At 48.0% G+C, this 191,105-nt stretch carries 150 protein-coding genes, 13 tRNA genes, 1 other RNA gene and 1 riboswitch; of the genes, 52 read left to right on the top strand and 112 right to left on the bottom strand.

Annotated features, from left to right (window positions below):
• Positions 1-177: 177 nt before the first annotated feature.
• From CUS_RS11125 to CUS_RS11095, 7 genes are all read right to left on the bottom strand, one after another.
• Entirely contained in the window at positions 178-507 is a 330-nt protein-coding gene (locus tag CUS_RS11125; protein WP_002850467.1) for a single-stranded DNA-binding protein, read from the bottom strand.
• Positions 508-522: 15 nt separating this feature from the next.
• Complete coding sequence (locus CUS_RS11120) at positions 523-732, bottom strand: hypothetical protein (protein ID WP_002850647.1); 210 nt, start codon at positions 730-732, stop codon at positions 523-525.
• A gap of 166 nt (positions 733-898) precedes the next feature.
• Positions 899-1,810 carry a DUF6551 family protein gene (locus CUS_RS11115; RefSeq protein WP_002850442.1) on the bottom strand — a complete coding sequence of 304 codons (912 nt, stop codon included), beginning with the start codon at positions 1,808-1,810 and terminating at the stop codon, positions 899-901.
• Entirely contained in the window at positions 1,811-2,725 is a 915-nt protein-coding gene (locus tag CUS_RS11110) for a hypothetical protein (RefSeq protein ID WP_227945251.1), read from the bottom strand.
• A complete protein-coding gene (locus tag CUS_RS11105; protein ID WP_002850475.1) occupies positions 2,694-3,419 on the bottom strand; it encodes a hypothetical protein in 726 nt (241 codons plus the stop codon). Before CUS_RS11105 ends, CUS_RS11110 begins: the two co-directional genes overlap by 32 nt.
• Positions 3,412-5,268, bottom strand: a complete 1,857-nt coding sequence (locus tag CUS_RS11100; RefSeq protein ID WP_002850693.1) for a recombinase family protein — start codon at positions 5,266-5,268, stop codon at positions 3,412-3,414. Before CUS_RS11100 ends, CUS_RS11105 begins: the two co-directional genes overlap by 8 nt.
• Before the next feature lie 113 nt (positions 5,269-5,381).
• Complete coding sequence (locus CUS_RS11095) at positions 5,382-5,741, bottom strand: helix-turn-helix domain-containing protein (RefSeq protein ID WP_002850453.1); 360 nt, start codon at positions 5,739-5,741, stop codon at positions 5,382-5,384.
• Positions 5,742-5,890: 149 nt separating this feature from the next.
• Here CUS_RS11095 and CUS_RS11090 point away from each other — a divergent pair, with 149 nt between their 5' ends.
• From CUS_RS11090 to CUS_RS11070, 5 genes are all read left to right on the top strand, one after another.
• On the top strand, positions 5,891-6,271 hold the full coding sequence (locus tag CUS_RS11090; RefSeq protein ID WP_002850680.1) for a helix-turn-helix domain-containing protein: 381 nt from the start codon (positions 5,891-5,893) through the stop codon (positions 6,269-6,271).
• Positions 6,272-6,497: 226 nt separating this feature from the next.
• Positions 6,498-6,950: a hypothetical protein gene (locus tag CUS_RS11085; RefSeq protein ID WP_002850448.1), complete on the top strand. Its 453-nt coding sequence runs from the start codon at positions 6,498-6,500 to the stop codon at positions 6,948-6,950.
• A 5-nt stretch (positions 6,951-6,955) separates the two neighbouring features.
• Positions 6,956-7,132, top strand: a complete 177-nt coding sequence (locus CUS_RS11080; RefSeq protein WP_227945252.1) for a hypothetical protein — start codon at positions 6,956-6,958, stop codon at positions 7,130-7,132.
• A gap of 4 nt (positions 7,133-7,136) precedes the next feature.
• The gene (locus CUS_RS11075) at positions 7,137-7,337 is read left to right on the top strand and encodes a DUF7695 domain-containing protein (protein WP_002850473.1); all 201 of its coding nucleotides are present in this window, start codon (positions 7,137-7,139) and stop codon (positions 7,335-7,337) included.
• 176 nt (positions 7,338-7,513) lie between these two features.
• Complete coding sequence (locus CUS_RS11070) at positions 7,514-8,887, top strand: AAA family ATPase (RefSeq protein ID WP_002850672.1); 1,374 nt, start codon at positions 7,514-7,516, stop codon at positions 8,885-8,887.
• A gap of 175 nt (positions 8,888-9,062) precedes the next feature.
• Here the strand turns inward: CUS_RS11070 and CUS_RS11065 are convergent, their stop codons facing one another.
• The 14 genes from CUS_RS11065 to CUS_RS19830 all read right to left on the bottom strand — a co-directional run bounded on the left by CUS_RS11065 (position 9,063) and on the right by CUS_RS19830 (position 17,264).
• Positions 9,063-10,064 carry a GGGtGRT protein gene (locus CUS_RS11065; RefSeq protein ID WP_002850583.1) on the bottom strand — a complete coding sequence of 334 codons (1,002 nt, stop codon included), beginning with the start codon at positions 10,062-10,064 and terminating at the stop codon, positions 9,063-9,065.
• Between the two features lie 14 nt (positions 10,065-10,078).
• Positions 10,079-10,771 (bottom strand): iron-sulfur cluster assembly scaffold protein, encoded by a 693-nt coding sequence (locus CUS_RS11060; RefSeq protein ID WP_002850718.1) that lies wholly within the window; start codon positions 10,769-10,771, stop codon positions 10,079-10,081.
• Positions 10,772-11,101: 330 nt separating this feature from the next.
• Positions 11,102-12,013, bottom strand: a complete 912-nt coding sequence (locus CUS_RS11055; protein ID WP_002850430.1) for a CPBP family intramembrane glutamic endopeptidase — start codon at positions 12,011-12,013, stop codon at positions 11,102-11,104.
• 17 nt (positions 12,014-12,030) lie between these two features.
• Entirely contained in the window at positions 12,031-12,240 is a 210-nt protein-coding gene (locus tag CUS_RS11050) for a helix-turn-helix transcriptional regulator (protein ID WP_002850434.1), read from the bottom strand.
• Positions 12,241-12,292: 52 nt separating this feature from the next.
• Positions 12,293-12,850 (bottom strand): hypothetical protein, encoded by a 558-nt coding sequence (locus CUS_RS11045; protein WP_002850512.1) that lies wholly within the window; start codon positions 12,848-12,850, stop codon positions 12,293-12,295.
• Between the two features lie 212 nt (positions 12,851-13,062).
• Complete coding sequence (locus CUS_RS19840) at positions 13,063-13,239, bottom strand: hypothetical protein (RefSeq protein ID WP_002850701.1); 177 nt, start codon at positions 13,237-13,239, stop codon at positions 13,063-13,065.
• Positions 13,240-13,259: 20 nt separating this feature from the next.
• Positions 13,260-13,412 (bottom strand): hypothetical protein, encoded by a 153-nt coding sequence (locus CUS_RS19835; protein ID WP_002850621.1) that lies wholly within the window; start codon positions 13,410-13,412, stop codon positions 13,260-13,262.
• Between the two features lie 183 nt (positions 13,413-13,595).
• Complete coding sequence (locus CUS_RS11040) at positions 13,596-14,912, bottom strand: ABC transporter permease (RefSeq protein WP_002850471.1); 1,317 nt, start codon at positions 14,910-14,912, stop codon at positions 13,596-13,598.
• Between the two features lie 12 nt (positions 14,913-14,924).
• Positions 14,925-15,671 carry an ABC transporter ATP-binding protein gene (locus tag CUS_RS11035; protein ID WP_002850633.1) on the bottom strand — a complete coding sequence of 249 codons (747 nt, stop codon included), beginning with the start codon at positions 15,669-15,671 and terminating at the stop codon, positions 14,925-14,927.
• A gap of 112 nt (positions 15,672-15,783) precedes the next feature.
• Positions 15,784-16,017, bottom strand: coding sequence for a hypothetical protein (locus CUS_RS11030; RefSeq protein ID WP_037277107.1), 234 nt, complete (start codon positions 16,015-16,017; stop codon positions 15,784-15,786).
• 150 nt (positions 16,018-16,167) lie between these two features.
• On the bottom strand, positions 16,168-16,368 hold the full coding sequence (locus tag CUS_RS11025; RefSeq protein ID WP_002850450.1) for a hypothetical protein: 201 nt from the start codon (positions 16,366-16,368) through the stop codon (positions 16,168-16,170).
• Between the two features lie 263 nt (positions 16,369-16,631).
• Positions 16,632-16,811, bottom strand: coding sequence for a hypothetical protein (locus tag CUS_RS11020; protein WP_002850589.1), 180 nt, complete (start codon positions 16,809-16,811; stop codon positions 16,632-16,634).
• Positions 16,812-16,862: 51 nt separating this feature from the next.
• Positions 16,863-17,039 carry a hypothetical protein gene (locus CUS_RS20075; RefSeq protein WP_002850688.1) on the bottom strand — a complete coding sequence of 59 codons (177 nt, stop codon included), beginning with the start codon at positions 17,037-17,039 and terminating at the stop codon, positions 16,863-16,865.
• Between the two features lie 60 nt (positions 17,040-17,099).
• On the bottom strand, positions 17,100-17,264 hold the full coding sequence (locus CUS_RS19830) for a hypothetical protein (RefSeq protein ID WP_002850469.1): 165 nt from the start codon (positions 17,262-17,264) through the stop codon (positions 17,100-17,102).
• 439 nt (positions 17,265-17,703) lie between these two features.
• Between CUS_RS19830 and CUS_RS11015 the strand changes: the two genes are divergently transcribed.
• The 8 genes from CUS_RS11015 (at position 17,704) to CUS_RS10980 (ending at position 27,462) form a co-directional block, all read left to right on the top strand.
• A complete protein-coding gene (locus CUS_RS11015) occupies positions 17,704-18,759 on the top strand; it encodes a phospho-N-acetylmuramoyl-pentapeptide-transferase (protein ID WP_002850684.1) in 1,056 nt (351 codons plus the stop codon).
• A gap of 177 nt (positions 18,760-18,936) precedes the next feature.
• The gene (locus CUS_RS11010; protein WP_002850504.1) at positions 18,937-19,965 is read left to right on the top strand and encodes a lysylphosphatidylglycerol synthase transmembrane domain-containing protein; all 1,029 of its coding nucleotides are present in this window, start codon (positions 18,937-18,939) and stop codon (positions 19,963-19,965) included.
• Positions 19,966-20,137: 172 nt separating this feature from the next.
• Positions 20,138-20,767, top strand: coding sequence for a CDP-alcohol phosphatidyltransferase family protein (locus CUS_RS11005; protein WP_002850706.1), 630 nt, complete (start codon positions 20,138-20,140; stop codon positions 20,765-20,767).
• A gap of 410 nt (positions 20,768-21,177) precedes the next feature.
• Positions 21,178-22,050 (top strand): phosphatidylserine decarboxylase, encoded by an 873-nt coding sequence (locus tag CUS_RS11000; protein ID WP_002850464.1) that lies wholly within the window; start codon positions 21,178-21,180, stop codon positions 22,048-22,050.
• Between the two features lie 252 nt (positions 22,051-22,302).
• A complete protein-coding gene (gene pulA / locus CUS_RS10995; RefSeq protein WP_002850669.1) occupies positions 22,303-24,267 on the top strand; it encodes a type I pullulanase in 1,965 nt (654 codons plus the stop codon).
• A 316-nt stretch (positions 24,268-24,583) separates the two neighbouring features.
• Positions 24,584-26,404, top strand: coding sequence for an indolepyruvate ferredoxin oxidoreductase subunit alpha (gene iorA, locus CUS_RS10990; protein WP_002850538.1), 1,821 nt, complete (start codon positions 24,584-24,586; stop codon positions 26,402-26,404).
• Complete coding sequence (locus CUS_RS10985; RefSeq protein WP_002850676.1) at positions 26,394-26,966, top strand: indolepyruvate oxidoreductase subunit beta; 573 nt, start codon at positions 26,394-26,396, stop codon at positions 26,964-26,966. The genes iorA and CUS_RS10985 overlap by 11 nt, the downstream gene beginning before the upstream one ends.
• 1 nt (position 26,967) lies before the next feature.
• The gene (locus CUS_RS10980; RefSeq protein WP_002850506.1) at positions 26,968-27,462 is read left to right on the top strand and encodes a nitroreductase family protein; all 495 of its coding nucleotides are present in this window, start codon (positions 26,968-26,970) and stop codon (positions 27,460-27,462) included.
• A gap of 179 nt (positions 27,463-27,641) precedes the next feature.
• On the opposite strand, the gene CUS_RS10975 is transcribed toward CUS_RS10980, so the two are convergent.
• On the bottom strand, positions 27,642-28,271 hold the full coding sequence (locus tag CUS_RS10975) for a sugar O-acetyltransferase (RefSeq protein ID WP_002850482.1): 630 nt from the start codon (positions 28,269-28,271) through the stop codon (positions 27,642-27,644).
• A gap of 131 nt (positions 28,272-28,402) precedes the next feature.
• Positions 28,403-29,839, bottom strand: a complete 1,437-nt coding sequence (locus CUS_RS10970; protein ID WP_002850626.1) for an ABC transporter substrate-binding protein — start codon at positions 29,837-29,839, stop codon at positions 28,403-28,405.
• A gap of 497 nt (positions 29,840-30,336) precedes the next feature.
• Between CUS_RS10970 and CUS_RS10965 the strand changes: the two genes are divergently transcribed.
• The 5 genes from CUS_RS10965 (at position 30,337) to CUS_RS10945 (ending at position 35,488) form a co-directional block, all read left to right on the top strand.
• The gene (locus tag CUS_RS10965) at positions 30,337-32,247 is read left to right on the top strand and encodes a substrate-binding and GGDEF domain-containing protein (RefSeq protein ID WP_002850593.1); all 1,911 of its coding nucleotides are present in this window, start codon (positions 30,337-30,339) and stop codon (positions 32,245-32,247) included.
• 485 nt (positions 32,248-32,732) lie between these two features.
• Entirely contained in the window at positions 32,733-33,455 is a 723-nt protein-coding gene (locus tag CUS_RS10960; protein WP_002850440.1) for a SipW-dependent-type signal peptide-containing protein, read from the top strand.
• Entirely contained in the window at positions 33,428-34,009 is a 582-nt protein-coding gene (locus CUS_RS10955) for a signal peptidase I (protein WP_100084574.1), read from the top strand. The genes CUS_RS10960 and CUS_RS10955 overlap by 28 nt, the downstream gene beginning before the upstream one ends.
• On the top strand, positions 33,963-34,790 hold the full coding sequence (locus CUS_RS10950; protein ID WP_002850671.1) for a SipW-dependent-type signal peptide-containing protein: 828 nt from the start codon (positions 33,963-33,965) through the stop codon (positions 34,788-34,790). Before CUS_RS10955 ends, CUS_RS10950 begins: the two co-directional genes overlap by 47 nt.
• Before the next feature lie 14 nt (positions 34,791-34,804).
• Positions 34,805-35,488 carry a hypothetical protein gene (locus CUS_RS10945; protein WP_002850459.1) on the top strand — a complete coding sequence of 228 codons (684 nt, stop codon included), beginning with the start codon at positions 34,805-34,807 and terminating at the stop codon, positions 35,486-35,488.
• Positions 35,489-35,579: 91 nt separating this feature from the next.
• On the opposite strand, the gene CUS_RS10940 is transcribed toward CUS_RS10945, so the two are convergent.
• The 9 genes from CUS_RS10940 to CUS_RS10900 form a co-directional block, all read right to left on the bottom strand.
• Positions 35,580-44,537 (bottom strand): SpaA isopeptide-forming pilin-related protein, encoded by an 8,958-nt coding sequence (locus CUS_RS10940; protein WP_002850662.1) that lies wholly within the window; start codon positions 44,535-44,537, stop codon positions 35,580-35,582.
• Positions 44,538-44,706: 169 nt separating this feature from the next.
• Entirely contained in the window at positions 44,707-45,486 is a 780-nt protein-coding gene (locus CUS_RS10935; RefSeq protein ID WP_037277104.1) for a class B sortase, read from the bottom strand.
• Positions 45,483-46,322: a hypothetical protein gene (locus CUS_RS10930; protein WP_002850432.1), complete on the bottom strand. Its 840-nt coding sequence runs from the start codon at positions 46,320-46,322 to the stop codon at positions 45,483-45,485. The genes CUS_RS10935 and CUS_RS10930 overlap by 4 nt, the downstream gene beginning before the upstream one ends.
• Before the next feature lie 55 nt (positions 46,323-46,377).
• Complete coding sequence (locus CUS_RS10925; RefSeq protein WP_002850483.1) at positions 46,378-47,856, bottom strand: BsaA family SipW-dependent biofilm matrix protein; 1,479 nt, start codon at positions 47,854-47,856, stop codon at positions 46,378-46,380.
• 24 nt (positions 47,857-47,880) lie between these two features.
• Positions 47,881-48,471: a signal peptidase I gene (locus CUS_RS10920; RefSeq protein ID WP_002850690.1), complete on the bottom strand. Its 591-nt coding sequence runs from the start codon at positions 48,469-48,471 to the stop codon at positions 47,881-47,883.
• Between the two features lie 412 nt (positions 48,472-48,883).
• Positions 48,884-50,014: an SLC13 family permease gene (locus tag CUS_RS10915; protein ID WP_002850667.1), complete on the bottom strand. Its 1,131-nt coding sequence runs from the start codon at positions 50,012-50,014 to the stop codon at positions 48,884-48,886.
• A gap of 60 nt (positions 50,015-50,074) precedes the next feature.
• A tRNA-Tyr gene (locus CUS_RS10910) sits at positions 50,075-50,159 on the bottom strand.
• A gap of 35 nt (positions 50,160-50,194) precedes the next feature.
• Positions 50,195-50,270 (bottom strand) — tRNA-Thr (locus tag CUS_RS10905).
• Positions 50,271-50,468: 198 nt separating this feature from the next.
• Positions 50,469-50,542: transfer RNA gene (locus tag CUS_RS10900), tRNA-Pro, on the bottom strand.
• Between the two features lie 233 nt (positions 50,543-50,775).
• Here CUS_RS10900 and CUS_RS10895 point away from each other — a divergent pair.
• A complete protein-coding gene (locus CUS_RS10895) occupies positions 50,776-52,728 on the top strand; it encodes an alpha-glucuronidase (protein WP_002850675.1) in 1,953 nt (650 codons plus the stop codon).
• 23 nt (positions 52,729-52,751) lie between these two features.
• Positions 52,752-54,584: a sialate O-acetylesterase gene (locus CUS_RS10890; protein WP_002850649.1), complete on the top strand. Its 1,833-nt coding sequence runs from the start codon at positions 52,752-52,754 to the stop codon at positions 54,582-54,584.
• Positions 54,585-54,866: 282 nt separating this feature from the next.
• Here the strand turns inward: CUS_RS10890 and CUS_RS10880 are convergent, their stop codons facing one another.
• From CUS_RS10880 to CUS_RS10715, 34 genes are all read right to left on the bottom strand, one after another.
• Entirely contained in the window at positions 54,867-55,952 is a 1,086-nt protein-coding gene (locus tag CUS_RS10880) for a sugar kinase (RefSeq protein WP_002850477.1), read from the bottom strand.
• A 69-nt stretch (positions 55,953-56,021) separates the two neighbouring features.
• A complete protein-coding gene (gene uxaC / locus CUS_RS10875; protein WP_002850663.1) occupies positions 56,022-57,416 on the bottom strand; it encodes a glucuronate isomerase in 1,395 nt (464 codons plus the stop codon).
• A gap of 604 nt (positions 57,417-58,020) precedes the next feature.
• A complete protein-coding gene (locus CUS_RS10870) occupies positions 58,021-59,499 on the bottom strand; it encodes a UxaA family hydrolase (RefSeq protein ID WP_002850516.1) in 1,479 nt (492 codons plus the stop codon).
• A gap of 1 nt (position 59,500) precedes the next feature.
• A complete protein-coding gene (locus tag CUS_RS10865; RefSeq protein WP_002850730.1) occupies positions 59,501-60,937 on the bottom strand; it encodes a tagaturonate reductase in 1,437 nt (478 codons plus the stop codon).
• A 220-nt stretch (positions 60,938-61,157) separates the two neighbouring features.
• On the bottom strand, positions 61,158-62,267 hold the full coding sequence (locus CUS_RS10860) for an ABC transporter ATP-binding protein (protein ID WP_002850528.1): 1,110 nt from the start codon (positions 62,265-62,267) through the stop codon (positions 61,158-61,160).
• Between the two features lie 448 nt (positions 62,268-62,715).
• Entirely contained in the window at positions 62,716-63,552 is an 837-nt protein-coding gene (gene kduI, locus CUS_RS10855) for a 5-dehydro-4-deoxy-D-glucuronate isomerase (RefSeq protein ID WP_002850629.1), read from the bottom strand.
• Positions 63,553-63,570: 18 nt separating this feature from the next.
• Complete coding sequence (locus CUS_RS10850) at positions 63,571-64,407, bottom strand: sugar phosphate isomerase/epimerase family protein (protein WP_002850411.1); 837 nt, start codon at positions 64,405-64,407, stop codon at positions 63,571-63,573.
• On the bottom strand, positions 64,404-65,435 hold the full coding sequence (locus CUS_RS10845) for a sugar kinase (protein ID WP_002850732.1): 1,032 nt from the start codon (positions 65,433-65,435) through the stop codon (positions 64,404-64,406). The genes CUS_RS10850 and CUS_RS10845 overlap by 4 nt, the downstream gene beginning before the upstream one ends.
• A 21-nt stretch (positions 65,436-65,456) precedes the next feature.
• Positions 65,457-66,428, bottom strand: coding sequence for a bifunctional 4-hydroxy-2-oxoglutarate aldolase/2-dehydro-3-deoxy-phosphogluconate aldolase (locus tag CUS_RS10840; protein WP_002850438.1), 972 nt, complete (start codon positions 66,426-66,428; stop codon positions 65,457-65,459).
• 21 nt (positions 66,429-66,449) lie between these two features.
• Positions 66,450-67,205, bottom strand: coding sequence for a 2-dehydro-3-deoxy-D-gluconate 5-dehydrogenase KduD (kduD, locus tag CUS_RS10835; protein WP_002850661.1), 756 nt, complete (start codon positions 67,203-67,205; stop codon positions 66,450-66,452).
• 111 nt (positions 67,206-67,316) lie between these two features.
• The gene (locus CUS_RS10830; RefSeq protein WP_002850484.1) at positions 67,317-68,315 is read right to left on the bottom strand and encodes an AEC family transporter; all 999 of its coding nucleotides are present in this window, start codon (positions 68,313-68,315) and stop codon (positions 67,317-67,319) included.
• Between the two features lie 2 nt (positions 68,316-68,317).
• Complete coding sequence (locus tag CUS_RS10825; protein WP_002850522.1) at positions 68,318-69,715, bottom strand: glucosidase; 1,398 nt, start codon at positions 69,713-69,715, stop codon at positions 68,318-68,320.
• Positions 69,716-69,808: 93 nt separating this feature from the next.
• The gene (locus CUS_RS10820) at positions 69,809-70,936 is read right to left on the bottom strand and encodes a glycoside hydrolase family 88/105 protein (protein ID WP_002850665.1); all 1,128 of its coding nucleotides are present in this window, start codon (positions 70,934-70,936) and stop codon (positions 69,809-69,811) included.
• Positions 70,937-70,938: 2 nt separating this feature from the next.
• Positions 70,939-72,480, bottom strand: coding sequence for a glycoside hydrolase family 28 protein (locus CUS_RS10815; protein ID WP_002850533.1), 1,542 nt, complete (start codon positions 72,478-72,480; stop codon positions 70,939-70,941).
• Positions 72,481-72,539: 59 nt separating this feature from the next.
• Positions 72,540-73,187: a hypothetical protein gene (locus CUS_RS10810; protein ID WP_002850576.1), complete on the bottom strand. Its 648-nt coding sequence runs from the start codon at positions 73,185-73,187 to the stop codon at positions 72,540-72,542.
• 20 nt (positions 73,188-73,207) lie between these two features.
• Entirely contained in the window at positions 73,208-73,786 is a 579-nt protein-coding gene (locus CUS_RS10805) for a hypothetical protein (RefSeq protein ID WP_002850425.1), read from the bottom strand.
• 14 nt (positions 73,787-73,800) lie between these two features.
• The gene (locus CUS_RS10800; protein ID WP_002850444.1) at positions 73,801-74,859 is read right to left on the bottom strand and encodes an ABC transporter ATP-binding protein; all 1,059 of its coding nucleotides are present in this window, start codon (positions 74,857-74,859) and stop codon (positions 73,801-73,803) included.
• The gene (locus CUS_RS10795; protein WP_002850547.1) at positions 74,852-75,367 is read right to left on the bottom strand and encodes a hypothetical protein; all 516 of its coding nucleotides are present in this window, start codon (positions 75,365-75,367) and stop codon (positions 74,852-74,854) included. Before CUS_RS10795 ends, CUS_RS10800 begins: the two co-directional genes overlap by 8 nt.
• A 1-nt stretch (position 75,368) precedes the next feature.
• A complete protein-coding gene (locus CUS_RS10790; RefSeq protein ID WP_002850660.1) occupies positions 75,369-75,965 on the bottom strand; it encodes a hypothetical protein in 597 nt (198 codons plus the stop codon).
• Between the two features lie 125 nt (positions 75,966-76,090).
• Complete coding sequence (locus CUS_RS10785) at positions 76,091-78,301, bottom strand: hypothetical protein (RefSeq protein ID WP_002850413.1); 2,211 nt, start codon at positions 78,299-78,301, stop codon at positions 76,091-76,093.
• A gap of 89 nt (positions 78,302-78,390) precedes the next feature.
• The gene (locus CUS_RS10780; protein WP_002850631.1) at positions 78,391-79,287 is read right to left on the bottom strand and encodes a carbohydrate ABC transporter permease; all 897 of its coding nucleotides are present in this window, start codon (positions 79,285-79,287) and stop codon (positions 78,391-78,393) included.
• 12 nt (positions 79,288-79,299) lie between these two features.
• Positions 79,300-80,364, bottom strand: coding sequence for an ABC transporter permease (locus tag CUS_RS10775; RefSeq protein WP_002850697.1), 1,065 nt, complete (start codon positions 80,362-80,364; stop codon positions 79,300-79,302).
• Between the two features lie 29 nt (positions 80,365-80,393).
• On the bottom strand, positions 80,394-81,011 hold the full coding sequence (locus CUS_RS10770; RefSeq protein ID WP_002850601.1) for a hypothetical protein: 618 nt from the start codon (positions 81,009-81,011) through the stop codon (positions 80,394-80,396).
• A gap of 550 nt (positions 81,012-81,561) precedes the next feature.
• Positions 81,562-82,809, bottom strand: a complete 1,248-nt coding sequence (locus CUS_RS10765) for an NAD(P)-dependent oxidoreductase (RefSeq protein ID WP_002850643.1) — start codon at positions 82,807-82,809, stop codon at positions 81,562-81,564.
• A gap of 122 nt (positions 82,810-82,931) precedes the next feature.
• A complete protein-coding gene (locus CUS_RS10760; RefSeq protein WP_002850397.1) occupies positions 82,932-83,687 on the bottom strand; it encodes an AraC family transcriptional regulator in 756 nt (251 codons plus the stop codon).
• Between the two features lie 46 nt (positions 83,688-83,733).
• Complete coding sequence (locus CUS_RS10755) at positions 83,734-84,648, bottom strand: pectinesterase family protein (protein WP_002850514.1); 915 nt, start codon at positions 84,646-84,648, stop codon at positions 83,734-83,736.
• Between the two features lie 741 nt (positions 84,649-85,389).
• A complete protein-coding gene (locus CUS_RS10750; RefSeq protein WP_002850530.1) occupies positions 85,390-87,711 on the bottom strand; it encodes a clostripain-related cysteine peptidase in 2,322 nt (773 codons plus the stop codon).
• A 577-nt stretch (positions 87,712-88,288) separates the two neighbouring features.
• The gene (locus CUS_RS10745) at positions 88,289-88,741 is read right to left on the bottom strand and encodes an RrF2 family transcriptional regulator (RefSeq protein ID WP_002850446.1); all 453 of its coding nucleotides are present in this window, start codon (positions 88,739-88,741) and stop codon (positions 88,289-88,291) included.
• Positions 88,742-89,173 carry a Fe-S cluster assembly sulfur transfer protein SufU gene (sufU, locus tag CUS_RS10740; protein ID WP_002850607.1) on the bottom strand — a complete coding sequence of 144 codons (432 nt, stop codon included), beginning with the start codon at positions 89,171-89,173 and terminating at the stop codon, positions 88,742-88,744.
• Entirely contained in the window at positions 89,163-90,383 is a 1,221-nt protein-coding gene (locus CUS_RS10735; RefSeq protein ID WP_037277103.1) for an aminotransferase class V-fold PLP-dependent enzyme, read from the bottom strand. Before CUS_RS10735 ends, sufU begins: the two co-directional genes overlap by 11 nt.
• The gene (locus CUS_RS10730; protein ID WP_002850462.1) at positions 90,376-91,266 is read right to left on the bottom strand and encodes a SufB/SufD family protein; all 891 of its coding nucleotides are present in this window, start codon (positions 91,264-91,266) and stop codon (positions 90,376-90,378) included. Before CUS_RS10730 ends, CUS_RS10735 begins: the two co-directional genes overlap by 8 nt.
• Positions 91,267-91,278: 12 nt before the next feature.
• Positions 91,279-92,691, bottom strand: a complete 1,413-nt coding sequence (gene sufB / locus CUS_RS10725) for a Fe-S cluster assembly protein SufB (RefSeq protein ID WP_002850452.1) — start codon at positions 92,689-92,691, stop codon at positions 91,279-91,281.
• A gap of 4 nt (positions 92,692-92,695) precedes the next feature.
• Complete coding sequence (sufC, locus tag CUS_RS10720) at positions 92,696-93,445, bottom strand: Fe-S cluster assembly ATPase SufC (protein ID WP_002850704.1); 750 nt, start codon at positions 93,443-93,445, stop codon at positions 92,696-92,698.
• A gap of 207 nt (positions 93,446-93,652) precedes the next feature.
• The gene (locus CUS_RS10715) at positions 93,653-94,372 is read right to left on the bottom strand and encodes a CpsB/CapC family capsule biosynthesis tyrosine phosphatase (RefSeq protein ID WP_002850420.1); all 720 of its coding nucleotides are present in this window, start codon (positions 94,370-94,372) and stop codon (positions 93,653-93,655) included.
• 417 nt (positions 94,373-94,789) lie between these two features.
• On the opposite strand from CUS_RS10715, the gene CUS_RS10710 reads away from it, so the two are divergent.
• Positions 94,790-98,491 carry a hybrid sensor histidine kinase/response regulator gene (locus CUS_RS10710; RefSeq protein WP_002850592.1) on the top strand — a complete coding sequence of 1,234 codons (3,702 nt, stop codon included), beginning with the start codon at positions 94,790-94,792 and terminating at the stop codon, positions 98,489-98,491.
• 127 nt (positions 98,492-98,618) lie between these two features.
• On the opposite strand, the gene CUS_RS10705 is transcribed toward CUS_RS10710, so the two are convergent.
• The 14 genes from CUS_RS10705 to CUS_RS10640 all read right to left on the bottom strand — a co-directional run bounded on the left by CUS_RS10705 (position 98,619) and on the right by CUS_RS10640 (position 103,399).
• On the bottom strand, positions 98,619-98,909 hold the full coding sequence (locus tag CUS_RS10705) for a hypothetical protein (RefSeq protein ID WP_002850703.1): 291 nt from the start codon (positions 98,907-98,909) through the stop codon (positions 98,619-98,621).
• A 142-nt stretch (positions 98,910-99,051) separates the two neighbouring features.
• The gene (locus tag CUS_RS10700) at positions 99,052-100,182 is read right to left on the bottom strand and encodes an Mbeg1-like protein (RefSeq protein ID WP_002850536.1); all 1,131 of its coding nucleotides are present in this window, start codon (positions 100,180-100,182) and stop codon (positions 99,052-99,054) included.
• A 97-nt stretch (positions 100,183-100,279) separates the two neighbouring features.
• A tRNA-Gly gene (locus CUS_RS10695) sits at positions 100,280-100,352 on the bottom strand.
• 2 nt (positions 100,353-100,354) lie between these two features.
• Positions 100,355-100,430 (bottom strand) — tRNA-Phe (locus CUS_RS10690).
• 9 nt (positions 100,431-100,439) lie between these two features.
• Positions 100,440-100,513 (bottom strand) — tRNA-Asp (locus CUS_RS10685).
• A gap of 49 nt (positions 100,514-100,562) precedes the next feature.
• Positions 100,563-100,635: transfer RNA gene (locus tag CUS_RS10680), tRNA-Val, on the bottom strand.
• 39 nt (positions 100,636-100,674) lie between these two features.
• A tRNA-Gly gene (locus CUS_RS10675) sits at positions 100,675-100,747 on the bottom strand.
• Positions 100,748-100,757: 10 nt separating this feature from the next.
• Positions 100,758-100,830 (bottom strand) — tRNA-Gly (locus tag CUS_RS10670).
• A 148-nt stretch (positions 100,831-100,978) separates the two neighbouring features.
• Positions 100,979-101,051 (bottom strand) — tRNA-Gly (locus CUS_RS10665).
• Between the two features lie 2 nt (positions 101,052-101,053).
• Positions 101,054-101,129 (bottom strand) — tRNA-Phe (locus tag CUS_RS10660).
• Positions 101,130-101,138: 9 nt separating this feature from the next.
• Positions 101,139-101,212, bottom strand: a tRNA-Asp gene (locus CUS_RS10655).
• Positions 101,213-101,260: 48 nt separating this feature from the next.
• Positions 101,261-101,333 (bottom strand) — tRNA-Val (locus CUS_RS10650).
• Positions 101,334-101,593: 260 nt separating this feature from the next.
• Positions 101,594-102,844, bottom strand: coding sequence for a peptidylprolyl isomerase (locus tag CUS_RS10645; RefSeq protein WP_002850668.1), 1,251 nt, complete (start codon positions 102,842-102,844; stop codon positions 101,594-101,596).
• 345 nt (positions 102,845-103,189) lie between these two features.
• The gene (locus tag CUS_RS10640) at positions 103,190-103,399 is read right to left on the bottom strand and encodes a DUF378 domain-containing protein (RefSeq protein WP_037277117.1); all 210 of its coding nucleotides are present in this window, start codon (positions 103,397-103,399) and stop codon (positions 103,190-103,192) included.
• A 544-nt stretch (positions 103,400-103,943) separates the two neighbouring features.
• On the opposite strand from CUS_RS10640, the gene CUS_RS10635 reads away from it, so the two are divergent.
• From CUS_RS10635 to CUS_RS10625, 3 genes are read left to right on the top strand one after another with little or no spacing between them, the layout of a single operon-like run.
• Complete coding sequence (locus CUS_RS10635; RefSeq protein ID WP_002850625.1) at positions 103,944-104,621, top strand: hypothetical protein; 678 nt, start codon at positions 103,944-103,946, stop codon at positions 104,619-104,621.
• 26 nt (positions 104,622-104,647) lie between these two features.
• On the top strand, positions 104,648-105,274 hold the full coding sequence (locus CUS_RS10630) for a response regulator (RefSeq protein ID WP_002850408.1): 627 nt from the start codon (positions 104,648-104,650) through the stop codon (positions 105,272-105,274).
• Positions 105,271-105,612 (top strand): arsenate reductase family protein, encoded by a 342-nt coding sequence (locus CUS_RS10625; protein ID WP_002850659.1) that lies wholly within the window; start codon positions 105,271-105,273, stop codon positions 105,610-105,612. Before CUS_RS10630 ends, CUS_RS10625 begins: the two co-directional genes overlap by 4 nt.
• A 169-nt stretch (positions 105,613-105,781) precedes the next feature.
• On the opposite strand, the gene CUS_RS10620 is transcribed toward CUS_RS10625, so the two are convergent.
• The 5 genes from CUS_RS10620 to CUS_RS10600 all read right to left on the bottom strand — a co-directional run bounded on the left by CUS_RS10620 (position 105,782) and on the right by CUS_RS10600 (position 114,776).
• Complete coding sequence (locus tag CUS_RS10620; protein WP_002850455.1) at positions 105,782-106,657, bottom strand: carbohydrate ABC transporter permease; 876 nt, start codon at positions 106,655-106,657, stop codon at positions 105,782-105,784.
• On the bottom strand, positions 106,657-107,592 hold the full coding sequence (locus CUS_RS10615; RefSeq protein WP_002850613.1) for a carbohydrate ABC transporter permease: 936 nt from the start codon (positions 107,590-107,592) through the stop codon (positions 106,657-106,659). Before CUS_RS10615 ends, CUS_RS10620 begins: the two co-directional genes overlap by 1 nt.
• A 118-nt stretch (positions 107,593-107,710) precedes the next feature.
• A complete protein-coding gene (locus tag CUS_RS10610) occupies positions 107,711-109,228 on the bottom strand; it encodes an ABC transporter substrate-binding protein (RefSeq protein ID WP_002850720.1) in 1,518 nt (505 codons plus the stop codon).
• Between the two features lie 67 nt (positions 109,229-109,295).
• Positions 109,296-110,306: a LacI family DNA-binding transcriptional regulator gene (locus tag CUS_RS10605; protein WP_002850599.1), complete on the bottom strand. Its 1,011-nt coding sequence runs from the start codon at positions 110,304-110,306 to the stop codon at positions 109,296-109,298.
• Positions 110,307-111,035: 729 nt separating this feature from the next.
• The gene (locus CUS_RS10600; protein WP_002850710.1) at positions 111,036-114,776 is read right to left on the bottom strand and encodes an EAL domain-containing protein; all 3,741 of its coding nucleotides are present in this window, start codon (positions 114,774-114,776) and stop codon (positions 111,036-111,038) included.
• Between the two features lie 356 nt (positions 114,777-115,132).
• Here CUS_RS10600 and CUS_RS10595 point away from each other — a divergent pair, with 356 nt between their 5' ends.
• The 3 genes from CUS_RS10595 to CUS_RS10585 are packed head-to-tail and all read left to right on the top strand — an operon-like array spanning position 115,133 to position 116,889.
• Complete coding sequence (locus CUS_RS10595) at positions 115,133-115,540, top strand: helix-turn-helix domain-containing protein (protein WP_002850526.1); 408 nt, start codon at positions 115,133-115,135, stop codon at positions 115,538-115,540.
• Positions 115,540-116,022 carry a DUF3592 domain-containing protein gene (locus tag CUS_RS10590; RefSeq protein ID WP_002850653.1) on the top strand — a complete coding sequence of 161 codons (483 nt, stop codon included), beginning with the start codon at positions 115,540-115,542 and terminating at the stop codon, positions 116,020-116,022. Before CUS_RS10595 ends, CUS_RS10590 begins: the two co-directional genes overlap by 1 nt.
• 24 nt (positions 116,023-116,046) lie before the next feature.
• A complete protein-coding gene (locus CUS_RS10585) occupies positions 116,047-116,889 on the top strand; it encodes a fumarate hydratase (RefSeq protein WP_002850466.1) in 843 nt (280 codons plus the stop codon).
• Between the two features lie 366 nt (positions 116,890-117,255).
• On the opposite strand, the gene CUS_RS10580 is transcribed toward CUS_RS10585, so the two are convergent.
• The 3 genes from CUS_RS10580 to CUS_RS10570 all read right to left on the bottom strand — a co-directional run bounded on the left by CUS_RS10580 (position 117,256) and on the right by CUS_RS10570 (position 121,410).
• Positions 117,256-119,433 (bottom strand): O-antigen ligase family protein, encoded by a 2,178-nt coding sequence (locus CUS_RS10580; protein WP_002850510.1) that lies wholly within the window; start codon positions 119,431-119,433, stop codon positions 117,256-117,258.
• Between the two features lie 155 nt (positions 119,434-119,588).
• Positions 119,589-120,113, bottom strand: a complete 525-nt coding sequence (locus CUS_RS10575) for a hypothetical protein (protein ID WP_002850628.1) — start codon at positions 120,111-120,113, stop codon at positions 119,589-119,591.
• Between the two features lie 340 nt (positions 120,114-120,453).
• On the bottom strand, positions 120,454-121,410 hold the full coding sequence (locus CUS_RS10570; RefSeq protein ID WP_050792226.1) for a hypothetical protein: 957 nt from the start codon (positions 121,408-121,410) through the stop codon (positions 120,454-120,456).
• 500 nt (positions 121,411-121,910) lie between these two features.
• Here CUS_RS10570 and CUS_RS10565 point away from each other — a divergent pair, with 500 nt between their 5' ends.
• Complete coding sequence (locus CUS_RS10565) at positions 121,911-124,550, top strand: dockerin type I domain-containing protein (RefSeq protein WP_002850635.1); 2,640 nt, start codon at positions 121,911-121,913, stop codon at positions 124,548-124,550.
• 113 nt (positions 124,551-124,663) lie between these two features.
• Here CUS_RS10565 and CUS_RS10560 read toward each other — a convergent pair whose 3' ends face one another.
• Positions 124,664-126,094: an ABC transporter substrate-binding protein gene (locus CUS_RS10560; protein ID WP_002850678.1), complete on the bottom strand. Its 1,431-nt coding sequence runs from the start codon at positions 126,092-126,094 to the stop codon at positions 124,664-124,666.
• Positions 126,095-126,738: 644 nt separating this feature from the next.
• On the opposite strand from CUS_RS10560, the gene CUS_RS10555 reads away from it, so the two are divergent.
• Positions 126,739-127,167: a hypothetical protein gene (locus CUS_RS10555; protein ID WP_002850656.1), complete on the top strand. Its 429-nt coding sequence runs from the start codon at positions 126,739-126,741 to the stop codon at positions 127,165-127,167.
• A gap of 54 nt (positions 127,168-127,221) precedes the next feature.
• On the opposite strand, the gene CUS_RS10550 is transcribed toward CUS_RS10555, so the two are convergent.
• From CUS_RS10550 to efp, 3 genes are all read right to left on the bottom strand, one after another.
• Positions 127,222-127,845 (bottom strand): ECF transporter S component, encoded by a 624-nt coding sequence (locus CUS_RS10550; protein ID WP_002850611.1) that lies wholly within the window; start codon positions 127,843-127,845, stop codon positions 127,222-127,224.
• Positions 127,846-127,933: 88 nt separating this feature from the next.
• A riboswitch (FMN riboswitch) is annotated at positions 127,934-128,074 on the bottom strand.
• Between the two features lie 21 nt (positions 128,075-128,095).
• A complete protein-coding gene (locus tag CUS_RS10545; RefSeq protein WP_002850436.1) occupies positions 128,096-128,503 on the bottom strand; it encodes a CD1247 N-terminal domain-containing protein in 408 nt (135 codons plus the stop codon).
• 38 nt (positions 128,504-128,541) lie between these two features.
• Positions 128,542-129,099 carry an elongation factor P gene (efp, locus tag CUS_RS10540; protein WP_002850670.1) on the bottom strand — a complete coding sequence of 186 codons (558 nt, stop codon included), beginning with the start codon at positions 129,097-129,099 and terminating at the stop codon, positions 128,542-128,544.
• A gap of 372 nt (positions 129,100-129,471) precedes the next feature.
• Between efp and CUS_RS10535 the strand changes: the two genes are divergently transcribed.
• Complete coding sequence (locus tag CUS_RS10535) at positions 129,472-130,674, top strand: 6-phosphofructokinase (protein WP_002850645.1); 1,203 nt, start codon at positions 129,472-129,474, stop codon at positions 130,672-130,674.
• A 332-nt stretch (positions 130,675-131,006) separates the two neighbouring features.
• Here CUS_RS10535 and CUS_RS10530 read toward each other — a convergent pair whose 3' ends face one another.
• From CUS_RS10530 to CUS_RS10520, 3 genes are all read right to left on the bottom strand, one after another.
• Entirely contained in the window at positions 131,007-132,080 is a 1,074-nt protein-coding gene (locus CUS_RS10530; RefSeq protein WP_002850400.1) for an aminopeptidase P family protein, read from the bottom strand.
• Complete coding sequence (gene aroQ / locus CUS_RS10525) at positions 132,067-132,525, bottom strand: type II 3-dehydroquinate dehydratase (protein ID WP_002850655.1); 459 nt, start codon at positions 132,523-132,525, stop codon at positions 132,067-132,069. Before aroQ ends, CUS_RS10530 begins: the two co-directional genes overlap by 14 nt.
• A 108-nt stretch (positions 132,526-132,633) precedes the next feature.
• Positions 132,634-134,433 carry a Na/Pi cotransporter family protein gene (locus CUS_RS10520; RefSeq protein ID WP_002850480.1) on the bottom strand — a complete coding sequence of 600 codons (1,800 nt, stop codon included), beginning with the start codon at positions 134,431-134,433 and terminating at the stop codon, positions 132,634-132,636.
• 454 nt (positions 134,434-134,887) lie between these two features.
• Here CUS_RS10520 and CUS_RS10510 point away from each other — a divergent pair, with 454 nt between their 5' ends.
• The 3 genes from CUS_RS10510 (at position 134,888) to CUS_RS10500 (ending at position 138,969) form a co-directional block, all read left to right on the top strand.
• On the top strand, positions 134,888-136,699 hold the full coding sequence (locus CUS_RS10510; protein WP_002850651.1) for a L,D-transpeptidase family protein: 1,812 nt from the start codon (positions 134,888-134,890) through the stop codon (positions 136,697-136,699).
• Positions 136,700-136,822: 123 nt separating this feature from the next.
• Complete coding sequence (locus CUS_RS10505) at positions 136,823-137,443, top strand: hypothetical protein (RefSeq protein WP_002850399.1); 621 nt, start codon at positions 136,823-136,825, stop codon at positions 137,441-137,443.
• Between the two features lie 86 nt (positions 137,444-137,529).
• Positions 137,530-138,969 carry a nicotinate phosphoribosyltransferase gene (locus tag CUS_RS10500; protein WP_002850587.1) on the top strand — a complete coding sequence of 480 codons (1,440 nt, stop codon included), beginning with the start codon at positions 137,530-137,532 and terminating at the stop codon, positions 138,967-138,969.
• Positions 138,970-139,204: 235 nt separating this feature from the next.
• Here the strand turns inward: CUS_RS10500 and CUS_RS10495 are convergent, their stop codons facing one another.
• The gene (locus CUS_RS10495) at positions 139,205-141,280 is read right to left on the bottom strand and encodes a glycoside hydrolase family 3 C-terminal domain-containing protein (RefSeq protein ID WP_002850594.1); all 2,076 of its coding nucleotides are present in this window, start codon (positions 141,278-141,280) and stop codon (positions 139,205-139,207) included.
• 122 nt (positions 141,281-141,402) lie between these two features.
• Positions 141,403-142,302 (bottom strand): hypothetical protein, encoded by a 900-nt coding sequence (locus tag CUS_RS10490; RefSeq protein WP_002850714.1) that lies wholly within the window; start codon positions 142,300-142,302, stop codon positions 141,403-141,405.
• A 337-nt stretch (positions 142,303-142,639) separates the two neighbouring features.
• Between CUS_RS10490 and CUS_RS10485 the strand changes: the two genes are divergently transcribed.
• Entirely contained in the window at positions 142,640-143,494 is an 855-nt protein-coding gene (locus tag CUS_RS10485) for an AraC family transcriptional regulator (protein WP_002850524.1), read from the top strand.
• Positions 143,495-143,586: 92 nt separating this feature from the next.
• Here CUS_RS10485 and CUS_RS10480 read toward each other — a convergent pair whose 3' ends face one another.
• The 3 genes from CUS_RS10480 to CUS_RS10470 form a co-directional block, all read right to left on the bottom strand.
• Positions 143,587-144,954 carry a HAMP domain-containing sensor histidine kinase gene (locus tag CUS_RS10480; protein ID WP_002850699.1) on the bottom strand — a complete coding sequence of 456 codons (1,368 nt, stop codon included), beginning with the start codon at positions 144,952-144,954 and terminating at the stop codon, positions 143,587-143,589.
• A complete protein-coding gene (locus CUS_RS10475) occupies positions 144,951-145,625 on the bottom strand; it encodes a response regulator transcription factor (protein ID WP_002850449.1) in 675 nt (224 codons plus the stop codon). The genes CUS_RS10480 and CUS_RS10475 overlap by 4 nt, the downstream gene beginning before the upstream one ends.
• Before the next feature lie 1,733 nt (positions 145,626-147,358).
• Complete coding sequence (locus tag CUS_RS10470) at positions 147,359-148,030, bottom strand: hypothetical protein (RefSeq protein ID WP_002850674.1); 672 nt, start codon at positions 148,028-148,030, stop codon at positions 147,359-147,361.
• Between the two features lie 347 nt (positions 148,031-148,377).
• Between CUS_RS10470 and CUS_RS10465 the strand changes: the two genes are divergently transcribed.
• Positions 148,378-148,974: an SH3 domain-containing protein gene (locus tag CUS_RS10465; protein ID WP_002850615.1), complete on the top strand. Its 597-nt coding sequence runs from the start codon at positions 148,378-148,380 to the stop codon at positions 148,972-148,974.
• A gap of 113 nt (positions 148,975-149,087) precedes the next feature.
• Here CUS_RS10465 and CUS_RS10460 read toward each other — a convergent pair whose 3' ends face one another.
• The 3 genes from CUS_RS10460 to CUS_RS10450 form a co-directional block, all read right to left on the bottom strand.
• Entirely contained in the window at positions 149,088-151,802 is a 2,715-nt protein-coding gene (locus CUS_RS10460) for an FtsX-like permease family protein (protein WP_002850406.1), read from the bottom strand.
• A complete protein-coding gene (locus CUS_RS10455) occupies positions 151,802-152,503 on the bottom strand; it encodes an ABC transporter ATP-binding protein (protein WP_002850617.1) in 702 nt (233 codons plus the stop codon). Before CUS_RS10455 ends, CUS_RS10460 begins: the two co-directional genes overlap by 1 nt.
• Positions 152,504-152,773: 270 nt before the next feature.
• On the bottom strand, positions 152,774-153,394 hold the full coding sequence (locus tag CUS_RS10450; RefSeq protein WP_002850619.1) for a TetR/AcrR family transcriptional regulator: 621 nt from the start codon (positions 153,392-153,394) through the stop codon (positions 152,774-152,776).
• 538 nt (positions 153,395-153,932) lie between these two features.
• Here CUS_RS10450 and CUS_RS10445 point away from each other — a divergent pair.
• Positions 153,933-155,537: a peptide chain release factor 3 gene (locus CUS_RS10445; protein WP_002850410.1), complete on the top strand. Its 1,605-nt coding sequence runs from the start codon at positions 153,933-153,935 to the stop codon at positions 155,535-155,537.
• 449 nt (positions 155,538-155,986) lie between these two features.
• Positions 155,987-156,718 (top strand): type II secretion system protein, encoded by a 732-nt coding sequence (locus CUS_RS10440; RefSeq protein WP_002850572.1) that lies wholly within the window; start codon positions 155,987-155,989, stop codon positions 156,716-156,718.
• A 195-nt stretch (positions 156,719-156,913) separates the two neighbouring features.
• Here CUS_RS10440 and CUS_RS10435 read toward each other — a convergent pair whose 3' ends face one another.
• Positions 156,914-158,545 carry a class I adenylate-forming enzyme family protein gene (locus CUS_RS10435; RefSeq protein WP_002850451.1) on the bottom strand — a complete coding sequence of 544 codons (1,632 nt, stop codon included), beginning with the start codon at positions 158,543-158,545 and terminating at the stop codon, positions 156,914-156,916.
• 564 nt (positions 158,546-159,109) lie between these two features.
• Here CUS_RS10435 and CUS_RS10430 point away from each other — a divergent pair.
• Complete coding sequence (locus CUS_RS10430; RefSeq protein ID WP_002850609.1) at positions 159,110-160,483, top strand: helix-turn-helix domain-containing protein; 1,374 nt, start codon at positions 159,110-159,112, stop codon at positions 160,481-160,483.
• Positions 160,484-160,587: 104 nt separating this feature from the next.
• Here CUS_RS10430 and secF read toward each other — a convergent pair whose 3' ends face one another.
• The 6 genes from secF to rnpB form a co-directional block, all read right to left on the bottom strand.
• Complete coding sequence (secF, locus tag CUS_RS10425) at positions 160,588-161,562, bottom strand: protein translocase subunit SecF (RefSeq protein ID WP_002850605.1); 975 nt, start codon at positions 161,560-161,562, stop codon at positions 160,588-160,590.
• Positions 161,555-162,961 (bottom strand): preprotein translocase subunit SecD, encoded by a 1,407-nt coding sequence (locus CUS_RS10420; protein WP_002850402.1) that lies wholly within the window; start codon positions 162,959-162,961, stop codon positions 161,555-161,557. The genes secF and CUS_RS10420 overlap by 8 nt, the downstream gene beginning before the upstream one ends.
• Positions 162,962-163,131: 170 nt before the next feature.
• Positions 163,132-163,599, bottom strand: coding sequence for a type II secretion system protein (locus CUS_RS10415; protein WP_002850581.1), 468 nt, complete (start codon positions 163,597-163,599; stop codon positions 163,132-163,134).
• Between the two features lie 177 nt (positions 163,600-163,776).
• Positions 163,777-164,286 carry a prepilin-type N-terminal cleavage/methylation domain-containing protein gene (locus CUS_RS18650; protein ID WP_002850493.1) on the bottom strand — a complete coding sequence of 170 codons (510 nt, stop codon included), beginning with the start codon at positions 164,284-164,286 and terminating at the stop codon, positions 163,777-163,779.
• Positions 164,287-164,818: 532 nt separating this feature from the next.
• A complete protein-coding gene (locus CUS_RS10405; protein WP_002850657.1) occupies positions 164,819-166,057 on the bottom strand; it encodes a DUF4317 domain-containing protein in 1,239 nt (412 codons plus the stop codon).
• Between the two features lie 364 nt (positions 166,058-166,421).
• An RNA gene (gene rnpB / locus CUS_RS18655) (RNase P RNA component class A) lies at positions 166,422-166,767 on the bottom strand.
• Positions 166,768-167,299: 532 nt separating this feature from the next.
• Here rnpB and CUS_RS10400 point away from each other — a divergent pair.
• From CUS_RS10400 to CUS_RS10365, 8 genes are all read left to right on the top strand, one after another.
• Complete coding sequence (locus CUS_RS10400; protein ID WP_037277093.1) at positions 167,300-167,683, top strand: NifB/NifX family molybdenum-iron cluster-binding protein; 384 nt, start codon at positions 167,300-167,302, stop codon at positions 167,681-167,683.
• Between the two features lies 1 nt (position 167,684).
• The gene (locus CUS_RS10395; RefSeq protein WP_002850585.1) at positions 167,685-168,497 is read left to right on the top strand and encodes an MBL fold metallo-hydrolase; all 813 of its coding nucleotides are present in this window, start codon (positions 167,685-167,687) and stop codon (positions 168,495-168,497) included.
• A 599-nt stretch (positions 168,498-169,096) separates the two neighbouring features.
• Complete coding sequence (locus CUS_RS10390; protein ID WP_002850427.1) at positions 169,097-169,597, top strand: MarR family winged helix-turn-helix transcriptional regulator; 501 nt, start codon at positions 169,097-169,099, stop codon at positions 169,595-169,597.
• Positions 169,594-170,694 (top strand): radical SAM protein, encoded by a 1,101-nt coding sequence (locus CUS_RS10385; RefSeq protein ID WP_002850565.1) that lies wholly within the window; start codon positions 169,594-169,596, stop codon positions 170,692-170,694. The genes CUS_RS10390 and CUS_RS10385 overlap by 4 nt, the downstream gene beginning before the upstream one ends.
• Before the next feature lie 302 nt (positions 170,695-170,996).
• A complete protein-coding gene (locus CUS_RS10380; protein ID WP_002850691.1) occupies positions 170,997-171,563 on the top strand; it encodes an MptD family putative ECF transporter S component in 567 nt (188 codons plus the stop codon).
• Positions 171,560-172,534 carry a helix-turn-helix domain-containing protein gene (locus CUS_RS10375; RefSeq protein ID WP_002850561.1) on the top strand — a complete coding sequence of 325 codons (975 nt, stop codon included), beginning with the start codon at positions 171,560-171,562 and terminating at the stop codon, positions 172,532-172,534. The genes CUS_RS10380 and CUS_RS10375 overlap by 4 nt, the downstream gene beginning before the upstream one ends.
• Positions 172,534-174,285, top strand: a complete 1,752-nt coding sequence (locus CUS_RS10370) for an ABC transporter ATP-binding protein (protein WP_002850658.1) — start codon at positions 172,534-172,536, stop codon at positions 174,283-174,285. The genes CUS_RS10375 and CUS_RS10370 overlap by 1 nt, the downstream gene beginning before the upstream one ends.
• A complete protein-coding gene (locus tag CUS_RS10365; protein WP_002850478.1) occupies positions 174,278-176,011 on the top strand; it encodes an ABC transporter ATP-binding protein in 1,734 nt (577 codons plus the stop codon). Before CUS_RS10370 ends, CUS_RS10365 begins: the two co-directional genes overlap by 8 nt.
• 134 nt (positions 176,012-176,145) lie before the next feature.
• On the opposite strand, the gene CUS_RS10360 is transcribed toward CUS_RS10365, so the two are convergent.
• Positions 176,146-178,884 (bottom strand): glycoside hydrolase family 9 protein, encoded by a 2,739-nt coding sequence (locus CUS_RS10360; protein WP_002850623.1) that lies wholly within the window; start codon positions 178,882-178,884, stop codon positions 176,146-176,148.
• Positions 178,885-179,301: 417 nt separating this feature from the next.
• On the opposite strand from CUS_RS10360, the gene CUS_RS10355 reads away from it, so the two are divergent.
• The 4 genes from CUS_RS10355 to cooS all read left to right on the top strand — a co-directional run bounded on the left by CUS_RS10355 (position 179,302) and on the right by cooS (position 184,208).
• Complete coding sequence (locus CUS_RS10355) at positions 179,302-180,231, top strand: ABC transporter substrate-binding protein (protein WP_002850598.1); 930 nt, start codon at positions 179,302-179,304, stop codon at positions 180,229-180,231.
• 15 nt (positions 180,232-180,246) lie between these two features.
• Positions 180,247-181,008, top strand: coding sequence for an ABC transporter permease (locus CUS_RS10350; RefSeq protein ID WP_002850520.1), 762 nt, complete (start codon positions 180,247-180,249; stop codon positions 181,006-181,008).
• Complete coding sequence (locus tag CUS_RS10345; RefSeq protein ID WP_002850532.1) at positions 181,008-181,778, top strand: ABC transporter ATP-binding protein; 771 nt, start codon at positions 181,008-181,010, stop codon at positions 181,776-181,778. The genes CUS_RS10350 and CUS_RS10345 overlap by 1 nt, the downstream gene beginning before the upstream one ends.
• 276 nt (positions 181,779-182,054) lie before the next feature.
• On the top strand, positions 182,055-184,208 hold the full coding sequence (gene cooS / locus CUS_RS10340; protein ID WP_002850673.1) for an anaerobic carbon-monoxide dehydrogenase catalytic subunit: 2,154 nt from the start codon (positions 182,055-182,057) through the stop codon (positions 184,206-184,208).
• A gap of 132 nt (positions 184,209-184,340) precedes the next feature.
• Here cooS and CUS_RS10335 read toward each other — a convergent pair whose 3' ends face one another.
• A complete protein-coding gene (locus tag CUS_RS10335) occupies positions 184,341-187,070 on the bottom strand; it encodes a fibronectin type III domain-containing protein (RefSeq protein ID WP_002850535.1) in 2,730 nt (909 codons plus the stop codon).
• 992 nt (positions 187,071-188,062) lie between these two features.
• On the opposite strand from CUS_RS10335, the gene CUS_RS10330 reads away from it, so the two are divergent.
• A complete protein-coding gene (locus CUS_RS10330) occupies positions 188,063-188,761 on the top strand; it encodes an ABC transporter ATP-binding protein (RefSeq protein WP_002850627.1) in 699 nt (232 codons plus the stop codon).
• 11 nt (positions 188,762-188,772) lie between these two features.
• Positions 188,773-191,025 (top strand): ABC transporter permease, encoded by a 2,253-nt coding sequence (locus CUS_RS10325; protein WP_002850686.1) that lies wholly within the window; start codon positions 188,773-188,775, stop codon positions 191,023-191,025.
• The last annotated feature ends 80 nt before the right edge of the window (positions 191,026-191,105 follow it).

The following is a 191,105-nucleotide window of genomic DNA, read 5'->3' as shown; positions in this document are numbered from 1 at the left end:
AAATCGGCTTTTCTGTATTATAGGACGACTGCGCGCCGATACTGCGCTACTTGTGCGCTGAATAGGTGAAAAAAGCTCCCTACGATCTTGTAGAAAGCTTCATAAATGTAATAAGGCTCCCAGAATCACTCTGAGAGCCTTGTTATTTCACACATATATAAATAGATCGATTGCTTATCAGAAAAGCTGACCTGAATCAACGTCTACCTTGACTGCAAACCTGTTCTGGAAGTGCAGTTCTTCCACAATAATAACTGCTGTCTTGTCGGGAGCGTTTCTGAGTGAGCCTACAAAGGTTATCTGTCCACCTTTTGAGTAGAGAAAACTTATTGATTTAGCATTGTCATCGAATGCAAGGCAGGTAAACGTGTCTGTCTCAACGGTATCAATGCCATTTCGTTTCGGCTGGTCAACAGCAATACTGAATTTGCAGTAGCTGCAATCCTCCACAGTTACAACGGATAAATCGGTGGTGATGCATCCTGTCATCATGATCTTGTTTAACATAGTCTACTACTCCTTTCAGTCCTCGTCACTGCAATCGTCCAGCCCGTGCAGGAGCTGAATATAAACGCACTCAGCTCGTTCATGCTCCTCGCCGTCGGCGGACATCATAAGTTCCAGGAAATATGCCTTTGCTTCTTCATAGTCCGTCCAGAACTCGCGCTTACCTTTGTATACAGTAGTGACTTCGTTTGTTCTCGGCATTGCCAATTCGGGTGTTTTCAACATAGCTGTTACCTCCATAAGTTTTATTGTAGATACATTATATACCACAGCAAACCAGGAGTCCAGCGCTGCGGAGAATCTGTAACTATTCTTGTGAAATGCGCAGCAATCATGATACTTTCCCCAGTGCAAAACCACAGTTTCATTTAATAATTCAGGGCATTATCGGTTAGTGCAGGAGCAAAAAGCTCTGCTGCTCATCTGTTTCATCATCTTGTGATGAATGATCCGTTCCGTTGATGTAATCTTCCATATTTTCCGCTTCATCTTCCTCGGAATACATAACAGGCTTACGACCTTTGGTTTTATGAAGTTTCACAATATCAAGAGGATACTTCATTTTTCTGTTGTAAAAGAACAGGATCGCCTCAGCAAATCCAAGAGAGCCGATGCTTCTTTCATGGGCGCTGCGAGTGATCTCTCTTATAGATCGCTCTCCGAGCTTCTCCTTGAAAACATCGTCTACAAGCTCCGTATCATAGGTAAAAATCAGCCTTGCCATAGCACTGAGCATATTTGCCGAGAAAGAGTTTACATCGCCCTCCCATGTACCGATCGTCAGACTAAGCACCCTTGTGAGATTTTGCAGTCCATATTTATCATAGATATTTTCAATGGTCGATATTGCACAGATAGCACCGACCTGCTTTGTCGATGAAATATGTAAGCCGAATGACTCCACCAGGTCTCTGATGATAAGCTGTTTATCGTTTCCTGCTTCAATATTGGCGACAAATATCTCATAAGGGCTGAGAGCTTTGGTATACTTCATCTGATTGGCGAAGATGTCGGCTTCATGCTCATAATACAGATCGTCATAGACCATACACCAGACAGGTGTATCACGGGAACCGGATACTGTTGCAACGATCTCTATGGTATGCTGACCATTAAAAACGTAATTGATGCCGTTTCGGCGGCTGACTTTTACAGGATTGATTTGATACAAGTCAAAATTCTCAACAGCTTTTTTGACGTGCTTCATAGAGAGATTACGCTGATAATCCTGACTGGAAACAAGGTTTTTGATCGGTATCTGTTCAAATATAACATTCGGTACATATTTCGAGTAATCTTCCATTTAATTTTCCTCCAATATGTTCTTTATTGTTGTCGAGATTGAAATGAGGTCATTCAGCACTTTTACAAGATCACACCTTGCCTTTGCTGACAGCGTTTTTATATCGGAATTGGCGGCGGTGCGTTTGATACTACTGATCCATGACGGGATTGTCAGCGTCAGACTTGATACATACGCATCAGGGTCAAATGCGGGCATATCCTTTACCGTAGCTTTAGCTGCAACAGGGATTACCGCTTTTTCTATATGATCTGCTCTGCCCTCAATGTCTGATGTTGTGACTTTTCCATTCTCAGCTGAGTTTGCAATTATCCGCTTTATTTCGTCTTCCTGCTTTTTGGCAAGTAGGATAATGTTATCCTGTGATACTTTTATTTCTTCATATAATATTTTTCTGCCAAAATCGGGGAACTCTGCTTTCAGACGATCTATGGCTTTAGCGTATTGCAAGTATTTGCTTACTGTAGAATGCGAGATATGAAACTCAATTCCGATTTTAGTGGCAGTTACACCTGAATGTGGTTTCCGTCCTGAAGAGTCAAGGGTGTATTGATTTGTTCCTGTGATATTCATGATACCAACAGTTCTTTCAGCTAAGTACTTTCTTCCGATAAGATAATGCTGATAGTTTTCAGGCAGCTCATGATTATGCAGGAGATCGGCACATATCCAAGATATTGCGTCCTCTCTTGATTTCAGTAGTATTTCTTCTGTATTAAATTCAATTTCATACTCGTGGCATATTTTATAGCGCTTATGCCCGTCTATGATATAATCTCCCCATACCTTGATCGGCTCACGGCAGCCGTTACAAACGATGTTCAACTCAAGTTCCTCATACGCTTGTCGGCTTAACGGCGGTATCAGACTTTGAAAATCAGGATCAGTTTTCAGGATTGGTAATTTCGTTTTCATAATCGGTCACCTTTTCTCCTGTTGTATCTTCGGGTGCTGTATTGTTATTATCTGTTATGCTTATGGTAGCATAATTTTTGAAGGTAGTGATCTCCATGATTCGGTCATGCTCTTTGTATGGCAGACCAAACCGACCTTTCCAATCATCAGGAAAATAGCCTTGTGAGCGCTCGGTATCACTGCCTGCGGCTGATCCCTTTGTAAAGACTCTATATGAGCCTAATTCAAACACGAGGAGCTTTATTCCCCTTGAGATCTTGATTTTTCCTATGAGCCTGTATCGGCAGTGAATATCCCAGCCCATGTAATCAAACAACATAGCGCTGAATATCTGAGCGGTTATGTATTTCGGCTGTCTCTTTCCGCTTTTACTATTTATAGTCCGCCAAAGAAATGCGTCCCGTTCGTCTCCCCGGCACGGGAGCAGTGCGAGCTGTTTCTTTGTTTTGTTGATAAGGAACTGCACATAGTCGGTCTCAGGGAACTTTTTAATGCAGACCATATTGACATATAGCTGACAGTTATTGAATGATATGGTCGGCTCATTGCTGTCAGATGCGTATTCAGCTCTTACAACATCTATTTCATCATCAAAAAAACTGTCATCTACCTCAATGTCTTCGGTTTCAGACATCTCAGCATTTGCCAATATCATAGAGGGCTGGACAGCGTTTCTGTATTCAGGTTCATTCATGGTTATCATCTGCTTTCTCAATATTTTCGATCATACTGCCGATCTCCGCTTCAAGAACGGACGGCGAAGTAACATCAAGCTCCTCTGTTATATATGGTATGCCCTCAGAGGAGGTATTCCACGTCTTATTATTTGTAAAGTTCAACAATTCCTTGATCTGTGCCTGACGGTAGTATTCATCTCCGAAACTCGCTGTCCAGTGCAAAGGAAATGCACGAATAGTCTTGGAACTGACGGGGGATACAACATCATCGCCTTCGGGTGGTTTATCCCGATAGAATACTTCGGTATCGGTCATTTTGAAAAGAATAACTGCCTCTGTTCCAGATTCATTAGATAAGCGCTCACCTCTGACGCTGTATTTACAGTTTGTATCCCAATCGAGCAATTCAAATATTCTCGGCAAAAACGCTTTACCGCCTATGGATTTTGGCTGATGATCGGTCTCTTTCAGGACACACCACTTGATCGCATTCTTGTTGTTCTTTGCCGCAGGACGCACTGCAAGCAGTTTTAATTCGGGGTGTATCAGCATTTCAACATATATCACTTTAGGGAGCTTTTTCAGGCATCCGGCTGAGAACTTGATATTAGAAGTTGAGAATGAGATACTGGTTTTCTCCCGTGTATTGAACAATTCTGCTCTTGCGACCTGAAAACCTCTGAGGTCAAAATCTCCTGCATTGACATTGATTTGCTGCTCATCCAAGAAAACATGACCGTCCTCATAAACGCTTGCACTGGCATTCCTGTAATCGTCTGCTGTAAAAGCTGCCCATTTCGGATTGATAATGACAAATCCCTTTAATGCTCCCTCATGTATAACACTGAGCTGTGGCAGTATCCTGCTGCAACCGTACTTGGCATTGCTTATCAGGCGCTGAACGGCTATAAAATCATCTCTTGATATGATAGCTTCATGGTGATCTCTCATAAGATACTGATTGCGGTCTTGCTTGTTTTTCTTGGCTTTATGGTCCAGATAGCTCGGTGTCCAGGTCTTTCTTGCAAGAACATCACCGCAGTGACGTTCATTTTCAAGCTGTTGCAGGACCGCCCTAGGAGACCATTTTGTATTTCCTTTTTTCGTTCTTCGCCCTAATCGTGTAAGTGTTTCAGCAATCTGAACACAAGTATACCCGTATAGGTACATGAAAAAAATCAGCCTGACCGTCTTTGCTTCTTCCTGATTGATAACAAGGTCACCGTTCTCGTCCTGATCGTACCCAAGCAGCGGCGGTGTCAGGAAGATTCCCCGTCGGAAACGCATCTCAATAGAGGAATTCATGATCTCGCTTTTGTTATGGCTTTCTTCCTGAGCTAGCGTAGAGATAAATGACAGGCTCATTTCGCTGTTGGGATTGAGTGTATATATGTTCTCTGTCTCAAAGAAAACACCTATCGGCGGCTGTAATTTTGCAAGCTCCCTGACATAGCCGATGCAGTCAAGGACGTTTCTTGCAAAACGGGATACACTCTTTGTGATGATAAGGTCGATTTTTCCTGTCTTGCAGTCCTGTATCATTCTTACAAATGAGTCTCTGTGCTGTAGCGATGTACCGCTGATACCCTCGTCAGCGTATATCTGACTAAGCTCCCAGCCTTCATGCCGTGACACAACATCGGTGTAATGATTCTTCTGAAGCTCATACGATGAGGTCTGATTCGGATCATCGGTCGATACTCTTGCATAGACGGCAACACGCTTATTGCTCTTATCACTGTAAAAATCCGCAGGCTTTATTGCAGGGATAACATCAAGCTCATTCGGGTCAATGCCCTTGTAACGCTCCCTTATTTTTGCTTTTCGTTCTTCAGGTGTAGTATATCTTTCTTCGCTGCCGATCATGCCCCATACCTCTTTGCTGTTTTAGGATAAGTCTATCATAGCATAAATACTGTATAAATAGAATAAACCGGAGGTCAAGACTTGACTTCCGGTTTAAGATTCATAAAATATTTTCAGATTTTATTCTTTTTAGCTTCTGTAAAAGCTTTTCGCATATTCTTGGCGGTCTCTATGATAGATGCTTTTTCCACGGGAGTACAGCCGTCAAGCACCTTTGAAAGATCATCGGCAGCGATAATGGTAGTTTCAGGTATATCCGGTCTCAGCAGTTTGTCCGTTGAGATCTGTAGTGCTTCGGATATGCGTATCAGTACGCTGACACCGAAGTCAGATTTTCCCATTTCGATCTTACTCAGATACGGAACGGAGATATCGGCTCTCTCGGCAAGTTCCGTCTGACTTATATCAAGCTCCTTGCGAGCCTGTTTTATACGCTCTCCGATAGGAATGAGCCTTTCTTTTGTATCACTCACGGCAGCTTCTCCTTAACCGATTGATTATCACTTAAACTATTATATAAATTATTTGTTGTAAATGGAATAAACGATTGACGAAGTTTTAACCGATAGTTTATAATAGATAAGGACATTTTGCAAAAATCGCATTCAGGAGGCTGCGATTAATGATAATAAATGCGAAACTTATCGGTAAACGAATAAAAGAAGTGCGTACAGCGAGAAAGATGCCGCAGATGCTGCTTGCGGAAAAATGCGATATCAGCGACTCTTATCTCAGCTACATCGAGTGCGGAAGAAAAACACCCAGTCTGGAGGTGATAATCAGGATAGCAAGGGAGCTTGACACGACAGTCGACTCCCTTTTGGAAGGCAATCAGAACACTGACACAGGAACATACGAAAAGGAGATATCGGAGATGATGAACGACTGCTCTCCGTATGAGAAGCGTGTTCTTTATGAGATGCTTCATTCCATGAAAGTGACGATCAGACAGAACAGGACACTGATTGAGAGTGAGATCAAGACAAGTATAAAGGCATACTGACCAAATTACAATAAACCCATAGTCAAAGGTTGTCTTATAGGCAAGCAATCTTTGTGAAAAAATATGCGATTTTTGTAAGATGCGCCATTTCAGGCGCTTTGAGGTTTCACACATGATTTTGGGAGAAGCAAAATCATGTCGCAAAATGCCTTTATTTCGATATGGAACTGTGCTATAATGAATATACCGATAAGCTCGCATATGATAACAATGGAGGTAATGAAAGATGAGTTGTCACGATATTGGCAGAGGTTTGAGTTCCGTAGTAAAAGTTATTCTTGAAAAGCTCGATTCAGGAGAGATAAGTGTCAATACAGCAAGAGATCTGCTGTATGCCTGCCGCAAAGGTGTTCACTGGTGTGATGGGAACGAAAACGAAGCAATGATACAAATGCATCAGATGCGGTGCGGATACTGTCTGAAAAAGCTGTCTGAGGGCGATACGATATACAGTCTTTACGACATTCCACATTCCTTTGAGAACGAACATCATCAAGAGATCAGAGCTATAGATGCAAAGGTCGCTGATTATTTCCTGTGCAGTGAATGCTTTGAAAAGCTGCTGGATACCATTGCACCGGGTACAGGAGCTGAAATGCGTAAGTATATCGAGGAAAAATGCTCGGAAGATTGCTGGCATTATCAGGATTGCCGCAGACCGTGGGAGATAGATGAGTGATGAAAATGGCTGAGATATGTATTGAAATCGACGATGATCTCTTGAAACAGCTCAAAGAAATACTCACACCTATGGGCTTGACTCCTGAATTTGTTGCGGAGCAGTTTATCCGCTTCTGTGCCGATCCTAATAATGCGGTACTTGTCAGGTCTTTGTTTGATGATTGGATAAAAAAGGAATGATAATATGGAACATAGGAAAATAAAGCGGAACAGACTTCAATGCAAGCTGTGCGGAGATATAATAGAGTCGAAGTATACACATGATTATGTAATGTGCAGCTGTAAGAAATGTGCGATTGACGGAGGCAAGGAATATGTCCGTTTCAGTGCGCCTAAGCCAGATGATGTTATATTTCTGACGGAATATGAGGATAATAAGGATTGAATTATGCATCTGAGGCATACTATCAATACCAGGTCATCAAATCAGCAGCATAGCTTTCTGAATAACTTTTCACTGAATTTCCATTCAGAAACTTGACAAGCACAAAGTACTGTGGTATAATATCATTATACTGAAAAATTATTCAGAGAAAATATTTTCAGAAAAGAAGTGATGCTATGTTTATCGGCAGAGAAAAAGAACTCAAGCAGTTAAACGCCGAACTTTCTTCATGGAAACGCAAAACGGCGGTGCTGGTCTACGGCAAACGCAGAGTCGGAAAATCCACTTTGCTGAGCGAAGCTGCAAAGAGCTTTGAGGGTGTCGTCATCAACCATATGTGCGTGACAAGCACCTTTGAGGGCAATATGGAGCTGATCTATCAGAGCGTTTCGGAGGGGCTCGGACTGCCGAATATCCGATTCGGCTCTCTCTTTGAGATGATGGACTACATGAAAACACTGGACAAAAAGATACTGCTCATCATTGACGAATACCCCTATCTGAAACAGACCAAAAAGAAAAACGAAGTGGATTCCTATATGCAGGCGGTCATCGACAGGCTGCCAGAAAATGTCAAGCTGGTGCTTTGCGGTTCGTATATCACAGTGATGAAGGAACTGCTGGAGGAGGGCAATCCGCTGTTCGGACGGTTCTCGCTGATACAGCATATCCGTGATTTCGATTACCTTGACGCAGCGAAATTCTATCCCGAGTTTTCCGTTCGGGACAAAGTCGCTTTCTATGCCGTGTTCGGCGGAAGTCCCTATGTTCTGGAGAATCTTGACACGGGTTTGACACTCCGTGAGAACATCGAGCGTCTGCTGCTGCCCGAAACGGGTCTGGTGCGTTCACATATCGAGAATGTTATGCTCAAAGAGATACAGAAGACATTCGATGCGAGGATATTGGAAATTCTCGGCAACGGCAAGAAGCGTTACAGCGAGATACGGGACAAAATTATAAGTAGCGAGACAGGTCTGCTCGACAAGCAGTTGAAAATTCTGCTCGACATGGAGACCATTCAGAAGACCGAGCCGATCAACCGCCGGAATGACAAGAAAAAACAGTTCTATGAGATCGTGGATAATCTGATGCGGTTCTATTTCACGTTTATTTTCGGCAAGGCGGGAACGATCGCCCGTATCGGTGAGGAACAGTTCTACAACCGAAATATTGACGCTGTTCTGGAGCAATTCGTCAGCAGACGACTTGAGGGCATCGCTCTGCAATACTTCCACAGAGCCGCTATGCTCGGCAACTACCCCGATATTGACGATTTCGGGAGCTATTGGTACGATGATCTTGCTACGAAAACAAACGGCGAGTTTGACTGCGTGATACGGCGTGGGAAGCAGTATGATTTCTACGAATGCAAATACTTCGACCGCCCCATGACCCTTGAAGAATGCCGTCAGGAAAAGGAACAGCTTGACAGCATCAAGGGCATCACCGTGTCGGGCGTGGGATTTGTCTGCACGGGAGGATTTGCGTTCGAGGGTGCTGAGGGATTCACACTCATTGACGGAAAAACACTTTACTTCAACGAATGAAAAAAAGCCGCCGCTCAGGACGAACCTGAACGGCGGTTTATGATTCTTGTCATCCGATTTTGTCATCCGCCTTGTCATCCACTTAGAATTTAGGGTGACAAATGGGTGACAAATCGTGTTTTCGAGCTGTTTGGCAAATTTTGTTAAATTTCTGAAATTCAGAAAACAACGTATTTTAGCCCTTCATAGCCTCTTCAACAGCAACTGCGCAAGCAACAGTAGCACCAACCATGGGGTTGTTGCCCATGCCTATCAGACCCATCATCTCAACGTGAGCGGGAACTGAGGACGAACCTGCAAACTGTGCATCAGAGTGCATACGACCCATTGTATCGGTCATACCGTAGGAAGCGGGACCTGCTGCCATGTTATCGGGGTGCAGAGTTCTGCCTGTGCCGCCGCCCGAAGCAACAGAGAAGTACTTCTTGCCTGCGTCAGTTCTTTCCTTCTTGTATGTACCTGCAACAGGGTGCTGGAAACGAGTGGGGTTAGTGGAGTTACCTGTGATGGAAACGTCAACGTTCTCCTTCCACATGATAGCAACGCCTTCGGTAACATCGTTTGCACCGTAGCAGTTTACCTTTGCTCTCAGACCGTCGGAGTATGCCTTGCGGAATACTTCCTTGACCTCGCCTGTGTGGTAATCCATCTCAGTTTCAACGTAGGTGAAGCCGTTGATACGTGCGATGATCTGTGCAGCGTCCTTGCCCAGACCGTTCAGGATAACTCTCAGAGGTTTCTTTCTTACCTTGTTAGCCTTTTCAGCTATACCGATAGCGCCCTCAGCAGCAGCGAAGGACTCGTGACCTGCCAGGAAAGCGAAGCACTCGGTATCCTCTTCCAGCAGCATCTTGCCCAGATTGCCGTGACCCAGACCAACTTTTCTCTGATCTGCAACAGAACCGGGGATGCAGAAAGCCTGAAGACCTTCACCGATAGCAGCAGCAGCGTCAGCAGCCCTGGTGCAGCCCTTCTTGATAGCGATAGCGCAGCCTACAGTGTAAGCCCACTTAGCGTTCTCGAAGCAGATAGGCTGAATGCCCTCGACCAGCTTGTATATATCCAGACCCTTTGCCTTGCAGACATCAGCGCACTCCTCGATGGAATTGATGCCGTATTCCTTTATAACGGCAAGGATCTGCTTTTCTCTTCTCTCATAAGACTCAAATAATGCCATTTTACTGATCCTCCTTATTCCTTTCTGGGGTCAACGATCTTAACGGCATCAGCAACTCTGCCGTACTGACCCTGTGCCTTCTCGAAAGCTGTGTTAGCGTCATCGCCAGCCTTGATGAAGTCCATCATCTTGCCGAAGTTAACGAACTTATAGCCGATGATCTCATTGTCCTCATTCAGTGCCAGACCTGTAACATAGCCGTCGGTCATCTCCAGATAGCGGGGACCCTTAGCCAGTGTACCGTACATAGTACCTACCTGTGAACGCAGACCCTTGCCCAGATCTTCCAGACCTGCGCCTACTACCAGACCGTCCTCAGAGAATGCGGACTGCGAACGACCGTAAACGATCTGCAGGAACAGCTCTCTCATAGCGGTGTTGATAGCGTCACAAACGAGGTCGGTATTCAGAGCCTCGAGGATAGTTCTGCCGGGCAGTATCTCAGATGCCATAGCAGCAGAATGGGTCATACCTGAGCAGCCGATAGTTTCTACCAGAGCCTCCTGTATAACGCCCTCCTTGACATTCAGTGTCAGCTTGCAGGTACCCTGCTGAGGTGCACACCAGCCGATGCCGTGTGTAAAGCCGGAAATATCCTTTATCTCCTTTGCCTTGACCCACTTAGCCTCCTCAGGGATAGGAGCAGCGCCGTGAGCAACGCCCTGTGCGATAGGGCACATTGTTTCAACTTCGTGCGAATAGATCATTGATAAATACTCCTTTCGGTTTTTAGGCGAACTTGCCGCCTTCTATAATATAATACTACATTTTACTTCTCAAATCAAGTCTTTTTACAAAAATTTTTAATTTGAGCTAACTTTTTCGAGTCTGTTTTAAAGTCCGCAGTTTGGCGGTTTGGATCAGAGTTAACGTTAGTTAAAACTAACTTACGAGTCAGATTTACCAATATCTGTTATCAAGTGAATATTTTCTGTATGAGGCGATGACGGTCTTTAACATATCGCATGGACTGTCTGCCGCAAAAAAGCGCCCACAGAACTTCTGTGAGCGCCTGATATCTGTATTCTGATGTGAGATCATTCAACGGTATATGTGAAAAGCTGACCTCTGACTTCTTTCCTCAGCAGGAAAAGTGTGATAGCTGTGTAGGTGATGATGCTGACAAGTGCCATAGGGTTTATGCTGTCATTGAGCGACTTCCCCAGATCTGCCGAGTGTGTCTGCATACTCTGAGGGATAAGTATACAAATATCTACCAGAGCGTGTATGAACATAGTCACCTTTAAATTGCCGCATCTGCAATAGACTGCGCCGAAAAAGAACCCCATGCCTATGACCGACACGACCTGTATGATAACATTGAGCAAAGACACACCTGCCAGCAGGTTGATAAAATGCAGACAGCCGAACATTGCGCCTGAAATGAATATCGCAAGAGCTGTGCCTTTAAATGTGTCCCTGCCGAAGAAGTCGCGCAAGGCATTAAGTATTATGCCCCTGAACATCAGTTCTTCACAGATGCCCGCGCTGAGTATCAGCGCCGCGATGCACCACACCTGCAAACTGCCGAAGTGCATACCCTCAGGCATACCGTATTCGGACACACCTTTATCATTGACATGGGTGAACATGCCCGACAGGAAGTTTATTATACCTGCAACTAACAGATAGCCGCCTGCGATCAGACCTTTGAGAAAGCCGTTGCCTTTCATTGTGACAGCCTTTTTCTTGCCGAGTGCAAAATAAAGCATGACGAACAGGAACAGGAAAACGGGTATCGAGCCTAAAAACTGTATCTGATAATCGTTGCTCGGCTTGAATTTCAGCAATCCGGTTATAAGAGCACCCGAAAGGCCGCTGATGACCAGATAGCCGACTATCGTACCGATGACCACTGCCGCAGTCTTTGCGCCCGATGCTCTCGGTGCGGGCGGCGGTGCGTACTGTCCGTCTGTTTGGATATATCCCTGTGAAAAATCGTTCTCCATAATTGTTTATTCCTTTCTTATTGATCTTCTTCAAAAGAGAATATTTCTTCAACAGTTGCCCCGAAAACTTTTGCTATATCCATAGCCAGTTTGAGTGACGGGTTATACTGTCCTTTTTCCAGTCGTATGATAGTTTCGCGCCTGACACCCACCAATTCGGCAAGGTCACCCTGTTTCATGTTTTGAGCGGCGCGGTATTCCTTTAATCTTGTTTTTAACTCAGGCATGGTCAGACCTCGCTGTCAACGCTTCGGGAGAAACTGCTTTATTGTTCATCGCTCATTCCTCCTCACAGGCGGGAGCCCTGTCAAGCCAGAGATATGCGCCGTATCTGACTGTCATATAAACGCCCAGCAGAAGGCTTGCTGTATCGAACAGCTGGTCGCAGTTCACGACTATATTATTGATACCTCGTGCGTTGTTCACGATAATTACTGCCAGCATCATAACAAACATGACTGTCAGTTCACAAACTGCGGCTAAAGATGCCGCTTTCAGCATGAATGTCTTTGTCATCTCGTCAGCAGGTTCTTTTTTACGCTTATGTTCAAAAAAGATCATAAGCAGTATCACCGCCATAGATACCATTGACAGAATGCCCAGACCATTACTGCCCAGCAGACGCGCACAAGTAAGCTCCAGTACGCTTTCCACCGTCATAACAGCACCGAATACCAGATTCAGCAAAGCCTGCCCTTTCTGAGTGATGGGTTTGCGGGGATCCTGCTTGTAGCGCTCTCTGTATATGGTTTCCATAAGTTCCTGACGCTCAGCGCGGGTCATATCGGGCTTCTTATACTTTTCATAAAGTTCCTTGATCGTCTTGTCCTGTTTCATTTTTTCTGCCTCCGTTTGCTCTGTCTATAGTTTTATTGTCTTTCCGCATCAGGTGATATATTTCTCACCTGATGTGATAATTATATCACTTCTACAGGCAGAAGTCAACAGAAAAAGTGATGTTTTTATCACTTTTGTAGGCTTACACAAAATCAGGGTAAAATAAATGTGATAAATACATCACAGTGACATATTTATCACATTTATGGGTGTCATCTTATTGTGACATGGGTAGGCAGGAGTCCTCTGCACACGGCATAGACAGGTTTTTCTTCGGGTATTTGCTCTTCCGAAACGCCTGTCGCGCACACCGTTGACAGCATACCGAGCACTGCCGCGCCTGCCGCAAGTGCCGCCGTGACCATTCTGATGATACTTCTTGTTTTCATTTGTTGTCCCGTTCTTTCTATTATATATCTTTTTTAAATGTTATCAGCACACTGTCGTCCTGCGGGCGGACATTCACTGCCGTCCAGCCCCTTGCGGACATATATTTCATGACCTGTGCTGCCGTTCTGAAACCCTTGTCGCGGGTCGCCTTGATTATTTTATACTCGTTCATTTTGTCATCACCTGTTCTGAATAGGGGATATCCCCTGCCGACTAACGTTCTTGTTCTGTCTTATAGTCTGTTGTTTGTTTCATCTTCCGTTTGATTTGAGTTTCTTTTCATATCGCTGTGCTGTCGCCCGCCGATGACATGCGCTTTTTTACACTATAGCTTTTCTGTCTTTATCTGTAGCTGTTACTGAGATGCTTCGCCGCCTGTTTTTGCTCTTCTTCCGCCGATAGACATGGTGAATATCCTGTCACTCATGAATATCCTCAGTGCGAGGAACATGCAGACTGCTAAGAATATCACCTGATAGATGAGTCCGCCGACATATACGCCCGTATTGCCGAACATAGCGTTCTCAGATGCCATGAAGGAGTGAGTAAAAGGTATCGCGTAGACGATATACCTTACCGCAGGCGACATTGTTTTTATATCAACGAACATCGACAGCATATAAGGTATCATAGTACACATCATGATGGGCAGTGTGAGCGTCTGTGCGCTTTTTGCGTCCCTTGCCAGCACGCCGAGTATCAGCGATACCGAAAGTGCTATGAGTATTGACAGGAACATCTGCAAGCCGACCAGCACATACTGTGAAGCGTCCATCGTAAGTCCCAGATTATTCAGCGCTTCGCTGTAGCCGCTCTCACCGCTGACATTGTCAAGCACGCCGTTCATCATATTCTTTGCGCCTATCATATAGACAGCCGCCTGCATCGCTGCGACCACCGCAGCCGAGAGCATCTTCGCGGCGATGACCGAGAGCCTTGATATGGGGGCAGAGAGCAGAGTTTCCAGTGTTTTGTCTATCTTCTCGGTGCTGACTGCATTGAGTATCATATTAGAAGACATCATGACCAGTACAAACATCATTATCGGCACTATCATGCCCTGTGCAGAGCAGAGCGACATAACTATGCTCGCTGAGATGTCCTCGCTCTTATCAGCAACTACTGTTGATTCTTCCAGCTTTAATGGTTCGTTGAGGAATGACACCTCACTGCTTGTCAGCTTGCCGTTTGCCACTTTTGTGCTGTAAACGACTTCCTTTACCGCACTTGACAGATAGTCAACAGCCACCTGTGAACCTGCATTCATATTCGACAAAGTTGCCAGCGAATTGAGCCGCTGAACGAATTTGACCGTTGCCGCTTCGCTCTTCTCAACACTTTCGGTAAAGCCCTCCGGGATTATGACCACGCTCTTCACATTAGCTTTTTTCAGTTCTTCGGCGTAGTTATCGGAAGTTATATCCACCGTATTGACTTCGCCGTCAAGAGCGTTTATATTGGCTGTAAGGCACTTTATCATATTGTGTGTGAACTCGGTATCATCAAGGTCACAGATGTTTATATCCATCATTGTTTCGGCATTGTCCTCGACGGCATTGCTCATAGCCTGACCCGCAAAGGAAAGTATGACGACCGACACTATCATCATAAGGATAGTCTGGGAACTGAGCATCTCGCGCAGTTCTTTCAAAAATAATGTACGAAATTTCATGCTGCTCTCCCCCTACTTGATATCTTTCTTCATAACGACAAGTTCAAATACATCTTCGAGGTTGTCTGCCTTGTACTTTTCTATCAGTTCGGCGGGAGTGCCTGTTTCCAGCAGATGTCCTTTTGCGATTATGCCTACTCTGTCGGAAACATATTCTATCTCCAGCATGTTGTGGGAAGAGAGCAGGAAACTCATGCCCTCTGCCGCCAGCTGTTTTATCATACGCCTTATCTCAAGCGCATTTATTATATCAAGACCGCTGGTCGGTTCATCGAGAATGGCGAGGTCGGGCTTTGACATTATCGCCCTTGCCAGCAGAAGTTTTCTCTGCATGCCTCGCGAATAGCTGGCTATCTTATCGTTGAGCCTGTCACCTAGTTCGCATATCTCTCTGCCTGTTTTGACATATTCCTCAGCCTGCGACTTGTTATCGGCATAGAGTTCAGCCATGAATTTAAGGTAGTCGATACCTTTCATGTTCTTATAAGCGCCTGCTTCATCGGGCAGGTAGGTGATACTCTTTCTGACCTTTTCGGGTTCGGTCAGTATACTGTGACCGCTTACCACAGCATCGCCCTCAGTTGCCTGTAAAAGGGTCGATATCATGCGTATAGTGGTGGTCTTGCCTGCACCGTTTGGTCCTATAAGAGCGAATATCTCGCCCCTGTGTACATCGAACGTGACTTTCTCGGAAGCGTACACGCCCTTTTTGTATTGCTTGGAAAGTCCTTTGACTTCCAGCACCTTTTCGTTTTCCATCATAATTCTCCTGTTAGTCATCTGCCCGCCGCTGACGGGCAGTAAAATGCTGTCATTAAACTGTCTTTTGTGCGCCTTACAAGAAAAGACCTCACAAAGCTTTCATCTTTTACTATATGGGGCTATTGCCTGCATTTTCTGTCGGATGAAGATCATTTTCTGCCGTATCGGTCATGATACCGCCAAAACTGCCCGCCATGCAGACCGCCGTCAGTGCGACCATGCCATTGATGTCGTCCGCCGCAGGGAGTCTGCCGTTAAACGCGAAAAAGCAACCTGCAATCAGCAATGCCGCCGCGATGCCCTTTAATGAAACTATCACAAGCTGTCTTTTATCAGCTTTCATTTTTATCTCCTTTTGCTGTCGGGGGGAACTCTGCTGTCCCGACTGCGGCAGATATGACGGCACAATGCCGTACACACTGCCAGCTTGCCGAAACGCACTGTAATATATACTATCCGCCCCGCGTTCTTCTTTCTTTTGTTCTCTCGTTTGTCAGCGCTGTCTGTTCTTTATCCTCAGCACAGTTGTGAATGCAAGCACAGGCAGTGCAAGCAGTTCAGACACGCCGAAGACCCTGATAAAAATGTCTTTATATTCTGTATCAGTCATTCCGAATACGCCCTGAAAGATCGCGCATATACCGATCATAAGCAGTGCCGCCGACCAAATCTTATTGATGTTTCTCTCTTTCATTTTGTCTGCCTCCTTTTGCTGTTTATCCTTTCTTTTGTTCATGCCGAAAGGGATATATATATCTTTCCCTTTCTTCATTCATATTATAGTACGATTTTATTAAAACGTGTGGATTTTTTGCGCGAATGGTACATTTTTTGTCGCGAATGGAAAACGAGGTCATTGAAAAGCCCCAAAATCCCCAAACGACAGGTTTCATGCCATTGCCGACGCACAGATGCAGTCCGTTTTGTCAATGCTCGCATCGATCAGCCGAAGCACCGTCATCTCATGAAGCGTCTGCGGAAAACGCCGAAAAGCACCCATACTATCAGTGCTGACATCACCACGCCCATGACTCCGCTGAAATGTTCTGACATTTCGATAAACTTCTGACCCAGAAGCCCTGTTACTGCCAGCACCGCCGCTATCGTCACACCTTTTCTGATATTTCTCTCATTCATATCTGTCATCACCTTTCATTAACGGGCAAAGCCCCGATACCGGCTGACGGGTCATTCTTTGTTGTTTTCCTTATTCTTCCTGCTGATAATATTTGAGGCATTTATCACGCTTGCAGAACTGCAGAAGCAAGCACAAGAAGAATAGTTCCCCCTGACTGCCGCTGCTATGCCCAGCAGCAGCATGACAGCTCCGATACCTCTCAGCGCATATACTCTTTTGTCTTTCATTTCTGTCATCTCCTTTACTGCCCCGTTTTTCGGGGAATGTTATCTCTTTTGTCTGACTTATCAACTATTGAAGCGGTATATCCAATTAGATAATACCACCAGACCTATACCGCTGCATAAGCAGACAGTTGAAACAGCGCCTGCGCCAAAGACCTTAGTTATGCCTGTTATGAACAGCAACGCCGCCAGTATCCTCAATACCATAATAATTCTCTTTGCTTTCATGATGTACTCCTTTCTTACGGGGACACGCCCCACAACTGTCTCTTTAATGTTGTTTACTGTTATTTCTGTTATGACTGTTATTGCAGCCTTAACTGTATGTATACAGTATACACAGTTTACACAGTTTTGTCAATATAGTTCGCTGATAATCGTATAGATATACAATGAATGCAGCACAATCCGCTTTTGCTTTTGTGCATTATCACATAAAATGGCATATTTCTGCGCTGTTTATGACCTTTGGACTGTATATATCACACCCGAACTGTGTATATCACGACCGCTGACTGTATATACACAGTTATTTTCTGTAAGACCGACCGCATCACGCAAATGCCTAAATTTTGTGCAAAATGCCACGCTGTAAAATTTGCATTTTTTCAAGAGATGTAGTATAATATATGATGTATGAGTATTTTTATTTAAAAGGAAGATGAAAATGATTTTCAAACTGCTTTTCGGTAACACATTTGATTTTTTTGACGAGGGCGATATATCAAAATATTCGCTGTTCATTGTCTTGATGATAGCTTTTGCCTTTTGGTCGAGTTTTCTTGCGCTGAAATTTTTCCGCAATATACTCCCTAAAGACCAGGGACGAGAGTTCGCGGTGAACGGCGAACTTTCACAGGGCAAGGCAAGAGGGTGCGGGCTGATATTCATGACCACGTTCACGCTGACAGCCGCACTGTTCATCCCGCTGACGCTTGAATATGTCATCTATCTGGCGCTTATCTACGCCGCAATGCTGACAGGCTATTTAGACGACGCTTCAAAAGTACCGTGGGGCCGACTTAAGAAAGGTCTGCTGGACCTTGCGATATCGCTGGGCGCTGCCATAGACCAGTGGTGGTACTCGACAACTGTGCCTGCTGAACACAGCATGGTGCCTGTAAAGATGCCGCTTCTGCATCTCAGCTTTCATCTGCCTGCTGTGATCTACATCGCGCTGGCGGCGATGCTTGTGTGGACTGCCATAAACGTGACCAACTGCACCGATGGTGTGGACGGGCTGTGTGCTTCGCTGGTAATGACGGTGATGCTGGGCTTTGTCATCACAAGCGGTGTGCTTTCGCAGACAGTCTGCAAGAACTTTGAACATCTTGTACCTGTTATTATGCTTGCGACACTGGCGGCTTACCTCTGGTTCAACTGTTCGCCGTCTACGATGCTGATGGGCGATGCGGGTTCGCGTGCGCTGGGCGTTATGCTGGCAGTGCTGTTCCTTGTGACGGGCAACCCATTCGGTTTCATACCCGCCTGCATAGTCATCATACTTGACGGCGGTCTTAGCCTGCTGAAGATCAGCTTTATACGCTTCCTTAAGATGAAGAACTTCATGAAGGATATACGCACACCTCTGCACGACCACTGCCGCAAGAACAAGGGCTGGTCGGACACACAGGTGGTACTGAGATCTGTCATCATACAGCTGGTGATAGATATACTCTATCTGTCAGCCATCAACGGCGGCAATCTTCTTGGGGTAAGATGAAGCGCCTGCGATGCGTGATGCGTGTTACAGCTAAGACTTCGGCTTACAAAAAACAGATATAAAGAACAGAAAGACGATGCGGACACAAGGATCTCTTACGCTGCTGTGTCCACATTAAAAGACAGGTGAGATACAATAAAACGGATCATAAAGAAATACTTCAAATATATCCTTGATGTGGGATTTATAGGCATTATAATGTGGCTGACTTTCCGTCTGCTGTTTTCGGGACAGGAACTTTCCGAGATAATCAAAGACCTTAAGACTGCCAACATGGGCTGGATAGCTGTGGGACTGGTGCTGACATTCTGCTTTGTGGCGGGCGAAAGCTGCATAATACATTACACGCTGAGAGTCTGCAAACAGAAAGTACCCTTTGCAAGCTGTCTTAAATACTCGTTCATCGGGTTCTTTTTCAGTTACATAACGCCGTCATCTTCGGGCGGACAGCCTGCACAGATGTACTATATGAAAAAAGACGGTGTGAAGATAGGATTCTCGACACTGGTAATGCTGCTGGTGACCATAGCATACAAATCGGTGCTGGTGATACTGGGGCTTCTGCTGCTGATATTCAATTTCGGCGCAGTATACAACTACGGCGGCAGACTTGCATGGCTGCTGGTTATAGGTTTTGTGCTGAACTGTGCATTCATCGCGGGGCTGACATTCATAATAACCAAACCCGACTGGGCAAGGCGTGCGGGCATAACGATACTCAACAAGCTGACAGACTGGAAGATAGTCAAAGAAAAAAATCACGGCAAGTGGATAGACAAGATAAACCGAATCTGCGATACATATGTTATAGGTTCTTCTTATGTAAGAGAGAACGCTGTGGTGGTGGCAAAAGTCTTCGCCATGACACTTGTGCAGAGGATTTGCCTGTTTGCGGTGACATGGGTAGTGTACAAGTCCTACGGGCTGTCGGGGGTCAGCTTCATTGACATAGTGACCATGCAGGTAATGATAGCCATAGCGGTGGAGATGCTGCCGCTGCCGGGTGCGGCAGGTGTAACGGAAGCCAGCTTCCTGCTGGTGTTTGAGAACATTTTCGGAGCGGCGCTGGTCAAGCCTGCACTGCTTCTCAGCAGAGGGCTGACATTCTATGCTGTACTGATAGCGGGCGGGATCGTCACGCTGATAGCGCACATAAAGGTGATGCGTTCGGACAAGCGGCTGAATATACCGAAAGAACATCGATGATACAGAACTCTGCCGCGCAGGTGATGCGGCGATATCGGGCAGGGACTTTCCTGCTGAAAATAATCTGAGAGAACGGAATGAGCCGTCAGCACAAAAGCGGGCGGCAATGGGAGATAGACGATCCCAATTAAGAGTAAAGTTATTTATTTAAGATAGGATCAAGTGATAAGACATGATAGGATTTTACAATTATTCGGTAATACTGACATACGTGGGACTGCTTTCATCGGTCTTCGGCATAACACAGGTATTTGAGGGGCATGATGCCATCGCATTTTTCTGCCTTGTGGCATCGGGCATCTGCGACTTGTTTGACGGAAAGATAGCAAGAAGCATGAAGAACCGCACCGACCATGAAAAGGTCTTCGGAATACAGATAGACTCGCTGTGCGATCTGGTCTGCTTCGGAGTTTTCCCCGCAGTGCTGGGATATCACTACCACACGATCTACCCGATGAGGCTGATACCCTCGCTGATGATAGTGCTGGCGGCGGTCATAAGGCTGGGATACTTCAACGTGATGGAAGAAGAGCGTCAGCGGGAAACTGCCGAGAACCGCAAGGAATACGAGGGTCTGCCTGTTACGAGCGTCTGCATAGTACTGCCGCTTCTGTACATCGGCAGGCACAACATACCGCCGCACATTTTCCCTTATGTTTTTCAGGGTTTCCTGATACTGATATCTGCGCTGTTCGTGGCTAAGATAAAGGTCAACAAGCCCAGCAACAAGGGTCTGCTGATAATGTTCACGCTGGGGCTGATAATCTTTTTCAGTTACCTTAAAATGAACCACATTATTTAATTCATAATTCATAATTCATAATTCATAATTCATAATTATTGACATGGACGGAAGAACTGCGTATTATTATTGGTTATCTTTCCCCCGACGCAGGCTGGGGAAAGATAACCGCCAACTATATTCAGTTCCCGATATAACAAACATCGTTTATTTTGGTGTGTCAGCGGGATAACCACAATTTATAATTATTGACATGGACAGGATAACATCAACACGATTTTTCCTTGTTATATAGCGCTTTGTGTTGGTGTGCCAAAGGGATAACTATATTCATAATTACTGACAGGAGCGGAGCAGCAGCGTACTGTGAGCGGTTTGGACGTTTGCTTAAACGCAGTGTGCAGAGTATACGGCTCTGAAACTGTTATCTGACAATTGCTGTAAACAACAATGCGAACGGAGTGATAAACATGAAATACAAAGACAGACAGGGTCACACATACAAAGTGACCACAAAGCAGGACAGACTGCTGAATGATGCTTATGACAGCTTTATTGGCAGGAGCGTGCTGGAGATAGCTTCTCTGCCCATATTCTCCAAGCTGAGCAGAGGTGTTCTCAACAGCAGGCTGAGCGGCGGATTTGTCGAGCAGTTCGCTGAAAGCAACGGCATCGACATGTTTGATTATGAGGACAAGCAGTACTCAACATTCAATGAATTTTTCACCCGCCGCATAAAACCCGGCAGAAGGTACTTTGAGAAAGACGAACACAAGATAGTTTCACCGTCTGACGGCAAGGTGAGTGCCTACGAGATAACACCATCCAGGACTTTCGTTATCAAGAACTCAGTCTACAGCGTTGACAGTCTGCTGAGGGACAAGAAGCTGGCTGAAAAGTATGCGGGCGGGTATGCGCTGGTCATCAGGCTGAGTGTTGACGACTACCACAGATACATCTACCCCATAAGCGGTCTTAAGAGTCATGACCGCGAGATAAAGGGTTTCCTGAACACTGTGAACCCTGTGGCGAACCGCCATGTGGAGGTGTACAAGGAAAATTCCCGCACATACTGCATGCTGAGGACTGAGTTCTTCGGTGATGTGATACAGATGGAAGTGGGGGCGCTGATGGTCGGCAAGATAACCAATCACCACCCGTGGGGAAATCACAGGGTACGGCAGGGCGAAGAAAAGGGCATGTTCGAGTTTGGCGGCTCGACCATAGTGCTTTTGCTTGAAAAGGGCAAGGCAGAAGTCGATGCTGACCTTATACAGAACACAAAAGAAAACTGCGAAACAAAGGTGCGTCAGGGCGAACAGCTGGCGGTGTCTAAGGTATGACAGTTACAGGCGCGCGGTAACTATAGGCTGATGTTCTTTTTGGGGGTGCTTGAGCGGGGAGATAACAGCACACAGGTTTTGCCTTGTTATACCGCCTTTTTCAGGTGTATAACGAATGACACACCACAAAAACAGCAGTTTTACAGAACTTAAAATATACAACGCTGAATTATCCTTTTGTTTACCGCATTTTCAGACGGTGTGCCAAAAGGATAATCATATAATAAATTTTTTATAAAGTTGGTGAACCAATTGCTGAGATACGATGCAGCAGATATCGACAAAAAGTATTACTATGACGGCGATGACTTAGGCGCTAATATCATAGGTGAAAACAAAGACAGGACTGTCTTCAAGACATGGTCGCCGCTGGCAACGGGGGTATATCTCAATCTTTACCTTGATGGGGAGGGTGACAACCGCATCGAAACGGTGCCTATGGAAAAGCTGGACAAGGGAGTGTGGTATGTTGAACTTTTCCGCAGCTGTGACGGGCTTTTCTACACTTTTTCATATGAGTTTGAGAACGCCCACAACAGGTTAGAAACCATAGACATATACGCCAAAGCCTGCGGTGTCAACGGAAACAGGGGCGCTGTGGTAGACTTTTCCGACACTGACCCTAAGGGCTGGGACAAGGTGGAAAAGCCGAAGTGTGAGAATGCTTGTCAGGCGATAGTCTACGAATGCCATGTGAGGGATTTCTCAATTGATGAAAGTTCGGGGGTCTGTCCTGAACATCGCGGGAAATTTCTGGGATTTACACACAGCAGGACGCGATGCGGCAAGTCGGAAACTTGTCTTGACCATCTTAAGGAACTGGGCATAACACATGTGCATCTTCTGCCTGTGGCTGACTATGCTACCGTTGATGAGGCACACCCTGAGAAAAAGCAGTACAACTGGGGCTACGACCCCAAAAACTACAACTGTTTAGAGGGTTCGTATTCCACCGACCCTGCTGACCCGAAATGCCGCATACGCGAGTTCAAGGAACTGGTGATGACACTGCACAAGAACGGCATCGGCGTTATAATGGATGTAGTATACAACCATACATATTACACTGAGGAGAGTGCCTTTGAAAAGGCTTTTCCGAAGTACTACCACCGCACACGCAGGGACGGCAGTTTCTCGAACGGTTCGGGGTGCGGGAACGAAACTGCTTCAGACCACATGATGTACCGCAAATTCATGATAGATTCGCTGAAATTCTGGGCGACCGAATACAAGGTGGACGGTTTCAGGTTTGACCTGATGGCACTGCACGACATAGAAACTGTCAACATCATCAGGGACGAACTGAACAAGATAGACCCTCAGCTGTTGATGTACGGTGAGGGTTGGACGGGCGGCGAGTCGCCCATGCCCGCAGACAAGCTGGCGTACAAGTGGAACAGCTACGATTTCGGCAGAGTGGGACTTTTCAACGACAACATACGCGACTCGGTAAAGGGCGGAACTTTCAATCCGTATGACTTGGGATTTATCAGCGGCAACAGAAACACGGCTTCGATACTGAGGCGCGGCATTGCGGGTTCGGTGCCGCACCACCAGCTTCACGATGCTTCGGAAGCGTGCTGGGCATTTGAACCGACACAGGCTGTCAACTATGTGGAGGCGCATGACAACCATACGCTGTGGGACAAGCTGAAAATATCGGGCAGCAACCATTACAGTCCCGCTGACCTGATAAAGATGGACAGGCTGGCGGCGGCGATAATAATACTGTCACAGGGCATGCCGTTCATACAGTTGGGGCAGGATTTTCTGAGGAGCAAGCCGCGAAAGCTGAACGAGGGAGAAAGTCCCAACGAGGTGAACATATACAGTCAAGACAGCTACAACGCGCCTGATTTCACTAACGCCATAAAATGGGACAAAAAGAACAAGTACCGCTGTGTTTTCAACTACTACAAGGCGCTGATAAAGGTACGGCGTTCAAGTCCGCTTTTCAGAATGGCAGACAAGGGCGAGGTCGGGCAGCATTTACAGTTTTTGGACACGGGCGACTACAATTTCGTGATATGGAAGCTGGAAGATGACAAGGAATGTTTCGTGATAGCGCTGAACCCTTACCTCGAAGAGAGGTATTTCAATCTGCCGTGGGGCATATTTTACCGCCGACTGGACGAATTCGGCTTCATCGACGAAGAGGAACAGTCGGGATATGTAAGGTGCGCACCTCTGTCGGCAACAGTGTTCAAGAGGGTTTAATAATTCATAATTCATAATTCATAATTATTGACATTAACGAAAAAATCGCGGTTTAACGTGGGAATTGTCCCAATTATAAATAGTTTTAAACAGAATATTGAGGGCGCGGCAAAGCCTTCGGTCATGGCAAACAGCGACCCTCGGCGCGTTATCGCGGGAACGAACAAAACGACCTGTAGGGGCATTTTGAGAGTGAAGCGATAACCCTCACGCCGAGGTTGAGCGCAACATCAGCAAAGCTGATGTTTGGGGATTGGGGGCAACGTTGACTGTGTCGAACGTGGTCAGCCCCCATTTTGAATAGGAGCGTGTTAAAATGCACAAGGAATTTTTGATGGGCAACGCGGCAATCGCAAGAGGTGCGATAGCGGCGGGGCTGAATGTTATCTCGGGGTATCCCGGTACACCCTCTACGGAGGTGCTGGAAACGACTGCTAAGTGTAATGACGGCAGTCTGTATGTTGAGTGGTCGGTAAACGAAAAGGCGGCGCTTGAACTGGGCGCAGGCGCGGCTTACAGCGGCGCGCGCACTATGGTGACTATGAAGCAGGTGGGGCTTAACGTGGCTTCTGACCCGCTGATGAGCCTTGCTTATATCGGAGTAAAGGGCGGCATGGTCATTATGGTGGCTGATGACCCCGGTCCGATATCGTCGCAGACAGAACAGGACACCAGAAAGTTCGCGGAGTTCTCAAAACTCCCCTGCTTTGACCCGTCGTCGGTGCAGGAAGCGTATGACATGATACAGAAGGCGTTCGAGTATTCGGAGGAATACCACACACCTGTATTGTTCAGACCGACTACCCGTGTCTGTCACGGCTATGCTTCCATAGAGGTAAAGGACGAGGACGAATGTAAAAAGAATGCGCCTGAGGGATTTGTACGTGACCCCTCGAAGTGGGTGATATTCCCAAGACTTTCTTTTGCGGCACACGGCGCGATAGAGAAGAGGAATGTCTGTCTTTCAAAAGTGTTCAGCGAAAGCGGGCTGAACCCTGTTACCGCAAACGGCGGCAGACGGGGCATCGCGACACACGGCATAAGCTACACTTACACGATGGAAGCTGTAAAGGCGCTGGGCGTTTCGCCTGAGATATTCAAGGTCGGCACGCCTTTCCCGTTCCCTGAGGAAGCGGCAGTTGAATTCCTGACGGCGAACGGCGGTCTTGAGGAAGTGCTGTGCATAGAGGAACTCGACCCTGTAATTGAGCGCGGGCTGATATTCGTATGCGGAAAATACGGGCTTAAGACAAAGATAATCGGCAAGCTGACAGGTCACATACCGCCTGCGGGCGAGAACACCTGTGCTTCGGTGAAGAGGGCTGTTTCGCAGTTCATGGGCGTTGAACTGACTGCTGAGGAAAAAGCAGAAGATGTTCCCCCACTGCCTGTAAGACCGCCTGTGCTGTGCGCGGGCTGTCCGCACAGGGCATCGTTCTTCGCGGTAAAGCAGGCGATGAAAGGCAAAAAGAGCGTTTTCTGCGGCGACATCGGCTGTTACACACTGGGCAACGCCATGCCCCTCGACATGGTGGACACCTGCCTTTGCATGGGTGCAGGCGTGAACATCACACAGGGCATCGGCAGGATAGAACCCGATACTAACTGCTTCGCTTTTGTGGGCGACTCGACTTTCTTTGCATCGGCTATAACAGGCGTTATCAACGCGGTGTACAATCAGGCTGACATGACCCTTGTGGTGCTGGACAACTCGACCACCGCTATGACAGGTCATCAGCCGCACCCCGGTACAGGCAGGACGATGATGGGTCAGGTGGTAGACAAGGTAAGCATAGAAGCTGTGCTGAGGGGCATCGGCGTGAAGACTGTTGAAACGGTCGATCCCCTGAAACTTGATGCGGCTGTTGACTGCGTAAAGCGTGTATCGGCAGAAAAGGGCGTTAAGGCTATCATATTCAAGTCGCCATGTGCGGTGCTGATAAAGGGCAAAGCACCCGCAGTCATCGACAGCGTCAAGTGCATCAACTGCAAGAAGTGCATAAATTCTCTGGGCTGTCCCGGTCTGGTGATAAAGGACGGCAAGGCGGCTATCGAAGCAAGCCTGTGTACGGGCTGCGGGCTGTGTTCGCAGGTATGTCCCGTAAATGCGATAGGAGGCGGCGAAAATGCAGAATAACATACTTATTTGCGGCGTTGGCGGACAGGGCATAGTGCTGACCTCAAAGCTGATAGCGGCATCGGCTATGGCGCAGGATATTCCTGTAATGAGCGCGGAAACTATCGGTATGGCACAGAAAGGCGGCAGCGTTTTCAGTTTTTTGAGGCTGGGTGACGGGCTTTACTGCCCGATGTTCCCAGAAAAGACTGCTGACCTGCTGATAGCTTTCGAGCCTGCCGAAGCAGTGCGCATGCTGCCTTATCTGAAAGAGGGCGGCAAGGTGATAGTCAACACACACCCGATAATGCCTGTAACTGCGGCGCTGAAAGGCAGCAGCTACAACGGCAGCGAGATGCTTGAATATCTGGCGAAGAAAGTAGACGACCTGAAAACTATTGACGGCGAAGCGGCGTGCAAGGAAGTCGGGTCGCCCCGCGCACTAAACATGGTGATGCTGGGTCAGGCTGTAAAGACGGGCGTTCTGCCTTTTGACATAGATGCGGTGGAGGAAGTCATGAAAAAGACGGTAAAGCCGCAGTTTGTCGAGATGAATGTAAAGGCGCTAAGACTGGAGATATAGCATGGACGAGATATTCACAAGGGTCAGCATAAGAAAATTTGAGGACAGACCTGTTGAGCAGGAAAAGCTCACAAAGATACTCAAAGCGGCGATGGCTGCGCCCTCAGCGGGCAATCAGCAGCCGTGGGAATTTTTCGTGGTGACCGACAAGGCTAAGATAGAAGCGCTTTCAAAGATAAGCCCATATGCAGGCTGTGCGGCGGGGGCACCTGCTGTGATAGTCCCCTGTTACAGGACAGAGGGACTGCGCTGGGGCGAATTTGCAGAGATAGACTTATCATGCGCTACCGAGAACATTCTGCTGGAGATAACCGCGCAGGGACTTGGCGGAGTGTGGCTGTGCGCCGCACCGCTGGAGGACAGAATGACTGCCGCCGAGAAAGTTCTTGGAAATCCCAAAGGAATGCGGGTATTCGCGGTGATACCTGTGGGATACCCCGCAGAAAGCCGTCCGCAGCAGGACAGGTTTGACGAGAGCCGAATACATTATCTATAAACACAAAAGCCCGAAAGCGGTATGTTTCACGCTTTCGGGCTATTTTTATTGTGGTTATCCCGCTGACACACCACAAAAACAGCGGCTATACAGAACTTAAGGTTCTTGGCGTATGGTGCTCAATTATCCTTTTGTTTACCGCATTTTTAGTTGGTGTGCTAAAGGGATAGTCATAATTTTTATTTCAGATGATATCTCTCGCGGAGTTCATCGGGTATCCTTCTGTCTTTGAAGTAAAACTCGCGGTCATGGTCACCTATATTACGATGGACTTTGCAGGGGTCGCCAAACGCAAGAACATTTGACGGGATATCCTTAGTGACCACGCTGCCTGCGCCGATGACCACGTTATCACCGATGGTCACGCCGGGTACGATAATGACACCCGCGCCTATCCAGCAGCATTTTCCGATGTGAACAGGCATATTATACTGGTAGCCGTCAGTCCTGAGCGCCGCATTAAGCGGGTGTCCTGCTGATGCCACCACCACGTTCGGTCCGAACATTGTGTAATCGCCCACGTAGATATGCGTGTCGTCCACCAGTGTAAGGTTGAAATTGGCATAGACCATCTTACCGAAATGGCAGTGTTTTCCGCCGAAATTTGCGTGGAAAGGCGGCTCGATATAACAGCCCTCGCCTATTTCGGCAAACATCTCTTTCAGCATAGCTTCGCGCTTTGCTGACTCAGTGGGGCGGGTGTGATTATAGTCATAGAGTCTGTCAAGGAACCTTACCTGTTCTTCGAGGATAGCGCTGTCGTTAGGCAGATAGAGTTCGCCTGTGTGAAGTTTGTTTATCTCGCACATATTATTGACCTCCTTACAACCGAAAAGACCGAGGCAGAACCTCGGTCTTCTCGTAGGGTAAAAATGAAGGATATTTTTCGCATCAATTGCTTGCACACGATCAATGCGTAATATCTGGAAAGCGTAATTAATCACTCAGCAGTAGGCTCAGACTGTATATTCTCGTTAGCTTCCTTCAGCAGGTAGTCAACAGAAGCCTTGTTCTCTTCAACACACTGAGTCCATGTGGTAGCGCCGCCGCCTGTAAGTACAGTAGCCTGACGAACGGTCTCCATAGTGGTCTTGAGTTCTTCAGATACACCTTCCTGGAAGTCATACAGAGGGTGATCGTTACAAAGTGCAATAACTTCATCTCTCATCTTCATCATGTCGTCGTTCCACTTATAGTCTTCGATGTGCTGCTTTCTGCCGATCTCATCAGCTTCGCTCAGTGTAGCCATACGGCAGTTCATATATGCTGCGAAGCCCTTGGGGTTAGGAGCATTCTTGCAGAGCAGATAGCCATCAACTCTGGAAGTTACCCAGTAAGTATCGCTGTCGTCCATTCTGGGCATTGGTACGAACATGATCTCGCCTGCTTCAACATCACCGAATGCGCTTACGCTCTCGGGAGTACCCTCAATGCCCCACAGACCAACAGGATAGAACAAGGTCTGATAAGTACCAACGCCAAGACCTGTTGTGCCATCGCCTCTGATAGACCAGTTATTGGATGCTCTGTCGAAGAATACATCGTTCTTGCCCAGATTGTACATCAGTTCCTGAACCTTTGCTACCTTAGGATCTTCCATATTATTGACAAGTTTACCGTCCTTAAGACCGATCAGAGGAACACCGCAGGTATCGTTCAGCGCTGCTGCATACCACCAGCCGTCAAGACCTACCTTCTCCTCTTCCTGATTGGTGAATTCGGTACACATCTCAGTGAACTTAGACCAAGTCCACTCGTCATTGTAATAAAGTTCAGCAGGATCGTCCAGACCGTTCTCCTCGATGGTCTTTGTGTTATAAACACATACATACTGAGGATAGGACTGTATACCTGCAACATAGTGACCGCCGTTGAACACGAACGCATCGCAGGTTGCCTTTGCAGGTGCCCACAGCTCGCTGTCAAGGTCAACATAGTCATCGATAGGCTCAAACATAGCCTTTATTGCGCCCTTAGGGAAGCCGTCCATATCCATTGCGGAGAAGAAGTCGGGCGAGTCATTCGCCATTACCATCTTCGCAAGATCCTGATAACGGTTTTCCCATGTGGTCTGTACATACTCTATCTTACCGTCATAGGTATCCCAGAACATCTGAAGATCTGCACCTACAACGCCGCCCTCGCTGGGGTTGATATCCCAGTGGGAAAGGAACCTGATGGTCTTATTCTCAAGCTCAGTGGTATCCAGTTTGTTCTGTGCCACTTCGTTCAGCTTATCCTTATCTTCCTGCGCGATCTCTTTAGCTTTAACAGAACTTGCTTCGCCGTCATTACCCGAATCGCTACCGCATGCTGCCATGCCTACGCACATGGTCAGAGCAAACAGACCTGCAAGAAATCTCTTTGTCATTTTCATAATAAAATACCCTCCTTGATCAAAAGCGTCATGTCTTTTTCGTGCCGACGCCTGCAACACTACTATGCAAATATTATTTTAACAGTTTGTTCACCTAAAGTCAATTCGCTTTTATCACATTTTTGAAGATGAAATTTCGTCAATTTTGCCGAAGAGCCAATAAACAATGTGTAAATTTTGCCATAAAGCGCCAATTCAAACTTTAAATGAACATTCCCGATAATTTCGTGCTGCCCCATTCCTTATCCTGATAACATTATATTATCTTTTTAAGATATTTTCTTATCAATAATTGCGCCAAACGCACCGTTTATTGCGAATGTTGTCTGAATTGGTGTTAATTTTTACTTAATGTGAACTTTTTTTGGCAATTTTTGAACGTACAGTGCTTCATTTCGCAATAATTTGTATTGACTTTGAATTGGTGTCGTGGTATAATATTATTAAATGATGTAAGAATGTTTTTGCTGCAATTCTTTTGTTCGGAGATGATACATATGATTAACAACCGAAAATCCATTGCTGTTTTCACCAATCAGGTCACTACAGGTTATCGCAGGACTTTCTGCGAAACTATAAATTCCACAGCTACTTCACTGGGATATAACGTGGTGTTCATAAATTTCATGGGTATCATTGGCGGCAAGCACCGCGATTACGGTAACTACGAATACAAATTCATAGATGTTATCCCTTACGGCGAATTTGCAGGCATTATTTTTGATGAAGAGAGTTTTACTATCGACGGAATGGTAGAAAAGCTGGTCGCACAGATAAAAGAAAAGGCGCACTGCCCTGTCATCAGCGGCAGCAGCTATATGGAGGATTTTTACAATATAGTTTTTGATGACGCATCGGGTGTCGAACAGATGGTACAGCACCTATACGATGTTCACGGCTGCCGTGAGATAGGCTTTCTTTCGGGACCTTTTGAACACCCCGATGCTGCTGCAAGGCTGGCAGCTTTCAAGGTCGTTATGAAGAAGCTGGGGCTTCCCGAAGAGGGTGCGGGCATATTTGAGGGCAATTTCTGGTTCAACAAAAGTGTTGAAGCGGCAGATTTCTTCTTCGGGGAGGGCAGGGAGCGTCCCGAAGCGATAGTTTGTGCGAACGATTACATGTTGATGGGTCTTTACAAAGCCCTGAAAGAACGCGGCATACGAGTGCCGGAAGATGTGATACTGACAGGATTTGACGGCACTGAAGAGGGTCAGTCGTTCATACCAAGACTGACTACTGTTGACCGCAAGCGCGAGGTAGTGGCTGATGAAGCTGTGCGCATGATAGACAAGATGGTAAAGGGTGAGAAATGTCCAAAACTCGTCAAGGTAAAGGCGAGCCTTATACTTGCCAACACCTGCGGATGCAAGAGCATCGACTATAAAAAAGAAGTAAGGCGCGTTAATCTGAGCACTGAGCAGAACAGGACTGTCAATTATTATCTGGGCGATGTTATCGGCGCTACCCTTAAGATGAACCTTGTGGAATCGATAGAAGACCTTGAGAGTGCTTTTGCCGAACATGCGGTGAATTTCGGCGGATACAGGACTTTCTGCCTTATGACATACGTAGATGAGAAAAGCGGAAAGACCTCACTGGAAAAAGCGATGACCCTGCCTACAAGCAAGGTCTACCCTGCAATGATGGTAGACAAATGGCATGATTTTGAGGGCTGTGAGCGCAAGGTATTCTCCACTGAGGAATTTCTTCCTGAAGAGTCTGACAACGACCCGAAGATGATGTATGTCACCAGCATGCACTGCGGCGACAGGGTATTCGGGTATTGCAGCATCGCCATGACGGGTTCGGGTATTTTCAACGAATTCTTCAATGTATGGATAGCTACGCTGGCGGTGGCACTGGAGTCACTGCTGAGGCAGAACAATATCCGCGAACTGATAAGCAGTCTTGAAGATACCAGTGTACGTGATGGTCTTACGGGGCTTTACAACCGTCGGGGGTTTGAAACACGTTCTGCCGAAGCCGCACGCAGAATGCACCGCGATGAACTTGCGTGTGCAATGGTCATAGATATGGATGGTCTTAAGAAAGTCAACGACCACTACGGACATGCAGAGGGCGATTTTGCCATAAGGAAGATCGCTGAGATCATAAACAGCTGTTCCATCGGAGGTAAGATAGCGGGCAGGACAGGCGGTGACGAGTTCTACATTTTTGTGCCGTGCTGTGATGAATCGAAAGCAGAATCGTTCCGAAGAGAATTTCTTGAAAAGATATCCGAATTCAACTCGAAAGGTGAAAAGCCATATCTGCTTGATGCCAGCTTTGGCGCTTATATACACGAGATAGGTGCCGCCTGCGATGTCGAAGAACTTATAAAGGTCGCTGACGAACATATGTATGAAGCAAAGCAGGCTAAAAAAGCCCGAATGTCTGCCAATAGATGATCTGATAATATGATAACTGAGAATAAACAGATGAAAGCCTGCTGTAGTGCGCTCGAATCTGTTTATTCTTTTTTGTGGTTATCCCGCTGACACACCACAAAAACAGCGGCTATACAGAACTTAAGGTTCTTGGCGTATGGTGCTCAATTATCCTTTTGTTCACCGCTTTTTTAGTTGGTGTGCTAAAGGGATAGTCATATTCTTTTTTTACACAGTGCAGGCGGTGGGTGAAGAAAACTGCATGATATCGATACGTCTGCCGACATGTTGTTTATATATAGTATATCGGCAGAAGATATGCCGCGCTGCTTCCGTAATTTACCATATATATTTATATGCAAAAGCCCTTGCATTTTCAGCTTGTTCATGTTATAATAACAGTATATAAATATTGCACGACCATATTTTTAACACAAAAGCAAAATAGCGCATAATAGCACACACGCTTTATATGCAGGCTTGTGAAACAGAACGAAGGTGAAAAAATGGGAAGAAACAAACGCCGCATGCTGGCGCTGTCAATGACTGCGCTCACAGTCATTGCGGGGACGCTTGCGTATTTTACAAGCGTTGACAATGTAACAAATACTTTCGGGTCAGCGACTTTGCAGATACGTGTCACCGAACCGCACTGGCGGAATGACCCGACTATAGTCCCCGAACAGAAGGTCGATAAAGACCCGTATATCGTCAATACCGACAAGACACCCGCTTATGTCTTCATGCAGGTGACTGTGCCTGTACAGGAGGTAACACTTGAAAAAAACAGCGGCGATGACAAGGGCATAAAACTTAATACCTGTTCTGTACCGCTTTTTCGCTTTATAAACAGCGATGATGAATATTCAGCCGATGCACTCGGCAGTGAACAGCTGTTCAACAAGGGCTGGCACCCGATGGCAGACTATACCCGCAAAAATACCGATGACAGCGGCAAAGTCACGGGAATAACATACCTTTACGCATGGACAGATAATGATGACCCCGCTGTCGATGACATGGCGGTGCTGTATCCCGGCAAGACCACTGATACTCCCCTGTTTGACAAGGTGATATTCTGCAACGCCCGCGAGGACGATGCGCTTTCGGGCAGTTCGCAGTTCATAGATATAAAAGTCTTCGGCATTCAGACAGAGTATCTCAAATCCTCTGACGAAACAGAAACAAAGGCAGATAAAGTATGGCATTACCTGAGCAAAGAACTGTGACCGTGATCTTGCGTACAATATGGTCGGCGGTTCAGAAGGCTGCTTCTTTTGTGACAACGCTCATCATAATATGTGCGATAGCGGTAACGGCGCTTTTTCTGGCAAAGATAAAGCCTTATGTGGTCACAACAGGTTCGATGGTACCTGCGATACCTGTACACAGCGTATGCTTCGTTAACGAGAACGCCACGCTGGAAAGCATTGCGGTCGGTGATGTGATATCTTTCAGAATGGGCGAGAGTGCGCTGGTCACCCACAGGGTAACAGCCATAAACGACGGCAGATACACCACAAAAGGCGATGCCAACAACACTGAGGACACCTCGCCCGTGACTGCTGAAAATTACATCGGCAAGACGGTATTCGTTATACCGAAGATAGGTACTGCCGCTGTTTTTTTACACCGCAGGACAGGCAGGGTGCTGGCGGCAGTTGTAATAGTACTGTTGATGGTCACCAGCTTCATACCGACTAAAAAAGATGAAAAAACAGGAAAGGAGATAAAAAGTGGAACGTTCAAAGCTGAAAAAAATAGCACTGATCGCGAGCCTTAGTGCGCTGGCACTGGTCGGTGCGACGCTCGCTTTCCTGACAAGCACAGACAATGCCGTCAACAAGTTCACTGTCGGCAAGGTCGCGCTTAAGATAGAAGAGGATTTCGATGAAGACCAAAAACTTTCTGCGGGTCAGATAATAACCAAACAGCCCAGCGTGAAAAATACGGGCAGTGTAAAAGAACTTTTCTTTGCAGAAGTTTATCTGCCGCGTATGGAAGCCGCATTCCTTGATGCGGACGGTCAGCGCATCGTCCCTGACGGGGTCACGCTGTCAGAACCGCCAAAGGCTGAGGAATTTCTGCAAACGCAGGCGATATTCAATCTGCTGGCAGGCGTTGAGGACGGCACAGAAAAAGGCTATATCCTTGAACCGACAGATAAGTGCAAGTGGGAATTCTCTTACAACAAAGCCACAAATTCGGCGGCGGGGTGGGAATATCTTGAACTGACAGATATATCGCCGCGCACCGAAGATATAACCAAAGTTCAGGGCATGATGGACGGCAGTTATGACATATATCTGCTGGGCTACAGCGAATGGGTCGCCCCTGACAAGGTCACCATACCCATCTTTGACCGCTTGCAGATGCGCAGTGTAGTTGATGCTGATATTGCGGAAGGGACTGTGGGTCAGGTGCAGATAAATGCTTATACCATTCAGGCTGACGCGCTGGAGATAAGCGGACTTTCGGGTGACGGCACAGCAGATCGCCCTTACAGCGCCGATGACCTTAAAAAGATATACGCAGTCGTCAGCAATAAAGAGGCGACCCCATAGAAAGGAGCTGTCAGATGACAAAGAAAAAGAAAACTGCCGCCGCTGTTTCGGTCGGTGTTCTTATGCTGGCGGCGATCGGGGCTGTACTGGCATATTTCGGTGCCAAAGACAAAAAGCCTAACCTTGTGGGCGTGGGCGAAGACAAGATAAACGTTTCAGAAGTTTTCACGCCGCCCGACCAGACGAACGACTTTTTCTACCGCAAGCTGGTACAGATAGACAACACGGGCAGTGTTCCCTGTTATGTGCGGGTACGGCTGGAGATGTCCGACTCTGATATACAGTCGAAGGCTTCATTCTCGGCTGATATGCGCGAAGAAGCGCCGAATGTCAGCGATGACGGTTATGATGACTTTCTTGCCACATTCAGGAAGGCAGAAGTCGGAGAAGACACAGAAGACACGAAGTACTACATAAACGATCTGCCCGAAGGCTGGGTGTATGTTCGTGAGGAAAGCCCCACCGAACCGTCAGTGACCGCAGGCTATTATTACTACACAAAGCCTGTCGAGGCGGGCGAGTCCACGAAAGAACTGCTTTCATGGGTACACATGGACTACAGCGGCACCGACCCCGCCGCCCACGATGTTTATGTTTACGCCGAAAGCGTACAGACTGTAAAAGCCGAAGACGGCACCGACTACACAGCCGATGAACAGAACGGCTGGAAAAGTGCGTGGCATGATTTTGCGGGATAAACAAAATATTTCAGCCGCCGAGTTTTTTCGGCGGCTTTTTTGCATAAAAAGATGCCCGCAGATCTTGCCTGCGGGCATCAGTGTTTATGGATTATGAAGCATTAATAATTGTGTTGTATTTACGCTGAAAGTGATTTCCATTTGCATCAACAAGGTCAATACCTTGAAGATCTTCCACATTGTTATAATTCTCGAAAATATAGTCACCATTGTTTTTGCCATATTTTTGCATATTGATATTATCATTGGTATTCCAGATCCATGTTGAGAATGCTCGCTTAAACTCAGAAGCTGTAAGCCCCTTACATCCTCTGAACATTTCTTGCGCATTAAACAGATTTGAGAAATCACCTGAAAGATCTAGTGTAGTTAAATTTTCACATCCAAAGAACATCTGCTTTGTTTGCGCGGAAATATATGTATCTTCCGGTCCCCATACAGTACCGTTTCCAGCTTCAGACGTATCCACTGTCATTGAAACAGAAACCAGTTTTTTACAATCACGGAACATTCTGCTCAAATACATCAACCCGGTTTTCTTAATAGGTCTGTATAATGTAAACTCGGTGATAGCTGTATTTTGGAACATATATCCACACATATTCATGCCGGAAAAATCCCAATCAAACATGCCGCTTACATCTGAAAGCATTTTATAATTCATAAACAGGTTGGGCGTATTTTTATAATTATTTTCGTTCTGCACCAAATATACTGTTCCATTTGTAGGAAGAAGAGTTTCTCTATCTACAGTATACCAGTAGACTTCTGTACCAATAGCATAGAATCGAACATAATCAGGATAAGGAGAACCGGAAGGATAATTTCCTGCATAAGAGTCATATGTCAATCTATGGTTATCATCACAGCTATTCCAACCAGCTTCGTTACCCTCCTTAAATGCGGTCATATTTGATGGAGTCACACCAGTGATCTTACCGGATACATATCCTGCATTATTTATGCCTAATATACCGCTGTCATTAAGCGCATCTTTAGTAGTCAATATCACCCTAGCAGTCAACGGCTTTTCCGTGATTTTTCCGACAACTGCCTGGAATGTGAATGCCGAAATGTTATCGACCGGCTGCGGGCGGGTATATTTTTCGGGCAGGAGGTCGCCGTGTTTGTCGTTGGCGGCAAGATATGCAGGCCATGTTCCGCTGAAAATGTACTGCACTATCTCGTCCTTTGACGCATCTTCATTCCGCCTGAACTGTATCACATCGCCGTTTATGTCTGTCAGAGGTCTGCCGTCATCACCAAGCAGATACCAGTATGACAGCGCATAGCCGTCAAGAACGGTCAGCGTGTCAGTCTGTGAAGCGTCCTGCATAGACTTTGTGTAGGTGTTGCTGCCCACAGGCTTTGTGTAGATGACTGCCACTGTGCTGTCCTTGCCTGCACCTTCCGCCTGCGGGAAATACGACCTGTTAGACACATCGTTTTTCAGCACCAGCTTTTTTACTGTGTCAGCCTGAATCTCGCTGAACGTAAGGTTAAGCGTGCTCTTGACCATTCCCGTATCGCCCTCGTTGTATTCGCCGTCGTTGCCGTAGCCTACGTCCAGCAGAATAGTCTGACCTGCGAAACTTGCGGGGTTTTGGGCAGTTATTTTCAGTATGCCCGATGCGGAATCAAATGACACATCGGTGATATTATCCACATTATCAACGGTTGACTTGAACGAAACATTGTTCAGTGAAGTCAGCGGTCTTGTAGTGCCTGTGTTGTAACTCAGCACCGCTTCAAAGTCCTTGTCAGCACTTCCCAGCGCAGACTTAAGGTCTATCTCATAGGTGTAGGTACTTTCAGCGCCGCCATATACAGGCACAAGGGGTTTGTAGATGGGTTTGAAAGCTGTCAGATACTCGCTTTCGGGTATGCGGTTGTCGGCGTATGACACCTGACTGAAATTGTCGTAACGATTTATCCTGTTCTTGTATTTTACACGGAATACAGGAATATCGTCTAAGTCGCTTTCTGTCAGGTCACAGAAAGCCTGCCATGACGCGCCGCCGTCAACTTCGTACTTATGTTTATCAGACCTGCATACCGTGTAAGAAGTCTTATCGTCCATGCCGACAGACTTGTACTTTGCTGTTGTGTCAGCGGGGTCACCGACCATTTCCAGACCATAGCACTCGTACCTCGACACAGGCAGTTCTTCGATAAGATACTGACCCTCAGGCACACTTACCATAGCCGAACCACTCACAGTGCCGTCAGCCGCCGCATTAGCCGCCGAAAGGTGTATCGCAAGGGTGTACTCCTTGCCTGTTTTGTAGTAGTCATCGCCGTTCACCGTTCTCACAGCACTGCCTTTTGCCTCTGTACTCAGCCCATAGACCTTGAACATGAAAGTCGGTTCGCCGTAAGCCTTGAAGTACTCAGCGCTCGGTATCTCCTTGTCAACGATTATTGCCGCCATAGCACTTGGGTCTTCGCATTTGAGGAACTGGTTATCGCAGTTATAGGCATTCACTGTGAACACCACATCATCTGCAAGACCGTAGCCCTCAGGCGGGACAGTTTCGCGGAAGTAGTATGACTTCCAGTCAAGACCTCTGACACAAAGCTGACCGCCCTGGTCTGCCGTCACGTAAGTGTCAGTGATACAGCTTTTTATCTTTTGGCTGTCAGCCGAACCGTCAAACAAGACATACTTTTTCTTGTTATCGTCATAATAGCTGCTGCCGTCTGCCGAAACTGCGTAGTAAGTAAGGCGCAGGTCGCTGACCGTCGGCGTAAAGCCGTAGATGTCTGCAAAATCGTCACTTGCAGCAACATGTAATATATCGCCGCTGTTGTCAAGTTTGTATGTTACGGTCACACTGCCGCCGTCTTTGAGATTAAAGGTCAGCTTATCCTTGTCATTGACAGTAAAGCTGTCAACCAACAGTTCTTTGGTAGTTACCGAAGCGTTCGGCTTATCGGACAGCCTGAGCATCGGCACTGACATGACCTTTTCATTATCGCCTGTATACAAATTGAACTGTGCGCCGAACAGCTTGGTGTGATTACCGTCAACGCTTTCCTTAGCCTGTTTATAAAGCCATACCTTGCCGTAGGTCTTGGCATCGGTGACCTCGACCTCGATAAGTGTGTCCACCGAACGGGAGTTCACTGCGAACACATAAGGCGTTCTGTCTTCCTGATAGCCCGCAGGTGCTTTGACCTCATAGAAGTAATAGATGCCCCATTCAAGACCGTCAGCGGTAATGGTAGCACCGCGCTTGGCAGGGTCGCCGTTGGTCTGCATATCCTGCTTTATCGCCTTGTCTATGGTCACATCGGTATTACCGACCACAGTCTTTGGTCTGCCCTTAGATAAGTCAAAATGGTCGCTGATGTTTATATCGGTTATCTCAGGGTCGGTCTTAGCCAGTTCTTTTCTGATATCACTGTCAGACATAGCCGCGAACTCTTCGGGAGTTTTGCCCAGCACTTTCGCTTTTTCAGCATCGGTCAGGTTAACCTGATAAAGCGCGAACACACCGTCTGACAAGCCCAGTCTGTCTTCGTTGGTCTTGATGAGTCTTGCCTTGCCGTTTTTGCGTTCATCGGAGTGCGATGCGAAAAATTCATGGTACTCAGGCACTTTGCGATAAGTTTCTATCCAGCCGTCTTCATTGGGCTGTGTGCCGTTTTCATCGGCAACTGCTGTATCGGTGAGCGTGCTGTTGTGGGTGATGGTCTGCTGATCGATAACGACCACCTGACTGTGCAGGTCATCAGCAGTGTTTTCACCGTCGATGAAAGACCACGTTTCCCACTTGCCCATATCATTGTTCCAAAGATAGCCCACAGGCGGCAGGAACTCATACAGCAGATATGTGCCGAATGGCAGGTTTTCGATAAGCGCTTCACCGCTTGCATTGGTGGTCACCTGCTTTATCGGCTCGCCCCAGTACTTCATGAAGTTTGCGGAGTTTGTGATGCCCAGCGAATTGACCGCCGCATTCTCTGCCGCTGTAAGGTAGTCCTCAGCCGACAGGGTATCATCGGTATTCTCAGACAGTCTGTAGACATTGTATGCCGCATTTTTCAGCACGTTTTTCTTATCCTGTGCATCTGACTTTGTCAGCCTTATCCTGCTCAGCACCTCTTCATCTTTCAGCAAAAGCGTACCTTTCAGTTCGCCCTCATCAGAGAAATTGACATTTCCGAACTCGTCTATATAAGAGGGCATAACGTTGAAATACTGCCTTTGCCTGTTCAGCTGATAGCCCAATGGTGCAGATACTTCTTCAAGGATATATGTGCCGTAGGTCAGCCCGCTGACAACTATCATGCCATCGGCGGTGAAATCTTCGCTAAGAGCATTCTTTTCGGTGTAGCTGACGCTGGTCAGGTCAGCCGTATGACTGCTTGAACCGCTTGTGCCTTTGAGCGTGTAGCTTTTTTTAGCTTCGCTGTATGCAAAATACAACAGTGACTCAGAGCCGTCATCCTCGATATAATACATGTGGTAGACAGCATCGTTGAGGGGGACCTCAGGTTTGCCCTCTTCGCTGTATCTGTTCGCATCGATCTTACGGAATTTAGCCATCGCGGTTTCGATGGGGTCATCTTCGACCACAAGGCGTTCGGTCTTTTCAAGCTGTTCTGCCGAATACAGATCTATCTCGCCGTTTGCATCGGGTGTGACAGGCTGATATTTAACAAGTTTGTAGCCTATCGGGGCAGCAGTGTTCACCAGATAATACTTTTTGCTGCTGTCAAGCCCTGTCAGGTGCACCAGACCATCACTGCCTGTTGTTATCTCATAAAGCTGTTCGTCATTTGCGGCGGGTTCTGAACCCTCCATAAGCCTCAGCTGATACTTCACGCCTGCCATAGGCATCTTTTTAAGTATCATGAAAGTGATGGTGCTGTTATCTGCAACACTGAACCAATAGCCATCGGGGTCATCAGCGCTGCTGCCAATAAAATATGAACCCGCAGGCAGCGATGACACTTTCAGGCATCTGACACCGTGATCGACACACTGACACTTAAGAACAGCAGAAGCCGACTCACTGTCAGGGTCATAGATGTATTCCTGTTGAACTGCATCATATGCAAGTTCTGTTAACATAATTCCGTCATCACTGTAGATGTGGAAGACTTTGTTTGCATCGACCGGATCTCTGCCGCTGTAGACAGAGTTTTGATAAGCATCATACTCCATCTTGTTGACTATCAGGTGTTCACGATCGATCTCTTCCGCAGTTTTCAGATCGGTGGTGTAATAGAACACCGAATTTTCATCTGATATGGCGCGGAACCTGAACAGGGTCGGGTCAAGCACATAACCGGCAGGTGCTTTGGTTTCCTTGTAATAATAGATGCCCGGCGAAAGGTTCATCTGCAAAACGCCTGCCAGATTTACGGCTTTGTTTTCCATCGGGAACTGCTCATTTCCGCCCTTTTCATAGTACCAAACTAAATTGTCATCAGAATCAACTTCAGTACCCGCCGCAGGCGAACCCTTATAAACGTTGAACCTAGCGCCTGTCAGACGCTTGCTTCCGTCCTTTGCGCTTACTTTCATCAGTTCTACGTTATGGCGCATGATCACCATTGTTGTATTGCTGACAGAGTACATTGGGAAATCAACACCGTTGACGCTGTTCTCACCCTCTGCAAAAACGTGGGTATCGTTATAAGCTGCGCGGTTATTGTTGGCATCAGCACCGTCATTGGTCAATGAGGGTGCGCTCATATCGATGTAAGCCCTCAACTGCATTTCCTTGTCATCACCAACAATGTGTGCGCCCTTAAAAATAACGGCTACGGCATAGACATTCTGGCGGTTTATGACATATTTTCCGTCAGTATACTGCGCTTTTTCCCAGCTAGTACTTATATCATCTTTAAGTCCGCTGTATACGGCGAGGTCTGCGGCATAGTTACTGCCAACATCTGTAGATGCGGGTGTCGCGCCGTACTGACTCAGATGTGATATCGAATCATCGACTTTACCATAGGCATGGTTGTATGTGCCGTCTGTACTTTCCGAAACACCTGCTGACTCTCTCAGCAGATAGTAGACCTCCGGGGTGTATTCATAGTTGTCGCCCGCTTCAAAATGCACATTTCTGACATAGCCATGCCATGCGGAGTCTTGCAGACCGTCAACGATATCAAGCAATATCGGGTCTGAAACTTTCTCGCGCGCATCGGTGGAATATCTGTTGAACAACAGCTTATAGGTATACTCCGATGTCATGCGCTTTGTGTTTTCATCGAGGTGTTCGGCGTTACTGCCATCTACCTCAGCTGAGTTGTCATAGACCCAACCGTTGTAATAGCTTGACACGTACTTGTTCACATAGTTGCTCTTCTGCGAGCCGAGCGCATGTATCGACACCTGTGCCGAGTCCATCGACACTTCACGCTCATAGGCAGTGCCTTTTGTGGGGTTCAGGCTGTCGCGTGCGGGCAGAAGGGTCTTGTTGTGGTCTTTCGATGCGGAGAGCCGCACATTATCATCGAGCACAGTGATGAAAGCATTTGTACGGAACCATTCGGTCGATGTATCCAGTGCACTGAACTGCATCTGGGTTATATTCGCATCATACCCAAATTCAACAGAGGTCAGCGCACTTGAATCGAGTGCCATGCCCCTGAAATCAAATTCTGCCACGACACACTTCCGCTCTTCATCATAGTACACGGTTACCGCATCGTTTTCCAGCACAAAGTTCTCATCAACAGCAGTCGAACCGCCCAGCAGAGTTCCGCTGAATTTAAGCGACTGTCTGAACTTTTCCAGCCAGTTTTCGTCAATGGTCAGGTTATCGGGCACGCGCGAATATACCGCAAATCGCTGAAGCGCTTTCTGCGTATCAGACTGTACAGTGCCGCCCGCAGTTATCTCGGCGGAGTAATAATTGCTCGCGCCATGACCTGTCATTTCGTGGTACTCAAAATCTTTCATGCCTGCTTTGGCATCTATGGTGGTAACAGAATCTCTCAGCCACGTATTTGAATGCACAGTGTTGTGGGTATTCCTGACTATCTTGCCGTTTTCGTAAGCAGAAGAACTGTCATTCTCGGCATAAGTCTTGGTGACATCATAATCACCGACAAACTGTCTGCGTTCAAAATAGTTCACCAGCTTAGTGCCGAAGTTTGAATTTTCTGTCGCCCTGCCAGCGCTGTTATAGAAATTCTCGGTATCGATGATGATGCGGTCGTAGTCCTCTTCCCTGACGTTGTAGGCGATATCGACATTTGCGCCAACATCGGCACGAATGTTCAGGTCGCGCACTATAAGCTGTATCTCATCAACGCCCGCAGGCAGATACACAGGCGTTTCGGTGACAGTATTGCCCGTGTGCGCCGCACCTGTTATGGCATTGCCCGAAACATCGACCTTTGTCCATTTGCCGTAAAGTTCAGACTGAGGGTCATTCGACCTGACAAAAATATCAAAATCAAAACCTGTAGTGGTATTGGGGTCAAGAGTGACAGAATCGCCCTTTACCAGTTTTTTCACGGATATGCGCGTGAAGTCATACTCGCTGTACTCCAGCTGTCTGCTTTCGATATCCTTAAGGTTTTTGATATCGGGTGCGCCGTCAAAGTAGACAAGGTCATATTCGGGAACGGATATCACATCACCTGCTGAGTTCTTTTCTTCCAGACGCGGTGTGCGGCCTGTAAGACTATAGGTGACGACCTTGCCGCTGAATATGTTATCATACAACAACTGATTAGCGCCGTTGTAATGTCTTGCATGGGATTCATACCAATGCTTGTCATATTCTTTCGCCAGATTTATCTCATACTCATTATACTTGACCATATAACCGCCGTTGCCAACAGGCTGTTTGTCTTCCGTTGAAAGGTAATGGGCGGCGGTATCGGTGATATCGACAACTGTCTGTTCATCGTCATACTGCACAAGGTAGTGAGATGTCAGCGTTATCTTCTGGCTGCCTGTTGAGTCGATGACATCATTCAGAACACCGATGCGGTACTCAGAAGTGTAACTCTGACCCGCCTTCTGGTCACCTCTTCCGCGAAAATCGTAGAAGCCCAGCATATCGCCGTTCATCACCAGCGGCACTACATTGCCTGCCGAGTTTACGACCATCAGATCTTCTTTCTGCAATCCGTCTAATTTGACCTCGATGAAATGATCCGATGTCTTTATGCCCCTCGACTTTCGGCTAGCTACCTGTTCATCATAGTTCTGTTCGATGATATGGGCATCTAATTCCTGATTTGAGGCATCGGTCGCTGTACCGTTTTTCTTCGTATACTCGGTCATGCCGTCAAGACCCAGCACCGAACGGTAGCTTCGCCAGTCATATTTGCTGTTCAGGTTATTGAAATCGGTATCGTTTATATCCTTGCAGACTATCTTGACATTGTTCTCATCATGCACCGAATGGTACTTTAAGTTTATGGGGTTCGACTCAAGTGTGATAGCGGGGAGTTTCGGTATCTTCTCGGTCACCCATTCGCCCTTTTCTTCGTCATATGTCTTCTTTGTTTCGACCTCAGTGACCTTTACGGAGGTCTTAAGTTCGATATCCGCGCCGTCCACAGCATCGCGCGAATTGAACTGCCATGTGAAAGTAGTTTCGTTATTTGAACTTATCTCCACCTTGTTGATGAAAGTATAGGTATCAGTCGCCTCGTCCTTGACATAATCCCATGTGCCTACGAGGTTAGGGTCGTTGAGGTTCATGGTCAGCTTGCCGTTTCTGATAAGTTCATCAAGACCTGTTATGGTGAATTCCATGTTGCCCGGTTCTATCTTCTTTGCCAGATTGAAGAAGAAAGTGGTTTTTAGCACAGGGTTTTCATCTGTTTTCTCTGTCAGTGTCAGTTCGGTGCTGTTCTTGTCAAGGGAGTATTCACGGTCTGTACCGTTGTTCTCGCCAAGACCTGTTGTATCCCAGTGAAATCCGACCGAATAATCGGAAGCCGCCGCATATGTTTTCAATCCGCCCAGTATCTCATACGCAGTGCGTTCACCGAACAGATCAAGCACCATGACCAGTGCCAGCATAAAAGCCATCACTCGTCCGAAAGCTGTCTTTGTTCTCATTATCCGATCATCTCCTTTCAGAAAAATATCTCCATATAACATAACGCGCACCCGAATCCCAGTTTTGCGGAAATCAGATGCGTTATTATTTCATAGCAAGAATATATACATCAGGCAGTATACGCTGCCGTAAATTTCCGTTTAGGCGGTGTAAAACAAGAAAAACCGCTTATTTCTGTTTGATAACCCCCACCAGCACTCCCCTTGCCTCCCAGAATTCATAGGTGCAGGTCGAGAGCAGCAGCAGCCGTGTGTCACCGCGTTTCAACTCATCAGCCGTAAAGCCCGAAGTGTATGACGCGCTTGAAAAAATGTGATCTATATACCCGTCACGGTCAGACTTTTTTGTCAGCCCCACCTGATAGGCATAGTCATCGCTGGGTATGTTGAGGTATGCAAAGAAATCCACTTCACACATGCCATCAGCCGTCAGCAGTTCACCGCGCGGGTGAGCCGCCATATAAGAACTTTCCTTATATTTTGCAATATCTGCGAACATCGCCTGTTCGCCCTGAATATGGTGGGCGTAGACTATCGAAACACTTTCTCCGAAGCCCTCGCACCTATAGTCCAGAAACGGGCAGCCCAGACCGCAGTTATACTGCTTGTCAAAGCCGTTCTGCAAATAGAAACTGTTATCAGATGCCTGAACTATCGGGTAATCGATGCCTGTACCATCAATGGTCAGCCAGCCAACAGACTCGTCATTTTCGGCTTTAAGGTCTGCCAGCGGGTCATATTCGGGCTGACTTTCATTTTCTTTACTGACAGCCTGCGCCTCAGTCACGGAAACATCGGGTCTTACCCTATCAAACAGTTCACGCTGTTCTTTGTCGGCATCTTTCAGCTGTTTTCGCGGCAGATACGCTTCATCATAGTAGCGTTTCGCACAATATATCCCCGCGCAGGCGAGTATGACGACCATCGCCCACAAAACGAGTTTTTTCACTTATCCTTATCCTTTTTCTGCTTCTTTATCAGCACCAGCAGCACAGCTATCATCACTGTGATGACACCCATCGCAGCCAGCCACACGGTACCGTTTTTAAGCACAGCGCCCGTGTACGGCGGGAAAAATCCATCAGCCTTTGAGGTCGGTATCGCCGCGCTTTCCTGCTTGTCGGGGACAGAACTCCTGCGGTCATCGATATCTGTCTGCGAGTCGGGTACATCGACCATCGCATAGAATATCCACTTGAACTCTATCTCGCCCTCAGCATAACCCGAATCACCGGGACCCACCAGCACATGTTCGCCGTCCTTATCGACAAGCCTGTGTCCGTTATCAACGTTCTGAATGACATCTATATCGTTCCAGACTATCTCGCACCTAAGCACATGCGACTCACCCGGTTCATAATTGCCGCAGTCGAAATGCTGTTCGCTAAGGTCAAAATTGCCTTTGCCGTTGACATCACCGCGATATATCTCTTCACCGTCAAGAAAAAAACTGCATTCACAGCCCTTTTCGAGGTCTATCTCGCCAGCCTTGAAAAGCGGTTCGACATAGAAATAAATGTGATACGAATGATCTTCGCGCAGGTTCATCAGCTGTATATTTTTGCTGTAGACCTCACCGAACTGCATATCCTCCACATGGAAGAAGTACTCACCCGTAGCGGAATTTACTGCATTGCCCTCGTCATCGAGTGCCGCCAGCCTTTCCGGAAGCCCCTTTACCGCGCCATCGGGCAAAGAAGTTTCCGCAAGGGCTGTTATGCCCATTGCGTTTATCCCGATAAGCAGACTGCCCATGATCGAAGTGAAAAATTGTTTGATTTTCATGGACAGCCTCCTTTCGGGAAAATAATAGTGTGTTTGGAGATTTTTTGGGGTTAGATCAGTTGGCAGCTGTCCAAGTAATAGTATTGATTTCAGGAGCGCCAACTGTCGCTTCAGCCTTTGCAGCCGTTGCAGTATCACCTGTTGCTACAGTCCAGCCATCCTTGACAGGTTCAAAATTCTCGTTGCCTGCCTCGTCCATAGTAACCTGAACAGAGTCAAGGAATACATCAAGGTCAAAATCAAATGCAAGGTAAGCACCATTCTTGGTATTCTCCGACAACTTTACGCTGTCAACCAGCTTTGTTGTGGAGTCGCCTGCTTCAACATCGTTGTTGTAGTAGAACGTAGTAGTATGGTCTGCTGCCGTACCGCTTATAGCAGTCCATGCCTCAGCACCATCACCTATATTATCAAGATTTACATCGATCGAAACAGCCTTATCACCGGTACCGTAAGTTACTACAAACTTTTTATTTGTTGCATCATAAGTCCATTTAAGATCATTATCTGTCGAACCTGTATTTATGACCTTTTCAGATGCGGTGTACAGATATACCTTTTTACCTTCATTAATAGTCACAGGAAGAACCTGATCTTTACTGGGCGTAGCTGTGCTGTTATCATTTATAGTACCCGCAGGCAGAACATAGTCAGAATGACCGTTAGCACCGATTTCATTGTGCAGTGCAAAATACTTGTTAAGAGTAGCATCATAGTAATAACCGCTGTACTCATACTTATTTTCAGTGCCATCAGCAGTTTCTGCTACATTTCTTCTGAAAATATACAGACCTGTTGTTTCAGGCTTAAATGTAGAAGCATCGATAGCACCAAAGTAATTTGTGTCAGTAGCTGTTATCTTATTTTCAGCTGTAGAATTACCCGTACCAACTTTTGTACCCTTTGCTACATTTGTCATTGTAGCGGTGCCACCAGTATAGATCGGCAATTCTGTAGCCTGTTCAAGCTCCCATGTATAACCTGCTTTTTCAGGTGCATAGACCAGCACACCGCCAGCCTGTACAGACTGAACTTCACTGAATGTTGCAGGCTGATTTGTGTTCTCATTAGCATCAGTCTTATGTGCTTCGTCCTTAGGATTATCGATCTGTTTCTGACTCAGTTCGCGATAATAAACATTGTTTCCTGTGCCGTAAGTCAATCCAAGATCAATAAGTTTCTGATCATTAACAGCTGTAAATGAAACATTTGAAGTTGCATCAACAGAGGGTGTATCCTCATTCAGCAATCTCATCTGACCGCCGAGCCACATTCTTACGAACGCATCAACGTTGCCTGTGTTGACAGCGGAAACGTCCTTGTTGATGGTCTGACCCGGTACCCATTCCTCGGGGGGCTGGAAATCTTCGGCAATGCTTACATCATACTTTGCACTTGCCGACAGACGGTTGGTAACTTCGTCCTTAGATGTGAACCACGCGAAAGTAGAACCTGCAACGATCGTTGCTGCGACGATGATAGAAGCAACGAGTATGCGTTTTTCCTTAGCGGACTTCTTTTTTGTGTTTGTCATATTTTTTCATCCTTTCATAATAATTTATTTGGTCTGCGCCTTGTCATCAGCCGTTTCATTTTCGGCAGGTGCAAGGTAAATACCCATAAGTTTAAAGAATATCAGCACCAGAACTGCCAGCGGTACTACAAAATACCACCTAAGCTGTACGAACCTGACCACATAGCCAAGTTTCGGTATGCCCAGCTTCACTGCGCCGATGACCCTTGACTCGTCTATCAGGAACGAGTCTTCACTGTCATTCGCATCACCCTTTGTCTTGAAGCAGGTCACGCCTGTACCCTCATAGTCGGTCATCTTTTCGGTGACTCGGTGGGTAAGGTAGGCTTCACTGCCCGATGACGGGTTGAAAGTTATGACATCGCCGACAGATATTTCATCGGCATTTTCTATCTTTACGAATACCATATCTCCCACATGATGGGTGGGTTCCATCGACGGCGTGAGTATCGTGTAATAACGGTATCCGAAAATAGACTTGTTCGGGCTTTTTGATGCCGCAAACAGCAATGCGGCAATTATTATGCCTGCCGCCAGCAGATATATAAACACCGTCCGCAAAATGCCGAGCATCGCTAAGCTCTTGCTCTTCGGCGGTTCGTGATTTGTTTCCATATTATTCTCCTTACTTCTAAAGGCTATCATTCAATTATTTATTAATAATTATAGCATTTCAGTTTATCTATGTCAAGCATTTAACTAAACCACATTTCTTTTAGAATTTTATACCAGTAGCAAATATTACCATTGTCATAACCAACAGTCAAAGCCTAATACGGCCGCGAAAACAAGGCGTTTCAGCGACATTTTGCAGTCAAATCTCAAATAACATTTCTGGTTATAAATATGAATTTATTCGCACTCAGCCGTTTTTTTGTGAACGTACTATTAATTTCTTAAATGTTAAATCGTGTACTTGCATAAAAACAAATGCAATAAATTCATGCAATTTTACGGAATTATTTCCGTTTTGGAAACAAAAAAGCAGACCCGCCGAACAGGTCTGCCTATACCTTTATATAATATATCACATTTCCCACCCAGAGAGAAGAAAACCGGGTATTACCACCAGCAGGAAGAACGCCCAGCTGATAAGTGTGAACACCTTGATGAAATCTCTGCCCTTATCGGGATATTCGCGCACGTAGATGCGGTAATTAATCACCGATGCCAGCGAACCGATAAGCGAGCACAGCCCAGCAGTGTCCGCACCGTAGATAAGTCCCGCGTGGCTGTCGGCAAACGGATAAAGCACTATCGAAGCGGGAACGTTCGATATCAGCTGACTAAGCCCTATAGCCCACCAATACTCACTTCCGCCGACAGCCGCATCAAGAAAACGTGCTATGCCGGCATTCGCCGCGATAGAAGACGAAAACACGAAGAAGAACAGGAACGTGAATATCAGCACATAGTCAACTTTAAGGAACAGCTTTCTGTCAGCCGCAAGTATCGCGCAAACGACTATTGCCACAGCCGCCCACCAGTAGGCTGTTCTGCTGACTATGGTGAATATCACTATACCGAACAGCACCAGATAAAACACACGTTTGCTGCCAGCTTTTTCGCCCAGCCGAGAGTGGTCGAACTCTATCTCCTCGTGCAGACCTTTTCGGTAAAGCACCAGCACGAAGACCGTCAGCAGCAAAGCTGAACCTGCGCAAAGCGGCAGCATGTGCAGCATGAAGCGTCCTGCGCTTATGCCGAACCTGCTGTACAGGAACAAATTCTGCGGACTGCCGAAGGGTGTCAGCAATGAACCTCTTATCGCCGCGATATTTTCAAGCGTGATAACGGGCAGAATGTATTTTTCCTTACCGCCGCCGCGAAATGTGAATATCGTAAGCGGTACAAATATCATCAGTGACACATCGTTAGTGACGAACATTGAGGAAAAAAACACGCCAAATATGTAAAAAAGCGAAAGTCCTGTCATAGTCTTAGCTCTGAGCGACAGTTTCACCAGCGGGTCGAGAACATTCTCCTGCTTGAAGCCTTCCAGCACGCAAAGCATCATCAGCAGTGTGCCGAGAGTCCGCCAGTCTATGGCTTTCAGGAGTGTGCCGCTTGGCGGAGTTATGAACATTGCCGCCACAGCCGCCAATGCGGACACAGTCAGCATCGGCTCACGTTTTAAAAATCTCAAAGCCCTATCCAAAAGGATACCTCCGTAATTTAAGCAAAATAATAGCTCCACAGCCTAAGCTATGGAGCTAAATGGTGGGAGAAGATGGATTCGAACCATCGAAGCTAGTAGCAACAGATTTACAGTCTGCCCCCTTTGGCCGCTCGGGAATTCTCCCATTATTCACCCGGAATACTTCCCGAATGAATTTGCTGGAGCTGGTGGACGGACTCGAACCCCCGACCTGCTGATTACAAATCAGCTGCACTACCAACTGTGCTACACCAGCTAATTGACTTTAGCGGTAATTCCGATGTGTTTTTTGTTTTCGTCATCTCCCTGACGACTTAATCATTATACCACATTTTCTTTCGCTTGTCAAGCGCTTTTTTTAATGTTTTCAAATTATTCACATTTGTTTTTTCTTCACCAACGAACTTCTCCCGAAGCCGTGAAGAACAACTTTGCGAACCTGCTGAAAACAAAGTCGAGACGACAGGATTCGAACCTGCGGCATCTTGCTCCCAAAGCAAGCACTCTACCAAACTGAGTTACGTCTCGATGATGTCATCTCTCGTCAGACAGCTTTAATATTATATCATCTTCAGAGCGAAATGTCAAGAGCTTTTTGTGATTTTTTCAAAATGTTCACATTTTTATTTTCCTTATCAAATAATGGGCTAAAGTTCGCAATAAATGTATTGCTTTACTGCCACTTTTAGGAATATAATATTGTTAAGCGTTATTTTACAATTTGCACATTTTTGCATACGGTAAATGAAAGAAGGATATATATGGTATTTTCAAAACTCTGGCTGAACTACAAAAAACTCGATGATACGCGCAAAAGGATACTTATAAGCTGTGAACATTCGCTGAAAGAGTCGGCGGCATTTGAAGAATTGCAGACTGCCATGAAAGCCATGCTTCCCGAAGCCATTGTGCTGTGGAAGAGCGAGGTGTTCGATGATGACTCCTACCTTATCGTGCTGGGCATACACCCCGAACTCGACCGTGAGGAATACACGATAGCCGCTTCGCTGAACATAACAGAGATATGCGGCGGCAGTGAAGCGGGTCTGCTTTACGGCGTTTTCGAGTTTCTTAAGCGCACCGCCCTTGCGGGGGGATTTATCGGTTTCAATGCGCAGGCAAAGCCATCTCAGCCATTGCGGATGCTTGACCACTGGGACAACGCTGACGGTTCGATAGAGCGCGGATATTCGGGCAAGTCATTTTTCTTTAAAGACGGCGAACTATTGGTGAACGAGAGGACTGTCATGTATGCCCGCCTGATGGCTTCTGTAGGCATCAACGGGGTAGTTATCAACAATGTGAACGTGCGCGGCAGTGCAAAGCGCCTGCTTACCAAAGACTACGCTGACAGTCTTGAAGAACTGGGCGAACTTTTCGGCAGATACGGGATAAAGCTGTTCATCTGCCCTGATTTTGCCGCTCCGATATCAGTCGGCGGGCTTGACAGCGCCGACCCTCTTGATGAAAGAGTCATAAACTGGTGGAAGGAATGCTGTGCTTCGCTGTTCAGCCGAATACCGAATTTAGGCGGTTTCCTCGTCAAAGCAGACTCGGAAGGTCAGCCGGGACCGTTTGCCTACGGCAGAGATCATGCTGACGGTGCAAATATGCTGGCAAGGGCAGTCGCACCATTCGGCGGACTGGTCATCTGGCGCTGTTTCGTCTACAACTGTGCGCAGGACTGGCGCGACCTCAAGACCGACCGCGCTCGTTCGGGATATGACAACTTCATGCCGCTGGACGGCAGATTTGACGACAACGTTATACTTCAAGTCAAGAACGGTCCAATGGACTTTCAGGTGCGCGAACCTGTACACCCGCTGTTCGGTGCCATGAAGCACACGAAACTGATGGCGGAGTTCCAGCTGGCACAGGAATATACAGGTCAGCAGAAGCACGTATGCTGGCTGGTACCCATGATAAAGGATATACTGGGATTCCACACAAAGCACGACATGCAGGATGATCGTGTCAGCAGGACTGTCTGCGGTGTGGCGGCAGTGGCAAATACTGGTGACGACTTCTGCTGGACGGGCAGTGAACTTGCCGCCGCAAACCTCTACGGCTACGGCAGACTGCTGTTCAACGAAGACACTGACCTTGACGAACTGGCTGAGGAGTGGGCACAGCTGACTTTCGGTGATGATGAACAGGTCATATCAGCAGTCAGCGAGATACTGAAAGGTTCTCACAAAGCCTACGAGGACTACACTGTTCCGCTGGGGCTGGGCTGGATGTGCAAGCCCAACCATCACTACGGTCCCGACCCGTGGGGCTATGAATTTGACCGCTGGGGCACCTACAACCGCGCTGACCGCAATGGTATCGGCGTTGACAGGTCGCCCGCAGGCACAGGATATTCGGCGCAGTACGCACCTGAATGGGCAGAAGTTTACGGCGATATAGACCGATGCCCCGATGACCTGCTGCTGTTCTTCCACCGCGTACCCTATACACACAAACTGCGCGGCGGCAAGACTGTGATACAGCACATATATGACGCACATTTCGAGGGTTATGAGCAGGCTGAACATTTTGCGGCGCTGTGGGCTTCGCTCAAAGGCAGAGTGGACGAACGCACTTTCAAAAATGTCAGCGAACGCTTTGAAGAACAGCTGAACTGTGCGAAGGAATGGCGGGACATCATCAACACGTTCTTCCACCGTCTTTCGGGCATTGACGATAAGCAGGGGCGAAAGATATACAACTGATCACCGATAAGGAGCAAAGGAATATGATAAAATTCAAGGCAGATGACATTTTTTCTGACGGCATGATACTACAGCGAGATGCCGAAAACTTCATCACAGGTGACGGTGAGGGCACTGTCACACTGACGCTTGAACGCGATGACAGGATATGCGGTCGTTCGCGCATAGCCGCTGACGGCAGGTGGCGCATAGCCGTCCCCGCAGGTGAGGCTGACTGCCTGCCATACACTATTAATATCCGATGCGGCAGTCTTATGCTGGTAATAAGCGATGTATATTTCGGTGATGTCTTCCACATCACGGGTCAGTCGAATATGGAACTTCCCCTCAGCCGCACTTACTCGCCTTTTGTGGGCGAAGTGCCTGTTCCCGAAGAAGAACTTATACGCGAATACCGCGTGCCGATAAAGCTATGCTTTGAAGCGGGCAAGGAGGCGAACAGGTTCGAGGGCGGAAAATGGGTACGCGCCTGTGATGACAAAGACCTTGAAATGAGTGCCGCAGGCTACTATTTCGCGAAGAAGCTGTTTAAGCAGATAGGTGTACCCATCGGGCTTGTGAACACCTCTGCGGGCGGTTCGCCCATTGAGGGCAGACTGCCCGCAGAAGTCATACGAGAGTTCCCCGAACTCGATGCTGTGACCGACCGCGTGACGGCTGAAAACTTCATGGAAAACACCGAAAAAGAGGGCGCAGAAAACGAACGCGAGTGGGACGATATCATTAAGAAGAATGACCACATAGGCACAAGCATAATAAGGGGCGAATATCCTGCCGATGCACTATCCTGCACTGTGCCCATGCGGGTCAACGACCTGCCCGACCTTGACGGGTTCTGCGGCAGGATATGGTTCTGGCGAACCTTTGAAGTACCCGATGATGCTGACCTCACAGGACCTATGCTGATACTAGGCACGCTTGTTGACGGCGATACTGCTTACATCAACGGCAAAAAAGTCGGAAGTACAGGCTACCTCTACCCGCCGCGCTATTACCCCATACCAAAGGGTCTGCTGAAAATTGGCGAGAACCGCGTTGCTGTCGCACTGGACATAAACGCTTCAAACGGCGGATTCACTGAGGGCAAGCGTTTCTGTGTAAAGCTGGGCGACAACTTCATAGACATAGACGGACAGTGGAACTACACTGTTGCTGTAAAGACTGAAAAACGCAAGCCTGTGGAGTTTCTGCCGGGACTTGAACTGGGCGAGTATGCCTATATGACAGCCCCCGCCTACCGCCTTGCTTTCAAGGGCATGCTGGTATATCAGGGCGAAACGAACGCATGGCAGGCGCAACTCTATGACAAGTTATACAGGCGATTTGTAGAATACTACCGTATGCGGTGCGGCAGTGAGATACCTGTGGTATCGGTACAGCTTCCCAACTGGCAGCCGGGCGGCGAAGGCTGGGTGATGATACGCCAGAAACAGCTGGAATGCTGTGCTATCCCCAACACATCGATGGCTGTCACGCTGGGCATGGGCGAGAATAATGACTTACACCCCATTGACAAGGCATCGGTGGGTGAGGCGCTCTGCGATGCGGTACTGCGCCTTATCTACGGTAAAGGCGATCCGCGCCCACTCAGCCCTGTCAGCATAAAACAGACGAAAAACGGCATACAGCTGGATTTCACCGAAGAAGTCCGTCTGACCGACCATTCCACAGATTATTTTGAAGCACACACCTCAGAGGGCTGGCAGAAAGTCACCGCCGCCGAAAGCGGAAGCGGTATTCTGCTGAACTGCACTTCCGCCGACAAAGTGCGCTACGCATGGCGTCCCGATGCAGACAGACCCTCTGCCAGAGGTGCAAGCGGCAGACTTGTCCCCTGCTTTGAAATGGCTTTGTGACACATTTAAATATGACTATCCCTTTAGCACACCAACTAAATATACGACAAGAACCTTAAGTTCTGTATAGCCGCTGTTTTTGTGGTGTGTCAGCGGGATAACCACATATCTAAATATGACAAAAACGGGTATCCCGCCGTTGGGGTACCCGTTCTTTTTATGTTCACCTTGCCGACTAACAGCAGCATAAAGTGTTCGGCGTATATCTTCACCCAAAAAAAGGACACTCCCGCCGCAGGCAGAAGTGTCCCCAAAAAAGAAGTATTTACCGCGCATGCGCAGTTATCTCTTGATGTCGTAATTCATATCCATGATATTGCGGATAGTTTCCACATCGTCAGTGATGTTGGCATCGCCGTGTATAGTGTGCTTTATGACACTGCTCGCCACTGCAAAATTCACCATATCCATCGGCTTGTAGTTGTGCATCATGGCATATATCAGACCGCTTGCAAAGGCATCGCCGCCTCCGACACGGTCAAGTATCTTGAATGTGAACAGCTTGCTCTCAAAGGTGTGGTCTTCATACCAGAGATAGGCTTTCATGCTGTTCTCACTGCCGCTGTGTACATACCTTACATGACGCGCTATGCACTTTATGTTCGGGTAGCGCTTTACAAACTCCCGAAATATCTCGTCCTGCTCTTCGTAGCTTGGCTGGAGCGGTACGCCGTCTTTCACATCGCCCTTGCTGTGGTCGCTCTCGTCTTTCCAGAGGTGATAGGGTTCGATACCCAGCAATACATCTACATAAGGCAGGCATTCAGTGCAGAAATCGCGCGCTTCTTCCCAGCTCCACAGCGTGCTCCTGAAATTGCCGTCAAAGCTGACGGTAATGCCTTTTTCTTTAGCGACACGCAGACTCCTCCGCAGAAGTTCCATGCAGCTTGGCGAAAGTGCGGGCGTTATACCGCTGAGGTGCAGCCATGTGTAGCCGTCCAGCAGGCTGTCAAGGTCAACACTGCTGTAGTCGTATTCAGAAAAAGCGCTGTGCTTACGGTCATAGGTGACCTTGCTGGGACGAATGCCGTAGCCTATCTCCAGATAGTAGCTTCCCATGCGGTGGGTCGGCGTTTCTTCGGGGGTACTTAGTATCATGGGGCTGCAATGCACATCATTCGAGCGCAGCATGCGCACAGCACTCTTGCCCACACTGTTATTGGGTACTACGCTGAAAAAACTGCTGTCAACTCCCAGATTTGCCAGCGCCAGCGCGATATTCGCCTCAGCGCCGCCGTAGCTTGCTTCAAAGCTGGTGGCAGTGCGTATCTTCTCGTAGTTCGGCGGTGTCAGCCTGAGCATTATCTCGCCTATTGTGATAAAGCGGTTCTCACTGTCGCTCTGCAAAAGCGGATTTTTATCTTTCATCGTTAAGTCCTCCTGCTATAAAGAAAGGCTGCGCCCATGACGCAACCTCCCTTTGGTAGAAAATAAGGTTTATTTGGAGAAATACCTGATAGCGTTGTTGTAGCAGATATCCTTTACGATATTGCCGACAAGTTCAACTTCGTTGGGGTATTCGCCCTCTTCTATCAGTTCACCGAACATGTTGCAGAGGATCCTTCTGAAATACTCGTGTCTTGTATAAGACAGGAAACTTCTGCTGTCTGTCAGCATACCTACGAACTTGGATACCAGACCCAGCTGAGAAAGTGCGGTAAGCTGCTTCTCCATGCCGTCCTTCTGGTCATTGAACCACCATGCAGAACCGAACTGCATCTTTCCTACTATGCCGCCCTGCTGGAAGCAGTTCATGATAGTAGCCAGTACTTCGTTATCGCGTGGGTTCAGACAGTAGAGAATGGTCTTTGGCAGTTCATCGGTGCTGTCAAGAGTATCCAGCAGCATAGCCAGCTTCTTTGCGAAAGTCTGGTCTTCGATGGCATCAAAGCCTGTATCGGGACCAAGCAGACCCATGTATCTTCTGGAGTTGTTTCTCAGTGCGCCGATGTGGTACTGCTGTACCCAGTGCAGTCTTGCATACTGCTTGCCCAGATGTACCAGAACATAGCCCTTGTACTGCTCTATCTCATCAGAGGTCAGCTCGTTGCCGTTCAGTGCCTTCTTTACGATATAGTCAACTATATCGCGCTCTGCGGGCTTGAACATAACAACATCGAGCGCATGGTCGGAGCAAACGCAGCCAACACTGTCGAAGTACTCTATCCTCTTGGTCAGTGCTTCGCACAGGCTGTCGATGCCGTTTATCTCAACGCCCGATACCTCAGCCAGCTTAGCGATGTAAGGAACGTAGGTAGGCAGTTCGATATTGATAGCCTTGTCCGGTCTGAAAGCGGGATAAACTTCAACATCGAAGTCGCCGTCAGCCTTCAGCTGCTTGTGGAAATGCAGGTCATCTATGGGGTCATCGGTGGTGAACAGCTTCTTTACGTTGCTGTCAGCGATGAGTTTTCTTGCAGTCAGTGTCTTGAGCTTTTCGTTGCACTTATTGAAGATGTCCTCAGCAGTCTTAGGCGAAAGGATATCATTGATACCGAAATATCTTCTCAGTTCGAGGTGAGTCCAGTGATAGATGGGGTTGCCGATGGCATAAGGCATAACTTCCGCATACTTCATGAACTTCTCGAAGTCGCTCTTATCGCCTGTTATGTAGCTTTCATCGATGCCCATTTCGCGCATCAATCTCCACTTGTAGTGGTCGCCGCCCAGCCAGCACTCGGTTATCGAACTGAACTGCTTATCGTTATAGATCTCTTCAATGCTCAGGTGGCAGTGGAAGTCGAATATCGGCATATCCTCAGCATACTGATGATAAAGCACCTTAGCGGTGTCATTTTTAAGGACAAAGTCCTTATCCATAAACTCTTTCATGGTCTACTCCTTTATATAGTTTTAAACATTAAGACTTGAATACTGTTGAAAACTTGACAACGGCATCAAGTATATTATACATCACTGATGCAGGACTGTCAAACATAAAACTGCCCGCATAGCCTTGCATTTTCACATCATACGGAACGCACCCGCGCTCCACACAAGCATTCCACGCCCACACTACCGCACCCGCTCACCGTTCTTATCAGATGGACTGCGCCACGACCGCCGAAAGCGCTACGCTGTTCGGCTGGAACACGCGGTCAATTCGTCACCCGCACATGGGGAGTGCTTTTCGCGGGATTTGAGTACGCGCTTTTCTTAGCGAATTGCCCGCGTGTTTTGGTCGGAAAATATACTGTTCTTATCCTTCTTGCAGGTGGTCATTTTGCCGTACTCTTATTGTTTGTTTTGCATTTTGGATTTGTGCTTCGGTGATTGAGGGCTCTGCCCTCAAACTCCCGCAAGCCTGCTGGCGCGAGGCTTGACCGCGCGCTTTAACTCGCGCACAGCTTGTTGTGCTTACTCCGCTTTGCCGGCGGCAAAGTTTCGCAAAAACGGCATACTCAAATGCCTGCCAATAATTATGAATTATGAATTATCAAAGCGTTACTCCTGTCTTGAATATCGCTATATCCCTCGAATCATAACGCTCGTTCACAGTCTGCTTGCCGCTGGCTGTTTCTGCGATAAGGTCTATCAGCGCTTCAAGTCTGCTCTCAAAAGTTTCGCCCTCAACTATACTGCCTGCATTGAAGTCTATCCAGTTGGGCTTTCTCGATGCTATATCCGAATTTGTGGATATCTTTATGGTGGGTACAAATCCACCGAAAGGTGTGCCGCGTCCTGTGGTGAACAGCACCATATGACAGCCTGCGCTTGCAAGGTTGGTCACAGCCACCATATCGTTTCCCGGACCATTCAGCAGATTAAGACCGTGTGAGGTAAGTGCATCGCCGTCAAACAGCACATCGCATACCTCGCTCCTGCCCGACTTCTGTGTACAGCCCAGCGACTTATCCTCCAGCGTAGTGATACCGCCTGCCTTATTACCAGGCGATGGGTTCTCATACACAGGCTGGTCATGCTTCTGATAATACTCTTTGAAGCCGTTTATCAGGTGAACTATCTTATCGAAAGTTTCTTCGTCCTTAGCCCTGTCCATCAAAAGCTGTTCAGCGCCGAACATCTCAGGCACTTCTGTAAGAACGGTAGTGCCGCCCACAGCCGCCATATAGTCGGAAAATCTGCCTACCAGCGGGTTGGCGGTTATGCCTGAAAGACCATCGGAACCGCCGCATTTCAGACCTATCTTAAGGCAGGAGATATCTTTTGTGACGCGCTTATCGTTCTTAGCCTTTTCGTAGAGTATTTCCAGCTTAGCCACGCCCTCAGCTATCTCATCGCCAACTTCCTGCGCAACCAGAAATTCAGTGCGCTCCTCATCGTATTCGCCCAGAGTTTCTTTGAAAATATCCATGCGGTTATTTTCACAGCCCAGACCGAATACCAGCACGCCGCCGCAGTTGGGGTGTTTTACCATGCGCTGTAAGATAAGTCTTGTGCGCTCATGGTCATCACCTATCTGCGAACAGCCATAAGGGTGGGTAAAGGTGAAACAGCCGTCAATGCCCTCTGCGTTGGGGTGTCTGCGTTCAAATTCTTTTACGATGGCTTTAGCCTGCGAGTTTACACAGCCAACAGTCGGTATGACCCAGAGTTCGTTGCGTATGCCGACTTCGCCGTTCTTACGCTCGTAGACCTCAACACTGCGCGGCTTGACAGCATCAAGTTCCGCAGCAGCTTTCTTATGGTAGCTGTATTCCAGTGTACCTTCGAGGTTTGTAGCCATATTGTGGGTGTGGACATGTTCGCCCGCACCGATATCGCTCTTTGCCCTGCCGATGACTTCGCCGTACTTGATGACTTTCTCACCTTTTGCGATAGCCCTCAGTGCAAATTTGTGACCTTTTTCAATGTCTTCTTTAAGTATAACGCCCTCAGCGCTCTCGCCTTTTTTAAGAGGTGTCAGCGCCACACCGACCGAGTCGGCAGGCGATATAACGATAGTATTTTTCATATTATTCCCCTAAGAATTTTTTCAGTGCTGCGCGCTCACCAAGTTCGAGTATATCCTTGATGTAGCCCGCTACCTTTTCAGCGTTGCCGTCCTCATCAAGGTTCTGCTGCCAGATGTTCTCTGCTGAGAGAGCCTTCTTTGCTATCTCGATGCAGTCATCATCTTTCCACAGTTCAGCCCAGAACTTCAGGTACTCTTCATCGTCCTTCAGTGCGATATCTTCATCGCCCCTCTTGCCCTTGAAGAATACGCACAGCGATGCGAACGAGAACAGTATATGTTCGGGCGACTTGCCGAACTTTTTGCGGTAATCGTTGTATGTAGGCAGAAGTCTTGTCCTGAACTTTGTGGTAGAATTGAGCGCGATAGACATAAGTTCATGTCTGATGAACGGGTTCATAAATCTTTCGATAACGCTATTTGCGAAAGCGTCCATTTCGTCAGCGGGCAGGTCGATGGTGGGCTTTACCTCGTCATTGACAAGACCCATAACGAACTTGCCGACATCACTGTCGGTAACAGCTTCACGTACAGTGTCGATACCGCTGAGGTATGCAACAGGCACCATAGCGGTGTGCGAACCATTAAGTATCTTTACCTTTCTCTGCTTGTAGGGTGTTATATCATCAGCGAAGATGACATTCAGACCCGACTTGTCAGCAGGCAGTTTTGCCTGAACGAAAGGTTCTTTCTCCAGTACCCACAGGTGGAAAACTTCGCCCTTTACCAGATTTATGTCATTGTAACCTACTTCATTGCAGATCTCCTCTGCCTTGTCCTTCGGGTATCCCGGAACTATCCTGTCCACCAGCGTGCTGGTAAAGTGGTTAGCGCTTGTCAGCCAGCCGATGAACTCCTTGTCATAGCCGTTTATTTCAGCCAGTTCCACAAGTATCCTTTTGAGTTCTCTGCCGTTATAGTCGATAAGTTCGCAGGGAACGATAGCAAGACCCTTGTCCTCAGCACCGTTGAAGTGATCGTATCTTGCCTTGAGGAAAGCCAGCAGTTTGCCCGGATAACTCTTGGGACATACTGTAAAGTCAGTATCGGTAGTATCCAGTGCGATACCTGCCTCTGTGGTGTTTGATACCACTATCTCCAGATCCTCGCTCTTTGCATATTCAAGGAACTTCGCATAGTCATCATAAGGGCATACAAAGTCGCCCAGAACATCTATCATCTGCCTTGACTGTACTTTCTCGCCCTTGTCGATGCCCTCCAGACATACCGTATACAGACCGTCCTGCGATGCCAGTTCCTTGTTTCTGCCCATAGGTGTAGGCTGAACTACCACAACATTCGCGTTGATAACGCCCTTGTTGTTAAGATCCTGCAATATCCAGTCAACAAATGCTCTCAGGAAGTTGCCTTCACCGAACTGCATGACCTTGATGGGTCTTTTCTTGTTTTCAAAATTTGCTCTGTTAAGTTCTTTCATATCAATTCACCTGTCATAGAATTGTCTGCAAGCAGACCGCATAATATGCAAAGCGTCAAATGCAGACTAACGTTCAATCTCCAAACTCAGCGGTCTGACAAATAACTCTGTTTTTCCAGCCGCCCTTTTATACAGATCATTCCTCTCTTTTTAAGGAAATATGTCTTTCCCCGCACTGAGCGGGGAAAAACATATCCGAGAGAAAGGAATGGGGATAGCATTATTTAGTGTTTTTCAGCTTTATGCGCTTTTCGGTTTCCTTATCGAAAAGGTACACACTGCCGTATGGGATAGAGAATTCCAGCGCTGTGTTTATCTCAGGCGACTCGTGCGGATCTACCTTGAGTATGCTGTTGACACCGTAGATATCAACATACACGTTGGTGTTATCGCCCAGCAGTTCTACCAGTTCAACAACGCAGTTCATCTTATAAGCGTTGCCTACTTCATAATTGCTGTTTATCAGGCGCACAGCCTCAGGTCTGAAACCGAACACAACTTCCTTGCCTTCATACTTTTCAAGTACTTCGCTGTCAGCGACATAGCTAAGGTCGATGGGATTGTTGCTGATGTTCAGTATGCCGTTCTCTATGCGGCTCTCTATGAAGTTCATGGGCGGCTCACCTATGAAGCCTGCCACGAACATGTTTGTCGGGTTAAAATAGAGGTCATATGGTGTACCGACCTGCTGAACATAGCCGTCTTTCATAACGACTATCCTGTCAGCCATCGTCATAGCCTCTGTCTGGTCATGAGTTACGTAGATGGTAGTAGCACCTGTTTCGCGGTGTATCTGAGTTATCTCGGAACGCATGGTAACTCTCTGCTTTGCATCGAGGTTCGACAGCGGTTCGTCCATCAGGAAGATATCTACCTTTCTGATTATCGCACGACCAACAGCCACTCTCTGACGCTGACCGCCCGAAAGTTCTCTCGGCAGTCTGTCGAGATAGTCTGTAAGACCAAGTATAGCGGCAGTCGAATTTACTCTCTGCTCTATCACATCATCGTCAACGCCTTGCAGTGTCAGACCGAATGCCAGATTATCATATACAGTCATGTGCGGGTAGAGCGCATAGCTCTGGAAAACCATTGCAACACCGCGTTCACGGGGACCTTTCTCGTTGGCGCGCTGACCATCTATCAGAAAATCGCCCTTACTGATGTTTTCAAGTCCCGCTATCATTCTCAGGGTGGTAGATTTGCCGCAGCCCGAAGAGCCGACAAATACTATAAATTCGCCCTTTTCTATCTGTAAGTTAAAATCGTGTACGGCATGATAGCCGTTGGGATATATCTTGTTGATACCTTTTAAAGTTAAATAAGCCATATGTCAACCCACACTTTTCTCTTTCTCCCGTTTCATCACGGGGGTCAAATTTTACGGACTTCTAAAGCGGTTCATACCTAACGCCGCATTTTTACAGCCGCGCTTTCAGTATACTTCCCTTTTCCGCCGCCCGCCGAAAAACGATGCGCGCCCGAAAGGGGAAGTGCTGTATTGCTCCCCCCGCCTGATATCCGACCCTTTTTTGCACTTGACGGATAACTGCGGGGGACAATACAAAATTCAAAATAAGGAGGTGATATATACCGAGCCCTGCTGAACTTATATCAGCAGAGTTCAGTATATACAGCCTCACAAGAGCAGACACTCAGCCGCGAAACAGCGACCCTTCCCTTGCGGGAGATGTGACCGGGACATTTTGCCGCCCCGCCTGCCGAGCATCTGCTCGTTCAGCTGTATATAGGGTACTTTGGGAAAAGTTATGAAAAAGCTATCTTAAGTCCAGATTGCCTATGGTGTCCATGTCATCATAGGTCTGGTTCTCGCCGCACATGCCCCAGATGAATGTGTAATTCGAGGTAGCAGTACCGCTGTGTATGGACCAGCTTGGGCTGATAACAGCCTGCTCGTTGTGCATAATGATATGTCTTGTTTCCTGAGGCTGACCCATGAAGTGGAATACGATATTATCATCTTCCAGCTCGAAGTAGAAGTAAACTTCCATTCTTCTCTCGTGGGTGTGCGATGGCATTGTGTTCCATGAACTTGTCTTGTCAAGTTCGGTCATACCCATCTGTAAAGCACAGGACTCACATACGTTCGGGTGGATATACTGGTTTACCACACGCTTGTTCATGTTCTCCTCACTGCCGAGAGGTCTGTGATTTGCCTTTTCCTTAGTGATGAAAACGGTAGGGTAGGTCTTGTGGGCGGGGCTGGAGTTTATGTAGAACTTTGCAGGCTTGCTGCCGTCAGCAGAGCGGAAAGATATCTCCTTAGTGCCCATGCCGATATACATGCCGTCCTTATAATCAAGTTCATACTCAGTACCGTCAAGAGTGATAACACCCTTGCCGCCGACATTTATAATGCCCATCTCGCGTCTTTCAAGGAAGTATTCTGTGCCCAGCTCTTTGGTGCTGCCCAGCTTCAGCTCTTCCTTAACGGGCATTGCGCCGCCTGCTATCATTCTGTCCTGATGGGAATATGTAAGCGCTATCTCGTCAGCCACGAACACCTTTTCGATAAGGTAGTTCTTACGAAGTTCTGCGGTATCATAGTGCTTGGAATCATCGGGGTGATTGCTGTATCTTATATCCAGTGTCATGATAGACCTCCTTGTAATTTACATGCGCTCTTTAAGATGCTTTACAGCGGGTGCTATATCATCGCCCGTTGTGCCCTCAAAGACAAGGTTTGCATCGGGGCAGACTTTCTTTATCTCGGCAAGTATGCGCGAGTAGTCGAATATCCCCTGACCCACACCTACCTGCTTGAGCGAACCGTCAGTGTTCACTACGCAGTCCTTGATGTGGAACACGCATATCCTGTCGCCAAAGGTCTGTAGACCCTCAGCAAGGATATCGTACATTTTATCAACATTTGAACCGTCAAGATAATTATACAGGTCAAATATATATCTTATATTGTCACAGCCTATGGTCTTTACTGCCCTGTGAAGCGTCTTCACATCGAAGCAGACATGTCCGAAAGCGCCTTCCATGCCGACTTTGACGCCGTTTTCCTCAGCGCATTCACAAAGTTCTGAAAAAGTCTTCACCACTCTGTTAACGGCTTCTTCGGTGCGGTTGAGCGGGTGGTATATCCACGGCTCACCGTTATAGGAACCTGTTTCGGAACCAACGATGTCACAGCCGAGATCTTTAGCAAGTGCAAGGTGATCTTTAAAGACCGCGATGCCCCTTTCGATCTTCTTTTCATCGGGGTGAACGGGGTTGAAGTAAGCGCCTATCAGCGGAACTTTCTTGCCTGCCGCTTCAAAGGTCTGCCTGAACTTTTCAGCCCTTGCCTTTGTGAGCGAGCCCTGTTCGTATGCAACATCTTCGAGGCACTTGTAGGTCACAAGCTGTACTCCTTCAAGACCGAACTCATTCAGTCTTGATACTATATTTTCCTCACCCTTGACACCTAAGTCATGAGCGCGGATAAATAATTTCATCATCTCTGAACTCTGCCCGAAGCGTCGCCGCCTGCCAGGTTTTCAACTTCAGCGCGGGTAACAAGGTTGAAGTCACCGGGGATAGTGTGCTTAAGTGCAGAAGCTGCAACTGCAAATTCCAGTGCCTGCTTGAAGTCCTTGCCGTCGTTCAGACCGCAGATAAGACCGCCTGCGAAGGAGTCGCCGCCGCCCACACGGTCAACGATGGGGTTAATGTTATACTTTCTGGAGTGATAGAACTCTCTGGTAGCACCGTCCATGATGCAGGCTGACCAGTCGTTGTTGGAAGCAGAGTGGCTCTCTCTCAGTGAAGAGATAACATACTTGAAGCCGAACTTGTCTATCATCTGGTTGAAGATATCAACATAGCCGTTCAGTTCCAGTTCGCCCTTAGTAACATCGGTGTTGCCCGGCTTAAAGCCAAGTACCTTTTCAGCATCTTCCTCATTGCCGATGCAGACATCGACATACTGCATGAGGTTGGTCATGACCTTCTGTGCCTTCTCGGAAGTCCACAGCTTCTTGCGGAAGTTAAGGTCTACCGAAACGGTAACGCCATGCTTCTTGGCAGCCTTAAGAGCTTCTTCTGTCACCTGTGCGGCAAGGTCGGAAACTGCGGGGGTGATGCCTGTGAAATGGAACCAGTCAGCATCCTTGAATATGTCATCGAAGTCAAACTCAGAAGCAGGTGCAGTTGCGATCGAAGAATCTGCTCTGTCATATACAACGTTTGACGCTCTCATGGAAGCACCTGTTTCAAGGAAATAGATGCCCAGTCTTTTGCCGCATCTTGCGATGTGCTTGGTTTCAACGCCGTACTTTCTCAGTGCTGCAACAGCGCTTGCGCCGATGGGGTTATCGGGAACAGCGGTGATGAACTCAGCATCGTGGCCGTAGTTTGCCAGTGATACTGCAACGTTAGCTTCTCCGCCGCCGTAGTTTATATCAAACTGATTTGCCTGTATGAACTTCTCGTTATTTGGGGTAGACAATCTGAGCATTATCTCGCCCATTGTAACTATCTTTGCCATATCTATCCTATCTCCTTTGAATTACTTTTTCTCTACAAGGTGTACTGCGAAGCCGCCGAAATCTTCCTTGAGATAAACGACTGTCATTCTGCCGTCAGCATCGTACTTGGCGGTAGACATATCAGCTTCGATGCCCTGATGTGCCAGCTGATAAACTGCTCTGCGGACACTGTTAGTTCTTACAGCGATGTGACCCTTAGCGCCCTTGAAAGGTGCCTTCATGCACTCAACTGCGCCGCCTGCGAACACACTGCTGTTGCCGTTCTTCTGCTCCCAGCCGAACAGCTTGTCAAACTTGGAGGTAACATCAAGTGCCTCAGACTCGCTGTCGCAGTTGATGCCGATGTGTGCCAGTTCAAAGCCCAGCATCTTGTTTACTGCCGAGCGGCAGAGAGCGGTTATCTCTTCCCACTTGCCGGCCTTTACCAGCTTATCGGGAACTATCCAGCTGCCGCCGCAGCATACTATCTTCTTGAACGCCAGATAAGTGTTCAGATTATTCTCATTTACGCCGCCTGTGGGCATAAACTTCATGGAAGAATAGGGAGCGGAAACAGCCTTGATGTAAGGCAGACCGCCTGCCTGCTCAGCGGGGAAGAACTTAACGAAGTCCAGACCCAGTTCCATAGCCTGCTCTATCTGCGAACCGTTTGCAACGCCCGGTGCGAAAGGAACGCCCTTATCGAGGCAGTGCTGAACTACCTTCGGGTTAAGACCGGGTGCAACGCAGAACTTTGCGCCTGCTTCGATGGCTCTGTCGCACTGCTCGGTGGTGAGTACTGTGCCTGCGCCTACCAGCATATCGGGATAAGCCTTTACCATCTGAGAGATGACTTTATCTGCACCCTCAGCGCGGAAAGTTACCTCAGCGCAGTGTATGCCGCCGTCGTAAAGTGCCTTTGCGAGGTTAACTGCATCGTCTGTATTCTCCAGCTTTATTACGGGCACGATGCCTGTGCATTCAAGCTGTTCCAAAAACTTAGTATTATCCATTTTAGTCGTCCTCCTGATAGCTTATCTTGCCAGCCAGCCGCCGTCTACTGCGAGGGTGAAGCCGTTAACATAATCACTTGCAGATGATGCAAGGAATACTGCTGCGCCCATCAGGTCATCAGGTGTGCCCCATCTGCCTGCGGGTATCCTTTCGAGGATAGCTTCGCTTCTTTCAGCATCAGCGCGGAGTGCCTTAGTGTTGTTGGTAGCCATGTAGCCGGGTGCGATGGCATTTACGTTGATGCCGTACTTAGCCCACTCGTTAGCCATAGTCATTGTTATGCCCTTTACTGCCGACTTACTTGCGGTGTAGCTGGGAACTCTTATGCCGCCCTGATAGGAGAGCATGCTTGCGGTGGAGATGATCTTGCCGCCGCTCTTCTGCTTGATGAACTGCTTTGCAGCAGCCTGCGACAGGAAGAACAGTGTACGGCAGTTTACGTTCATTACCAGATCCCAGTTATCAACTGAGAAGTCGATGCTGTCTTCACGCTTGATAACGCCTGCGTTGTTTACCAGTATATCAAGTCTGCCGAATTTTTCAACAGCTGTATTTATGATATTATCTATCGGATCAAGAGTGGAAAGGTCTGCAACGATGAACTGGAAGTTATCTTCACCGAGCATTTCCTGTGTAGCTGTGCTTTCAACTCTGGAAACGCCGAGCACCTTAGCACCTGCCTCAACAAAAGCCTTAGAGATGCCCTGACCAAGACCTGTGTCGCTGCCTGTTACGATAGCAACTTTGCCCTTTAAGCTGAACATATCAAGTATCATTTTTATTACCTCCGTGTAATTAAGTAAAACAATTAGCTTATTTATATTGTACCGCTGACAGCCCATAAAAGCGATAACCAAACCGTCTGATTTTATGGACGAAACGGACATCTAAAATATTCCGATAATTCTCAGTACGGTGACATAAATGAATATCGTCACGGTACTGACAAGGCTCGTCCAGACTACCAGCTGACCTGCCAACTCGTCATCTGCGCCCATTTCCTTTGCCATTATTGCTGATGCCACTGCTACGGGAGTCGCGAAAACACCCATATATGTAGCGAAATGTTCACCCGAAAGTGACATTGTATTTTTCAGCAATAAAGCTGTGCCAAGACCAATGACGGGAACTGCCACTGTTCTGACCAGTGTGCCGAAAATTATCTCGCGGCGCAGTCTTGAAACGGCAGAGAATTCAAACTTGCCGCCCAGCACTATCAGCGCGAGAGGTGTGCAGATCGACTTTATATTTTCCAGTGTTTTAAACAGCACCGTCACATCGCTCAGGCGGAAAGATATGCCTGTTTTTACAAATATCTCGCGTATGCCAAGCACTGCAAGACCTGTAACTGTGCCGATTATAAGGGGATTTTTTACAACTCCCAGAAATATCTTTTTTATATCGGCTTTCTGCTTTTCTTCATTTCCGTTGAATATCACCAGCGTTATAACGCCCAGGATATTGAAAGTCGGTACACAGAAAGCTGACATCACACCTGCGGCGGCTGCGCCCTTATCTCCGAAAAGCGATGCTGCGAGCGGTATGCCGATTATCGCATAATTTGAACGGAATACCGACTGTATCAGCGAACCGCGCTTTGCGTTGTCTTTTGTGAAAGCACAGCACACTGCTATCGCCGCAAGAAAAAGGATGATCACCGCCCCGATGCCGTACAGCACGAATGCCACATTGACATCTGACAGGCGGTCGATCTTATAGACATTACAGAACAGCATGACGGGCAACAGCACGCGGAAAGTCAGCTTATTGCCCACATCTAAAAAGGGCTTTGTTAACATACCGCGCCGCTTGAGCACATAGCCCAGCACTATCAGGAGCACTATGGGCAGTACCGCCTCAGCTGCGAACAAGAATGCGTCTGTCACTGTCAGAGCCTCGTAGAGGGGTAGAAGTCCTTTAAATAGGCTTCGGTGGCAGCCAGCATCTTATTGAACAGTTCTTTGCCCTGAGCCACTGTCAGGCTGCTGCAGAGGGGCTGGTTTATGAAAGCCTCGAATATCCTGTTGAGGTCGCGCTCTTTTATACCGTAGTAGGTGTTCTCGATATTTATGGCATTTCTGAGAACAAGTGCGTTAACATCGTTAGGCAGCGGCTTTGATGTCACGGGCTTTAAGCTGTTGTGGGCGAACACGCAGTTTGTTTCGACCACCGAGCCGAGAGGCAGCTGAGGCATCTGACCGACATTCACAACGTTGGCGTTGGAAACCTTCGGAGGTATCAGACCCAGCAGTGCTTTCATCAGTTCAACAACTTCTTCATCGCTGTGTGAAACATCTATCTGCTCTTCGCCGTCAGCAATGCGCTGTGACTGTGCTATCTTATCAAGCCTGTCCTGCTTGCGGTATGCAACGGTAGTCAGGTGGAAGAGCCAGCTTTCGGCATCGGCTTTATCCTTTATGTACCAGCTGTTGTTCAGAAATTCTACAAGGTGTCTGTCGCCTGCCGCAGCCAGCACGCCGAAGCGTCTGAACAGATCCATCTTGACCTTATTGCCGTAGCGGAAAGGATTATCGCGGAATTCCTGCGGCTGCGAGCCGACATGCTCACAGTAGCCCTGCTCGTAGAATTTATCGATAAATTCGGGCAGTATCTTCAAAAGATCGGTACCCTTGTAATTTGCTTCGGTTATCCATGTGAAATGGTTCACGCCGCAGGCATCGATGATGATCTCACTGCGGTGTGGGCGGGGAACGCCCATCAGTTCATGGACTGCACAGCTTAAAAATTCCTGTGCGTGGAAGACTTCGTGACAGCAGCCGAATGCTTTTATCTCAGGAAAAACATCGTAGAGTGTTTTCGTGCATGCCGTCATGGGATTGGTGAGATTTATGACCCACGCATCGGGGCAGTGGGCTTTTATCTCGCGTGCAAAGCCCTCGTATATGGGGACTGTGCGCATAGCCCTAAGCACGCCGCCGGGTCCTACGGTATCGCCTACCGACTGGTAGATGCCGTACTCTTCGGGCAGGTGGACATCGCCCTCCATCTCATCGAAAGTACCGGGAAGGATAGAGCAGATGACGAAATCTGCGCCGTCAAGAGCGGTGCCTATTTCGGGATAAACTTTGTAATCCCATTTTGAAATGGTGTTGGGGTGGGCGTTTATGCGCTCACCGATACGGCGGTTGAGTTCTGCGGCGGGCAGGTCTATATCATAGAGTGCTATCTCACCGCTGAGGTCTTCGGCAAGGGCTAAGTCTTTCATGAAAACGCGCGCCCATGCTTTTGAGCCGCCGCCGATATATGCGATCTTAATATTCTTCATAATTACCACTTTATATTTGTATTTCCCTTTATATTTGCATCGTTTCCCCCGCAAATGCGGAGGAAACAACACAAGACAGGAAAGGTCAAACGCTTAGTTTTTCTGTGTTCTCAGAACTTCTGTGTAGCAGAGGAGGAAAGGAGCAACGCCTTTTGCGTCGTTCTCGACTACGGGTTCTGAGATATAGTACTCATAGCTTCCGTCACGGCGCTTGTTATCTTCGGGTCCAAGACCTGCCACAAGGCAGATGCCGCCGAGATGAAGTTCGCCGTTTTCGCTAACGGTGAGGTACTTTTTACAGATGCCGTCAAAGGTCTTTCTGCCAAGTGCGGCATAACTTTCATCGATAACGCCCAGTCTTGCACCTTTGAGCATTGCGTAGGCTATCATGCTGCTGCCGCTGGTTTCGAGGTAGTTGCCCTCTCTGCCGCCACAGTCTACCACCTGATAATACATGCCTGTTTCGGGGTCGGCATACTGTGATATGCCTTTTATCACATCGCGGAACACCGAGATGAACTCTTCACGGTCTGAACCGTCGGTATAGGCTATTATATCAGCCAGCGCAACGGTGAACCAGCCGATGGCACGAAGCCAGAAGTTCTTTGAAAGACCTGTCTGCTTATCAGCCCAGAAAGCTGACTTTGAGCAGTCCATGCCGTGATAGCACAGCCCTTTTTCCTCACTGAACATATATTTGCGGACATTCTTTATCTGCGACAGAGTATCGCTGATATCGCCGCCGTTTTTCAGCTGATAGCGCACATAAAAGACCTGCGCCATATAGATGCCGTCCAGCCATATCTGGTTCGGATATATCTGCTTATGCCAGAAGTTGCCTGTGTTTGTGCGAGGCTGTTCGGCTATCTGGGCATGCAGGCGTTCGATAGCTTTGAGATACTTCTCTTTGCCTGTCATATCGTACAGGTCGAACAGCACTCTGCCCTCGTTTATATCATCAAGATTGTATTTATCCTTTGAATAACCGAGTATAGAACCGTCATCACCAACGTAGTAGTCGATGAAATCACAGACGAAGTCGGAATACTTCTTATCTCCTGTGATCTCTGCGAAATTCAGCAGAGCAGTCATCATACAGCCGTCTATGTAATTCCAGTGGGCGGGTTTGCCCTGTCTGATGCTCTCGATATTCCACAGGGGCTTATCGGGAGTGGAGCCTTTCAGCAGGCTGTCGATATATGCGTCAATATTTTCGTACATAATTACTCCTCAGTGAACAGGGCTACGTTGTGTGCTGTGACTTCATCACCGACACAGCCTTCAACTGTGACATTTCTCACGGTGAGTTTTCTTACATTGTCGAAGTAAAGACCTGCGCGGCACATTTCTTCGGCATTGTTCTTCATGGCGGGAACGCCTGATTTAGCGTTCTCTGCATATGTGAACTTTATGTTATCGACTGTTATCTCATCGATAGGCATTTCAGGAAGACCATCGCAGTAGCATGCCGCAACGTGGCAGTTAAGGCATTCCATATCACGGAAAGTGAACTTGCCGAGATAAGGAGTTCTGTCATCAACGGGCAGTTTCTCGCGGGTGGTGTTATACTCGGAATATCTGTCGGGGTCACAGCAGTTATACCACATATTCATAACTATGGGTGTCAGCACGCCGTCCATTTTGATATTCTTGAACTCGATGCCGTCTATGACAGCGTCTTTACCTCTGCCGCGACGGGTCTTTATACGAAGACCTCTGTCAGTTTCCTTAAAGATACAACGGCTGACTGACAGATTTTTGACACCGCCTGCCATCTCGCTGCCGAGAGTTATGGCGCCGTGACCGAACTGCATGATGCAGTTGCGGATAGTGTGGCGGTTAGCTGGCTGCTTGAACTTTCTGCCTATCTCTATCTTGCCTGACTTGATTGCTATGCAGTCATCACCAACGCTGAAACGGCAGCCGACAATATTTACCGTATCACAAGCCTCAGGGTCGAGTGCATCGGTATTAGGGCTGTCTTTAGGTGCGTTGACCGAAAGGTCAAGGAACTGAAGTTCGGTGGAGAAGTAGGGGTGCAGCTGCCACGAAGCGGCGTTCTGTGCCGTGATGCCGTGTACCGTCACCAGTTTGCAGCGATTGAAGAATATAAGTCGTGGGCGGGGAACTTCCTGATTTTTCACATCTACCCACCACTGACTGTTCTGTGCGTTGCCGTCAACGGTACCTCTGCCGACTATCTTGATATCCTCGGCATACTCAGCAAAGAGAAGTGCCTGGTGCATTGGGACAGCATTGCCCTCCCATGTGCCGAAGTGGACTTCTTCACCTGTGACGAGGTCAGTTATGACACCCGGTATCTTCGGGTATCTCGCCATATCGGTCGTACCTAAGAGAGTTGCCTTTTCGGTGAACTCGATGGTAATATGGCTCTTGAGGTTTATGGGACCTGTCAGGTAGGTGCCTTCGGGGAAGCGGAGTCTTCCGCCTGCGGGCAGGCAGTTGACAGCTGTCTGGATACTGAGAGTATCATCTGCAACACCGTCACCCACTGCGCCGAAGTCTTTTACGCTGACTGCGGAAGTTTCTTTTGCAGTTTTAAAGCTGAGCGGGTCATGACCTGTGACCTCCACCGTATAATCGGTATGAGGTTCGAGATCGAAGAGGGAAAAGACATTGGTGTTGCCGCTGAGGACTTCCCTGCCGTTCAGCTTTACTGTATATTCGTAATCGTTATAGTAGGCGCTGTCATTGTCAAGTTCAAAGCATGCGCTGACAGAGCCTATGAATAATGCTTTTATCATTTCAGACACTTTCCTTTGCGGTGCTGTCACGGCTCAGATAGTCGGAGCAGCGCCTTATCTCACTTCTTCTCGGCGGTACGCGGGCTGAATGCGCCTGCATCGCGGAGAATGTTTACAAATGTGTTTTTGATCTTTACAAGCAGCAGATCGACTGCCATGTAAAGGATACCGAAGAGCATCGGTTCAACACCGAACATCGCCTGTGCCTGTGTAGGGTCGGCAGAAGCGTTTACGCCTGCCAGACTGTTGACGGCATAGTAGATCTGAAAGACGAGGAAAAGCACCACACCAGAATAGATGACATTTATGAAGATCGACCAGTATTTTCTCACGGTGACCATCTGCCATTTATCGTAGGCACGTTCTGTCGGCTCAAAATTGCGCAGAAGTTTATTGACCATAAGGTCGTTGGCAACGCCAAGACCTATGGACAAAGCAGCCATAAGATCAAGCCCCTGTATATAAAGCCCCAGACCCCAGAGGAAGAAATAGCATATCGCACCTGCGAACCAGAATTTCACAAATACGATCTTCAGCCACGCGGGGATCCGAAATTTCCCGCGTGACGTATATTTTCTAATTTCTTCATCGGTGACCTCAGGGGCTTTTTTGGTACTGACCAGCCTGTCTACCGCGCTTGTTTTGAGTTTATAGTAATCTGCCGCAGATCTCTCTGCGGGCATCTTTTTACTGCTTTTCTTTGCCATATACAGACCTCTCTGATAGCTTAGTCCTCGCCTGAGATATCTATCGCACCCATGCTGCCGTTACCCTCGACTTCGATGGAGGTATTTATCTTACGGATAGCCTTTGAATAGAAAGGAAGCAGCACAAGGAGTGCGGCTGTTATGCCGACACATATTACGTGAGCGGAAACTACACTTTTAGCGGTGTTTATGAACTGTGAATCTGCACTGACCTGGATCGGGTTGACCTCACGAGTGAGCGCATCGGTTATGCGGGAGATATAAATGATATCCACGCCGACCAGAAGTGCCAGCATGAAGAACAGCAGTCCCAGCATTACCTTGTTTGCAGGCTTGCGGCGCGGGAAAGTTCTCAAAAACACAACGAACGCCAGTATTGAGAACAGCATTGCAGCAAACTCGCACTGACCCATGTTCGCGCCGTTTATCCTCGAGGTGGTTTTGGCGATGGAAGAAAGGTTCAGCGAGTAGATAAAGAATGCTGCGGCAAGTGCTGCCAGCGGGATATTCTGAGGTGAGCGCTTGAGCGATACCATCGATTTGCGCAGCGCCTCTTTTATACCGCGGTTCTGTCTGCCTGCGGTTTTCTGATTTGCCATCTGAAGAACCTCCCTTATCTTATGGCTTTGGTGGTTTCTTTATCGAAGAAGTGCTTTCTGTCGAAAGAAACTTTGACTTCGTCGCCTGCCTTATAGTTACACCAGCCCCTGAACTTACAGGTTATCTTATGCTTGCCTGTAGTACCGTTTACCAGTGTATTAAGACCAAGATTCTCGTTGGAGAATACATTTACTGTGATATTGCCGCGTTCTACGACATTTTCGGGGCGCACGCCCATTGTTACTACCTTGCCCTCATAAGGTGCGAGACGCTCCTTTTCTTCGGCGGTGAGGTCAACTGCGAAATCGCTGTTGATAGCCTGACCATCGGATATCTCAACATCAAAGAGATTCATCGGAGGCAGACCTATGAAACTCGCCACGAAGAGATTTGCGGGAGTATCGTAGAGTTCAAGCGGAGTACCTATCTGCTGTACATGACCCATAGACATACAGACTATCCTGTCTGCGAGGGTAAGAGCCTCAGTCTGGTCGTGGGTAACGTAGAGCATGGTAGCATTGAGGCGCTTATGGAGGAGAAGTATCTCTCTTCTGGTGGCGCTTCTCAGCTTTGCATCGAGGTTTGAAAGGGGTTCGTCAAACAGGAACACCTTTGGACGGCGTACTATCGCACGACCCATTGCAACTCTCTGGCGCTGACCGCCCGAAAGCTGGCTCGGTTTCTTGTTCAGCTGGCTGGTGAGATCGAGTATCTCGGCAGCTGCGAGGACTTTCTGGTGTATCTCGTTCTTATTCTCTTTGCGGAGCATAAGTGAGAACGCCATGTTCTCGTATATGGTCATGTGGCTGTATAGCGCATAGTTCTGGAAGACCATTGCGATATCGCGGTCTTTAGGGGGCATGCGGGTGACGTCCTTGCCATCGATGATGAGTTTGCCTTTGGAAATATCCTCCAGACCTGCGACCATGCGCAGTGTGGTGGATTTGCCGCAGCCTGACGGTCCTACGAGGACTATCAGCTCGCCGTCTTTGACATCGAGGTCGAAGTCATAAACTGCCTGCACCTTATTGTCATAAATTTTCTCGAGATGCTGTAATTTAAGATCACTCATCGTCTGTTCCCTCTTGTCCTTTTCTTTCAAGCTCTGCCAGGTAGCTGTTCAGTGTAGTGGTCTTCATAAATCCTATGATGCCTGCGGCGATAAGCAGTACCGCAGAAACTATAAGGCAGAATGAAACATATCTGAACTGACCGGATCCCATTACTGTTGCGTTCTTTGCATCGGCAACGGGGTTGGCTGCCTTATGTGCTTTCATTGGTATGTATAGGATCCTACAGATCTGGAGGATACCCAGTACCACTGAAGAACAGGCATAGCCGAGCTTATAATTTTTGATGCCTTCCGATGAAAGGAAGGCTGCGAGCATAAATACCAGATTGTAAACTATCGAACCGCCGATAAACAGCTTGTAATAATAGCTTCCGACGTCCGAACTATATATACTGACGAAGTAGAGCGCATTTGCAACTATCGCAAAGATTATCAGGTTTGCGGACAGCTTGTTTTTAGTAAAGCGCAGGCGGTCTTTTCTGATCTCTGCATCATTTCTTACCGGCATGTCACACACCCCTTCCCTTGCCAATGGCATTCTGCTCAGCCTTCATCACGAGGATTTTCAAAATAACATTCAACACCAGCAGTACGACTGTAAAGATAAGGAAACCAAATACAGCAAAGCTGATATCGAACCAGAAAGTATCGTTGGGTCCTATGTAGAGAGTGCCCCAGTCCTTAGAGAATGCTTTGAGTGCCTCAAAGTCAACATTGTTCTGGAACTTTGACTTATAGTCCATTATCTGAGGAACAGACCAGATAGTCACGCCCAGTGCAGCAACTGAGAACAGTCCTGCGGAAACGTAGTTACCGATATAATATTTTCTTCTAACATTTGTGTTCGTAATGAACAGAACGAGTGTAACGAGGATAAGTCCTATGCTGACCCTTGTGAAGGTCCGGTTGAAGGAGAACATATCGTAATACACTCTTGAACCTGCGACTGATGTCTGCTCAAGATTGTAATCGGGGTATAAGATCGTTCTTGCTAAGGCGTCGTACAGGTCTGTAGACATACCCAGCGAATAAACGAATACAAGTGCTGCTGCGATAAGTGCCAGCATACACGCGATTTTCTGAAAAAGCATTTGTTTTTTGTACATAAGTACCTTCCTTTATGTTCAAGGGAAACTTCGTATCGGGCGGTTATCGCCCGATACGTTCCCTCATTTCACATAATATTGAGTGCCGTGAATGATCTTGTTAAACACGGCTGCATGACTTGATATCAGCCGTTGATGGTTTTGTAGAAGTCAAGCAGTCTGTGCCATGCTTCGTTTCTTCTGGTCAGGTAGGTCGTGCCGCCCCAGCCGCCGTCAGCAACGGTATCGGATACCTTCTTAGCGGTAGCTGCTGCATCGGAACCTGTTTCACCTGTGAAGCCCTTAGCGATGATGTCAACGTAGAGGTTGGACTGCTCCTTGCCCTGACCGAACGATCCGGAAGCGCTCAGTGCGGTCAGTTCGTTGATAGCGTTAGTCTCAGCAACTTCCTGAGGAAGAACGGTAGGAACAGAGGTGTACCATGAGTTGTCAGCTATTGCAAGCTCAGGGTGCTTGATGGTGCCCAGTGCGATAGCGTTGGAGATGTGACCTGCACCCTCCTTGCCGACTTCGTGTGTGCACTGGAACTCGAATGCCTGGCTCTTTACGAAGCTCAGGGTAGAACCGATGTAGTAACGAGCGTAGTTGGTGTAGTTACCGTTCTGCAGTTCCCACAGATCGTTGTAGGACTCGTCGGAAACAACAGGCCACTCCTTACCGTTGAAGGTAAATGTAACGACATTGCCGCTGTCATCGTGCTTAACGAAAGCATCAGGACCGTAGGACATCAATATCTGTCCATCAGGGCTGTAAGCGTAGTCGATAAGTCTGAGGCAAGCGTTCAGCTTATCGGTGTTATCGCCTACACCTGCAACGGAGATTCCCCAACCATCGACCTTTACAGATCTCCAGGACTCGGTAAATCTCATGTACTTCTCTTCGCCGTCGTTCCACTTAGCAACAGGTACCATAACTGCCATGTACTTCTCGCCGGCAGCGTTATCCAGTGCGGTAGCGTTGTAAGCAGTCTGGGTCTGGTTGTAGTCATAGTGCATGAAGCCGTTGTCGTCAGACAGGTACTTCTCACTGTTTACATCTTCGGAATTGATGAAGCCCTTAGAGATCAGACCCTCAGTTGCGAGGTCGTGCATCTTGGAGAGTGCTTCATAAGTTTCAACTTCGTTTCTGGAGTCATGGAGTTCACCATCGGTACCAACATAGAGGTAGTCAAGTCTTGACTCCATGCCGCGTATACCGAAGAGGGTACCTGCGAAACGATAGAGGTCAACTCTTCTCTGGTTGTTAGCATCTTCTCTGGAGAACAGACCCTGTACGCTGTCGGTGCCGTTGAGAGTAGGAGCGTTGGAAACTACGCATCTCAGCAGAGCAGTCAGTTCATCAGCGTCCCATGCAGCATTCTGACCGATGAAGAGGTCAGCACGATTTGTGCCATAGTAGCCGTCATAGGTCTTGTCGATATACTCACGGAGCATATTAACAGCCTCAACGCCGCTCATAGAGCCCTTAGCGTTCATCTTATCAACGATGTTGCCGTAAGCATCATAGTTCTTGGTAAGAGTTTCAACTGCTGTGCCGTCTGCATTTACAACATCAACATCAACAGTGCCGGAAGTAGGCATATAAGGAGTATAAACAGGGTCAGCAGTCTTGCCGCTCTTATCAGCGGTGAACTCGCCCTCGCCGTTGAGCAGCTTCTCTACCCAGTCGGTTCTCATAAGGGGCATACGCTCGATATCGTCAACACCGTCGAAGTAAGGCGAGAAGTAGATAGCGCCTGCATTAGGACCTGCTGCTGCGCCTGTGATGGACAGTCTTACGATGGGGTTAGCATCAAGATAAGCCTTAAAGTTAGGCATCTTATCGAGGTACTGAGCCAGATTTACCAGCTTGCCCTGCTGACCGTTCTCGGAGAGCAGTGTAGCGGTACCGCTGAGCATATCTACCTGATCCATCTGAGCGTCCCAGTACTGGTATTCATCAGCGGCGCTGTTGCCCTGATACTTGTCTTCGATCTTTATGCCAAACAGTTCTTCAACTGCCTGCCATGTAGGCTTGAGGTCGCCTGAGTTATAGGTCTTGCCGTCTGCAAGGGTGATGCCCTCGCCTGCAAGGTCAGCGGTGAAGCTCATACCTGTCTTGTCGCTGTTGTAGCCGCAAGCCATTCTCAGTACAGTGCCGGGTGCTACAGGGAGCAGCTCGGAAGTATCTTTTGTTTCGGTAGGCTGTTCACCGGGTTTAGCAGCGCTGCCGCTTGCTGTAGTGCCGTTGCTGTTTGCTGCACTGTTGTCATTGCTTGTGCTGCCTCCGCAGCTTGCCATTGCAGTTGCTGCCATTATAATTGACAGGACTGCGGCTGTGAGTCTTGTTCTTTTCATAACTGATCCTCCTTTTAGGATTCCTTCATTTAGGCTGAATAGCCTAGTTTTTATATATCAAATGCTTACAGCATTTGACTGTACGAATGTTATTCCTTTACGCCGCCGACGTTTACGCCCTTAGCAAAATACTTCTGAATGAACGGATAGATGACCAGTATCGGTATTATGGAACATACGATAAGTGCATATATGACCGAATCGGGAGCATACGAATGGCTTAGCTGCCAGTTGGTGGTACTCTCAGGATCGGAGTACTCCTCCAGTCTGAGTCGCATATACACCTGCAAAGGCTGGTCGTCGGCCTTGGAGATCATCTGTCTTGCCCAGAAGTAACCGTTCCAACGGGATATCGCAAAGAACAGTGCTACAGTTGCCAGTATGGATTTGCTCATTGGCAGGTACACCTTGCTGAGTACCTGAAGTTCGGTAGCGCCGTCAACGATGGCAGCTTCTTCGATCTCGGAAGGAACGCCTTCAAAAGCGTTTCTCAGCAGTATGATATTCATTGCCTGCATACCCATTGCTATAACTACCAGCCACTTGTCATCCATTATGCCGATGCCCTGAAAAGCACGCTTGGTAGCTAAGTAGTTGAGGTACTGGGGTACCAGACCTGCACTGAACCACATGGTAAATACCAGGAAGAAGTTGAAGCCTTTGCGGAACAGCAGGCGCTTCTTGGAAAGTGCATACGCGCCGAAGATGGACAGTATCATCTCCCAGATAGTGCCGTAGAATGTAAGGAACAGGGTATTGGTGTAGGAGTTCCAGAACACGTTGTCGTTAAATACGTCCTTGAACGCATCGAACTGTACGTTCTTAGGAAACAGGACTATAGTTGAGTCCCTGACCTCAACGTATCCGCTGATAGCAGAGGACACGGTATAAACGAAGGGGTAAAGACATCCGACCGCGAACATGGTCAGAAGCAGGTAGCTCAGCAGTTTGAAAATGAGTTCGGATATTTCTAGTTTTCTTTTCATGGGGCTACCTCTTTAATACAGTGATACATCGGAAGCCTTGCGGGAGATGGTGTTTGCACCGATAACCAGCAGCATTCCTATAACATTGTTCATCATTTCTGCCGCAGAAGCCATACCCTTAAGCGAACCTGCGATACCGTTGCGCTGTGCGAAAGTCGAAACAACGTCTGCGGTAACATAAGTGTTGGGGTTGTAGAGCAGCAGTACTTTTTCGTAGCCGATGTTCAGCAGTGAACCGATCCTTGTTATCAGCATGATAACGATGGTCGAAAGAATGCTGGGCAGGACAACGTATCTCATCTGAGCCATTTTGTTTGCGCCGTCGATCTGAGCGGCTTCATAGCTTGTCGGTGAGATGGCGATTATAGCGGCGAAGAACACGATGCTGTCGTAGCCTGCGCTCTCCCAGATGCCGCTTATCTGGTATATCGCCCTGAAAAAGCTGGGATTATTGAGCATGCCTGCGTATGCAGTTTCGGTGGATATAAGACCCATCGAAGAAAGCATGTGAGCGATAACGCCGGGCTGCATGCCTGTGGAGTCTGAACCCTGCTTTACAAGCATCATTACCAGAGAAGTCATAACGACTGTGGACATGAACTTAGGCAGGTATGTAAGTACCTGATAAACGCTTCTTGCGATGTTCGAGCGGATCTCGTTGAAGAACAGCGCGATGATGATCGGCATCGGGAAGCCGAATACCAGACCGTAGAAGCTCAGCAGGAAAGTGTTTCTGAAAGCTCTCCAGAACTGTGATGAAAGTTCGGTGTTGCCTGTGCCTGTCAGCAGAGTCCTGAAATAGGAGAAACCTGAATAGTACTGGTCTGCAACGGGTTTAGCGTCCTCAGTCAGCTTGAAGCTGCCCAGCAGTTCGTACATAGGGAAATATCTCCAGAGCAGGAACACCAGTATCATCGGTACCAGCATCAGGTAAAGGCGCCAGTCCTTAGCAACCGTTCGCGCCACATTGAGCCAGTGGTGTTTTTCTACATCGTCGCGGACCGCCTGTTCGGGGTCTTCGATGTAAGTACCGCTTTCCTCGTCAAAGATGAGATAGTCAGCAGCATTGATCGTCATTTTGTAAAACCTCCCATGTTCTTTTCGTTTTAAAATGATCCTGTGCTTTCGCCGTATTCGGTGTCGCCCTGATCGGGCATGCCGCTTTTCTGACGTTCAGCCTGTGTACGTACCAGATAGTCTATCTGGTCTTCAAACAGTCCGTCGATCTTGCGGGCAAGATGTACTGCCACTAATGTGAACAGCAGAGTCAGCGAATCGGTGGCGAATAGCTGCACGATATCTTTTGGTGAGCCGCCCATCAGCAGACCTACCAGCCATCTGCCCAGCTGGGCGGTGATGTAGGCCGTCAATGCGAACAGCAGTGTCAGCTTGGGGCTGTTTCTCACCTCTGACTTTTTCAGTTTGCGGAAGAACAGCATAGCTGTCAGTGAAAGGCAAGTACCGATGCAGTAGACTGCGTACTGTTTCGGTTCAGCGCCGAGGGCTATGCACATCGCAAGACTTCCGCCGACGGCGTGAAGCACCGCGTATCTGCCCCAGCGCATCATGACGATACAGACCATCGCGAGCGTCGGTGACAGCACGTAGATCTCCTCAGGAAACCAGAACCTCGCCGCGTGTGCGATAAGGGCTTCCGCCGCTGCTACAATGAACAGCATCAGCCCCAAGTCTATCGCCCTGTATTGCTTTAAAGATAAATTCATTATTTTCGTTCCCCTAACATGCCGATCCTTTTCCATTGCCGAAATTTACAGCTTTTGGGCTAAATTAATATAAAAATTTTCAAATCGGTGTGTTTTCTTTATATATTTTAACCTATGTTAGCCTTAATTTACAAGACCAATACAAGACTGTTTATGGATTAATCGGACAATTAAATCATCTAACCAAAAAAGAGTAATAAAACAATTCGACATATTGCACTTATTTTGCGGTGCTGTTTTGTCATGTTTGACAAATTCGCCGCAATTTTTCGACTCGGACAGCTGTTTTAATGACCAAAACCGCGTAATTCCGCGTTCACATATATGATTCACAAAACCATTCAAAAACAGCACTTAACAACGTTTAATGTCTGTTTTGTCCCGCACAATCTGCTGTGATAACGTTTACATCGATGCTGTGCGAATTGTTCATTTTTGTACAAAAAGTGCTGTAAAATAACGTACAGCACAGTGACCATGCCCGCACTCATTCATTTGCGGCGGGCAGGCATCAGAAATCGTTCATAAAGATATGATAATATTAAACTACTCAGTCTTCAAGCGAATTCAGGTATTCGTCCATAGTCTGTGCGACCTGCTTGGAGTAGTTTACAGCTTCGACGACCGTCCTTGCGCCCAGCACCACATCGCCTGCTGCGAATATGCCGTCGCGGGTAGTCTTGCCGAAGGTATTCGTTACCAGCAGTCCCCTGTCGGTTACATCGATACCTGTGGTCGTTGAAACTATGCGGTTGCGCGGTCCCTGAGATACTGCGATTATCGTAGATGCTGCGGGATAGAGTTTTTCGGTACCCTCAACGCGGCGGCGTACACCGTCTTCGCCCTTTACCGTATCAACGAAGATAGTACCTTCGTCTGTTATCTCTGTCGGTTCGACACCTGTGACGAACTCGACACCGTCTATCTTTGCGAACTCGACTTCAGTGATGCTTGCGGCTATATGCTCGGAACGGGAGAAAACGGTCACCCGCTTACAGCCGTGACGGAGGGCAGTTCTTGCAACATCCATAGCGGAGTTGCCTGCGCCGATGATGTTCAGGCTGTCACCGAGAGTATAGACATCGGGATTTGTCAGGTAGTTGATGGCGAAATGGACATTACCCAGACTTTCGCCCTTGATGTGCAGTGTATTCGGCTTCCAGACACCTGTGCCGATGAATATCGCGCGGTAGCCGTCACGGAACATATCGTCAACGGTTATCGTGGTGCCGATGGAGGTATTGGGGCGTATCTTGATGCCCAGTGCGATGAGAAGCCTTTTATAGCGCTCGATATGGTCTTTTGGCAGACGGAACGCGGGTATACCGTAGCGGAGGACACCGCCTATCTTCTCGCGGGACTCGAAAATTGTGATATCGTAGCCCTTTCTTGCAAGAAGTATCGCGATGGTTATGCCTGCGGGACCGCCGCCGATAACGCCGACACGCTTCCCTTTTTTCTTGACTTTATCCAGTTCCAGTTCTTCGATGACACCCTGATCGAGTTTCTCGAAATAGTTGTCGCTGATATAGTTCTCGATGTTGCTGAAATGTACAGGCGCACCCTTTCTACCGAGTACGCAGTGACCTTCGCACTGATTTTCGTGGTTGCATATCAGTGAGCATATCACGCTGAGGGGGTTGTTCTCAAAGAGAGTCGCGCCCGCAGAGTCGATATCACCCGAAAGGAAAGTCTGGATAACATTTGGGATATCGGTACTTATGGGACATCCCTTTTTGCAAATTGGATTTTTACAGTTGAGGCATCTTCTTGCCTCGTTGATAACGTTAAAAGCCATTCGTTACATCTCCTTTTCGCCGAAAGCCGTAAACAGCATCAGGGATAGACCGCACATTGTCAGGGGAACGCTGTGCATCTGATTAATTTGGACGCTTTCTGCGTAAGGCGGATGCGGCTCGTTCAGACTTCACCCGCTTTCATACGCTTTGCGGCATAATTCTTGGGCGAACAGCCGAAGTTCTTCTTGAAAACGCGGGAGAAGTACAGAGAATCGGAATAGCCGCAGATATAGGCTATCTCAGATATATTCTGCTCGACCGTTTCGGAAGAACAGAGCAGTTTCTCAGCCATCTGTATACGCAGATTTGTCAGGTAGCTGTGGGGTGTCATGCCCATCTCGCTCTTGAACAGCTTACGCAGGTAGTCGTAGCTGAACGGGATAGTTTTGAGGTATGTGTCAAGTTCATAGTCGCAGTCGGTGAAGTTCTGCATGATATTGGATTTTATTTCATCCACCACATCACGCAGAGGCTTAGTATTGCGGAAAGCTATGACATAGTTTACGATAAGGTTGCCGAAAGCCGCAATTATCAGCTGGCGGCTGTTTATCTCGCTGTTGAAGAAATAGAAAGCATCGGTGAAAGCGTTGCGTATATGCTCTTCGCTGTCATCGGAGATAAGCAGAGGCTCCTTGAAATTAAAAGTCGCATCGGTTATATTTATGTGGATATTCGTGAAGCCCTCGTCACTGTTGTTGGCGTGAAGGACATGTGGCGGGATTATCACAAGGTCACCCGCGCTGTATTTCAGTGTTCTGTCCTGAAACTCAAATCTTCCGCCGCCGCCTGTACAGTATACCAGTTCCCACTCATCGTGGCAATGCTGTTTGCAGGTGAAAGTCTTCATGTTTCTTCCAACGTACACGATAATGTTCATTCTTTTCCTCCGATTTCTATTACAGCTTTATGGGCTGTGTTAACGATTACTTTTCTGTATGGAAATGCCTCATCAGTTCGTCACGCTCATCTTCGGTGAGCGTTTTCGCCCACGACACTCTGCCGGCGGGGATATTGCCGTATTCGGCAAAGCGTGCAGTCTTGTCACGGTCTGTGTCGTTCCATTTATCAAAGCCCTCAGGCGAGATGTGGCTGTCATAAGTACAGCTGATAAAACTGCACTTGCCGTAGTCACGCCAGGGTCTTGCGAGAAATATCGCACCGTCTGCCACGCCGTTTTCGCGTGTGAAGCGGCATCGGTCAAATACGAAACCTATCTGCTGAGAAAGGGCATGAGCGGGTGCGGCTGTGAAGCCTCCGCCGCGAACATCTGTGACCGAGCGTATCTCGCAGTTTTCAAACAGAGCATCGCCGCAGCCGAATATGAAATCCACATTGCCCGCGATGATGCAGTCTGCAAAGCGCTGGGTAAAGCTGCCCGAAGCGCGCAGAGGGTCTTTAAGAAAGCCCTTGTAGCGGGCTATAAGGTCATCGGGGAGCGGACCGCAGAAGACTGTATCCTGCGTTGACAGGAAAGTGCAGTTTTCAGCAGTAAAGCGGTCTGCCACTACTGTAAGCGCGACCTCCTGCCCTTTAATTTCGGGCGAGCGGGAGTCGTTCTCTACAGTCAATTCTCTGAAAGTGACACCATCGGCAAGTACTGCCGCAGTATATGTACGGAAAGTGTTATACTCAACGCCATTTTCGTCAAGTTTTTTGGCATAGTCGCCGTACACTATCCTTGTTTTGTCTGCGCCGCAGCCGACTATCTCGATGTCGGGCGTGCAGATCTCGATCTTTTCGCGGTACTCGCGGGGAGCGAGCAGAAGTCTTGTATGGGGCTGAACGTTTTTCAGCGCATCTGCAAGGCTTTCTGTGGGCGAAAGTCTTATCTCATTCATTTTTGGATCCTCCTTGAGCCTTTTCCCGACCATATGACCTCTGCTGCGGAACATGCCGCAGCAGCGTCGATATGAGGATAATAGGAAAAAAGGTGGAAATATATCAAATTCGGTCATGGACTTTTTATGATATCCGAACAGGCATGTGCTGTTTTGTACATGTGAAATTCGGACATTATCTTGTATGACAATTTGAGACGGGTTAACTTTTCAATTTACGTTGAAGGTCTTAATATTTATATTACATATATAGTATACAAGCGTTTTGCCGCTATTTAATATATATAAATTTTTTAACCTCGAAAACGTTTATCGTGATTTATCAATTATTGCGTTTTAGCCCTAAACATGGCGTTTACGGAATATCCGTTCAAGTTTTTTAGAGTATATCATTAAATAATATTCAAGTCAAGAGTTTTCGCCAACAATGACCATCGGTCATGCAATTTTTGTCAAATCTCACGGTAAACACTTTTCATAACTGTTGATTTTGACCCATAATCGATTAGCATTCGTTGAAATATGAACCATATTATCCAAAAGTCAAGTTATTATTGAAGTTGGACAGATATTCAAAATACGGTCATGGCGCGATGACATTTCAGGCAGTTCAGAAAAAAGTTCTGCCATAAAATAACTGCACAAAATGTACAAACGTTTTCGGTCGGCTTTGAAAGGGGCATGATAAAAAAATAACAAAAAAACGGCAGATGCACGCGGCATCTGCCATTATGGGATATGTTATCTTACGGAAATGAAAGGAGTCCAGTATTCCTTATTATAGATATCTGTTATCTTATACATTATCCTTGCTTCGCCGTCACCGAGATCGGTGTCGGATATCTTAAGGTCGCCGTTTACAGTGACCTGTTTGCCCATCATATAGCTGTCCTGATAATTTCCGTCATAGTCATAGAAATCACATAAGAAGTCGAGAGTATCGCCTTCATTGATCTCTATCTCGCCTTTTGCGATGGTATCAGTTTCGCCGTTAACGTAGGCTTCTGTAGCGCCGACCACTTCACCGTCTGGGTTTTCATCGGTGAAATTCAGTATGAGATCGACGCGGCTGCCGTTGAGCAGTGCGGGCACATAGCCGCTGATGGTATAATCATCGCTGTCGCCAACGGTATCGGTGTGATAGTAGCATACGGGAGTGCCGTTGATTGACACCCATGTCCTGTCGGTATCAGCCACCAGCTTGCCGTCTTCAAAGCTGAACATATTGTCAAGACCCATGTTCATATAGCCCTCGCCGTCATCATAGAATATGTTAAGGTCGATGGACTGCACCAGTGACCACTGATCCTCCGGGAGGTCGAGAGTATACTTGCCCTTATCCTCTTCCCAGACGAGATTGTTAGCGTCAAAGTAGTTCAGCGAAAGGTATTCTGCGGTATCATCATCTGAGATAGTGTTCTCTGACATGAAGTCGATATTTGCGCGGTCAAGACCGTTTATACCTCTGCCTGAGCCTAAGAATGCGCCCAGAAGTTCACCGATGACATCTGAACTGCCGCCCGAACCGCCGCTGCTTCCGCCAAAGAGCGCATCGAGCGGCGAACCTGAGCCGCCCGCGGCTATCTGACCGCTGGTTTCCAGCTTGGCGAACTGGCGGATACATCTGCTGTAGTCATCTGTCATACCGATGGCACTGTAGGTGCTGCACGCGGTATCGACATATGAAGTACGCTTATAGGGGAAGTAGATGGAAACGCCGTAAGCATTGGTCATGCTGGAAGATGTGCGGTTATATTTCACTGCGCCTTTCAGGGCTTCGCTGAGTGCTTTGCCTTCGGAAGTGCCGACTTTTTCGGCAAGGTCTACCAGATCGACCTGATCTATCTTGGAACTTTTTGCAAACTCGCGGGTATTATTTCTTGCGGTCGACACCGACTTATAGTCATCGGCAGTTATCTTATTGCTGACGGAATTTGCAAAGCCTGACAGCTTGGACGGAACGGTATTTGAAAACTCTGCGAGGTCGATGACAGAAAGGGTGGTGGCAGAGGACGGGCATTTCTTGCCGCAGGCTGTCACGAAGTCATCAACGATATTCTTGCCTATCTCAACAGTCGGCATTGAGGTATTCTCACCCAGTTTATTGAGCCAGTTGGTATAGTACCAGCCGATACCGGGTTCAGTTTCCTCAGACGCGATGAGGTAATCTGCATGCTCGTTGAGCATGAGAGCAGTTTCGGCAGTAGCCATCAGGCAGGCATCAAAGCCTACGAAATCGAACTTCACGCCGCCGTCTTTCAGGGCTTTGTTGATGCCCGCAAGACCCATCGAACCCTTGGAACTGTTCTTCTCGTCATAGCCGTAGCCGCTGACCGATCCACCGCCATGATCCCAGAGGATAAGTTCGTTGCGGTCTGCGGGGAAATTCTTATTGCAGTACTTGATGAAAGCCGAGAGTGTGTCAGGGTCGGTCATGGCTTTCGAGCCGTCATCACTGATAAGGGCTTTAAGTCCGCCGCTTTTCACCTGATACACCTGATTGACGCTGCTGCTGATGCCTTTGGTCTTCCAGCCCTTGCAGCCGCCTGTATAGACGATTATATTAACGTTATCACCGTACTTTGCGGCAGCCATCTCAGAGAGATCCGAAGAAGCCATGCCGTACTTGCTTTCGAGGTCGGTGCCGCACATATAGACCATCATGGTGACAGTATCCTTGCCGCCGCCCTTGATAGCGGTATACTTATCGCGCGAGCCGCTTGCGACTGTGGTATCGGCGGCTGTGCCGCCCGAAGCGGTATAACCTGTAGTATCTACAGCTTCATAGCCTGCGGGGGCTGTGCCGTAGTTGCTCGGTGAACCGACATTAGTCCCGCCGCCTGAGCCGCCCTTACCCAGCAGGTTGAAAAGCACCACCGCGATCACGATCAGCAGCGAACCGCCTCCGCCGATAGCTGCGCGGTTTACGCCGCCGCCACCGCCGCTGCTGCCCGCGCCCTGACCAACGGGTCCTGTGCCAAGACCGCTGCCGCGTCTATAAGCGCCTGTACCGCCCGCCTGATAGTTCTTTTTTCTGGAAAGGGGACGATTATTATTATCCATATGCTTACCTCCGATTTAGATTTATAGCGATACAACTATTTAAATTCACAGGATACGGTCGCAAATGCTTTGATCTATGGGTTTTGTGACTAGGTATTATCCGAATTTTTAGGCGGATCGCTATGGTTACAACATATATATTTTACACGAAAAGCCCATGATTGTCAAGGCTGTGCGGGAAGTTCTCACGTAAGATCATTCGAGAAATGCAGAAGCCGTCACAGTCATAACGATGTTACAGTAAACGACATATTTATTTCGACATTCAGCGCTCGCATACACTGTGCTTTTTGTGGCTGTAAGCGCTGAATGTTGTGAAGTTTTTGTCAAAATTGGTGTTAGTGTTTAGTTTATAGCAATCCAACTTTTTAAATTCACAAAATCCGGTCGCTAAAGCTGGAATTTATGGGTTTTGTGACCGGATTTTGTCTGAATTTTAAGGCGGATCGCTATAGTGCATTTCAGGGGCGCGAGCAAGCCTCTGATACCGTTATGACAGAAAAGACGGAGATATCTGCTTTGCTGTTTTTTCGGTAAAAAAACGGCGGTCTTCTCGCTGTAGAAAAGACCGCTTATTTCAGATGTAGTACATGAAACTACCATCATTTTCTTCACTTTCGCTCTTATGGAGTTCTATGAAATCGGCAAGTGTCATTTTAGCTGTGAACTCACGCATATAGCCGTTGAGTTTATCCCAGATACAGCTGTTGACTTTGTCGCGCAGTCCGCCGTCTGTATCGTCTTCCGAAACGTAGGTATCCGCGAGGATATTATTGTCCAATCCGTTAAGTATCTCGGAAAATGATATCTCAGAGGCGGGACGGGCGAGCGTATAGCCCCCGCGCGAGCCTTTCTGACCGCGTATAAAACCTGCCTGACGCAGTGCCACAAGTATCTGTTCGAGGTATTTCTGCGAGATGTTCTGTCTGCTTGAGATGTCTGAGGAGGATACAGTTTCGCCGTTTACCGAATAGATGGCGATATCTGCCAGCGCCACTATGCCGAACTCGACCTTTGTCGATATCTTCATTTACCCACCCCCTTCTCCGCTGAGGAGCGTTTCCAGTGTGCGCCAGCCCAGCATCGCGCACTTTACGCGCGCGGGCATTTTTGCAACGTTCTGCAAAGCACCTGCTTCTTCAAGCTCTTCAAGTTCCTCTTCGGTAATATCGCCGCCTATCATCTTAAAGAACAGTTCCTTATAGTGCTGTGCTTCATCGGGCGTTCTGCCGATGACGAGTTCGAGCATTATATCGGCGGATGCCTGCGATATGGCGCATCCGCTTCCTGTATATGAACCGTTGACGATGATGCCGTCTTTTATTTCAAGGTTGAGCACGATATCATCGCCGCAGGTGGAATTGACACCCTCATGACAACATGTGGCGGTGGGAAGTTCGTGCTTATGCAGGGGGTGCAGATTATGGTCGGTCAGCACCTCGCCGTAAAAATTATCTGTCATATCCCATTTTCCTCCTGAGTGTTTTCAGCACGCTGATAAAGCGGCGGATATCTTCTTCGTCATTATAGAAAGCAAGGCTCATCCTTGCTGTTGAAGGCACGCGCAAGAACTGATGGAGCGGCTGTGCGCAGTGATGACCTGCTCTTATGGCGATATTTTCGGCATCGAATATGGCTGCGATATCATGGGGGTGAACACCGTCAACTGTGAAAGTAAGTATGCCGTGATGGTCGCGGGGGTCATCTGCACCGATGATGTTTACGTGGGGTATCTTCTTCATCTCGTTAAATGCGAGGGATGTCAGTTCGTCTTCACGGCGTTCAAGTTCAGCGAAGCCCAGTTCGTTTATATAGTCTATCGCCGCATGCAGACCTGCCGCGCCGCCCGCATTGACGGTGCCTGCCTCGAATTTATGGGGCAGTTCGGCAAAAGTTGCGCCGCATCGGGTGACTGTATCTATCATCTCGCCGCCGTAGAGAAAGGGCGGCATTCTGTCAAGGATAGCTTCCCTGCCGTAGAGTACGCCGATGCCCATCGGTGCCAGCATCTTATGTCCTGAGAATGTCAGGAAATCAACGCCGAGCGACTGCACATCTGTGGCGATATGGGGTACGCTCTGGGCACCGTCACAGACTATAAGCGTGCCGTTTTTATGGCAGATGGCGGCAAACTCTTTTATTGGGTTGAGTCTGCCGAACACGTTTGATATCTGTGCGATGCAGAAGAGTTTTGTTTTGGGCGTGAGGGCGGCTTTAAGGGCATCTGCGGTGTAACTGCCGCTTTCATCACATTCGAGGAACTTAAGTTCTGCGCCCTTTTCTTTGCAGAGTATCTGCCAGGGAAGCAGATCGCTGTGGTGTTCGGATATGGCTACAAGCACCTCGTCACCCGCGCTGATATTCGCCCTGCCGTAGCTGTAGGCGACCAGATTAAGGCTCTCGCTGGCATTGCGGGTAAAAACTATCTCTTTGATGCTTCTTGCGTTTATGAACTTTCTGACTGCTTCACGGGCATTCTCGTAGGCATCGGTAGCTTTTACGCTGAGTTCATACAATCCGCGCAGAGGGTTGGCATTTTCCTCGCGATAGTATTTTTCGACCCTTTCGAGGACGGCGCGGGGTTTCTGCTGGGTGGCAGAATTATCGAGATAGGTGAGTTCCTTATAGGCATCAAACACGGGGAAATCAGCCTTTGTGAAAGTGTTAGCCATCTTCCTCACCCCCTGTGAGAATGGCATTCACGCGGTCTGCGGTATCCTTATCGGATATCTTTGACACCACCTGCGCGATGCGCGAGCGGGCGGTCAGTTCGTATATCTTATCGACAGGTATGCCGCGTGACTGCATGTAGAATATCTGTGCTTCGTCTATCCTGCCGATGGACGCGCCGTGTGAACCTTCGACATCTTCTTCGGCGCAGAGTATCAGCGGGACTGTCTTGTTGCGGACGGTTTCATCAAGGAGGAGGACTTCCTCATTTTCAGCGCCCTTTGCGCCCGATGAACCGTTGAGAAAATCTATAGTGCCGCGAAAAGTCTTTTCAGAACTGCCGCGCATCACGCCTTTTACGGATATCTCAGACTGACTTTTTTTGCCTGCGTGGGAAGCAACAAGGTTTATATCCAGCTTTTCATCGCCGTCCAGCAGATATCCGATATCCGCCTTGAAGCAGGAGTTTCTGCCAGCGAGGTCGGCGTATATCCCGCTGACGGTATCTTTGCCGCCGATATAGAGTTGTACCAGTTCAAAGGCGGCATTTTCAGCGATATCTGCATTGACCGAGCCGATGGCAGGACCGCTGTTCTCGTAGACCTGCACCAGCTTCACTTCAGCGCCTGCGGCGGCTTTTACATTGGTGGTGAGGTCCTTGCCCTCACTGCCGCTGATATATATTACTGCGGAAGTCTTTTCATTTTCTGCGGCAGTTACTTCAAATACCGACCTGCCGCCCGATAATTCGGCGCGGGAGCCGTCTGCCAGCAGCACTTCCCTTTCTTCACCGGTGCCGAAAGCTGCCGCATCGCGTTCAGCCGAGTTGACTTTCAGCCAGCCGAAAGTCGGCACAGGGAGTTTATTTAGTATTATTTTTTCCATGTCATTACCTCCCTAGCCGATGCTGCCTTTCATTTCAAGACCGATGAGATTGTTCATCTCCACTGCGTATTCAAGGGGCAGCTCTTTAGAAACGTTATCTGCAAAGCCGCGCACTATCATAGCTTTGGCTTCTTCCTCGCTGAGTCCGCGTGACATAAGGTAGAAAACAGTTTCATCGCTGATGCGCCCTATCTTGGCTTCGTGCCCCACATCTGCCTTATCTGTGCGGATATCCATTACGGGGATAGTATCCGAACGGGAGATGCGGTCGAGCATGAGCGACTCACAGCTTACTGCCGACTTACTGCCTGCGGCTTTTTCGTTTACGGTCACAGCACTCCTGAAAGTGCTTATGCCGCCGCTCTTGGAGATGGATTTGGTGTTCATATACGATGATGTATCGGGAGCATTGTGGACTATCTTTGCGCCTGTATCGAGGTTCTGTCCCTCGCCCGCGAAGGTTATGCCTGTGAACTCTGCACGCGCACCTCTGCCGTTAAGTATGCTCATTGGGTAGAGGTAGCTGACATGCGAACCAAAAGAACCTGACACCCACTCTATCTTGCCGCCCTCGTCAACAAGTGCGCGCTTGGTATTGAGGTTATACATGTTCTTCGACCAGTTTTCGATGGTGGAATAGCGCAGTGTGGCATTCTTGCCCACATACAGTTCGACACAGCCTGCGTGCAGACCTGCTTCGTAGTATTTCGGGGCAGAACAGCCCTCTATGAAGTGCAGGTAGCTGTCTTCTTCGAGGATTATTAAGGTATGCTCAAACTGACCTGCACCTTTGGCATTCAGCCTGAAATAGGATTGCAGGGGTATCTCAAGTCTTACGCCCTTTGGAACATAGACAAAACTGCCGCCCGACCAGACTGCGCCGTGAAGTGCGGCGAACTTATGGTCGGTGGGAGGTACCAGCTTCATGAAATGGGTGCGTATCATTTCGGCATAGCGTTCATCGTGCATTGCCGATTCAAGGTCGGTATAGACTACGCCCGATTCAGCCACTTCTTTTCTGACATTGTGGTAGACAAGTTCAGAGTCGTACTGTGCGCCGACACCTGCAAGGCTCTCGCGCTCTGCCTGAGGGATACCCAGCTTTTCAAATGTATTCTTGATATCATCGGGGACATCGTTCCAGTCGGTGTTCATGCGCGACTTTGTTCTTATATAGGTGACGATGTTGTCGATATCAAGCCCCTCGATGGAAGGTCCCCATTCAACCATCGGGGTCTTGTTGTATATTTCCATTGACTTAAGGCGGAATTCGCGCATCCAGTCGGCATCGCCTTTTTCGTCAGATATCTCTTTTATTATATCGGCTGTTATGCCGCTGCCGAGATAATCACGCTCGTCTTCTTCATAGCGGAAGTCATAGAGTGAGCGGTCTATATCAGCGACTTGTGTTTTTTCTTCTTTCATGCTTTTACTTACCGCCTTTGATGTATTTCTCGAAACCGTTTGTTATTACTTCATCGACCAGTTCTGCACCGCCCTCTGCCACTATCTGACCTGCGGCGAGGATATGGGTCTTATCGACTCTGAGGGCTTCAAGTATCTTGGTATTATGGGTGATGACGATGAGTGAACCGCCTGTGCGCTTCTTATATTCATCTATGCCTGCCGAAACGGTCTTTACGGCATCGACATCAAGACCCGAATCTGTTTCATCGAGGATAGCCAGCTTCGGTTCTAAGACCAGAAGCTGGAGTATCTCTGCCTTTTTCTTTTCACCGCCCGAAAAGCCCACATTCAGGTCGCGGTCGGCGTAGGAAGCATCCATACCGAGTATTTCCATGCAGGAGCGGAGTTTTTTCTTGAAATCCCAGAGTTTCAGGTGCTTGCCTGTGACCTGTTCGAGGGCGTTGCGCAGAAATTCCGAAAGGGTGACACCCGCTATCTCGACAGGGTTCTGGAATGACAGGAAGATGCCGCGCTTTGCACGCTTATCTGCTGAGTCATCGGTGATATCCTCACCGTCAAAAAACAGTCTGCCGCCGCTTACAGCATATTCGGGGCTGCCCATTATCACGCTGCCGAGTGTGGATTTGCCTGCGCCGTTGGGTCCCATGAGGACATGCGTTTCACCTGCGCCCACTGTCAGGCTTACGCTGTGGAGAAGTTCTTTTTCCTCAACGCCCGCAGTGAGGTCTTTTATTTCCAGAAGTTGTGACATTAAGATCATTCCTTTTCATTTTTCGTCTTTGATTTGATTTTTACTAATCCTATTAGCTAAATAGGATTTATATGTATTATAGCACTTATTTCCTAGTATGTCAATAGGCTTTTTGAATTTTTTTCAGCTATGCACATCATTCTGTTGAAAATAATGACAAAAAAATAACAGCAGTGCATAAAGCATTGCTGTTATTATAGAATATCTTTATAGTATGCTGTCAAGCGGTTCATCATCGAGTATCTTTCTGCCGTTTGATTCGGCGTACTCGGCAAAATCATCGAATTTCTTGTTTTTGGTGATGACATCAAATCCGTGGTCGATGGTGATATCGCCCCTGCCGATACGGTGGTAGTCAGACCCAAGCACCTGCACATAGCCTTTCTCGATAAGTTTCATACAGCGGCGGCGGGAGGTGAATGACATCAGCGACTTTGCATTTATCTGACCGATGAGTTCGAGGTGCATCAGCCGATCAAGGCGCTTCATCGAGGTGAAATTCAGATACCTTTCGATATGTGCCACAAGCACCTTAAGGTCACCGCGATTGGTTATAGCTTCAACACCATCGATTATCTTGTCATCAAGATCGGTATAGGGCATCTCCAGCAGCAGCCATTTTGTACCCTTTATGCAAAGGTCGGGCAGCTTGTCATAATTTACCAGCGAGTGGTCATAAAGCACCTCAGCACCGAAGCCTATCTGCGGGTGACCCTCTTTGAGATGGGGCTTAAGTTCTTCAAAAGCGTTGTCACGGCGCTCAATGAACCTGTCAGATGTCTGTTCGGTACAGTAGAAATGTGGTGTGGCGATTATCTTGTCGATACCGCTCTGTGACATTATATCCAGAATACCCACCGACTCTTTGACATTTCGCGAACCGTCATCTATCGCGGGCAAAAAGTGCGAATGAAAATCTATCAGCATTGTGATTACTCCTGACTATCGGCAGCTGCCGTAAAACTTCGTGGATTATTATATCACTTTTTTTTCCAAAAGTAAAGGGCTTTGCGGGAAAGTAAACGCTATTTTAATCCATAATTCACATTTTGCAGTCTGCTGTTGCGCAGACAATGGCGGGGGGACATAGTGCGATACGGTGTGCGACAGGTTATCGCTGCTTATAGCGATCCGCCTTAAAATTCAGACAAAATCCAGTTACAAAACCCATAGATCCCAGCTTTTGCGACCGGATCTTGTGAATTTAAAAAGTTGGATCGCTATAGTTGGAATGGCGGTTTTTGGAGCGAAAAATATGTTGCTTTTAACATAAACAGCTTTACATTTCGGCTCAGATGTGATATAATTAACAAGGTGTAAAAATTTATAGCGGGTGGTGAGGTTTTGAAGAAAAATACTAAAATGATAGTTACCGTTGCTCTGGCGGCTGTGCTGCTGGTCACGGCTATGATAATGGAAACCGCACTGGTCTTCAGGATAACCACCGAGCAGGCTAACGATGCGGGCAGGACAAAACTTAAAGAAGTCAGCGGACAGCTGGAAGATACCATAAACGATGCGCGTGCGAATGTCATGAGTCTGGCGCTGGGCGCACAACCGTTGTCAGATAACAAGGACGAACTTGAAAAGTTCATCACAATTCGCAAAAAAGAACTGGAAGAGGACAGCGATGGTGTATGCTACAACGCTTATGCAGCAGGCACAGGCTGGGCGATAATACCCGATTTCGATGCGCCCGATGACTACGTAGCATGCAAGCGCAGCTGGTACATGGGTGCGCGGCGCAGCATGGGAAGTCCTTATGTGACCGACCCGTATATTGATGCAGCTACGGGCAGGATATGCTACACTGTTTCGGTGATGCTTGGGGACGGCGACACTGTAGTGGCGCTGGACTACAACATGGAACGTATAAAAGAACACATACAGCAGATGTATGCAAATGGTGAGCGCGAAGCTGTCATAGTGACCGAACAGGGCATTATCGCGGGCTGCACCGACCCTGAGCTGGTGGGCAAGGATATCATCACAGGGCTGCCCGATTATGCGGAAGTTTTCTCGCTGGCAAAAGCAGGCAGCGACACTGTCAATGTAAGACGGCGGGGCGACAACATGTTCGCGGTAAGGTCGGCTTTCGGGTGGTTCCTGATAGTGAGCGAGAACGACCTGTCATTCTATAAGAATGCTTTTCTCCCGCTGACGGCGATGCTGGGCATCTCGCTGATAGTTTTTACAGTGCTGATATACATGTATCTCACGACAGCAAGGGCAGCAAAAAAAGCTGAGGACGCACTGGACGGCAAGGAAAAGTTCCTGAGCAGGATAACTGCGGGCTTGCAGGAACCGCTCCAGCGCATCATCGCGGGTTCCAGCCCTGACAACATCAGGAGTTCCACCGATTATGAAGCTGAATTTGAGAGCATACGCAGTGCGGGCAGCAAACTCAGTGAGATGATTGCGGAGATAACTTCCTACAACAGCATAGTCAGCACCGAAAAGAAGAAAAAGCGGCTCAGGCTAAGTTCTAAAGAACTGACGGTAGACAGGCACTTCAAGCGGCTGATAAGCATTGCGCTGACGCTGGTGTTCGTCATGAGCATGTACATAAACACCATCGCTACCTACCGCTGGGGCAGGGGGCAGATGAAAGAAGAACTGAAAAGCTGTACAGGTCAGATGAAGCAGTGGGTGAGCACGCAGAAGAGCATACTCGACATGTTTTGCAGTGTGATATCCACCGACCCGAACATGCTGAAAGATTATGACGGCATGGTTGATTATCTGGACGACATAACGGTGCAGTACCCCGATATCTCGGCAAGCTACATAACCAATCCCGAATGGGAGCATACCGTGATAATGAACAACGGCTGGGAACCGAGTGAAGACTGGCATGTTGAGGACAGGGACTGGTTCAAACAGCTGGAGGCTTCGGAGGAAGGATGGTGCATATCAGCGCCGTATTTCGATGAACAGACGGGACTTTACTGCGTGACGCTCGCAGAAAAGGTCATAGACGCAAAGACAGGCGCATATCTGGGAAGTTTCGGTATAGATTTCTACATGGATAAGCTGGTGAACATTCTCGGTGAAAAATACGCCGAAGACGGATACGCTTTTATGTGCGATGCCGAAGGCGCGATAATAAGTCACCCGAACACCGCTTACCGCATGACAGACGACAAGCCAACGAATGTTGCTGAACTGCCTTACATATCGGTAAAGCCCGATGCAGACGACATATCATTCATAATCGATTATGACGGCAAGGTGCGGGCTATCATGGCAGACAGCACAGATGACACGGGCTTTACTGTATACCTCTCAAAGAATGTGGGAAGCGTATACAGCGGTATCCTGATGTACGGCGTGGTATGTCTGGTGATACTGCTGGTCTGCATCATTGCGGTATACATGCTTACAAACAACCTGATAGCCATGCAGGACGAAGCTAAACGACAGCTGAAGCAGTCGGCTGACTCGGCTATTGCGGCAGACGAAGCGAAGAGCAGTTTTCTGGCGCAGATGTCCCATGAGATACGCACGCCCATAAATGCGGTGCTGGGTATGAATGAGATGATACTGCGCGAATGCACAGACGATGATATAAAGGAATACGCTGTCAACATACAGAGCGCGGGCAGGACACTGCTTTCGCTGATAAACAGCATACTCGACTTCTCGAAGATAGAAGACGGCAAGATGGAGATAATACCTGCGGCTTACGGCACAGCATCGATGATAAACGATCTGGTCACGGCGGTATCGGCAAGGGCTGCGGCGAAAGACCTGACGCTGAAAGTCAATGCTGACCCTGCACTGCCGGCAAAACTGATCGGTGATGACATGAGGATAAAGCAGGTGATATCAAATCTGCTGACAAATGCGGTCAAGTATACTGAAAAAGGTTCTGTGACGCTGACAGTAAAGGCGGAAGACCTCACCGAAAAGGATATGGTGCTTTATGTTGAGGTAGCTGACACAGGCATCGGCATAAAGGAAGAGGACATCGGGGCGCTGTTTGAAACTTTCAGGCGGCTGGACGAGAAGCGAAACAGAAGCATAGAGGGTACAGGGCTGGGAATGTCCATAGTGACAAAACTGCTGGAGATGATGGGCAGTGAGCTGCATGTGGAAAGCATCTACGGTGTGGGCAGCACATTCTGGTTCAGGCTGAAACAGAGTATTGCTGACAGTTCGCCTATGGGCAAATACAGCAGCAGAAGTGTGACACACCACAGTGAGAACGCGAAGCACATCTTTGCGCCTGAAGCTAAGGTGCTTGTGGTGGACGACAACGAAATGAACATCAAAGTGGCTGTGAGCCTGATGAAGATGTACGGCATAGTTCCCGAAACGGCAAATTCGGGATATATGGCACTTTCGATGATAAGGGAGAAGCGGTATGATGTGATACTGCTCGACCACATGATGCCGGGTATGGACGGCATCGAAACACTGAACATGATAGACGAACAGGGCATGAGAGATGCTGAAACTACGATAATCGCACTGACAGCGAACGCTGTGGTGGGCGCTAAGGAAAGCTATCTTAGGGCGGGGTTTGACGATTATCTGACAAAACCCATCGAAAGTCAGCTTCTTGAAAAAGCGCTGAAAAAATATCTGCCTGCGGAGAAGGTGACTATGGTGACTGAGGAAGAGAAAAAGGCGGCTGAGGAAGAACAGCCTGACAGCTTCACGGTGGGTGAACTGCAAAAGATGTGCGAAATGGTCAGCGGGCTGAACCCTGTACTGGGCATGGAATACTGTATGGGTTCGCGGGAATTCTATCTTGACACGCTGGCGGGCTATGTGGACGCTGACAAGTCGGAAAAGCTGGCTGAGGCTTTCGGCAAAAGTGACTTTGACGGCTACAGGGTGCTGATACACAGCGTCAAGAGCGCGGCGCTGACGGTGGGTCTGCAACTGCTGAGCGAACATGCAAAACTGCTGGAATTTGCCTCCCGCGACGGCGACGAGGGGTATGTAAGAGCGAAGCACGAAGAAGTCTTCGAGGAATACAAAGCGAGCATCGCCGGCGTAAAAGCCGTCATCGAGTATTTCAGTGAAGCGGAAAAATAGGATATACGGACACCTCTGCGGCTGAAAGCGGAGGTGTCTTTTCTTGCGCGGAAAAATCTGCAAATATAATAAAAGACACCCCTGCACGACAGCAGAAGTGTCATCAAGACCTGTTTGGCACAGTATACTAGCTGTTATACTTCATATACTGTAGCAATATATGCAGCATGCCTGCCAGCGCATAGACAGCTACAGGCACAGCTATCACCCTGAACAGCCAGCCCACATAAGGTATAGCGCCCAGCACAACGAAAAGCAGCGCACAGATTATCAATGCACCCAGATAGATGCCTATGAAGAACAGCACGCTCCTGATATCGCGGGTATCGCATTTGCGGTCCTGCGGGAAAAGATCGCCGAACTCCATATATGCCAGTTTGTCACGCCATTTCTGTATAAAAGCCTTTATCGGTTCCATGAAAATATCCCCCCTGATAAATTGAAATAAATTTTATGATTTAATTATAACCCATTATAACTTTGAAATCAACGCTTTATTAACATTTTCAGCGTAAAGCACAAATTTTCTTGTTGATATAAGTGAATTCTCACCAATATCTTTACTTGGACGAAGATGTCAGCCTGAGAGGTTCTTTGTCGTCACCAAAACCCGAAAGAAGAGCTTTTTTGCCATAGGTAGCCAACTGAGAGAGCGCTTTTTTGGCGGCAGACTGCTGTTCGGGCGAAAGTTTTGTCAATGCCTTGATTATCGATGCAAAGGACTTGCGCTTATTGCTGCCGAGCTCATTGAAAGTTTCGCTCTGTGCAGATTCAAGGACTGTGAATACCGCATCGACGAAACTTTGTCTGTCGTGCTCATCAAGTGAAGATATCCAGCCAGTCATAGTCTTGTTGACGAAAACGCCCAGCTTGGAGAGTTCCTCTGCGTAATCGAAACAGCTGCGGCGCACCTGCCACGAATAGGCAAAGTGCTGCATGATGCCGCCTGCACTGCTCTTGACGATACGTGGTTCCGAACTGCCTGAGAGAAGCTGACCCACCAGTGATGACTGGGGGATAATGCTTATCATTTTTTCGGTGATGGCAAGGTATTCGTGCGAGGCAGCGACTTCTTCGTTGAAGCCGGGACTGTCGAAGGCAAATATTGCCCGCACACGCTGACGTATCTCTTCCTTGCAGAAAGCGGCGGCGTAGGCGCTGAGGTTTCCGCCTTTGGAATGTCCGCCAAAGACAAGGACGGTATCTGTATCGGCAAAGTTTTCATCGACATAGCGCACAGCCATGCTCTGGGAGGCAGTTTCTTTCATGAAGCTGATGTTCATGTCCTCTTTCCAGCCTGCAAGTGTGCTGTCGGTACCGCGAAAAGCCACGTAGGTGAAGTTATCGAATATGCAGGTCATAGCCGCGAATTGCAGGTCTTCATCGGGGTCAATGCGGTTGACATAGCCCATCAGACGCATGCCGTCAAAGCGATGGGATTCTGCCAGCTTATGCAGCAGCTTCACATCGTCATCAAAGCTGACTATGCGGTCTTCTATCGGGATTATATCGGGCACGAATCGTTCACAGAGTTCGCTTATCGTGACGGTTTTGCTGATATCGGCGGGCAGTATTTCCTCAGCGGGAAGATAGCTTAACTCAGCAAGTATGAGAGCATCGACCTCGTTAAAGGACGACACTGAGAACGGAATATCGCCGCGCCAGTCAAGATAGTCAAGAATATTTGCCATTTTATCACCTCTAATTGTTATTATAGCACAATTCACTCAGTTTTTCAAGGTGCAAAATGTCAAAAAAAGACTCCCGATACATCGGGAGTCTTTGTAGAGCGGATTACGAGGCTCGAACTCGCTACCTCCACCTTGGCAAGGTGGCGCTCTACCAGATGAGCTAAATCCGCAATGGTGCTTCCGAGTGGAATTGAACCACCGACACGGGGATTTTCAGTCCCCTGCTCTACCGACTGAGCTACAGAAGCATATTTAAGCGACCCGGATGAGACTCGAACTCACGACCTCCGCCGTGACAGGGCGGCGTTCTAACCAACTGAACTACCGGGCCGTGTCAGAAAAGTGGTGCGCAGAAAAAACTCTGCGCACTCTCTGACTGATGGGGACTACAGGGCTCGAACCTGTGACCCTCTGCTTGTAAGGCAGATGCTCTCCCAGCTGAGCTAAACCCCCATATATTATTTTCAAGTCTTTCAAAAGAAAGACCCAAAGAGCGGATTACGAGGCTCGAACTCGCTACCTCCACCTTGGCAAGGTGGCGCTCTACCAGATGAGCTAAATCCGCGTGCTATAGAAGCGGATTACGAGACTCGAACTCGCCACATCCACCTTGGGAAGGTGGCGCTCTACCGGATGAGCTAAATCCGCATATGAAAAACGCCGATGACTATCGGCGTCCGGTGGAGCGGGTCACTTGAGTTAAACAAGTTTCTCCTCTCAGGAAGAAAGGTATTCTAGCGTTGAAATAAACCCGCATTATCAAATTTATCCCGACACTCTGCATCGGGATAAAGAGAGCGGATTACGAGGCTCGAACTCGCTACCTCCACCTTGGCAAGGTGGCGCTCTACCAGATGAGCTAAATCCGCAATGGTGCTTCCGAGTGGAATTGAACCACCGACACGGGGATTTTCAGTCCCCTGCTCTACCGACTGAGCTACAGAAGCATATTTAAGCGACCCGGATGAGACTCGAACTCACGACCTCCGCCGTGACAGGGCGGCGTTCTAACCAACTGAACTACCGGGCCGTGTCAGAAAAGTGGTGCGCAGAAAAATTCTGCGCACTCTCTGACTGATGGGGACTACAGGGCTCGAACCTGTGACCCTCTGCTTGTAAGGCAGATGCTCTCCCAGCTGAGCTAAACCCCCATATTTACTTTGTGAAGTTCGTTTCGTTTTCGTTTCGTCCCTCACAACAGTATCTATTATACACCATAACCGTCCGTTTGTCAATAGGTTTTTGAAAAAAAATTCGATATTTTTTGGGTTTGTATGATATGTCATCTGTATTTTATGATTTTTGAAAACTATTGAAGAAATTCGCCAATGACCCGGTGTTTTTTTGCTTGCATATCTGTGTCCGTGATGTAAAAAAGCCCCGCTCATATGAGCAGGGCTTGATGATCTCATCAGGTTATGCTGTCGATTGTCAGCTTGTTCCATACATCACAGTAGGTAACTTCCATCGCATCCATTATCTCAGTGAACTTTTCCTGTATAGCAGGCTGATCGTTGGAAGCTATCATCGAGTCGATATTCTCGTTTACGTAGTCCATATCCGGTTCGATGCGCTTTACTATGAAATAGCCGAAAGTATCATTCTCCACAAGTGTATCGGCAACTTCGCCCGGTTTGAGTGAGAATGCCGCATCGAGCAGATCTTCGGGGTAGCCGCCCGTGTTATCCTTCTTCATATAGTATCCCTTAGTCGGGTCCTCAAGACCGATATCCCAGCCGTATTCTTCAACCAGCTTATTGAAATCTTCGCCGTTCTTTGCACGTTCGAGGGCTTCCTCAGCAACTTCTTTAGCCTTTGCCTTAGCAGTTTCCTTAGCTTCATCGTCAAGTGCGGAATAAGCCGCGCTCTTGGCGCCTATCTTCTGGGAAAGAGTCAGTTCATCATAGCCCTCAGCAGTGCTGTCATCAAGTTCTGCCTGCGAATAGAAAGGTATCATTATATGTACCTCATGGGCATACTGTTCGGGATCCTGTATCATTTTCAGGAAATCATCGTGAGAAGTTGCAAATTCGCCGTCATTGGCAAAAAGTGTGCTCATCACCTTATTATATGTCTGGGCGCGGACGAACATTTTCTTATAGATCTCTTCTGTCAGATGTGCGCGCTGCATGTCCTTCTGAAATTCTTCTTCAGAGTCATAATTTGCCTTTGCATTCTGCATATTGTTATCAACGACCTGCTGATCTTCATCGTCCAGCACGATGCCGTGTTCTGCGGCGAGTTTATCGGTAACGAGTTCCTGCTTGATAGCCCTTACGACTTCCGAGAGGAAAGAATTATAAGCCACCTGATTATCGCGCAGAGCATCTTCGGTCACACCATAGTTCTGCTTATAGCTGTCAAGATTATAGAAATAATAGAACCTGAACTCATCAAAGCTGATATCGATGCCGTCAACGGTCATCATAGTGTAGTTGGCAGTATCTATCTCCTTGCCGTCAACGGTGAGAGATGCGACAGGCAGTACTTCTTCCTGTACAGGACCGGCAGGACCGGCATCGTCCTCAGCGGCAGTAGTATCCTGTTCGGCAGTTACGCTTTCAGCCTTGCTGTCCTTGCCGTCATCTTTACCTGCACAGCTCGCCAGTGAACCTGCGCAGAGGGAAAGCGCCAGCAGCAGCGCAGCAAATTTCTTTATCATAGAAAACAATTCCTTTCATCACATAATATACATTGTTACAGACTACATTATAAAGCATAATTGTGATGGAATTGTGTTTTAATTAGAAATATTCTGTTCGCTTTTTTTGGCAGAAAGCGTTTTATGGAGTTGTGAGTGAGCGTGGGGCGGTCAGAATACACATGTTATCGCTGCGGCGCTTGGGTCACATAGCCGAAACAGAACAAGCGCAGGGCAGAAAAGTCCCCATGTCGGCTTACAGCGCGGCATTTTCCCTACGCGCTGCAAGCCCGTGACGGGTGCGCGATGGGTGTTGGGGACTTCCCTGCCCTGCGCTCGATGGAATGCAGGGCGCTCAGCGATGAACTACGCGGGGTCGGGGAGCAGTTCTCTGTCCTTAAAGAAGAGCGAGATGCACCAGACGGCGGATATCGCCACCAGTGTATAAACTATCCTCGACAGGAACGCAGCCTGTCCGCCAAAGATGAAAGCTACCAGGTCAAACTCGAAGATGCCCAGCAATCCCCAGTTGATGCCGCCGATTATCAGCAGCGCGAGGGCTATCCTATCCAGCATTCGTATCAGTCCTTTCTTTTCGGCTTTTACACCGTTTCTGGTCTTATTATGGGTCATCACTGCGCAATTATTCATTCACAAAAAAGCAATTTTTGGCAAGTGAACTTTTGCGTTCTAATTCGTTTGCATGCTATCATGATAAAATATGAAACAGTTTCTTCACATGGAAATGTTAACAAAAATAATGAATTTAAATGCTTTTTACCCTATTTAAGGTTTTGTTAGTGGTATTGCAAACATAAAAAAATGAAAATTGTGCACATTGCTGAAATTTGCTATTTTTTCAGAAAATTCCGAAACACCCCTTGACTTTTCGCGGGAAACAGTTTATAATATAGATGGTGTTAAGGAAATCGAATAGTTGATTGAATTAACATCCGTTTTGTTGTCTCCTTTCTTTTGTTCTACACATAGTTTTTTTGTTTTATTTTCCGCAGGTCACCGTTGACCTGCTATTTTTTTGCCCTTTTTATTTTGCGATATCAGTCTTGCTTTATTCGCGGGGGTGTGGTATAATCGTAATAGAAATACGGAGGAACAGCAAATGTTTTTTGACAAACCATTCTGGAAAAAGCAGTTGGACAGTAACGAAAAACTGCTTTGGTACGGCAGACCGGCTGTGTTTTTCAGTCATTGGGGCGTGCCTGTATGGATACTTATGATACCCGCTGTGTTTTTTTCAGCAGTTATCATAGGGTCACACGGTCTCAGAGAACCTGTGATGCTGCTGCAGCTGTGGGGCGGACTGGCAGGCTTTTGGGCAGTGCTTTCGCTTCCGATGATGGCATCAGGCGGTCTGACCCGAAAATTTGCGCTGACCGACAAGCGGCTGTTGGAATACGACAAAGGCATTATCGTGACAGATCTGCCGCTTGACAAGCTGATGTCCGTCCGTTTGACCGATCAGGCGTGCGACCCGTCTCCTCTTGATGACATGGGAGTGAAAGAGACGCATAACTATCTGGCGATGACGCTGTACGAAGCCAACAGACGTTTCGCTGAAAGCATGGGCAAAGATCCCGAAAGCATCCCAAAGCCCGAAATGCTCCCCACAGATGATGATACACCGCCTGAACACCGCGAAGGATATTTCAATATCGTGAGGGCTGAGTTTTTCAGCGGCAGAGTGATCTTTCTCGCCTGCAACAGGTACAGGCGGCTTTTCAGACTGCTTGACAGTACAAAAAAATATCTGTCCGCAGACGTTGATATTCAGCAATAAATTCTGCATAAGGCAGTGAGGTTAATATGAGGATAATTGTAACAGACGATGACAAACTGGTGGCGCTTTCGCTGAAGACCATACTTGAAAGTACGGGACGCATAACCGTTGAGGCGATGGCAGGCGGCGGCGAAGAAGCCATCGGGCTGTATGAACAGCTGAAGCCCGATGTTATGCTGATGGACATACGCATGGAAGGCATGACGGGTCTGGAAGCGGGCGAGAAAATACTTGCGGCACACCCCGATGCAAAGATACTTTACCTGACCACCTTCAACGACGACGAGTACATCGTCAAGGCGCTGAGTATGGGGGCTAAGGGTTATATGCTCAAACAGGATTTCGAGGGCATAGCGGCAGCGCTGGAGGCTGTGGCGAACGGTCAGAGCGTATTTGGCGAGAAGATAGTCAGCCGACTGCCCGAACTTATGACCCGCAGGGAGGAATTTGACTTTGCGGCACACGGCATAAGCGACAAGGAGCGGGACATCATGGAGGCGGTGGCTTCGGGGCTGAGCAATAAGGAGATAGCGGCAGAGTTGTTTCTGGGAGAGGGCACTGTGCGCAACTACATAAGCAATCTGCTGGACAAGCTGGGGCTGCGGGACAGGACTCAGCTGGCGGTATATTATTACACTGAGGTGAAGAGATGAACATACAGATTTTCGGGAAAGCAAAGAGTTTTGACACTAAAAAGGCAGAACGCTGGTTCAAGGAGCGCGGAATAAAATTCCAGTCGGTCGATCTGGTCAGCAAGGGTATGAGCGGCGGCGAGTTCGACTCGGTGCTGAAAGCTGTTGGCGAAATTGAGAAACTCATCGATCCTAAGGCTAAGGGGCAGACTGCTGATCTGCTGAAATATCTGGGGTCGGCAGAAGAAAAGCGCGAAAAGCTGTTGGAAGAGCCCAGCCTTATCGCAGCACCTATTGTCCGCAACGGCAGGCAGGCGACTGTCGGTTATTGCCCTGACATCTGGAAAAAATGGGAATGACCCTATTTCAGCAGGATATACGTAAAAAAAGCAGATGACTTTGACTGCATCAGGCGGTCGGTCATCTGCTTTTTATTTCTCAGCGCGAAAAATCGCCGCACCCATTAAAATGAATGCAGCGATCTTCCGAAATTAATATGATAAGCAACTTATAGGCTTATTTAGTGCATTAACCCTTAACTGCACCCAATGCGATACCACGGATAATGAACTTGGAGAGTATCAGGTAAACGATAGCAACAGGTATGATAGAGATACCGATAGCCATGTAAACCGCGCCCATATCGAACGATGCGTAGTCGGCACTTCTGATGATACCGATAACGATAGGCAGAGTTCTCTTGTTCTTGTCATCAAGGATCAGTGCGGGAATGAAGAAGTTGTTCCAGCTGGACACGAATGTGAATATAGCCTGAACAGCGATAGCGGGCTTCAGGATAGGAGTTACCAGCTCATTGAATGTTCTGAACTCACCCGAACCGTCTATACGAGCCGCTTCAACGATCTCCAGAGGCAGTGCGCTGTCCATGTATTGCTTCATAAAGAAGAATGTAGCAGGTGCTGCGATGGAAGGAATGATCAGTGGGATGAAGCTGTTGGTCAGACCCCAGTCTGACATCTGTCTTACGAAACCGAGCGCAGATACCTGAGTAGGAACCATCATTATCATCAGAATGAAGGTGAACAGGAACTTCTTCAGCTTGTAGTCGTAAACGTGGATGGAATATGCGGTCAGAGCCGAGAAATATGTAGACAGCAGAGCTGTCAGACCGGAAATGATAAGGCTGTTTTTCAAGCTGCTGAGCATCTTCCAGTCGTGTTTGCCGAGTACCGTCTTAAAGTTCTTAATAAGGTACGAACCCGGAACGAGGGAGAAACCCTTCTGGATAGAGTTAGTATCACGGGTCATATTAATAAGAAGGATAAAGAAGGGGAACAACGACAAAATTGCGAATATAGTAAGGACAGTGTAGCTGATTACACGTCTGATAAGCAGCTGTTTGGAGTTACTCATCTCGCCAACTGCATCTACCGGTGCTGCCATTACTTTATACCCCCTTTCTTCACTTTCTTCTTAGGTTCTCTTTCAGTTGTAACATAGAATACTATCAGGCTTAGTACAGCGGCAACAACGAAAAGTATTACCGACAGCGCACCTGCCATACCGTAGTTCTTGCTGTACAGATGCTTCTGCAGATACATAACAACGGTCATCGAAGTTCTCTGTACCTGCTCACCGTTCTTGGTAATGATCTGAGGTACATCGTACATCTGCAGACCACCGATCAGTGAAGTGATAAGAACATACAGAAGTATAGGTCTGATAAGGGGAAGAGTGATCTTCCAGAATGTCTGCGAAGGAGTTGCACCGTCGATCTGAGCAGACTCATACAGCGAGGGGTCAACACCGTTGATAGCAGCCATGAGCATGATAGTGGTATTACCATACCACATCAGGAAGTTGATGATAGCGATAACGCTTCTCTGTGACCACACGTTGTCAAAGAACATGTAAGGAGAATCCTTGCCTGTTATAGACATATAAATGCTGTTGATAGGACCGTTCTGAGCGAACATTGTATAGAACAACATACCCATCGCAGCAGCCATGATAACGTTTGGCAGATAGAATATTACCTTGTAAGCGCCAGTCTTGAGCTTCATTCTCAGGTCAGTGAACCATGAAGCGAAGAGCAGCGAGAAGAATATCTGGGGGATAAAGCCCAGTATCCAAAGAACAAATGTGTTTCCAAAATATTTACCCAGCTCGGTCTCGGGAGCAAACATCGTTCTGAAATTATCAAGACCTATGAAGTTAGGACCGACCTGTACCAGACCGCCTCTGCCCTTATAATTCTCGAAGAGCGAGTTATAGAAAGTCGAAACGAGCGGGATAAGGTTAAACAGTATAAATGCTACAAAAAATGGAATAATAAAGATATAGCCCCATTTAGCGTAGCTGATTGACTTATGTTTCATTCAAGCACCCTCTATATCAGTATTGCATTATTTATAACTTACCAAAAAATAAATCGGGAACGGGTCAATTCCCGTCCCCGACTTACGCTTTAAACTATTATATTGTCAAGTTGGTAAATTACTTAGCAACCTTCAGATCAGGATACTTCTCCTGTGCAGCCTTGTAGAAGTTCTGCAGTGCTGTCTCCTTGTCTACAGAGCCCAGGAAGTAATCCTTGAACGCAGCCTGGAAGGACTCGTTCAGACCCTGATCGTAAGGACCAGCCTTAGAAGCGTCGATGTTAGGAGCTGCTGCTGTGAACAGAGCTATGTGGTTCTGACCGCCGAGGAATTCAGAAGAGAAGTCCTTAGCCAGTTCTTCCATAGCGGACTTGTTGTTGGTGTAGTCCTGAGTCTTCTTGGTGATATCCAGCATGATATCCTTGTTGCAGGTCAGAGCCTTCATGATATCAGCAACGGTATCAGGGTTGTCGGTGCCGTCTGCTGCGCAGATCCAAGTACCGCCCCAGTAGTAAGCCTGAGGACCTTCGCAAACTGCGTACTGACCCTGGAGTTCATCACCTGCATTGCCAGCCAGAGTGAAGTTGATGCCCCATGTAGAATAGAAGAAACCGAATACCTTACCTGCAGAAGACTGGTCAGCATTCCACTGATCATCCCACAGAGATGTACCGTTGTTGTAACCATTGTCGGTGTAATCCTTAGTCTGGTCAACCCACTTCATCAGGTTATCGTCAACTACGATCTCATAGTTGCTGTTTACCCAAGCGTGAGAAACGTTGTTGGAGAAGGTTCTGTAAGCATCATCGTAACCGGAGAGCATGAAGTAACCAGCGTCCTTCATCTTCTTAGCTACCTCGTTGAACTTATCCCAGTCAGACAGCTGAGCCTGAACTTCGGTAGGATCATCGGTACCCAGAACTTCCTTAGCGATGTCTCTTCTGTAAGCGAACAGACCGGGAGTTGCCTGCCAGGAAACGCCCTCAAGAACACCGTTGGAGTCGGTTACTATATCCTTGGTGTACTGATACTGGTCAGCCAGATCTGCATCGGTCAGACCCAGATCGGTAACAGGCTTAACATAAGGACCATTTACATACTTCAGAGCGTAGTCAGCCTCGATCAGGAACATATCGATCTTGTCATCGGAATCAGCCTGCTTAGCCAGATCCTCGTCCAGCTTGTTCTGATAAGCGTTATCAGCAGAAGGAGTTGTTACCCAAACGATCTCAGTGCCGTCCTTCAGGTACTCGTGCTCGCCTACAACGTCAGCACCGTCAGCGCCTATGGAATAGCCGGACTTTTCTGCATCGTACTCAGGGTAGAATGCTCTCAGTCTGCTCTTGAACTCATCGTTCCATGTATAGATCTTCAGTACCTTCTTGGAAGCATCGCTACCTTCAACATTCTGAGGGATATTAGGGAGCTTTTCCTCCTTCAGGTCGCCTGCTGCGTCGCCGCCTTCGTTGCCGCCTTCGTTGCCGCCTTCTTCGCCACCCTTGTTGTCGTTAGTGCCAGCGTTTGTGTTACCCGACTTGCTGTCGTTCTTGCTTTCCTCAGGACCGCAAGATGCGAACATTGCGCCTGCCATGCACAGCGCCATTGCGCCTGCGAGTAACTTCTTCAGATTTGCCATGATAAATTTCCTCCTTATTTTGCATTATCATATTATTTCACCGCAGCGGTTTTGCCGCGGTCAATGCCTATATGATCTTTTTGACTGACGCGCCTTCTATCAGCCGTCCGTCTACTGTTACGACCTCAGTAAAGGTCGTCTGTGGATTTTCGATCAGCGATATCAGCTTTTTCGCCGCTTCGGTGCCTATCTCTGCCGTATCCTGCAAATACGTTGTGAGCTTCGGCGACAACAGCTGTGAGTAAGCTATCCCGTCATACCCTACCACTGAGATATCGTTCGGTACCGACAGTCCCGAATCCTTTATCGCGCCAAGACCGCCCATTGACGAATAATCGTCCGGCATAAAAATACAGGTAGGTCTGTCGTTCATCGCAATAAGCTCCTTCGTAAGCTCATAGGTCTTCTCGGGATTGTGATAGTCCCCGGCAAGCAGCAGCTCGGGTGAAACTTCTATCCCGCGATTCATACAAGCCTTGCAGAAGCCCGCAAGTCTTCTGTCCGCAACAGCCGATCGGTTGCCCTGTATGTAAGCGATGCGCCTGTGACCCATATCAGCCACATAGTTCACCAGTTCTTCGATACCCTTCTCGTTATTTGACATTATCGCGGTGCGACAGTCAAATATGTGGTCTATCGTCACAACAGGTATATCACCGTTTATGACTTCATAGACATCCTGAGTAGAGAAATCGGTACAGGCTATGACCACGCCGTCAACATTCCTATACTTGCAGTGCTCGTAAGTTGACATTTTCTGACGACCGACGTTCTTGTTGATGAACGTGATATCATATCCTGCCGCCTCAGCCTCTATCTTGAAGCTGTTGAGCACTTTTGCAAAGAATTCGTGAGTCAGACCGCTGCCCGCTTCATCGGAGAACATTACGCCTAAATTCAGCGTTTTGTTCGTTTTTAGAGCGCGTGCCTGTGAGTTCGGGAAATATCCCATCTCTTTGGCAGCTTTCAGCAGTCTTTCCCTCGTCGCTTCGCTGACGTCCTTATGTCCGTTCAGCGCTTTGCTGACCGTAGCGACCGAAACGCCGCAGCGAACGGAAATATCTTTTAATGAAACCATCCGATGTTTCCGCCTTTCTGTTGGTAAAAACGTTTTCGTGTTTTCACCCTCGTAATTGTCTTAAACGTTTCCGTCAATTAGAAATATACTATATTTTCTTTCAAATTTCAAGTGTTTTTTAAGATTTTTATGCCTGATGTAATAAATTATGTAGCATTAAACAAACTGCCATTCCTTGTTTTGTGCAGTTTGTCAAGTTACATGTTAACCTTGTAACCTATGTGTAACTTTCGTCATTCCAATTTCTGTAAAAACAGCAACACACGCAAAAAACAGTGTACAAACTTTACATAAAATGTGAATGACTTTTATCGATTATTCCTTGCGTGTCTGTTTTTTTGTACCGAAAATTTCAGTTATCGTTTTCATAAAACGTTTTCGGGCAGAATTTGGTACAATTGGTATTTCTTTGTGCAAATTACCGGTTTGATTAACAACAATTTATGCGGCTTAGAGCAACTTTAGTCATACTACATATAGTATTTTGAGTATTTATGTACAATTTCACCACCATTTTTCAGCCTGTTCTGATGTCAAGTCTGTCCATCGGGATATCTGCGGATATCATTTTCATCGGCTGAGGGCGTTTTCGCGAAAATCTCCGGCTTCGCTCAAAAATGTTCCCGGCGGACAACTTAAACGTTTCCTTATAAAACCGTTTTCGCAGGCTTTTTCTTGACCGGCACACGCACAAAAAGCAGCGGAGCATGTCCGCTGCTTTTGATATCATCACGCGTTATACAGGCATTCGAGTTTGTCGCCCTCAATGATGAGCCTGCCGTCTGCTGCGGTGACGGCTGCGCCCTGACTGGAGCTGACGCTCACCTTGCCTCTGCATTCTTTCAGCGCTATGGTGCTTTCGGTGCTGAAACAGCCGATGCCGATAGCTTTTGCGCCTTCACAGACCACATTGAGATCGCAGTTTTCTGCCAGCACAGACATAGCGCCCTGTTCAGAGCCTATCCCGACTATATTCTTGGCGCGCATCAGCATGCTTATATTGCAGTGTTTGAGCACTGCGAGGCTGTTTTCGGAGGCTGTTGAGCAGATGCCCGCTATGGTATCACCCGAAGCATCGTAGATAAGTTCACTGTTCTCAATGACTGCTGTTATCTTGCCTGTGCTGCTTCCGATAGCTATGCCCGAAACACAGCGGTTGCTCAGCTTCATCTTGGTATTTCTGACCGTTATGGCAGTTTCAGACTCGGAACTGCCCACGCAGACAAGGTGTTTGCCTGCCAGTTCGATATTAAGTTCGTTGCAGTCGATATCTATGCGGCTCATCTCATTGGAATAGCCGCCGCCGATTCCGATACAGCACTCGCCGTCCAGCTTCATATCCAGTTTGCCGCACAGATGGACTCCGATACCGCCGTAGGAACTTAACGGGTCTGCGCCGATACCGTAACTCTGGTTGGTGGCTGATGTCATGGTCAGGTCGCCGTCACCGACGATATCCAGCCATGCGCCCGCAGTCACGCTGACAGGTCCGCCGAGAGCACAGTCACCCACTATCTCAAGGGTAAGCCTGCTTCCTCTGCCGATGATTATGCAGGCATCATTGTTCTCGCAGGAGAGGTGTGCATTGACCAGACGCAGTGTGCAGTCAAGACCGTCCTTGATGCGAATGGTAAGTGCTGAGTCGTATCCTTCGGTGCCTTTGAGCGTACACTCATCAGAGGTCACGAAAACTTCGGTATAATTATCGAAATCCAGCGACATCAGCGATATCTCCTGTGCTTCTGAGGTGAAGAAAGTCTTCTTGACCCTGACAGATTCGCTGATACGGTTGCATTCCCTTATCTTGTCACGTATATCGGGTCTTATCATGGTGACAGGTTTCGGGGCAGGTCTGGCGGTAAGGTAGCCCTGTATCAGGTCTATGCCCATGCCGATGAGCGCACGCAGTTCTTCCGACTTCTCAACGCCCTCAGCCAGTACCCTGAAATTATTGTCGTGACCGTAGTCTATTATATTCTGCGCAAAGTGCTGTTTACGCTTGTCCTCGTGGATATTCATGATAAGGCTTCGGTCTATCTTGACGCAGTTGGGCATGAAAGTCAGCAGACTGCTGATATTCGAGTAGCCTGTGCCGTAATCATCGATGGCTATGCCGAAACCTCTGCGGTCGCGGCGTTCGATCACCTTATCAAGCTGCTGACGGCTCGCTTCGGTCTGTTCAGTGAACTCGATGACTATTCTGTCCAGTATATCGCTGTAATTATCGCATAACTCTTCAAACTCCTTATCGGAAAGGGTGCATGACGGTATACTGTTTATAAACAGCTGTCTGTCGCCCAGCTGTTCTTTATTATCATGGCAGAATTTGAAGAGATTGTGCATGGTATGCCGCTCTACATCATCAAGTCTGCCCATAGCGGCGGCGTGGTTGAGTATCGATATCGGTGACAGCTTGATATCTCCGCCCGAACGCATCAGCGCTTCATACGCCACGATATCGCCTGTTTTGGCACTGACTATCGGCTGGAAGTGGTAGGTGAGCAGATTGTCATTGAGCATCTTCGACACCAGCTTGCGCTCTTCGGGGTCGAAATTGTCAGATATCTGCAAGCCATCTTCATTGGAGATGACCCTGCGCTTCTTATTGTGGTTATCCTTGACCAGCGTGCGCTGGTAGTTGGCTTCATATGGCAGAGTGTCGAGGATATCGGGAGTGGTCACGGGGGCAGTCACTCTGGAAGTGTAGAAATGCACACCGTAATCAAAGTTTGAACTTGTATTGAAAGCATCGAGGTTCCTTTCGAGGTTGCCAGGCACATCATCGACAGGAACAGCCGCATCTATAAGACCGCAGATGAAAAATTCATCACCGCTGACCCTTACGCAGATGTCGTCATCGCCTGCGCTGTTATTTAGCACCATGCCCAGCCTTTGAAGAACTCTGTCGCCCTCACCGTAGCCGTAAGCCGAGTTTATGCCGCGCAGGTTCTCGACATCCACCGAGATTATGCGCATCAGCTTATCAGGAAAGTTGAACTTGCCGCAGCGCTGTTTCATTATATTCTTATAGCCGCGCACGTTGAGCAGACCTGTCAGCGGATCTCTGACCTGATCTTCCGATACCGTATCATTATAAAGCATATGGCGGCGCTGTTTATCTATGGCAATAGCGGTATACCTCAGCCACATTACATAGTGCCTATCGAAGAACGCACCTGTATCGCCATAGCTGAGCACAGTATAACCGTAATTGACATGTCTGAAATGCAGGCAGTTAAAGATGAAAGCCATCGGCTTGTCACGCGATTCAAAAATAGCAGGCAGGAGTTCCTGCCGATTGAAGCCTGCACCGCCGGGAACAGCGCCCGCGCCGTTCTGATGGCTGTAGGGTATGTACATCGTTTCGGAATACCCCTCCAGCTTATCGCCCGGAACGTGCATTATGCCGTCATTCAGGCAGAGCCAGAAGCCCTCGAAATCACCGAGATATTTTGTATACCAGTCCAGCCGCCATAGAAATTCGTCCATATTGACGGCACTGATGAGGTTTTCAGACATTACATTGTAATAGGAGTCGAAACCGTCACGCCTTGTTGACACCATATTGTCCATAGCCGACCTTGCAAGAGCGGCATAGTCGATACGCTCACAGCCGCAGGTGACACCCTTGCGCAGCACGCAGCAAGGCTTTTTCTCAGCGGGGACATACTCTTCCCCCGTAACTGCGGACATAAGCCTGCGGACAGCTTCGACCGCCATTGTTTCGGGGCGGCGCTCGATGCCCGTTATGTTCACATAATCAGATGCAAAAGGCTCATTGCGGCTGTAGCCTGTCACTATGACATCTTCGGGCACATCGACTCCCCTTTCACTGAGAGCGCCCAGCATTCCCGCTGCGGTAAAATCACTGCAGCAGACAATAGCTTCTGGCAGACCGCGTCTGATGATATCATTTGCGATAATACCGAAATCACAGACCCAGTCATTACCGTAGAATACCCTGTCTTCGGTAAGGTCTATGCCCTGTTCGGCAAACGACTTGCGGAAGCTGGTAAGAAGCCGCTGATGAAAAAGGCTCTTTTCAGGTCCGCTGACATAACAGACATCGCGGACATTATGCCACTCGGTAAGATGGCGCACCACCTTGTCGGTACATTCGTCATTATCAAACATGACACAGGCAGGAGTAACAGGATCGGTTTCCACATAGATAGCGGGAATGCCGCTGTGATCGATAAAACGGCGTACTTCGGCAGATACCTCCTCAGACCTGATAGTACCGCCGAACACCAGCAAACCGTCTATCAGCTTGGGGTTTATCAGCGAAAAAACAGAGTTCTCTATACAAAACTGATCTTCCTGTGTCAGCAGAGTATTGAATATTGCCGCATCGGAATCATGCGCGAAGATCTCTTTCTGGATATAGTACATGGTCTTGCTGTAGAAATCCAGATCGGGTTCATTGATCACAACGCCTATCAGCGTGCGCTGTTTATGGTCATTTTTCATAAAGACCCCCCATAGCACTATTTTAGATGCAAAAATTGTATATTGTTAACAGATTTATCTTTAATCATTTATATCTATTATGTATTATATCACATCTTTCTTAACATTACAAGAGTTTTTTCACCTGCGTTAAAAAAGTTATAGAATATTCATATTTTTCAAGACTCGTTCAGCAACAGATATGTACGTGGGTCACAATTTTCTCATTACCGTCATGATGACCTCAATTTTTTATGAAGTAAATTGCCGCTAACATCTTGCAAAGAAAAGGTATTTGTGTTATAATGTCATGGAAGGTCTTTTATAGTAGCCTGCCCACAGACTGCATGAGGGCATTGAGAAAGGAAGTTTGAAGTATGAATATCGGAGATAAGCTGCTTTTTTTGAGGAACAGAAGCGGCTGTTCGCAGGAAAATCTTGCAGATGCGCTGGATGTCAGCAGGCAGACAGTTTCCAAGTGGGAACTGGGGCAGTCTTTGCCCGATGCTGAGAAGATAGTGGCGATAAGTAACTTTTTCAGTGTGACCACTGATTTTCTTCTGCGCGACACCTCACCTGTCAAGATAGAGAAAAATCTCGACCGCATCGTTATAGAGTTTGCAAACTCTGCATCTGACCTTGACAAGATATCGAAAGACCTTGTAGATATCGCAAGGGACGGCATCATCGATGAGGAAGAAAGGCTGAGGCTGTTCGAGATGGTCAAGACTGTTGACAACATAATACCTGTGATAAGCGAGATAAAAACTCTGCTGAACATGTGATGGAAACTGTTTTTGCAGTCACGGCATGGGTATGCGCCGCGCTGATGACCGTGATAGCCGAAGTTTTGTGCATCGCACCGATATTCTCCTACAGAAAGCACAGGCGGCTGAGAGAGAACGGCAGGCGCACTGCGGGCGAAGTCATCATGGTGCAGGTAATACGCAAGCCCACACAGACGAAGAGTGCGGCGATGTATCGGCTGCATGTCAGCTACACCGCTGACGGAAGAGAGTACACGGCTGAACTTCCGCCCACACCTCCGGTGACAGAGAACGATTTTTCACCATACTCACCGAAAGTCGGCGGGAAGATGGAGCTGATGTATGACAGCAAGCGTCCGCAAAGCCCTGTTATCGCTGTAGAGAAGATAAGCGATATACAGGCAGAAGCCTACCAAAGCACATGGCGTGTCAGCAGATCCATCGCGGCAGGCATTGCGGCAGTATGGGTGATAGTTTTGGCGGTCGGGCTGTTTTTATAATCTATAAATTAGGAGTAACCAAAAATGCGTGAGGTAAATGTCAAAGAAGTAGAAGAGCTTGTGAGAGAGCTTTGTATAAAGGCGAACCTTTATCTGCCCGAAGATATGGAGAGTTGTATCAAGGCAGGCAGAGAGCGTGAAGAATCGGTGGTGGGAAAGAATGTTTTCGATGACATAATCGAGAACATAAACGTTGCCCGCACCGAAACTATACCGATATGTCAGGACACCGGCATGGCTGTTATCTTCATGGAAGTGGGTCAGGACGTACATTTTGTCGGCGGTTCGCTGAACGAAGCGCTGAAAAACGGCGTTTCGCGCGGCTATATAGACGGGCGGCTGCGCTGTTCGATAGTGGGCGACCCTCTTGAGCGTGTCAATACGGGTGACAACACTCCGCCTGTGGTACACCTTAAGATAGTTGACGGCGACAAGGTACACATCATGGTATCGCCTAAGGGCTTCGGCAGTGAGAACATGTCACAGCTGAAAATGATGACACCGTCTGTTACCCGCGAGGAGATAATCGACTGGGTAGTGGGCGTATGTGCGCAGGCAGGCTCGAACCCATGTCCGCCCATCGTGATAGGCGTAGGCATCGGCGGTGATTTTGAGAAGTGTGCATATCTTGCGAAAAAGGCACTGTGCAGACCTGTAAGTCAGCGTAACCCCAAGAAGCTGTACGCCGACCTTGAAGCTGAGATACTGGAGAAGATAAACCGTTTGGGAATAGGACCTCAGGGCTTTGGCGGCACGCAGACATGTCTTGCAGTAAACATCGAGCAGGCACCGACTCACATCGCGGGTCTGCCTGTATCGGTCAATGTAGGCTGTCATGTCACCCGCCACGCAGAAGGGGAGATCTGAATTCATAATTCATAATTCATAATTCATAATTCATAATTATTGACATGGACGGGAGTTTTATTTTTTAGAAAAAATTTGGCGGGAGCATTAGGGTGCTTCCGCTTTTTTGTGCAGTCATTATAATATATGGTTATCCCGCTGATACACCACAAAAACAGCGGTTTTACAGAACTTAATGTGGTTGGCGTATATCTTTCCCCCGCCGCAGGCGGGGGAAAGATATGGGGCGCTCAATTATCCTTTTGTTTACCGCATTTTTAGTTGGTGTGCTAAAGGGATAGTCATATTATAAATATACCGATACAAAAATCATGCCCCTGAGCGTTTAAAAGAGCGCTCAGGGGCAATTTATACTTTTTAGTGAAGTCAGTCTGTTTCGATGACTTTATTTCCGCTTACCGAATACCAGCCCACGCCGAATATGAACCAGAACACGGGGCTGACGCACACATAGCTGTCGTTTACTATGCCGACCACCATGAAAGCGATCACCGAAACGAAGATGCCCAATCTCAGGTGAGTGAAACGATCCTGAACAGGGTGGAGTATGACTGCTTTAAAGCCCTTTACCAGGAAAGCGCCCAGCAGTGTCAGCAGGACTATCAGCGAGATCACGCCTGAGTCTACCGCAACGCCGAGATACCAGTTATGCGGCTTATTGACCACCATCGCGGGGGTATCGTAGACTTCCAGCAGGCTGACATAGTCATACTGCGGGAAATAAGTGACATAGTTGCCGCTGCCCTTGCCGATGAGTATGCAGTCATCAAGCATCGAGATGGTGCTGCCCCAGATGAAGAAACGACCTGTAAAGGCGCTGAGGTCTTTTTTGAAGAATTCGGGACCCTTGTAGGTGTTTATCTCTTCCATCGTGTAGAGGCTGTGAACGTAGGGCTTGAACTTTTCGTCCTCGTACTGGAAGACCAGTTTCTTTTCATAGCCGAGATCGATATACAGCTTATCCGAAACCGAGAACTTGAAGTTGCAGTTGAGATATCTGTCATCGGTGAAGCAGTAGCACTTGTCGTCATCGACATAAGTATCGAGAGGTTCGCCCTCAGTATCGTAGAAGCGAACTGCGTTGATGCCTGAGTCAGCGAGGTAGCCCTCAACAGTGACGGTGTTGCCGCTGTAGTCATCGAGTACCAGCTTGCTGCCGTCCTGACATATCTCTTTCAGTACGAAGTGGTCAGCGGCGAGTTTAGCGCGTTTTTCTTCAACAGTGGTCTTCGAGGAAGAACCGTTGTTTACGACCTCTGTGAAGCGTTTACGGAATCCGTCATTGTAATTTACCATATAGAACATGCCTGCTGCGCAGACAGCTGCTGCGCAGACAAAAGCTATAAGCGCGGGCACGCGCCTGATAGTTCCGCGGCACCAGTATATAAGGTATATTATAAATAGTATCGCGCCGCTGCCTGCCACTGAATAGAGTCCGCCCGAAGAGTTTGAAAGCACTGCGCCCACTGCGATACCTGCGGCAGCGGTAAGACCCAGTATTTTCATGGCGATATTCTTACTGCCAAGACCCAGTGCGGCGGTCAGCGGGAACATAAGTCCGCAGAAAGAGCCGAAATAGTTGGAGTTAAAGAAGGTGATATGCACGTTGCTGGAAGTACTGTGAAGAGATCTTGCGACCTCGTACTTATCAGCGGGGGCTATCAGATGAGCCATAAACTCGGTCGATTGCAGCGGATAGCCCATATATTCCATCACCGCAAAGATGCTTGCGGCAAGGGTCGTGATTATCATCGCCCAACTGAAACGTTTCAGCGACTTTGTATCGCAGAAATAATTTATCGCCGCAAGGAATATTATAAGGTAGCCCAGCACGCCCAGCAGACCCTCGTACTGCTTGACAACGCCCATCATGACAAGTTCCTTATGTTCGGAAGCTATACCCGATATGATGAGCAGCAATGCGTACAGTCCTGTCAGCACAAGCGGCAGCCGCATATTCTTTTTGCGCAGCGGGATATCTTTCCAGTGTTTTTCAACGAAGAATTCTTCCACCAGAAAGATACCGCAGAGTATGACCGCAGCTATGACCACGAAAAACTCTTTCTGGAACAGGAACCAGTCGGTGATATAGCCGTTTTCAAAGGTGAAATACTTCTCGGTCAGTTCACTGCCGGGCTGCGAGTGCATGTAGGAAACATAAGGCAATATCGCTGTGAAGATGCACATAAGCAGCGCCACAAAAGTCTTGCGCATGGGGTAATCGCCCTTTATAGCGACTATCAGCCCATCGGGGTCTTTACCCTTTTTGCTCTTCCTGTCTTTTTTATCATTTTTTTCTTTACCATCAGTTACTTCATTCTCTTCGGGCTGAGGTTCTTCTAACTCTTCATCATCGTCGTCGTAATCATAATCATCATAATCGCTGTTCTCGGCTCTCAGTTCTTCAAGTTCGAGCCTGCGCATACGCTCATCACGCAGCCTGAGTTTTTCTTTTTCAGACAGATTGGAATCTTTCAGCGCTTGCTTGAAAGTTTCTTCATCACGCCAGTCGAAATTGAAGTCAAGCAGATCTTCTCTATTCATGCGTGCAAACACCTCTTTGTAAAAAAATCATACATAATATATTATAACATAACATGTCATTCATTTCAATAGTCGGAAATGCCTAAAGCATGGAAATATACGAGGTATCAATTAAGCAAACAAAATAAAAGAGCGGACACATCGTCCGCTCACTGTTATTCTTCTGTGGTAGTCACTTCATCGGGGGAAGCTGTTACCGTCCAGCTGAACTCAGCCTTTTCCTTTACGGGGGTGAGTTCTTCTATCAGCCAGAACTGTTCACTGTCTTCATCAAGTGCATAGACCCTGCTGTTATCGGCGGTCACTGCTGCGGTGACAACGGGAGTATGAACGCCCTCAACGCTGTCATAGATGGCGAAAACATAGCTGAGTGTGCCATCGACCTGCTGTTCGCCAAGATAGCCGTAATATCTCTTTACGCTCTTTTTAGCTTTCGGGAATGTCTTGTCGATTATCTGTATCACGCTGTCGAAAGACTGTTCAGCCTCAGCAGGTACCTCTGCAAAAGTTTCACGGGGCGGTATCGAGAAATTCTCGGTGGTATGACCATCGGAAGTCATCATCTCATCAGCCGTAGTCAGTGCAGTGACATCTTCTTTCTTTTCAGCCGAACCTTTACTGCCGCAGCCACAAAGCATGAGCGCCATACAAACTGCTGTCAACACGATCATTTTTTTCATTTATCTGAAGCCTCCATAGGAATATTTATCTCTCTCTGCACCCGCATGAGCGTGTACAGTATCGCAGCGCCTTACAAGGGCGGTCAAAAAAAGTTTACAGAGGTAAATTCCTTTCCCTCTGTAAAAAGGATTATATCACACTCCCGCCGCTTTGTAAATAGTCATGAGGCTTTTGCCGCACATTTTCCCCGTTATGAACAACGGCAACATAACTCGGCAATTATTTTTGTGTATTTGCACAATAGTTAGATGCCATCATAGTACACTCTGCACAAGTTTCAGACCAAAACAAAAATATCCCCCGCATATGCAGGGGATATCAGCATTTTATGCTTGATAATTATGCCATGCCGCTTTCAACGATCTGCGACTTGAGGAATACATTGCCCTGATCTATAGTGATCTTGGTGATGTACATATTGCCGCCGATCTGGAACAGAATGCCATCGCCCCACTTTTCGGGATCTTCCGGATCGGGAGTGGAGTTATCGATAAGTGCATTGATCTGCTCTGCGGGAATGGTGAACTCGATGGACTTGACATCGTGATTGCCTATCTTGATGAAACCATCGCCCTTAACGAATACATCAGGCCATACCTGGTCGCCCTTGGGCTTGGTGTCCTTAGTTTCGGGAGTAGCCAGATCTTCGCCGTTCGCTACGACATACTCAGTCAGGTTCGGGTCATTTACTGAGGGGTAATCTGTAACCAGACCCTCAAAAGTTTCGCCAAACTTGGTCCAGCCGTTTGCATGGCTGGGTCCGATAACTATCTGTGTCTTATGCTGGTCGGTAGCTGCGTCCTCTATCATCTTGTTGAAAGTTTCGGTATACTCGAACTCAACGACCATATGAACATCCTTATCTCTGTCGAAAGTTCTGCCGTCGATGAAGTTATCACCGCTGCCCTCGTCAAAAGAATATGAACCCAGACCGTTTGCCCACGCATCGGATATCTGGTCAGGCAGTTCGATAACTGTTTCGGTAGCTGCTTCATCATAGCCCTCTACCTTAGTTATATCGAACTCAGCAGGTCCTTCGGACTCGCCTTCGCCCTCAGCAGTGCTCTCAGCAGGCTCAGCCTCAGCCTCGCTCTCTGCCTCAGCAGCAGAAGACTCTGCTTCAGCTGCGCTCTCCTCAGCAGCAGAGGACTCTTCCTCAGCAACGCTCTCTTCAGCAGCAGTGGTGGTAGTTGTTGTGGTGGCATCAGCCTTGCTCTCATCAGCGGTATCGCCGCATGATGCAAATACAAGTGCGCTCATGGTCAGTGCCAGTGTCATTGCAAGCATCTTTTTCATTATTGTACCCAGCCTTTCTTTAACGGGGAAACTCACCCCGAAATAAATAAACGGCGGACATTTCCGCCCTATCTTCCAATGGTTGTATTATAGCAGATTTCCGCAGTTTTTTCAATGACCGCAGGCAAAAATTATCACTTATCACAAATTAGCTTTTAAGGTAACGTTTACATCACAGCATCTTGACAAACAAATGCTCTTGCGCCGCCCATTTACGCACGTTAAACGATTTATATTTTGGTGGAAATCCACAAAGCAAGTTTTGCAAATTCGTTCTAAATGCCACCGCATTTTTGTTGAAATAAAAGCAAAAATGTGCTATACTTAAACCAAATCAATGTGCATTTTAACGAGAAGAACAGCATCGCTCCCCTTTTTGAAGTATGTCTTTCTTTCATAGCAGATCACTTAAAATGCACACCGCATGTCTTTTGACAATTCAGATAACACACAGACGTATATCCAACTCGGTAAGACCGTGAACATGAGGAGGGATCACGATGACCGTGAAACTGTTAAAAGGGATAGTCACAGCGGCTATGGCTTCGATAGCGGCGGCGGCTACGATATTCTCGGTGAGCGCTTATGACATTGAAAGACACACGCAGGCTGAAATAAAAGACATGTATGACAGGCTTTTCTTCAATATACACACTGCTCCCGAATACGCAGAAGCCTACTCTGCGGTTTCCCCTGTCAAGAGCGGAAAGGTCGCGGAGGACACGCTGGAAGAGGGGCTTAACTCCATCAATTTCTGTAGATATCTGGCAGGTCTGCCTTATGATGTGGAACTTGATGACAGCTACAACATCGCGGCGCAGAATGCCAGCCTGATAATATACATGAACAGCGACCAGCCGCTCAGCCATCAGCCAAAACAGCCCGCAGGCATGGACGATGAACTTTATGCGGCGGCTTACAAGGCATCTGGCGAATGCAATATCGGCAAGGGCTACATGAATATACAGACATCTGTTATACAGGGCTACATGTCTGACACCGACTCGATGAACATTCCCTCGATGGGGCACAGGCGGTGGATACTCAACCCCGAAATGAAGAAGACGGGGCTCGGCATCGCAGGTTTCGGCACTGCCATGTATGTCAGGGACAGGACGAGGGCGGACAAGTTCACGGGGGACTACCTCTGCTGGCCGCCCGCACAGATGCCCAACGAACTGATAGGCAAAAACGAGAACGGCTACGCCTACTCGGTGACGCTGAACAACACCTACGACAAGCCCGACAGGGACAAAGTCGTGGTAAAGGTGACATCTAAGCTGACGGGCAAGACATGGACTTTTGACAAAAACTCGTCGAACAGCGTCAGCGATATGGTGGGGTATTTCAATATCAACGACCAGTACATGGGTTTCGGGACATGTATAATATTCAACCCCGGACCTCTGCCTGAGAACGATGCGGTCGATGTGGAGATAAAAGGCATCTACAAAGACGGCGTTGAAACACCCATCAGCTACAAGGTCAACTATTTCGACCTGCTGGACGACAGCGATTACACCTTAGGCTTTGAAAAGGACAGCTACGAACTGGAGATAGGTCAGACAATGCTTTTAAACGGGTACGACCACCCTCTCAGCAGCGGCGGATATCGTCTGCTTTACGCGGCTGACGGCGGAAGCTACAAAGACCTCGCTGACAGGATAGAGTCGGGCGCGACCGCACTTATCACGGCAAAGCAGGAGGGTACCCTCTACTGCTATCTCGGTCATTCACCGCAGGACTATTACCCCGAAAAGTGCGCCGCCATCACCATTACCCACAAGCACGAACGCGGCGGCTGGATAATCGAAACTCTGCCCACCGAAACTGATGAGGGTCTGAGATACCGCAAATGCAGTATATGCGGCAAGGAGATCGACCGCGAGATAATGCCCGCAACTTCTGTGGCGGTGGCTGAGGTGACTTTCACTGAGGAGAAACACATCTTCACAGGTTCGGCAGTCGAACCGAAGATAAAGGTTTTTTCGGGCGAAAAGCGACTGACGGCTGATACAGATTACACGATAAGCTATACCGACAACACGGCTATCGGCACAGGCTATGTCATCATCAAAGGTATCGGCTATTTCAGCGGCGAGAAAAAAGTCGCTTTTGAGATAGTCAGGCGCGACCCTGCGGCGCTTTCAAAACTGGATATCACATTCAAGAGCGAGGGCATCTACTACACGGGCAGAGATATCGAACCTAAGCTGACCATCAAAGAAGGCAGTTACACCCTCGTAAAAAACAGCGACTACACTGTCACCTACAAAAATAACCGCAATGCGGGCACAGGCATGGCGGTCGTAAAGGGAATGGGCGACTACGTGGACACACTGGAACTCAGTTTTGAGATACTGCCCGCAGATATCGGTTACCCGTGGGCTGAAACAAAGCTGGGCGAAGTGAAATACACAGGCAAGCCCATAATGCTAAGGCTTGCGCTGAACAGTCAGGTATCGGGCGAAGAACTCATTGAGGGCATTGACTACAGAGTAAGCTATGAAAACAATCTGGAGATAGGCACATCTACCGTGACCGTCACAGGCATCGGCAACTACAGCGGCACGACCACGAACACCTTTAATATAGTAGCGCCCGAAGACTACAAGGGCGGCGACCGCACTGACCTGATAGAGTTCAACTGCAACACAGCGGTCAGCATAGAGGGTGCAAATGAAGACAACACCGAAGTTTCATTTGTCAGCAGTGACGGCGTGATATACAATGTAGTGGCTGTGATAAGCGGCACATTCTATGCCGACCTGCCCGACGGCGAGTATGAAGTCTGGGTAGTGAAGAAGTCCTGCGCACCTGTACATTCAAGCATCACGGCGGACAGTGAGATGTCTTCCATAGATGTAAAAGTCTATCAGTATGGCGATATCAACCACGATGGTCAGATAAACGTTACCGATACTTCCCTGTCATCGGCTTTCACCAAAGGCAGACGCGCACCTGCTGACAGCGAACAGCGCGACATGGCAGATGTTAACCGTGACGGCAAGCTGAATGTCACCGACACCTCAAAGATCGCCGCCCACGTAAAGGGCGTAAAGGCGCTGGTGATAGATCAGGATTTTGTTATACCCACAGACGGGAACGATAAACAGAAAACTGCTGATACAGCTGAATGACAGCACCATAGTTTTTAACTGACCAAAATGCCCCGAAGCGGTACGCTTCGGGGCATTTTCACGCTATAAAGAAGCCGCCTGCGTGAAATACCGCAGGCGGCAGATGATCTTTATTATTCGGCAGTTGATGCACCGATGCTTTCGTTGGCTTCCTTGATAAGGTAGTCAACAGCGGTCTTGTTCTCTTCAACGCAGGCTGTCCATGTGCCTGCGCCGCCGCCTGTTATCATGGTGTACTGGTTAACAGTCTGCATCAATGATTCCATTTCGTTTGAAACACCGTGTTCAAAGTCGTAAACAGGGTTGGTGTTTACCAGCTTGTAGATCTCATCGCGCATCTGGATCATATCATCATTCCACTTATAATCATCTCTCAGCTGCTGCTCAGTGATCTCCGAAGCCTCAGTATCGCAGACTTTCAGGCAGTTCATGTAAGCCACAACGCCCATCGGGTTAGGCGCATTCTTTACGATGTGGTAACCCTCAACTCTTGCAGATACGTAGTACTTGTCAGAATCGTCCATTCTCGGCATCGGGCAGAACATTATCTCGCCTGCCTCAACATCTCCGAAAGGCTTTACAGCTTCGGGTGAATTTTCGATGCCCCACAGACCAACAGGTATGAACAATGTCTGGTAAGAACCAAGACCCTCGCCTGTAGTGCCGTCACCTCTGGTAGACCAGTTGTTGGAAGAACGGTCGAATACTACTTCATTCTTCTGGAGGTTATACATAAGTTCCTGCACCTTGCCGACTGCGGGATCAGCCATGTTGTTTACCAGCAGACCGTCCTTCATGCCGATGAGCGGCACGCCGCAGGTATCGTTGAGCGCCTGACCGTACCAGTAGCCGTCCAGCGCATAGAGGTCGTTATCAGCATCAACGAAATCAAGGCACATCTCAGTGAACTTAGACCATGTCCATTCATCATTGTAATACAGTTCAGCGGGATCGTCATAACCGTGATCTTCAATGGTCTTTGTATTGTATACGCACACAAAGTTAGGTGCAGACTTTATCGGTATAACATAGTGACCGCCGTTGAACACAAATGCTTCACTGGTAGCCTTTACATCAGACCAGAGTTCGCTGTTCAGGTCAACAAATTCGTCCACAGGCTCAAACATGGACTTGATAGCACCCTTCGGGAAACCGTCCATATCAGATGCAGGGAAGAAGTCAGGCGAATCGTTTGCCATTACCAGCTTTGCAAGGTCGGCATAGCGGTTTTCCCATGTGGTCTGTACGAACTCGATCTTGCCGTCATAAGTGTCCTTGAACATCTGAAGACCCGGAGGTGTTACGTTGCCGTCACCCGGATTGATGTCATAGTGAGCCATCCACTTGATGGTGCTGTTATCCAGTTCAAGTTCGGGGAGTTTGTTTGCAGCTTCATCAACAACAGCCTGCTGATCGTCATTCAGCTTGATAGCATTTGCCGAACTTGCAGCGGTATCAGAACCCTCACTGCTGCCGCATGCAGCCATACCCACACACATAGTCAGCGCAAAAACGCCTGCCATTAACCTTTTCATTCTTATCATATCGATATCCTCCTTATCAGAACAGCACCCGCTTCCACATTTACCCGATAAAAGCGGGGACGATGCACCGCGTAACGCCTTATACCCTTTCAGGCGTCATGCGGCAAATACCCTTCACTTGAATTATGGTAACATAAACCGCAAAATTATGCAATCGTCATTATGCAATATAAATTTTGCTGCTGTTTGTGCGCATCTGCTAAAGCTTTCCATATTATGGAAAGTATTCGTTTTCAGAAAACGTTTAAGTCTGCACGAGTAAGCCTTTTAACAAAAAATTTACATATGACCTGCTGTCCATATATCCTCCCATATGTTATAATACTGAATGGTGCTGCACAGCAAGGATACACCTATAAGTTAGCGACAAAAATTCCGTTTACTATAGCAATCCGCCTTAAAATTCAGACAAAATCCAGTCACAAAACCCATAAATCCCAGCTTTTGCGACTGGATTTTGTGAATTTAAAAAGTTGGATTGCTATATAATAAATTATGACTATCCCTTTAGCACACCAGCTGAAAATGCTGTAAACAAAAGGATAATTGAGCGCCCATACGCCAACCACCTTAAGTTCTGTAAAACCGCCGTTTTTGTGGTGTGTCAGCGGGATAACCACGTAATAAATTGCGGGAGGAAAAATATGAAACGACCAAACTTCATGCAGGGACGATACGGCTTTGACACGCTTTTCTTTGCGAATACAGCCCTCTGTCTGCTGATCGCGCTGCTGGGATACATAGTCCTCTGGAGAATACCGCACGTTGATGCACATTCAGTGATAGCATTATCGGGGCTTTACATGATAATCAACATATCAAGGGTATTCTCGAAAGACATCGGCAAACGTGAGAACGAGAACCTGCGATTCACGATGCGTATGAACTCTTTGTTCCGACACAGTAAACCTGCAAACAGCTTTGACCCGCGCAGTGCGGTACGCCCTGTCAGAGGGGCACACACGGCTTCTGCAAGGTGCAGCTGCGGCGCTAAACTGCCCACACCGGAGGGCAGCGGGCGGCAGATAGTCGTATGCCCTGTTTGCGGCAGCAGAAATATGGTAAAGAAATAGCGCGGCGACAAAAAAACCGACTGCCATGCAGGACAGTCGGTCAGCAGATATCATTCAGTTTTTGCCCTTAAGTACAGGTGACAGCGGTTTGTAGATGACCATCGTCACCACAGCACAGAGAACACCCTTTACGAATGTGAAAGGCAGGTTGAACATGCAAAGCGCCTGAAAAGTGCTCTCAACATTTGCATTGAGCTGACGGTACATGCCCAGTATAGCAGCTTCGCCGCCGAAAGCCTTGAAATATATCGGGTAAACGATGAAGTAGTTCAGCGGCAGGCTGATGACTGTGAACACCAGCGCACCGACAACGCATGCGATAACAGCATATTTTCTGGTCCTGTGGTTTTTGTAGATAAGACCCGCTGTCAGGCAGAACGCCGCAGAGGTCACAAAATCGAAGATATTACCTATACCCATTGTAGTGCCTGCGCCCTTTATCATAAGCTGCACCACATTCTTTATCAGGCATACGACCACGCCCTCAACGGGACCCAGTGCAAAACTTGCCAGCAGCGAGATGACATTGGAAAGATCCATCTTGATGAAGTCAGGCATCAGCGGCACAGGGAAATCAAGGTAGTACACCACAGTCGCGATGGCACTGAGCATTGCCATGACCACCAGCTTGCGAGTGGTAAAAAAAGGTGTTTTCTTTGCTGTGACAGTATTTGACATAACTTATTCCTCCAAATAATACATAAATATTCGGGAGAAACGATAGAAAGCCCCCAAGCATGCACTCGGGGGCTTTGTTTGCGAAAAAATGTCGTTTCTTCCATCCGGACTCTTACCGTCGGTTCGGGAATCTCACCCGATCAGCGCACTTTTGTGCGGTCGAGGACTTACGCGGTCAGCTTGCCGCGATCACCTCCGGTGTGGAATCACACCACCCCTGAAACATATTATCTATCTGCGATGCGGAAAATTATTCCTCAGTATCATCGTCAGAGAAATCGAACTCAAGGCTCTCGCCGCAGTTTGGGCACTCTATCGAACCGTTTTCGACCATCTTGTCGTCCATAACGATAGTTTCACCGCATGAAGGACATACACACTCATACAGAGTATCATCATCGAAAACATCATCGTCATCGTCTTCATCATCGTAGTACTCTTCATAGAAGTCGTCTTCCAGATCAGACAGATCATCACTGAGGCTGTCAACAACATCAACAGTTTCGTCAGCCAGAACAGTGACATCCTCGATAGCCTTAGCCATCTCTTCCATCAGTTCAGCCATAGCCTTTAAGACCTTGCCCTGATCGGTGCTCTCGTCGATCTTCATGCCTTCCATAAGACCCTTTATATAAGCCGCCTTATTGCTCAGTTCCATAATAGCAACCTCCTAACTCAAAGAAGTCAGTTAAAATCTTATGCACGCTCCATGTACTCGCAGGTACGTGTGTCGATCCTGATCCTGTCACCTGTGTTGATGAACAGAGGAACTCTGATCTCAGCGCCTGTTTCAACAGTTGCAGGCTTGGTAGCGTTGGTAGCTGTGTTGCCCTTCTCGCCCGGCTCGGTCTCGGTAACTTCCAGATCTACGAAGAAAGGAGGCTCAACGCCGAATACCTGACCCTTGTAGGACAGTATCTTGCAGACCATGTTCTCCTTAACGAACTTGAAGTTATCGGAAAGCTCGCTCTTGTTTACAGGGATAAGCTCATAAGTTTCGGAATCCATGAAGTAATACAGATCACCGTCGCTGTATGAATACTCCATATCCTTTCTCTCCACGTAAGCGGTAGGGAACTTTGCGGTGGGGTTGTAAGTCTTTTCGTTGATGGAACCTGTTATAACGTTCTTTACCTTAGCCCTTACGAACGCAGCGCCCTTACCAGGTTTTACGTGCTGGAACTCAACTATCTGCATTACATTGCCGTCCTCCTCGAACGTCATACCATTTCTGAAATCGCCGGCTGTTACCATATTATTAGTACCTCCATAATATTCTCAAAATTTCCTGTCCAAATCGAATTTGCACATTTACATATGATAATCATACCACATTTCACCTTACATTTCAAGTCTTTTAAAAAACTTTTTAAAATTTATTATCATTCTTTCTGATACCTTGCGTGTAAATTCCCCATGATTGACACTTTCGCGGTTAAAGGCAATACAACTTTTTGTGAAAAAGGGAAAAGATTATTAATATTTGAATATACCTCTTTAATTTGAAAGTCAGTTGTGCTATAATAGGCTTTGTGAGAATTTAAGAGAAGTACAAATATATCTGACGCAGGTGCGCAGACGAAGCGAATATAATATGAAATATTTTATCAAACGGAGGATAATCAAATGAACATTGCAGTTGCTCAGTCGGGCGGACCGACCTGCGCCATCAACGCTTCTTTGGTAGGGGTATTCAAGGAAGCGCTGAAAACCCCTGAGATAGACGCTGTTTTCGGCTCTATCAACGGTATCGAGGGTATGATAAAGGACGAACTTATGGACCTTAAGCTGGTCATACGCACCAACGAGGACATGGAACTTCTCAGGCAGACCCCATCGACGGTTCTGGGTTCGTGCAGGTACAAGCTGCCCGCAGTTGAAACAGACGATGAAGTTTACAAGAAGATACACGAGAACCTCACAAAGCACCGCATCGAGGCTTTTTTCTACATCGGCGGCAACGATTCGATGGACACGGTGGACAAGCTGTCAGCTTATCTCAAATCGGTGGGTTCTGATATAAAGGTCATCGGCATACCGAAGACCATCGACAACGACCTGCCTGTTACCGACCACACACCCGGTTTCGGTTCGGCGGCTAAGTACGTGGCGGCTACTGTACAGGAGATAATCCGCGACAGTTCGGTTTATTCGATAGAATCAGTCACCATAGTTGAGATAATGGGCAGACATGCGGGCTGGCTGACGGCTTCGACCTGTGTTTTAAGGGCGAATGACGAGATAGCGCCTCACCTTATCTACCTGCCCGAGTGCAATTTCTCGGCTGAGAAGTTTTTAGAAGATGTTCGCAGTATGCAGGCTAAGCACAAGGCGGTCATTGTGGCTGTGTCGGAGGGTGTTAAACTCCCGCAGGACAGCAAAAGACCTGTGGCAGTGGACAATTTCGGTCACGAATACCTTTCGGGCATCGGCAAGAGCCTTGAACAGCTGGTCAAAGACCACATCGGGTGCAAGGTGCGTTCGATAGAACTGAACGTTATGCAGCGCTGTTCATCGCACATCTGCTCGAAGACCGACATTGACGAAGCTGAACTTATCGGCAGTGAGGGCGTAAAGCGCGCGCTTGCGGGCGAAACGGGCAAGATGATGGTCTACAAGCGCCTGAGCGATGTACCTTACGTTATCACTATTGAAAGCGCTGAGGCTTCTGCGGTGGCAAACAAGGAAAAATTCTTCCCGCGCCGCTGGATAAACGATGCGCAGAACGACATTCTGCCCGAAGCGGAGAAGTACTTCCTGCCGCTGATACAGGGCGAAGTAAAGATCGCCATGAAGAACGGCATGCCTGTTCATTTCAAGCTGAAATAAGGATCGGATATAAATATCATGCCCCTGAGTGTTGCGGTGAACGCTCAGGGGCATTTTTATTATGGTTATCACGCCTGCGGCGGGAGAAATATATACAACGCTTATAGCAATCCAACTATTTAAATTCACAAAATCCAGTCGCAAAAGCTCGGATATATGGATTTTGTGACTGGATTTTGTCTGAATTTTAAGGCGGATTGCTATAATTATCCTTTTGTTTACCGCATTTTCAGACGGTGTGCTAAAGGGATAACCTTTTTAAGGTATAATTTATAGCAAACCGCCCCGAACAGCATTGTTCGGAGCGGTCATAATGCCTTTTGGCAGGCATTTTATATGCAGATAAGTTCTTTTCCTGCAAGGGTCATGTTCTCACAGCCGCCTGCTTTGACGATGACAAAGTCCTCTATGCGCACGCCGAACTCACCTTCAAGGTAGATGCCCGGCTCAACGGTTATGATGGAATTTTCGGGCAGAACGAACTTTGATGACGGTGAAGCGTAGGGCTGTTCGTGTATCTCCATGCCGACGCCGTGACCGAGCGAGTGTCCGAAAGCGTCGCCGTAGCCCTCTGCGGCGATAAGATCTCTTGCGGCGGCATCGAGGTCTTTGCCCGAAATACCTGCTTTCACCGCATCAAGACCCGCCTGCTGTGCGCGAAGTACGATATCATAGACTTTGCGCATTTTTTCGGTAGGTTCACCGACACAGACAGTTCTGGTCATATCGCTGTGGTAGCCGTCAACGACTGCGCCGAAATCCATCAGCACGAACTCGCCGCTCTGCACCTTTCTTTCGGAAGGCACACCATGCGGCAGAGAAGTATTCGGACCGCTGAGGGCGATGGTATCGAAGCTGAGGGCTTCTGCGCCGTGTGACAGCATGTAGTAGTCAAGTTCCAGCTGTATCTCCTTTTCAGTCCTGCCGACCTTGATGAAATCCAGCATATGCTCCAGTCCTGCCTCAGCTATGCGCTGAGCGGCTATCATCTTGTCAGTTTCGTCAGAGGTCTTGACCATCCTCAGCTGACGAATGATGACCCCGAATTTTCCGTCTGCGGGTATCTCTGCTTTCAGCTGTTTGCGGTAGGCGGCAAGGTCGCTGACGGTGCAGGTCTGGCTGTCTATGGCGATAGTCTTTGCGCCGTGTTTCTCGATAAGCTCATTCAGCTGGGCATATTTTCCAGCGCCGTTCTCTTCCAGCAGAACAGTGCAGTCCCTGACGGTATTTCTCGCCTTTTCGATATAGCGGAAGTCAATTATAAGATAGCTTTCCTCAGGGAAAACAAGGACAGTACCCGCGCTTGACTTCATGCCTGTGAAGTAGCGTCTGTTGACTTCATCTGTGATGATGCCGCAGTCAGCGGCTTCTTTTATGCGCGACTGTAATTTTTCAAGCCTGTTCATTTTCCTCACTCGCTTTCCATCTGTAATTGAGGGCATCGACTGCCATAAGGTAGCTGTACTTGCCGAAGCCGCTTATCTGACCCACACATACAGGTGCGATAACGCTTTTCTCGCGGAACGCATCGCGGGCGTGGATATTGCTGAGGTGGACTTCCACAACGGGTATCTTGATGGCGGCTATGGCATCTCTGATAGCGTAGCTGTAATGGGTATAAGCGCCCGCATTCAGCACAACGCCGTCAAACTTTTTACGCGCGAGGTGTAGTTCATCGATGATCTCGCCCTCGTGGTTCGACTGAAAGACCTCACAGTGCATGCCGTAGCTAAGTGCGTGGGAAACTATCTCGTCATTGATGCTCTCAAAGGTATCCGTACCGTAGACACCCGGTTCTCTTTCGCCCAGAAGATTGAGGTTAGGACCGTGGATAACAAGTATTTTTTTCATATATATCACCTTTCTGTGGTTAAAATATTCGGTTTCAGCCGCCTTGACGGTTTGCGCTTTTTCATCAAAACAAGGCGGAACGATGCTGACATCGCCCGCCTGAATTTTTTATGCCAATGCTTTGAGTGAGTACTTTTCGGTATACTCTTTCAGCTTATTCTCATACACCGCTGTGCCATGCTTATGCAGGTCATCGAGGTATTCATGCTTTTTAAGAGTTTCATACTGCTGTTTTGAAGAGATGAGGTACACCGCGATATTCGAGCAGTGGTCGGATATCCTCTCGACATTGGTGAGGATATCGAGGAAATGAATGCCCACATCGATAGCGCACAGACCCTTCTTTGAACGGTCGATATGCACAGCTTTGAGTTCTTCCACCAGACGGTCTACCACCTCTTCGAGGGGTTCTATCTCGGTGAGGACGGTCATATCCATAGTTTTTGTGGCTTCTATCGCAAGGTCGATTATCTCAGCGATAGCGCCGTTCACGACTTCAAGTTCACTGTTGGCGCGGTCGGAAAATCTTGCTTCCTCTTCATAGAGAACGCCCGCAGTTTCGCTGATATTCACCGAGTAGTCACCTATACGCTCAAACTCGCTTATCAGGTGGAACAGTGTGGTGACCATGCGTCCCTCGTCCTCGTTAAGACCGCAGTCATTGAGTTTTATAAGATACTGACCGACTCTGTCCTCCAGTCTGTCCAGCAATTCCTCACGCTCATTGACTTTCTCGACCTCTTTGAGGTCATATTTATCGAACAGTCCGCAGACTGCCTCAAAATTCTTCTTTGCATAGATACCCATCTGCACAACAGCCTCTTTGCACTGCGCGATAGCCACGTTGGGAGTGACAAGAAAGCGCTCGTCCAGAAGGTCTTCCTTTGAGAAAACGTCATCTTCCTCACCGGGCTTATCACGTACAGTGATGCAGGCAAGTTTTTCAAGCAGACCTGCAAATGGTATGAAGATGGCTGTTACAGTCACGTTGAATATGGTGTGGAAATTAGCTATATGATCCATTGTGAAAGGCTTATCCCAGAAACTCCAGCCAACAGTCAGCTGAACAGCGTAGATAACTATGAGGAACAGTATCGTACCGATAAGGTTGAAGTAGAAGTGAAGCAGTGCCGCTCTTTTTGCGTTTTTAGAGGATTTCAGTGAAGATATCAGAGGTGTGGCACAGGTACCGATGTTGGTGCCCATGATGATAGGAAATGCCGATGCGAAAAGCACCGCGCCGTCCGTACCGCTTCCGCCTGCGATGACCTGCAAAAGACCGACTGCCGCCGCACTTGACTGAGTGCATATGGTGATTATGATGCCCACCAGAATGCCCAGTGCGGGGTTCTGGAGGACTGCGAATATGGACTTAACTCTGTCACTGCCCTCTATCATGGGAGTTATGGCGCCGCGCATGGTGTTGATGCCTGTGAAAAGTATCGACACGCCGATAAGTATCTCACCGATGGTCTTGTACTTGTTCTTCTTCGAGAACATTATGAACAGTATGCCCGCGATGGCGAGTATCGCTGAAAGATTGGTGGGGTTTATAAGGTTGACGAAGAAGTTCTCCGACTCACCGATGCCCGCCAGCCTTAGTATCTGCGCTGTCATAGTAGTACCTATATTTGCGCCCATGATTATACCGACAGCGCCGCGCAGCTTAAGCTGACCTGCGTTTACCAGACCGATGACGATGACCGTAGTAGCCGTTGAGGACTGCACTGCCGCCGTCACGATAGCGCCGAACAGCACGCTTGTGAAGATGTTGCCCGAAACTTTGGCAAGCACCTTTTCCATAAGACCGCCCGCTGTCTTTTCAAGACCCGAACTGAGTGTGTTCATACCGAACATGAACATTGCAAGACCGCCCACAGCGACCAGCACACTGAATAGATTTGACATATTTTTACTCCTTGTTACTTTCCTCCTGACAGCCACCTGACTGCCTTATCCTGACCTTATTATACTCTCACACCATAAATTATAACTTAAAAACAAATGCTTGTCAATTGACTGCCCTTTAGAATGAATGGCGGCTAATACTGTTCAAACTTATTTATCATGTACAATTGTGGTACTTCACAGAACATTGATAAACAAGACAGGGATAACCAGCGTTTGCATGTTGCAAGACCTCTGCGGCAGGAATGGACAGAAAATGCGATAAAACTCCCATTCTTTCAGTGCGCAGTCGGTGTTTGAACGGCGGCGGGAACAGTCGAAAAAAATATGCAAAAAGTCCTTGAAAAAAAGGCGGGAATGTTGTATAATAGAAAATGGGGTCATTTGCATAGACTGACCTTTGGAGAAATAACGTGTATTTAGGTATTATTTTCAGGAGGATCGTTATTATTAAATGGAGAACAGAAAAGAAGACCTTGCTAAGATGATAGCGCGAAACATGTCGCTTGCAGAGGATACGGACAGTGTTCCTGTGATGGCTTCGGGCGTTACCGATTTCGGTGAGGACGCATTTGATGACTACGCCTACGCAAGCACAGCAGGCGGGGTCAGAACTGCGAGGAGGAGCACTTCGGGCGGCACTTCAAGGAGCGGTCAGAGAAAGAGCGGCTCATCAAAGAGCGGCAGTTCTTCGGGCAAAAAGAAGAGCAGCGGCACAAAAAAGTCGGGCAGCGGCAAGAAGACCTCTGCTGCGGCTAAGGGCAGCACCGCTTCAAAAAAGAAAAAGAAGAAAAAGAAAAAAGGCATGTCGGGCACACAGGTGGCACTTATCTGCACAAGCGTGGTACTGGTGGGTGCCATAGCATCAGTGGGCATTTATTTCATCGGCAAAAAGTCATATGAAGATGCTTTCCTCGACAACACCTACGTTGCAGGCGTTGATGTGGGCGGCATGGACAAGGAACAGGCTGTGGCTGAACTTAAAAAGAAAGCTGTTGTGCCTGAAACTTTCGTAATAACCAAAAAGGACGGCTCGGCACTGAGCATAAAACTGGCTGATATCGGTTATGTTGACAATACCGAAGAAGCTGTCGGCAAACTGTATGATGAGCAGGATCGCGGCAAATGGCTGGATGCAAAGTTCGACAAGGAAGAGTTCGACCTGACCAACGATTTCCACTATGACAAGAAAAAGCTGGAAGAACTGCTGGCACACAAACTTCTGAAAGACCAGAGAGCCACTGCACCAAAGGACGCTTACATCACCCGCAACGACAACGGAAGTTTCAGCGTTGTGGGCGAATCAGACGGCGATACCATCGATGAGAACAAGATACAGCTTCTATATGACCATGTGGAGAGCGAACTTGACAAGATGAATTTCGACATCGCCATCGGTTCACTGGACTGCTACAAGACCGCTAAGGTAAAGGCAGAAGAACTGTCAGAGGAGTGTCAGAAACTCAACAATCTTCACAATATGCAGATCAGCTTTGATTTTATCATCGGCAATGAACTGATAGACGGCGAACAGGTGATGGAATGGGTATCATTTGACGAAGATGCACCCGTTGAAACGCTGGAGATAGACCGCGATGCGATAGAGCATTATGTTGAACTGCTGGCAGACAAGTACGACACTTTCGGCAAGGACAGAGAGTTCAAATCGACCAGCAGGGGCGTTATAACTGTACCGCAGGGTCAGGGCTGCTATGGCTGGTGGCTCGACCAGAAGGGCATGACCAATTTCATCGTCAACTGCATAGAAGAGGGCGAGTCGGTCAGCACAGACCCAATATGGTATGTGAACCCCGATTCGACTTACAGCTACACCTGCAACCCCGACTGGCTGACTTCCACAAAGGATTTCGGGGACACTTACTTCGATGTTGACCTGAGTGCACAGCATCTATGGTATTATGAAAACGGCGAGATGAAGATGGAGAGTGACTTCGTTTCGGGCTACCCCAGCGAGTCGAGGAACACACCGGCAGGCGTATACAAGCTGTGGCTGAAAGAGCGCGGCAAAACGCTGGTGGGCAGTTCTGACGGGCAGTCATACGCTTCATACGTTGAATTCTGGAACTACATAAGCACCATTGGTATAGGTTTCCACGATGCTTCATGGCAGAACGGCGTGTTCGGCGGAACTAAGTATCAGTCAGCAACATGGGGCAGTCACGGCTGTATAAACCTGCCATATGATGCAGCTGAATACATATACAACAATGTGGCATATGATGTGCCTGTGTTCGCATACTGGTAAAAAGAAGCTGAGTCCCGCTGTGATATATTTCGGCAGGGACGGGTCATACTATATTAATTAATAGCAGTTCTTTCAGCTTAGTTTTTTAATATAAAACTGCTTATATCTGATAAGGAGTCAACTATGAAAAAAGAATTTGCGATAGTTATCGCAGCGCTGCTGACCGTTTCGGTGCTGGCAGGCTGCGGGCATAAAGACAAGAAGAAAAAGCCCAAGACCAATGACAAGTCTGAAAGCAGCACTGATATCACCACCGACGGCGAAGAAGAATTCTACACGGTGGGCGTGCTGGAGGACTTTGATGAGGCTGAACCTTCTGTCATAAACGGGCTGATACTTGAGTCACAGTCGGGGTGGAAAAATGTGGACACCATCGACACGATGGCGGAAAAGGGCTTCACCAAAGAGCCGCCGCTGTACACATTTGAACTGGACGAAGTATTTGAGATGTATATAGACACTGAGGTCGAGGACGGCTGGAACGTCTACATAATACGCCATGACGACGAACTGGATATGACCACGCTGGACGAGGATAAGCTGTATCAGCTGAGTGAGCAGGACGGCTGCTCGAACAGGCTGGGCAATACCCCCGACAGGGAGTATTACGGAGATATCGGCGGTATGTGCGTGGCATCGGATATATCAAGTGAGGGCGACTATGACATGTTCTTCGTGCGCGGCGGCAAGATCGACAGCTATATAGGTCTGGAGATAACGGCAACTGCGGAAGACATGGGCTGATCGACGGCAAACAAAAAGGGGAAATGCTCACGCTCTTTGCGTAGAGGGCGTTTCCCCTTAAATTTTACAGAAAAGAGGTAAACAACATGACTGAACTTAACTACACTATGCTCTGTGACTTTTATGAGTTGACTATGGGCAACGGCTACCTGCTCAGCGGAATGGACAAGAAGACAGCATATTTCGACCTGTTCTTCCGCCGTGTGCCCGATGAAGGCGGCTTTGCTGTGGCATGCGGGCTTGAACCGATTATCGACTACATTGAAGACCTGCACTTTTCTGAAGCTGATATCGAGTTTCTCAGGGGCAAGGGCGTTTTCAGCGAGGAATTTCTCGCGTATCTGAAAGATTTCAAATTCACGGGCGATGTGTGGGCTGTGCCTGAGGGTACGGTTGTTTTCCCGAATGAACCGATAATAACGGTACGCGCACCCGCTATACAGGCACAGCTGATAGAAACTTACCTTTTGCTGTGCATCAACCACCAGTCACTTATCGCCACAAAAGCTAACCGCATCGCGCGGGCGGCACAGGGTCGGGCGGTGAGCGAATTCGGTTCGCGAAGGGCGCATGGTGCTGATGCGGCTATACTGGGCGCAAGGGCGGCAGGTATCGGCGGCGTGCTGAACACTGCCTGCACCATCACTGACCAGCTTTACGGCTTCCCTGCTACGGGCACGATGGCGCATTCATGGGTGCAGATGTTCGACAGCGAGTATGACGCTTTCGCGGCATACTGCAAATGCTATCCCGACAGTACCGTACTGCTTGTTGACACTTTCAACGTACTGAAAAGCGGTATACCCAACGCGATAAAGGCTTTTGACGATGTGCTCAAGCCGCTTGGCAAGCGTCCGCTGGGGGTAAGGCTTGATTCGGGCGACATCACATACCTTTCCAAAAAGGCGAGAAAAATGCTGGACGATGCGGGATACCCCGACTGCAAGATAATCGCATCAAATTCGCTGGACGAGTATATAATCCGCGATATGATATTTCAAGGGGCTGAGGTTGACGGCTTCGGCGTGGGCGAAAGGCTCATAACTGCCAGAAGCGAGCCTGTTTTCGGCGGCGTTTACAAGCTGGTGGCTGTTGAGGACGAGAGCGGTAACATCACCCCGAAGATAAAGATAAGCGAGAACGTGGTGAAGATAACCAACCCGCACTTCAAGAAAGTCTACCGCATATACGACAGGGAGAACCACAAAGCCATCGCTGACCTGCTGTGCGTACACGATGAAAAGCCTGACGAAAGCAAGCCGCTGACTCTCTTTGACCCCAACTACACATGGAAGAAAAAGACAGTTACAGACTTTGAGGCGCGCGAACTACTGGTACCGATATTCGAGGGCGGCAGGCTGGTCTACAAAAAGCCCGCCTACAAGGATATAGTCGCTTATGCCAAAACAGAGGTGGAAAGTTTGTGGGACGAAGTCACACGATTTGAGAACCCGCACAACTACTATGTTGACCTTTCGCAGAAGTTGTGGAACATCAAAAACGATTTGCTGAACGCTGACAGATAAATAATATATATGACTATCCCTTTAGCACACCACCAAAAAATACCCTTATAACAAGGAAATACTGAGTTGATGTTATCTTTCCCCCGCCGCAGGCGGGGGGAAAGATAAACGCCAACTATATTCAGTTCCCAATATAACATCGTTTATTTTGGTGTGTCAGCGGGATAACCACAATAATATAAATACAGAAAATTTGCCCCGAAACGTTATGAACGCTTCGGGGCATTGTGTTTTATCACTTGTTTATCTCGGTGCTTACGCACTTTGCGCCTGTCAGCTTTTCGCTGAGCGCATCGGGCTGATGTGTGCCCGCAAGAAGAGTGAACTTGCTTCCAAAGACCTTTCTAACGCCGTTGTTGTCAACTGCGGTGAATGCCTTTTCGGGTATCGCTATCTCGACGGTGGCTTTCTCGCCCTCGCCCAGCTTTACGCGCTTGAAGCCGCACAGACTTACGTTTGGCACAGCCTGCTCGCAGTAGTCTTTGAGGTACAGCTCGATAACATCTTCAGTGGCTCTGCCGCTGTTTTCTACCGATACAACAGCCTTGCCGTCCTTGTACTCTACAGCGTTCACCTTAACGCCGCCGTAGGTAAGACCGTAGCCGAATGGGAACAGGATATTGTCGGTGGTGTAGCGATAAGTTCTGCCCTTCATGGAATAATCGGTGAACTCAGGCAGTTTGTCGGTGTCCTCGTAGAAAGTCACAGGCAGTTTGCCCGATGGCGAAACATCACCGAACAGCACTTCTGCCAGCGCCTTGCTGCCCTCTGCACCGGGATAGAAAGCATGTATCAGCGCATCAGGCTGAGATTCGGTGTTTATGGCAGAACCTGCGCATACCACCGTGACAACCGGCTTGCCCACTGACATTATCTTCTCCACCAGTATTTTCTGTGGAGGGGGCAGTGTCAGACCGTTCTTGTCACCCGATGAGAACTCGTTGCCTGTATCGCCCTCTTCACCCTCGATGGTGGCATCAAGACCAACACACATGATGACCAGATCGGCGTTCTTTGCGGCGGCAACAGCTTCCGCATAGCGGTCACCTGCCTGTGCCAGACCCGAAATGCTCTTCTTGTAGAGGTGACAGCCCTCAGCGAATATCACTCTGCCCTCAAATCTGTCCTGAATGCCGTTAAGGAAAGTGGTGTATCTGTCAGAAAGACCGTTGTAGTTGCCCTCCAGAGCGGTCCTGCTGTCAGCATTAGGACCTATCACCGCGATGGTCTTGTACTTCTTATCGTCCAGCGGCAGAATGCCGTTGTTCTTCAGCAGTACCAGTGACTTCTCAGCGCACTCCAGCGATACCGCCTTGTGTTCAGCGCAAGCCACCTTGCTGTAGGGTATGTCATCGAAATCAGTATGCTTATCGAACATACCCAGCCTTATGCGTGTCCTCATCAGGTGTACGCATGCGGTGCGTATCTGTTCTTTAGTGATAAGCCCCTTGTCCAGCGCCGCCAGCAAATTCTGGTAAGTACAGCCGCAGTTGACATCACAGCCCGCTTTCAGTGCCATAGCCGCACTTTCAACAGCGTTCGCAGTTACCATATGATGCTCATGGAAATCCCTGATAGCCCAGCAGTCAGAAACGAAATAGCCGTCAAACTCCCACTCTTTCAGCTTTTCCATCAGGTAGTCGCTGGCGCAGGCGGGTTCACCGTTGACGCGGTTGTACGCGCCCATGACGCTCTCCACCTTAGCCTCTTTTACCAGTGCCTCGAAAGCGGGCAGATATGTTTCTTCCATATCCTTAGCATCAGCTTTGGCATCAAAAGAATGGCGCAGTGCCTCAGGACCGCTGTGTACTGCAAAGTGCTTTGCACATGCCGCCGCTTTCATCACCTTGCCGTCACCCTGCAAGCCCCTTACGACAGCCTTGCCGTTCTGTGCGGTGAGGTATGGGTCTTCACCGAAAGTTTCGTGACCCCTGCCCCAGCGCGGGTCGCGGAAGATGTTTATATTGGGTGCCCAGAGGGTCAGACCCTTGTATATGTCGCGGTCACCCTCGACAGTGTAGGCGTTGTACTTCGCCCTTGCTTCTTCGGAAGTTATTTCGGCAGTGCGCTTTGTCAGTTCATCATCGAACATAGCTGCAAGACCTATAGCCTGCGGGAACATAGTAGCCACACCAGACCTTGCCAGACCGTGTATGCCCTCATTCCACCAGTTATAGGCAGGTATGCCCAGCCTTTCGATGGCAGGTGCATCATATCTCAGCTGGCTTGCCTGTTCCTCAGTGGTCATCTCATCGGTGAGGGCTTCTGCTCTCTCCTCAGCCGAAAGCGACTCGTCTAAATATTTTTTCATGGATCTCCTCCTGGATCATCATCTTTTATCCGATTTTATAATAAATGTATAGTTAACAGGCAGGGGGTATCCCCCGCCCGTCATCAGCGTACAAAGATTTCGGCAATGTCAGATATTACATATCATTTGCCAACCGCAGTTCTTATCTTGTCCAGTTCAGGCTCCTTGTCGCCCTCGTTGTCGAGCAGGTGCCATGTTTCGGTGACTTCTGTGCTCTCACCCGGCTGATATTTTCTCTTTTCGCCCAGTATCTCACATTCAAGGAACTTGTAGTTGGTGTACATCTCAAAGTTGCAGGAATAATCGGGGTACTCAACGAACTGATAGTCACCGAAGCACTTTACGAATATCTGTTCATTTACAGCGTAAGCCGCAAAGCCGTCCTCAACATTGAAGCCTGCCTTGAAAGGCGATGGCAGGAACTTATCCTGTCTGATGCGCGCATACTCGTTTGTCAGTTTGAAGCGGGGGTCATTTATGTCGGAATAATCCCACAGGCTCATTACTCTGTTAGGCAGATATCCTGCTTTTCTGGTACACATCGGTATAACAGCGGTACCGCCGTCGGTAAGACCTGTTATCGACCACAGTGCGAAATCAGCCTCCTTGTCGCCAACGTTTGTGATGCGCTGGGTGACTTCTGCAACAGCTTTGTCAGCGTCCAGCTTTATAACGGTTTCAAGCTGCTTTGCAAAAGGTGTCACAGGCGGAGTGAATGTTACAGTGTCGCCCTCAGCCTTGTATGCAACGGGTGCATTGTCGGGGTAATAAGTTTCGGGCAGAAGTTCAGGCGCTACCCACAGTCTGTGACCGCCGCGATTTCGCCATGTGCCATAGCCCTCAACATCAACAGTGAACAGACCATCTCTGTCCTCCAGCATAACGTTCTTTCTGCCCTTGCGTGCAAAATATATCACTCTCGGACCAAATTCTATGGTAACAGCCAGTGTGCAGGCATCATTCTCGATAAACACGCACTTGCCGTAACCCTCATACTCTTTTTCTGTGACTTTAACGCTCATAAAAGCACCTCCGAAAAAATTTCATTTTATTTTTTACCCTGCCGCCCTGCCAACAGCGGACGGCTTCATATTCCACGTTAACAATTATACACTATCTTTACAAATTTTGCAACACATTTTTTGCGTTATCGGGTACAAATATTGCTTATTTATATAAAAAAATTGTGTCTTATTACGAAAAACTCTGTCTAATATATTGAAAAATCTGCGCGGTTGTGCTATAATATGTTGTAGGGTACAGCAATTTTTCTTCTAAAGCAAAAATTGCGATTTTTATATTTCATCAAATGCCGCAAAGGTGGAAAATATTACGCGGCAGAAAACGGGGGATATAGTTATGATAGTTCATCTTGACGGTGATTTTGAAACAGTCGATTATATCGAGAACCGAAGCGTGCTGATATACGACAATGTGGATAATGAAGAGTATCCTATACACTGGCACAACGCCATCGAGATAGTCATGCCGCTGACCAACAGCTACACGATGATATGCGATGGCAGGACATATGAATTGAAGGAGAGGGATATACTCATAGTGCCCGCAGGCACTCTGCACGCCATGAAAGCCCAGCCCGGCAGAAGGCTGATAATGCTGTTCGACAACCGCAGTATAAGTTCCAACCCTGCGCTGTATGACCTTTACTCGGTGCTGAAATCGCCTGTGATGATAGGTGATGACTTTGATGAAGAACTTCGGGTATCGCTGGGCAATCTCATAAAGGAGATATACACGCTGTACAGCAACTTCGATGTGCTGTCAGAGGTATACATCTATATCAAACTGCTGACACTGCTGGCGCGCATCAAAGAGAACCAGATAAGCGCTGTAAAGTACGATGATGAGAAGTACATGGAAAAATTTGGCAGTATCATAAAATATATCGAGCAGAATTATATGTACAACATCACCCTTGACGATCTGGCGAAGATGGCGGGCTACAGCAAATACCATTTCTCGCGCATCTTCAAGAAATACAGCCGCACCACTTTCATCAGCTTCCTCAATCACAGGCGTATAAAGGCGGCAGAGATGCTGCTGTTGGACGAGAACATTTCCGTGACCGAAGCGGCGATGCAGGTGGGCTTCTCCAGCCTGACCACTTTCAACCGTGTATTCCGCGAGATAAAGGGCTGCACACCTACCGAGTTCCGCAAGCTGTACAAGCTGACTAATGTGACAGGTGACTGACACAAACAATATCCCCGCAGGAAACATCTTCCTGCGGGGATATTTATGCCTTATGTAAATAACAGACTATCAGTTGTGACTGCTTTGAATATTCACATCATTTCCTCAGTCTGGTAAGGGAGTTCGACCGTGAATACCACACCGCCCTCAAAGGGATTGTCTACGCTTATCTTGCCGTCTGCAAGGTCTACTATCCTCTTGACCAGCGCCAGCCCAAGACCGTTTCCCTCAGTGGCACGCGAACGGTCACCCTGATAAAATTTCTCGAATATCTTATCCTTCTTGTCGGCAGGTATCTGCGGACCGTTATCCCATATTTTAGTGACTATACCGTTGCCGCCGCGAAACAGGTTCACCTTTATGATGCCGTTCTGCGGCGTGAACTTTATGGCGTTGTTTATTATATTCTGCCATATCTGCCCCATAAGGTCTTCGTTGCCCACATAGATTATGTCCTCTAAGTCGATATCCATATCGATATCTTTTTTCGACCATTCAGGCTCAAGCATGAGTATTATCTTGCGTATCTGTTCATCTATGCGGAAACGCTTCTTCTTGCCGATAGTGGTCTGGTTCTCAAGTTTTGTCAGGCTGAGTATGTTCGATGACAGCTTTGAAAGCCTTGATGTTTCATCAATTATTATCTGCGTGTACTCAGCCCTGTCAGCAGACGAGAGCAGAGGATCCTGCAAAAGTTTTGCAAAGCCCTGTATAGATGCCAGCGGCGTTTTGAACTCGTGGGAAACGTTGGAAATGAAATCGCCCCTCAGTGTTTCTATACCCGAAAGTTCCTGCGCCATCTTGTTGAAGTTGCGCTGAAGAATGCCATATTCGTCCGCACCGTTCTCGCGCACCCTTACCGAGAAATTGCCCCTCGCGACCTCAGATGTCGCCATACTCAGGTCGTGTATCGGCTGGAGCATCGTCCTGCCCACAAAAGTCGTGATTATAGTACCCAGCAGTATACTGGAGATAAATCCCACTATGGTGACAAAATTCACCACCCAGTAGACATTTTCACTGTTGAAAGAATTTATCAGCACATACTGACCGTCTATGATCGTCAGCATCTCCGCACGCGGCACTATGCCTTCGGTATTGATGACATAGCCTTCCTTTTCCAGTTCCTCTTCGTGGTCTTTGACCAGCGAATTTTCGGGCGACAGCTGTCTTATCTCGTAAGACGGCGTGTTCAGCAGACTGATTATCGTTTCATAATTAAAATGCTCACGTTCAAGCGAAGTTGCGGAATTTGCAAAGGACACCAGCTGTGTCTTTGAATTTTCGCGCATTATCGGGCTGAATATCAGCAGCAGCACACTGACCGATATACTTGCCGATATGAACATGACGATGAAGAACATCATCGCCAGCTTGAACTGCATGGTCATTCTCTGGGTCTGGGGGTGCTTTAAGTTCTGCACCGCCTTGTTTACCGTGTTCTTTACCTGTCTTTTCACTTCTTTACCGCCTTATAGCCAAGCCCTCTCACCGTTACTATCGAGAAATCATCAGTACTGCCGTAGCGTTCACGCAGACGCTTGATATGCACATCGACAGTTCTCTCATCAACGTCCTTGTCCATGCCCCACAGTTCGTCCAACAGCTGGCGGCGGGTGAATATCTTGTTGGGGTATGACAGCAGTTTGAACAACAGTTTGAATTCCATCTGCGGTATAGTTTCACCCGCGCCGCCATCGATGGAAACTGTCTGCGCATCGTAATCAAGCACGCAGCTGCCCACCGTCATGGTATGTTCACTGGCTAATTTCGAGCGTTTGAGCAGTGCGCCTACTCTCAGTATCATTTCATTTATGTCGATGGGCTTGACCATATAGTCATCAGCACCCGCACCGAAGCCTTCTTTCTTGTCCTCGAAACTCTCCTTAGCCGTCACCATTATGATAGGTATCTGGAAATCGGCGTTTCTCAGCTGTCTGGTCAGTTCATAGCCGTCCATATTAGGCATCATTATATCTGATATTATCAGGTCGATATTTGTCTTTTCAAGCATATCCAGCGCCTCTACGCCGTCATTGGCGGTAAAGGGCTGATAGCCGTTCTGTTTGAGTGCAGCACTCATAAGTCTGCGCAGGCTGGCATCGTCCTCAACAACAAGTATCTGAAACATAGTGTCACGATCCTTTCAAATTCTATAAATCACAAAAGGTACAATAAAAGTTCTCCCACTTTAGATTATACTCCAAATTTCCATACATTGCAAACGCTTTCAACACTGTTCACAAAACATTTACAAGTTTGCACATATCGTAATTCACACAAGAAAGGATCACTTGTTAAAATTATATCATGCACAAGTTCATAAAAAACTTGATTTTATAATGACAAAACGGATATTTCATCGACCAAACAAACAAATTCCTGCGCTATGTTTTGTACATAATGACAAAATACTTTCCGATTTGGAAATACTTCCGACAGTTCATGTTCGGTTCATATTGGGGTGTTATTATATAACCGAACTAAAAAAAGGGTTTGGCGAAGCGGTAAAGCCTAGTGTCCGTTGAAACCCCAACTCTATGAATTTAGAAGTTTTCCCTCGCGCGATCCCCCAAGTCGCACTTCAATGACATTAGGTTTTACCGTTTTTCCAAATCAAATCCCTTTCATAATTCTATAAGAAAATTAATGCTCATTTCACGCCGAATCAGAAGTGGGCGTTAATTTTTTTTGCCCGAAATTACGGTATCTCAATCGTTTGAAATTTTTTTGAGAAAATCCAAAAGATCTGCCCGAAAATTCATGTTCGGTTCACACAGGAGTGTTATCATATAGATACAGTAAAGGAAATGACAAGAAAGTCCCTCCAAACCTTTCTTTTTCCTACCTATTGGTGATTGGCAAAGTCTACAAACGCCGATGCAGGTTTTGCCAATCATCAAATCCCTTTCATAATTCTATAAGAAAATTAATGCTCATTTCACGCCGAATCAGAAGTGAGCGTTAATTTTTTTTGCCCGAAAATACGGCATCTCAATCGTTTGAAATTTTTTTGAGAAAATCCAAAAAATCTGCCCGAAAATTCATGTTCGGTTCACACAGGCGTGTTATCATATAGATACAGTAAAGGAAATGACAAGAAAGTCCCTCCAAACCTTTCTTTTTCCTACCTATTGGTGATTGGCAAAGTCTACAAACGCCGATGCAGGTTTTGCCAATCATCAAATCCCTTTCATAATTCTATAAGAAAATTAATGCTCATTTCACGCCGAATCAGAAGTGGGCGTTAATTTTTTTGCCCGAAAATACGGTATCTCAATCGTTTGAAATTTTTTTGAGGAAATCCAAAAAATCTGCCCTAAAATTCATGTTCGGTTCACACAGGCGTGTTATCATATAGATACAGTAAAGGAAATGACAAGAAAGTCCCTCCAAACCTTTCTTTTTCCTACCTATTGGTGATTGGCAGAGTCTACAAACGCCGATGCAGGTTTTGCCAATCATCAAATCCCTTTCATAATTCTATAAGAAAATTAATGCTCATTTCACGCCGAATCAGAAGTGGGCGTTAATTTTTTTGCCCGAAAATACGGTATCTCAATCGTTTGAAATTTTTTTGAGGAAATCCAAAAAATCTGCCCTAAAATTCATGTTCGGTTCACACAGGCGTGTTATCATATAGATACAGTAAAGGAAATGACAAGAAAGTCCCTCCAAACCTTTCTTTTTCCTACCTATTGGTGATTGGCAGAGTCTACAAACGCCGATGCAGGTTTTGCCAATCATCAAATCCCTTTCATAATTCTATAAGAAAATTAATGCTCATTTCACGCCGAATCAGAAGTGGGCGTTAATTTTTTTTTGCCCGAAAACACGGTACTGTTCATGAAAGTACCGCGTTTTTTATTTTTTCAGGTTTTTCCTTGCCGTTTTTTCAAGATCATTGGCGGTGACTTTTTTGGTGCGGCGGCGGTAGATCACTGCTATGACTATCGGCAGAGATATGAGAATAAGAGCAACTGCTGCGAAGATCGCCGCTATCACTGCGGGGTGTGCGCCGTGTCGCTGAAATATCAGCGCACTGCCGTCAGCTGAAAAGCCGTAGGGGGTCTTGGTGGAGTACTTCGTCACAGACGGTTCGGTGACCGAGAGTATGTTGCCAGACTTATCAACATAAGCAGCTTTAAAATCGCCGTAAGCTATACTGAGGTCGATAAAATCACAGGAAACCTGCGCGGTCGAGTGCATGGTCAACACTTCCCCGCCGCCAATTTCAAGCGCATTGGCTTTCTTGTGGTGCAGGCTGAGGCTGACATAGCCGCCGTCACTGTACTTTGCTATCTCACTTTCGGGGGTGATATCAAGGTCTGCCGACTGCGGAGGCTGAGTGAAATCCACATAGTTCTCGTCATCGGGGGACATTTTTACAAGAATATCCAGATAGGCGGTATCAGCGGGGGCGTTTTGGTAAGATATGACAGCTTCGGCAGGGTCGTAGTGGGTGGCGGCTGAGGCGGTCAGCGGGAAAACTACAGCAGATGCCGCTGCAAAAACAATAGCGAGAAATTTTTTCATGGTAATACCTCCAATGATCTATAGATTAAATGATATCACCAAACAGGCGGAAAGTCAAACAAAATACTGCTGTTTTGGCGCATATCCAGCGCAATTTTTGGGCAAATTAGTATATAATGAATATACAGCAAACAACATTAAAAATCATACATACCCCGCTCACAGCTGCAATTATCGCCATATCTGCGGTATATGCGTAATTTTTAATGTCGTTTACTTTAAGAAATCCTTAAGAGTTACTGTAACCGAATTTTAATTGACATTTTGCGCGTAAAATTGTATAATAATAAGGTGAAAATATTTGAAATCGATGCAAGACGCATTTTTTATGAAAGGAAGACAGGCAGATGCCCGAGAATAATCAGTATAGAAACAATCACACTCAGCGCCCGCAGCAGGGTCAGCCGAACCGCACAAGACCCTACCCGCAGCAGCAGCGTCAGGGCGCGGGCAGGCAGACACCGAGAAAAACAAAGCGTCAGCGCGAGAAAGAAGCTGCGCTGAGTTCAGCAGTCAAGGGTATAATCGCCATTATGGTGACTTTCCTGATAGTTGTCATCGTTATAATGCTTTTCTGGAAAAATCTGTTCACAGGCGCTGAAACAGGCAAAAAAGAAACAGGTGTTATCACTTCTACCGAGTATATACCGCCTGAGACCAAGACCGCGACCGAACGTACAGACACCACAAAGGCAAGCAAGAAGAAGACCACCAAGACCGAAGAAGAGGAAGAAGAAGAGGACGAGAATACACAGACGATCAAGTGTACAGGCGCCGTTCTGCTTCACCCTGAGCCTACTTCAAGTTCTTCTACCATTGACACGATACCTGCGGGGGCAGAAGTCAAGTTCTACCGCAATGAGAACAACTGGTTCTTCGTTGAATACAACGGCAAACAGGGTTATGCGTGGGGCAACTACTTCACTGCACCTGTCGAAAACTGATAACAATAATAAAGCCGAACGGAGTTTTCCGCTCGGCTTTTTTGTTGCTCTTTCTTTTGTTTGCATCATGTTCTGATGTTTTACATTCGTCACCTTACGCATGGCAAGGGTCGTTACTCTCTGTTTTTCAGCACCTCCGCAGGGGTTATCCTGCTCAGTTTTCTTGTGAGGAGAGCACTGCTCACAAAGTACACCGCCAGCACCATCACATATATGATAAGGTATAAGTACGGCGGAAATTCCAGCACCATCGAGCAAGCCACATTCGGGATAAAACTCGGATAGATGCAGTCCATCAGGAATTTTGACAGCGGTATGCACACCAGTGCGCCCACCGCCACCACCATAAGGTTGCCGTTGAGGTACAGGCTCCTCACTTCGCGGGGACGGTAGCCGAATATCTTTATCAGCGCTATGCCGAATGAACTGCGGTCTATCATAACGCCCATCATAAGGTACATTACAACTATGAAAATGACTGTTCCCGCGATGATAAGCGTCCATACCAGCGATGCCATCTGCTCAACATACACGCCCGCACTCTTTTCGATGTCTGCCTTGCTTGTCACGCTGTAAAGCCTGCCCTGTTCGATGTCGAGAGCTTTGTCGGAATATACCGCGTTGAAGTAGTCATCTTCCTCACCGAAAAGTTCGCGCATGCTGTCGATATCCATGAAGATAGTGAAGCCGGGCGAATATTCAGCCACATCGGTAACGGTGAAACTGTAGTCAGTATCGTTCGCCATGTCGGTGAAGGTAACCCTGTCACCGATCTTGTAACCGTACCTCTGCACCAGCGAGTTGTTGATGACTGCGCGGTTCTTGCCCTTTTCGGGGCGTGCATCGAAGTACTTGCTGTTCTCGTTGAGTCCTATCACCGTCACATCAAGGGTGTAGCCCATACAGTCGGTGCTGAGTGTTTCCACATAAGCACCCTCGCCGCCTGCGGGAACGTTCTCTTCGGGGTATTTGTAGAGGTACATGTACTGATAGTCGGTATCAGCCACGTTGTCGTGCTTTACTGCCTGACACATCACATAGCAGTCAAGACCCAGCATTATGACCATCAGCGACACCAGCATGCCCAGCACGACCGCCGCAGCAGAGCGCACCTCGCGAAGCATCTGCCTTATGCGGAACATGGTCGGGAAACTCTTTGTGCGTATGTTGAACTGCTTGTAGCTTGACGCGCCCTGTTCGTTCTTTATGAGCGAAAGTGCTGTGCGTGACAGCTTTTTGTTGATGACCAGCGCATTCACTACATCCGCTATGACAGGCGGAAGGATAAGCCCATACACCAGCAGATAGGGCGCATAGTAGATATCATACTGCGGCAGTGAGAAGTAGCCGTAGCTGTCCTGTAACTGTGTGCCTATACCGACAGGCGAAAAGCCCAGCGCTGTGCCTGCCAGTCCGCCGAGAAATGCAACTATCGTCGGCAGGGTGATGTAGTGACCCAGCAAGTCTTTCTTTTTGACACCCAGCGCATACAGCGCACCAATAACGCTTGCCTCACTCTCGACACGGTGTACCACGAATACCGAGATGACATAGCCGAACAGTATCAGCACTATGATGCCTGCTACCAGACCTGCGTTCCTGTCCATGACCACATCGCCTGCCGCCGCCTCTATGCGTTCGTTGTCGCCTTCCGCCACATATGAGATAAGGTTGTCTATGTCGATATCGAAGACTTCGTCAAGCATTTCACCGATGCCGTCACGCAGTTTAGAAACGCCGTCTTTCAGTTCGTCTGAACCGTCAGAGGCTTCCTGCGCGCCATCGGTGTAATCCCGCAGTCCGTCACGGAATGCTATCACGCCTGCCAGACCCTCTTTGAGGTCTTTCAAGTCCTGCGACTTTGTGGCTTCAATAAGTTCATCAAGTTCTTTTTCGTAGTTTTCTTCTGTCAGCTTTACCGATGCCAGCATCAGGTGCGGCTCGGAATTTGCCTGCGCAAAGAAACTGTCCACCATAGCCTGCGCCGCATCGTTCAGTTCATCGTTGTGGGCGGTCATGTCCTTCATGCCGTCAGACAGTTCAGCTGTACCGTCATACAACTCATCAACACCGTCTTCAAGGTCTTTCCTGTCGGCAAGAATATCGTCGATCGTTTCACGGAAATACTTGTCCTCGACCTTTGTGTAGTCGAGATCAAGTTCTTTTATGCGCCCTTTCAGGTCATCATCGGTGACACCATCACCAAGAGTGTAGGCATACACATATTCCTCAGCTTTCTGGCTGGTGGTGCGCCTTACGTTATCGTAGCACTCATCGGTCACAAAGATAAGTCCGAAATACTTCGACTGCACCGCAGTGTCAGAAAATTTAGCCTTAGGCTGGTCGTAATCGGGTACACAGCCGATGCCGCATACAGTGAACTCTGCACCGCCTGCCTGTATCTTATCACCGAGCGAGATGTTATTTTCTGCCGCATAGCGCTTTTCTATGACACATTCGCTGTCATTTTCGGCAAGCCTGCCCTCATCGAGTATCACCTTATCTATCCGCTGACGGTTTTTGAACATGCGCAGGCGGGTGTTCTCGTCCACCGCGAGGTCGGTGTAGAACTCTGCCTGTATCTCGGTGCCGCCTGCTGATATTTCTGCCAGTTCATCATCAGTCAGCGGCAGAAATACAGTGAAAAAACCGTCCTCAGTGTTGAACTTACTGCGCTTTTCCTCAGTGCCGTGAAGCACAGTTTCCGCCGAACCAACTATGCCTATCACCAGATATATGCCCATCGCGATGACCAGCACCAGCGCCAGATACCGCCCGATGCCTGCCTTTAAGTCGCGGGGCAGGCGCTTTCTCAGTACTCTTCTCATCACAAGTCCTCCAGTTCGGCGGCGGGAACTCTGGTTTCATTCTCGTAGTCCTTGCGGATAAGACCGTCCTTGACGATTATCACCTTGTGCACCATGTCCTTGATGGAGTTGTTGTGGGTGACTATCAGCATGGTAGTGCCGTATTTCGCGTTTATCTTCTCCAGAAGTATCAGTATGTCGCGGGAAGTTTTCGAGTCAAGCGCACCTGTGGGTTCATCACAAAGCAGAAGTTTCGGGTTCTTGATGAGTGCCCTTGCTATGGCACACCTCTGCTGCTGACCGCCCGAAAGCTGTGCGGGAAACTTGTTCTGATGCTCGGTAAGCCCCAGAGTGTCCAGCAGTTCTTCCATATCAAGCGGGTCATCTGTCAGGTAACTGCACACCTGAATGTTCTCCTTGACAGTCAGATTTGGCACAAGGTTGTAAAACTGGAAGATAAATCCCAGATAGTCGCGCCTGTAGTCTGAAAGTTCGGCAGGCTTAAGCCCGAAGATCTCCTTGCCGTCAACTATCACCGAACCGCTGTCCATAGTGTCAAGCCCGCCGATGCAGTTCAGCAGCGTGGATTTGCCCGAACCGCTGGTACCCTGTATAACGCACATCTGTCCCCTTTCGACACTTGTGCTGACACCCTTTAACACCTGTATGTAGCTGGTGTCCTTGCCGTAGCTTTTCTTTACGTCCCTTACTTCTAAGTACATGCTGTGACCTCCGTTCATTTTTTTAAAAAAAGTTAGATTTAGCTAACTTCACCCTATATCAAACCAAAACATGTTATCCCGCTTTTCAGCGCGGGCACTCCCCCACTATAGCAATCCGCCTTAAAATTCAGACAAAATCCAGTCACAAAACCCATAAATCCCAGCTTTTGCGACTGGATTTTGTGAATTTAAATAGTTGGATTGCTATAGGAAGTGCGCCATTCTTCCGACCATGTCAATAATTATGAATTATGCATTATGAATTGTGAATTATAAAAGCGCATATGTTATCCAGCCCTTTATCAGGTAATCCATTACGGGCTTGATGAAGCGCATAGCATCTTCCCTGTCGGGGAAATGGTTCATCATGTGGATAAATGCGTCCACCTGCACATGAGTAAGCCAGTGCAGCATATCGCGGTTGACACGCTTGCCGGGCATTGCGGCGGCATACTGTTCAGCCAGCGCCATATAAGAGGTGTCAAGCCTGTCTATCACCTCTTCGACAATGCCCTCAAACCTTGAACCTGCTGACTTGTCAAGCAGTATGGTCATTTCATCGAAATTGTCGTATATCACGTTGACAAGTTCTTCCGCGAACTCATCGTGGTCGCCGTCCTGCTGTTGGTAGCTTTTAAGATCGGTTTCGGTGTCCTCAGCAAAATGCTTTTCCAGCACCCCCATCAGGCTAGTCAGTGCGGCTTCGGTCACACCGCCCAGCAGTCCGTCCTTGTCCTTGAAAAAGAAGTATACCGCCCCTGTGGTCACGCCTGCATCTGCGGCTATCTTCCTCAGTGAGGCTTTCGCAAAACCCTTTTCAAGGAACTCCTTTTTCGCGCATTCTATCAGCCTTTTGCGGCTCTCGTTATTGTCTGTATTCTTTTCTGCCATAGTATCTCCTTTCGGATAACGGTGTTACGTAACAGTGTTATCTTACTATATTTTTCTGCATTCGTCAAGGGGTTGACGGACTTTTTGTAGGACTGCACAATATCTCCGTATTTTACATAACGGCGTTATGTTCGTGTTACATAACAGCGTTATGTAACCGTCAGGCTCTTCACCCGACTGTGAGCGCCGAAAGTGTTTCTTAACGCAAAGGGCGCGAACTGTCAGCTTAACTAAAGGCGCGGTCATGTAAAGCGGCTGTATTTTGGGAATATGCCGCTTGTAAATCGCGGGATTTCATGGTATAATAAAGAAGTATGCGAAATTCGATAGCAGTATTGGAGGACGGACATGATGTGATATTTGTATCATTATAGCAATCCGCCTTAAAATTCAGACAAAATCCAGTCACAAAACCCATAAATCCCAGCTTTTGCGACTGGATTTTGTGAATTTAAAAAGTTGGATTGCTATAGTTTAAATATAACATTATCTGACCCGCCCGCACAGGCAGGTCTGACATATACAACGGAGGAAAACAATGGGCTTAAAAGAAGAAATAAACCGCAGGCGAACTTTCGCCATAATCTCCCACCCCGATGCGGGTAAGACCACACTTACTGAAAAATTCCTGCTCTACGGCGGCGCTATCGCACAGGCGGGCGCAGTAAAGGGCAAGAAAAATTCCCGCCATGCAGTTTCTGACTGGATGGAGATAGAAAAACAGAGAGGTATCTCGGTAACATCATCGGTCATGCAGTTCCAGTATGGCGGCTACTGCATAAATATCCTTGACACTCCGGGACATCAGGATTTCTCTGAGGACACCTACCGCACACTTATGGCGGCTGACTCGGCTGTAATGGTGATAGATGCTTCAAAGGGCGTTGAGAACCAGACAAGAAAGCTGTTCAAGGTCTGCGTCATGCGCCATATACCGATATTCACTTTCATCAACAAGATGGACAGAGAGGCGCGCAACCCTTTCGACCTAATCGACCAGATAGAGAACGAACTGGGTATACAGACATACCCAGTAAACTGGCCCATCGGCTGCGGCAAGGAATTCAAGGGCGTGTATGACCGCGACAAGCGCCACATCATCGCATTTTCCAGCGATTCCGAGATGGCGTTCGGCAAACACAAGGTAGCTATGGAGGAAGTTGAACTTTCCGACCCTGCCCTTGACAGCATGCTGGGCGAACATCTGCATCAGACGCTTTCTGACGACATTGAACTTCTCGATGGTGCAAGTGACGAATTTGACCTCGAAAAGGTCAGAAAAGGTCAGCTTTCGCCTGTATTCTTCGGTTCGGCGCTGACAAACTTCGGTGTTGAGCCTTTCCTTGAAAGATTTCTGGAGATGACCACTTCGCCTACGCCGCGTGTCAGCAGTGAGGGTGTCATTGACCCGTTTGACCCTGATTTCTCGGCTTTTGTATTCAAGATACAGGCTAACATGAACAAGGCACACCGCGACAGGATAACTTTCCTGCGCGTATGCTCGGGCAAATTCGACAAAGAAATGGACGTACTGCACGTTCAGGGCAACAAGAAAATGCGACTTTCACAGCCACAGCAGATAATGGCGCAGGAGCGTGAGATAATCGATGAAGCGTATGCGGGCGACATCATAGGCGTGTTCGACCCCGGTATATTCGCCATCGGTGACACGATCTGTTCGCCAAAGCGCAAGTTTGAGTTTGAGCCGATACCGACTTTTGCGCCCGAACACTTCATGCGTGTGCGCCAGAAAGACACTCTCAAGCGCAAGCAGTTCGTAAAGGGTGCTACCCAGATAGCGCAGGAAGGTGCGATACAGATATTCCAGGAGCCTGAAACGGGTATGGAAGAGGTCATCATCGGCGTTGTGGGCGTTCTTCAGCTGGAAGTTTTCGAGTACCGCATGAAGAACGAATACAATGTTGAATTGTTCAAGGAGAGCCTTTCGTACAGCCACATCAGGTGGATAGACAACAAGGACATCGATGTGAAGAAGCTGAAACTCTCCAGTGATACCAAGCTGGTACAGGATTTCCGCGGGAACTATCTGCTGTTGTTCACCAGCGAGTGGAACATACGCTGGGCGCTTGAGAAAAACGAGGGCTTGGAACTCAGCGAATTCAACAGAGGAGCGCTTCAGTAATTCATAATTCATAATTCATAATTATTGACATGGACGCGAGTATGCAGTCTTATCAAAAGACTGCTCATTAATAGTGTTCAAAAAGGGACTGCCTGAGATCGGGCAGTCCTTTTTTTGATGTCAGGGTTATATATTGATATTTTATTAACCACAAAATCCAGTTATGGAACTTTTGGCTTGACATCGGGAAAATTATTAGTTAAAATTTAGAAACAAAAATTATTTCCTATTTATTTAAAACCATGCTGAATGCTTTTAATTTGTAAAATTAGTCAACTTGTGATTTGGTCAATCTAGCGAAACTATATGCTTGGTTTTTATGTACATATACAAATTTAGATTAATTTAGTTGACTGTTTTGTAAAATTGTGATATAATATAGGCAACAAATAAATTGGTAGATATATTTTTTTAGTGGTAATTGCGATACGATTGAAAGGGATGATCTTATGAAAAATAATAAGAAAGGTTTCACATTAGTTGAATTAGCTATTGTTATTGCCATAGTCGGGATTCTTGCCACATTGCTTATACCCAGCTTGATCGGGTATGTAAGAAAAGCAAGGGTCGCTGCTGCTGTTGCGGATACCAAAGTCATCAAGACATCGATAGAAGCAGCTTTGACAGACTACCTTATACTCAGTGAACAAGATACGAATGCTGCCTTCAACAAGGTGCTTTACCTTGAACAGGGTGGAAAAAACAGAAAATTTGAAAGAGTCGGCGCATTCACAAACTACAGCTGGAATATCTACAAAACGACCAAGCCGGGCACTTCTACCGGTTCACAGGCAGTTGACAGAGTAATAGCCGGCGCACTTGATGCTACTTTTTCGGAAACATGGAAGACAGGCAGCAGAGTCAACCCGCTGGGATACAATACATCTTCAAAGAATTGCAGCAAATACCTTAAGGACTGCAAAACAAACTTCGGGCTTGTTGTTGTGTACAACGACACAGGCGAAGTTCGCATGATACAGCTTTACCGCAAGGGCATACTGGTAACATTCATCGGTGGTCAGTATATCGTCAACATGGAGAAAGATGCCCACTTTATCGGGTCAGGCACATGGGACAAGATATATACTGACAGCAAGAAGAAATCTCCCGAAAACTGCTACAACATAAATCTGTCAAATCAGCAGATAGGCAGTGACGGAAAAATGGGCGGCTGGTATTAAGCGACATACGTTTCGCGGGCAGATGTCTGAAAAAACAATAATAACAAAATGCCGAGGTGCTGACATCTCGGCATTTTCTGTTACAGCATTTCAGTAATTCATAATTATTGACACGAACGATAGTATGCGTTTTTGTTTGAAATTATATTGTTCAAAAAAGCCTTTCCCGATGTTCGGAAAAGGCTTTTCGTTTTCTTATGAATTGTTCTGCTTAGCCACAACAGACTCGCCGCAGTATATCTTTCTGAGAACAGGCTTTTCTATCTTGCCTGTGGGGTTTCTGGGGACATCTGCGAAGATTATCTTGTGGGGACGCTTATAGCGCGGCAGTTTATGGCAGAAGTCGTTGATATCCTCCTCAGTGCAGGTCATGCCGTCCTTGATGGAGATTATCGCTGCTGCTATCTCGCCCAGACGCTTATCGGGCAGACCGATGACAGCAACATCCTTGATGGCGGGGTGCGCCCTCAGGAAGTCTTCTATCTGCACAGGATAGAGGTTCTCGCCACCGCTGATGATAACATCCTTCTTGCGGTCAACGAGGAAAATGAAGCCGTCCTCGTCTTCCTGAGCCATATCGCCTGTGAACAGCCAGCCGTCCTTAAGTGTTTCAGCGGTCGCCTTAGGGTCGCGGTAATAGCAGGTCATGACACCGGGACCTTTTACGCAAAGTTCGCCGACTTCGCCGCGCTTAACAGTTTCGCCGCGTTCGTCAACTATCTTTACCTCCCAGCCGTAGCCTGCCTTACCGATAGCACCTACCTTATGGATATTTTCAACGCCCAGATGTACACAGCCCGGTCCGATGCTCTCGCTAAGACCGTAGTTGGTGTCATACTGGTGCTTGGGGAACAGCTTCTTCCACCTTGCGATAAGTGAGGGCGGAACGGGCTGTGCGCCGATGTGCATGAGTCTCCACTGGTCGAGCTGATACTGCGAAAGGTCGATATCGCCTCTGTCAACAGCATCGAGAATATCCTGCGCCCACGGCACCAGCAGCCACACGATGGTGCAGTGCTCGCTTGAAACAGCCTCCAGCACGAACTTAGGCTTAACGCCCTTAAGAATGACCGCCTTGCCGCCTGAAATAAGGCTGCCGAACCAGTGCATCTTAGCGCCTGTGTGGTAAAGGGGTGGTATGCAGAGGAAAACATCGTCCTCAGTCTGACCGTGATGTTTCTGCTCGACCTTAGCCGCGTGAACAAGACTCTCGTGGTTGTGCAGTATCGCCTTCGGGAAGCCTGTAGTGCCCGATGAGAAATAAATAGCTGCATTGTCTTCATCAGTCAGCTTGATATCGGGGCTTACGCTGGAGCAGTTAGCCGCCAGACGGTCATAATGCTCTGCGAAAGTGGGACATCCCTCACCAACGTAGAACAGCAGTCTGTTCTTGCTGATATCATCGACTATCTCCTCTACCCTGCCGATAAATTCGGGACCGAAAACGAGTATATCGACCTCAGCCAGTTCAACGCAATACTTTATCTCATCAGCAGTGTAGCGAAAATTCAGCGGCACAGCCAGCGCACCTGTTTTGAGTATACCGAAGTAGATGGGCAGCCATTCAAGGCAGTTCATCAGCAGTATGCCGACCTTATCGTCCTTTTTGACGCCGCGTGATATAAGCAGATTAGCAAAGCGGTTAGCCTTCTCGTTGAAGACAGACCAGCTTATCTCGCGCCTGTAGGGAACATCTGCTGTGGGTTCGATAAGTTCGTACTCTTTCCATGTTATGCGCTTTTCGCGTATTTCGGGGTTGAGTTCGACAAGAGCCGTCTTATCAGGGAATTTTGCTGCGTTTCTTTCAAGAAATTCTGTTATTGGCATTCTTTAACTATCCTTTCAGATTTATTGCGGTGAAAGCCCGCGTTCTGTAAATATGCTTTAGCCTATGAAAGTATAAAAGCTGTAAAGCACAAAAGCAATTAAGTTAATTGTAACATACATTTTCCGAAAAGTAAAGCGCCCCAACGCTTTTTTTTACACAAAAAAAGGTCTGTCGCTTTTTGCAGATTGCACAACAACCTTTACAGGTGTTTTAATGCCAGAAAATGGATATCTAAGTTTTGGTGATATGAACAAAATAGTTCATGCCCATCAGCTGTCGCAGAGCGGATAAGTGCCTGCATCTCTATTTTTCCGCTAATTTAATGAAAATATGATATTGCCAGTATGGATATTGTATTTTCTTGTAAATCGTGATATAATATTAACAATACAGACATTTATAGCAATCCGCCTTATAATTCAGACAAAATCCAGTCACAAAACCCATAAATCCCAGCTTTTGCGACTGGATTTTGTGAATTTAAAAAGTTGGATTGCTATAAAATCAACTATGGCGATCAGACTAAAAATTCGGGTCGCTATAAAAGAAAGGACTTTGCGCCAATGTTATCAGAAAAGATAACCTATCTTCTCAAAAACCTTGATGTAGAAAACAGCATTATCGCGGGATATGCAGGCTGTTCGCCCGCAAATTTCTGCCGACTGAAAAGCGGTTCGCGCAATTACAGCGAAAACAGCACTACGGTAAGGAAATTTGCTGACGGCGTATACAGTTATTGCCGCGACAATGGCAAGACAGATGAACTATGCCGCATACTCGGCATTCAGCAGGAGGAAGAACACCCGCTGAATGAAATGCTGCTGAACTGGCTTTTTGAAGAAAACAGTCTGCCCGAAGACAGCATCGAAACAGATAGTGCCAAGCAGTTCGGAAAAAAGCTGGCAGCTTTGATGAAGCTGGCGCGTCTTTCAAACAGCAATCTTAGCAAAATGCTGGGTATCGATGCTTCATATGTCAGCCGAATGCGCAGCGGTCTGCGCATACCACGCAAAAGCACAGGCTTGATGATGCGGCTTTCGGCTGTGCTGGCAGAACAGATAGCTTCCCGCAACAAGCTGCGCGATCTCAGCGACATTATGGGTACACCGCTGAGGTCGGGTAATGTCGCTGAGTCGATCTTCGTGTGGCTGTACGCACGCGGCATGCCCGCAAATGTGCAGGCAGTCAGGGTTTTTATCGAACAGATGAAGAATATGCCCACGACCGATGTGAGCCTTATACCGCTGCCGGTAATTCCCGAAATACCGAACGAGGACTACTATACGGGCGACAAGGGGCTTCAGCAGGCAGTGGTGAGATTTCTCAGCAGCGTCATAAATAATCACAGCAGCGAACTGCGGCTGTACTCCGACAACGGCATAAACTGGATGACAGGAGATTTCAAGGCACTGTGGTCGGGGCTTATGGCTGCCTGTCTGCGGAACGGCACACGCATCAAGATAATACACAACGTTGACCGCAGCGTAAGTGAGATGATACAGGCTATAATCAGCTGGCTGCCCCTATACATGACGGGTCTTGTCGAGCCATACTATTCCACCAGACCCGCGGGCGAGAGATTCACCTGCACGATATTCCTTGACCCTGAGAATGCCTGCGTGGGCAGTTTCGGTGTGCGCGACATGGCTGACGATGAGGAATACAGCTACATAACCTCGCCTCAAAAACTGGAGAAAACCTGCCGTTATTTTGATGCACTGCTTGCCAGATGCCGTCCGCTGGTCACGATAGATACTGTCAGCGAACCGCAGGCGGATGCTGAGGTATACAGCATCGGCAACGTTCAGCTTGTCATCAGCGAAAACAGCGTGACAGTCAACAAACTTGATGCACCACAAAAGGCATTCACCTTTACATACGCCCCGATGTGTCGGGCTTTTCGGAGTTTTGCTGACAGCATTGAAGATAACACATAAAACACCGCCGCAGGTCGTGGGACTTGCGGCGGTTTTCAGCTTAACGATATAAAAGCTGCCCACACGTTATGTTAACGCGCAGAGCAGCTTTATTTACGATAGAATTATCTTCTGCCGCTGTTCTTTGAAGCAGCAGACTTGCTCTTCTTGGGGTTCTTTTCAGCGTGTCTTCTCCACATTACCCAGAGTGTCGGTGCGATGCAGTTAGAAGAATACACACCTGCCAGCATACCGATTATCAGAGGGAATGCGAAGCTGATTATCGAACTTACGCCGTAGATGGTGCAAACGACGCAGACAACAGCCATAGCCATAACGGTAGTTACGGTAGTGTGGATCGATCTGCCGAGAGTCTGTGTTACCGAGAGGTTCACCAGTTCTTCAAGTTCGAGTTTGCTGCCCTTGAGGTTCTGGTTCTCACGGATACGGTCGTAGATTATGATAGTCGCGTTGATGGAGTAACCCAGTATGGTCAGCAGAACTGCCATGAAGTTTGCATTGATGTCAAATCTGCAAATAACGAAGCAGCCGTATACCATGCAGAGGTCGTGCAGCAGTGCCACAACAGAGAATATACCTGCCGAGATACCGCCTATCTTTCTGAAACGGAAACCGATGTAGATTATGGTAACGACAGCCGCAAATATAACGGCTACCATACATTTCAGGAAGAAGTCAAGACCGTTTGAGGCTTTAACGTCACTGGACTCAAACAGTGCGAGTTCATTGTCAGCGAACTTTTCTTCAAGTGCGACCTGAAGTTCGTTCTGCTTTACCTCGTTGATGCCGCCTGTGGAGGACAGCTGTATCTTAACGGTAGACTGTTTTGTGGCAGTGTTCTCGCCCTTAGTTACAGTCGATTTCTGCCCCAGAACATCGGTAACTACAGACTGTACGCCGTTGGTATCGATGTCGCCCGTGTAGCTGTAAGTCAGTATAGTACCGCCCTTGAACATTATGTCAACGTTCAGACCCAGCACGAAAGTCAGTATGATGAACAGCGCGATAAGTCCGCAGGAGATGCTGTAAAACACCTTGCGTTTTCCCACGACGTTGAGAATTTTCTTTTCCTTAGCCATTGTTCTCAACACCTCCGTACAGCTTGCGTTTCTTGAATGCTTTGAACTTTGAAAGTGACGAAAGCATCAGTCTTGAACAGAAGATACCGAAGAAGAAGTTCAGCACGATGCCGACCAGCAGAGTGTAACCCAGCGAGTAGATAGTACCTGCGGTAGATGCACCGAATGCCATGAACAGGGGTTTCAGCAGAGTGCCGAAAACGCTGTCGGTAGGGCCGAATGCGCCCATCAGTATGATAGCAACGAACACAACGGTGATATTGCCGTCGAAAACAGCAGCCCATGCGCGCTTATAGCCAAGTTCGATAGCGCCGTTAAGGGTCTTGCCGTTGTTGAGTTCTTCCTTGATACGCTCGGAAACGATAACGTTAGCGTCAACGCCCATACCTATCGCAAGAATGATACCTGCGATACCTGGTATTGTCAGAGTGAAACTCTCGATATTGCCGAAGAAGCCGCTTATGCAGGCGAGAGTGCCCGCAGCCTGACCCAGCAGAGCGATGGAAGCCACGAAGCCGGGCAGTCTGTAAATGATGATCATGTAGATAGCGACCATGATGAACGCAATTATGCCTGCGATGGTCATGGCAGTTTTAGCGCCCTCACCGAGAGTAGCCGAGATTATGTTGGTGCTGGTGGATCTCAGGTTGAAAGGCAGTGCGCCTGCATTGATCTTATCAGCCAGCGACTTAGCGCTCTCGTAGGTGAAGTTACCTGAGATCTGGCACTTGCCGTCAGTGATAGGCTCGTTAACATTTGGCGCAGAGATCATATTTTCGTCCATCCAGATGGAGATCTGACCGCTGCCTGAAAGTTCGGTAGTAGCGTCAGCAAAAGCCTGTTTGCCCGACTCGTTCAGTTCAAGGCTGACCACCCATGTGGTCTCACCCGTGTTCTGATCCTGATACTGACCTGCCTCAGCCTTTTTAACATCATTACCTGTCAGCACGACAGTTTCGTCTTCAAGGTTTTCGGGCTTTGTCGTACCCTTGACGAATATGAGCTGTGCAGTGTCGCCCAGTTCAGAGATAGCCTCTGCGGGGTCGAAATCCTCTTCGCCCGACTGCCAGGGGAATGACACCATGATACGATGTTTTGTGTAGTCCGCATAAACCTCACTGTCAGTGATGTTCAGGCTGACGAGTCGCTGTTCGATAACAGCCTTAGCCGCGTCCATGTCGTTTTCGGTTATCTTCTGATCCTCGTTTTCAAGTTCAGGCTCGAAAGTGGCATTGACGCCGCCCTGAATATCGATACCCCAGCGTATCTCATCAACGCCCTTGATAGCGCTGTGCCTGATATCGCCGTAATAGGTATGTATACCCGCGTATGTCAGGTAAGCGAAACCGAGGATAAGGATAAGCACGATGAAAAAGACAGGTTTAGTAATTTTCCGCACTAAAAGTCCTCCTAACAAAATTTTTACGCTTTCAGAAAAGCCGCAGATAGTTCTGCCGCTTTAATAAGCACATTCACCTATACATTATATAACTTTTTGCCCCAAAAGTCAATAGGTTTTGAGAATTTTGTCAAAAAAAGCGAAGACCCGCTGTGGGGTCTTCGCAAATATCAGTCTGCTTTATAAGTTTTCCATGTGGGAACATTATCTACGCTGTTGGAAGCATTGGGATACTGACCTACCATAGTATCGCCCGGCTTCATTATCCACTGAACATACAGCAGGTCATCGCCGTTGTCGTCCTTGCCGCGCGTGCCGATGTACATTATGCCCGAATTTTTGGCATTGGCGGCGATTGAATTATAGACCATTCGCCCCAGTTCATCATTCGGCACAGGTTCATCGCCGCGACAGTCGATGACGATATCACTGATAGCATAATCTTCGCCGTCGATCATCTTCTGACCCTGAACGCCAGTCACAACATTATAGGCGACTTTGGCGTTGGCGTTGCACTGACGCAGACGCGCTTTTCTGACATAGCCCATCATCATCGGCACCAGTATGGCAGCAAGTACGCCCACAATAGCTATGACAATGACGAGCTCCACGAGTGTAAAGCCCTTCTTGTTTTTCATTTGTTTTCCCTCCGTATTGACATACATAAAAACCTACCCGCGCCCCAAACTGCGGATATATTTTACCAACCTAATTATAACACAAAGTCGCCTGTTTGTCAATACATTTACGCAAAAAAGCGGCGGTTCATACGAACCGCCGCCAACTTATCATTTGATAAAGCTATATACTAAAGATTAAGCCTTGTTCTTCAGCTTCAGCTCACCGAATTTCATAGCCTCAGCCTTTTCTACGGTAGAAGGAGCCTCAGGATACTGACCAACGATCTTATCGCCAGACTTTCTGTGCCACTGTGCGCCCCATACACCTGTAGCAGTGGTATTACCATTGATGTATACCTCGCCGCCGTCATTGCCGTTAGCAGCAAGTGCGTTCTGAACAATAGCAGTTACATATGCAACGCCATCAACAGTATCACCATCAAGGTCAGGAACACTTGCAGCAGGAGTTGTGCAGTTCTGAGTGATATCAATTGTCTCAAGCTGGATACCGTTGGTTTCCAGATCTGCCAGTGCGCCAGCTGCGGTATTGTAAGCAGTCTTAGCATTGCCGTTAGCAGTCTTCAGTCTAGACTTCTTAACATAACCCATCATGCTAGGTACGAGAATAGCTGCGAGCACGCCGATGATCGCAATAACTACTACGAGCTCAACCAGTGTAAAGCCCTTCTTGTTTGAATTTTTCATAGAAAATCCCTCCATAATAAATTTCTATTAGTAACCGCCGTTCGCGGGTACTTACTTAAGTTGTTCATTTAAGGGTGAAAACCTCGCATCGATCGATCGTTTGAAGCTTCATGTTGTTTTCGTTTCCCTTACTGTGTCTATATTATAACTCATAACCTTGCATTTGTCAATAGGTTTTTTTATATTTTTTTACTTTTGTGAGCTTTCACAAAATCTCAACAATTAAACTGGTCGTATTAACCGTATATTACCTTTTTCGCTTGCGAATTGAGCAGTTTATACAAGGGTCAACGACTTTGCGCAAACGTTTTCGCAGTTTTATCCATTGCAAAAACCAATGCAATTACATGTTCGTTCACATTTTAGTCTGTGCAAACCTAAATGTACGTTCCGAAATAAACCTGTGCGAAAAGCTATGTTAAGTGCAAAATTATCCTTTCTATATAATAATATAGTGTTGTTTATCCTGCATCATTCGCACACAGCAAAAAAGAACAGCCGCGCAGGACTGTTCTTTATGATATCTGTTCCGTCAGAACGGCGCTGTGCCGTCCTCAAACGAAGTATGTACAGGTCCTTCGTCCTCATCGGGGGCTATCTGCACCATTTCGGTGTTTGCGGGAACAGCGGGCTGTTTGCCTATCATTTTCAGTTCCATGCCGTTTATGGTGACTTCGGGGTCATCAAGGGCGATGACAAGGCACTTTCTGCCGCCTATCACCTGTGTCCTCACCTTATCAGCGCCGCCCTTGCCTATATTTACGGTAACGCTGGGCACTGTCACGACAGTTTTCTTCTCCACCAGATTTACCGCTGTCAGCGGCTTGTTGTCGGTCGCATGCTCGAAGACCTTGTTCAGTTCGCCAAGTTTTTCCTGACTCACGCCCGATTCCCAGAGGATATTGTTCAGCTTTGCGCTGTCGATGGTGGCAACTTCGGTATCGTTGGCGGTCTGGTCAACAAAATTCTGTATCTTCTCATTGACCTTAGTCATCATGTCGAGGTCAAGCTCTTCGCCCACAACATTGCCCAGAATAGCGTGGAAAACTTCCTTTTCGCTGGGTCCTGTCATCGAGAACTCACAGCCGAGAAATTCTTCTATAACGCTGGTATTGGGCTTTTTGGCATTTTTTGTATAATACATGACCCCATTGACATCGGGTGCGCGGTCATTGAACAGCGGGAAGAGGAAACCATCGGTGGGCATCTCAACTATCCTGTCAGAGTCTTCCTTTTTGGCTATGGCGTTCTGCTCCTCATTATATATAAGACCGTCGATGCGCAGGTTTACGGGGCAGATGGCTGTTATGATAAAATTATAGTTGGTATCTGCTTCGGCATCATCGGTTATCTCGTCCATCTTGTTCTTTTTAAGTACCGAGTAGGTGCAGTGTGCCGAAAAAATGCTGTATGTGGACACATATTCCACCTTTTCAACAATGGCATTTATAAGGCTGTCAACAGTTTCATCGGTGGTGAACTTGTCTTTCAGCACAGCCCACAAGAATTGCTGCTGACCGCCCTCCAGTATGGCATCTTTCGGGAAAGCATATTCAAGAAGATTAGCGCCTATCCTGCCGCTGAGGGTCTTTTTGAGCATCGCGAGGATAAGTTCGCTCTCGTCCTGCGGGATAACATTATATAACCTGTTGGTCTTGCATTTGACATTTTTTTCCGCATCGACAAAAGCAGTGACAACGCGGTTTATTGTGAGAAGATCGCTGTCTTCGGAAAAATACTTTTTTATCTCGGCAATTTCCTTTTTATTCATTGTTATTACCTCCGTATACATTCTTTAAGAGAAAAGAGGGCCGCCACGCAGCAGCCCTCTTTCCTATAATTTGTCCTCGTCGCCAAAAGTTCATTCGCCCAATGAACTCCGCCAACAATAAATATAGCACATTTTTAGCCGATTGTCAAGCAATAGAATAAAAATTCATAATTATCGTCGGCAAAGCAGCAAGAGCACACAAAACAAGGCGCTGCGGGTGGGCGGGCAGCCGCCCCATAAAAAGAAAACCACCAGCCGTTAATCGCAAGTTCGCAAAGCAAATAAGATGCACACAAAGCCCGCCGTTCGTCCATCGCTCCAAAGCATAGAACAGCACAAAAAATCGCCCCGCGTGAACGGGGCGAGCGTGAGCCTGTCTGTAAGCCGAGTTTTGTCTTGTACGGTAATCTATCTAGGCTGTGGGTCGCCCCACAGCTCAAGCCACCTACAACCTGGGGTCTGACGAGCGCATTGACCTTTCGGCTGCCATTGGTGTTGCATCGGATAAGGTTTACATGGCAGCGGCATCTCTGCCGCTCCGGTGGGCTCTTACCCCGCCTTTCCACCCTTACCGCATCTCTGCGGCGGTATATCTCTGTTGCACTAGCTCGGAGGTCACCCTCGGCTGACGTTATCAGCTATCCTGCTCGTTGATGCTCGGACTTTCCTCATCAGCGTATGACCGCTGCCGCTACCGTATGGCATGCTCACCTGTTTATAATAACATATTTTTTCGGGTTTGTCAATCGCAAAGCATCTGTCATCTCATGCCATGACGGTCTTTCAGTGCTACAGTTATCAGCGCACCTATAAGCATCGCCGCTGCCGAAAATATCACGTTCATTTCTATTCCTCCTCCGCTTTGGTATGTACGTATCATAACGCACCATTGTTCGGAAGATGTTTGTGAAATATTTGAGAGTTGTTAAAATGATAAATATGCCCGTCCACGGAAATTGATTTTGACAAAACGTGACTGTATTTTTGTGTATTCTTCCACGCCCCATCACTTGTTGACACCTGATGTAAATAGTGCTACAATATAATATATGGTTATCCCGCTGATACACCACCCAAAAAGCGATCTAGCAGAACTTAAAGTGGTTGGCGGATATCTTCCCCCAGCCGCAGGCGGGGGAAAGATATCCTGCGATCAATTATCCTTTTGTTTACCGCATTTTTAGTTGGTGTGCTAAAGGGATAGTCATATAATATATCTCGGTCATGAAAGGAACAGATAATATGAAAATAGCAGTAACTTACGAAAACGGACAGATATTCCAGCATTTTGGCAAAACTGAACAGTTCAAGTTCTATGAGGTAGAGGGCGGCAAGGTCATCAGCGAACAGGTGCTCGGCACTAACGGCGCGGGGCATGGTGCTCTTGCGGGCTTTCTTAAGGTGATGGGCGCTGATGTCCTTATCTGCGGAGGTATCGGCGGCGGTGCGCAGATGGCTGTGAAAGAGGCGGGTATAGCCCTCTTCGGCGGAAATTCGGGAAGTGCTGATGACGCTGTTGCAGCTTATCTCGCAAATGCGCTGGTACAGAATGAGTCCCCCACCTGCGACCACCACAGTCACGAACACGGCGCAGGTCATTCCTGCGGTCACAAGTGCGGTGAATGATATGAGGATAGTTACGCTTGTTGAAAACAGCCGCGCAAATGAAGACTGCATTGCCGAACACGGGCTTTGCATCTATATCGAAACAGAGAAGCACAGGCTCCTGCTGGACAGCGGTCAGACCGATGCTGTCATCAAAAATGCACAGATTTTGGGCATTGACCTTACTGCGATCGACACGGTGATACTCAGTCATGGTCATTACGACCACTCAGGCGGCATAATGCCGTTCTCGCAGATAAACAAGACCGCGCGGATATTCATGCAGAAGTCGGCACCTGAGCCGCATTTCAACGGCGAAAGGTACATCGGCATCGACAAAGACATACTCGGTCTGCCGAATGTCAGTCTGATAGAGGGCGATGTTCAGCTTGACGATGAACTTTTTCTGTTCAGCGGCATAACGGGCAGACGATGCTACCCTCAGGGCAACAAAAAACTCACCTGCGAAAAGGACGGCATGAAAGTGCCTGATGATTTCGTGCATGAGCAGTGCCTTGTCATTACACAGAGCGGCAAACACTGGCTCTTATCAGGCTGTGCGCACAACGGCATACTCAATATACTCGACAGGTACAAAGAGATATTCGGCAATGTGCCTGACTATGTGCTCAGCGGGTTTCACATGATGAAGAATGACGGCGAGCACACCGATGAGGAAAAAGCTGTCATAATACAGACCGCAAAAGAACTTGTGAAGCTGGACACGATATTTTTCAGCGGGCACTGCACAGGCATACCCGCATTTGAGATGATGAAAGAAGTCATGGGCGACAAGCTGAGAGCGCTGCACAGCGGCGAGGAAGTTTCGTTATGACACAAAAACGGCTGATGCGTTATACTGCGCATCAGCCGTTTTTACAAAGCAGGCGGTAAAACGAATGATCTATCACCGCAGCAGACCGTTGATGATGTCCGCTTTGCACCCGCTGCCCCGCCGAAAGCATATCACGGAGCGCCGCTTATTATAGCGATCCAACTTTTTAAATTCACTAAATCCGGTCGCAAAAGCTGGGATCTATGGGTTTTGTGACCGGATTTTGTCTGAATTTTAAGGCGGATTGCTATAATATAGTATCGGAAGACACTTTTTTGTGCAAAAGTATGGTATTATGCGGTCAGCCTGCTGACACGCCACAATAATGATGTTATTTTGTAACTTTGAAACAGTTGGCATGCCGGGCATTTTGGAATATGACTATCCCTTTAGTACACCAATTAAAAATGCGGTAAACAAAAGGATAATTGAGCACCATACGCCAAAAACCTTAAGTTCTGTATAGCCGCTGTTTTTGTGGTGTGTCAGCGGGATAACCACATTTTGGAATGACAATATAATATCACTATGTATATTCAAAAGTTTATATTGCAATCCTTTGCAAAAGGTGTATAATATCATTAAAGGTTGTGCGCAATATGACAGCACACAATATTTCGACTATGAAAGGCTGTATCATGGAAGACGAAAAGAAATTCACAAAATATGACTGCATAAGGCTTGAAAATCAGATATGCTTTCCACTTTACGCCTGCGCGAAGGAAGTCGTGCGGCAGTACCGCAAGCCGCTGGAAGCGCTGGGGCTGACCTACACACAGTATGTGGTGATGATGGTGCTGTGGGAACACGGCGGCATGTGTGAGGGCGAACTTGGCAGGCTGGTACACCTCGATTCGGGGACGCTGGCACCTCTGCTGAAAAGACTTGAGAAGCAAGGACTGATAAACAGGGCAAGGCATGCAGAAAACGAGCGCAAACTCTCCATCACACTGACTGATGAGGGCGAAGCACTTAAAGAAAAGGCAGTGGAGGTACCGATGTCGATGCAGGGGTGCATCGCGCTGGATACCGATGAACTTATACAGCTAAAATGCCTGCTTGACAAGGCACTGAGCGGAATGGAGGACAGAAAGTCATGAACGGAAGTTTTGACCTGCAAAGCTATATGACAAAGGGTGTTGAGCGCGTGGTGGCGGAAGCTGTCAAGGCTACGCTGAAAAATCCCCGCGAGAGCGCATTCATGGTTAAATTTGCGGCGGCAAGCCGCTCGGCATCAAAAAAGCGCCGCACCGCAGAGGACAGCGGCGAACATATCCCGCCGTTTCTGATAGCAAGCATCACAAGCAAGTGTAACCTGCACTGTGCGGGGTGCTATTCGCGATGCAGCAACGCCACCAATGACGCTGAACCTGTGAAGCAGTTATCCGCCGAAGACTGGCTGAGGATATTCGATGAAGCCGACGTGCTGGGCATCAGCTTTATACTGCTGGCAGGCGGCGAACCGATGCTGCGGCGGGATATCATCGAAGCGGCAGGCAGAAAGCAGAACATACTCTTCCCCATATTCACCAACGGCACTTATATTGACGACCGCTATTTCTCGCTGTTTGACAGCTGCCGCAACCTTGTGCCCATAATGAGTATAGAGGGCAATCGCGATACCACCGACACAAGGCGCGGTGCTGGCATATACGACAAGCTGACAGCCAACATGGACGAATTCAAGCGTCGCGGGCTGATATTCGGGGCATCGGTGACAGTGACCACAAAAAACTACAGGGAAGTCACCTCGCAGGAGTTTCTTGACAACTTGTCGGAAAGAGGCTGCAAGGCGGTCATTTTTGTGGAATATGTGCCTGTTTCGGAAGGCAGCAAAGACCTTGCGCCCACTGACAGCGAGCGTGAGTATATCACTGAAGAGATACAGCGCTTACGCGAAAAACGCCCCGAAATGGTTTATATCTCTTTTCCCGGTGACGAGAAAAGTTCGGGAGGATGTGTGGCGGCAGGCAGAGGGTTCTTCCACATCAATTCACACGGCGGCGCTGAACCATGTCCTTTTTCGCCCTATTCTGATGTGAATATCAGGGACACTTCGCTGAGAGATGCACTGCACTCTCCCCTTTTCACGGCGCTGAGGAGCGGTGAGATACTTCTTGATGACCATGAGGGCGGCTGTGTACTCTACGAAAAGCGAGAGTTGGTCGAGGCACTGATGGCGAAAAACTCAATATGATAAATGCAAAATATCGGTCATGCGTGCTTTGCGGGATATATTTTCCTGTAGGGCACGCTTTTGCTGTTATGATATTCGGAAGCTGTATATGGAACGGAGCATAAGAAGCGCGAAATAATTTTCATAATGGAGTATCGGGAACAAAACGGAGTTGAAAAAACGTTTTCGCTGTGCTATAATATATAACGTTCTCGGAGAAAGATATATTGAACGGCATAAAGATCTGTTTCGTTTGATATGGCAAAGCTGAGAACAATATTTATAGGGGTAAGTTAGTTGCAGCTAATTTTCGGGAGGTAAACATGAAAGTCAAAGACCTTATCAACATCGGTATTTTTTCAGCGATCTATTTTGTTATCACCACAGTGATAGCCATGCTGGGGTTCATACCAATATTTCTGCCTTTGCTGGCGGTGCTCGTGCCGCTTCTCGGAGGTGTGCCGTTCATGCTTTTTCTGACTAAGGTAAAAACATTCGGCATGATATGGATAATGAGCGTCATCATGGGTATCATGATGCTGCTGACAGGCATGAGCTGGCCGCCGCTGGCTGTATCTGCGGTGACAGGGCTGTTAGCCGAACTTATCTACAGAAGCGGCAGATACAAGAGCACTTCAAAAGCTGTGCTGACCTGCGGCGTGTTCAGCATGTGGGTGGCGGCGAACTATCTGCCGCTGTTCTTTGCCGCTGAGAAGTACTGGGCTTCAAGACAGAATTTCGGCAAAGAATACATCGACAGCGTTACAAAGCTGATGCCTGCATGGATGTGTCCCGTACTGTTCGCGGCGGCATTCATATGCGGGATAATAGGTGCGCCGGCAGGCAAAAAACTGCTGAAGAAACACTTCCGAAAGGCAGGCATGGCATGAGCAGTGACCTTTTTGACCAGCTTGACGATGCGGGCTTCGGGTCGAACGTACATGAGATAGCGGCTGAGGGCGAATGCAGAGTACTGCGGCTGGATAACAGTTCGGGCGAGGCTTTCATGACCATGTACCGCGTCTTTGACGGCATTTACCTTATGTACAACGACTTCCATCTGCGCTCGTGCATTTCGGAGTATCAGAATGCCGAAACGGTGCTCTGCATCGACCACTGCCGCGAGGGGCGCATAGAGCATGAAAACAAGCTGGGCGGCAGGTACTATATGGAAGCGGGCGACCTGCGCATCGACAGGAGGGTACACCATTCGGGCAAAGTAGAACTTCCGCTGGCACACTATCACGGCATGACCATCGGCTTTATGAACGAACCTGCACAGCGTTCCATCAAGCGCGAGATGCCCTCGCTGAATATCGACCTTGATAAGCTGGCGCAGAAATTCTGCCCCGACAGCAAGGAATTTCTTCTGCGCACCAACGAACCGCTCAACCTGCTGTTCTCACAGCTGTATCATGCGCCCAAAAGCATACGGCTGGACTATTACAGGGTGAAGATAGCAGAACTTCTTCTGCTGCTTGAAACTACAGACCCCGCCGCACAGACTGTACAGCGGCAGTATTTCCCTGCGGGGCAGACCGACAAGGTCAAGGAGATACACAGCCTTATCACGGGCAGTCTTGAAAAGACTTTCACGGCCGAGGAACTTTCGGAGATATCGGGCATGCCGCCCGCGACCCTCAGAAAGGTCTTCAAAGCGGTGTACGGTGTACCGATATACCGTTATATAAAGGGTTACAAAATGAAGGCGGCGGCTGCGATGCTGATATCTGAGGGACTTACAGTTTCGGAGATATCACAGCGGCTGGGCTACGACAACGCATCAAAATTCGCGGCAGCTTTCCGTGACATCATGGGTGTCACGCCGCAGAATTACAGGAAAAGACAGGAGGATATCTAGTGGGAAAGGACAAAAACGGCTCTTTCGGGTGGCTGCTGGGTCAGTCGGGCGAGCGAAAAGGAAAATTCGTGCTGAGTGTGATACTTGCGGCAGTCAGCACATTATGCGGCATAGTGCCGTACTACTTCATCGCAAGGATAGTAAAGGCACTGCTGGCGGGCAGCACTGACAAGGGCGCATACATCACCGACTGTGTGATAATACTGGTGCTCTGGCTGGGGCGTTCGCTGTTCCATGCACTGAGTACTGCAAATTCTCACCTTGCCACCTTCCACACGCTGGCGGTAATACGCAAGAAAGCACTTGACAAGCTGGCTAAGATGCCGCTGGGCGATGTTATCAGTCAGCCGTCGGGCGCACTGAAAAGCACCATAGTTGAGCGCATAGACAGCATCGAAACTACTCTCGCGCACATACTGCCCGAATTTACCACAGGCATCGGCGCACCGATAATAATACTCATCTACGCCTTTACCATCAGCTGGAAGCTGGGTCTTGCGGCGCTGATAACCGTTCCGCTGGGACTTGTCTGCTATGCACTTATGATGTTCGGCTATGAGGAGAACTACGGCAGGACGGTAAGGGCGACAAAAGCCCTCAACGCTGTTACCACCGAGTACATCAACGGCATTGAGGTGATAAAGGTGTTCGGCAAGGCACAGTCAAGCTACGAGAAGTTCGCCGCCGCCGCAAAAGAGAGTGCAGCCAGCTTCGTTGACTGGATGCGCAAGTGCAACGTATACATGACGTTTGCCATGTGCATAATGCCAGCTACCATGCTTTCGGTACTGCCGATAGGCGGTATAATGGCAATGCGCGGCACCATAAGCAATACAGACTTCATCACCGTCATCATACTGACGGTCGGGCTTATCGAACCACTTATCGGCGTTATGTCATACTCTGACGACATAGCACAGATGGACACCATCGTGACAGAGGTCAGGAACATAATCGATGCCCCTGAGATGGTTCGCCCCGAAAAGCTGACAAAGACCATCAAGGGCGGCGACATAGTGCTTGACAACGTGCATTTCTCCTACTCTGACAAGGAGATACTTCACGGCATATCTATGACGATACACGGCGGCGGATTTGCCGCATTCGTCGGACCGTCGGGAAGCGGCAAATCAACCGTTGCAAGGCTTATAGCGAGCCTCTGGGACGTTGACAGCGGCAGTATCTCACTGGGCGGAGTCGATATAAAAGATATCCCCTTTGATGAATACAACAAGCGCATAGCTTATGTTTCGCAGGATAATTTCCTGTTTGACCTGACGGTGCGCGAGAACATAAGGCTGGGCGACCGTACAGCCACCGATAAGGAAGTCGAAGAAGCCGCTAAAAAGTGCGGTTGTCACGACTTCATAATGGGGCTTGAAAACGGCTACGACACAGTGGTCGGCACATCGGGCGGACACCTTTCGGGCGGCGAGCGCCAGCGCATCTCCATCGCGAGGGCAATGCTGAAAAACGCAGATATCGTCATACTTGATGAAGCCACTGCCTACACCGACCCCGAAAACGAAGCGGTGATACAGCGCAGTGTGGCAAAGCTGGTCGAGGGCAAGACACTTATCGTCATAGCACACAGGCTTTCTACCGTAAAGAACGCTGACAGACTTTACGTGATAAATGACGGCAATATCGCGGAACAGGGCACACATGATGAACTGCTGTCAAAGGGCGGGCTGTACAGTTCGATGTGGGCGGCACACATCTCGGCAAAGGACGGTGAAGAAGATGTTTAAGATACTGAAAAACTTCTTTGATTTCTGCAACGAGGAGGACAGAAAGCGCTTTTACATATCCATAGTGCTGAACCTCTTTCAGGCGATATTTGAAGCACTCAAGATACCTGCCATATCCTGCATGATAAAGGCACTGCTGGAGGGGAATGTCACAAAAAAGACCTGCCTGACCTGTCTTGGGATAATGCTTGTGAGCGTTATCGGTTCGGGCATATTCAAATCAAAAAGCACCATGCTGCAAACTGAGGGCGGCTACAGCACATGTGCCGACAAGCGCATGCAGATAGCCGAACACCTGAGATATCTGCCGATGGGTTACTACAATGACAACAGTCTGGGGCAGATAATGTCTGTGACCACCAACACAATGCAGAACCTTGAAAATGTAGCCACACGAGTTGTCATGCTGGTTTGCTCGGGACTGCTGGCAACTGCTGTGATAACGCTGATGCTGTTATTCTATGACTGGCGCATCGGGCTGATACTCTGCGGCGGACTGGTCGTGTTCTTTATGATAAACAGCGGCATGATGAAAGTTTCGGCAGGTATGGCAAAGGAAAAGCAGAAAAAGGACGCGGCGCTGGTAGCGAAAGTCATCGAATACATTCAGGGCATTTTTGAGGTAAAGACTTTCAATCTGACAGGAAGCCGCAGCCGCGAACTGAACGTTGCCATAGACGAGAACGAGAATGCTAACTCCGCTATGGAATTAAAGCTGATACCTTTCATGACCATGCAGAGTTTCTGGCTGAAAGCGGTGGGCACTGTCATCGTACTGGCATCGGTACTGCTGCACATAAACGGCAGCATGGACTTGCTGACCACCATAATAATGATAATCAGTTCTTACCTTATCTATGCACAGCTTGACACTGCGGGCAACTACTCGGCTATGCTGAGAACTGTAGATGTCTGCGTTTCGCAGGCGCAGGAGATACTCGACACCCCGCAGATGGATATTTCGGGCGAGGATATCGCCCCCGCACACTTCTCCATAAAGGCTGAGAACATCAGCTTTGCATACGAAAAGAGAAAGATAATAGACGGCATATCCCTCGATATACCACAGCGCACCACCACCGCCATAGTAGGACCTTCGGGCGGCGGCAAGACAACGCTGACTTCCCTGCTGTCGCGATTCTGGGACGTTGACACGGGAAAGGTCACCCTTGATGGCAGAGATGTACGCGACTACAGCATGGACGCACTGATGAAAAACTACAGCTTCGTGTTCCAGCGGGTGTACCTGTTTGCTGACACCATCGCCAACAACATACGCTTCGGTCAGCCCGATGCGCCGATGGAGAAGGTCATAGAAGCGGCAAAAAAAGCCTGCTGCCACGATTTCATAATGCAGCTGCCCGATGGCTACGACACGGTCATCGGTGAGGGCGGCGCTTCACTTTCGGGCGGCGAGAAGCAGAGGATATCCATAGCACGCGCCATCATGAAAGATGCGCCGATAATAGTACTTGACGAAGCCACTGCCAACGTTGACCCCGAAAACGAAGCTGAACTTATGAAAGCGGTCGAAGCGCTGACAAAGGAAAAGACCATAATTATGATAGCCCACAGGTTAAAGACTGTCCGCAGTGCTGACAACATACTGGTCATCAGCGGCGGAAAGATAGCCCAGCAGGGCACTCACGAACAGCTTATGGCAGCAGGCGGAATCTACCGCAGCTTTGTCGAAAACAGGCGCGAAGCGGCTTCCTGGAGATTATAACAAGCGCTCCCGCTTATTGTAAACATAGCTTATACTTCAAAAAATACATTCCAAAAACCGAAAGGCAGCACCCCGATATCTGCGGGTGCTGCCTTTTGCGTTGTTATCGCTGTTTTTTCAGCGTGATGACCACGTTATTTATCGTCGCCGTTATTGCCGTTATTGTTGTTCTGACTCTGGCGGTTCAGCTTTGTCATCTCGAAAATGAACACATATGTCGCGATGATAAGTATGATGACCGCCACAGCCGCCACGATTATGACCACCAGCTTTGTACTGCTGATGCCCTCGCCATTTTCATCATCAGCGTCCTTTGCGGAAGACCTTGACTTGGCAGACTTGCCCGACTTAGCCGCGTTCTCTTCTGCCTTTTCCTCGTCATATGTGGTCTTTTCGGTACTTGAAGCACCGCCGCCGTCATTTTCGACACCTATATCCTTGCCGCCCTCACCCGGTTTAATTTCGGCATTCAGCGCCGAGAAAGCAGTCAGCCATGCGAGAGAAGCATTCCAGTTTATAGTACACTCGTTGACGCACCAAGCCTCAACGTGGTCAACATAGCACTTCTGGGGAGCTATCTCGCCCTTTTTCCAGCCCATGCCCCTGACCCACGGGTCCTGCATGCCTGAGTTTGGTCCGCCTGAAAGCACGCCGCAGGGCGCTTTCGGGAATGCGTCATCTATCTGGTTCGACCACCAGCGGTGGTGGGGATTTTCAGTGGTGTGCGTGCCGTAGCCTGTAACATAAGAATAGTCCATAGCATTTCTGCCCAGCAGGTAGTCAAGACCCTGCAAAGCACCATCGGTATAGCTGTCATCTTCGTTCATGACAGCGGCAAAAGCCAGCACGATGGCATTGTCTGCCACGAATGAATTTGAGCCCCAGAGGTAGCCCTTGTCCTTGTCGTTATAGCTGAGGGTGCTCTGACCATACGGCAGACCGAAGCCCTGTGCGTTCTCTGTATCAAGGTAGTGGTCAGCCGCTTCTTTCAGTGACTTTTCAGCCTTTTTGACATCATCGAAACTTTCAAAGTTCAGCAGAGCGGTGAAAGTACCCAGAGCCGCAGTGTTGCCCCAGTCAAAAGTACCAACCGTGTCAACGCTCTCACCGCCGCCCAGCGTTACGGGAACTGTCATGTAAAAATCGGACTTTTCAGCATCTTTGAGGTAGTTATCCTTGCCTGTTGACACATAAAGTTCCATAGCCGCCCAATAGAATTCATCTGTAACATCGTTGTCGCCGTAAGCGCCGCCGCCTACGCTCTCATCGAGGGGTGCGTACATGTCTGGGTGCTTTTTGGCGGCTTCATATGCCTTTTCTGCGGCATCGAGGCACTTGTCGGAAAACTCCTTGTCAAGGTCTTCCCACAGCCTTGCCGACTGCGCCGCACAAGCCGCGAGGTTCAGAGTAGCGGCAGTCGTTTGGGGCTTGATTATACGCTTTTTATCGTCATCGGCGGGGGCTACGCCCAGACCTGTCCATGTTTCGTCATGGGCTTTGTGGTAAGCCATGCCCGAATAGTCGCCGCCGTCTATCTGCATTTTCAGCATCCATTCCATCTCCCACCTCGCTTCGTCAAGCAGGTCGGGGAAGCCGTTGCCGCTTTCGGGTATTATCATCGAGCCGTCAGCGAAGATCTTTTCGTTGCCTGTGTACACAAAAAATTCGTAGAGATCCTGAAGCATCCACAGTGAAAGACCGCCGTTGACTGTGTACTTGCCGTGATCGCCCGCATCGTACCAGCCGCCTGTCACATCTACAGTGCCGCTTGTGCCGCTGTAGCCCCATGTCTGCTGTATTTCGGCATTATCGGTGGTGTGACCCGCCGCACGCGCCAATGAGGACTTGTCGCCCGAACTGATATACTCTTCCTTTATTTCGATGCCGCTTCGATTCTGGTAAAAATAGTTGAGCGAATCATAAAGCATAGCCGAATAGTCGCTGACTTCGTCCTTTGCGAACACCTTGAAATCACGGCTGACAGCGCCGTTGTCGGCTTCGATATGAAAAGTGCCGCTGCCGTCAAAATCCGAAAAATCGAGGATATGCACAGTGTCCTCCGAATCCTCGTCATAGCCGAAATACTCGCTCTTGCCCTCGTAGACACTGTCGCCCGACTCGTCTATAAGTTCAAAGCCGACCTCGTCCTTGTCGGTACACAGCAGGGTCGCTTTCTTCTCACGTTCAGCAAAATAGCCCACCTGATTTGTCAGGATATCCGCCCTCTGCCACACTTCGGGGAAAACGTAGTCGTTCTCATCACTTGTAAGGTCGATAAGCGACATGTTGTCAAAGGTGATGACAGTACCCGCAGGAAAACAGCCGCCCGGAGTATACTGACCATCACCGCCCAGATGGAAAGCCCACTCTGCCACATCGATATTCTGTGAAGCGGTGAAAGTCACCTCGACTTTCTTGGTTTCATTTGCGCCGATGGGTATCGGATCCCATGTGCTGTCAAGGTCATAGCCGTTGGACATGTTGTGCCACACCTCAACGTCGCCGTCAAGGTTGCCTATTTTAGTGTAGTATTTGCCGCTGTTTGACGGTGTTATCTCGTATGACACCTTGTACTGGTGACCGGAAACTATCTTGAGTCCCCGGTGGCGGAACTGACAGTCCCACCTGTCCTCACCGCCGTTGGAAGCGCCGCCCGGATTGACTATGGTTATCTTGTACTTGCCGTCAGCGATATCGAAATCCATCTCGCCTGTGGTAGACTCGCAGATGTGCCAGGGCAGACCCACGCCGTCATCAAAATCCGTCTGCCCCAACTGCTGACCCGCAAAAACGCCCAGCGCCGCAGTACTGTTCATAGTCAGCACCGCCGCTGCCGCCGCAGAAAGGACGCGCTTTAATATTCCTTTTGACATGATATTACTCTCCTTACTCAAATCAAACAGCACACACTTCCCCGCCAAAACATTCAGCCGTGAAAGCGAAAACCGTATACAGACTGCCTCATAATAAACAAGGCTTTTTACCCTAAAAAAACACGCTGTTATATATTATAACATATCCAAAATCAATTTTCAATCCTGAAAATGCAAATTTATCGGGATATTTCAGCCACACCACCGAACGCTGTGTACTTTCAGCACCCTTTCAATGATCTTGCACAAAGCGCAGTCCGATTTGTGGAAACAAATGGTCAAATTTCCCGATTTGGAAAATTTCATGGTAAACCTACTTGACAAGTAGGAGTTTATAGTGTATAATCATATCCTAGTAAGACGATATGTTTTCTTATTAATTTCAGAGCCTATCAGATAACGAAAGGAAGATCTTATATGAAGAAAAAATTTTTATCCTCGATACTTGCGCTGACACTGGCATTTTCCGCCGTTTCCTGCGGGAAATCGGACAAGGGCGGCGATGACGGCAACACCGTCAAGATAGCTTACCTGCCCATCACCCACTCGCTGGCGGTGCTGGAGGAAGCCGAAGAACTGGAAGAAAAGTCGGGCGTAAAGGTAGAACTTGTCAAGTACGGTTCATGGGCTGAACTGCTCGATGCACTCAATTCCAACCGCGTTGACGGCGCATCGGTGCTGATAGAACTGGCAATGAAATCAAAGCAGGAGGGCATCGGGCTTAAGGCTGTTGCGCTGGGTCACAGGGACGGCAACGTGATAGTCGTTTCAAACGACATCGGTTCTGCCGCCGACTTAAAGGGCAAGACTTTTGCGATACCTCACAGGCAGTCCTCGCACAACATACTGCTGAACGATGCACTTGCCACTGCGGGGCTTACCACTGATGACCTGAATATAACCGAACTTGCCCCCACCGAGATGCCGTCAGCACTGGCAAGCGAACAGATAGACGGCTACTGCGTGGCTGAACCTTTCGGCGCTATGGGCGTTTCGCTTGGGGCGGGCAAGGTGCTGTTCCGTTCGGAAGAACTGTGGGAAAACTCACTCTGCTGCGGACTGGTGCTGACTGACAAGTTTATAGACGAACGCCCCGATGATGCTAAGGAGTTCGTTGACAGCTACAAGGCGGCAGGCAACGCCCTTGACAAGGAAAAGGCGAAAGAATTGGCGAAAAAATACCTCAGCCAGTCTGATGAGGTGCTGGATATATCGCTCCAGTGGATATCCTACAGCGACCTCGAAATAACCGAAGATATATACAACACCCTCGCTGAAAAGGTGAAAGAATACGGGCTTTCAGATAACCCACCCGCATACGAAGACTTTGTAAAGAATGATTTTTGATAAGGCGTGATACCGATGAAGAAACTGTTGGCACTTAAAAATGTAGTGATATCCATAGCGATACTTATTATCATCTGGCAGATATTGTTTACTGTCAGCAACTATGATGCGGCGCTGTTCCCGTCACCGAAAATGGCGCTGGATGCGCTTGTCGAGATGATAGAGAACGGAAAACTTTTTGAGAACATAAGCACCAGCATGTACCGTTTTGCGGCGGGCTACCTGACTTCCGTGACAGTCGCGGTGCTTCTGGGACTGATACTCGGCAGACTGCCGAAAGTCTTTCAGTATGTCAACCCCGCCCTCCAGCTTTTAAGACCCATTTCCCCTACCGCTTGGATGCCCTTTATAGTACTGCTTTTCGGCATCGGTGATGTGCCTGCGGTGGTGATAATCTTCATCGCGGCATTCTTCCCCGTACTGCTCTCGACTGTTGCGGCGGTGGGAAACATCGACCCCATATACCTGAAAGTGTCGAAGAATTTCGGCATCTCTCAGCCCGCGCTGACATGGAAAGTCATCTTCCCTGCGGCATTCCCCCAGATAGCGAACGGCATACATCTGGCGCTGGGCACTGCATGGATATTCCTTGTGGCAGGCGAGATGGTGGGCGCACAGTCGGGTCTGGGCTACCAGATAATCGATGCACGAAACAACATTCGCGCCGATATACTGCTTGCCACCATACTTGTGATAGGCATTATCGGCATACTGCTTGACGGTCTGCTGAAACTGATAGAAAAACTGATACTAAAATCGTGGGGAGGTGCTGACTGATGTACATTGAAGTAAAAGACGCATGCAAGAACTACGTGCAGGACGGCAGAGAGTTCACCGCCCTTGACCACGTTTCGCTGGACATAGAAAAAGGCGAATTCATCTGCCTGCTGGGACCGTCGGGGTGCGGCAAAAGCACGTTGCTCAATGCCCTTGCGGGGGTTGAGAAAGTCAACAGCGGCAGTGTGAAGATAGACGGCAAGGAAGTCACAGCGCCATCCATAAACAACATAACCATTTTCCAGAATTACGGTCTGCTCCCCTGGCGAAATGTGCTGAAAAATGTCGAACTGGGGCTGGAGTCGAAAAAAATTCCCAAAGAAGAGCGCGAAAAGACCGCTAAGAAATACCTCGCCCTTGTGGGACTTTCGGGGTATGAGGAACGCCACCCCAAACAGCTTTCGGGCGGTCAGCAGCAGCGTGTTGCCATAGCAAGGGGGCTGGCGGTAGACCCCGATATCATCTTCATGGACGAACCTTTCGGTGCGCTTGATGCCATCACCCGTATGAAATTGCAGGAGGATATACTGCGCATATCCCGCGAGGAGAAAAAGACCATCATATTCGTTACCCACGACATCGAAGAAGCGGTATTCCTCGCTGACAGGATAGTTGTTATGATGGCAGACCCCGGACGCATCAAAAGTATAGTGAAAGTACCTCTAGGCACACACCGCGACAGGACGAACGACGATTTCCTGTATGTGCGCGACAAAATTTTCGAGCTGTTCAACATGAAGGTCGATGACTATATCGAATACAATATCTGATCTGTCCCGATTTGGTCGTTTATCGCTTTCCCCCGCCGCAGACGTGGAAAAGATGACCGCCGACTATCGTTAATACCTGCTGAAAGGCTGTTTGGTGCGGTGTATCAGCAATACACGTCAAAATAGGGAGTCTGATTTTATGAACAAACTCCTACTATTCTAGTAAGATTTGTTACAGCTTATTGAAATTATCATATCACAGTAGTATAATATAGTTAACTTGAAGCCTGTCCGCACAGACAGGCGGCAGAAAAATCTATATCGGGAGTTGTTATTATGAGCAAGCACGAACATGAACATCATCACCATCACGAACATGAGCATGACCACCATCACGAACATGAACATCACCACCATCACGAACATGAGCATGACCACGACCATTCACCTGCGCACATACATTCACACAGAAACATAATCGGCTTTGACGAACACGGCATTCCCACCGTCATACTCAAAGCAAGTCACGGCGAGGGCGAAGAGGGCGACCCGCAGGCGTTCATCAAGGACTACATGAACGCAGTTTCGGAGTACCGCAAGACTTTCCCCACAAAGCAGGACGTTATCGAACAGACCCCCGACCCCGCTGTGCGCGAGATGCTCCTGCGAATGGAACAGCTGGGCATCGACACCGCTTTCGACCGCTTTGACAAGCAGAAGCCCCAGTGTAATTTCGGTCTGGCGGGCATCTGCTGTAAGATATGCAACATGGGTCCCTGCCGCATAACCGCCAAAGCTCCGAAAGGTGTCTGCGGCGCTGATGCCGACCTCATCGTGGCGCGAAATCTTCTGCGCTCGGCGGCGGCAGGTGCGGCACAGCACGGCATGCACGCCCGCGAAGTGATGCTGGCGCTGAAATGGGCGGCTGAGGGCAAACTCGATGTGCCTATACTGGGCGAGCAGAAAATTCGTGCAACAGCAGAAGCATTCGGAATAAAGCAAAAGAACCGTCAGCTGAAAAATGTGGCAAAAGACCTTGCAGATGCACTGCTTGATGACCTTTCGCGCACTGTTCCCGACGAGTACAAGACCATTTCAGCCTGCGCACTGCCCGAAAGACAGCAGGTGTGGAAAGACCTTGACATATTGCCCATAAGCGCATATCACGAAGTATTTGAAGCATACCACAAGTCGGGCTGTGCCACTGACGGCGACTGGCGCTCGGTGATGCAGCAGTTTTTGCGCTGCGGACTGGCTTTCACTTTTTCGGGCGTTGTGGGCGCTTCCATTGCAACTGACAGCCTTTTCGGTGTGGGTGACAGGGTGACTTCAAAAGTCAACATCGGCGCACTGGAAAAGGGCTATGTAAACATAGCAGTCCACGGACATCTGCCATTTCTGGTCAGTCAGATAGTTGAGGCGGGCAAGCGCGAGGACCTGATAGAACTGGCAAAGTCGAAAGGCGCTAAGGGAATACGCTTCTATGGTATATGCTGTTCGGGTCTGTCTGCCATGTACAGATATGCGGGAGTAGTGCCGCTGTCAAATGCGGTATCTGCCGAACTGGTGCTGGGTACAGGCGCACTTGACCTGTGGGTGGCTGATGTGCAGGACGTTTTCCCCTCCATCATGGAAGTTGCACACTGTTTCAAGACCACCGTTGTCACCACCAGCGAGTCTGCAAGACTGCCCGGTGCTGAAAGATACGAATACGACCACCACCATTCTAACATTGCCGAAACAAAGGCACTGGCTGAGAAGATAGTCTGTCGCGCCATTGAGAGTTTTGAGGCGAGAAAGGGCATACCCGTCTACATACCGCCCTATGAAGTCGAAGCTGAGGTGGGCTTCTCGGTGGAGTACATACACAAGCGTTTCGGCAGCATGCAGCCCCTTGCCGATGCCATCAAAGACGGGCGCATTCTCGGCGTTGTCAACATGGTCGGGTGCAACAACCCGAAAGTCCTTTACGAAAAGTGCATAATAGATGTGGCAGATGTCCTGCTGAAAAACAACGTGCTGATAATCTCCAACGGCTGTGCGTCGTTCCCGCTGATGAAGCTGGGCTACTGCGCGATATCGGGCAAGGAAAAAGCGGGTGACACTCTGCGCGAGTTCCTTGAACCCGACCTGCCCCCTGTATGGCATGTGGGCGAGTGCATAGACAACACCCGCTCGACAGGTATTTTCGCAGGCATAGCAAATGCGCTGGGTCACAAGCTGTATGAGATGCCTTTTGCGTTCTCTTCCCCCGAATGGGGCAACGAAAAGGGCATAGATGCCGCGCTGGGCTTCCGCCTGAACGGTATAAGTTCCTACCACTGCGTTGAAGCGCAGATATACGGCTCGAAAAACGTCATAGAGTTCCTGAAATACGGCACACTGGAAACACTCGGTTCGTCTATGAACGTTGACACCGACCCTGTGAAGCTGGGCGAGAAGATAGTTGCTGACATGAAAGCAAAGCGCAAAGCGCTGGGCTGGGACTGAGCGAAATATGATACGATATCCCCCGATGTGTTGTGCATCGGGGGATATTTTGCATGCGGCTCCTGCCTATTCTATCAGTATCAGCAAAAAAAGACCGATGCACTCATGTACATCGGTCTTCATTATATCAGTTTATTTTACAGTTATCTCAAAAGCCCTGTCATTGAGGTTTCTGGTGTCCCACTTGCCGTTTACCTTTGCGCAAACGACCATCTTGTACTTGCCGTTTCTTATTTCGGGTGAGATGTAGGAAGTTTCTTCTGCATCAACAGAACCCATTATCACCCACTTGCCCGAACGGTAAACTGCCACGCCGAACTTCTCTGCGCCCTTTACAGCACTCCACTCCAGCTGTATACGACCATCTCTTACCTGTGCGTTCACTGTGGGAACTTCGGGTGCAGCCGCAACAGTCGCCGCATGGGTAAAGTCTTTGCACCACATGCCGCCGACCTTCGGTATAACAGCCACCTGATACTCCTGACCTGCTTCAAGACCCTTGAGCAGATAAGAAGTGCCGTAGCCCTCAGTGATTATCTGCCACTTGCCCTTTACTATGCTGCATACAGCGTACTTGTCAGCGCCCTCGACAGCATTCCAGTTCAGCTGTACGCACTTGCTGCCTGCGTGGTAGGTAACATCTACAGGTTCAGGCTTGCTTACAGTGACTTCCTTAGTGTCGGTGTAGTTCTTGCCGTCCAGCTTTGCAGTTGCAGTGTAAACTACCTTGCCGTCAGCAGAATAGCTTGGCGCAGTCTTTTTCGCAGTTACCTCAGCATCATCAGTGATGACCTCGCCGCATACCTCACAGGTATACTTGATATCTGCCGTGTTGTCCTCGTTCCAGATAAACTCCGGATCGCTGCCCTTGTGACCTGTCTTCGGCAGTGTCATCTTAAAGATAGTAGTTTCGGTCTTGCACTCAGGATCCTCATAGAATCTGAGTGTCATCAGATCCCACCAGTATTCCATGTTGCCGTCCTTAGTGCAGGTAGGTTCTACAGCTTCAACATGTGACAGAGTATTCTTGGGAACAGTGACCTCAACAGTGTCGGTATACTCCTTGCCCTCAAAGGTCGCGGTTGCAGTATATACTATCTTGCCCTCGTTTAAATAGGTAGCATAAACAGTCTGCTTAGAAGTCACCTTTGCATTGACGGTCTGCTTGTCGTCCTTGTTTTTGCACTCAAAAACAGCCACAGCTTCAGACTTTGCATTGTTCCACTCCCATGTCGGCTCACCATAAACATGTTCAGCCGCAGGTATCACAACATCATCTGCCGAAACTTCCGCATAGCCGCCGTCCTTGAATACATAGTTCTTGCCGTCAGAACCCTTGTAATACTCTATGTTGCCTGCCTTGCCGCATGCGGCTTCAACAGCTTCGACTTTCTCAAAGGTGATGGCAGGAGCATCAGCGGTGCGGGTATCGGTATACTCAACGCCGTCAAGTTCAACAGTGGCAGTGAATACCATTTCGCCGCTTGCAGTCAGCTTTACGCTCACCTTTGCTTCAAGTTCCTTTTTATGCTCTTCATCTCTTTCGCAGGTGAAAGCCGCCTTAGCTGAGTCTGAGCCTGTCCATGTCCACTCAGGTGTGCCCCAGCGGTGACCAAGTGCGGGTATAACAGGGATCTCCTGCCTTTCTTCCTCGATGAACTTATCCTCTTCAACGTGATAGTACTTGCCGTCGATAGCGGTGTAGTACTCCATATTGCCGTCGTTCTCGCAATCGGGTTCTTTTGCGGCGGTCTTCACATAACTCTCATCATAGAGCGAAGCGATGACGAAAGGCGACTTCTCTGTACCCTCACCGCTGACTATCTTCACGCCGTCATAGTTCTTTTTGTCGAACCTGCTGTCGGGCTTGAGGTAGAGGCTGTAAGACTCACCGAAAGCGTCCGTCAGCTTTATATATTTTCTCTCTGTGTTCTCACCGTCGTAAAATTCGGGAGCAGGCAGAGTGAAAGTGCCCGAAACGCTCTGCTTGACATCTTTTATATCTTCTTCAAGATACACCCACTGGTCTTTCAGGGTGATAGTGTCGCCCACGCTGAACTCCTTGCCGACCGCAATGGTGTCATCGGCAGGTCTTACCGACCAGTAGAGAGTCTTTTTGGAAGCCTTGCTTTCCTTAGAAAGATACTTTGCGGGGTCTGCGGTAAATCTGCCGCCCTTGATGGAAAGGGCTTCACTGCCGACCTTGTTCTCCTCACTGAAACCGAACTTGCCTATAACAACACCGCCCGAAATAGTGGTCTTGCCGCCGGGTCTTTCGCAGAAAACTGCAATGTCGTTGCTTTTCAGTGTACCGCCTGTCATCTCGAAGACTGCACCCTCAGCAACGCTTACCGCACCAAACTTGTCGATAGCCTTAGTTGCTTCTACAGTGCCGCCTGCAAAAGTGAAAGATGCTTTCTTATCTGTTGCATCATTTATCACAACAGCGCCGTACTTGCTTTCAGAAGTCACCTTACCGCCGCCGACCGTATCGTTTATGGTCAGTGAGCCTTCAACGATGAACTCTCTTGCAGTTGTCAGCTTACAGCCTTTGAGGTCTATCTCTGCATCTGACTTTATTATGTACTCTTCTGTGAGTTTGATATCCTTGCCTATCGCGAATTTGCCGCCCTTTTCGACAGCCGCTTTGAACTCTTCTTCACTGCTGACAACTACGGTCTTCTTGCTTTCAGCTTCTTTTTCCTTGACATTTTCGGCATTTACTGCGGCATCAGCTGTGCTCTCAGCCGAAGCAGTCAGCCCGAAAAGCGGGAAAGATACGAAGTTTGCAGGAACAGTGCCCGCAACCGTCAGTACAGCCATTACACCCGCTAAGGTGCGCTTTATCATATTGTGTTTCATTATCACTCTCTCCTTTATGAGGTCTTACCGTGTGCGGCAGTGCCGCCAGCGTAAATGTTAATATCGGTTCTTTGATTTGAATATTTTTGTACATCTTACATTATACAGTATAAATGCTGTTTTGTCAAGCAAAAGCCGAAGACTGCGTAAGTCTGTTTTGGGAACATTTTATGACTACAGTTTTCACGGCTCACGATATTTGAGGTACGGCCGACGCAAAGAATGCCTGCTTAGCTGAACGTGGTTATTCCGCTGACACACCACCAAAACGGCGGTTTTACAGAACTTATAGCAATCCAACTTTTTAAATTCACAAAATCCAGTCGCAAAAGCTGGGATTTATGGGTTTTGTGACTGGATTTTGTCTGAATTTTAAGGCGGATTGCTATAAGGCGGTTGGCGTATGGTGCTCAATTATCCTTTTGTTTACAGCATTTTCAGCTGGTGTGCTAAAGGGATAGTCATATAGCTGAAAGACCTCAAAATATCGGCTGTTGAAATGGGCGGTGCATTATGGAAAAAACGCCGTCGGCATGGTCACATATTCAGCAGGCGGTATTTTTGCGATTTCACATTCGGGCTAAAACATGGCATTCGGCTATGATTTTTTTGAATAGTCGGAAATACACAAATCAATTCGGTTTGCAAGAACTAACTTCGTTTATGTTTTTGCGCCGCCGCTATTGACTTAATTCAACATCAGTGATATAATGAACATATGAACAGTGGTTCAAATGTATCTTTTGTGATTGCCTGCTTTTGTTGCGAAATTGCCAACAATGGTTGGTTGAATTGTGAACGACCATGCGATATAATTATAGCAATCCAACTTTTTAAATTCACAAAATCCAGTCGCAAAAGCTGGGATTTATGGGTTTTGTGACTGGATTTTGTCTGAATTTTAAGGCGGATTGCTATAGTATAAGCTAACACGCGGCGTAAAAAAGCATATCACAAAAGAAAGAAAAACGACATAGCGGGAGGAGAATAAAATGTTTCTTGAACTTAGTCAGATAAAGCGCGCTTTCGGTGAGGGCGAAAGCAGGGTGGAGGTGCTGAAAGGCATCGACCTGCAAATTGAAAAGGGCGAATTCTGCGTACTGCTCGGACCATCGGGTTCGGGCAAGTCAACACTGCTGAACATCATCGGCGGCATCGACACTGCCGACAGCGGGTACATCTCCATAAACGGCGAAAAGACCGCCGACATGAACGAAAAAGCGCTGACAAAATACAGGCGCAAGCATCTGGGGTACATTTTCCAGATGTACAACCTGATACCGAACCTGAACATCAAGGAGAATGTTGAGGTCGGCGCATATCTCAGCGATTCACCGCTGGAGGTAGATGAACTGCTGAAAACACTGGGACTTTACGAGCACCGCCACAAACTGCCCAATCAGCTTTCGGGCGGTCAGCAGCAGCGCACCGCCATCGGCAGGGCACTGGTCAAGAACCCTGATATACTTCTTTGTGACGAGCCTACGGGTGCGCTTGATTACAAGACCTCAAAGGAGATACTGGCGCTTATCAATGATGTTCACAACAAGTACGGCACAACTGTGGTCATGGTAACGCACAACGATGCCATCAAAAATATGGCAGACCGTGTGGTCAGCCTGCGCGACGGCATGATACGCAAGAACTATCTCAACGAAACTAAGCTCACTGTTGACGAGCTTGAATGGTAAGGGGGATAAATATGCGTGACCCTCTTAACAAACGGCTTGGCAGACAGCTTCGGGAAGAGCTTGGCAAGTATGTGATAATCTTCCTGTTTTTTGTAATGATGATAGGCGCGGTATCGGGCTTCATAATATCTGACACGGGCATGATAAACGCCTACAACGAGAGCTTTGAAAAGTATAACATCGAAGACGGCAACCTCGAATTCACTCTCGACCCCGACAAGGATACCATAGAAGATATAGAAAAGGACGGCGGCATAAAGCTGTACGAAAACTTCTATAAAGACGAAGAAACTGACAGCTTTGACAGCACACTGCGCATCTACGGCGAGCGTGATGAGATAGACAGGCTTTGCCTGTGGGAGGGCGAATTCCCGTCAGCTGATGACGACATCGCACTTGACAGGCTGTACGCACAGAACCACGACCTGAAAGTGGGCAGCAGCTTTGAAGTTTCGGGCAGGACTCTGAATGTCTGCGGAATAGTGGCATTCACCGACTATTCGGCGCTGTACGAAAGCCCATCAGACCTGATGTTCGACAATGACATGTTCGGCGTGGGCGCTGTGACAGATTCAGGATTTGATTCCTTCAATGATGACCACCTGCATTACAATTATTCGTGGCTGTACGACAAGTCGCCCGATGGCGATGTGCAGGCGCAGGAGATGTCGGAAGAACTGATGAAGACCGTTGCCGAAAAAGCGATGCTGCAAAACTTCATACCCGCCTATTCAAATCAGGCGATACACTTCGCGGGCAACGACCTGCACAACGACCGCACAAGCATTCTGGTCTTTCTGTACATCACTATGGTGATACTGGCATTCATCTTTGTGGTGACGACAGAAAGCACCATCGCTAAGGAAGCCGCAGTCATCGGCACGCTGAGGGCTTCGGGCTACACGCGCGGCGAGATAGTAAGGCACTACATGAAGCTTCCCATGTATACGCTGACGGCGGGCGCGATAGTCGGCAATATCGTGGGCTACACGCTTATGGAGAAGTACATGGCGGCGGCATATCTTGGAAGCTACAGCCTGACCACCTACTCGGTCAGCTTTAGTGCGGACGCTTTTGTGCTGACAACGCTGATACCCTTTGTGATAATGTTCGTGATAAACCTTGCGGCGCTGACACGCAAGCTGACGCTTTCACCGCTGAAATTCCTGCGCCGCGACCTTACGCGCGGTCAGAAGAAAAAGGCTTTCCGCCTGAATACCAAAATAGGCATAATGACACGTTTCAGGCTGAGGATATTCTTCCAGAACATTTCGGGCTATATCGTGATAATCTTCGGCATAATACTTGGCTATTCGATACTGTTCTTCGGGCTTATGTTTGAGCCGATGCTGGATAATTTCAAGGAAGAAACTGTAAACAACATGATAGCTGACAGCATATATGTACTGCGAATGCCCGCCGAAACAGATGCCGCATCTGCCGAAAAAGCGGCTATGACATCGCTTGAGACCACTTTTGAGAAATATAAGGCTGAGGATGTTTCGGTCTACGGAATATCCGAAAACAGCAGATATGTGAAGATAGACCACAATGGCGGCGTGACCATCTCCACCGCATTCATGAACAAGTACGGTCTTAAAAAGGGCGACAGCATCACCCTGACCGAGAAGTACGGCGAAAAGGATTACGAGTTCGAGATAACGGGCTTCTACGACTACCCTTCTACCATCGCGGTATTCATGGATATAGATGACTTCTGCGAAACTTTCGATATGGACGAGGGATATTTCAACATATACTTTGCCGACGAGAAGATAGAGGACATCGACGAAAAGCTGATAATGAGCAAAATAACCGAAGACGACCTGACAAAGACTTCAAGACAGATGACCAGGTCGATGAGCGGCATAATGACAGTATTCAAGTGGTTCGGCGTTGTCATGTTCGTAATGGTCATTTACCTGCTGGCAAAGCTGATAATCGACAAGAACGCGCAGTCCATCTCCATGACGAAGATACTGGGTTACTCCAACCGCGAGATAAACGGGCTTTACGTACACACCACCACCATAGTTGCACTGCTTTCGATGCTGGTGACACTGCCGCTGGTAGATTTCCTTATCGGCGCTATATTCAAGATGGTGTTTATGAGTTATTCGGGCTATTTTGCCTATGAAACAGACCTGACCGTAATGGTGAAATGTTTTATCACAGGCGTTATATCCTATTCGCTGGTGGCATTCGTACTCAATCGCGGCGTAAAGAAGATACCTCTTGCGGAAGCGCTGAAAAATGCGGAATAAATACAGTCAGCACTCACTGACGCTAAAATAGTTCGGGCACCTCTGCTTTATTGCGGAGGTGCCTTTTGTCATACCTAACC

This window comes from Hominimerdicola alba 8 (assembly GCF_000178155.2).
Lineage (GTDB): Bacteria > Bacillota > Clostridia > Oscillospirales > Ruminococcaceae > Hominimerdicola > Hominimerdicola alba_C.
The sequence above is the reverse complement of the archived record's forward strand: the minus strand, read 5'-3'. Positions and strand labels throughout refer to the sequence as shown.

Excerpts from the sequence above, each read along its gene's own strand:
- CUS_RS11125 (WP_002850467.1), bottom strand. The coding sequence starts at position 507 with ATGTTAAACAAGATCATGATGACAGGATGCATCACCACCGATTTATCC.
- CUS_RS11120 (WP_002850647.1), bottom strand. The coding sequence starts at position 732 with ATGTTGAAAACACCCGAATTGGCAATGCCGAGAACAAACGAAGTCACT.
- CUS_RS11115 (WP_002850442.1), bottom strand. The coding sequence starts at position 1,810 with ATGGAAGATTACTCGAAATATGTACCGAATGTTATATTTGAACAGATA.
- CUS_RS11110 (WP_227945251.1), bottom strand. The coding sequence starts at position 2,725 with ATGAAAACGAAATTACCAATCCTGAAAACTGATCCTGATTTTCAAAGT.
- CUS_RS11105 (WP_002850475.1), bottom strand. The coding sequence starts at position 3,419 with ATGAATGAACCTGAATACAGAAACGCTGTCCAGCCCTCTATGATATTG.
- CUS_RS11100 (WP_002850693.1), bottom strand. The coding sequence starts at position 5,268 with ATGATCGGCAGCGAAGAAAGATATACTACACCTGAAGAACGAAAAGCA.
- CUS_RS11090 (WP_002850680.1), top strand. The coding sequence starts at position 5,891 with ATGATAATAAATGCGAAACTTATCGGTAAACGAATAAAAGAAGTGCGT.
- CUS_RS11085 (WP_002850448.1), top strand. The coding sequence starts at position 6,498 with ATGAGTTGTCACGATATTGGCAGAGGTTTGAGTTCCGTAGTAAAAGTT.
- CUS_RS11080 (WP_227945252.1), top strand. The coding sequence starts at position 6,956 with ATGGCTGAGATATGTATTGAAATCGACGATGATCTCTTGAAACAGCTC.
- CUS_RS11075 (WP_002850473.1), top strand. The coding sequence starts at position 7,137 with ATGGAACATAGGAAAATAAAGCGGAACAGACTTCAATGCAAGCTGTGC.
- CUS_RS11070 (WP_002850672.1), top strand. The coding sequence starts at position 7,514 with ATGTTTATCGGCAGAGAAAAAGAACTCAAGCAGTTAAACGCCGAACTT.
- CUS_RS11065 (WP_002850583.1), bottom strand. The coding sequence starts at position 10,064 with ATGGCATTATTTGAGTCTTATGAGAGAAGAGAAAAGCAGATCCTTGCC.
- CUS_RS11060 (WP_002850718.1), bottom strand. The coding sequence starts at position 10,771 with ATGATCTATTCGCACGAAGTTGAAACAATGTGCCCTATCGCACAGGGC.
- CUS_RS11055 (WP_002850430.1), bottom strand. The coding sequence starts at position 12,013 with ATGGAGAACGATTTTTCACAGGGATATATCCAAACAGACGGACAGTAC.
- CUS_RS11050 (WP_002850434.1), bottom strand. The coding sequence starts at position 12,240 with ATGCCTGAGTTAAAAACAAGATTAAAGGAATACCGCGCCGCTCAAAAC.
- CUS_RS11045 (WP_002850512.1), bottom strand. The coding sequence starts at position 12,850 with ATGAAACAGGACAAGACGATCAAGGAACTTTATGAAAAGTATAAGAAG.
- CUS_RS19840 (WP_002850701.1), bottom strand. The coding sequence starts at position 13,239 with ATGAAAACAAGAAGTATCATCAGAATGGTCACGGCGGCACTTGCGGCA.
- CUS_RS19835 (WP_002850621.1), bottom strand. The coding sequence starts at position 13,412 with ATGAACGAGTATAAAATAATCAAGGCGACCCGCGACAAGGGTTTCAGA.
- CUS_RS11040 (WP_002850471.1), bottom strand. The coding sequence starts at position 14,912 with ATGAAATTTCGTACATTATTTTTGAAAGAACTGCGCGAGATGCTCAGT.
- CUS_RS11035 (WP_002850633.1), bottom strand. The coding sequence starts at position 15,671 with ATGGAAAACGAAAAGGTGCTGGAAGTCAAAGGACTTTCCAAGCAATAC.
- CUS_RS11030 (WP_037277107.1), bottom strand. The coding sequence starts at position 16,017 with ATGAAAGCTGATAAAAGACAGCTTGTGATAGTTTCATTAAAGGGCATC.
- CUS_RS11025 (WP_002850450.1), bottom strand. The coding sequence starts at position 16,368 with ATGAAAGAGAGAAACATCAATAAGATTTGGTCGGCGGCACTGCTTATG.
- CUS_RS11020 (WP_002850589.1), bottom strand. The coding sequence starts at position 16,811 with ATGAATGAGAGAAATATCAGAAAAGGTGTGACGATAGCGGCGGTGCTG.
- CUS_RS20075 (WP_002850688.1), bottom strand. The coding sequence starts at position 17,039 with ATGAAAGACAAAAGAGTATATGCGCTGAGAGGTATCGGAGCTGTCATG.
- CUS_RS19830 (WP_002850469.1), bottom strand. The coding sequence starts at position 17,264 with ATGAAAGCAAAGAGAATTATTATGGTATTGAGGATACTGGCGGCGTTG.
- CUS_RS11015 (WP_002850684.1), top strand. The coding sequence starts at position 17,704 with ATGATTTTCAAACTGCTTTTCGGTAACACATTTGATTTTTTTGACGAG.
- CUS_RS11005 (WP_002850706.1), top strand. The coding sequence starts at position 20,138 with ATGATAGGATTTTACAATTATTCGGTAATACTGACATACGTGGGACTG.
- CUS_RS11000 (WP_002850464.1), top strand. The coding sequence starts at position 21,178 with ATGAAATACAAAGACAGACAGGGTCACACATACAAAGTGACCACAAAG.
- iorA (WP_002850538.1), top strand. The coding sequence starts at position 24,584 with ATGCACAAGGAATTTTTGATGGGCAACGCGGCAATCGCAAGAGGTGCG.
- CUS_RS10985 (WP_002850676.1), top strand. The coding sequence starts at position 26,394 with ATGCAGAATAACATACTTATTTGCGGCGTTGGCGGACAGGGCATAGTG.
- CUS_RS10980 (WP_002850506.1), top strand. The coding sequence starts at position 26,968 with ATGGACGAGATATTCACAAGGGTCAGCATAAGAAAATTTGAGGACAGA.
- CUS_RS10975 (WP_002850482.1), bottom strand. The coding sequence starts at position 28,271 with ATGTGCGAGATAAACAAACTTCACACAGGCGAACTCTATCTGCCTAAC.
- CUS_RS10970 (WP_002850626.1), bottom strand. The coding sequence starts at position 29,839 with ATGAAAATGACAAAGAGATTTCTTGCAGGTCTGTTTGCTCTGACCATG.
- CUS_RS10965 (WP_002850593.1), top strand. The coding sequence starts at position 30,337 with ATGATTAACAACCGAAAATCCATTGCTGTTTTCACCAATCAGGTCACT.
- CUS_RS10960 (WP_002850440.1), top strand. The coding sequence starts at position 32,733 with ATGGGAAGAAACAAACGCCGCATGCTGGCGCTGTCAATGACTGCGCTC.
- CUS_RS10955 (WP_100084574.1), top strand. The coding sequence starts at position 33,428 with ATGGCATTACCTGAGCAAAGAACTGTGACCGTGATCTTGCGTACAATA.
- CUS_RS10945 (WP_002850459.1), top strand. The coding sequence starts at position 34,805 with ATGACAAAGAAAAAGAAAACTGCCGCCGCTGTTTCGGTCGGTGTTCTT.
- CUS_RS10940 (WP_002850662.1), bottom strand. The coding sequence starts at position 44,537 with ATGAGAACAAAGACAGCTTTCGGACGAGTGATGGCTTTTATGCTGGCA.
- CUS_RS10930 (WP_002850432.1), bottom strand. The coding sequence starts at position 46,322 with ATGAAAATCAAACAATTTTTCACTTCGATCATGGGCAGTCTGCTTATC.
- CUS_RS10925 (WP_002850483.1), bottom strand. The coding sequence starts at position 47,856 with ATGACAAACACAAAAAAGAAGTCCGCTAAGGAAAAACGCATACTCGTT.
- CUS_RS10920 (WP_002850690.1), bottom strand. The coding sequence starts at position 48,471 with ATGGAAACAAATCACGAACCGCCGAAGAGCAAGAGCTTAGCGATGCTC.
- CUS_RS10895 (WP_002850675.1), top strand. The coding sequence starts at position 50,776 with ATGGTATTTTCAAAACTCTGGCTGAACTACAAAAAACTCGATGATACG.
- CUS_RS10890 (WP_002850649.1), top strand. The coding sequence starts at position 52,752 with ATGATAAAATTCAAGGCAGATGACATTTTTTCTGACGGCATGATACTA.
- CUS_RS10880 (WP_002850477.1), bottom strand. The coding sequence starts at position 55,952 with ATGAAAGATAAAAATCCGCTTTTGCAGAGCGACAGTGAGAACCGCTTT.
- uxaC (WP_002850663.1), bottom strand. The coding sequence starts at position 57,416 with ATGAAAGAGTTTATGGATAAGGACTTTGTCCTTAAAAATGACACCGCT.
- CUS_RS10870 (WP_002850516.1), bottom strand. The coding sequence starts at position 59,499 with ATGAAAAATACTATCGTTATATCGCCTGCCGACTCGGTCGGTGTGGCG.
- CUS_RS10865 (WP_002850730.1), bottom strand. The coding sequence starts at position 60,937 with ATGAAAGAACTTAACAGAGCAAATTTTGAAAACAAGAAAAGACCCATC.
- CUS_RS10860 (WP_002850528.1), bottom strand. The coding sequence starts at position 62,267 with ATGGCTTATTTAACTTTAAAAGGTATCAACAAGATATATCCCAACGGC.
- kduI (WP_002850629.1), bottom strand. The coding sequence starts at position 63,552 with ATGACACTGGATATAAGATACAGCAATCACCCCGATGATTCCAAGCAC.
- CUS_RS10850 (WP_002850411.1), bottom strand. The coding sequence starts at position 64,407 with ATGATGAAATTATTTATCCGCGCTCATGACTTAGGTGTCAAGGGTGAG.
- CUS_RS10845 (WP_002850732.1), bottom strand. The coding sequence starts at position 65,435 with ATGGCAAAGATAGTTACAATGGGCGAGATAATGCTCAGATTGTCTACC.
- CUS_RS10840 (WP_002850438.1), bottom strand. The coding sequence starts at position 66,428 with ATGGATAATACTAAGTTTTTGGAACAGCTTGAATGCACAGGCATCGTG.
- kduD (WP_002850661.1), bottom strand. The coding sequence starts at position 67,205 with ATGATACTTGATATGTTCAGCTTAAAGGGCAAAGTTGCTATCGTAACA.
- CUS_RS10825 (WP_002850522.1), bottom strand. The coding sequence starts at position 69,715 with ATGAAGAATATTAAGATCGCATATATCGGCGGCGGCTCAAAAGCATGG.
- CUS_RS10820 (WP_002850665.1), bottom strand. The coding sequence starts at position 70,936 with ATGTACGAAAATATTGACGCATATATCGACAGCCTGCTGAAAGGCTCC.
- CUS_RS10815 (WP_002850533.1), bottom strand. The coding sequence starts at position 72,480 with ATGATAAAAGCATTATTCATAGGCTCTGTCAGCGCATGCTTTGAACTT.
- CUS_RS10810 (WP_002850576.1), bottom strand. The coding sequence starts at position 73,187 with ATGGCAAAGAAAAGCAGTAAAAAGATGCCCGCAGAGAGATCTGCGGCA.
- CUS_RS10805 (WP_002850425.1), bottom strand. The coding sequence starts at position 73,786 with ATGGCAAATCAGAAAACCGCAGGCAGACAGAACCGCGGTATAAAAGAG.
- CUS_RS10800 (WP_002850444.1), bottom strand. The coding sequence starts at position 74,859 with ATGAGTGATCTTAAATTACAGCATCTCGAGAAAATTTATGACAATAAG.
- CUS_RS10795 (WP_002850547.1), bottom strand. The coding sequence starts at position 75,367 with ATGCCGGTAAGAAATGATGCAGAGATCAGAAAAGACCGCCTGCGCTTT.
- CUS_RS10790 (WP_002850660.1), bottom strand. The coding sequence starts at position 75,965 with ATGTACAAAAAACAAATGCTTTTTCAGAAAATCGCGTGTATGCTGGCA.
- CUS_RS10785 (WP_002850413.1), bottom strand. The coding sequence starts at position 78,301 with ATGAAAAGAACAAGACTCACAGCCGCAGTCCTGTCAATTATAATGGCA.
- CUS_RS10780 (WP_002850631.1), bottom strand. The coding sequence starts at position 79,287 with ATGAAAAGAAAACTAGAAATATCCGAACTCATTTTCAAACTGCTGAGC.
- CUS_RS10775 (WP_002850697.1), bottom strand. The coding sequence starts at position 80,364 with ATGACGATCAATGCTGCTGACTATCTCATCTTTGACGAGGAAAGCGGT.
- CUS_RS10770 (WP_002850601.1), bottom strand. The coding sequence starts at position 81,011 with ATGAATTTATCTTTAAAGCAATACAGGGCGATAGACTTGGGGCTGATG.
- CUS_RS10765 (WP_002850643.1), bottom strand. The coding sequence starts at position 82,809 with ATGGCTTTTAACGTTATCAACGAGGCAAGAAGATGCCTCAACTGTAAA.
- CUS_RS10760 (WP_002850397.1), bottom strand. The coding sequence starts at position 83,687 with ATGAACATTATCGTGTACGTTGGAAGAAACATGAAGACTTTCACCTGC.
- CUS_RS10755 (WP_002850514.1), bottom strand. The coding sequence starts at position 84,648 with ATGAATGAGATAAGACTTTCGCCCACAGAAAGCCTTGCAGATGCGCTG.
- CUS_RS10750 (WP_002850530.1), bottom strand. The coding sequence starts at position 87,711 with ATGGATAATAATAATCGTCCCCTTTCCAGAAAAAAGAACTATCAGGCG.
- CUS_RS10745 (WP_002850446.1), bottom strand. The coding sequence starts at position 88,741 with ATGAAGATATCGACAAAGGTCGAGTTCGGCATAGTGGCGCTGGCAGAT.
- sufU (WP_002850607.1), bottom strand. The coding sequence starts at position 89,173 with ATGACAGATAATTTTTACGGCGAGGTGCTGACCGACCATAATCTGCAC.
- CUS_RS10735 (WP_037277103.1), bottom strand. The coding sequence starts at position 90,383 with ATGGCTAACACTTTCACAAAGGCTGATTTCCCCGTGTTTGATGCCTAT.
- CUS_RS10730 (WP_002850462.1), bottom strand. The coding sequence starts at position 91,266 with ATGGAAAAAATAATACTAAATAAACTCCCTGTGCCGACTTTCGGCTGG.
- sufB (WP_002850452.1), bottom strand. The coding sequence starts at position 92,691 with ATGAAAGAAGAAAAAACACAAGTCGCTGATATAGACCGCTCACTCTAT.
- sufC (WP_002850704.1), bottom strand. The coding sequence starts at position 93,445 with ATGTCACAACTTCTGGAAATAAAAGACCTCACTGCGGGCGTTGAGGAA.
- CUS_RS10715 (WP_002850420.1), bottom strand. The coding sequence starts at position 94,372 with ATGCTGATAGATTTTCATTCGCACTTTTTGCCCGCGATAGATGACGGT.
- CUS_RS10705 (WP_002850703.1), bottom strand. The coding sequence starts at position 98,909 with ATGGAACCGATAAAGGCTTTTATACAGAAATGGCGTGACAAACTGGCA.
- CUS_RS10700 (WP_002850536.1), bottom strand. The coding sequence starts at position 100,182 with ATGGCAAATATTCTTGACTATCTTGACTGGCGCGGCGATATTCCGTTC.
- CUS_RS10645 (WP_002850668.1), bottom strand. The coding sequence starts at position 102,844 with ATGATAAAGAAATTTGCTGCGCTGCTGCTGGCGCTTTCCCTCTGCGCA.
- CUS_RS10640 (WP_037277117.1), bottom strand. The coding sequence starts at position 103,399 with ATGCTGGATAGGATAGCCCTCGCGCTGCTGATAATCGGCGGCATCAAC.
- CUS_RS10635 (WP_002850625.1), top strand. The coding sequence starts at position 103,944 with ATGTTTTTTGACAAACCATTCTGGAAAAAGCAGTTGGACAGTAACGAA.
- CUS_RS10630 (WP_002850408.1), top strand. The coding sequence starts at position 104,648 with ATGAGGATAATTGTAACAGACGATGACAAACTGGTGGCGCTTTCGCTG.
- CUS_RS10625 (WP_002850659.1), top strand. The coding sequence starts at position 105,271 with ATGAACATACAGATTTTCGGGAAAGCAAAGAGTTTTGACACTAAAAAG.
- CUS_RS10620 (WP_002850455.1), bottom strand. The coding sequence starts at position 106,657 with ATGGCAGCACCGGTAGATGCAGTTGGCGAGATGAGTAACTCCAAACAG.
- CUS_RS10615 (WP_002850613.1), bottom strand. The coding sequence starts at position 107,592 with ATGAAACATAAGTCAATCAGCTACGCTAAATGGGGCTATATCTTTATT.
- CUS_RS10610 (WP_002850720.1), bottom strand. The coding sequence starts at position 109,228 with ATGGCAAATCTGAAGAAGTTACTCGCAGGCGCAATGGCGCTGTGCATG.
- CUS_RS10605 (WP_002850599.1), bottom strand. The coding sequence starts at position 110,306 with ATGGTTTCATTAAAAGATATTTCCGTTCGCTGCGGCGTTTCGGTCGCT.
- CUS_RS10600 (WP_002850710.1), bottom strand. The coding sequence starts at position 114,776 with ATGAAAAATGACCATAAACAGCGCACGCTGATAGGCGTTGTGATCAAT.
- CUS_RS10595 (WP_002850526.1), top strand. The coding sequence starts at position 115,133 with ATGAATATCGGAGATAAGCTGCTTTTTTTGAGGAACAGAAGCGGCTGT.
- CUS_RS10590 (WP_002850653.1), top strand. The coding sequence starts at position 115,540 with ATGGAAACTGTTTTTGCAGTCACGGCATGGGTATGCGCCGCGCTGATG.
- CUS_RS10585 (WP_002850466.1), top strand. The coding sequence starts at position 116,047 with ATGCGTGAGGTAAATGTCAAAGAAGTAGAAGAGCTTGTGAGAGAGCTT.
- CUS_RS10580 (WP_002850510.1), bottom strand. The coding sequence starts at position 119,433 with ATGAATAGAGAAGATCTGCTTGACTTCAATTTCGACTGGCGTGATGAA.
- CUS_RS10575 (WP_002850628.1), bottom strand. The coding sequence starts at position 120,113 with ATGAAAAAAATGATCGTGTTGACAGCAGTTTGTATGGCGCTCATGCTT.
- CUS_RS10570 (WP_050792226.1), bottom strand. The coding sequence starts at position 121,410 with ATGAAAAAGATGCTTGCAATGACACTGGCACTGACCATGAGCGCACTT.
- CUS_RS10565 (WP_002850635.1), top strand. The coding sequence starts at position 121,911 with ATGACCGTGAAACTGTTAAAAGGGATAGTCACAGCGGCTATGGCTTCG.
- CUS_RS10560 (WP_002850678.1), bottom strand. The coding sequence starts at position 126,094 with ATGATAAGAATGAAAAGGTTAATGGCAGGCGTTTTTGCGCTGACTATG.
- CUS_RS10555 (WP_002850656.1), top strand. The coding sequence starts at position 126,739 with ATGAAACGACCAAACTTCATGCAGGGACGATACGGCTTTGACACGCTT.
- CUS_RS10550 (WP_002850611.1), bottom strand. The coding sequence starts at position 127,845 with ATGTCAAATACTGTCACAGCAAAGAAAACACCTTTTTTTACCACTCGC.
- CUS_RS10545 (WP_002850436.1), bottom strand. The coding sequence starts at position 128,503 with ATGGAACTGAGCAATAAGGCGGCTTATATAAAGGGTCTTATGGAAGGC.
- efp (WP_002850670.1), bottom strand. The coding sequence starts at position 129,099 with ATGGTAACAGCCGGCGATTTCAGAAATGGTATGACGTTCGAGGAGGAC.
- CUS_RS10535 (WP_002850645.1), top strand. The coding sequence starts at position 129,472 with ATGAACATTGCAGTTGCTCAGTCGGGCGGACCGACCTGCGCCATCAAC.
- CUS_RS10530 (WP_002850400.1), bottom strand. The coding sequence starts at position 132,080 with ATGAACAGGCTTGAAAAATTACAGTCGCGCATAAAAGAAGCCGCTGAC.
- aroQ (WP_002850655.1), bottom strand. The coding sequence starts at position 132,525 with ATGAAAAAAATACTTGTTATCCACGGTCCTAACCTCAATCTTCTGGGC.
- CUS_RS10520 (WP_002850480.1), bottom strand. The coding sequence starts at position 134,433 with ATGTCAAATCTATTCAGTGTGCTGGTCGCTGTGGGCGGTCTTGCAATG.
- CUS_RS10510 (WP_002850651.1), top strand. The coding sequence starts at position 134,888 with ATGGAGAACAGAAAAGAAGACCTTGCTAAGATGATAGCGCGAAACATG.
- CUS_RS10505 (WP_002850399.1), top strand. The coding sequence starts at position 136,823 with ATGAAAAAAGAATTTGCGATAGTTATCGCAGCGCTGCTGACCGTTTCG.
- CUS_RS10500 (WP_002850587.1), top strand. The coding sequence starts at position 137,530 with ATGACTGAACTTAACTACACTATGCTCTGTGACTTTTATGAGTTGACT.
- CUS_RS10495 (WP_002850594.1), bottom strand. The coding sequence starts at position 141,280 with ATGAAAAAATATTTAGACGAGTCGCTTTCGGCTGAGGAGAGAGCAGAA.
- CUS_RS10490 (WP_002850714.1), bottom strand. The coding sequence starts at position 142,302 with ATGAGCGTTAAAGTCACAGAAAAAGAGTATGAGGGTTACGGCAAGTGC.
- CUS_RS10485 (WP_002850524.1), top strand. The coding sequence starts at position 142,640 with ATGATAGTTCATCTTGACGGTGATTTTGAAACAGTCGATTATATCGAG.
- CUS_RS10475 (WP_002850449.1), bottom strand. The coding sequence starts at position 145,625 with ATGTTTCAGATACTTGTTGTTGAGGACGATGCCAGCCTGCGCAGACTT.
- CUS_RS10470 (WP_002850674.1), bottom strand. The coding sequence starts at position 148,030 with ATGAAAAAATTTCTCGCTATTGTTTTTGCAGCGGCATCTGCTGTAGTT.
- CUS_RS10465 (WP_002850615.1), top strand. The coding sequence starts at position 148,378 with ATGCCCGAGAATAATCAGTATAGAAACAATCACACTCAGCGCCCGCAG.
- CUS_RS10460 (WP_002850406.1), bottom strand. The coding sequence starts at position 151,802 with ATGAGAAGAGTACTGAGAAAGCGCCTGCCCCGCGACTTAAAGGCAGGC.
- CUS_RS10455 (WP_002850617.1), bottom strand. The coding sequence starts at position 152,503 with ATGTACTTAGAAGTAAGGGACGTAAAGAAAAGCTACGGCAAGGACACC.
- CUS_RS10450 (WP_002850619.1), bottom strand. The coding sequence starts at position 153,394 with ATGGCAGAAAAGAATACAGACAATAACGAGAGCCGCAAAAGGCTGATA.
- CUS_RS10445 (WP_002850410.1), top strand. The coding sequence starts at position 153,933 with ATGGGCTTAAAAGAAGAAATAAACCGCAGGCGAACTTTCGCCATAATC.
- CUS_RS10440 (WP_002850572.1), top strand. The coding sequence starts at position 155,987 with ATGAAAAATAATAAGAAAGGTTTCACATTAGTTGAATTAGCTATTGTT.
- CUS_RS10435 (WP_002850451.1), bottom strand. The coding sequence starts at position 158,545 with ATGCCAATAACAGAATTTCTTGAAAGAAACGCAGCAAAATTCCCTGAT.
- CUS_RS10430 (WP_002850609.1), top strand. The coding sequence starts at position 159,110 with ATGTTATCAGAAAAGATAACCTATCTTCTCAAAAACCTTGATGTAGAA.
- secF (WP_002850605.1), bottom strand. The coding sequence starts at position 161,562 with ATGGCTAAGGAAAAGAAAATTCTCAACGTCGTGGGAAAACGCAAGGTG.
- CUS_RS10415 (WP_002850581.1), bottom strand. The coding sequence starts at position 163,599 with ATGAAAAACAAGAAGGGCTTTACACTCGTGGAGCTCGTCATTGTCATA.
- CUS_RS18650 (WP_002850493.1), bottom strand. The coding sequence starts at position 164,286 with ATGAAAAATTCAAACAAGAAGGGCTTTACACTGGTTGAGCTCGTAGTA.
- CUS_RS10405 (WP_002850657.1), bottom strand. The coding sequence starts at position 166,057 with ATGAATAAAAAGGAAATTGCCGAGATAAAAAAGTATTTTTCCGAAGAC.
- CUS_RS10400 (WP_037277093.1), top strand. The coding sequence starts at position 167,300 with ATGAAAATAGCAGTAACTTACGAAAACGGACAGATATTCCAGCATTTT.
- CUS_RS10395 (WP_002850585.1), top strand. The coding sequence starts at position 167,685 with ATGAGGATAGTTACGCTTGTTGAAAACAGCCGCGCAAATGAAGACTGC.
- CUS_RS10390 (WP_002850427.1), top strand. The coding sequence starts at position 169,097 with ATGACAGCACACAATATTTCGACTATGAAAGGCTGTATCATGGAAGAC.
- CUS_RS10385 (WP_002850565.1), top strand. The coding sequence starts at position 169,594 with ATGAACGGAAGTTTTGACCTGCAAAGCTATATGACAAAGGGTGTTGAG.
- CUS_RS10380 (WP_002850691.1), top strand. The coding sequence starts at position 170,997 with ATGAAAGTCAAAGACCTTATCAACATCGGTATTTTTTCAGCGATCTAT.
- CUS_RS10375 (WP_002850561.1), top strand. The coding sequence starts at position 171,560 with ATGAGCAGTGACCTTTTTGACCAGCTTGACGATGCGGGCTTCGGGTCG.
- CUS_RS10365 (WP_002850478.1), top strand. The coding sequence starts at position 174,278 with ATGTTTAAGATACTGAAAAACTTCTTTGATTTCTGCAACGAGGAGGAC.
- CUS_RS10360 (WP_002850623.1), bottom strand. The coding sequence starts at position 178,884 with ATGTCAAAAGGAATATTAAAGCGCGTCCTTTCTGCGGCGGCAGCGGCG.
- CUS_RS10355 (WP_002850598.1), top strand. The coding sequence starts at position 179,302 with ATGAAGAAAAAATTTTTATCCTCGATACTTGCGCTGACACTGGCATTT.
- CUS_RS10350 (WP_002850520.1), top strand. The coding sequence starts at position 180,247 with ATGAAGAAACTGTTGGCACTTAAAAATGTAGTGATATCCATAGCGATA.
- CUS_RS10345 (WP_002850532.1), top strand. The coding sequence starts at position 181,008 with ATGTACATTGAAGTAAAAGACGCATGCAAGAACTACGTGCAGGACGGC.
- cooS (WP_002850673.1), top strand. The coding sequence starts at position 182,055 with ATGAGCAAGCACGAACATGAACATCATCACCATCACGAACATGAGCAT.
- CUS_RS10335 (WP_002850535.1), bottom strand. The coding sequence starts at position 187,070 with ATGAAACACAATATGATAAAGCGCACCTTAGCGGGTGTAATGGCTGTA.
- CUS_RS10330 (WP_002850627.1), top strand. The coding sequence starts at position 188,063 with ATGTTTCTTGAACTTAGTCAGATAAAGCGCGCTTTCGGTGAGGGCGAA.
- CUS_RS10325 (WP_002850686.1), top strand. The coding sequence starts at position 188,773 with ATGCGTGACCCTCTTAACAAACGGCTTGGCAGACAGCTTCGGGAAGAG.